Source organism: Yersinia sp. 1652 StPb PI (assembly GCF_041538345.1).
GTDB lineage: Bacteria > Pseudomonadota > Gammaproteobacteria > Enterobacterales > Enterobacteriaceae > Yersinia > Yersinia enterocolitica_E.
In genome coordinates this window covers 515,976-746,661 of record NZ_JAULSM010000001.1, presented here as the reverse complement: position 1 = coordinate 746,661, position 230,686 = coordinate 515,976, and the positions used below count along the sequence as shown (strand labels likewise).

Here is a 230,686-nt window from a genome sequence, read left to right as displayed (position 1 = left end):
TATGTGGCACCGGGCACGTTGTTTATACCATGTTCCCGATTATTTCTGATATTGCCATTAAGAAAGGTATTCGCCCGGAACGACCAATGGCTGTTGCATCCGTTGCTTCACAAATGGCTATTACCGCCTCACCCGTATCGGTAGCTGTCGTATCATTAGTATCAATTATTGGTGCCAACCACGGTATCGGCCATGCTTACAGCATTCTGGAGATTCTGGCCGTATCAGTCCCAGCCTCTTTAGTTGGGGTACTAATGGCAGCCTTGTGGAGCCTGCGCCGTGGTAAAGACCTGGATAAAGACCCTGATTTTCAAGAGAGAATTAAAGATCCAGAGCAACGCTCCTTTATCTATGGTTCAACAGATACATTATTGAATCAGGTTTTCCCGAAACAAGCCTACTGGTCTACCTGGATATTCTTCGCAGCGATCGCAATAGTAGTATTACTGGGCGCTTTTGCTGATCTGCGACCAGCCTTTGAAGTTAAGGGCAAATTGCAGTCACTGTCGATGAACCTGGTTATTCAGATGATGATGCTGATAGCTGGTGCGGTTATATTGATGGGTTGTAAAGTTAAACCCAGTGATATCTCTAACGGTGCCGTATTTAAAGCTGGCATGGTTGCTATCTTCTCGGTATTCGGTGTTGCCTGGATGAGTGATACCTTCTTCCAAGCCCATATGGGTGATTTGAAACTGGTATTGGAAGATGTCGTGAAAAGTAAGCCTTGGACTTATGCCATTGTTCTGTTCTTGGTTTCCAAACTGGTAAACAGCCAAGCGGCAGCATTAGCCGCCATCGCACCAATGGGCCTGCAACTTGGTGTTGATCCTAAAATGTTGATTGCCTTCTTCCCAGCAGCTTATGGCTACTTTGTTCTGCCAACTTATCCAAGCGACCTTGCTTGCATCGGTTTTGACCGTTCAGGTACCACCAAGATTGGTAAATTTATCATTAACCATAGTTTTATCATCCCAGGCCTTATCGGTGTTATTAGCTCGTGTATCACCGGTTACCTACTGGTAACGACCTTTATGTAATTACTCGGTATACAGATGATATGCAAAGAGGCCAGTTCACAATGGACTGGCCTCTTTAATTTTGTGGCATAAGAATTTCATTCTGTGAACACAATATCTATTTTTATTACTTTATTACTCACAGTAAAAAGTTGATACACTCTTTTTATTACATTTTAAGAATTAACTCATCGGAAAAACCTTCTTATTATAATTAATTATTCAATCCGAAATATCTTCTGATTTAGTTGGATCACAACTGCTACAATGCGGGCCGCAGCACAAAAATCATTTTTTTCACCATGGGCCTATTATGTTTTCTTTGCGTCATACCAGGGCGTTGCCGTTTTATCTCAGCGCAATCGCTTTATCCCTCATCAGCACTGCAGTTCTTGCTGATGGGACTGTTTTTACTGCCTTAGATGATCCAGCTACAGCCAAGAAGAGCTTTGATGGTACTGTCGAGGCTGGCTATACCGCACAATCAGGTAATACCACTAACTCAACGTTGACTGCTAACTCAACGTTAACCTGGTTCCAACCTAACACCGCCTATAGTTTGTGGGGAGCCGCGCGTAATACCAGCGCTAACAATCAACGCTCTTCCGAACGTTACCAGCTAGGCGGGCGTACCCGCTATAATCTGACTGACAGTAACTACCTGTTCGGGCAAGCCAGTTGGCTGAATGATCGCTACAACGGTTTTGATTCCCGGTCGGTATTAACTACCGGTTATGGCCGCCAGATTATGACCACACCGTTGCACAACCTACGGGTGGAATTTGGTCCCGGTGTTCGCCACGATGAATTTTATGGTGGTGGTCGAGCCACTAAAGCATTGGCTTATGGCGGTGCGAACTATACCTATCAACTAACTGATAATACGGTGTTTAGCGAAGGGGTTTCCGCATTAGCGAACGAAGAAACTACGCTAAACTCTGAAACTGCGTTAAATGTGGCAATCAATAAAAGTTTCGCACTGCGCCTGGCTTATGTTGTGACTTATAACACTAAGCCACCTGCCAGCGCGCCTAAAAATACTGATACCACAACATCAATAACTCTGGTTTACGGCCTGTAATCATCTATTAGTCTTTTTAGCGTGGTGTGATGCCACGCTAATTATCTCAGTTCACCTTCCCATTCCCCCCCACTTATCGCGCTGAAATCTCTGTCGTTTTTTTGTCGTCATTGAAATAAAAAAAGGGGTCAGCCGATGGCTAACCCCTTCATAACTATTAACTTTTGGATGCAGCGCTAGCTGTATCTTAGTTAAGACGCTCTTTAATACGAGCAGACTTACCAGTACGCTCACGCAGATAGTACAGTTTCGCTTGACGAACGGCACCACGACGTTTCACAGTAATGCTGTCGATTACTGGGGAGTGAGTTTGGAATACACGCTCAACACCTTCGCCGTTGGAAATTTTACGAACGGTGAACGCAGAATGCAGACCGCGGTTACGAATAGCGATAACCACGCCCTCGAATGCCTGCAGACGCTTTTTAGAACCTTCAACAACCCATACCTTCACTTCCACGGAATCACCCGGACGGAATGCAGGTACGTCCTGCTTCATCTGCTCTTGTTCGATTTGCTTGATAATATTGCTCATAATAAGTCTCTTACCCTAGGTAAACTGATATATCAGGAAGTTGGCACGCGGCACAACACTCCTTTCATAGTTCTGTTGCTTCAGGGCTTGTGTTCCCGTTGGAACTCAGCCAGCAACACCATTTGCTCGTCAGTCAGAGCTAGGCTTTCTAGAAGTTCAGGTCTTCTAAGCCAGGTACGGCCCAGCGACTGCTTTAAGCGCCAGCGACGAATCTCGGCATGGTTGCCCGACAGTAATACTGGCGGAACTTCCATCCCTTCTAACACCTCAGGACGAGTGTAGTGTGGGCAATCCAGCAATCCATCAACAAAGGAATCTTCCTCTGCTGAAGCCTGATGACCTAGCACTCCCGGGATAAAGCGGGATACTGAATCTATCAGAGCCATTGCCGGCAGCTCGCCACCGCTGAGAACGTAATCACCAATTGACCATTCTTCATCAATTTCGGTTTTCAGTACGCGCTCATCAACACCTTCGTACCGACCACATACCAGAATCATCTTCTGATTGGTAGCCAGTTCGCAAACACCCTGTTGGTCCAGTTTGCGCCCTTGAGGTGACAGATAAATCACCTTTGCTCCCTCGCCTGCCGCTGCTTTTGCTGCATGAATGGCTTCCCTTAGCGGTTGCACCATCATCAACATTCCCGGGCCACCGCCGTATGGGCGGTCATCCACGGTACGATGCCGATCGTAGGTAAAGTCACGAGGACTCCAACACTGCACGCTCAGCAGGCCATTTTTTACTGCCCGGCCAGTTACCCCGTAATCGGTTATTGCGCGGAACATCTCGGGAAACAGGCTAATAACACCGATCCACATCGTTTTGTTCCACTCACTTTTGCCGTTTAATTCGGAGGTCAAAAACCAGGATCCCAATCTACCTCAACACGTTGAGCAGTGAGATCGACTTTCTTGATAACCTGCCCATGAAGAAACGGGACCAACCGCTCCTTCATACCGAATGCATCTTTCAGGTTTGCCTTCACTACCATCACATCGTTAGAACCGGTTTCCATCATATCGATGATTTTACCCAGTTCGTAACCCGTGGTTGTTACTACCTGACAGCCCATAAGGTCTTTCCAGTAGTAATCATCCTCTTCTAGTGCGGGTAGTTGCTTGGAATCTACGATAATTTCGCAATTAGTCAGTAAATTCGCGGCATCCCGATCGTCAACACCTTTAACTTTGATGATCAGATCTTGACTGTGGCGCTTCCAGTCTTCCAACTCGACATGCTGCCACTTACCGGCCTGCTGGATAAACCACGGCTGGTAATCAAAAATGCTTTCGGCGTTTTCGGTGGATGAAAATACTCTGAGCCAACCGCGAATGCCGTAAGTTGAACCCATTTTACCGAGTACAATCGGCTGATCGGGAACCACTGGATTGAGTTGCTTGCTCATAATAACCACCACCGCGACAGATTAAGCTGCTTTCTTAGCGTCTTTGATCAGCGCAGATACGCGATCAGAAACTGTTGCACCCAGGCCAACCCAATGTTCGATACGGTCCAGGTCCAAACGCAGAGCTTCAGCCTGACCAGCTGCGATCGGGTTAAAGAAGCCTACACGTTCGATAAAACGACCGTCACGAGCATTACGGCTGTCGGTCACTACTACTTGATAGAACGGACGCTTTTTAGCGCCGCCACGAGCCAAACGAATTGTTACCATAACATCCTCTTTAGTTAATAAAACAACTGGACCCCATCGGGGAACGGGGTCCAGTTGCAATATAAAAAGCCCGAAAATTTTACTCATTTTGGCGCAAAAAGCAATCTAAAGCGTAGATTCCTGTGCGCTAGTTTTGGAATGAGTACAGTTTTCTTCGTTTACCGCCGTTTTCAGCGGGAAATCATTACTCATCTCACACGGTTAACACCACTGCGTGAAATATACCCTTCGTACTTGAAATCACAGGGTTGTTGGCTGCGCGCACTAACCCGAATCACTTACTTGAGTAAGTTCATCGTGATTAGTTTACTGGCCGCCTACCTGAAACCCCAATCACTTTGGGTATGACGTTTAGCGGCCTGGGAAACCCGGTGGCATCATACCCTTCATGCCACGCATCATTTTAGCCAAGCCACCATTCTTCATTTTCTTCATCATGCGCTGCATTTCATCAAACTGCTTAAGTAAGCGGTTAACATCCTGTACCTGCACGCCAGAACCGGTAGCAATACGGCGCTTACGCGAGCCTTTGATGATCTCTGGTTTAGCACGTTCTTTCAGCGTCATCGAATTGATGATGGCCTCCATACGTACCGTCACCTTATCGTCCATCTGCGATTTCACGTTTTCTGGCAACTGACCGGCACCCGGCATTTTACTCAACATGCTGGCCATACCGCCCATATTGCGCATTTGCTTCAACTGGTCAAGGAAGTCGTTGAGATCGAAACCATCACCTTTTTTCAGCTTGGTGGCTAGTTTCTCCGCCTGTGCACGGTCAACTTTGCTTTCGATATCTTCAATCAGCGACAGCACGTCGCCCATCCCCAGAATGCGTGAAGCCACGCGATCCGGGTGGAATGGTTCCAGTGCGTCAGACTTTTCCCCCACGCCCAAGAATTTAATCGGCTTGCCGGTAATATGGCGGATAGACAGAGCCGCACCACCACGAGCATCACCATCAACTTTGGTCAGCACCACACCCGTGAGCGGCAACGCTTCGTTGAATGCTTTCGCCGTGTTAGCAGCATCCTGACCGGTCATTGCATCGACGACAAACAAGGTTTCAACCGGATTAATCGCGGCATGAATCTGTTTGATCTCGTCCATCATCGCTTCATCGACGTGCAAGCGACCAGCGGTATCGACAATCAGAACATCATAAAACTTAAGTTTTGCCTGTTGCAGGGCACGATTAACAATATCAATCGGCTTTTCTTGTACATCAGACGGGAAGAAATCAATATCAACACCCTGTGCCAGCGTCTCCAACTGTTTGATCGCCGCAGGGCGATACACGTCGGCAGACACAACCAGCACTTTTTTCTTCTGTTTCTCTTTAAGGAACTTACCCAGTTTGGCCACACTGGTGGTTTTACCCGCCCCTTGCAGACCGGCCATTAACACCACTGCTGGCGGTTGAGCGGCCAGATTCAGTTCGTTATTGACCTCACCCATGGCGGTGATAAGTTCATTTTTAACTATTTTGACGAATTCTTGGCCTGGTGTGAGGCTTTTATTCACCTCATGCCCGACAGCACGCTCTTTTACCCGGTTGATAAAGTCACGAACCACCGGCAGGGCTACGTCAGCTTCCAGTAACGCCATGCGCACTTCACGCAGCGTTTCTTTAATATTTTCTTCTGTCAGCCGGCCACGGCCGCTGATATTGCGCAGTGTGCGCGACAATCGATCAGTTAAGTTCTCAAACATTGTCTCATACTCAACGTGGAAACAGGCCGCTCTGGCGACACAATGGGGGGATTATAACACGAAGCTTAAACGATCTCTGCTCTCACGTCGGAGAACGGTTGGAGAGGAACGCGCTCAACGCTATACTGGCTATCTAATTCACTTAGCCGATGCTCATATACCGCTATGCCCGTGTTCTCCATTTTGGCTTTGATCGCTTATTCGCTCAGCCTGGGCCTGATTGTCCCAAGCCTGGTGCAGAAAAATAGTGCTTACCGGCGGTTAGCGCTGGTTTCTGCCGTCGTGGCTCTAGTGTGCCATGCTATTGCTCTGAAGCATCAGATTTTTGATGTCGGTGGGGGCCAAAACCTCACTTTATTGAATATTGGCTCCATCGTGGGGTTGATGATCTGCACTATCATGACTATCGTCGCCTCACGGGGGCGCGGTTGGTTCTTGCTGCCGATTGTCTATAGTTTCGCCATGATCAATCTGGCCCTTGCCAGTTTGCTACCGGGCGAGTTTATTACTCATCTGGAAACCAGCCCTACCATATTCGTTCACATTGGGTTGGCGCTTTTTGCTTACGCGACACTTATTATCGCAGCGTTGTATGCATTACAACTGGCCTGGCTCGATTATCAGTTAAAGAATAAAAAACTGACATTTAATGCAGACATGCCACCATTAATGAGTATTGAGCGTAAAATGTTCCATATCACCCAAATTGGGGTGGTATTACTGACACTGACGCTGTGTACTGGTTTACTTTATATGGACAACATATTTAGTAAAGAAAACGTCCATAAAGCGGTGTTATCGATCATGGCCTGGTTTGTCTATATTGTTCTATTATGGGGCCATTACCATGAAGGCTGGCGCGGGCGTAGAGTGATTTGGTTCAGCTTCGCTGGTGCATTTCTACTTACGCTGGCCTATTTTGGTAGCCGCTTGGTGCAGGAAATTATAGTTCCTTAATCATCCTCTCCATCATCAGCGTATGGATCAGTTGAACTGACAGAGCCACCATCGCAATTAAGGAATACAGTGTTGGATCACGTATCAACTAGCACGCTGATCATTATTCTGGTCATTATGGTCGTGGTCTCGGCTTATTTTTCTGCCTCCGAAACCGGTATGATGACTCTTAACCGCTATCGTTTGCGCCATTTATCCAAACAGGGTAATCGCGCCGCACGGCGAGTTGAGAAACTGCTAAGACGTCCCGACCGCCTGATAAGTCTGGTGTTAATCGGCAACAACCTGGTTAATATTTTGGCATCCGCCTTGGCAACTATTGTTGGTATCCGCTTATACGGGAATGCTGGAGTCGCAATAGCAACCGGGGTGCTGACTTTTGTGGTGTTGATTTTTGCTGAGGTGATGCCGAAAACTATCGCGGCACTTTATCCTGAACGTGTCGCCTTCCCCAGCAGTTTCTTACTGGTTCCCCTACAGAAAATTATGCTGCCACTGGTATGGTTGTTAAATACCATTACGCGCGCGCTGATGCGTCTGTGTGGCATTAGAGGGAACGTTCACAGAAGCGATGCCGTCAGCAAAGATGAATTGCGCAGTATCGTGAATGAATCCCACTCACAAATATCCCGCCGTAATCAAGATATGTTGATATCGGTACTGGACTTGGAAAAAGTGACAGTTAGCGACATCATGGTGCCACGCAATGAAGTGGTCGGTATTGACATCAATGATGACTGGAAGTCAATCATCCGCCAGTTAACCCACTCACCACATGGGCGCATCGTGTTGTATCGCCAGTCATTGGACGATGCCATCGGCATGTTACGTGTGCGGGAAGCCTATCGATTGATGACGGAGAAAAAAGAGTTCAATAAAGAGAATTTGCTGCGCGCAGCCGATGAAATCTACTTTATTCCAGAAGGCACACCACTGAATGTACAACTGGTGAAATTTCAGAGAAATAAAGAGAAAGTCGGCATGATTGTCGATGAATATGGTGATATTCAAGGGTTGGTGACAGTTGAAGATATTTTGGAAGAGATCGTTGGCGACTTTACCACGTCAATGTCCCCAACACTGGCAGAAGAGGTCAATCCGCAAAGCGATGGTTCAGTACTCATTGATGGTAGCGCCAGCGTTCGCGAGCTGAACAAAGCATTCAACTGGTCACTTCCGATCGATGCCCGTACCATCAATGGCATGCTGCTGGAAGAGCTACAAGAGATCCCACAGGTCGGTGCTCAGGTCCGTATCGGCAATTACCTAATTGATGTTCTGGATGTACAAGAGAACATGATTAAACAGGTGCGAGTCGCCCCCATAGTATCTCAAGGCAGCTCCGCATAACTGCGTAACCAATGCGGCTAGCGAACATAAAAAAGACGCCTTATCAGCGTCTTTTTTGCATTAGCCTATCGAAAACTAAATATGTAATTCAGATAGTTTTTCTTTCGGCAGCGCCAGTTCTTCGTTGTGATTGATACGTACATCACGATCAAGGATACCTTTGGCAATCGCCTGAGCCTCTTCCAGTGAGTGCATATGATAAGTACCGCACTGATACTCATTCAGTTCAGGAATTTTCCGTTGGTCGGTTACCTTCAACACATCCGCCATTGCTGCTTTCCAGGCATTAGCAACGCGTTGCTCATCCGGCGTACCAATCAGGCTCATATAGAAACCGGTACGGCATCCCATTGGCGAGATATCGATAATCTCAACACCGTTGCCATTGAGGTGGTTACGCATAAAACCGGCAAATAGATGCTCCAGTGTATGAATCCCGCGTTCCGGCATCACTTCTTTATTTGGCACACAGAAGCGCAAATCAAATACAGTTATCTCGTCGCCATGAGGGGTTTTCATCGTCTTAGCAACACGCACAGCCGGTGCTTTCATAATGGTATGGTCTACGGTAAAGCTATCCAATAATGGCATTTAGTCACCTCCTCATAAGAAAATAATTTTTTATCTGATCTTTTTTCGCAATCCGTGAAACTTTTTCGAATCCTGTGCGTCTTAATATGTGAAAGACGCGCATTTGTTATCATCATCCCTGTTATCAGAGATGTTAATTTGGCCACAGCAATGTGGCCTTTTCTTTTTATTGGCCGCCATGAAGCAGCAAATATTCTTCAAAGCTTAGTTGATCTTTGAGTTCCAGATCACGCTGGCGCTGCCATGAAGCATCTCGCTCTGCGCTTAATTGCTCTTCTGTCAATAATTCCAATGGTTCATTTTGCAGCATCTCCTTGTAGCGCTCCGCGAGTTCAAGGCCAATACCACCAATACCACCTTCTTTCATTGCTTGCAAAATACGCGCGGAGAATGTCAGGCTTGGATCATCAAAATACGCCACAAGCTCATCACAAACTTGTTGATATTCAGTACTATCTTTACCATCCAGCACTTCTGCAACACGGCGCAGGTCTGCAAACAGATCTTTTCCGACCTTTTCCAGCGGCTCACGGGTATCGTTGCATCCCCTGCCAATTGTCTGCCCCGGCTTACGCCCTTCTAAAATAACCCGATTCCAGTTCTTACGGGTACACAGTAGTTCATCACTGCTCATTTCAGGCGCATCGGCCAATACACACCAAATCAGGAATAGATCGAGGAACCGTGCCTGTACTGCATCAACGCCAATCGGTGAGAATGGGTTAATGTCCAGAGAGCGCACTTCGATATATTCAATGCCACCACGTAGCAAAGCATCTGACGGTGATTCGCCAGCCCGGGTAACCCGTTTTGGCCGAATAGGGGCATACAATTCATTTTCAATCTGCAATACATTGGTATTCAATTGCAGATGACGGTCACCGTCTTTTAGCCCCAGTGCTGCGTACTCTTCTGATGGCGTTTGGATCGCACGTTTCAGCCCAGCAACATAGGTGTGCAGGTCATTAAACGTGATACCCAAATTGCTTTGTGATTTATTGGTATAACCCAAATCACTCAGACGTAAAGAGGTGGCATAGGGCAAATAACACATCCCCTTATCATTACGCTCAAAGGGTAATGCCGTCTCGCGCCCTTGCAGGAACGATGAACAAATCGCCGGCGAAGCACCAAACAGATATGGAATAACCCAACCAAAACGATAGTAGTTGCGAATCAGTCGGAAATAGCCCGCTGAAATCTCTTCCTTACCGCTTTTTTCATCGGTGACACCCGCCCATGCCTGCCAAAACTCCAGCGGCAAAGAGAAGTTATAGTGCACTCCAGAGATAGTTTGCATCAACGCACCGTAACGGTTTTTTAAACCTTCACGGTAAAGTGTTTTGAAACGGCCAATATTAGAAGAACCATACTTAGCCAATTCAATATCCTGCTCAGCCTCAATAAAGCAAGGCATACTGAGCGGCCACATACGTTCATCACCCAGTTTACGTGCCGTATAACGGTGGATATCACGTAAAAAAGTCAGCAAATGGTCAATATCCCCATCGACTGGAGTAATGAATTCCAACAATGCCTCAGCAAAATCAGTGGTAATCCATTGATGTGTCAGAGCTGCACCCAATGACTCTGGATGACCCGTCGAGGCTAATTGGCCATCGGCAGTCACTCTCAATGTTTCCCGCTCGATACCGCGACGGATCCCTTTCAGGGCTTTAGGATGCGCTTCCAGCCAAGTTAGCGCGTGTGATACATCCGGGATCAAATCGACCTCCCGCTCTTGAAAACCATAACTCGCCAGCATACTGAAACTGCATCGAGGTGACTATGTAAGTTTGTCACATTCTTTACTGCCACCAGGCGATTCCTTGCAACGTAATTACCGTTAATACGATATAACGTAATGCTTTTCCCAAACACAGAAAAAAAGCCACAAGACCCCAGGGCATTCGCAACCAGCCTGCCAACACACACATCAAATCGCCCACTATCGGTAGCCAGCTCAATAACAAAGCCGCTGGGCCAAAACGTTGGAGCCAGCCTAATGCTGTACTCATCCCCCGCTGTGGCTTTAGCTCCGGTAATAAACGCCCTATAACAACATTTGTTAGCCCCCCAAGGGTATTTCCGACAGTGGCAGATAACACCAACATCATTGCCGGCGCACTATCTGCCGTTAATAGGGTGACTAACAGAATTTCAGAATTTCCGGGTAAGAGCGTCGCACTGAGGAAGCTACTCCCGAATAAAGAAGCAATAGCTAGCGTACTACTCACAACAGGCGCACATCAACTATTGCCATATTGGCCCTTTTAGCCGCTTCAACACCAAAGTCAGCATCTTCGAAGACGACACATTTAGCTGGCTGCACGCAGAGTAACTGCGCACAGCGTAAAAATGTCTCAGGCTCTGGTTTATGTTTGGTGACATCATCAGCACCGACAACGGCCGCGAAATAACCGCGCAGACCCAGATGACACAAGAGCATCTCTGCCATAGCATGCTCGCTTCCTGTCCCTACAGCCATAGGTATACGCCCATGATAGGCTTTAACAACGTCTATGAGCGGTAGAGGCTTCACATTATCCAACAGCATCGTCTTCACTAATGCTGTTTTCTCAGTGGCCAATAAATGAGGATCCAAATCAGATTGATGATTAGCGATGATTGCCTGGGCAATTCGCCAAGTCGGTGCGCCATTCAAAGCCACCATCGCTTGATCATCGAAATGCATACCATAAGGCGTTAGCACCTGACGCCAGGCCTGACGATGTGTGGACTCAGTGTCCAGAATGGTGCCATCCATATCAAAAATCAGGCCTTCGTAGCGATCGTACATCGTGGCCCCGCGCCTAGGGATAAATGAAAAGCTACTTTATCGCAAACTAACTAAATTGTCGCTTACTGTATAATCGCCTGAATTTACTTGATAAATAATAAATTCAGCTTAATAAAGTTGCTATTTGATATATGAAGAAACCAATGAGTTGAAGCGTTGATTACGAGATAAGAGAATTCAGGTATTTCGTTTTGCTGGGCTATAGGGAACATGAAGCAAAAACTAAACAGCAGAAAACCCCGCCGTAGCGAGGTTTCTTAATATGGTGCACCCAGGAAGATGACTCGGCTTACGCCTCGCCCTACGGGCCGTTGCTAAAGCAACGTTGTCTCGCTGCGCTCGGCTCGAACTTCCGACCGCTCGGTTCTACGAATTATCTGCTACTAAAAGCAGAAAACCCCGCCGTAGCGAGGTTTCTTAATATGGTGCACCCAGGAAGATTCGAACTTCCGACCGCTCGGTTCGTAGCCGAGTACTCTATCCAGCTGAGCTATGGGTGCGATTTTTATTTCTAATTTTACGGAGGCGTTTCAGCAAGTGAAACTTAACAACAAGATGTATGACCTAGAAGATGGTGCACCCAGGAAGATTCGAACTTCCGACCGCTCGGTTCGTAGCCGAGTACTCTATCCAGCTGAGCTATGGGTGCAATTAATTCTTTGACACTACCTGATGTTCATTTGACTATTTCACCATACTGCAAAATATGGTGCACCCAGGAAGATTCGAACTTCCGACCGCTCGGTTCGTAGCCGAGTACTCTATCCAGCTGAGCTATGGGTGCATAGTAAATGGCGGTGAGGGAGGGATTCGAACCCTCGATACAGCTTTTGACCGTATACTCCCTTAGCAGGGGAGCGCCTTCAGCCTCTCGGCCACCTCACCATACGCTTCTTTCGAATTGTACCTGACTTGCTTTTGAAGAAGCTCATCGGCACTGCGTGGCGCACATATTACTTTCCCGCACTTATAAGTCAAACAATTTTTCCCAACTCACGTTCATTTGCACAATTCACACACAACATGACCAGTTTGACGTCAAAAAGAGTGTTTTATCAACAGGCAAGATAGTGTTTATTACGGCGTAATTCGATAGAGGAAAAAATAAAACTCTCACCACCGGCCAATTAAAGAGATTGAAAATAGAAAATTATTACAGGGAGAAGAAGGTAAAAAGGAGATAAAACAGCAGAACTGAGGAGAATAGACAGCAGTAGCGCCTCGTGTAACACGAGACGCTGCTTCAAAATCAGTAAGTCGTCGGTTGAGACTTTTCTGCTTGGATGCGCTGGTAGATCTCTTCACGGTGAACAGAAACCTCTTTCGGAGCATTTACACCAATTCGAACTTGGTTGCCTTTAACCCCTAATACAGTAACCGTAACCTCATCGCCAATCATGAGTGTTTCACCAACTCGACGAGTCAGAATAAGCATTCTTTGCTCCTTGAAAAATTAAAAGAGTCGGGTCTCTCAGTTTCCCCGCCATTATCCATCATACACCGTGAAAACGTAAGCCATCACATTCACATAAAATGTAAGTAGCTTGGTCGAGTCTCTAACTAATACAAGTTTAGCTGAAGCAAACAACTTTGCGTTTAACTTTGTTTTCGAACTATGACATGAAAATTGAAAAACGCCATACCCAGCATAGAGATATGGCGTATTGATTTAATAGGTCATTACTTGCTTATAACCGGGAAGCTACCCAAGCGTCTACGCTTGCCAATGCCGCTGGCAATGCCAGAACATCAGTACCACCCGCTTGTGCCATATCAGGCCGTCCACCGCCTTTACCGCCCACTTGTTGGGCAATATCTGCGATTAACTCACCTGCTTTTACTTTTCCGGTAAGATCTTTGGTTACACCAACAATCAGGCTGACCTTATCATCCGCTGTCGTTGCCAGCACAATAATGGCCGACCCCAGTTGATTTTTAAGATCATCAACCATGGTACGCAGCATTTTTGGTTCAACATTGTCTAACTGACTAACGAGTAACTTCACGCCGTTAACCAATTTCGCACTTGATGACAATGACGCACTTTCTTGAGCGGCTTGTTGATCTTTCAGTTGCTGGAGTTCACGTTCCAGCAGTTTACTGCGATCCAACACTGCGCGGACTTTATCTGCCAAATTATGGGTATCACCTTTCACCAGATGAGCAACATCCGCCAGCAGGTCAGTTTGCTGGTGTAGCAGTGCAATAGCCCCCTCTCCAGTGACCGCCTCGATACGGCGGATACCTGCCGCCGTACCTGATTCAGACAGGATGCGGAACAAGCCAATATCACCAGTGCGGCTGGCGTGAATACCGCCACACAGCTCAGTTGAGAAATCGCCCATAGTTAATACTCGTACCTGGTCGTCGTATTTCTCACCAAACAGGGCCATCGCCCCTTTTTCTTTGGCTGCATCCAGCTCCATCACTTCTGTCTGGACTGGCAAGTTACGGCGAATCTGCTCGTTGACCAGATCTTCTACCTGACGAATTTGTTCTGGCTTCATCGCTTCAAAATGAGAGAAGTCAAAACGCAAATACTTGTCGTTAACTAACGAGCCTTTCTGAGCAACGTGCTCACCCAGCGTTTTACGCAATGCCGCATGCAGTAAATGGGTTGCGGAGTGGTTCAACCGAATGCGGTTACGACGTGCGACGTCAACCTGAGCATCGATACTGTGGTTAACTCGCAGAGTGCCTTGAGTCAATTGCCCCAAGTGACCGATAGCCTGACCGTATTTCTGAGTGTCCGCTACCACGAAGGTGGCGGTAGCATTTTTAAGTTCGCCTTTGTCACCAACCTGACCACCAGACTCACCATAAAATGGTGTTTGATTCAAGACAACAACTGCCTCTTCACCGGCATTAATTTCATCAACGGCTACCCCGTTGCGGAACAATGCGGTAACGGTAGCTTGTTGATGAACATGGTCATAACCCGAGAACTGGCTCGCGCTATCAACACGGATCATACTATTATAATCTGCACCAAAACCACTGGATTCGCGGGCACGACGACGCTGGGCTTCCATCGCTTGTTCAAAACCAGCTTCATCCACTTTCAGATTACGCTCACGACAAACATCAGCAGTTAAATCAACCGGGAAGCCGTAAGTATCATATAAGCGGAAAGCCGTCTCACCGTCGAGGGTGTCACCGGTCAATTTACTGAGTTCTTCATCCAGCAGGGCTAAGCCACGCTCTAAGGTGCGCGCAAACTGCTCTTCTTCAGTTTTCAGAACTTGTTCAACCATCGCCTGCTGTTGTTTCAATTCAGCAGCAGCAGATCCCATCACGGCAATCAACGGAGCAACTAATTTGTAGAAGAAAGTCTCTTTAGCCCCCAACATGTTGCCATGGCGAATAGCGCGGCGAATAATACGACGCAAAACATAACCACGGTTTTCATTTGACGGGATAACCCCATCAGAAATCAGGAAGGCACAAGATCGAATATGGTCAGCGATGACACGCAGCGACTTGCTGGAAAGATCGGTTGCACCAGTGGCTTGCGCCACCGCTTTAATCAAATCGCGGAACAGGTCAATCTCATAGTTAGAATTAACGTGTTGTAATACCGCAGCAATACGCTCAAGCCCCATACCGGTATCAACCGAGGGCTTAGGCAATGGCAGCATAGTGCCATCTGACTGGCGGTTAAACTGCATGAAGACGAGGTTCCAGATCTCAATATAGCGATCGCCATCTTCTTCTGCCGACCCAGGAGGTCCGCCCCAGATATGGTCACCATGATCAAAGAAAATCTCTGTGCATGGACCACATGGGCCGGTATCACCCATTTGCCAGAAGTTATCTGACGCAAAAGCACCACCTTTGTTATCACCGATACGAATGATACGTTCACGAGGAACACCAACGTCGTTAGCCCAGATTTCATAGGCCTCATCATCGGTTTCGTAGACGGTTACCCAAAGTTTTTCTTTTGGTAAGTTAAACCACTGTTCGCTGGTCAATAATTCCCAAGCAAAACTGATAGCATCATGTTTGAAATAATCACCAAAGCTGAAGTTACCCAACATTTCGAAAAATGTGTGATGACGCGCGGTATAACCTACGTTTTCCAGATCGTTATGCTTACCACCTGCACGCACACAACGTTGAGAGGTCGTTGCACGAGAATAAGCCCGTTTATCCAAACCTAAGAAAACGTCCTTGAACTGGTTCATCCCCGCATTGGTAAACAACAGCGTCGGGTCATTATTGGGAACCAAAGAGCTGCTTGATACAACCTGGTGTCCCTTGCTATGGAAGAAATCGAGAAACGCTTGACGAATCTCAGCGGTGCTCTTGCTCATAATTGCCCCGGAAACAAGCTAAAAGAATGGCCCGCAAGCATATTGCGCATCAATTATTGATAACGCAGTGGGTAAGCTCACGAACAAAAAGTGGGAATAAGATAAATTTTCTTCGAGGGGAAGTAAAATCCCGCGTGCATTCATTCGACAAAATCATTGTAAATCGACTGAATTTCTTCTTGGAAGAAGCCACGATAGAGGAGATAACGCTGAACTTTCGCCTTTTCTTTCCACTCAAGAGGTAAAGTTTCACTAAATTTACGCTGTGCGACTTCTTTTGCGAGCAGACACCAGTCGATTTCACTAATTTCAAAAGCAGCTTGAATTAGCTCTTTATCGACCCCTTTTTGCATCAATTCCGAACGGATGCGCTGTGCCCCATATCCTTTCCGACTACGGCTATTAATATAACTGGTGGCAAAGCGGGAATCGTCTAACCAATCGTGTTGGTAGCAATAAGCAATAACTTGTTCGATAGCTTGAGGATCAATATCTTCGACCGGTTTGCTATTTTCACCGCTGGTGCGCCTGCCCCAATTCCCTTTTGCCGAAAAAGGCTGGGCTGCAAGCTTACGACGCAACTCCGATTCACTATGATCACGCTGAGAGAGTAATCTCATGGCACGGCTTAACAGGTCATTCATATACCCTTCTTACTTGACGTTACTGCTGTGTTAGCGGCTCTCACTCGCCCGAATTACTGACAAGGGTCAGCTCATCGGGACTCATTCGTTGGCTGCCTTGCTGTAACCCCAATTACTTTGGGTATTACCCTTCTTACTTGACGTTACTACTGTGTTAGCGGCTCTCACTCGCCCGAATTACTGACAAGGGTCAACTCATCGGGACTCATTCGTTGGCTGCCTTGCTGTAACCCCAATTACTTTGGGTATTACCCTTCTTACTTGACGTTACTGCTGTGTTAGCGGCGCTCACTCGCCCGAATTACTGACAAGGGTCAACTCATCGGGACTCATTCGTTGGCTACCTTGCTGTAATCAAATTATTTTGGGTAACAGCCTTCTCTCTCGGCGTTGCAGGTAGGTACGGGTTCTGATTATTTTGGATATGAGCAGGAGTGGAGGGCTGAATACGAATTGCTATTTACTCAAGCGGCCCAATTGATGGGCCGCTTGTTAACTACTTAATCTGCTGATACTAACGCGCTGTTTTAACCTTATTAATTAAAACTCTTCGCTAGTTTCATCAGTCTCATCGGCAAATGCTGCTGTTGCTACAGGTTGTTCGCCGTTCCCACCGTTAAGTAGCATTTCACGCAGTTTTTTATCCAACTCTGCCGCAACCGCTGGGTTTTCTTTTAAATAGTTGCTGGCATTCGCTTTACCTTGACCAATTTTGTCGCCGTTGTAGCTATACCATGCACCTGCTTTCTCAATCAGTTTGTGTTTAACACCCAAATCAACGAGTTCGCCGTTAATATTGATGCCTTCACCGTACAGAATCTGGAATTCAGCTTGTTTAAATGGCGCTGCAATTTTATTTTTCACAACTTTAACGCGAGTTTCGCTACCAACAACCACATCGCCTTCTTTTACTGCGCCAATACGGCGAATATCCAAACGTACAGACGCGTAAAATTTAAGTGCGTTACCACCGGTGGTGGTTTCAGGGTTACCAAACATAACGCCGATCTTCATACGAATCTGGTTAATGAAGATCAGTAAGGTATTCGCATTCTTCAAGTTACCCGCCAGCTTACGCATAGCCTGGCTCATCATACGTGCCGCAAGGCCCATGTGAGAGTCACCGATTTCGCCTTCAATCTCGGCTTTAGGCGTCAATGCAGCAACCGAGTCAACGATGATAACGTCAACAGCACCAGAACGAGTCAATGCATCACAGATTTCCAATGCTTGCTCGCCAGTATCTGGCTGAGAACAAAGCAGGTTATCAATATCTACACCTAATTTTTTGGCATAAATTGGGTCAAGAGCATGCTCAGCATCGATAAATGCACAAGTCTTGCCTTCACGCTGTGCGGAAGCAATAACCTGTAACGTTAGCGTTGTTTTACCTGATGACTCAGGGCCATAAATCTCAACAATACGCCCCATTGGCAAGCCACCCGCCCCCAATGCGATATCAAGAGAAAGGGAACCGGTAGAGATGGTTTCAACATCCATTGAGCGGTCTTCGCCAAGGCGCATAATAGAGCCTTTACCGAATTGTTTTTCAATTTGGCCCAGTGCTGCTGCTAACGCCTTTTGTTTATTCTCATCAATAGCCATTTTTACTCCCTCTCTGGTATGCAGGGGTTACCCCTACCATTACCACTGAATGTTGTTTTATGCAGGAAATTACCGCTAATTATACTGTACAATCATACAGTATCAAGCCTATTTTTACAGAAAATCATCGAATAGTGTTTGTAGCGCGAAAACAGCCGCTTGCAGCCTTACCGCATCGCGATCACCGGGGAAAATCTGTTTGCATGCCAAAATCTGCCCTTCACGTGCCGCGAAAGCAAACCATACCGTACCAACCGGTTTATCCGCACTGCCACCATCAGGCCCGGCAATGCCACTGATAGATACCGCGAAGTCAGCATTCGCTTCTCTCAATGCTCCGAGCGCCATCTCTCGTACTACGGCTTCACTCACAGCACCATAATTTGCCAACGTGATTTCGTCCACACCGAGCAAATCGTGTTTGGCTGCATTACTGTATGTCACGAAACCACGGTCAAAGTACGCTGAACTCCCCGCAATATCAGTTAATGCTTTGGCCACCCAACCCCCTGTACAGGACTCAGCACAGGTCACCCAGGCACCACGGGCCTTTAGCTTATTCCCGATTGCAATACTGAGCTGACGTAATTGTTTCTCGCTCATTGTTGCCCCCTACTCTAATAAAATCTCCCGCCGCCGATAGTAGCACTTCTTTAGCCCGTAACGACAACCACTGTCAGTTATGCGAAACCTCTCGCAAGGAGGAATGAAAAAAAGCGCTTTCCCGTACAAAGCTTTACCTCACAGGCTTAGCTGTTAGTATCAAAAGGGCTGTTCGAATTTATCGGCAACGTAGGATGCGGCAAGTTGCATCAGGGGTACTGGATAGTTATCCGGGATGATGAACTAAGGACGAGATAGTGAAAAAAACGCTTAACGCCTTTTTCCCACTTTATAGTGCAACCGTTTTGATGTTGCTGGGTTCAGGCTTATTGACGACCTATATTTCGCTAAGGTTGACCGCCATCCATGTCTCAGGTGCATTAATTGGGGCAATTATTGCCGCAAATTATATTGGTCTGGTGATCGGTGGCAAGGTTGGCCATTTCCTGATTGCCCGCGTAGGCCATATTCGCGCTTATGTCGCCTGTGCCGGTATTATCACGGCAGCCGTGTTAAGCCATGGACTTACTGAATACATCCCCGCATGGGTAGTTCTGCGCTTGATTATTGGCCTCTGTATGATGTGTCAGTTTATGGTGCTGGAAAGTTGGCTCAATGATCAGGCAGCCTCTAATCAACGCGGTATCGTGTTTGGTGTTTATATGGCTGCAACCTATGCCGGTATGGCGTTAGGTCAGGTGGTATTAATGCTCCAACCTGAGTTGGGTTTGAGCACCCTGATGATTATTGCGCTATTTTTTGCCCTTTGCCTGGTGCCTGTAGCCCTGACAACGCGCAGTAATGCCCAACAAATGTCCCCAGCCCCTATGGAGCTGAAATTCTTTATCAGTTCAATTCCCAAAATACTGGCATCAACTTTGGTGATTGGCATGATTGTCGGCTCCTTCTATGGTCTGGCACCGGTCTATGCCAGCCTGCAATCGCTATCAACGCAGGAGACCGGTTTGTTTATGGCATTATCTATCTTTGCCGGTTTAGTGGCCCAACTTCCTCTCAGTTGGTTGTCCGATCGCTATAACCGCACGCTATTGATCCGTATTAACGCATTATTACTGGCATTAACTGCGCTGCCGTTGGCCCTGGTGCCCCATATCTCGTTCCATTTCTTACTGGGTCTGGGGTTTGTCGTCAGCATGTTGCAGTTCACCCTCTACCCACTGGTGGTCGCTCTGGCTAATGACCTGATTGCACCAGAGCGGCGTGTGTCACTGGCGGCATGCTTACTGATGTCATTTGGCGTTGGCGCCAGCATCGGGCCGCTTGCTGTAGGTGCCCTGATTCAGCCATTGGGTGGCAATATTCTGTATGCATTCTTCGTACTGTGTGGTGTGGGCCTGATAACACTGAGCAGAACGGTGAAACAAGATCAGGACGAATTTGTTAACGATGCCCCGGTTCCACATATGGCAATACCGGACAGTCTGGTCAGTTCCCCACTGTCACCAGCGCTGAACCCTAGTTTTGACGAGCAAATGATCCACGATGTTATGCCGCCTCCTGATCAACAAGAAGAAGCAGAAAAAACAGAGGAATCGTCTGCAACAGACACACCTAACGCCCCGTAACTCGGGGTCATAGGGGTATCAGTTTGTTTGTGCAACCTCTCTGACGTTAAAATTCGGTACAGCTTGTTATTTATTCAGCTTTGAATAAAAATACCAACATCAGGTAATTAGCGGGACGGAACCATGTCGAGACAAGATGAGCAACGGTTGCTGGTGAAAATAGCCACGCTGTATTACAGCGAAGGTATGAAGCAATCTGAAATTGCTGACAGCCTGCATTTATCTCAATCTTTTGTCTCCCGAGCGATCACCCGCTGCGTTAAAGAAGGAGTGGTGAAAATCAGCGTGATTCAGCCTGCCAATATGTTTATTGGTATCGAATCACGGATTCAAAAACACTATGGAATCGATCAGGCCATTGTGGTGGATATTGCTGATGACGCCAACCCAGTCCAAATAAAGCAAGCTATTGGTTCTGCTGCTGCCCATTACATGCAAACCAGTATTCGCCCAAACGATATGGTGGGGATCTCTTCGTGGAGTAGCACTATCCGGGCGATGGTTGATAACCTTCATCCGCTTAACATCAAAACCAGCGGGGTTATCCAATTACTGGGAGGGGTTGGCCCCAATGGTAATGTGCAAGCCACCTTGTTAACTCAAGCATTAGCCAATATTTTAAATTGCCCGGCTTACTTGCTGCCCGCTCAAAGCATTGAACGTTCGACAGAAGACCGCGCACGCCTGATATCCAGTGGTGAAGTTGCCGATGTAGTGAATAAATTCGCCGAAGTTGATCTGGCATTGGTGGGAATTGGTGATCTGGAGCCATCACAGCTATTGAGAAACTCCGGTAACTATTATCACGAAGAGATGCTCAAGTTGCTGGCAGAGCGTGGCGCCGTGGGTGATTTATGTCTGCATTATTTTGATGCTGCTGGCGATGCGGTACTCAGCGATGAAGAAGATCCAGTGATTGGTATGTCGCTACCACAACTGCGCGCCTGCCCCCGAGTGGTAGCGCTGGCAGGAGGGGTAGGGAAAAGTGCTGCCATTCGTGGCGCACTGACGGGTAACTATGTTGATGTATTGATTACCGACAGATTAACCGCCGAAACCTTGCTTTAAAGCGACTGCGCTCGGTTAATAATCACCATAATGATTCGCCGCGCCCTCCCTGGTGCGGCATTTGATAACGTCATTGAAACTAAAGCGGCGACTTCCCATGCCAGTAACAATCAACTCCCAGATACTTACTGAATGCTTCTTGCAATACCTGAGCTGTCGCTGAATGGTTCATCGCCACATGGTGTTCGAAACCATTATTACAGATATGCGTAAGTAAGCTTTCCAGCTGTGGCACTTCCACTACCGCACGGCAACCCACGGTATCTAACTCGTCACTGACAGAACGGCCTTCACCGACATAAGCCCGAACCTGGCCGGTAAAATCATCAGAAGAGAGGCGGAAATAGGTCAATGGCCCGGATTTCATGCGGCCATGGACAGCACCACAGGTATTCTCGCAACCTACAGTTGTTCCGATAATATCAGCGGTGCCCATGGTTGAGCTTTCCAGACTTTCACTGGCAAAGTTGCCACAGTGGAATAACACACATTTATCACGCTCTGCGCCAAAGTTATTATTCCAGTCAGCAATTGAGGCCGGCGCCAGTGAGCAACTCGCCAGTGCATACATCGATAGTGCCCCCATTACATCCACTTCACAGGCACTTGGCATCAGTTGCCCGGACATCACGCTCATAATGGAACAGACGTTGATACCCAAATTCTGTTGCAGCGAGGTCCAGCACTGCATGGCGGTGGTATCGATATCGTTGGCGATAATCCATTCACTGATAACCACAAACAGTTTCGCCATTTTGTGTAACTTATCTTGTGGAATGGCACTGGTGTCACCGTTGGCTTTTAACAGCGCCAGTTTTTCACCAACACGAATATCGTTATCACTGAGATTAGCGACGCGGAAGAACACTTCGGATAAATCGAGCGTTTCAACAGTAATGCCCAAATTCTCCAATAACTTCTCGCTGTAGCGCACGGTATTAAAGTTAGTTGGACGAGCACCAATAGCCCCGACACGCACCCGTTTCATGGCATGCACCACCCGGCACAGTTGTACAAATTGCTCGACGTCGTGGCTAAATATTTCGCTGTTTAGACTACAAACATGCTGCTTGGTCAATGTGAATGGAATGCCATATTGGCGCAGGTTGTTACATAACGAGATTTTGCCGCAGAAGCTGTCGCGACGCGTCGCTAGCCCCATTTTATCCAGCGCATCTTCTTCAGCCTGTACTAATACCGGTACTTTGAGGCCCGAAAGGCGAATAGCATCTGAGACACTTTTTTCATCACCAAAGTTGGGCAGAATCACTACTACACCATGGATCTCTTCGCTGTGCTTACGGAATAACTCGGCACACACGTTGGCATCACGCCAGTTTTCAACCCCCCCCAAGGGGGTTTGCTCTTCATTGAGCATAATGATGTTGATGCCCAGTCTATCAAACAGCGCCTGAGCATCACGGCGCGCGTCAGCCACCAGATAGCTTGGGAAAAACCCCCGGTTGCCGATAATCACCGCGAAAGTTAACTTACGAGGTATTGCTGACATATGCTTACTCCTAGTGTGGGTTATTTCGGCTGAAAACGCGCGCGCGCGATGGCCGTTTGCCAGAGGCTATAGTTATCTTGCATCTCCGCACTTTGAGCGCGCGGTTCGATGTATTCCACTTCACGGGGAAGTGCGGCTAATTGCTGGTTATCCTGCCACCAACCGAGGGTTTTCCCGCCTAAATATGCCGCTCCCAGTGCCGATACTTCGGCGGTATGGTTGCGTATCAACGTGCGCTGCAACAGGTCGGCTTGAAATTGCATCAACCAGCGGTTGCTGGTCGCTCCACCATCTACCCGCAGCCGTTCAAGACGATGGTTGCCAGCCCGCTCCATAGCAAAAAACACGTCGGCTATTTGGTAGGCGACCGACTCTAACCCGGCGCGGGCTAATACCGCAGGGGTGGTAGCATCGGTCAAGCCGCAGAACAGACCACGAGCCTGGCTATCCCAATAAGGCGCCCCTAATCCCGAGAGGGCTGGAACAAAATAGACTCCCTGATTACCTGACTGACTTTGCGCCATCTCGGTCAAGTGCGCTAAATCCGTGATACCTAGCATGCGTGAAACCCACGCCACCCCCGAACCGGTATGCGTGATATTGCCTTCGAGGGCATAACGTAGTTCGCCGTCATGCCAGGCAATGGTGGTACTCAGGCCATTGCTCTGTGTTACCGCCTGCTTCACGGTAGTCATCAGGGAAGAGCCGGTACCATAGGTCGCTTTGATTTCGCCCGGACGGTCACCGCCCTGCCCATAGAGCGCAGCGTGGGAGTCGCCGATTTGTGCCACAATCGGTACCCCCTGTGGCAAGCCAATAATGCCGGTATTACCGGTATGTCCGTGGATAGCCGCCGAGGGTAATACCGCAGGCAGACAAAGACTGGGAATACCAAATAGCGCCAGCAGGTCAGGATCCCATTGGCCGGAATGAATATTAAACAGTTGGGTACGGGCTGCATTGGAGAAATCGGTCGAGAAACTTTGGCCGCCACTGAGCTGCCAGGTTAGCCAGCAGTCGATGGTTCCGACGCACAGTTCACCGTGAGCCGCACGTTCCACACCACGTGGAATTTCTGCCAGCATGCCGTGAACCTTAGCGGCCGGAAACAGCGGATCAATCTGCAATCCAGTGCGTTCGGCAATCATTGCCGCCTCCGGTAACTGGCTCAGCGTTTGACAGAAAAGCTCTGAGCGCCGACATTGCCAACTCACCACTGGCGTCAGTGGTGTGCCGGTCTCCCGCTCCCAAATCAGCACCGACTCACGCTGGTTACTGATGGCAACACCGGCCACCCGCGCACCTGCCAATTGGTTCAGACAGCCTTCGATTGCCAAACAGACCGCCTGCCAGATAGCCAGCGGGTCCTGCTCTGCCCAACCGGGCCTTGGGTGATTCAGCAGAAGAGGCACTGAAACCTTCGCCAGAATCTGCCCGGCAGTGTCCACTGCAATGGCTTTGGCATTGGTGGTGCCTTCATCAATAGCCAGAATAATCGGCGTTGACATGATTACTCTCCTCGGCAAAACCGCAGAGCACGCGCTACAATGCCTGCCGCATCAAAACCATGCCAGGCACGCATATCTGCCCTGTCGGCAGCAATCGCATAGCCGCCATCAGGAATACCTAATCTCACCAATGGGATCCCGCTGCCCGCTTCGGCCAACACTTCAGCCACCAAACTGCCCACACCACCATTAATGTTGTGCTCTTCGATGGTAATCACCCGCTGACTCTTCTGGAGAATGGTTAACAGTTGCTGAGTATCACACGGACGAATAGAAGAAACGTTGACCACCGCAGCAGAAACGTTGTTATCCGCCAGTATCGCGGCAGCACTTACAGCCTCATGCACTGTAGAACCCATCGCTACCAGAGCAATATCCTGACCATCCTGCAAGACATCAATCTGCCCCGGGACAAAGCGGTAGTGCTCATCATGGAGTTGTGGCAAGGATTTGCCGTCCAGACGAATATAGACCGGTCCCTGATGGGCGATAGCATAATCAATTATTTGACGGCACTCTTGTGGGTCAGAGGGAGCATAAATTTCGATATTGCCAAAACCACGTAAGATAGAAATATCATCGATACAGTGATGAGTACTGGCCAGCGGCCCGTAACTGGCGCCAGAATTGAGACCGAACAACTTAACATTGCTATTGTTGTAGCAAACATCGATTTTTAGCTGCTCATTGGAGCGTGAAATCAGGAATGGCGCGGCATTACAGGTTACTGCAACTTTCCCGCCCATGGATAAGCCCACGGCTGTGCCGACCATCGCTTGTTCGGCAATACCTACGTTAACCACGCGATCAGGGAAGCGAGCAGTAAACGGCCCGATTTTCGCCGTCGAAGTGGAATCAGCCACCACCGGAACCAGATCAACACCGTTATCCACGGCTTTGATAAACTGCTCAACCATCACTGAGGCCAAATGTTCTGCATTACTCATCGCTCAATTCCTCCAGTGCCAGATCAATTTCAGCACCTTTCGGCACCCGATGGTGCCACTCCACGCGCCCTTGAATAAAGGAGATACCGGCACCTTTTTCGGTGTTGGCAATCACCACATTGGGTTTACCCTTGGGTTGTAATGCCTCCAATGTTTCCACCACCGATTGCATGTTATTACCCTGGCATTCCGTTACTTCTAAACCAAATGCACGCCATTTATCCGCCAACGGGTCGGTATTCATAATTGACTTGGTGGTGCCCGCCAGTTGGAGTTTGTTTTTATCGTTAATGATTATCAGATTGTCTAACTGATAGTGAGCAGCCACTAATGCCGCTTCCCAGTTACTGCCTTCGGCTAACTCACCGTCGCCGGTCAGAACAAATACTCGGCGTTGGCTGTTGGCGCGTTTTGCCGCTAATGCGATCCCGACGGCGACCGGCAAACCATGTCCTAACGCGCCGGTATTTAATTCGATCCCCGGCGTTTTGTGTTTTACCGGATGGCCCGGCAGATGAGAGTTAGCGTGTTGATAAGTTGCCAACCATTCCTCTGGGAAATAACCCGCTTCCGCCAGACAGCAGTAATAGCCGCCAACGGCATGGCCCTTAGATTGCACATAGATATCGCGCTCAGGATCAGTTAACCGGTCAGGTGCGCAATTAAGGATGCGGAAATAGAGTGCGGTCAGAATCTCTACCTGCGAAAGATCAGCACCGGTATGCCCCCCTGCGGGGCTGTTCGCATTAAGCAGGACGATCCGGCGGCGGATAGCCCGCGCCTTTCTCACCAGCTCATCGATTGACAGTGAATACGGATTCATGACATTACCTCTCTTATATTTTCCTTCGCCATTGAATTTTTACTCATTAGCGAATATTTATTCCTGATGGTGCTAAAAAATAGCTTTCATCAAGCCTGACCGGAAAGCCTCCTCCGGCGTTACCTCTTCAGTGTTCTGCGGCTTAGGGCAAGGTGTTACCCCATCAGCCCATTAGCCGTTATGGGTTCTTTATGCCTGCTCGCTTTTGCCCACTTGCGCAACTACGTTGGCTTTTTGCGACACAATTGCTGCTTTATGCTGCATACGGTTTTGCATCTGGTCGATAATCACAGCCACAATAATTACGATACCTTTAATAACCATTTGCCAGAATTCACTGACCCCCATCATCACCAGCCCGTCAGCCAAAATTCCGATAACAAATGCGCCGATCAGTGTGCCGAGGATGGTGCCACGGCCACCGGCCAGAGAAGTTCCCCCCAATACCACGGCCGCTATCGCATTCATCTCAAAGCCGCTGCCGTTCGCAGGGTGGCTGGCCACCAATTGAGCGGAAACAATGATCCCGGCAATTGCCGCACAGAAACCGGAAATGGTGTAAACCCAAACTTTGACCTGCCGGACTTTGACGCCAGACAGTTCGGCGGCTCTCTCGTTATCACCGATAGCGTAGACATGGCGACCAAAAGGTAGGCGACGCGCTACATAGGCAATCACCAGAGCCAAAATGAACATGATCCAGATGGCGATCGGCAAACCCAGTAACGTGCCGGACCCCAGTAGATCAAAACCGGTATTTCCGAGTTGTGGATTACCCTGTAAGCCTGGGAAGGTTTCACCGCCAGAAATCAGCATCGCCGCACCACGAACCACATACATGGTACCGAGGGTGCAGATAAACGGCGCGACGTTATAGCGGGTTATAATCCAACCATTGACCGCGCCAATCAGTGCACCGATGACCAATACCACCGGGACCACCACCCAAACACTGGGGAAAATGGCAATACCAAACATCGGTAATACAATACCTTGGGTGATCATCCAGCCCGCAATCATGCCGCATAGCCCCAAGGTTGCCCCGATAGAGAGGTCAATCCCTGCGGTGATAATGACAAACGTGATGCCCAGAGCGAGGAAGGCATTGATAGCGATATGCTTCACCATAATGATCAAGCTGCCCGTCGCCAGAAAGCCCGGAACCATCACGGAGAAGAAACCAAGAATCAAAAACAGGGCAATAAAAGTGCGCATCTTGAGCAGAAGCAGCAGCATATTTTCCCGTGACCACGACGCGCCACCGGGCCGGTGACTCGCCAACGCAGTGCCAGTTGTTGCTTTCATCATTCGAACCCTTGTGCGCTTGCCGTAACCAATGCCGATTCACTGGCCGACTGACGGGATAAGTTCGCGGTCAGCTTGCCATTCGACATCACCAGTATGCGGTCAGATACCGCCATGATCTCTTTCAGATCAGAGGTTGAGAACAAAATACCAATCCCCTGCTCAGAGAGTTTCACCATCATTTCAAACACATCAGCTTTCGCCCCGACATCAATGCCTCGCGTTGGCTCATCCAACAGCAAAATGTTTGGACTGGTCAGTAATGAGCGCCCTATCACCACTTTTTGCTGATTACCGCCACTGAGAGCCTGAATCTCTACTTCCGGTGAAGAGACTTTGATCGACAAATCCCCGATAACCGACGCCACCACTTGTGACTCACTCTCTTGCCAGATAGTGAAGCTGTGTTTTAACCGACGCCATAAGCTGGAAATGGTCAGGTTATTGGCCACCGATGACACAGGGAAAATACCGGTTTTTTTACGGTCTTCCGGTACCAGACTCATTCCCAGACGAATGCGCTCTGCGGTTGAGGTTTTGGCATTAATCGACGTGCCATTGAGCCGGATAGTGCCAAGATAGCTCTGCTGCGTGCCCAGCAGACATTCAAACAATTCGGTACGACCTGCCCCCATCAACCCATAGATGCCGACAATTTCACCCGCCCGCACTTGCAATGAGACCTGATTCACTACCGTGTTGCCGGATTCATTGATTAACGTGACGTTATCAACCTCCATCATCGGCGCACCGAATGTGCGGTCCGGGTGAAGAAAACTGGAAACCGGGTCACTGCCCAGCATTTCACGCACAATCCACGGTACATCAATATCTTTTACCGCAGCTTCAGCCTGAAAACGGCCATCACGCAAAATCGTGATGTAGTCACCAATCGCCATCAACTCTTCCAAACGATGTGAGATGTAGACGATGGAAACACCCTGTCGCGTCAGTTCGCGAATAACCCGAAACAAGATATCAACTTCGGTTTTACTCAACGCCGACGTCGGCTCATCCAGAATCAGAATATCCGCCTGTTCTGCCAGTGCCTTGGCGATTTCAATTAATTGCTGCTGGCCTACTTTCAGGTTTGACACCATCTCTTTCGGCGAAATAACCTGATCAAGACGCACCATTAACTGTTCAGCAATCAGCTCCTGCGCCGCCTGATTAATGGGTTTCAAGCCTTGCTGAATCTCACGCCCCAGAAAGATGTTTTCCGCAACATTGAGGTTTTCCGACAGGTTCAGCTCCTGATGAACCATGCCAATACCCAGCGCCGCCGCCTCACGAGTATTGGCAATACTCACCGCGTTACCATTCAGGTAGATTTGGCCAGATGTTTGTTGCTGTACCCCAGCCAAGATCTTCATTAAGGTAGATTTTCCGGCGCCATTTTCGCCGATAATCACATTCACTTTGCCGCGATAAACGTTATAACTGACAGCATCTAGCGCCAATGTGCCAGGAAAACGCATTGAAATGTCCTCAGCACGCATGACGATGTCAGGTCTGTGATCCATTAGTGGCTCTCCTTATTCAAACTGAGCGGCACACCATTGCTCAGACCGGTAGGGGTGAGTGTCACCGCTGCCAATACCTCGACTTGCTGCCCGACCCAACTGGCATCGGGTTTTGCCACATCCTGCAAAGCACGCTTGCTTAATGCTTTAGAGAGCTGGGCGTATTGCACCTGATTTTTAAAATCTTCGAAGCGGATAAACGTTGATGCATCACGAATGGCATTACCTTTGACGATTGGCCCCACTTGCAGCACTTGTTCATCACCGTCAATGGCCAAACGAATCAACCCTTCCCGCCCTTCTGTGTCTACCGCTACCACTTTGCCGTTAAAACGAACAAAACGACTTTGGCTATTTTTCCCTGCTGCTGGCTGACTTTGTTGCTGCTTTACCTGCTGCCAACTGAGCGCATTGCTATTGGCAAACGGCATAACTTTACTCACCCAAATGGTGGAGGCGACTTTATCCGGTGGCTGGTTATAGTCACTGACCACCGCGTTAGGATCGACTGGCAGAATCGGTTTACCGTTTTCATCCAAATCAACCACGGTACAAGCCACCAGCACCGTACTGATAACCAACAAACCGCCTGCTTTCGATAAGGCACTGAACCACATACTGCCTCCTGTCAGGAGGGGCGATTACGCCCCTCATTCTTAAACCATGGTTTTAATAACCGGTGATTATAAGATGGGTGTTTCAGTCGCGATTATTGTTTCAGTGCAAAGACATTCAGATTCTTGGCATTGTTTTCATCAATCAATACGCAATCCATCAGTTGCTTTTCTTCCAACCCGGTTTTGCCGGTTTTCAGATATTTATCAGCCTGCACCACCGCCATCTGAGCTTGTGCCCAACCCGGCTGTAATACAGTGGCTTTGATATTGCCTTTGTTGATGATCGAGTCGCGAACATAGTCACTGCCGTCAAAGCCGACGACAATGACATCATTGCGCCCCGCAGCTTTCAATGCCGCTTCTGCACCGAGTGCCATGGTGTCGTTGCCGGAAATCACCCCAGTGATATCTGGGTTAGCCTGCAAAATGGACTCCATACGGTTGAATGCTTCAGTCTGGCTCCAGTTTGCAGTCTGTTGGGCAACCATCTTCATGTCGCTATGTTCGTCAATCACGTCGTGATAACCCTGTGAACGAACATGAGCATTGGTATCGGACTCACGGCCAAGCAATTCAACATATTTGCCTTTGCCACCCATCAACGTAACGAATTTCTCAGCGCCCAGTTGTGCACCCTGATAATTGTTCGACACGATTTGCGATACTGCGATTCCAGTTTCATTGATTTCACGGTCAATCAGGAAAGTCGGAATACCGGCCGCTTTGGCTTTTTTCAATGGCCCGATAGTGGCATCCGATCCGGCGTTATCCAGAATGATCGCTTTAGCCTTACGAGCAATGGCAGTTTCCAGCAGTTGGTTTTGCTTGTTCACATCATCATCATGAGAAGCCACCAGTACGGTGTATCCCAGTTCCGTTGCTTTGGCTTTAGCACCTTCCGCCTCCGCTTTAAAGAACGGGTTATCGTGGGATGGGGTGATAATGGCGATCAGGCCGTTACTGGCGGCACCAGCAACACCCGCCATTGAGATCAATGCTGCGGTAAGACAGGATTTCAGTAGGGTATTTTTCATTATTTTTCTCCGCATTGAATATATATTCACTATTAAATTTATATTCAACGTAATAATACAAACGCCCCGCAGCTTGTCCAATGTGAGTGCAAGGAAAGTAGAAGCCGGTCACAAATTAGTCGACACGGATAGAGAGATAGCTCGGATAAAAGCCGCTTAGATAAGAATGTAACAGTACAAAAAACGGATTGATTATTTCACTCGAATGTATAAAATTTTATACATACATCAAGGAGTGATGAATGATTGGAAAAATAATCGATTGGCGTGGTAGTTCACTTGAGGATCTGAAGGCTTTCCCAGAAAGTGCTTGTGCGGTAGCGGGGAAGCAACTACGCAATATCCAGCATGGTATCGAACCTAATGATTTCAAACCTATAAATGACTGGGGAGCGGGGGTTATTGAAATACGGTTAGATGATAATTCCAAAGCTTATCGTGTTGTTTATATTGCCAAATTCGAAGATAAAATTTACGTATTACACAGTTTCCAAACAAAATCGCAAAGAACCAGTCAGAAAGACGTCAATATTATTAAGGTTCGTTATAAAGAAGTTATTCATGAGCGGAGAACAAAAAATGATAGATAAAATTGACACAGCATCACGTCACATCACTACCGCTGGAGACAATATTTTTACTGATTTAGGCTTTACTGATGACAAAGCAACTCAATTGTTAGCGGAGTCAAATGCAGAAATTGAACAGGCTTTAGCAATGAAAAAAGCGCTCATGACATCTATTGCCAATTGGATTAAATCAGAAGGAATACGGCAAGTGGACGCAGCCACATTATTACATGTGTCGCGTCCGAGAGTTTCCGATGTTGTTAATCAAAAAACTGAAAAATTCACTCTTGATTCTCTGATTAGTATGGCTGGCAATATTGGCAAAAAAGTGACACTCGTTATTGAATAAATAAATTCTGAGTCAGCGATATAACTCAATCACCGCAGGCGTCACCTGTAATTCGTGTTGCCAGTGGGTCAACGTCAGGGTCGTTAACTCAGCCAGCCCCTGATAAAACGGGTGTCCGGCATCAGATTGCAGCAAGGCGAGGTAACGATACCCCCACGGCAACAGGTGCTCTGCCAGTAAAACCGGTAAATCCGCTGGTTGATGTTCTGCCAGCCAGGCGGCCATCATCAGCAATAAGCCGAAATGATCCTCTGGCTCTTGCTGCTCCAGTGTCACCTCCACTTGCTGCTGCGCCATCCAATCACGCAGTTTGAGCGTCGAGTCGCCAAACAGGACATTTTCTTTATCCAGATAAACCGATCCCCACGGGGGAGCGGGCAGTGCATATGGGCCAATAAACAGCCGCTGCCAAGCCTCTTCCAGGGTTTCATCTGACTTGTCTTGCACCAATAAAGCGGCAATGGGCATTAGTTGAGTTTCCAGGCCATAAGGCCACTGGGCTACCCACTCATCACTGCTGAGTTGCGCCACAATATCACTGCACGCCGGACTGTCCGGTTCACAATAAAACAGCGCACCCAATACGTGGCCAGTCAGCGCAATTTGTTGATAAGTCATATTGTTTTCAACCATTTTGTTACCTCAGAAGCGCGATCAATTCGCCATCAAACGGGTGAAGCATTGCGAGCAAAGCCAGGTTGGGCGTAAACCCAGCAGGGCTTTGCTCAGTCGCCATCAAGCTATCATTTAACCGCCGATTGCCATTCCGACCGTCATATGCAACCCGTAAAACACGCCACGGCCAATTAGCTCACCCGCAAAGATAAACAGCATAGCGAAGATCATGCCGAGCGTCATCGGTGTGCGGCCTCTGATTAACGGACAAATCCAGCAACCCAGCCCCAGAACCAGTAACACCAAACGCCATACCATCAGGGTGCCGTAATGGGGAATAAGCTCTGAGGCTTGCTGTACCGAGCTGTAAATCGTCGACAAACTGGCCGCCTGCATAATGACACTGGCAATACTGATAATCAGTGCCAATACACTGATCATCGGTAGTTGCAGCATCATTCGCCCATTAATCCCGGCCAGTTGTAACAACAGATAACCCAACATCGGGCCGCCAATCAAGGTGGTAAGAACAAAACCTAGCGGGGTATAGAGGTTGTCCCAAGTGGGAACAGTATCAATGGAATAGACTCGACACATGGCATAGACAAATACGACGCCCAGCACCATGGCGACCACTAGCCAGACTTTGCCGAGTACCGCAGGCATTTTACCCAATACGGCCAATAACCAGTAAAAACCTGCCACCGCAAAGAACAGTGAACCGGCGGCTATTTCATTACTGAGCGCCGACTCGCCAATGCGGCTTAATGAATTGAATGCTCGCATTGGCGAACCTAAATGCAGTGTCGAGGCGATAAAAGCCAGTGCCATCAGCACCCACAGTACCAACATGCTGCGGTGAATCCGCTGTTGCTGGTCGTGACTCAAACCACCGAATATCAGCGCCAGTCCCAGCACAATAAAGCCCCCGACCACGCACTGCCCCAGTACCGTAAAGACCATTAGAGGCCATTCATGCCATCCCATGCCCATATTATACCTCCTTCGGATTTGCCAGATGACCGGTGGTATCTCTGACCGGACGGCTGTTGGCATTAGGTTTCACTACGATATTCGGCAGCGTGAAATGGGCTGCTGGCAATGGTGCGACTTCGGCCAAATCACCGTATTTCTCGCGTAATTCATCAATAGGGGCCATATCCAGCGCCCGCAGTGGGCAAGAATCGACACAAATCGGTTTCTTACCGGCAGCGACTCTTTCATAGCAGCCGTCACACTTGGTCATATGCCCTTTTGCTTCGTCATATTGCGGCGCACCGTATGGGCATGCCATATGGCAATAGCGGCAACCGATGCAAATGTCTTCGTTTACCACAACGAAACCATCATCACGCTTATGCATTGCGCCACTCGGACATACTTTGGTACAGGCGGGATCACTACAGTGATTACAGGCGATAGAGAGATAGTAAGCGAACACATTTTGGTGCCATGCGCCGTTATCTTGCTGCCAATCCCCACCGGCATATTCGTAGATACGCCGGAAGCTAACATCGGTGGATAAGTTTTTGAAATCCTTGCAGGCCAACTCGCAAGTTTTGCACCCAGTGCAGCGGCTGGAGTCGATGTAAAAACCATATTGCGTTGTCATCAGTCAGCTCCTTATGCCTTGGTAACTTGAACGAGGTTGGTATGGGATGGATTCCCTTTCGCCAACGGAGAAGGTCGCTGAGTGGTCAATACGTTAATACTGCCCGCGCGATCAATACGTTTCTCATCCGGGCTATACCATGCCCCCTCACCCAGTGCCACAACCCCCGGCATCATGCGCGGTGTAACTTTGGCGTTAATCTGAACTTCGCCCCGGCCATTGAAAATACGCACCATATCGCCATTTTTGATCTCTCGCTCGCGGGCATCCATTGGGTTAATCCACATTTCCTGACGGCAGGACGCTTTTAAAACATCGACGTTGCCGTAGGTGGAGTGGGTTCTGGCTTTGTAGTGGAAACCCGTTAACTGTAATGGATACTGCTGATTGAGCGGGTCATCGTAGCTTTCAAAACCTGCGGCATAGACCGGCAGCGGATCGATAACATCGTCTTGTTGCAGTTCCCACGTGGCGGCAATCTGTGCCAGTTCGGCAGAGTAAATCTCAATTTTGCCTGATGGCGTGGTCAACGGATTGGCAATAGGGTCTGCGCGGAACGCTTTATAGGCAACATGATGCCCCGCCGGATCGCGTTTTTTAAAGATACCCTGTTCGCGGAACGCCTCAAAAGAAGGCAGTTCAGGAATGGCCTGTTGCGATTGTTGGTAGAGATGACGCAACCACTCTTCTTGCGTGCGCCCTTCGGTAAATTGCTGCTCCACCCCCATGCGTTTTGCCAGTTCTGTGGTCATTTCATAGATGTTTTTGCATTCAAAACGCGGTTTGATGACTTGATCGGCAAAAATCACATACGCCATATTGCCGCTCGAAGCGTCAAGGCAGAAGTCCATCTGCTCAGAGGCGGTACAGTCAGGCAGGATGATATCGGCGTATTTGGCTGACGAGGTCATGTGATTATCGATAACCACCACCATTTCACATTTTTTATCATCTTGCAGAATGTCGTGGGTACGGTTGATTTCTGAATGCTGATTAATCAAACAGTTACTGGCGTAATTCCAGATAAACTTGATCGGTACATCCAGCTTATCTTTACCGCGCACACCATCACGGGTAGCGGTCATTTCTGGCCCGCGTTCAATCGCGTCAGTCCACAGGAACATCGAGATACTGGTTTTAACTGGGTTTTCCAGTGTTGGCATGCGGACAAACGGCAAACCGTAAGAGCCTTCGCGGGCACCAGAATTACCGCCATTAATGCCAACGTTACCGGTCAGGATAGCCAACATGGCAATGGCCCGACTGGTATTTTCGCCGTTGGAATGGCGCTGCGGCCCCCACCCTTGCGCAATATAAGCCGGTTTCACCGACCCTATTTCACGCCCCAGTTTAATGATTCTTGCGGCTGGAATACCGGTGATGGCTTGCGCCCATTGTGGTGTTTTGGCGGTTTCATCTGCGCCCTGCCCTAAAATATAGGCTTTGTAGTGGCTATTTTTTGGCGCATCTGCCGGCAGGGTTTTCTCATCGTAACCGACACAATATTTATCGAGGAACGGCTGATCGACCAGATTCTCGCTAATCATCACATAGGCCAAGGCCGATGCCAGTGCCGCATCGGTACCGGGCCGCAGCGGGATCCATTCATCTTCTCGACCTGCTGCGGTATCGGTATAGCGTGGGTCAATCACTATCATCTTGGCATCGGATTTCTCCCGCGCCTGCTCCAGATAGTAGGTGACCCCACCACCACTCATGCGCGTTTCAGCCGGATTGTTACCAAACAGCACCACCAGCTTGCTGTTTTCGATATCGGACGGGCTGTTGCCATCAGCCCAGCCACCATATGTGTAATTCAGGCCAGCAGCGATTTGCGCAGTACTGTAGTCACCATAATGATTAAGGTAGCCACCACAGCAATTCATCAGCCGCGCCAATAGCGTCGATCCCGGTGGCCATGAGCGGGTCATGGTGCCACCTAAGGTGCCGGTGCCGTAATTCAGATAGATAGCTTCGTTACCATATTCTTTAATGATGCTTTGCATGCTGCCCGCAAGGGTGTCGAATGCCTCTTCCCATGAGATGCGCTTGAATTTGCCTTCCCCACGTGCGCCAATACGCTTCATTGGGTATTTCAGACGGTCAGGGTTGTATACCCGGCGGCGCATGGAGCGGCCACGCAAACAGGCACGCACCTGATGCAAGCCATCAAAATCATCATTGCCAGTGTTGTCGGTTTCGACATATTTGATTTCGCCATCAACGACATGCATACGTAGCGGGCAGCGGCTACCGCAGTTGACAGTACAAGCACTCCAGATCACTTTGTCATTATTGAGCGGATTTATTGCCGATTGCACCGCGCGGGCGGCGCGGGAGAACGGGAGCGAAAAGGCCCCGGTTGCCATGGCAAGACTGCCGATAAGCGTCGTTTGGACCAGTTTTCGGCGCGTGACTTCTGCCGTTAATAGCCGGGATTCGTTGGTCTCTTTCATAAGATTCCCACTTGGTTGCATTCCAGAAAATGGACAACATCCGTGATAGATGAAATCCGATTAATTCAAAAAAATGAGTAATTCTGCGGGAGAGGTTGTGTCATGAATGAGAGCGCAGTGGCCCAGCTACAGCAGTTATTATAGTTAGGATGATAAACAGTTCTTCCCGCAGTTATGAGCCTACCCCTTATGGGTAGTGCGGGTGTTGTCTGGTATCAATAAAGCAGTGGGGATTACCTTCTCCTCACTGCTTTATGATGAATCTGTGACAAATAACCGTTCTGTTTAACAAGCCTGATGATACAGCGCCATAATTTCATCAATCGATGCTTCACGCGGGTTCCCGCCGGTACATACATCCGCGAAGGCTGCTGCTGCCAGCGCGGGAATATCATCGGCCAGCAGACCCACCGCACTCAGGGATGACGGAATGCCAATATCACGGTTCAATTCAATTACTGCCTGAATGGTTTGCTCACGAACCTGTGCCAATGACCCACTCAGGGCATTGTCGAGGCCCATCGCCATCGCGATTTGACGCAAGCGTTCACCGGTATAAGCGGCGTTATAACGCATGATATAAGGCAGTAAAATGGCGTTGGCGACACCGTGTGGCATGTTGTAAAACGCCCCCAGAGGGTGTGCCATACCATGAACCAACCCCAGCCCTACGTTTGAGAACCCCATTCCAGCGATATACTGCCCAAGTGCCATATCTTCGGTGGCGGCGGCATCACCTTGCACAGAAGCCCGCAATGAACGACTGATGACTTCAATGGCTTTAAGATGCAAAGCATCTGTCAGTTCCCAAGCCCCTTTAGTCAGATAACCTTCGATGGCGTGGGTCAACGCATCAACCCCGGTCGCGGCTTTCAGGGCCGCTGGCATACTGTCCATCATGTCAGCATCAATAAATGCCACTGCCGGAATAGCATGAGGATCGACGCAAACAAATTTGCGCCGCCGCTCTTCATCAGTAATTACATAGTTAATGGTCACTTCTGCCGCAGTACCGGCTGTGGTTGGAATGGCCAGAATAGGTACACAAGCGTTGCGGGTGTCAGCCACCCCTTCCAAACTGCGCACATCAGCAAACTCAGGATTATTGATAATAATGCCGATGGCCTTGCTGGTATCTTGTGGCGAACCGCCGCCCAGCGCGATGAGATAATCCGCCTCGCTTTGGCGAAAAACAGCCACACCTTGTTGTACGATGGCGATTGTCGGGTTGGGCGTTACCGCATCAAAGACAGCAAAATCCAGACCGGCCTGTTGCAAGCGGCTGATTAGGCAAGCCGCGACACCGCACTCCATCAGTATTTTGTCGGTGACCACTAACGCTTTTTTATATCCCCGCCGTGTCACTTCATCGGTGAGCGCATCCAGTGAACCGCGCCCAAACCACGCCATTTCGTTTAAAATCATTCTGTTCATGACTGATTCCTCTCGGTATTTTAACCCGCACGCTAATCTTCAACCCGTAAACCGTAGGTTTTGAATTTCTCCAGTACCACGCTGATTTCTTCTTTGGATAACACCGGCACCTCATCGACAATCGGCAAGATAGCCAGCAGCAGTGTTGCCAACACCTCAACTTCATGAGCAAGCCACAACGCTTTGGCCAAATTCTCCTCACAAGCAATCAGGCCATGGTGCTGCAACAGCGTGGCCTTGCGGTGCTTCATCGCCACGGCGACATGTTCAGACAGCGCTTTGGTACCAAAAGTGGCGTAGGGCGCACAGGGGATATCATCGCCACCGGCAGCGGCAATCATGTAATGAATCGCCGGGATCGGGCGGTTAAGAATCGATACTGCGGTGCAATGGACTGAGTGGTTGTGTACTACCGCATTGGCGTCTGCCCGGGTATGATAAACCGCCTGATGAAAACGCCACTCACTGGAAGGAACTTTGCCAGGCTCATGGTGGCCGCTGGCATCGATATAAACAATATGCGACTCCGTCAGTTTGTCGTAGGCAATACCGGAGGGCGTAATCAAAAATCCATCCTGATAGCGCACACTAACATTGCCAGCCGTCCCTTGATTCAACCCTAAACGGGTCATTTCCAGGCAAGTATTGATAATATCGCGCGCCAGTGCTTCTCTCTTCATTTGTTCCTCTCTTAAGATGCAAATACCTAAATATAAAAATGCATTGAATAATGGATGTAGGTGAATAAGCGTTAACAACTGTGGATATATCTTTCGCTCATTTAATTCAACTGAGAAATAAAGCACACCAAAATGTGAGCCATGTCATGACTATTCATAACTTAATCGCAATTTAGATCTTATTTATTTGCATGAAATGTCCGTTTGAAAAAACAATATGGACAAACGGTCAAGTGACGCCGAATGATTAAATGTCGGGTTATTTTACTATAATTGACCGTTTGTGACAGAAATAGAAAAATCGGTCATTACCTATGTGTGTTTGAAACACAATTCATTTCAAACGGTCATGAAATGTTTTTATTTAAAGTGACTGTCATCACAAAATATCAGCATTGAGTTACCAATGTGATTCAGCTCATACTTTTTAGCGATTTTTACCTTATAAAGAACGGGACTTATCGCAATGAGGATATTTAAATTTGTCACTCAGGCAGTTGTGGCTCGCCAGAGAAAGTATCACTCATTAAACAAAAATAATTCCGTCGAACATTACAAACTTTCGGACTAGTGAAGTATCTGACGAGGGCATCATGGGAAATATTTTAATACAAACAGATAGCACTAAAATTTCCGCCTCGGTAAGTGACGAGGTTGCAAATAAAAAAAGGTATCTGATTCCTTTCGCATTACTGTGTTCACTGTTCTTCCTTTGGGCAGTAGCAAACAACCTAAATGATATTTTATTACCTCAATTTCAGCAGGCTTTCACCCTGACCAACTTTCAAGCAGGGCTGATTCAATCCTCCTTCTATTTTGGCTACTTCTTAATCCCAATACCTGCCGGGATATTGATGAAAAGGTTTAGCTATAAGGCGGGGATTATTACTGGATTACTGTTCTATGCCTTCGGGGCGGCATTGTTCTGGCCTGCGGCCGAAACGATGAATTACACCTTGTTTTTAATCGGATTATTTATTATCGCTGCCGGTTTAGGTTGCCTGGAAACGGCTGCCAATCCTTTTGTTACTGTATTGGGGCCAGAAAAAACCGGTCACTTCCGTATTAACCTGGCACAGACCTTTAACTCTTTCGGGGCCATTATTGCGGTAGTGTTCGGCCAAAGCTTAATACTCTCCAATGTGCCCCACCAAACACAGGAAGTGCTGGATAAATTGTCTGCTGAGGATTTGAATAGCTATCATCATAGTTTAGTAAAAGCTGTTCAATTACCCTATCTGATTATTGTTGCTGTGGTTATTTTTGTTGCGCTATTAATTTTAATCACTCGTTTCCCGGCAATAAAAAGTGAATCGGATGATTCGCATAACGGTTCTTTCTTTGCATCACTACCACGGTTATTAAAGATAACACATTGGCGCTGGGCGGTATTAGCACAGTTCTGTTATGTTGGCGCACAAACCGCATGTTGGAGCTATTTAATTCGTTATGCCATTGAAGAGCTACCGAATATCACACCGGGATATGCGGCTAATTATTTAACGGCCACCATGGTATGTTTCTTTATCGGTCGATTCAGTGGCACCTGGTTAATTACTCGTTTCGCACCAGAGAAAGTTTTAGCGGCTTATGCATTTATCTCTATGCTGTTATGTATTATTTCTGCGGCCTTCGGCGGACATATTGGATTATTAGCACTCACCCTGTGCAGTATGTTTATGTCGATCCAATACCCAACCATATTCTCATTAGGCATTAAGAATCTAAATCAAGACACTAAATATGGCGCATCTATTATTGTTATGACCATTGTCGGTGGTGGTATCGTCACCCCGATCATGGGATTAGTTAGCGATGCGGCAGGGAATATACCTACGGCTGAAATTATTCCTGCTTTATGTTTTGCCATTATCTTTATTTTTGCCAAGTACAAAACAGTTCCCGTTAATTAATAATACGGGTAACGGACAAATTAACATTAAATTCTTGCTACTGAACACAAGGACTAATAATGAAAAAGACAATTCAATTACCTAAAATTGGCATTCGCCCGGTCATTGATGGACGCAGAATGGGTGTGCGTGAATCGCTGGAAGAGCAAACCATGAAAATGGCCCGTGCCACCGCAGAGTTTCTGCAAGAGGTGGTACGCCATCCTTGCGGCACGCCCGTTGAATGTGTCATTGCTGATACCTGCATTGCCGGCATGGCAGAATCCGCCGCCTGTGACGATAAATTCAGCGCACAGAATATTGGCCTAACCATCACGGTGACACCTTGTTGGTGCTACGGCAGCGAAACCATTGATATGGACCCGTTCCGCCCGAAAGCTATTTGGGGCTTTAATGGTACCGAACGCCCTGGCGCGGTCTATCTGGCAGCAGCACTGGCGGCGCACAATCAAAAAGGATTGCCAGCCTTCTCTATTTACGGCCATGACGTGCAGGATGCTAATGACACCCGCATCCCTGCCGATGTGCAGGAAAAACTGCTGCGCTTCGCTCGCGCAGGTTTAGCCGTTGCCAGCTTAAAGGGCAAAAGTTACCTCTCTCTCGGTGGGGTATCCATGGGGATTGCCGGCTCCATTGTTGACCATAACTTCTTTGAATCCTGGTTAGGAATGAAAGTGCAAGCGGTCGATATGACAGAGTTGCGCCGCCGCATTGATCAGAAAATCTATGACGAGCAAGAGCTAGAGCTGGCGTTGTCATGGGCAGATAAAAACTTTAAATACGGACCGGATAAAAACGCAGAACAATACCGCCGTTCAGCGGAAAGCGGCCGCGCGGTACTGCGTGAAAGCCTGCAAATGGCGTTATGTATCCGCGACATGATGCAAGGTAATCCAACACTGGCAACGAAAGGTTTTGGTGAGGAAGCCTTGGGCTATAACGCCATTGCTGCCGGTTTCCAGGGTCAGCGCCACTGGACCGATCAATATCCAAATGGTGATACCGCTGAAGCCTTGCTGAATAGTTCGTTCGACTGGAACGGCGTGCGCGAACCGATGGTTGTCGCCACCGAAAACGACAGTTTGAACGGCGTGGCGATGCTATTTGGCCATACCCTGACCGGTACCGCGCAGATCTTTGCGGATGTCCGTACCTACTGGTCACCGGAAGCGGTACAGCGGGTTACCGGCCATCAACTGGAGGGGGTTGCCGAACACGGCATTATCCATCTGATTAACTCCGGTTCTGCCGCGTTGGACGGCACTTGCCGCCAAAACGATGCGCAAGGTAAACCGACCATCAAACCGCACTGGCAAGTGAGCCAGCAAGAAGCCGATGCTTGTCTGGCGGCAACCGAATGGTGCCCCGCTATCCATGAATACTTCCGTGGCGGTGGCTTCTCTTCGCGTTTCCTGACCCGTGGCGGTGTGCCATTCACCATGAGCCGTATCAATCTGATTAAAGGCGTCGGGCCGGTCTTGCAAATTGCCGAGGGCTGGAGTGTCGAATTACCGAAATCCGTTCACGACACCCTGGACAAGCGAACCGATTCAAGTTGGCCAACCACCTGGTTTGCTCCACGCCTGACCGGCAAAGGGCCATTCAGCGATGTTTACTCGGTAATGGCGAACTGGGGAGCTAACCATGGCGTGCTGACCATCGGCCATGTCGGGGCGGACCTGATTACACTCGCCTCGATGTTACGCATCCCGGTGTGCATGCATAACGTCGAAGAAGAGAGTGTTTACCGGCCAACTGCGTGGGGCGCGCACGGTATGGATATCGAAGGGCAGGATTACCGCGCCTGCCAAAACTACGGCCCATTGTATAAAAGATAATGTGATGTTTGAGCAGGGTCGCAGGTGTGGAGCACTCCTTACCTGAGTCATAAAACAACCCTTGCTGTCAGCAAGGTGAACGAAGGGTTTATCGTGCCCCGAGGGTTTAGCGACTCACATCGTTACCGCCTCGACGCCCCATATTCCCTTCGTTCCACGTTATTCGCCCCCCGTGGCAAGACATTTTCTGCCTGACAGCAGTAACAGGAGCATTTATGAAGCGCGATGTGGTCATTGTTTTAGATTGCGGCGCAACCAATATCCGGGCGATCGCAGTCGATCCTCAAGGCGTGGTGGTGGCGAAAGCTGTGATGCCGAACCACAGCCAACCCGATCCGGCTAATCCGCAATGGCAGTTGTGGCCGCTCGATGGCATCTTGCACAGTTTCGCTCAGTGTTGCCGCCAATTACTGCCACAGATTCATCAGGATAAGATCCATGGCATGACTGTCACTACCTTCGGCGTAGACGGTGCATTGGTGGATGCCAACGGCAAAATGCTGTACCCCATTATCAGTTGGAAATGCCCACGTACCGTGGCGGTGATGGAGAGTATCTCCCGCTATATGTCTGCTGAAAAGTTACAGCAAATATCCGGTATCGGTCAGTTCAGTTTTAACACCTTATACAAGTTGATTTGGTTACAGGAAAATCGACCCGATTTAGTTGAACAAGCCCATGCCTGGCTGTTCATTTCATCTTTAATCAACCATCGCCTCACCGGAGAATTTACCACCGACCGCACCATGGCTGGCACCAGCCAACTGTTGGATGTGAAACGTGAGCAATTCAGCAGCACGATTTTACAAAAGATCGGTCTTCACGCTGATTTATTCCCACCAATGGTGGCTGCCGGCGAAATCATTGGTCAGCTACTACCAGATATCGCCGCAGAGTTAGGGTTACCCACGGGTTTGCCGGTGATATCAGCCGGTCACGATACCCAGTTTGCATTATTTGGTTCGGGTGCCGATTTGGATCAACCGGTACTGTCATCAGGTACCTGGGAAATTCTGATGGTTCGGACCCCAAAAGTGAATACGACACTATTGCCACAATTTGCCGGTTCCACTTGTGAACTTGATAGCTGCCCAAGGTTGTTTAACCCAGGTTTGCAATGGCTGGCTTCAGGGGTACTGGAATGGGTGCGGCAGTTGTATTGGCATAACGAAGCCAGTGCCGAGGTCTACCAGCAAATGATTAGTGAAGCTGAGGCTATCGTACCCGGGGCAAACGGCATACGTATGAATTGCAACCTACTGGGCAGTGCTCAGCATCATCAATCGGGCGGCTGGCAAGGGGTCTCGCTGGCGGCGCGGCGCGGGCATTTTTATCGTTCTGCGTTGGAAAGCCTTACCTGGCAGTTAAAAAGCAATCTGTCATTACTCGAAGAGATTGGTGAATTCCGTACCCGCGAACTGCTGCTGGTTGGCGGTGGTAGCCGTAATACCTTGTGGAACCAGATCAAAGCCGATGTGCTCAATCTGCCCATCAAAGTAATTGATGAAGCTGAAACTACGGTTCTGGGGGCGGCGTTGTTTGTCTGGAGTGCCACTGGCTATTACCGCAGTGCTGAACAAGCGCGGGGGCAGGTCAATTACCGCTATCAATACTATCAGCCTGGCGAGCAACAACCGCTTTATCAGGCACTGAGCGACAGCCCATATCCCATTACTGAAGGAGCCATTCATGCTTAAAACTATTTCGCCATTACTGTCACCACAACTGCTAAAAACGCTGGCAGAGATGGGGCACGGTGATGAAATAATCTTTTCGGATGCCCATTTCCCGGCGCACGCGATTGGAAAAAACGGTGGCCCGTTGGTGATTCATGCCGATGGTTTATCTGTTAGTGCATTGCTAGCGGCCACTATTCCGTTATTTGAACTGGACAGCTACGCACCACCATTGGTAATGATGGCCGCGGTGGCAGGCGACACCCTTGATGCCGCGGTTGAAAAACGCTATTTACATGCCCTGTTTGGTAGCCAGGAAGCGTTGCCAGTGGAACGTATTGATCGTTTTGCGTTTTATCAGCGCGCTCAGCAAGCCTATGCCATCGTCATCACCGGAGAGACCGCCAAATACGGTAATATTCTGTTAAAGAAGGGGGTGACGCCTGTTTTTTAAACCCGTGATCACGTAACCTCATCCCTTTAGCCATGTACTCTTTGTTGGTATTAACTGATGTGTTGGTATTAACCAATATATTAATATCAATCAATGTATACATGGCTTTGCTGACGGAGAGGATCATGAAAGCATCTCGTCACCAGAAAATCCTGCAACATATCAAACAGCATGAAACGCTGACAACCGCAGATCTGGCTCAGTTACTTGAGGTCAGCCAAGAGACCATTCGCCGTGACTTGAACGAGTTACAGGCGCAAGGGCTGATCATCCGCCAGCACGGGCGCGCCAAAAGCATTAAGCGTGCCACCAAAGACAGCGGCGATCCTTTCACCACCCGGCTAAAAAGTCACCTATCCAGCAAAGCCAGCATTGCCGACCATGCCCTGTCACTGATTGACAGTGGCATGGTGATCGCATTGGATGCCAGTTCCACCTGCTGGTATTTAGCCAAAAAGCTGCCCGATATCGATATAACGGTGTTTACCAATAGTGTGCGGATTTGCCAGGAATTGGTGAAACACCAAAATATTGAGTTGATCAGTGCCGGTGGCCGCTTACAGCGTAAATATGCCTGCTACGTTAACCCCGCACTCTTTTCACTGCTAAAAACCATCGAAATTGATCTGTTTATTTTCTCGTGCGAAGGCATTGATGCCGACGGTACCTTATGGGATTCAAACCCGTTTAATGCCGAATTCAAGACCATGCTGTTAAAACGGGCCACGCAATCCATCTTACTGATCGACAAAAGTAAAATGTGCCGAACGGGAGAGGTAAAAATCGGGACGCTGGATGATGTAGAACAGGTCATCTCCAATGTCGATGCAGAGTAACTGATGGCGCAGACTTGCTCTACGCCGCTAAGCTGCCCTTCACCTTACTGACCGTAATAGGCTTTTGCACCATGCTTGCGCAGATAGTGTTTATCCAACAATGTTTGCTGCATATTAGCCACCGCAGGCCGAAGTTGATGAGTAAACAGGTTCATATAAGCAATTTCTTCCAGCACTACCGCGTTATGCACCGCACTGGCCGCATCGCTACCCCAGGCAAACGGGCCATGGCCATTGACCAGAACCGCCGGAATTTCCCCCGCACTTAACGCCTGATGGGCAAAGGTTTCGACAATGACATTGCCGGTTTCATACTCATAGTCGCCAGCAATTTCGGCATCAGTCATAAGGCGGGTGCATGGGATGGGGCCATAGAAATAATCAGCATGGGTGGTGCCTAATGCTGAGAGCGACTTACCCGCCTGCGCCCAAATGGTGGCGTGGCGAGAATGGGTGTGGACAATACCACCTATTTCGGGAAAGGCCCGGTATAGCACCAGATGGGTATCGGTATCGGAAGACGGTTTTTTATTTCCCTCCACCACCTTACCGGTTGCCAAATCCACCACCACCATGTCATTCACACTCATGGCCTCGTATTCAACACCAGAGGGCTTAATCACCACTAACCCGCGCTCACGATCAATACCGCTGACATTACCCCAGGTAAAAGTCACGAGCTTATATTTTGGTAATGCTAAATTAGCGTCAAAAACCTGTTGTTTTAACTGTTCTAACATGATGCCACCTCATGAAATAATATTCAGTACGGCAATTAACAATCACCAATAACGCACATGATGTCGTTAGATTATTTAATGGCTGTAATTAAACAAGCAACTCGCTATAAATAGCCATCATTGGCAATGAGCCTAATAAATAAAAAAACTGTTAATTAAAAACAACTAACTTAAATCCGTCATTCAAAAGCTATTATTCAGCCCAGGCTTTATCTATCCCCAAACATAATATCCGGCTGCAAACTAACCTAACTCTATTTATGGCTAAATTAAAGAGGATAAAAGGCGAGTCAATCATCAAACAAAAGAAATCGGTTGTATTCGGTCACAAACGGGCATACTTACCATGCCCGAATGTGTGTTTTTATTACCAAGATTGACCATTCGTAAGGCAAAGAGGCCCTTAATATGAGGTATGAATCACATTATTTATGATAATCAAATGGATCAGTAATTAATATATGTGACCTTCACCACACAATCTCAGCGAAAAATACTCCTTAAAGCAATACTTGAATTCAGTCACTGTATAAACAGCAGATAAATACCAATATACCATCATCGTATTTGAAGCCGCAGAAGTGCTACCTGCAATGCCAACCACTTCAGGTATAGCAGCATGGGTGCTACGGGTGCTTTTTAGCATTAAGCGCTAAGACAATTTTTGAGGTAAATATGTTACAAGCCGAACGCTATAAAATCATCTGTAGCCATGTGCAGCAGCAAGGCTCGGCGCTGGTAACTGAGTTATCGGTATTATGCCAGGTTTCGCGAGAAACTATTCGCCGTGACCTGGCGGTGCTGGAAAAAAAGCAAAAACTGATCCGTAGCTTTGGTGGCGCGGTGGCACTGGATGGCCCTGATCTCTCCGTCATTGATATTAAAGAGACCCACTACAGCCTTAATGCTATTGATCGGGCCGAATCCTTCCGTAAACGTACGGAGGAACATCCTGATACTAAAATGAAAATTGCTAAAGCAGCATTACAATTTATCCATCCGCGCGACTGTATTTTACTGGATAACAGTAGCTCTTGCTGGTTTCTGGCACGCCAAATCCCAGACATTGAGATTACCGTCGTCACCAACTCAGTGAAGATTATCCAGGCACTGGCCTGCCGTGACAAAGTGCGCATCATTGGTATTGGCGGTGAGTATTCTGCTCGCCATGATGACTTCCATGGCCCGGTGGCGGAGAATGCTATCCGCAATTTCCAGATCAATACTTTTTTCTTCTCTTGCCAGGGTATTAATCAGGAAAGTGGGGTGCGTGATGGCAACGATATTAACGCCAAGTTAAAACAAGTTATGTTACAAGTTTCGGGCCAAAAAATATTATTGGCCGACTCCAGTAAATTTGACCAGTATGCATTTTGTAAAATATGCATGTTAGATGAAGTCGATATTCTTATTACTAATAGATTAAGTTCGCAAAACTATCGCAGTGACAATCCAAAATTAAATATTATTGAATCAGATAAATAACAAAATTATTCATCAGAATAATAGCGTCAACACCAGTGAAACAGTCACACAATAAGAATAAGCCAAGCTGCTTTGCTTTCTCTCTTTATATATACAAAGCAGGACGTCTTGATGCTTTCTAAAATTGTTCTTTCAGAGGATTTAATAATGAAAAAGTTAATCTTACCCTGCTTAATAACCACATTAATAGCTTCCCATGCCGCTTGGGCGGATGACAGTAAAGTGCCACAAAAAGCCAATAAACCATTCACTATCGGTGTAGTGGTTACCCAATGCTGAAAAACACCGGATATTGAGAGCGCGTTTTGACAAATTTAAGTGCATTGCCGAGGCGTTAAGCAGAGTCATGTAGCGGCATCACAGGCAGAATTTAGTAAAAAACACAATAACATCATCCTGCCAGAACCACCGATAAGTGCGGAAAATGAGATCCACCCGTTATAAAGAGGGTGGAGCCGTCGCCTCGCACTGACAATCTATAGTAAAATTCTTGTTAAAGTCATACTAAAAAATATCGGCTTGGTTCTTCTATCGATTACTAACGATTGTTTCTGTTATCGAACGCTTTCGCTAACTGATGTTGAATGTGAGAAAAATATGTCAAACAAACCGTTCCACTATCAGGATCCCTTCCCGTTAAAGGAAGATGATACTGAGTATTACCTTGTCAGTAATAATCACGTCTCGGTTACCCAGTTTGAAGGCCACGACATGCTAAAAGTCGAGCCAGAAGCCCTGACCCTCCTCGCCCAACACGCTTTCCACGACGCCTCATTCCTGCTACGCCCCGCTCACCAAAAGCAAGTTGCCGCTATTTTGGATGACCCAGAAGCGAGCGAAAATGACCAATATGTTGCTCTGCAATTCCTGCGTAATTCGGAAATTTCCGCCAAAGGGATTTTACCGACCTGTCAGGATACCGGCACCGCAATTATCGTCGGCAAAAAAGGCCAACGTGTTTGGACCGGTGGCAATGACGCAGAAGCCCTGTCACGCGGCGTGTATAACACCTTTATTGAAGATAACCTGCGCTACTCGCAAAACGCGGCGCTGGATATGTACCAAGAAGTGAACACCGGCACCAACCTGCCAGCACAAATTGACCTGTACAGCACTGAAGGCGAGGACTACAAATTCCTGTTCGTCACCAAAGGTGGCGGTTCAGCCAACAAGACCTATCTGTATCAGGAAACCAAGGCGCTGCTGTCTCCGGGCAAGCTGAAAGAGTATCTGGTCGAGAAAATGCGCACCTTGGGTACCGCGGCCTGCCCGCCATACCATATCGCCTTTGTGATTGGTGGGACGTCGGCTGAAAGTACCCTCAAGACCGTCAAGTTAGCCTCAACCAAATATTATGATGGTCTGCCGACTGAAGGGAATGAGCACGGGCAAGCTTTCCGTGATACCGCGCTGGAACAAGAGCTACTGGAAGCGGCACAGGACTTAGGTTTAGGCGCGCAGTTCGGCGGCAAATACTTTGCTCATGATGTGCGGGTGGTGCGTTTGCCGCGTCATGGTGCATCCTGCCCTGTCGGGATGGGGGTCTCCTGCTCTGCCGACCGTAATATTAAAGGCAAGATTAACCGCAAAGGGATTTGGCTGGAAAGGCTAGAGCAAAACCCAGGGAAATATATTCCTGAGCATTTGCGCCAGAGCACCGAAGGCAAAGTGGTTAAAATCGACCTTAACCGCCCAATGGCCGATATCTTAAAAGAGCTGTCTCAGTATCCGGTATCAACCCGCCTGTCACTGAGTGGGACGATTATTGTTGGCCGTGATATTGCCCATGCCAAATTAAAAGAACGGCTGGATAACGGTGAAGGTTTGCCGCAATACATTAAAGATCATCCGATCTACTACGCCGGGCCGGCCAAAACACCGGAAGGTTATGCATCAGGTTCCCTCGGGCCAACCACCGCGGGCCGCATGGATTCCTACGTGGACCTCCTGCAATCCCACGGCGGCAGCATGATCATGCTGGCAAAAGGCAACCGTAGCCAGCAAGTGACCGATGCCTGTCACAAACATGGCGGCTTCTATTTGGGCAGCATTGGCGGCCCAGCCGCAGTATTGGCACAAAACAGCATTAAGAGTCTGGAGTGTGTGGAATATCCTGAACTGGGTATGGAAGCCATCTGGAAAATTGAAGTGGAAGACTTCCCAGCCTTTATCTTGGTAGATGATAAAGGTAATGATTTCTTCCAACAGATCCAGGCATCAAGATGTAACCGCTGCGGTTAACATTAAAATCCAACCTCGGTGGTTTCTCCGGGGTTGGATTTATTACAAATAAAAAATTTACAGATAAAAAGCAGATAAAATTTCGAATAGTTTTTAAGCACCCCACTGGTGCAATTTATTAACCTCCGCCATTCTCTTCGCTATGCTCTGCATGGATAATCTCGCCATTTTGCTTTTCATCATCCACAGTTAGCGCCGACCACCAGCCCCAAACGAATGAACCATTTACGTGCAACGTAAAGCCCTGATTTAGTGCAACGAATTTCAATTTTACTATTTGATTTTTATTGAAAATTCTTCGTTGACAATAACTCTGATTACTTTTTATAGTGACCCTGACTTCTCCGCAAGAACGCCAACGTTGTCGGCTTGTGGTTATGGCAATAGAGCCCTCGCAATGTCATCTGACTTTGCCGGGCTTTTTTTTTGGCTTTTTTTCAGACCCACTTTTTTAACCAATATCAGGGGTACTTATGTCCAGAATAAAACGGTCAAGAATAAAATGTCATTACGCTGCGCTCTCAATCGCGCTGGCAACTGCATTTGCCGTGACCTACTCAGGTATGACGATCGCGGCAGAAAAACCGGTGAAAATTGGTTTATTGGAAGATGCTTCCGGTAACTTTGCTTTGCCGGTTATTCCCAAAATTCATGCCACAGAACTGGCAGTAGAAGAAATCAATGCCAAAGGCGGCATACTCGGACGCCCAATCGAGTTGGTCAAATACGATACGCAATCCGATAACACCCGCTTTCAACAAATGGCTCGCCGCTTAATTAAAAATGACAAAGTAGATGTGATATTCGGGGCGTTTTCCAGTGCCTCACGCGAAGCTATCCGCCCGATAATGGATCGTGAAAAGCAGCTCTATTGGTATAACAATCAGTATGAAGGCGGCGTGTGTGACTCCAATGTTTTCGTCACCGGCGCCGTGCCTGAACAGCAGTTCTCAACCCTGATCCCGTGGATGATGGAGAAGTACGGCAAAAAAGTTTACACCATTGCTGCCGACTATAACTTCGGGCAAATCTCGGCTGAATGGGTGCGCAAAATTGTGGAAGAGAATGGCGGCACCATGGTGGGTGAGGAGTTTATCCCGCTGAGTGTTTCGCAATTTGGTCAAACCATTCAGAACATCCAGAAAGCCAAACCTGATTTCGTGATGACTTTGCTGGTCGGGGCGAACCAATCTTCTTATTACGAGCAACAAGCCGCAGCAAAATTGAACTTGCCGATGGGGAGTTCAGTTAACGTCGGCCAGGCTTATGAACACAAACGCTTTAAAGCCCCGGCACTGAAAGATATGTATATCACGGCTAACTACATTGAAGAGGTGGATAGCCCCGCCAGTAATGATTTCAAACAGCGTTTCCACGCCAAATTCCCGAATGAACCGTACATCAATCAGGAAGCGGCCAATGCCTACGACGCAGTTTATCTGTACAAAGCGGCGGTAGAAAAAGCGGGCAGCACCGATATGGACGCAGTGCGTAAATCACTGGAAAGTGGTGATATCTGTACCGATGGCCCTTCAGGAAAAGTCTGTATCGATCCGAAAAGCCATCATTTGAGCCACACCATCTATCTGGCTCATGTCAAAGATGACCACTCAATCGAGATCCCGAAAGTGTGGGCCGATATCAAACCGTATTGGTTGGGTGAAGCCGGTTGTAACTTGCCGGTGAAACCGGATAACAGCCAATACACGCCATCATCTCCGCCGAAAAAGGCCTAAACCACGCTAATGACAAAGCTATTGATAGCTTGGTGAGAGAAGGGGTGACCACACCTCGGGGCGCTCCGGTGGCTTACGCACTTGTATTTGAAACTAAGAGCGACCCCAACGGCACGTTTCCCCTTCATTTGACTTTGTCAGCAGTTTGAACGGGCTATTTTATAGGGAAGTCACCGCTTGAGCGGGCTTCCCTGTGTTATCCATTTTCAATAGTGTCAATCAGGACACCAGGGATTGCCAAACGATGTTAACGCTATCCTTTCTCTATTCGGTGATTTATCAGTTTGGCGATAACTTCGCCTATCTGGTGCTGGCAGCACTGGGGCTGGCGGTTATTTTTGGCATGATGGGCGTGATAAATCTGGCACATGGCGAATTCATTATGTGTGGTGCTTATGTCACCATCCTGATGAACAAAGCAGGCTTGCCACTGCCTTTTGCCATGCTCGCCGGTACCTTAGCGGCGGCGTTCTTCGGCGGGGTGGTCGAGCGCCTTGTGGTGCGCCATCTCTATGGCCGTTTGTATGATTCGGTGGTGGCGACGTGGGCTATCAGCCTGATTGTGCAGCAAAGTATGTTGCTGATCGCCGGTCCATCACTGGAGGGATTGTCTACGCCTTTCGGCTCTTTCACCCTTGGCGAATACTCGTTTGCCACTTACCGCGCATTACTGCCCTTTTTCGCCATTGCCATATTAATGGTGCTCTATTGGTTGTTCTTCCACACCAATTACGGCGTCTGTGCCAGAGCTACCATTCAAAACGCCCGCATGGCCTCCTGCCTGGGGTTAGAAACTGATCGTATTTATACCCTGACATTCGCGCTGGGCGCAGGGCTGGCGGGGCTCGCAGGTGCCATTTATGCCCCGACGCTAACCGCCGTACCCACCATGGGCAGCAGCTTTATTGTTCAAGCCTTTGTTTCGGTAGTGGTCGGTGGCGCCAATGTACTTGTTGGCACCATTCCTGCAGCAATTGCCTTAGGTGCGATACAAACCGGGCTGAACTCCTGGTATGGGCAACTGGCGGGGCAAATTGGCTTACTGGTCACCGCTGTCTTGGTTATCCGCTTACTGCCTAACGGTATTGGCAGCCTGTTTACCCGTAACCGCTAGGAGCCTAATGTGACAATGACCTCTGTTAATTTATCGACGGTGAAGCAACGCACGCCATCCACCACTCGGCTGGCGGCACTGTTAATTCTGGCCGGCGCACTCGCGCTGCCGTTAGTGGTCGATAGCGCCATGATAGGCGACTTCTCCTACTTCCTACTCTGGACCTTCTGTGCCATCGGATTGGCCGCAATGTGGGGGCATGGCGGCATTTTATCTTTCGGGCAGACCGCCTTCTTTGGCCTTGCCGGTTACACCTATGGCGTGATGACGCTGAATTTTGGCGATGGGGTACTCTCCACCTGGTCGGGTCTGGTCATGGCACTGCTAGTGGCTGCCACCGTGGCGGCGGCACTGGGTTATCTGATGTTTTACGGCGGGGTGACCGGTATTTTTATCGGCATTGTGACGCTCTCTTTCACGCTGGTATTGGAAACCTTTATGTCCCAGACCGCTGGCCCGCAATGGGCTATCGGCAGCGCGCGACTGAATGGGTTTAATGGTATGTCAGGTATGCCGCCACTCTCCCTACCGTGGTTTGGCGGCGAATTACTGACACTGGAAGGCAATGCGTTCTACTACCTGATTATCGTGCTGCTCGCGGGGGTTTATTGGGCTGTTCGGCGCTTATTGCGCTCCGATTTTGGCCTGACACTGGCCTCTATCCGTGAGAACCCACGTCGGGCAGAAATGCTCGGTATTGATATCCGCCGCTATCAATTACTGGTGTTCGTGCTGGGTGGCGTGCTCTCCGGGTTATCCGGCGCACTTTATACCCTGTGGGGTTCTTACATTACCCCCTCTTCCATGGGGCTAACCGCCGCCGCGATGCCGGTTATCTGGGTAGCGACCGCTGGGCGTAAAAACATTTTCGGCACAGTGGTCATCACTGCCCTGCTGGTGTGGTTATCCCAATGGTTGGCTATCTATGGCAGCGAATACGCCATGATTTTGCTGGGTGCCATTTTGCTGTTTGTAGTGCTGGCCGCCCCTAATGGCCTATTACCTTGGCTGGCAGAGAAAATCACCCGCTTATCTGCCGCACGTCATAAGAAAGGGGAATCGCTATGAATCAGGTATCACAGGATTTGATCCTCGAAACCCGTGGGCTGAGTAAGCGCTTCGGTGGCATTCAGGTTATCAATAAGGTCGATTTGCAAATACGTCGCGGTGAAGTGCGCTGTGTCATTGGCCCGAATGGCGCCGGTAAAAGTACCTTTTTCAAATTACTGACGGGTGAACATACGCCAAGTGATGGGGATATCCGTTTCTTCAATCGTCGGCTGAATACTTTAGCACCGTTTCAGCGCATCAGGATGGGCATGAGCATTAAGTTTCAGATCCCCGGTATTTTCCCTGAATTGACCGTTGAGCAACATTTGCAATTATCACTCAGCCACTTACGCCCAGAGGTTCGCTCACAAGCGGTCAGTGTCGATGAGCTACTCGAGCGCTTTAAGCTCAGCGCTGAATACCATCAGTTGGCCGGTAACTTGTCTCACGGCAAAAAACAGTGGCTGGAAATTGCGATGGCCGTGTCGCTGCAACCGACGTTGCTAATGCTTGATGAGCCGGTGGCGGGCTTATCTATTGATGAAACCTATCTCACTGGCGAGCTGATTAAGCAGATGCAGAGTGATGGTCTGACGCTGATGGTAGTGGAACACGACATGACATTCGTGCGCCAGATTGCCTCACAAGTCACGGTCCTCCATGGCGGGCAGGTTTTTGCTGACGGCAATGCCGCCGACGTGTTGGCCCGTGAGGATGTGGCGGATATCTATTTGGGGAAAGCGGTATGAATAACGTGGTGTTGCAAATAGAGGGGCTGACCGGCGGTTATGGCGGTGGGCAAGTGCTTAATGGCGTAACACTGCAACTGCACGCCGCAGAAGTCTTAGGTTTGATTGGCCGCAATGGGGTGGGGAAAACCACACTGATGCGCACTTTAATTGGCGCGGTACCGACGAAACAAGGCAGCATTTTGTTGGGCGAGACTGACATCACCCTAGCCTCACCGCAGCGCCGTGCCCGCTTGGGGATGGGTTACGTCCCGCAAGGACGTGAAGTGTTTGCTGGTCTGACGGTGGCGGAGAACCTGCAAGTCGGCATGCAGTTTGTACGAGAACACCGTGAGTTTGCTAAAGACTTGCTGGAGCGGGTGCTGGATTACTTCCCCATCTTGCGCCAAAGGCTCAAACAAAAAGCCGGCACCATGAGTGGCGGCGAGCAACAACAATTGGCTATCGCCAGAGCCTTGGTCGGCTCACCCAAAGTATTACTGTTGGATGAACCCTCGGAAGGTGTTCAGCCCTCTATCGTCAATATCATTGCCGATACCCTGGTGCGCATTGCCCGCGAACTGCATGTGGCGGTGATTCTGGTTGAACAGGATATCGCGATGATCCAGCGGGCCGCACAACGGTGCGCGGTGATGGACAAAGGCCAAATAGTAGAAAACCTGACCCAACAACAACTTTCTGATGATCTTTTAATGCGCCGTCATCTGGCTTTGTAACCGGATGCCCTTATTACGTGGAGAATTGCTAATGAAATGGCTGGAAGAATCAATCATGGTCAAACGCGGTGTCGGTGCTGGACGTAAACCGGTGACCCATCATCTGACCGAAGAGATGCAAAAAGAATTTCACTATACCATCGGCCCCTACTCAACACCGGTGCTGACCATTGAGCCTGGTGATCGGGTGATTGTCGATACCCGCGATGCCTTTGAAGGTGCCATTAGCTCAGAGCAAGATATTCCGAGTCAACTGCTCAAAATGCCCTTTCTCAACCCGCAAAATGGCCCGATCATGGTCAATGGTGCCGAGAAAGGGGATGTGATTGCAGTTTATATCGAATCCATGTTGCCGCGTGGCGTTAACCCGCACGGCATCTGTGCCATGATCCCCCATTTTGGCGGGCTGACCGGAACAGATCTAACCGCCATGCTCAATGACCCACTGCCAGAAAAAGTGCGCATGATTAAGCTCGACAGCGAAAAAGTCTACTGGAGCGAGCGCCATACCCTGCCCTATAAACCTCACATTGGCACCCTAAGTGTGTCGCCAGAAATTGACTCAATCAATTCACTCACGCCGGATAATCACGGCGGGAATATGGATGTCCCGGATATCGGGCCGGGGAGCATTACTTATCTGCCGGTGCGCGCCCCCGGAGGACGCCTGTTTATTGGTGATGCTCATGCCTGTCAGGGGGATGGGGAGATTTGCGGCACCGCGGTGGAGTTCGCCTCAATCACCACTATTAAAGTGGATTTGATTAAGAACTGGCAACTCTCCTGGCCACGAATGGAGAACGCCGAAACCATCATGAGTATCGGCAGTGCGCGCCCGTTAGAGGATGCCACCCGCATTGCTTATCGCGACCTGATTTACTGGCTGGTGGCCGATTTTGGCTTCGAGCAGTGGGATGCCTACATGTTACTGAGCCAATGCGGCAAAGTGCGGCTGGGCAACATGGTCGACCCGAAATACACCGTCGGCGCGATGCTTAACAAAGAACTTTTAGCGCAGTAAAAACAGCTAGCACAGTAAAAATTCTAGACCCTAAATAATTCGAGTTGCAGGAAGGCGGCAAGTGAGTGGCAAATCAGCCAGGAACCGATTTGAACGCTGTTTGCAGCGGCCTCGCAGAGGCGAGGCCCATGGACGGGCCGAGTAACGAGGGCAGCCAATCCCCTGCAGCTTGAAGTATGACGGGTATTCATCGAGTTTGGATAAGCAGGTGCCTATGAGTTCAGATACACCGGTCAACATTGGCTTACTGTACTCCTTCAGCGGTGTGACGGCGGCACAAGAGCTGTCGCAATGGCGGGGAGCAACACAGGCTATTGCCGAAATTAACCAAAATGGCGGCATCAACGGCAGGCCACTGAATGCGATTCATTTTGACCCACAATCTGACGATACGCAGTTCCGTGCCTTGGCCGAACAATTGATCGTCGAACATGAGGTTAATGTGATTTTTGGCGGCTACACCTCCAGTAGCCGTAAAGCCATGTCACCCGTCGTCGAAAAGTACCGTCGGCTGCTGTTCTACTCGCAACTGTATGAAGGCTTTGAGTTTTCGGAGAATATCTTTTACGGCGGCGCGGCACCTAATCAAAACTGTGTACAACTGGCGGACTATCTCACCGGGCAGTTTGGCGCGCGGGTTTATTTGATTGGCTCCCGTTATATTTACCCTTATGAATGTAATCGCAACATGCAGGAGTTAATTCTGCAACGCCACGATGGCGCGGTCATTGGCGAACGCTATTTAGATCTGAATGCACCTTATGAGGCGTTTCTGCCCATCATTGAGGAGATAACCAAAAAGCAGCCCGACTTCATCTTCAGTACCGTGGTAGGTCAAACAGTCCCCTTTTTGTATCAGGCTTATCAGGCTGCGGGGCTGGATCCTGGCCGCATGCCAATTGGCAGTCTGAATACATCAGAAACCGAGATTGCCATTATGGGGGCACAAGTGGCACAGGGCCATTTCAGTTCAGCCCCCTATTTCCAAAGCATTAGCACCAAAGCAAATCAATCAGCACTTAAACAATTCCATCAACAATTTGGGCCGGGACTCACCACCGACATGAATTGGGAAGCCACTTACAGCCAGGTGCATCTGTTTGCCAAAGCCATGGCAGAATGCGGCAGCGACCATATCTTTCCGCTGTCTGCCGCACTGCGTGGGAGCCAATTTGATGCCCCTCAAGGCCGCATTCGTATTGACCCACTGAATCAACATACCGGACTGTATCCACGCATTGGTATGGCGAATGAGCATGGGCAATTTACCATCGTGCAGGAGTCTCGCCGTATCGTCGAACCCGACCCCTATATGACCAATCAGATTCAGGGCGATTGGGTCACGAAGTTAACGACAGTGGGGTATCCACATGCGACCTAGCGATAGCAGAATCAGTGCGACCGCCCTATTACTCAGTCGTGGGATCCGTTGTGTGGTGTTACATCCCGACGACGAAGACGGTGCCACCCTCACCAATCATTTACGCCGAATGGGGTTTAAGGTTCAGGCTTTCTGGCCTACCCCTGAGCAACTCCCCGCCGATACGGATCTGATTTTCTATGCATTACAGTCAGATAACCCGGAACCAGATGTGTCATGGCTCAACCCTAACAAACATGCCCTGATAGCAGTTATTACCTATGAAAATCCGACGTTTATTGATCAAGCACTCAATATGGGCGCGGGCACCTCGATAACCACTCCCATTCGTGCCTCAGGCTTATTGTCAGCCATGGTGTTTGCTTTACATCATGCCCAACAGCAGCGGCAGATGAGTGATCGAATCGAACGGCTGGAGAAGAAAGTGCTCGGGGTTCGCCAGGTCAGTGAGGCCAAAGCCATCCTGATGCGGATGCACAGCATTGGTGAAGAGCAGGCTTACGACATCCTGCGCCATCAGGCCATGGATAAGCGCATTACCGTCGAAGAGATCTCGTGTGCATTGATTCAGGCCAACGATATTTTCTCTTGGACCACCCCAGCTGCTGCTAATAGCCGGAAGAATTGAGTTTAATTGCCGCTATATGCCGAACCTAAAACTTATTATTTATGAGGATAATCATGTCGATAACGCCTTTTCTTGCAGCCACAATTCAATTTGAACCCTTAATGTTTGCCAAAGAAGAGAATGTACGTCAGTTACTGGCATTGGTAGAACAGGCGGCACAGAAAGGTGCGCGTCTGATTACCACGCCAGAAATGGCGACCACCGGTTACTGTTGGTTTGATCGACAAGAGATTGCGCCCATGGTCGAAACCGTCCCCGGTGAGAGCACCGCCCGCTTTGCGCAACTGGCACAGCGCTATCAATGCTATATCGTCTTAGGGATGCCAGAAGTGGATCCGCAAACAGCGCTGTATTACAACAGTGCGGTACTCATCGGGCCACAGGGGGTGATTGGCTGCCATCGCAAAAGCCACCCCTATATTTCAGAGCCTAAATGGGCTGCTGCAGGTGACGTCGGGCATCAAGTGTTTGATACAGCGCTGGGACGTATTGGCATGCTGGTGTGTATGGATATTCATTTTCCCGAAACGGCCCGTCTGCTGGCACTGGATGGTGTTGATGTCATTTGCCATATCAGCAACTGGCTGGCAGAGCGCACTCCGGCCCCTTACTGGATCAGCCGGGCCATGGAAAATGGCTGCTATCTGTTGGAAAGCAACCGCTGGGGATTAGAGCGCGGCGTGCAATTTAGCGGTGGCAGTTGCATCATTGAGCCTGATGGCAACATTGCTGCGGTGGTGGATGGCGGCGATGGAATTGCTTATGCCGAAATTGACATCAGCCGTAGCCGTCAGCGTCAAGTGTTAGGCGAGTTAGTGTTTGAGCAGCGCCGCCCTGACTATTATCACGCGCTATTAAGTGACAGTTTTTTGTGGAACCCACAGGATTTCTTTGGGCTTTACGGGCAACGGCCGTTGCCACCCGGTAAGCAGAGCCGGATCACGGTAGCGCAGTTCTCCCCAACAGAACGGCTGGAGGACAATTTGGCAGCAATTACCGCCCTGACAGAAGAGGCGGTGTTACAGCAAGACAGTGAGCTTATCGTGTTCCCGGAGTTATCCCTGACCGGTTATCTCGCGGGTGCGGCTCAGGCCCAAACACCAGAAAGTCCCGCGGTGCAGGCGCTGGCTCGTCTGGCTATAAAGTTACGGGTATATCTGGTAGTAGGAATGGCCGAAAAACAGCAAGATAAGTGCTACAACACCCAGATTCTATTGGGGCCGGAGGGGGTCATTGGCACCTATCGGCAAATACATCTGTCTCGAGCACATCAAGCGTGGGCTAGCGCTGGGGAGCACTGGCGCGTATTTGATACTGCGCTCGGAAGAGTCGGATTGCTGCTGGGCCATGATGCACTGTTACCCGAATCAGCACGTATTTTGGCCCTGATGGGATGCGATATTATCGCCTGTTCCGCCGCACTTCCTGCGGGGTTCACTGCTGCGCATGCGGGCAGTGTCGTGGTGCAAAACTATCCGATTCCAATGGGAGCCGACCCGCTACACTGGCACTTATTCAGAACCCGCGCGGGGGAAAATAATCTTTATCTGGCCTTTGCCAATGCTGTCGATGACCTCAATCAGCAAGGAGGATATAGCGGAATATTCGGGCCGGAAACCTTCACTTTCCCACGTCTTGAGCGGCTGCTGTGGCAAGAAACGCAAGCCGTAACACAAACCATTAATACCGCGTCTCTCGCCGGCAGCCCCTACCCAACCAATGTAGTGCGCCGTAAAGATCTGGTCACCATGCGCCAGCCCCATCACTACAAACCGTTACTGAATTAGTCCCTCTCCCTGACTAACCTCGGATAAGTATTACCGGGGTTAGTGCTATAACCGCGCCATTCTGCACATATGTGCAAAACCAACCACATCACGCAAAATAAAAATGTGATCACAATCCAAATTTTGTCGTCAAGATCGTTGCTGCACACAAAAACCCTATTTCAATTTATTTAATATAAATCAATTCATTAAATATGAATGCACATCTGTGCAATAACTAAAGTGGGTAATAGCGTTTGAATTGGTTTTTTATGGAAGATATTGGAAGTTATTCGTTATATTGTGCTTTTGACTTCAAAAATGGAAAGTGATTATATCAAGCCATAGATAACTTAATGACATTTGCACAAATGTGCAAGAGGTTGAAAATGGAAAAGAGCGACGATCTGCGCCTGATGGTGAAAATTGCACAAATGTATTACGAGCAAAACTTCACGCAAGCGGAGATAGCACGCGCGCTCGGTATTTATCGCACCAGTATCAGCCGAATGCTAAAAAAAGTACGCGAACAGGGCATTGTTACTATTTCAATCAATTATAACTATAACGAGAATCTGTTACTGGAACAGCAGTTGAAGTCGCGCTTTAAATTACGTGAGGCGATTGTCGTCTCTTCAGAGCATGATCAATCGCCAGAACATCAGTTGATATTAATGGCAAAACAGTGTGCCGCATTGTTGAACCGAATTATTGAAAATGGCGATATTCTCGGCTTCTCTTGGGGCAGTGCAATTGCCACCCTGATTGAGCAAATGGATATATCACCGGTATCGCGTCAGTTAACCTGTATCCCAATGGTGGGTGGCCCCTCAGGTAAGCTGGAAAGCCGTTATCATGTGAATACCCTGGTTTATAGCGCCGCAATGAAATTAAAAGGCGAGTCATTGTTGATCGATTTCCCGGCAATTCTGGAAAAAAGTGTTATCCGTGATGGCATTGTGCAATCTCAGCATTATCAGGCTATCGCTGACTATTGGCAGCGGCTGGATATCGCTATATTCGGTATTGGTTCACCCAATATCTCGGGGAATTCCACCTGGCGCGCTTTTTATGGCAGTGATGTTATTGATCACTTTAATGACCGACAGGTTGCTGGCGATATTTGTTCACGTTTTTACGATTTGCAGGGCAACCCGGTGGAAACCTACATTAGCGATAAGACGATCACTATCGACTTAGAGAAAATTAAAAAAGCCCGTTATTCCATCGGTATTGCGCATTCCCATGAAAAAATCAGCGGGATCATCGGAGCAATTAAAGGAAAGTATATTAATAGTCTGGTGACCACGAAAGAAACTGCTGAGGAGATACTCAAACTAACGGCATAAAAAGCAGCTAAAGAAATACAATGAGGAAAAGCTTACTGTCAGTCATCATTAACCTTTCCTCTTTATATCAAAAACAACTCAATTAATTGCGCCTTAGGGTGTATGGCTGAGTATTAGCAAAATTCAGAACAGCAGGGAATTTCTATGAACGATTGGCTTAATTTAAAAGATAAAGTTGTCATTGTAACCGGTGGTGCATCAGGGATTGGCTACGCTATTGTGGAAGAGTTACTGGCGGCAGGTGCCAAGGTGCAATTAGCCGATGTTAATAAACTTGACGGTGGCATTAAAAATAATCCACAGCTGAATTTTATTCAATTGGATATTTCAGACCGTAGCAGTGTACAGACTGCAATTGATAATATTCTAACCCAACATGGGCATATTGATGCATTAGTTAATAATGCCGGGATTAATCTCCCCCGTCTGCTGGTCGATCCGAAACAGAGCCACAGCCAATATGAACTGAAAGATAACGAATTTGAAAAAATGGTAAATGTGAATCAGAAAGGGGTGTATCTGATGTCACAAGCCGTGGCACGCAATATGGTTGAGAATAAACGCGGTGTCATTATTAATCTCACGTCGGAAAGTGGATTAGAAGGCTCTGAAGGACAAAGCTGTTATGCCGCAACTAAAGCCGCACTATATAGTTTTACCCGCTCCTGGGCCAAAGAACTGGGAAAATACGGTATCCGTGTGGTGGGCGTCGCCCCGGGTATTTTGGAGAAAACCGGTTTGCGCACCCTGGATTATGAAGAAGCACTGGCCTACACCCGTAATATAACGGTTGAGCAGTTGCGTGACGGTTATACCAAGAATGCCATTCCAATTGGCCGGGCTGGAAAACTATCAGAAGTGGCTGATTTTGTGACTTACTTATTATCCGAACGTGCCAGCTATATTACCGGCGTTACCTACAACATTGCCGGTGGTAAAACCCGAGGCTAAACAGGAGGCATGATGGTTAGTGTCATTTTTTGCGCTCACGGTGATTTAGCGGTTTCAATGCTTAACTCCGTCAATATGGTGTATGGCGAAACACAAAATATTACCCCGCTGTTATTTAACCGTGGTGAAAATGCCGAAGATTTAGTGACAAAAATGCAGGATGTGATGGCACATAGTGACAGTTGCTCTTGGCTGATTGCGGTTGATTTGCAAGGTGGCAGCCCATACAACGCTGCCGCACGGTTGGCATTCAACAATCACAACATTCAAGTTATCAGTGGGTTATCACTACCACTGGCACTGGAAATTGTCGATAACCAGCACTCGATGGCAGTAAGAGAATTGGCTGATTACTTACTGGAAATCGGCGCGCAGTGTGTGCAGTCATTCCACCACTTACAGAATGTCGAAGAAGAAGAGGCCGACTTTATATGAAAATCAATCTGGCAAGAATTGACGACCGGCTGATTCACGGTCAGGTCACCACGGTATGGGCGAAAGAGGCCAAAGCTGGGCGGATTATTATCTGTAGCGACGAAGTCTATAACGATGATATTCGTAAAACGTTATTAAAACAGGCAGCACCTCCGGGAATAAAAGTAAACGTGGTTAATATAGAAAAAGCCGTCGCGGTTTACCACAATCCTAATTACAGTAATGATACCGTGTTTTATTTATTTACCAATCCGACCGATGTTTTGCGCCTGGTGGATCAAGGTGTGAAGATTGAAGTTATTAATATTGGTGGCATGGCATTTAAACAAGGTAAAAGGCAATTAACTAAAGCAGTATCAGTTGATCAGGAAGATATTAAAGCCTTTTATGCATTAGCTGAACGTGGCGTACATTTGGATTTACGGGTAGTCACTTCCGACCCACAGGTAGATGTGATTAAAAAAATACGTGAACTGGAGTCTAAATAACGACATTTAACACAACCGACAAATAATAACTCAGGTTTTATTAAACATTTAAATCCGATTACTCAACCTGGGCAATGAAACTATTTAATGATAATCCATGGCGATAGTGGCCAGGGTTAATAGGAATATATTGCCGAAAGGGGTCCACCATGGAAATAAGTTTAGTACAGATAATCTTAATCTTTATTTTCTCATGCATCGCCGGTATGGGCAGTGTGCTGGATGAATTTCAAACTCACCGGCCATTAATCGCCTGTACCATTACTGGCCTGATCCTCGGTGATATGACCACCGGCGTGATTCTCGGCGGTACCTTGGAATTGATCGCCCTCGGGTGGATGAACGTCGGTGCGGCGCAATCCCCCGACTCCGCCCTCGCCAGTATTATCTCAACCATTCTGGTGATTGTCGGCCATCAAAACATTGCCACCGGGATTGCTATCGCCCTACCCGTGGCGGCAGCCGGTCAGGTGCTGACAGTGTTCGCCCGTACCATTACCGTGGTTTTCCAGCACGCAGCAGATAGGGCCGCAGAAAAAGCCAACTTTGCCATGATCGACTTAATGCATGTCTCAGCCCTACTGGTTCAGGCTCTGCGCGTGGCGATACCGGTTTTGATCGTATCCATCTTTGTCAGTGCCGATACCGTCAGTCACATGCTCAGCGCGATTCCAACCGTGGTCACCCATGGGTTACAAATCGCGGGCGGATTTATTGTGGTGGTCGGTTATGCCATGGTACTCAACATGATGGGCGTGAAATACCTTATGCCCTTCTTCTTCCTCGGTTTTATTGTCGGTGGCTACCTTGGTTTCAGCCTGCTCGCCTTCGGTGGCATCGGCCTGATTATTGCCTTGCTATATATCCAGTTAAATCCTCTGTATCAGAAACCGGCGGCTCCTGCGACGTCAGCCAGCCACGCCAAACTTGATGAATTAGAAGATTAGGAGACGCTGAAATGAGCACACCTCACAAACAATTAACTCGCTCTGATCTGTTTAAAATGTTCTTACGCAGTAACTTACAACAAGCCTCTTTTAACTATGAACGTATCCACGGCTTAGGTTTTTGCTATGACATGGTGCCCGCAATCAAGCGTTTGTACCCACTGAAAGAAGATCAGGTTGCTGCCTTAAAACGTCATTTAGTGTTCTTCAACACCACTCCCGCCGTCTGTGGCCCGGTTATCGGGGTGACGGCGGCGATGGAAGAAGCGCGAGCCAATGGGGCCGACATTGATGAAGGGGCAATTAATAGTCTGAAAGTCGGGTTAATGGGGCCATTGGCCGGAGTCGGTGACCCATTGATCTGGGGAACCTTACGCCCAATAACCGCAGCCTTGGGGGCCTCGCTGGCGCTAAATGGCAATGTACTAGGCCCGATACTGTTCTTCTTATCCTTCAACTCTGTTCGTCTGGCATTGAAATGGTTTGGCCTGCAATACGGCTTTACCAAGGGAGTCAATATCGTCAAAGACCTTGGCGGCAATCTGCTACAAAAACTGACGGAAGGCGCGTCCATTCTGGGCCTGTTTATCATGGGGGTTTTGGTCACCAAATGGACCAGCATCAATGTGCCACTGGTGATTTCGAAAACACCGGCACAGGACGGCAGCACGGTAACCATGACGGTGCAAAACATTCTGGATCAGCTCTGTCCCGGCCTGTTGGCACTGGCACTAACCCTGTTAATGATGCGATTACTCAAACGTAAAATTAACCCTATCTGGCTTATCTTCTCCTTGTTTGGCCTTGGTATTTTAGGCTCATGGCTTGGCATTCTTTCCTGATTTATGCCGGGGAGATTTTTTATTCGATCTGCTGTTTTTTTATATTTAAAAATGATTGAGGTGGTTCCAAATGAAGACCAAAGCATTGCGTTTATATGGTAAGAATGACCTACGACTGGAAAGCTTCACCTTACCGGAAATAAATGATGATGAAATTCTGGCCACGGTAGTGACCGACAGTATTTGTCTTTCTTCGTGGAAAGAGGCCAATCTGGGGGCTGAGCATAAAAAGGTGCCGGATAATGTGGCAGAAAATCCGATTATTATCGGCCATGAATTTTGCGGTGATATTTTACAAGTGGGTCAAAAATGGCAGCATAAATTTAAACCCGGCAGCCGTTATGTGATTCAAGCCAACTTGCAATTACCCGACCGCCCTGACTGCCCAGGCTATTCATTCCCTTATGTCGGCGGCGAAGCCACCCATGTGGTTATCCCTAATGAGGTGATGGAACAAGACTGTCTGCTGCCTTATGAAGGTGAAAGCTATTTCGAAGGATCCTTGGTAGAACCACTTTCTTGTGTTATCGGCGCATTTAACGCCAATTACCATCTTATTCCCGGCACATACCAGCATAAAATGGGCATAAAACCTGGTGGGAATGTGCTAATTCTCGGCGGTACTGGCCCGATGGGATTATTGGCCATTGATTACGCGCTGCACGGGCCAGTCAATCCACAATTACTGGTGATAACTGACCGTCACCAGCAAAAACTAGACTATGCCGCCCGCCTGTATCCGAGCGAATCATCAACAGCAGTACATTATCTCAATACCAAACAAACAGAGGATCAGTTTGAGCGTTTAATGGCTCTGACTGGCGGAAAAGGCTACGACGATATATTTGTCTTCGTACCTTCTGCAGAATTAGTCACCCTGGCTTCAAGCTTATTGGCACCGGACGGCTGCTTTAATTTCTTTGCCGGCCCGCAGGATAAGAATTTTATGGCGTCGGTTAATTTCTACGATATCCATTATTCATTTACCCATTATGTCGGTACCTCTGGCGGTAATACCGATGATATGCGCGAAGCGGTAAAATTAATTGAAACGAAGAAGGTGAATGCCGGCAAAGTGGTCTCCCATATTCTGGGTTTAAATGACGCGGCAGAGACCACCTTAAATCTACCGCAGATTATTGGTGGTAAAAAATTGGTCTATACCGGTAAAAATATCCCGCTGACATCATTAAGTGAGTTGATGAGTCAATCACAAGAGCTGCCGTTATTACAGCAACTCCAGGCTATTTTGCGTAAAACCGACGGTTTGTGGTCGAAAGAAGCGGAAGATTTTGTTTTGGCGCACGCCCAAGAGATTTAACCTTTTGACTGAGGGCGGCAAATAGCCACTGTCGCCCTCAACTCACTCCGGCAGATGCTTCGCCGTTGATTCATCAGTGGTTGCATCATTCTCCACCGCGCTCAACAACACATCCAATAAACCGGGGAAACGGGCATCGATATCATCGCGTCGCAGTGATAGCAAACTCTCGCGCCCGCAAGGCCGCTGCCAGATAACACCGCTTTCCCGCAATACGCGCCAATGATGGGTCAGGGTGGATTTAGACAACCCTTGCACTAAGGTACCACATGCATGCTCCCCACCAGCCGCCAACCTACGTACTACCGCTAACCGCAGCGGATTACCTAAAGCCGTCAGCACATTTTCCAGCCGGATCTGCTCACGCTCAGGGTGATTTGCAATCATAGTATTCCTATAGATAAGTGACAGGCCAGCACACCTGATTTGGTTACCGCTACACAGCTTAGCGCGCCGCAATATAGCCTATACGCCATGTCGACCCTACAATTAATTCTCATGCCATGCTGAAAGCTACCTCAGCCGTTGTACGCCGCCATTATTGCATATTTTAAGAACAAATAATCAAATTGTACGTGTATATTCGTACAATTGGACTATACTGCTCTCGACCGATTGATCAACCAAGATCATCACTTAACAACTTCCCGGCAGAGCAGCAAACCGCCCGCCCCGAAATTGCCATTATCTTTTAAGGACTTAATATGGCACGTAAAACTCCTATCGAGCGCTATCGCAACATCGGTATCTCCGCCCACATCGACGCCGGTAAAACAACCACCACTGAGCGTATTCTGTTCTACACCGGCGTCAGTCATAAGCTGGGTGAAGTGCATGATGGTGGCGCGACAACTGACTGGATGGCTCAGGAGCAGGAACGTGGCATTACCATTACATCGGCTGCCGTGACCTGCTTCTGGAAAGGTATGGACCGTACCTTACCGGAACACCGTATTAATATTATCGACACCCCCGGGCACGTGGATTTCACCATTGAGGTGGAACGCTCTATGCGGGTACTCGACGGTGCAGTGATGGTGTATGACGCGGTCGGTGGCGTACAGCCACAATCAGAAACGGTCTGGCGTCAGGCCAACAAATACCGCGTGCCACGATTGGCTTTCGTCAATAAGATGGACCGCCCAGGTGCTGATTTCTTCCGCGTTAGGCAGATGATGATTGACCGCCTGAAGGCCAATCCAGTGCCCATTGTGATTCCGATCGGCAGTGAAGAGCACTTTATCGGTGTGGTAGATCTTCGTTTGATGCGGGCCATTATCTGGGATGAAACCTCTCAGGGTATGACATTCAGTTACGCCCCGATCCCGGAAAACTTGCTGGCAACCGCCAATCAGTGGCGCGAGAAGATGGTCGCTGAAGCGGCTGAAGCCTCTGAGGCGCTAATGACCGAGTATCTGGAGACCGGTGACCTGACGCTGGAAGAGGTCACCCAAGGTCTGCGTATCCGTACCATTGCGGGCGAAATACAACCCATGATGTGCGGCAGTGCCTTTAAAAACAAGGGCGTGCAACGGATGCTGGATGCGGTGGTTGAACTGATGCCGTCACCGGTCGATATCCCACCGGTCAGTGGCACTGATGAAGAGGGCAATGAAGTCAGTCGCCGCGCCGATGATAATGAAAAATTCTCGGCACTGGCATTTAAACTGATGACTGACCCCTACGTCGGCCAGTTAACATTCGTGCGGGTTTACTCCGGTGTGTTGCGAAAAGGTGATAGCGTTTATAACCCGATTCGCGGCAAGAAAGAGCGTATTGGCCGTATTGTTCAGATGCATGCCAACAACCGCATTGAAGTCGATGAAATATGCGCCGGTGATATTGCGGCCTGTGTCGGTTTGAAAGATGTCACCACCGGCGAGACGTTATGTGACCCGGATGCCGTGATTACCTTGGTACGGATGGAGTTCCCCGAACCAGTGATTTCGCAAGCGATTGAACCGAAGACCAAAGTCGATCAGGAGAAAATGGGGATCGCATTGCAACGGTTGGCATCAGAAGATCCGTCGTTCCGTATCCGTACTGACGAGGAATCAGGCCAGACTATTATTTCCGGTATGGGCGAGTTACATCTGGAGATAATTGTCGATCGGATGAAACGTGAGTTCGGTGTGGAAGCCAATATCGGTAAACCACAGGTGACCTACCGTGAAACTGTGCGTAAAACCGTGACTGACGTCGAAGGCAAATTTGTGCGGCAGTCTGGCGGTAAGGGGCAATATGGCCATGTGGTCTTTACCCTCGAACCGCAGGAAGCGGGCAGCGGCTTTGCGTTTGTTGATGCAACTAAAGGCGGTGTGGTCCCGCGTGAATATATTGGTGCGGTAGAGAAAGGTGTACTCGAAGCCACCAATACCGGTGTATTGGCCGGTTATCCGGTAGTGGATGTGAAAGTAACACTGACTTTCGGTTCCTATCACGAAGTGGACTCATCGGAACTGGCGTTTAAAATGGCTGCCATCTTTGGTTTTAAAGAAGCGGTCAAACAGGCGTCACCGGTGATTCTCGAACCCGTGATGAGTGTGGAAGTAGAAACACCGGAAGAGTACGCCGGTAATGTGATGGGCGACCTTTCCTCTCGCCGTGGCTTGGTACAAGGCATGGAAGAGATGATTGGCGGCGGGAAGATTATCCGCGCAGAAGTGCCGTTATCCGAAATGTTCGGTTACTCCACCGTGCTGCGTTCCATGTCGCAAGGCCGTGCCACCTATACCATGGAGTTCAAGCACTATGCTGAGGCACCACGTAATGTCGCCGATACGATTATTGCCGCCCGGGGCAGTAAGGGCTAAACGTTAAACCGCAGTAACATACTCAGCCGCCAGTGGAAAATTTTACGCTGGCGGCTTTTAATTGGCTAGATAGCGACCCGCCGGCTAATCTCTACCACCTGACTGTACAGACCACGGTCGCCAGCAGCAGCGGGATATAACCGCCGTCCAACACTTTGATAAGATTAGCGATTAAAAATCTGGTATCGATAATAAGAAATCCCCCCGCCACTAACATGCTGGTTGGTAAATTCCAACGCCATATCTTGCGCATAGCGACAAATAACAAACCAGACGTCATCAACATCGTTAACGATACTGCAATACCGTAAGCTGCAGCCAGGTTTTCAGAGGATTTAAAGAATACAGCCAGAAATATAGTCACTATCATTAATAGCCAATTGATGGTGCCAATATAAATATAGGGTTGAGCGTCTGGGAGAACAATTTTCAGACCTTCAAGGGCTGAGAGTACAGATATCGCTGGCGACGCCCAGCCGATAACATAATCCCCCATATAAAAACGGGGTAATCATTTACCCCGTTTTTATATTGTTATCATCTCATGAAATCAAATCTTCGCTGTTGCGAGATATTTTTTCATCTCTTCGGCAGGTACCATCCCACCGCCGGTAGCCCAAACCAGATGGGTTGCATTCTGCATTTTCTCAGCACTAAAGTGGTTATTACTTAAATAGTCAGAACACTGACTTACCCGCGCTGCACCCGGCATTCCAGCCAGTGCCGAAGGCTCCAACTGAATACCTTCATCGCGATTTAGCAAGCCGAGCAGATCGTACATCTCAGCATCACTTAAGGTATAGAAACCGTCCAGTAAATGCTCCATCGCACGGCCAACAAACCCTGATGCCCGCCCTACCGCCAAACCATCGGCGGCGGTGATGTTGTCGATACCGATATCCTGCACGGAAATACCATCGTGCAGGCCGGTGTACACCCCCAACAACATGCAAGGTGAATGGGTTGGTTCGGCAAAAATACAGTGCACATGGTCACCAAACGCTAGCTTCAGGCCGAAAGCAACACCACCGGGGCCGCCACCAACCCCGCAAGGCAGATAAACGAACAGCGGGTGGTTTTCATCAACCACAATCTGCTGCTCGGCAAACTGTTTTTTCAGCCGACTGCCTGCCACCGAGTAGCCAAGAAAGAGTGTTGGCGAGTTCTCATCGTCGATAAAGAAGCAATTCGGATCAGATTCTGCCTCTTTGCGCCCTTGTGCCACCGCCACGCCGTAATCCTGTGCATACTCAACCACATTTACGCCGTGTTCACGCAGTTTACGTTTTTTCCATTCACGCGCATCGGCAGACATATGCACACTGACACTGAACCCCAGCTTGGCACTCATGATGCCAATCGACATCCCCAGATTACCGGTAGACCCCACCGCGATACTGTACTGGCTGAAAAATTGGCGGAAATCATCTGAGAACAGTTTGCTGTAATCATCGGTTTCGGCCAATAGCCCAGCCTGTAGCGCCAATTTTTCAGCATGGGTTAACACTTCATAGATGCCGCCACGCGCTTTAATCGAACCAGAAATCGGCAGGTGGCTATCTTTTTTTAATAACAGTCGACCGCTAATTTCAACGCCGTATCGCTGTTGCAACGTCTCTTTCATGGTGGGAATCGCCACGATATCAGATTCAATAATACCGTGAGTCTTTTGTGTTTCAGGGAATGCCTGACACAGATAGGGCGCAAAACGTTGCAGCCGTGCCTCGGCATCCGCCACATCCCACGACGTTAATCCAACATACGGCAATCCCTCTGCCAATATGGTCGATAACGGGTTAAACCAAGTGACCTCCTCTAAATTGATAAGCTTTTTGACCAAAGGAAAGTCGGTAATCAATTTATCAATTTCAGTGTGTTTCATAGCATGTCTCTTTTCGGTCATATGATGTAAGAAAGTAGGAAGGTAGTACCTAATGCGATCACCGAGGCGATAAAAGTCGCGGTGGTGTAATATTTAAATGTCTCATTAAGGGTGGCACCGCAGTATTGCTTTACCAACCAGAATAGCGAGTCAGTGACGATGGTGAAACCAATGGCACCAGAGCCAATCGCCAAGGTGATAATTTCCGGGCTGACATTGGGATACATCGGTAATATCGGTGCCACTATCGCCGTCGCCCCCATCATTGCTACCGTAGCCGAGCCAACCGCCGCATGCAGAATCAATGCCACCAACCAGGCCAGTAGAATCGGGTGCATATCCAGATTGGATAAAATCACCGCCAGCGTATCTGCCAAACCACTGGCTTTTAATATGCCGTTAAATGCCCCACCGGCACCGATAATCAACAGGATATTAGCAATCGAGGAGAAACTATCTTCGGTTTTAGCCAGCAGCGTACTCATACCTATATTTTGGCGAATGCCCAGCATGTAGTAGGCCACAAATGCGGCAATAAACATGGCGGTAATGGGGTTACCGATAAACGATAATACTGAATATAGCGGAGTGCCTTTTTCCATATTCAGTTCTGCGGCGGTTTTCGCCAACATCAGAATAATGGGCAGTAACACGGTAAATAGGGTTGCACCCAGAGATGGCAATTCATCTTCATTGCGCACTTTAATTTCAGAGAACGCTTGCGGTACCGCTTTAAAGGGCAGTCGATTACCCACTAGCCGCAAGAATAACGGCCCACCAATTAATGATGCTGACAGCCCAATCACCAGCCCGTAGACAATCACAGTGCCAATGTCAGCCCCTAAGGCATTGGTGACATACATGGCTGCCGGATGCGGTGGCACCACACAGTGAACGGCCATTAGCGCCGTACACAACGGGATTGCCAGTTTTAATAGCGAGGTATTGGTCTTTTTTGCGATGGAAAAAGCCAGTGGAATCAATAACACCACCCCCACTTCAACAAATAGCGTAATGCCACAGATCAATCCAACTAACACCATCGTGATATCAGGTGATAGCCAGCGGCAACGTTGTAAGGTGATACCGATGCGCTCTGCCGCACCAGAAATCTCCATCATTTTGCCTAAAATGGTGCCCAGCCCGATCACTGCGGCTAAAAAGCCCAGCGTCCCGCCAATCCCACTTTCAATGGAGTTAACCATCTCAATGGGATTCATGCCCATTAATAGCCCGACATAAAAACTGGCTAATAATAGCGCCAGAAAAGGATGTATTTTCAGTTTTACAATGGTGAAGATGATAATAATGATACTTGATAATAACGTACCCACTACCCATATTTGTGAGTCCATAGCCAACCTCATCTAATAATAAGTTCTATCACTATTGAATAAGAATTAGCCGGGGCTGACAAATGATGAAAACCAAGCTTAAGATGAACTGGATTGACCCAAACATGTAATATTGGTCAAAGTTTTATGATTTATTCAGGTTTGCATCACATTAGATAACCCTAAATGTCTGCTCCAGCAATAAATACGGTATGCTATTTAGTCAAAAATGATTGTCTGAGCCGCCGCCATGTACCCGGAAAAAAGCTATATCACTCGTAATAAGCTGCTTAATGGTTATCAGCTATCCAAACTCTATACCTTTGAAATTGCCGCGCGGCACAGCTCATTTGCGCTGGCGGCTGATGAGTTATCCATCAGCCCCAGTGCCGTTAGCCACCGGATCAATAGTTTGGAAGAGGAGTTAGGGTTCAAACTGTTCCAGCGTTTTCATCGTAAAGTGGAGCTAACCGGCGAGGGAGAACGTGTCTTTTGGGTGCTTAAATCGTCGCTGGAGTACCTGAATCAGGAAATTTTGGAGATAAAAAATCAGGAGTTGTCCGGTACATTAACCGTCTATTCCCGGCCATCCATCGCCCAATGTTGGCTGGTACCGAAATTGGCGGACTTTGCCCATCGCTATCCTGCCATTAGCCTGAATATTCTGACCGGTAATGAGAATGTTAACTTTCAGGGCGGCGGCATTGATTTAGCGATTTATTTCGATGATAAAACGCCGGAGAAACTGTCATATCAGCACCTGATGGATGAATCAATGGTCCCCGTATGCAGCCCGGAATATGCGGAAAAACATCAGTTACACGGCAATCTGATCAATCTGCGGCAGTGCACCTTACTGCACGATCGGCAAGCCTGGAGCTATGACTCCGATCGCAGTGAGTGGAATAGCTGGAGTCAGCAAATCGGTTTTGATCTTGATCCTACCCAGCGCAGCATGGGGTTTGATCGCTCCGATTTAGCGATTATCGCAGCCATAAATCACGTTGGGGTGGCGATGGGCCGTAAAAAGCTGGTCAACAAACGGTTGGAAAACCAAGAGTTGATTATGCCGTTCCCCGACATGGAAGTCAGATGTGAACAACGCTATTACATTTCAACATTATCCGACCGGCAATGGCCAAAGATTAACGCGTTTATTCAGTGGCTTAAGAAGATGGCTGATGAGTCCTAAGGTGCAGGCGCTCCCTCACAGAAGCGCCTGAGGCTATTACGACATCTCGGCAGCTTTTTGCGCCAAATCACGGCTATAGTGGCGGCTGGCATCTACCAGCATATGGGTATAGGCGGTTTTTTCGCAGTCAGTGGTCAAATCCTCAGTGTTCAGTGTTTCCAGAATCCGGCCATGTTGCATCACCGCGACCCGATGACAAAGGTGAGCAATGACCCCCAAATCATGAGTTACCATCAGATAGGTTAGCTTCTCCCGCTGTTGCAACTCAGCCAGCAGATTAAGGATCTCTGCCTGCACCGACACATCCAGAGCCGAGGTCGGTTCATCCAGCAGCAATACCCGCGGCTCGAGAATCAATGCCCGCGCAATGGCGACGCGCTGGCGCTGCCCACCCGAGAGCTGATGGGGATAGCGCTGGCGAAACTGCCGGTTGAGGCCCACTTTATCTAAAATAGTGTCGATCCGTTGGTCGCGATCACCAATGCCATGGATAATCAGTGGCTCAGACAAAATGTATTCGATGGTATGACGCGGGTGCAGCGAACCATAGGGATCCTGAAACACCATCTGAACATGGCGGCAGCGCTCACGCTCAATCCGGTGTGCCAGGGGGATCTGATTCAAGGTTAGCTGACCGCTCCAATGGTTAAACAGCCCCGCCAGGCATTTCAGCACTGTGGTTTTACCCGAACCGGACTCCCCAACCAAGCCAAAAATCTCACCGTTATTCGCCGTCAGATTAACATCAAACAGCACCTGATTCTGCTGGCTGCCTTCACCAAAAATAAGGTTAAGGTTATTGATTTCAATCATCGCATTTGCAGACATAACAGGCTCCTTAACCATTCATCCAGGCCGGATCACGCACCATAACCGGCAAGCGATCACGGCGGTTGCCGATATCCGGTAATGCATTTAGCAAACCACGGGTATAGGGGTGTTGCGCCTGATCAAGGTCACAGGCCGCGATCGACTCCACGACCCGGCCGGCATACATCACCAGCACCCGATCGCAGAAACTACGCACCAGATTGATATCATGACTAATAAAGATCAGCCCCAAGCCACGCTCTTGCACCAAATCATCCAGCATCGCCAATACCTGCAAACGCACCGAGACATCCAGTGCCGAGGTTGGCTCATCGGCGATCACCATTTCCGGCCCGGTTATCAGCATCATCGCTATCATGATGCGCTGCCCCTGCCCGCCGGATACCTCGTGCGGATAGAGGTGATACACCCTTTGTGGCTGGCGGATACGCACCACATCAAACATCGCCAATACGCGCTCGCGCGCTTCCTGTCGCGAGACTTTATGGTGCGCCAGATAGGCTTCTGCCACCTGATCACCCACGCACACCACCGGATTGAGCGAGTATTTTGGGTCCTGCATAATCATCGACATACGTTTACCACGCACTTCACGCATGTGGGCTTCACTGGCGTTCAGCAAATCCACTTCGGCAAAGCGCAACCTATTAGCGTGGATCTGCGCGCTGGCCGGATGCAGCTTGAGCAGCGCCCTGCCAACCGTTGATTTACCCGAACCAGACTCACCGACAATCGCCAGTTTCTCCTTACCAAGGGAAAACGAAACACCACGCACCGCGTCGGTCACCTGTTTGCCATTGACGAAGCTAACCCGCAGGTCATCCACTTCCAGCAAAGGCACTGATTTATTCTGTTCTGGGGTCAAGAATGTCACGTAGGCCATCTCCTAGGAAGTTGAATGCCAGGCTGTTCAGCAGAATCGCCAGACCAGGAATTGTCACCAGCCACCAGCACTCCATCATGTAACGGCGGCCACTGGAGATCATCGCTCCCCACTCAGGGTCCGGTGGCTGAGCACCCAAACCAAGGAAGCCCAGACCAGCAGCAGTCAGAATGATACCGGCCATATTCATGGTGATACGGATGATTACCGACGGCAGGCACAGTGGCACAATGTGACGCAGCAAGATCCGCAGTGGCGACGCGCCCTGCAATTTCACCGCATAAACAAAGTCCGCATTACGCAAAGAGAGGGTTTCCGCCCTTGCCAGACGGGCAATCGGCGGCCATGCCGTCAGGGTAATAGCAATAACCACATGCTCCAGACCGGGGCCTAATGCCGCGACAAAAGCCAGCGCCAGCACCAGGCTCGGGAATGAGATGAAAATATCGGTAATACGCATCAGGATACTGTCGACTTTACCGCCGAAGTAACCCGCCACCACCCCCAGTAACAGGCCGATTGGCCCAACAGTCACTGACACCAGCGCCACGATATACAGCGTGGTACGGGCACCATAAATCAACCGACTGTACTGATCACGGCCAAACTCATCGGTGCCAAACCAGTGTTGGCTACCGGGTGCCTGTAGTGAGTTATTGAGATCTTGCGCCAATGGATCATGGGTCGCCAGCCACGGAGCCAAGAATGCCACCACTAACAGCAAACCGATGATAGCGACACCAATAGCCGTCAGCGGGTTGCCCATTAACAAACGGAAGAAATTAACTACCCGCCGTAGCCCGCGCTTCCATCCCTGAGGTTTCATCTCAGGGCGCGCTACGACATTATCGGGTTCGGAGGAAAGCATCATTGATTCGTCCTCGGGTCGAAGATCTGATACAGCATGTCAGACAGTAAATTCAGTGAAACAAAGATCAGCCCCACCAGTAATACACAGCCCATCACCGCATTCATGTCACCCAATAACAGACTGCCCGTCAGATAAGAGCCAAAACCGGGCCATGAAAAGACGGTTTCGATCAAGACTGCGCCTTCCAGTAATGAGCCGTAGGCCAGTGCCACCACGGTCAGCAATTGCACCAGAATATTGCGGAATGCATGGCCCCACAGCACCTGAAACTCTGACAATCCTTTCACTTTGGCGGTAATGATGTATTCCTGTGACAACTGCGCCAGCATAAAACTGCGGGTCATACGGCTGATATAGGCCAGCGAGTGGAAACCGAGAATGGTAGCGGGCAGCACCAGATGGTTTACCGCGCTGCGAAACACCTCCCACTCCCCCGCCAGCGCCGAATCAATCAACAATAAGCCGGTGCGGCGATCAACTAAACCGTCGTAGGCCATATCTACCCGCCCTGCCCCCCCCACCCAGTTTAGCCAGGCGTAGAACACCAACAGGCCCATCATGCCCACCCAGAAAATCGGAGTTGAGTAACCCGCCAGACTGATAAACCGCACCACATAGTCGGCAAACTTGCCGCGACGTGCTGCCGCCATGACCCCCAGCGGGATACCGAGACCAGCCCCGACCAGAATCGCCATGGTTGCCAGCTCAATGGTGGCCGGGAAGACCCGGATAATGTCATCCACTACCGGACGGCCGGTGAGTAAGGCATTGCCCAAATCACCGTGGATCAGTGAGTTAAAATAGATAAAGAACTGTGACCATAGCGGTTTATCCAGCCCCAATTGCAGGTAGACCTGCTGATAGGTACTTTGATCCGCATCCTGACCCACAATCGCCAGTACCGGATCAATCGGCATCACCCGACCAATAATAAAAGTAAGAATCAATAAACCGAATAAGGTCACGGCCACCTGCAAAAAGCGCTTCGATAAACGCCGTACGATCCCGTGTGGCGCCATCCAATCTGAAACATTCATGCTATCTCCCCCAACATGCAGCGGTTTAACGCTGCTTATACACCTGCAACAGGCGGGTTGTGGTCGACGGATGTGGTACATAATCCATCACGTCTTTACGCACGACGACCGAATCAACCATTTGGGAAATCGGCAAAATGGCTGGGAATAGCGCGTCATAACGCTGCTGAACTTCAATGTACATCTGCTTCTGTTTAGCCGGATCTTTCTCGATTAACGCGTTGTCGATCAGCGAGTTGAGTTGTTGATCATAGAATGAAGTGCGCCAACCCTGGAAGTTGGTCAGTTTGGCGGCATCGCTGTTATCGGGGTTATAGGCAATGGAACGCAAACTGGAGTGCGGGTGCGGATCGACACCACCACCACCACGGCCCACCAGCATATCGAACTGACGATCACGCATTGCGCCATACACCTGATTACCGGTGCCCGTCAGAATTTTGGCCTGAATCCCTGCCTGTGCCAGTGTCGATTGAACCGAGGTGGCGACATTAATAAACGGCGGATCAGACAATACCCGCAGGGTGGTGGTGAAACCGTCGGGATAGCCGGCTTCTGCTAACAATGCTTTAGCTCTAGCCACATCCAACTTGTAGCCGGGATCCGGTAGCGTGACATCCATACCCTTCTGGATTGGCCGCTGATGGAAGATGCCATAACCCGGCATAATCGTTTTATTAATACCATCATAATCAACCAGGTAGCGCACCGCTTCCCGTACTTTAGGGTTAGCGAAATGCGGCTCTTTCAGGCTCATCGCGACATAATAAATAGTGCCGCGCTGGACCTCATCAACCTGGATTTGCGGGTTACTTTTCAGCGCATTGATATCCGGTACCGACATCCCGCTGGCGATATCAATATCGCCCTTTTCAATCATTAAGCGCAGCGCCTGCGACTCAGTCATGTGGCGGAATATCACCCGCTTCATTTTGGCGTCACCTTGCCAGTAATTATCTACCCGGCTGATACGTAACACATCTTTTGCCTGCCAAACATCCAGTTTGAATGGGCCGGAGCCAGCTTCATTGGTGGTCAGCCAGCCATTACCCCAGTCACCGTTTTTCTCATGCTGCATGACGGTGGCGCGATCAAGGATCGATCCACTGCCTAAGGTACCTAATGAATAAATTACCAGCTTGGGATCGGTGGGTTTCGGTAACTCAATTTCGACCGTCAGTGGATCTTTGGCGCGGATCAATTGCTCCACGTTATCGGCGGTAAAACCGTAGGATTTCCAGGTGGTGGCCTGTGCCAGATTCAGATGCATCAAGCGGTTCATCGACCAGGCAAAATCTGCCGCCGTCACGGGATTGCCGGAGTGAAACTTCATACCCTCACGCAACGTAAAGGTGATCAACTTGCCGTCGTCACTGATTTTCCACTCGGTGGCAGCGCCGGGCAGTACCTTACTGGGAGTGTGTGGATCCAGTTCCACCAAAGAGTCGTACAGGTTAACAATGATAGCGACAGCATCATTGCCGGTCATGGCTGCCGGATCGAGCGACAGCAGGTTATTCATATTCATGCCAACAATCAGTTGGTCATCGGGTGTTTTAGCGACACTGACGCCGGTCGACGTCAGGGTGATCAGTAGGGTAAGGAGGAGTGTTCTTACTATTATTATCGCGTTCATGGACCATCTCCGGTAAGAAAAGGCTAGATCTGAATGCTTGTTTTTATAGGTCGATACAATAGAGTTATCCCCAAAGTGATTGGAGTCGCAGGTAGGCAGCTCGCACTGCCGCGGCTTCAAGCACTAAGGGTATTGGCGGCGATATAATCGAAATTAATATCTTCGCCCAAGCCTGCTCTCGTCGGCAGAGAGACATAGCCATCACTGTCCATCGGGTCAATGATGCTGTTGAGATACGCGGCAGGCTCGTCATAATCCAGGAATGGATGCAACAACCCACGCTCATACCAACGACAGTTACGGATTGCACCGACTACCGCCAGATTCGGCGCACCATTGCCGTGGATTTCACAATCCATGCCGAACGATTCCGCCAGATGAGCCACTTTCAGACAAGGTGTGATACCGCCCACGCCTTGGACGCCAGCGCGTAAAATATCGCAGGCACCGGCCTTCACCCAATCAGCACGGCTAAAGTATTTACCGGCCAGACTTTCAGGTCCGATAATGTCAATTTGCAGGTTTTCCCGCAGCCAGCAGTAAGAGGCCATGCTCTGCTCTTCCATCGGCTCTTCGAACCAACTGAAATTAAGTTTTTGCAGTTCGCGACCAATATAGAGGGCATCACTGCGGCTGTACCAATGGTAGCCATCCAGCATCAGAGCAATATCCGGGCCGACGGCTTCACGCACCGCCGCACAAGCACGAACATCCATCTGCGGACTTGGCGCAAAAGAGACTGGCGGCATCCAGGTATGCAGCTTAATCCCCTTATAGCCACGGGCGACCAGTTGCTCGGCAAAACGCGCATACTCATCCGGGGTCGACAATCCATCAGCTAACTCATCACCACACATGGTGCTACCGTAAGCCAATACTTTGTCGCGATATCCGCCCAGCAATTTATAGACTGGCTGACCCAGTTTGCGCCCCAACAAATCCCAAATGGCTTGCTCGGCAATGGCCAGCGCCCGGTCGGTTAACTGATTGGCACTGCCGCGCTGCCAATGCACCAGATCATTCCATAACCGTTCGCGGTCAAACGGGTTTTGCCCAATCAGAACTTTTTTAAAGAAGCTATTGACGATGTGCGGGCGAATCACTTCCGGTGGTGCAAATGCATAACCGCAATCACCTTCGTCAGTGGTCAGCGTCAGCATGGCCATTTTGGCTAAGGACTCTGCGCCTGGATGCGAGTGCCCTGCGGTATCAGAAACACGCCGGGTCGGATAAGAAAAAACGGTTACATCTACTGATATTATTTTCACCTGATTACCTGCCTTTATAATTCATTGAGTCTCTGGTCAGTTAACGCAGTAAACCCCTATTTTTTATGATGATTTAACTCACTTAAAATAATAAAACATCGGATCTATTTAAATGGAATGTCATTTCACCTTACCAGTATTGAAGATAACCCTGCATTAGTCATTAGGAGATTGGCTGCAAAATTGGCAATAAAGACGTGTTTTTTTAGGCAACTGCACAAATTATTGTGAGCAGCATCACGATGACGGGTCGGGAAAGGCCGATAGGGGGATATATTCCGCGTCAATAACGAGTATTCCCCCCCGCAATACCGGCTGGATGTTGAGGGGCTATTATCCATTTGGTAACGGATATCTTCGCCATGAATAGCCAATAGCCCAAACTAAATTGAATTCGCCGATAGTGATAAGAATAATCTTGTAAGTTACTGGTAAAAAATGAGTTTATGATAAAAGATATTGCTTAAAAATAAGGCCTCAGGCTATGCTCATCCCACTTATAACTAAATGTAACAGAGCGTTATACCCAAAGAAGTTGTAGTTGCAGGTGAGCGGTAGATGAAGGGAAAATCGGTTATGAACTGATTTGAACAGCATGTATGCCATGCCCGTAGGGTGAATCTCAAAAGGCTCATTAATCCAGTTCAACTTACGTCAGTAAGCCATTCGGGTGAGTGAACGTCGCTAATACACCTATAACTACAAGTAAAGGGGTATACAGGGGAAGTTAGCATGGATCGTCGTACACTTTTAAAATCATCCGGTCTATTACTGGGCGGATTAACACTGGGTAACTTTATTTCAACGGCTCAGGCCAAAAGTTCTAAGATAAACGCACAACCGCTGATCCCTACTGAACAGCAGCCACTGCTGTTGAATTTTAATGAAAACTCGTTAGGAATGTCACCCAAAGCGCATCAGGCGATTATCGCCGCGTTGCCGACTGCATTTCGCTACCCCGATGCTGCCCGCGAACAATTGATTGCTAATATCGCCACACAATACCAACTCAAAACTGAGAATATCTCGCTGGGGAATGGCTCATCAGAGACGATTCAGGCAGTCATTCAAGCGGTTATCCGCCAGGCTGAACTTGCGAATACACCAATCCAGCTCGTGGTGCCGGACCCTACATTTAACTACGCCGAACTCTATGCCAAGCCTTTTGGCATTCCCATTGAGAAAGTCGTTCTGACCAAAGAAATGGCATTTGACCTGCCTGTAATGCAGCAGAAAGTCGCCAGCTTCAAAGGGCGTTCAATCGTCTATCTGTGTAATCCGAATAACCCTACCGCGACCATTACCCCGGCAAACCTTATTGAAGCCTGGATTAAAAATGCCTCACCGGAAACCTTGTTTATCATCGACGAGGCTTATGCCGAGTTTGTCAGCGATCCTGCATTTCGCAGTGCTATCGGGCTGGTTCAAGCCGGCCATAAAAATCTGTTGGTTACCCGGACATTCTCCAAAATTTACGCGCTAGCGGGCCTTCGGGTAGGTTATGGTATCGCGCATCCAGAACTGATAGCCGCGGTGGAAAACTTTGTTTCGCTGGATAACACCAATACCGCCGGCGCAGCGGCGGCTTTAGCCTCGTTGCAAGACAAAGCCTTTGTACAATACAGCCGCCAGTCAGCCGATCAGGCGCGTCGAATTGTTACTCAGACCCTGGACGAACTGAAATTATCCTATGTTCCGTCGCAGGCGAACTTTGTTTTTCATCAGGTGAACGGGGATGTGAAAACCTATCAAAACCGCATGAAACAATATCACGTGTTTGTCGGGCGTGAATTTCCCCCCGCTGTGGGTTGGAACCGCCTCACGTTAGGGACGCCGGAAGAGATGATGGCCTTTGTCTCGGTGCTAAAAATGTTCCGCACCAAGGGTTGGGTGTAACCGCCGTTATCCTGTGTCGACTTACGATATGTCGACCTACGATATAAAGGGGGGCTGGCCCCCCGATTACCCGACAAATACGTGGATAACAACACCGCGAAAAGTGGGATTTTGCCCGCCATCCATACGAAATTCAGGATGGGATCAGGCCAAGTGCATTTGAACAGGCAACCTGAATTAGGCGGTCAATCCGCCGTCCAATACCAGTGTTTGCCCGGTCATATAGCGGCTGTCATTGCCTATCATAAAAGCACTGACACGGGCGACTTCTTGCGCATCACCTAAACGCCGTAGTGGTATCTGTTTACGCAAGCCTTTTAAGGCATCGGCAGGCATCGCGCGCGTCATATCGCTGTCGATTATCCCCGGCAGCAGGCAATTAACCCGGATACCAAAACGTCCCATCTCCAGCGCCAATGAGCGGCCAAGGCCAATCATTGCGGCTTTACTGGCACCATATGCGCTCTGCCCGACATTGCCTTTGCTAGCGGTTACCGACGACATCAGCAAAACTGCGCCCTCGCCCTGCATGATCATCGGCGGCAATAGGTGCTTATTCCAATAGAAGATAGCGTTCAAATTGGTGTTCATCACATTGCGCCAGTTATCGCCATTTTGCTGAATATGCAGGCCATCACCAGTAATACCCGCATTATGGATTACCGCGCCGGGCGCACCATACTTCGCCAGCAGTTGTGGCGCGAGGTGGTCGACATCCGCTTCGTCGCTACCATCACAACGATAGTGGGTTACCCAGCCGGGCAGGCCCGCACAGCTTGCTATCACATCGTGACTCTGTTGCTCACCACTGCGCCAGGTAAAGACCACATTCCACTCTTTGGCCAGTTCTTCGACCAAAGCACGGCCAATACCACGACTGCCACCGGTAATTAATACCCATTGCCTACTCATAATATTATTTCTTCTGTTCTGCCAACTTCTGGCAAAGCTCGCCTAAAGTCATATCTGGATTTTCCATAAACATTTCCGCATTCAGCGTCGCCCCGAATTCGCGCTTTGCCAGCACCATCAGTTCGACATAATCAAGGCTGTCGAGTTTTAGCTGATGCAGCGGCATATCCGGTGACAATGCCGACATTTCCAGATCTTTGGCGTCAGATAACATTTCACAAACGGTGTCATAGACGTGTTGATACTTTTCCATGGTCTTATCCTTATTTAGTGCGCGGCTAATGGCCACGTTTTTAATGTTACAGCGGTGGTAATTAATGCCCCAGCATCTAAGCGGGCCTGAATAGCGGCGCGCAATACCCACCCATCATCGGCATTACCGACAATAAGTGTTGGCTCGATGCTGTAGCGCAATGCGCCACGGACAAATAAATTTGGGTTATTGACGCCCATAAATTCAGCACTGAAATGCACGTCATGGTGAGTCTGGATGACTGGCACATGCTTAAAGACATCAATCAAGGTGTCAGCCTGAATGCCCGGTAACACCTGTTTAGCGGTGGCCAGTGTTTGTGGGGCGGCGACTAATAATTTAAACAGCAATGCATCGAAAAAACCCCAACATTCAGATGGTTGCGTGGCATCTCCTGGATACTGTTGACTTAACTGATGAAGGTTATCCGCCGAGAGGACCGACCAATGCTCGCTTTCTGACAATACCAACGCCGGTGCGCTGCGCAATTTGCTGTTAAAACAGTTTTCGCCGCTGCCAATATCCACCAGATTGCCACTGGCTTGCCCTGCCCCTTGCTCGAGTTGCAGGTAGTAGGGGGTGTTGCACAGAACCGGCTGACGTAAACGGGTGTTAAAACGCAGAAAATCCGTTGCAGGCAAGCAGGGTAATAACCCAGCACTGAGCTGATATTTGATATCTAACATCGCACGCATACCATGTACGGTAAGTGCCTGTTGGCCGAACCGTTGTGCATGTTGCAGATCAAAATGGATCGGATTGTAATCGCCGGAAAACGCAGCCCAACGCTGTGCATCACTGAGGGTGTAGTTGAATATCATGCTCAATCCAGCCCGATAACCAAGGCGGCATTGGCGCCACCAAAACCGAAACTCAGGTTTAGGGTATTGCGCAGTACTTTAGGTCGATGCCCCTCGCTGATGTAATCAAGATCGCACTGTGGATCAGCATTTTTCAAATTACAGGTGGCGGGCATTATCTGATGCTCAAGCGCTTGCAGACAGATAATGGATTCAAAACTGCCCGCCGCCGCAATCAGATGGCCGGAATAAGATTTGGTGCTGGACAGTGGCGTGGTATAAGCCGCATCGCCAAAGGCCTGTTTAATGGCCTGAGTCTCATTGAGATCGTTAAGCTGGGTCGAGGTGCCGTGCAAGTTCACATAATCAATCTCATCAGCACTCAAACCGGCCTGTTGCAAGGCGTGACGGATAGTCTTCACCCGCGCCACCCGATCTTCCGCCGGTGCGGTGAAATCAAATGCATCAGAGTAGTTACCGTAACCTTTGATCTCACCGAGGATGGTCGCACCGCGTGCAATCGCACCTTCTCGTTCTTCCAGGCACAGTACCGCCGCACCTTCAGACAGCACAAAGCCGTTGCGATCCAAACTAAACGGGCAACTGGCTTTGGTGATATCGTCTTGCTCGCGCGCCAGTGCACCCAGAATATCGATATTCCATACTGCGGCATCGCTGCGCAATGATTCACCCGCCCCTGCCAGCATCATTGACGCCCGACCACTACGGATAATTTCAAATGCATCACCGATGGCTATGGTCCCGGTAGCGCAGGCAGCAATCGGGGAGTTCTGATAGCCGCGTAACCCCCAGTACAGGCTGCACGCCGCAGTGCCCGCATTAGGCATTGAGAGGAAGCAGCCAAAAGGCGTACCCAGCCCGGTTGCCAGATAACCTTCATAGTTATCATGTGTTTCATCCTGCCCCGCCCAACCGCTACCAATGATGGTTCCGCAGTCCAACAAGTCATAATGAGCCTCGGGAGATTGCTCGGCGAAGGCCATCCCCATCGCCTCTTTCGCTGCCGCCAGTACCAAACGGGCATAACGCGGTAGGCGGCGGCGGATAGCCGCAGGCACTGATTTCAGATTCGGCTCAGCATCAAGCAAACCAAAAAAGCGCGACTTGATACCCTGCTCAGATTTATCGTAATAACGATAACCCAATTGATAGTCCATAATCGCCGCCCAGCTCTGCTGTGCCGTCATGCCCATCGGGGTCACGCTGCCATAGCCGGTTACCACCACGCGGCGCTGTTTATTTGTATTTGTCATGATTTAATTCCTTTACTTTCCCTGCTGTTATCAACACCACCCCCTAGTGCCAACCACAGTTTCATGGTGGCATTTAGGTAGTTATATTGAAGTTCGAGCAAATTGGTTTCACTGGTCAGCAGGGCATCCTGCGCATCCAGTAAGGTCTGAAATGAGACGGCACCGGCTTGATATTGGCTGTTGGTCAGGATTAACCGACGTTGGCTGAGTTGCAGGTTTTGCCACTGATTCTGTTTTTGTTGCTGATAGCTCAGCCGTGCCGTCATCGCGTCATCGACATCTTTCAAGGCGCTATATACCTTGCTGCGAAACTCGATGGCCGCCAATTTCACTTCCAGCTTTGACTGCTCGATGGTGAGCTGCACAGTGTTCCACTGGAGGAAAGGCAGTGCGCTGTTGACACTGAGTGTCCGGCTCGGGTTGCTAAACCATTGTGAAAACACCGCGCTGCCGGCATCTAAACTCGCTCCTAGCGAAAGGGTCGGGTAGAAATTCAGCTTGGCAACATCAGATCCGGCCAAGGCTGCACGCAAGCGCCATTCGGCAGCCTGCACATCAGGCCGTTGAGCAATCACCTGTAACGGTAAACTTTCCGCTATCGCAACTTGCTGTTGTAAATCCAATGACTTGCGTTCGGCCTGACGATAATCAGGCGCGCGGTTAAACAGCAGTGCCATGGCATTACGTGCAGCTTCCCGCAGTTGTTCGAGATTTTGATACTGATTTTGTCTATCCAGCAGGGCTTGTTGTGCCTGCAATAGTTCAATTTCACTGGCATCCCCCGCCGCCAGACGCGAGCGCACAATGTTGAGCGTATCTTGCGAAATAGCCAACGCCGCCTGTTGGTAGCCCAACTGCTGGTTAAATTTAGCAATCTGCCAATAGATATCCGCAGTGGTCCCAATCAGTGACAGCGCAGTTTCTTGTCGATCCTGTTCGGTCGCATTGACCAGCCAGGCAGATTGCTCACGGGCGCGGGCCAGTTTGCCCCACAAATCCAGCTCGTAACTCAGACCAAGCGAGGTGCTATAGCTTTCTCGCGGCTGGGTATTTTCATTCAACGAACGGGTATTACTGCCCGCACCGGTCATGGTGATATCCGGTGTCAAATTGGTATTGGTCAGCCCTGCCGTCAGGCGCGCCTGCTGTAATTTCAGGCCAGCAGCAGCTAAGTCATTATTACTGACCAACATGCGACTGATGCTGTCAGACAGTTGTGGATCATCGAAATTTTCCCACCAGTGCACACTGTGATGCAGGTAACCCCCGCCGGTATCTTTAACCCGCCACTCCTCGGGAACCGACAGCATGGGGCGCTGATAATCGCTTTTCAGTAATGAACCGCAGCCGGTTAACAGCAGCATGATAAGTCCTACATTAATCAGTCTGCTCATTCTCGTGCCAGTGCCTCGGTTGGGTGCAAACGGGCGGCATTGCGCGCCGGGAAAAAACCAAACCCTAGCCCGATAAGCGCAGAGAAACTGCACGCCAGCACTAACGGCGGCCAGGTGAAAATTAGGGTAAATTCTTGGGTAACCCACGAGAAAATCACCCCCGCCAGTGCCGAACCGATAATCCCAATCAAGCCGCCGAGAGTACAGATAACCACCGCCTCAATCAGAAACTGGATCATGATGTCGCTGGGGCGAGCACCAACTGACAAGCGAATACCAATTTCATGGGTCCGTTCAGTCACCGACACCAGCATAATATTCATCACCCCGACCCCACCCACCAGCAACGAAATCGCGGCAATGGAGGTGATTAACAATGTCATCGAATCAGAGGTTTTCTGAATCGCTTTGCTCATCTGGTCATTGCTCAGAATGAAAAAGTCCCGCTGGCCGTGGGCCATATCCAGCAGCGTTTCAACCTCGCGCTGCACCTCATTCAGGTTGTAACCCTCACGTACCCGCACGGTGATTGATTCGAGTGGAATATCACCTGAAATGCGCTCGGTGAGTGAGGTATAAGGCATCCAGGCGGCCAATAACCCGCCAAATGACGAACCATTACGCTTGGCGACCCCGATCACCCGCAGAGGAATACCATCGAGTTGAACAATTTCGCCAATCGGATTTTCCCCGACAGCAAACAGGGTGTCACTGAGCTCAGGTTGCAAGATAACCACCGGCTCACGCGCATTGACGTGGTGCTGGGTAAAACCATCGCCCACAGTAAAACTCAGCCCTTTTACTTGAAAGAAACCGTTACTGACCCCAGAGAGCGAAATCATCACTTGTTTGTCGCCACGCACCGCAGCAACCATCTTGCTCACCACCGGTGACAAGCTATCGACATAGGGTTGTTGGCTAAGTAATGCCACATCTGCCTGCGTGAGTGCGCGCTCAAAATCAGGGCGCGGTTTATCCCAGCCCAATCCGGGACGAATATCCAGATTACTGGTACCCAGTTGACTGATTTCACTTAGAATTTCTTGACGCGCACCTTCGCCCACCGCCATGGAAGAGACCACCGATGAGATGCCGATAATGATGCCCAACATCGATAAGAAAGCACGGATGCGATGCCCGAGCAGTGAGCGCCAGGCCATTTTGATAGCTTCCCTGACACTCAACCACCAGTGTGGCCGACCCGTTGCCAGTGTGGCGGGTAACGCGGCGTGAACAGACTCTGTCTCAGATGCCTCATTATGGCGATCAGCAATGATTTCACCGTCGCTTATCTCAATAATGCGCTGGGCCTGATTAGCGATATTACGATCATGGGTCACGATAATAATGGTGTGGCCGGACTGATGCAGGCCATGCAATATTCCCATCAACTCTTGCCCACTGGCTCTGTCGAGCGCACCGGTCGGCTCATCGGCCAAAATAATACCGGCACCATTCATCAGAGCGCGGGCAATACTGACACGCTGCTGTTGCCCGCCCGAGAGCTGTGCTGGTTTGTGTAACAGATGCTGACCAAGACCTAAGCGGCGCAATAAATAGGTCGCACGCTCCTGACGCTCAGCAGATGGCATAGCAGTGTAAAGTGCCGGAATGACCACATTCTCCGTTGCCGTCAGATATGGCATCAGGTGGTAGCGCTGAAAAATAAAACCGATGTACTGGCTTCTTAATTGCGCCAGTTGCTCACTGCTGGCCTGCCGGGTAGAGATGTTATGAATCGACATCTCCCCCTGTGTTGGCTTATCAAGACAACCAATGATATTCATTAGCGTCGATTTACCTGACCCGGAAGCACCGATGATCGCCACCATTTCGCCGCTACCAATAGACAGCGAGATATCTTTAAGGACCGCGACCGATTGGCTACCCGACGCAAAATGGCGATAAATGCCATTAAGTTCGATCAACGGACATGGAGAATCAACGGTATTAGCGCGCATTGGTGGCTCCCGAAGGTGCACCCATTAGCACCACCTGATCACCTGGCTGTAATCCTTCTTTTACTTCGGCATATTGATCATTACGCAGACCGAGCAATACCTCACGAACCACCGTTTGTTTGCCTTGGATGACCTGAACCTGATAGCGTTTATCTGACTGTTGACTCCCCAGCGCTGACAGCGGTACTCGCAACACATTTTTCGCCTGCGCGGTGATAATGAATACCTGCGCCGTCATTGATGTGCGCAATAGTCGCTCACGGTTGGCAATGCTGAATATGCCGTTGTAATAGACGGCAGAAGGTTGCTGACTGTTAGATGTGCCGGAACTCTCTTCGCGTAAGCTTTCTGCCGACGCTTCCTGAATAGCATCCATCCGGCTCTCATAGCGGCGCTCGGGGTCAGCGACCACATAGAACCATAGCGGCTGCCCAACGCTGACTTTGAGAATATCGGTTTCTGAAATACGGGTGTGAACCGTCATGGTATCGACATTCGCCAGCACCAAAATTGTCGGCACAGTTTGCGAGGAAACAATGGTTTGCCCCTCTTTGGTGACAATCCCCAGTACTTCGCCGTCAATCGGCGCCATGATGCGGGTAAAACCCAGATTGGCTTTGGCGGTTTGCAGTGACATTTGGCTTTGCACAATTTGCGCTTCGTTAACGTGCAATTGTGCTAACTGGCTGTCGTATTGCGCCTGCGCTTTTTCTAGCGCACTTTTCACACCAGAACCTTCCGTTGCCAAAGTCTGTTGACGGCGAAATTCAAGTAGATATTGGCGTAACAACGCTTGGCTCGCCTGCTTTTGTGCCTGCGCGCTCTGTAATTCAGCTTCCGATTTACGTAACTCGTTTTGCTGCAAGGTCGGGTCTATTTCAGCTAACAATTGGCCACGAGTGACGCGATCGCCCTGTTTAACATAGAGTTTGGTTAGCTGTCCGTTGACCTGTGCGCCAACATTCACCTGCAATGAGGGTTTTAAGCTGCCGGTTGCCATGACGTTTCGTTCGATATCACCGCGACCAATAGTTTCGGTTAATTGCGGTACGTCCTGCTCGCTATTAGATAGCCACAGCACTACCCCACCACCGATAACTAACAGCAGTGTAATAAGCAGGATCAGGAGTAACCGTGGTCTGTTGTTCACTATGTTTATACGCATGATTAACCTGCAACCGGTGTCAGGCGGCTTAATGCCGCAGATTGCGCAAAACGCGCCAACTGACCGTCATTTAAGCGGAAAACACTGTCAAACATGGGTAAGACACTTTCACTGTGTGTCACGGTGATCAGTGTTTTCTGATATTCCCGGCAATGTGCCAATAAGGTCTGCATCACCTGATGGGCGGTGTCTTCATCCAGATTGGCTGTAGGTTCATCTAACACCAATACCGGGCAATCGCTGTACATCGCTCTGGCCAGCAATAACCGCTGACGCTGGCCTAAAGAGAGTGCGGCATGGCTTTCACGTACCAAAGCGCTGAGGCCACCGGGCAACTTATCGATAACCGGGGTTAATTGCAGCCCTTGGAGTGAACGTTCAATACGTTGACGTTTTTCAGCATCGACATGCCCATCAAACAAAGTGATGTTTTGTAATACCGAGGCATTAAACAGGATATCTTCCTGGCTTTGCAGGAAGAACAAGGCATGGGCCTGCTGAAAATCTACCGGCTCCCCATCCACCAATACCTGCCCTTGCTGTGGTGGCATCAACCCCGCCATCACTTTCAACAAAGTACTTTTGCCCGCACCAGATTCCCCGATGATCGCCACACTTTGCCCGCGCGTCAGTGACAGCGACAAATTGCGCAATACCGGCTGACTGGCGTCATAGGCAAAACGGATATTCTGATAGACCAATTGGCGGGTAAATGCCGGGATCGCCTGCGGAATCGGTGAACTGCTGGTTGAGGGTGTTGCCTGCCCGGCAGGAAACAGATCACGGGCACGGATATCAATGACATGCAGTTGGTTTTTCTGCAAAATCGCATAGAAGATCTTGGTGATATACGAGGTAAAGATCTCACGGACAAAGCTATAGGCAAAGAATTCCCCCAAACTCAGCGTCCCCTGCTTCAACAACGGCAACGCCAACAGCATAAAGAACACCATTTCCAGGCTGCCGATCAGTTGATACAGACTATTTTTGACCTGATCGTAAATTTTCTTCTTCTGTAACGCACTGAATAATGAAAGTGCCAGACCGGCAAACACCCCTTGGCGTTGACTGGCCAAACCGGCTGATTTAATAGTGGAAAATCCCTGAATGGTTTCCAGAATAAAATCACTTTGCTCAGCACCTTTTACTTGTAACTGTTGGGTGTAATAACGGTCACGGTAGATGGCCCAAATACTGATAAGCCCCATCAGCATCACGCCGACGGCAGAAACCATCGCCAGCACCGGACTCATATAGCACATCACCGCCAGCGCAATAGCACCGATTATCCAGTCGGTACGCAGGCCGTTATCCAGTTCTATTTTTTGCGTAGCCGCCATTTGCCAGTTGGAGAAGCGGCTGAAAATATCACCCGGTGCGCGTTTATCAAAAAAGTTAAGCGAATGACTGAGCAAACGGGAGAAGCCGGCGACACTATTTAGCACCACAAAGTGTTTGATATAACGTTCGGTGATGTATCGTACGCAAAAAGCAAGTGACGTTGAGACCACAAAAGCCAATAGGAAATAGAAATAGGGGAAGTCTTTATCACCCGCGGAAGAAAATACGTCATTAATGGCGCTACTGACCATGGTCGGCATGATAAACAGTGTCAGCGAGATCAAAAATGCCAGTGTCATCAGCCAGTAGATGCCACGAACACTGGCGGTCTCTTTCAAGCTCATGCAGTCCAGTGCGCTTAATCGCGTACTGTGTTCAATTTTCTTCACCGCCTCTGGGTCTGCCGGTGTTTCTGGATCCAACACCAAGGCATAACCGCTAATTTCCGCTTTCAAAGCATCCATTGGCAACAACTGCTGACCGATTGCCGGATTCATCACACAGACATAGTTGCCTTTACGGTAAGCAAGTAACACGTAGTGGTTCGCGCCATAATGCAGAATGGCGGGCAGCGGTAAGGCAGACAGCTCCTGATGTTCAAACACCACAGGGTAAGCGGGTATCGCCAATTCAGATAAAATAGTACAAAGCGTAGCCAATGACGTGCCATGCGCCGAGGCAGGATAACGCTCCCGTAAGCTTTCCAACGGCGCGTTGATGCCTTGCGTCTGTGCCAGCATCGCAATACAGGCTAAACCGCATTCATTGGTTTCGCTTTGAAAAACTTGGGTCGGGATTATCTTTTCCATTTTCTACTATTCTTTATGAGTGCCATTATTCGTTAATAAAAAATAACGAATGTGAGTGCCATAACAGCCAATCTTGCGGATGTTGCGTCATTGATGTTTCAATCAATTCGGGTAATTTACTTTTCACTTCTCGCGCGCTAAGTGCAGGATAAATATTTATTTTTATTTCTTTGTCGTAGTACAGATAATAAAAAACCACCTGCGCTGAAAGTGCTCTGGCAAGGCGAATAATGCCACTGTGTAAATTGGCTGGGCGGTTGAACAATTGGCAGGGTATTTTTGCCGTTTCAGCCATCTGGTTATTGACGGTGTAATCCGGCGTAATATCCGGGAAAATCATAATATTGCGCTTATGCTCGGCCGCTTCCATGATGCCTTCCATCAGGTTACCGGCGATTGCACGGCTGTCAGCATGGATGGAACAATAGGAAATATTCACCCCGCCCATCTGCCGCGCCTGCTCTTCATACGCCTCGGCACTGGCTGATACCACCACGGTCGCCTGCCCCGGATAAGCATTAGCCCCCACCATGCCGGCGAGCACATCAGAAACCATATGCAGCGGCGCTAAAATAACCGGTGAACCGGCCTCATGCAGTGCACGAACCTGGCTATCTAACTGCTGAGTACATGCTGCTAACTGAGCTAAAACCCGCCGGTTTTGGCCATAAGTCGCCGCCAGCTCCAATACCTGACGGCGCTGGGCGGTACGCATAAAATTCTGTGCTGATGGACTATTGTCACCATTCAATAAACACTGGCTGTTGGCCGCCGCCACTCGCGCCAGATTCTTCTGTCGCTTTGGCATCAAGCCTAAAGCCCGGCGCAAAGCACCGAGCATCAGTAAGAAACGATAATCACCGTGCCGTAACAGCCAGCAAGCCAGCCTGGCCTGCCCGCGGGCAAGTAACCGCCCACTCAAAGCCAGCTTATCGAGCTGGTTTCTCCAGGCGAAATAGCTCCATACGGCTAACAGTCTCATTATTTCTCCAGCGCCTTATCGTGCTCGAGTAATGACAAGAGATGATCCGAGAACGCAGGGAATTCCCTGTCCTGCAACGCTATCCATTTTTTGCCGACAATAAAGCTCGGGGTGGCGTCTATCTTGTAATGCGCAGTCACTGCCGTCATATAGGCGAGTAACTCTTTCACTTCAGCGGATTGGCTGACTTGCTGATATTTGGCGACATCAATGCTATTGGCTTTTAGCCAGGTTTCGAGCTGGCTGTTATCACTCAGGTCAATGTTGTCTTCCAGTACCGCTTTGTATGCGTTTTGGCGGTGCTGCGGCTCAATACCCATGACGGATAAAGTGGCGAAAATAGGTGCAAAACGCCCCAAACCGGTAGTTTTATCACTGCTGATATGCAGGCGGATAAAACGCGTCCCTTCTGGCATGCGGTTTTCTAATTGGGTGACATTCTCTTCATTGATGGCGCAGTAATGGCAGCCATAAGAGAAAATCTCGATAATGCTTTTATCGTCTTTGATTGGGCTATTTTCAATGTCGCTGCTACTGACAGCGAACAAGCTTTCCTGCGCATCCTGATTGAGGACGAAATAGTGGAAATAGGCGGTTGTTATCAATGAAGAAATAAGGATAACCAACAGTGTATAGCCTATAAAGAATCCCTTACTCCTAAACATATTTTTTTCAGTAGACATAGTTAGTTCTATTCACAATCAGAGTTCAGGTAAGACATAAACAGAGTAAAATGACATTTATGTCCGAGAAATGAATTTTCTAATATTCAGTTAATACGAAAATTCTTGAATTTAAGTATCGATGGTAGTTTTAAAAAATCAGGCAAGTACAGAAATCCCTCCCGCACTTGCCTGGGATACTATTAAATATCGATAAAAATTAACGAATACTTAATTTATATCTTATTTGCAGTTAGCAATGTTGGTAGCTGTAGCAGTACGGCTAGTTACTTTACCGTGCTTGTCAGTACAAGTAGTAATAGCCTGGCAAGTCAAAGTAGTACTACCTGACAGCCACTCATAAGTATCTTTACAAGTTACACCAGTACCGCCAACGATTGTATTTGCTTCAGCCATGTTCATTTTTTTCATGAGAAAAATCCTTAAAGGAAAATAAAAATTTATAGCCTATTATCTAATAGCCCATTGAAGTATGCGTTTTTAATTTCAGGTTTTATTGCCAACACCCCATTAATCTAACGCAGTGAATTTATACTATATTAATGCAATACATTACAACCAAAATACAACATTTATTTAATTTAAACCAATATATAAATAAATGCCACGGGAGCCCGCCGCTATAATTAAATAACAGTAAAGCAACCCAAGTTGTGAATATAAAAGTAGCGAATTTAAAACGCTATTTTATATTCACAATAATCATGTACTCAGCCAATGAGTACATATAATTTTGTATTTAGAGGTAGGACATAATAACCACCCCACTACCACTAAACGTACCCGCATCAGGTAATCCCACCGAATGAAGTGTTGATTCAATCAGGAAACCTGTCTGCCCAACGGGGGCGGTGACTGTGACACCACTGGACAAGTCTTGACCTGACACTTTTAATGTTGAAGTCAGTTTACCGTTTTGTCCAAGATTGATACTTTTGCCACCTACCAGTGTCAATATCACCGATGTGCTAACCGTACATTTGATATTTAATGGCTCACTTTTTATTGCACCATCAACATTTTGCTGATTAAGTGAACCATAATTGATATAGACATCACCGGTGATTTCACAGGTTTCCGGGGTCGGTGGAACAGCGCCACAATAAGAGCCGGGAATAACCCTACCACTGGTATTACCATCATTCGAACCTTGCCAATACATCACACCAAAGCAGCTACCAGCCGCACGCAATGGGTCAGGTGTCACAGTACTCCAACTTCCCGACACCCCATTTTTAGCAATAAAGGCTGCTCTCATCACCTCTGCCGTTGCCCCTTGAGAAACAATAACTCGCGTCAAGGCATTGGATGGGTTACCACATATTTCAGCATTGGCCGCCGTCGAGTAGTGACATATCGCCACAGAACAAGATGCAGCAGTACAAAGTGTCCCCTGCATTTCTTCGCTCGGCCAAGAGAATGTCCCTTGGTATTGTTGCCCTACCCGCGTTTGTGTCGAAACCCAGGCACTGGCCTGACTATAAAGCGGAAATAAAAACAGTACGCAAGCAATTAGCCAGCAATATTTATGACTTAGTCGCATATTAGGCTTTGTCATTCGTTTAAGTTCCATTGTCTCTATCCGCATATCGGCATTTAAGCTGTTGATAATGAGTTTCAGCGTTAACATATTCGTATTGAAATAAGATTAGAGGGGAGATCCCATTAATAATATTGCAGATTAAATGTTGCGACCGCATTGAACTCACCGCGCTTAATAGTACGTTGAGATATCGCCTCGGGTTCACCCCGAACATAAGCTTTCAAGGTAATAACGTTATTACCTGTATCAAGTGCAATATCGTCACTCGACTGATTCAGATACAGAGGTGTCCCCGCCATTGTTTCAAGACCAATGGCGATTCCAACATCACTGCCATCAACCGCCAATAACCCTGGTAAATTAACACTATCATTACCAGTAAATACAATGTTGGCTGTCGTACCTAAGCTGATATCGCAATCGACCAGATGTAGTTGAAACTGTTTGCCTGATGTACGCTGATTCGAATACAGATATTTATCGACGATAGTGCCAAAATTCAAACTAATAGCTTCATCACCGGGACGAATAGTGCAAGGCTCTGCGACCAAGGCGCCATGAAAACGCATATTGTCAGCGGCCGATACCGGTATCATCCAAAATAAATTCAGAATTAGAATACTTAAAATAGCTCGCCCACGGCGCATCAGCAGATTTAAATTAGTCATCATTTGATCCTATTGATAATCCACTAATAAAGTAGCGGTAGCCTCAAAACTTCCTTCACTTAATGTTGCCCCAGCAGCTTTAACAGGTACAGCCTTAAGTACCGGTGGGTTATTTTTGTCATAAGCAACACGGGTATTAAGTGCAAAAGGAACACCGTTTTTCAGTAAACGAATACCCAGATCCTGAACATCGGTTTGTATCGCTGCGGGGTCAAATGTAGTAACCGATGCACTGACAATCGTTAGACCTAATTCCAAACTGCTACTGGTTGTTTCGCAGGTCATGCTGTAAGGCACATCCTGGGTATAATTAATACCATCAATCTTGTTCACGCCCAGATTTTCCCCGAAAGGCACATCTATCGTATTTCCCCCATTAATCACACAAGGGGCGGGGTTAATTAATGTCCCCGTGAACAATACGTCATCCGCATACACCAGCGTGCTACTCAGTGTCAGTACCACCGCAATGGAACAACGCGATATCAGTGATCCGTTTTTCATTACTGATACTCCACAACCATGGTCGCTGTACCGTAAAAATCTCCCGCGCTCAACGTTGCACCGGGTTGTTTGACCGGTACGGCCTTCAGCACCGGGATAGTCGGATAGGAAAAGGTGAAAGCACTATTCAGTGACAATGCTTGATCATTACGTAGCAATTTGATCCCCAGCGCCGAATTATTCGTGCTCAAGACACTGGAATCAAAACCCGCACCGTTTCCTTTAATTGTCATTTTCAGCGCATTGGATACCGCCCCAGTACAATTCAATGTATAGGTCACCGGCTGCATATACTGAGTGCCATCAACCCGCGAAGTCAGAACATCATTGCCAAAACCGACAAGGATAGTGCCGGTATTGTTAATCACGCAGGGTGGAGGATTAATTAATGTGCCGGAGAACAGCATGTTGTCCGCATAGGCCAACGTACTGCCGAGAGTCAGTACCACCGCAATGGAACAGCGTGAAATCAGTGAGTTAATTTTCATTACTGGTACTCCACAACCAGGGTCGCTGTGCCGGAAAAATAACCCGTGCTCAACGTTGCATTTGTTTGTTTAACCGGTACCGCCTGCAATACAGGAACATTCGGATAAGTAAAGTTGGATGCCGTATTCAGTGGGAATGACTGCCCATTACGTATCAACTTGATCCCCAGACCTGAATTACTCGTTTTCAAGACACTGGTATCAAAATTTGCCCCATTACCATTAATGCTTAATTTCAGTGCATTAGAGGCGGCCGAAGTACAGTTCAACGTATAATTCACCGGCTGCATGTAGTTGCTACCATCAATATTTGATGTCAGGACGGTATCGCCAAAATTAACGTTGATAGTGTTGTTACTGTTAATCTCGCAAGGCGGTGCGGCAAAAATAGTGACTGAGACATTGACTGTCGCAGACTTATTTAATGCCCATGCTGAGCTACTAAACAACATAGTCATCACTGCGGCCGCTGTCCCTACGATGGCTGTCATCCCAAAGATGGACGTCATGGCCCGCCGGGTAACTATTCCCTTACAAACAACAGTCATCCCATATTCCTTATTCATCGTTCAGCCTGACACCCGCCCAGTATTCTTCTTATGCAGCGCCCTGAAATACACCGTTACTTGATGCTTTCAACCACAGAACACGTGCTCCCCGAACAGCTAAAGATCAGCTTGGGACGACCGCCAAAATCATTGACATAAGTTAGTACCGGTTTGCTGCCCAATGCGGCGGCACTGACATCCAACATGCTTTGCGCTTTTGGTGCGATCATCAGCGGCTTGAAGTCGGCTGCTGTTTTCCCGGCTTTGCCGTCACTGGCATCGACCAACGTGATGTAATACGGCGTTGGGTTATTAACCTGATAACGATCACCCTGACGAGTCAGCTGTAACTTCTCTTGCCAAGGTGTCGACATATCAGCCTTTTGTGGCACGATGCCAACTGGGCGGTAGAAAAGTTTGATACGCGTTTGCAGTGCAATCTGCAAAGTATTGGGCTTGTCCGACCGCGGTGGAATTTCACGCAGGTTAAAATAGAACAAGGTTTCCCGGTCTTGCGCCAACTGACTCACCGCAGGCAAGCTTTGTATTTTTAACTGACTCATCGCGCCAGGCTCTACTCGCTGAACCGGTGGAACTACCGTCAACGGTGAATTGATTTTGTTACCCTGCTCATCTTCAATCCATCCCTGCGCCAGATAAGGTAGCTCCTTATTCTGGTTGCTGATGTTCAAGCTGATCGACTTATCGCCGCCATTAAGAATCGCCCGGGTTCTGTCCAGTGCAATCGCTGCTGTTGCTTGCTGAGCCATAAGTGCCGTCACCAAAATCGCGGTGATACGCAGTTTGTTATTCAATTTCATTACCTTTTCCTTCGAATTAATCTTGTCAGAACCTGGTGGCGCCGATCGTTTTCACTTAGCTGAACGGGCGGTTACCCGCAGGTTCATTACCAAACCTTTCTACTGCGACACCGGAGGTTTATCCCCCGTCGCTATTGGCTGGCAAGGCAACAGTAGATTCGCCAGTATTGCTGGAGAAAGAGCCTGCGGCAGAGTGATGCTGCATTGCGCCTTCCCATTCCAGTGTACTGACATGGTTTCACCGGCTTTGATCCCACTGAGATAGGTGGAACCGTCGTCGTTAACAATGCCGGTCTCTTGCTGATTTTCATTTAACACGGTGGCCCCAAATGGCGGTGATGTGCCATCTGCCATACGTATCATGGCCATCGCTTTTTCGCCGGAAATCACATTAAAGCGGCGATAACCAATAGCACCTTCAGTCAATGTGACCTGGGCTATGGTTCCTCTGGCTTCAACATCGTCTGCCAGGTTATCGATATCTATACTGGCCCGATTGCGGTAGTAGCTATTCACATCACCGACCACAGCTTTACCAAACTGGTTAGTCTGTATCGATGAGCCATATCCCTGAACCGGAACGCCGGATACCCCTTGGGTATCGAGTAACAAGCGAGTGCCGCCAAGGGTATTAACCCGATGCAAAGCCCCGCCTTCAGGGGTGATAGTTGCCCCGCCCTGAATACCTAAACCAACAGAAGAGTATTGTCCTTCCTGATAGCTGGCGTTGGCATTGATATCCGCACTATTACCTATGTGGTTATAGTTACCACTGACTAGCGCGCCGCTACGTGCTACGCCGGTATTGATCTGGTAGTTGTTGTGAGCATCCAGACGATCGGTATAACCCACTCGCTGACTGTGTTCACGACCACTCACCGTCGCGCTATAACTGATTGTTGCGCTGTTACCAAACGGCATCGACATGGAGAGATACACGCCATCGTCATTGCTTTCGTTATAGCGGTTACGGTAAGCCGAGAAGGTCAAACTGACGTTTTTCACTTTACCGATATCAAAATAACGCGAGAGCGACAGGTTATAGCGGTCATTCGCCGAGCGATCCCAATAGGTCTGATGGCTATAGTTCAGATACGCGCTCAGCCCCAGATCTTGAAATTGCTGGTTGAAGCTGATGGTGTACATCTCTTTATTGCCACCCACGTCATTGTTGCGATAACGCGCATCGAGATATTCAGTCATGCTCATAAAGTTACGTTCAGAGAAGCGATAGCCAGCAAATGTCACCTGACTGCCTGTTTCCTGAAAGTTTTTCGAATAGTTGACTCGGTAAGAGCCGCCACTCAACGTACCTTGCTCGGGTAAATTGGCCCAAGATTGGGTCATATCAACCGATACGGCACCAAATTCCATCAAATCACGGCCAACCCCGATGGATGCCGCTTGATATTCGTTTTCACCACTGATCCCACCACCAAACAATGACCAGCCGCTATTGATCCCCCAGGAGAATTCCCCGGTACCAAATACTGGCCCTTCAGACCGATGTCCGATATCCGAAGGCTTACCGGCAGCCATGCGATAGCGCACCATGCCAGGGCGGGTCAGATAAGGAATACTGGCGGTATTCACTTGGAATTGTTGAACTTGTCCGTCAAGTTCCTCGACCCGCACATCCAGCGTGCCGGAAACAAAACTGTTCAAGTTCTGAATACGGAAAGGACCGGCAGCGACCAGTGTTTCACTCAACACACGCCCTTGCTGACTCACAACAACTCGCGCGTTGGTACGGGCAACACCAGTAATTTCAGGGGCATAGCCACGCAAATTAGGCGGTAACATATTGTCATCGGTCGCCAGACTAGCGCCGCTAAAGCGGAAGCTATCAAAGATGGCGGAGTTCAGAAAATCTTCACCCAACGTCAACTTGGCACCCAAACTCGGGATAGCGCGATAGGCGTAATAGCGGCTCCAATCCCACTGACGCTCAGTCGATGAACCCGATGATTGGTCAACCCGCGTTTGCCAATCAGCACGGAATCGCCAGGCACCCAAGTTAGCGCCGGTGGTCCCGTTCCCGCTTAACGTGTTGTTATTGGTATTGTTCGTTTCCTGGCGGTTCAATTGCCCTAACAAGTTGTAATCGAACAGCACACCGGGAATACCATCCTCCCAACGAGAAGGAGGATCCCAATCGGGTTCGCTGTATTCCAGCCAGGCTTGCGGCACACTCAGGTGCAGTGCTGACTTCGCCAAATCACCTTCCACGGTCAGACCGGGTAAGCTGCTGATATCGAGACACTCCCCATCACGCGACCAGGTCAGCTTTTGGAAGCTGTCTTCTTTCAATGCCAGCAACTCAATTAACTGGGGTGTTAAACACGCCTCACTTTTATTAGGATCTTTTTCTGAGACGTAGAACACAACCGGCTGTTCGCTGAGCTCCTGCTTATTCATACTAACCAATAAGTTATAGTGCCCAGGCATGATGTAGCCGCGTTGGGAGAACTGACTCAGGTCAAAATTAGCGCGATCCTTGGTATCCAGCACATCGGTATTAAACTGAATATCATCACGGGCTTGCGCTCCATAAGCATTGCCACTTAATGCAACTGCAATCAAAATTCGCAATAAATCACGACGGGCAAAACCGGAGGTGATGGAACGAGCGGATACCATGGGATATGTCACCTTACTCATTGAAATCAGTAATAATCCAATTTGAAACGAACGCTAGAATGATAAGTTCCAGCACGCAGTGTCTTACCATTGCCCACTAACCGCAGGGCATAATTGAGTTTCATATCAGCAGGAATTATATTGATCTCCGGTGATGCCACCCCTGGCGTCGAAACATTGCCTTTATCATCAATAATTTGCATTGCCACTCCTTCGGCTTCACCATTAACCGCAAAATTATTACCGTCCGCGGCACCGTCAAATGTCACAACAAAATGCTGCTGGTTCGACTTATCTGGATCAGGGTGAGCTATCGTGCAATGCAACAACCGAATCTCAAACGGGTGTTCATCCCCTGCGCCGTTCTGAACCAATTTACCAATAGGCAAAATCGCCATATCGATGGTCTGTTCCAAGCTCCCGGGATCTATCGCACAAGCAGTATCAGTAATACTTCCTTCCATACTCACGCGGCCCCAGGCTGTTTTCATGGGATCTGCCGTTACCGGTAAGCTCAGCAATGACGCCATCAGTAAGGAAGGAAGCACTATCAAAAAAAATGACCTGAACATAAATCACCTAACTCATCCAATACGTATCTTTCTCAAGAGAAAAAGACATGCGGAAAAATCCGCATGTCCAATTAGAAAAGGGTGACTTATTGGTAAGCCAGGGTGAAATCAGCAACGCTTGAGAAGTTGCCTGGTTTGATAGCGTCAGATGCAGTGCTACCTTGCAGGTAAGCAGAGAATGCCAGGGTGTTGTTACCAGTAACCAGAGTCTGCTCAGCAGTTGCTTGGCCCAGAGTAATAACGGTACCTGAACCATCAACGATAGCGATACCAGCGCCTTCAGCTACACCAGTAATGCCCAGCAGGCCAGGTACTGCTGCTGATTCTGCACCGCCGAAAGTGGTGGTTACAGATTGCAGAGTAGTGATGTCACAGTTTTCCAGTTTGATTTTGAAATCTTGTGCAGTTGATTTGCCGCCATTCTGCAGTGCCACGTTAGAGATCTGGCCCATTTCAACAGTCTGTGCATCTGAACCTGCTGCGATTGAGCAAGGTGCATCAATGATTGAACCATTGAAAGTCACAGTACCGTGGCCTTGATCAGCAGCGTTAGCCATAGAAGCAAAACCTAATACCAGAGCAGCAGCCAAGACAGTTTTATTCAGTTTCATTACGTGATTCCTTTATACACAATTAAAATTTAATACGCTGATTTGCTTTGAAAAAATCAAAGTAAATACCGCGTAAAAGTTGTTTTAAAATACAAATGTATGTTGCTTCTTGCCATTAAAATACCAAAGGACAAGCTGAGAACTGCACAGAGCCATAAAGTCAATATGTAGGCATTGGTAACACCTGCACATTAATAAAAAATTTAAATAACGTTTAAAGCCCTTATTTTGTTCGAGGCAGATAATACAAATATAGACATCTAGTTGATAGTCATTTAATTCAAATAGCTATAATTCAGAGTGTTTAACTTAATTGATTACAGTAACGAAATAAAATCGATAAGATTGATCGATAAACATTACACCCTCGACATATATCACTCCCAAAATAAGCATCCCGACACATTTGATCGCTAAAGAGCGATTTTTCAAAATTAATGATTGCTTATTTCATGACCCAATCTATAATCGACATTAAATCCTTAACATTTCAGCCTAAGAAGCAGAAAAACCTTAGTAATAACGGTATAAATACCCGAGAACCCTTTGATTCCTTCTTAGATTAGCTTGGTTTTTTTATATGTTAAATCTCAACAAAACCCACAAAAAATAAAGCAACAACTTGATTTTAAAGGTTTTTATTTAATTACTTAAAATATCATTTATTTCACATGTAAATTAATAACCCTATTTTCCTTATGTAGCAAAAATGACAAAAAGTTAAATCCTGAGCGTAAGATACTGGGTGATAAAATACAGAATATAAAAACATATAAAAAGGAATGAGAACACAACCACGTTAATGTAAGAACAATTACCGCGAATGTAGGAAATATCCACAAAATATGTAGGAAGCACTGATTAGAAATAAAGAATATAGGAAGTTTAAAGTTATACATTCTCAACATATAAACTTAATAGGGTAAATAACAATGAAACCGAAGAATCAGAGAAAAGAAGAAGTGATGGGTATCCTGGAGGACCACTGTAATTCGTTAATGGAGCAGTTTACTGAGTCGCCACCACCTGTTATCAATTGGCCAAAAACCAGAGAACTTGCCGATAAAGCGCACCTGGATATTTATACGGCAAGATTAGTATTAATGAAGCTAGTAGAGGAAGACAGGGCCAGAATGTCAGAAACCAAAGTGATGAACTCATTACGCTGGTTTGTTACTCAGCCAGAAAAAAAATGAAACGGCCATCATCTTAGGGTAAAGACATTATTTTTCAACGAGATAGATTCGAATAGCGATAAAGAGTCAGCTTTAATTGCTGCCAGACACTATCCCATTGAGCTGTTATAACCCCAATATTGGACAATTAGTTAACCTGTTTCCGTACAACAGGATGTTAGCTATATATGTAACTTGTTGATAGAAAAATGAAACTTTGTTTACCCCCATCTATAAGACCCACTCTTTCAGTACCAGTGCTCAACCTTGTTGTTATGGCGCTGATGTCCATTACCTTTGTCACCATGATGCACTATGAAATCAACCGAGGAGGGGCTGGGCTTCATCTTCCTGCCAATATAGTCATCTGGGCCATGATGGCACTGCTGACAATAACACTCTATTTACCCCATACTGAAGCCACTCAGCGTGTAAATTCTCCTGGCCGTTTGTGGCTGCTGTTTGGCGCCTTGATGATAAGCCTGCCGGGGCTATTTCCTGCCTCATTACAGCATGTCGTTGCCTGGTTACCGCGGATTTTAGGCCTGTGGGGTGGGATAATACTGCTACTGGGGTTGTTCCGCCTGAAACTGAATGTAGCCCTGCGACAGAGATGGCTGGTGATCATCCTCTTGTCGGCCTGGGGGCAAGCTGTGCTGACTCTGTTGCAATTTTTTGTTTTTACATCCGATAATTGGATGGAATTTGATAGTGCACAGCGGCCTTATGGCATATTCCAGCAAACCAATGTACTGGCCAGTTACCTGGCAACCGGTTATAGCATTGCAATCTATCTGTTTATGTTATCAAGCAACCGGGCCGTTCGAGGCATCAGCACACTTACCCTGCTGCTATTCCCAGGCTTATTGGTGCTGTTGCAATCAAGGATAGGTTGGGTTGGCGGGATAACAACTTTGCTATTACTGTCGCTATATTACTGGCGTCAGCGACAGATAGCCTGGGTGTGGCTGAGTAGCCTGCTAAGTTTACTGGTCGCCGTTTATCTGTTGGAACAGATGAATATCGGTATGCATGTATCCAAAGATGCCAGCAACACCGAGCGCTGGCTGATACTGCAATATACCTGGCAGATGATACAGCAGCACCCATGGCAGGGTTGGGGATATGGTAGCTTTGAGTCAAGTTTTGCCCATGAATTGGCGCAGCACTGGCGGGTACCGACTTACTTAACTTATCCTTCCCACCCTCATAATGAAGTACTTTATGGTTGGGTTGAGGGTGGCATTGCCGCACTGATCGGGATGTTGCTATTGGCTATCGGCTATGTGAAGCCACTCTTAATGCAACCAAAAACCATTTTCCCTCTGTGGGTTCTCACGTTGCCGATCGCGTTGCATTTGATGACGGAGTTCCCTCTTTATCAATCAGCAGCCCACTGGCTGGTGCTGATTTTACTTGGCCGCCTAATGGTCACAGAAGATATGCTGCAACCCACCACATCGAAGTCAACTCGCTGGCAACGCTGGCTGCACACTGCCGTGATTTTATCGGCGCTATGCACACTGGTGTTTATGGTGACAGGCTTTAAAACTGGCCGGGTACTCACACTGGCCGAGAGAAGTGGCTTGGTTAACATGCAGCCTTTAGATAGCCTGACCAATCCCTATATCCAGTGGGAAAGGTATCAATACATAAGAAATGTTAATCTATTATTGCAATTTAACCAGCATCCAGACCCCATGTTATTGCGCCAATTTAGGGTATGGGCCGAGCAGTATATTCAATTACACAATGATCCGAATGTTTATCAAAGTCTGATCATGATTGCTCGGTATCAGAAGGAAACAGCTTACGCCGACCAGTTGTACCAAACTGCTCGCGCTTTATTCCCCGCCAACCCGGCCTTTCAATAGCGCCGACCTTATCAGCAATCACAAATCACCTGGCCCCTAAATCAAGGGGCTTATTACACCGTTTGCGGGCAGCCTCGAGTTTTACCTATGTCAGTTTTGGGGCTGCTGGGCTAGTATATCGGCTGGAAAAAGGACTTGATGAATGGTTGTAATTACATCCCCTTCTGTTTCAAGCTCATAGCTTATTTTTATCGGCTGTTGTGCCGGCATTGATGGCGAGATTTCCGTGTTAACCGTAAAATCATGTGATAGCTAACGATAATAATAAAAATCACAATTAACTTTAAATTCAATGGACTATAAATCATAACCACATGAATAATACCGATAAACTCGATTCTCACACCCCGATGATGCAGCAGTATCTTCGGCTCAAGGCCCAGCATCCTGACATTCTATTGTTCTACCGGATGGGGGATTTTTACGAACTGTTCTACAGTGATGCCAAGCGAGCTTCACAGCTACTGGATATCTCACTCACTAAACGCGGAGCCTCCGCTGGTGAGCCTATTCCGATGGCTGGGGTACCTTATCATTCGATAGAAAACTATCTGGCGAAGCTGGTCCAGTTAGGTGAATCTGCCGCAATTTGCGAGCAAATCGGTGATCCCGCCACCAGTAAAGGGCCAGTTGAGCGTAAAGTAGTGCGTATCGTGACACCAGGTACTGTCAGTGATGAAGCTCTGCTACAAGAACGTCAGGATAATCTGCTGGCGGCTATCTGGCAGGATGCGCGCGGTTTTGGCTATGCGACGTTAGATATCAGTTCCGGTCGCTTTAGGGTTGCGGAACCCGCAGATCTTGAAACCATGGCTGCCGAGTTGCAGCGAACGCATCCCGCAGAGTTACTTTACCCAGAAAACTTTGAGCAGATGTCGTTGATAGAACACCGGCATGGCTTGCGCCGCCGTCCATTATGGGAGTTTGAGCTAGAAACCGCCCGTCAGCAGCTTAATCTGCAATTCGGCACCCGTGATTTAATCGGGTTTGGTGTAGAGCAGGCCCATCAGGCACTGCGCGCTGCGGGTTGCCTACTGCAATATGTCAAAGATACCCAACGTACCTCTCTACCCCATATCCGCGGTTTAACCATGGAGCGCCAGCAAGATGGCATTGTGATGGATGCCGCGACCCGTCGTAACCTTGAACTGACTCAGAACCTGTCTGGTGGGTCTGAAAATACGTTAGCTGCTATTCTCGATTGCAGTGTGACCGCAATGGGCAGTCGTATGTTGAAACGCTGGCTGCATATGCCGGTGCGCGATATCAAGGTATTAAGCGATCGCCAACAAGCAATCGGCGGCTTGCAAGATATCACCGCCGAACTGCAAACGCCGTTGCGTCAGGTAGGCGACTTAGAACGTATTCTGGCTCGTTTGGCGCTGCGCACTGCGCGCCCAAGAGATTTAGCGCGGATGCGCCATGCTTTCCAGCAATTGCCGGAGATTCACCGTCTACTGCAATCGGTGGATGTTCCCCACGTGCAAAATTTGCTGTCACAAGTCGGTCAGTTTGATGAATTACAGGATCTGTTGGTACGGGCAATTGTAGAAGCACCGCCAGTGTTAGTACGTGATGGTGGTGTCATTGCGCCGGGTTATAATGCTGAACTAGATGAATGGCGAGCTCTGGCCGATGGTGCTACCGATTATCTGGATCGGCTGGAGATCCGTGAGCGTGAAAAGCTGGGCCTGGATACACTGAAGGTCGGTTTTAATGGCGTCCACGGCTATTACATTCAGGTAAGTCGTGGTCAGAGCCACTTGGTTCCGATTCATTATGTCCGTAGACAAACCCTGAAGAATGCTGAGCGCTATATCATTCCAGAACTGAAAGAGTATGAAGACAAGGTTCTGACCTCTAAAGGCAAAGCGCTGGCGATTGAAAAAGGGTTATATGAAGAGATTTTCGATCTTCTGTTGCCACATCTGCCTGAATTGCAAATCAGTGCTAATGCGTTGGCGGAACTGGATGTACTGGCGAATCTGGCTGAAAGAGCGGAAACACTCAACTACAACTGCCCAACCCTGAGTGATAAACCGGGGATTAAAATTACTGCTGGCCGCCACCCGGTCGTCGAGCAGGTTCTCAGTGAGCCCTTTATTTCTAACCCGCTGACGTTATCACCTCAGCGGCGGATGCTGATCATTACCGGCCCGAATATGGGGGGTAAAAGTACCTATATGCGCCAAACAGCCTTAATAGTTTTGTTGGCACACATGGGGAGTTATGTTCCGGCGGAAAGCGCTATCATTGGCCCGGTTGATCGCATATTTACCCGCGTAGGTGCCGCTGACGATCTGGCTTCAGGCCGCTCCACCTTCATGGTCGAAATGACGGAAACAGCCAATATCCTGCATAACGCCACGGAGCAAAGTCTGGTGCTGATGGATGAGATTGGTCGCGGTACATCCACTTATGATGGCCTTTCATTGGCCTGGGCTTGTGCTGAAAATCTGGCGAGCCGTATTAAAGCGATGACGCTGTTCGCCACTCATTACTTTGAGTTAACCACCCTACCGGAAAAAATGGAAGGTGTGGTAAACGTCCACCTTGATGCTCTGGAACATGGCGAAACTATCGCCTTCATGCACAGTGTGCAGGATGGGGCAGCCAGTAAAAGTTATGGTCTGGCAGTCGCAGCCCTGGCCGGTGTACCACGTGATGTGATTAAGCGGGCACGGCAAAAACTGAAAGAGCTGGAGTCCCTGTCTAATAATGCCGCAGCCAGTAAGATTGATGGCTCACAACTGACGTTGTTAAATGAAGAGACACCACCTGCGGTTGAAGCATTGGAAACACTGGATCCAGACTCACTATCACCACGTCAGGCATTGGAATGGATTTATCGCCTGAAGAATATGGTGTAAACGGGCATAAAAAAACGGTGAACATCTGTTCACCGTTTTTGTGTTTTATAAGAATAACTATCTATACCCTAACTATTTCGTGTTGCAGAAAGGCGGGTAAATTTATTCACGGAACAACGCCTCAATGCTCAAGCCTTGTGTTTGCAAAATTTCCCGCAAACGACGTAAGCCTTCAACCTGAATCTGGCGGACACGCTCACGCGTCAAACCAATTTCACGGCCAACATCTTCCAGCGTTGCTGCTTCATATCCTAAAAGACCAAAACGACGGGCCAGCACTTCGCGCTGTTTAGCATTCAATTCAAACAGCCATTTAACGATACTTTGCTTCATATCGTCATCTTGCGTTGTATCTTCTGGACCATTTTCATTTTCGTCGGACAGAATATCTAACAAGGCTTTCTCTGAGTCGCCGCCTAACGGTGTATCAACAGAAGTGATACGTTCGTTCAGACGTAACATACGGCTCACGTCATCAACCGGTTTGTCGAGTTGCTCAGCAATCTCTTCAGCGCTCGGTTCATGGTCCAATTTATGAGAAAGTTCTCGTGCAGTACGCAAATAAACGTTTAATTCTTTAACGATATGGATAGGTAAACGGATGGTCCGGGTTTGGTTCATTATCGCCCGTTCAATCGTTTGACGAATCCACCAAGTGGCATAAGTGGAGAAACGGAAACCGCGTTCAGGATCAAATTTTTCCACCGCCCGAATAAGACCGAGGTTTCCCTCTTCAATCAAATCCAGCAGTGCTAAACCGCGATTACTGTAACGGCGGGCGATCTTCACCACCAACCGCAAGTTACTTTCAATCATACGCCGACGTGAAGGCACATCACCGCGCAATGCACGCCGGGCAAAATAAACCTCTTCTTCTGCGGTTAACAGCGGCGAATAACCAATCTCACCAAGATAGAGCTGCGTCGCGTCCAGCACTCGCTGGGTAACACCTTGCGCCAACAGCTCATCTTCTGCTAACTCGCTTTCAGTAGGTTCATCCTCTACTAATGCTTTTTCGTCGAAAATTTCAGTTTCCGTACTGTTTTCATCAAAATCAGCATCTTCATGCAACTCGTTAACTTTCAGCGTATTTTGGCTCATATGCTGCTCCTACCCGTGAATCCGGCGAGCAGAATACAGCGTATTCTGCCCAATCTATCGCTGCGGAAGGTAACGCAGCGGGTTTACGGATTTCCCCTTGTAACGAATTTCAAAATGCAATCTAACTGAACTGGTTCCGGTGCTACCCATGGTTGCTATTTTTTGACCCGCCTTCACTTCTTCTTGTTCCCGGACCAGCATTGTATCGTTATGAGCGTAGGCGCTCAGGTAATCATCATTATGTTTGATGATAATAAGATTACCGTAACCACGCAGTGCGTTCCCAGCATACACAACTCGCCCGTTTGCTGTAGCGAAGATGGGTTGCCCACGAGAACCGGCGATATCTATCCCTTTATTGCCCCCTTCGGAAGCCGAGAAGCTATCGATCGTTTTACCTTCAGTTGGCCATTTCCAGCTACTGACTGGACCACCATTACTGGTTGGATCACTGATGGTACTGCTTGGCGCGGTAACAGGTGCGGTTGTAGCGACAACTGCCCCTGACGCTGGTAACATTTTACCAACATTCTGTTTACCCGAGTTTCCAGAATACGCGCTAGTTGATTGAGAATCAACCGTTGTAGTTGTGTTCTGAATATTTGCCGGCGGTTTTGTCATTCCACCTGATGTGGCATCGGTCGCGGCTAACATTCCACCACCCGACCCATTACCCAACTGGATAGATTGTCCAACATTCAGGCTATATGGCTCAGCAATATTGTTTTTTGCTGCCAGGTCACGGAAGTCATTCCCGGTTATCCAGGCAATATAAAACAGCGTGTCACCACGCTTAACGGTATAGGTATTACCGTTGTAACTTCCTTTGGGGATACTGTTGTAACTACGGTTATAAACGATGCGGCTACCGGAACTATTCGTATCCGAGCCACTTAGCATGGTCCCTGAACGATCACCGCCAACACTGCTGATTGGCGCAGATGTTGAGGAGTCATTACTACAACCTACCAACCATAAACTCATAACCGTACATGCCGCTACCCGGCGTAATGTAATCATTGGGCTTCCCGTGCTCATGCTTCCCCCATGACAGCAATAATAAGCGATATATCCAAAATACCTTTTACACTGTAGTTAAAGTGGTCAGTTAACGACTGTTAAAACGCCATGCCGAATACGACTATTCCACTCATTTTCGAGTATTAAAAGGTTCCACAGCGCAGGCAAGACACATGCTGACTCGCACTGAAGAAACAAGATACAGAAGCGCGCATGCTATCAATACCGCGCCTGCCATACCATAAAATTTATATTACTGATTTTCGGCCAATCTTTAGCACAAAAAAACTGCACTTCGACTTTAGTTAAAGATTAAGACTGAAATATACCCTAAATAATTCAAGTTGCAGGAAGGCGGCAATTGAGCGCAGCCAACGCACATGCAGCTTGAAGTATGATGGGTCTAAAGGCATTTATTCAGGCCAATTCACCTTTAACCAAAGGAACAAAACGCACGGCCTCTACCGTCTCAATTTGGAATTCATTGTTACGGCGTTGCACACATTTCAAGGTTTGAGCCTGCTCCCCAACGGGAAGAACTAATATCCCACCTTCATCCAATTGTTCAAGTAAGGCACTTGGAATTTCTGGCGGAGCTGCTGTGACAATGATCGCATCAAATGGCCCGCGTGATGCCCAACCTAACCAGCCATCACCATGGCGGGTAGAGACATTATGCAGATCCAGTTGCTTTAGGCGACGTTTTGCCTGCCACTGTAACCCTTTGATTCGTTCAACTGAACAGACATGTTCGACTAAATGCGCCAAAATTGCGGTCTGATAGCCAGAACCGGTACCTATCTCTAATACCCGAGAAGTCGGTGTCAATTGCAACAATTCGGTCATCCGTGCCACCATGTACGGCTGAGAAATAGTTTGCCCTGAACCTATAGGTAGAGCTGTATTCTCATATGCCTTATGGGACAACGCCTCATCAACAAAACGCTCGCGCGGCACCGCTTCGATCGCTTGTAACAAGCGCTCGTCGTGAATACCTTGCTGACGTAACAGCATCAACAATGTCTGCATGCGTTTATTTACCATTCCTCGTCACCCTAGGTGTTTTAACCAGTAATGTTGGCTAACCAGTTTTCAACCACGTCTTGCGCCGCATAGGCGGTTAAATCAACTTGAAGTGGTGTTATAGAAACATAACCTTGTTCAATCGCAGCAAAATCAGTGTCCGGTGCTACATCAAATTTCTCCCCCGGCGGTCCAATCCAATAGAGATCTTGCCCCCGTGGGTCCTGCTGACAAAATACCTGCTCTGCTGGATGGCGACTACCACAACGTGTAACTCGAATACCTTTAATTTCAGATAAGGGTAAGTCAGGTACATTAATATTAAGTATCTTACCGGTACGCAACGGCTTTTGTTGTAAAGCACGCAATAAACGGCAAGTGACTGCTGCTGCCGTAGCATAATGCTGATGACCGTTGAGTGACACCGCCAGAGCAGGAAAGCCTAAATGCCGCCCTTCCATTGCGGCGGCCACCGTGCCGGAATAGATAACATCATCCCCCAGGTTCGGGCCTGCGTTGATACCGGAAACCACAATGTCAGGCCGGGGGCGCATTAACGCATTTACCCCGAGATAGACACAATCTGTCGGAGTACCTTGCTGCACGGCAATATCGCCATTGGATAATGTGGTAATGCGTAATGCACAGTCCAAAGTCAGTGCATTGGAAGAACCGCTGCGATTACGATCTGGGGCGACGATTTGTACCTGCGCAAACTCGCGCAATGCAGCGGCGAGCGCTTGTATCCCTGGCGCAGAAATACCGTCGTCGTTACTCAGCAATATCCGCAGCATCGGCATTATCCTGATTCATTATTTCTCTTACCACACTGGTGGCAAAACTGCCCGCGGGTAGCCAGAAGCTGAGTTCAAGGGTTACGTCATCCCACCAGCTCCACACCATATTCTGTGGCTTTAGCAGTACAGCCCGGCGAGCAGCCTCAACACGTTCACGCTTAATCAACGCCAGTAATTCACTTTGATCCGCGATACATGACTGCTCAAAAGCCAATGCTTCGTCCTGCGTTCCCAGTTCGCCGTCGCCTGGCAGTGGGGCCGTCACATTCAATTCACCCGCATCAACACGCTGCTGTAACGCCACCAATTCATCAGCACTGGCCACAAACCAACTGCCACGACCAGATAACTGTAAAGCATCGCCTGTCAGCACCGTGGTTACTTGCTGTTGCGCCAGACGGCAACTGCTAATCAGGTTGAACATCGCACTACGGCTAGCGGACAAGTAAAAGCTGCGTTTACTGCGCTCTTTGACCCGAATCTCATTATTCGCCCACAGACGAGCCTGCACCAGATTATTACCACCACGGCCAAACCGTTGGCTGCCAAAATAGTTGGGCACTCCCTGTGCGGCAATCTGCTGCAACCGTTGTTCTACATCCTGACGATCAGTGATATGACGCAACACCAGGGTAAAAGCATTGCCTTTCAGTGAACCGATACGCAGCTTACGTTTCTGCCGCACTGCTTCCAGCACTTCACACCCTTCCAGCTCGAACGTAGCGAGATCTGGTGCTTCTTTGCCCGGTAGGTGCAAGCAGAACCACTGCTCTGTGACTGCGTGGCGATCTTTCAAACCCGCATAGCTTACTAAACGCGGATGAAGCTTGGCAAAACGCGCCAGATAGTCAGCAACAAATTGCGTATTACAGCCATTTTTGCGAATACGGATCAGCAAATGTTCGCCTTCACCATCAGGTTCAAAGCCTAAGTCCTCAACCACCACAAAATCTTCGGGATTGGCTTTTAAAATGCCACTCGCTTTGGGTTTGCCGTGCAGCCAGGTTAGATTTTCCATGTCCATCGTTATGCCTTAACCCTGTTATGCTTTAACCAAAAGCGCCACGGCTTCACATGCAATACCTTCACCACGGCCAGTAAAACCAAGTTGTTCCGTGGTGGTGGCTTTTACGTTGATATCATCCATATGACATTGTAGGTCTTCCGCCAAATGCACGCGCATTTGCGGGATATGGGGGGCCATTTTAGGTGCCTGGGCAATAATGGTAATGTCCAGATTACCCAGCCGGTAGCCTTTCGCCAGAATACGGCGATAAGCTTCACGCAGCAAAGCACGGCTATCAGCACCTTTAAATGCCGGATCGGTATCAGGGAATAATTTGCCGATATCCCCTAACGCAGCCGCCCCCAATATTGCATCGGTAGCAGCATGTAATGCGACATCACCGTCGGAATGTGCCAATAGGCCCATCTCATATGGGATACGCACACCGCCGATAATAAGTGGGCCAGCTCCGCCAAATTTATGAACATCGAAACCATGACCAATTCGCATTAATTGCACTCCTTATAATGCCTTTATTACTTGAGGTTGCAGCAGCATTAGCCGCTGTTACTCACCAGAATCACAATGACTGGGCCAGGCCTGCTGGAATTTACTGGCGGCAACACCCATTAGTTGGGCTATTGACGTTGGGTTAAATAAAACTCGGCCAAGGCCAGATCTTCAGGGCGCGTCACTTTGATATTATCCGAACGACCAGACACTAATATCGGATGATAGCCGCAATGTTCTAATGCAGAAGCTTCATCAGTGACCACCGCCCCTTCGCGCAAGGCGCGGGCCAAGCATGTTTTTAATAACTCAAGCGGGAAAAGTTGAGGTGTCAGGGCATGCCACAACGCTTGACGATCTACAGTATGGGCAATGGCTGGATGATCGCCAATTTGGACAACGGCCTCACTGCGCTTCATGGTGTCACGTACTGGTGCTGCCAGAATGCCCCCGACATGGCTATGGTCGATAATCGACAGCAACCTTTCAAGGTCATCGAGATGTAAACAAGGACGAGCCGCATCATGGACCAGCACCCATTCAGTCTGCCCTGCACATTGTAAGCCCGCCATCACCGAATCAGCCCGCTGCTCACCACCGTGAACAAGCGTGATCCGCGGGTCCTGCGCAATAGGTAACGTTGAAAACTGCGTGTCCTGCGGATGTATTGCCACAATAATCCGCTGAACGCGTGGATGCCGAAGCAAAGAAAAAATAGCATGTTCAATGATTGTCTTGCCTGCCACAGTTAAATACTGTTTAGGGCAATCAGCCTGCATACGGCTGCCAATACCTGCAGCCGGTAATACCGCAATGACGTCAGGAAGGGAAACTGCAAAATTACTCATTATTTATTATTGCGCGTTATTGGACGACGAAGGGATACCCGCATTACGTCTGGATTGGTCAGGAACCAGACGATAGAAACTTTCGCCAGGCTTGATCATGCCCAGTTCGTTACGTGCGCGTTCTTCGATAGCCTCTTGACCACCATTTAAATCATCAATTTCAGCAAATAGCTGATCGTTCCGAGCTTTAAGTTTGCCGTTATTGGCCTCTTGCAGCGCCACGTCATCCTTAACCCGAACAAAATCATGAACACCATTCTTGCCCAACCACAGTGAATACTGTAGCCAGCCAAGTAAAATCAGCAATAGTAGTGTAAGTTTTCCCATTCCCGCCCCCTGAAAAACTGCCTAATCATCCCACAACTTTTCGTCGGACTCCACTCTGTGAAGGAAATAGGTCATAAAGCTCAGATTAAGGATGATTTCCGGCAAAAATACCATGCAAATCTACAAAATGTCATTAATTGCTGGTTTTGAGTGCGCGGTAAGCCCTGCTGTCACTACCTCTTATTGCCCCCTGCAAATCATGCAGAGATAAACACTGCAAAAACTGTTTTTGGCATTAGCTTATACCAACACTCAAGTTAAAAATGCATATTTAATCTCGCCTAAAACAAATAAACCCCATTACAGTTGAGTTTATAGGTATAAAAGTTTATTTTTATGCACTCAAACTGCATAAATAAAAAATTTACCTTAACTCGTTGCTACTTTTACCGGGAGATTCACATGTTTAAACGTTTAATGCTGGTCGGAACTTGTCTGGCCGCCGTATTGTCTGCGGGTAGCGTTGTTGCAGCCGAGCCGACTTATGTTGTCGGTTCCGGTGGTACCTACCGCCCATTTGAGTATGAAAATAGCCAAAAACAACTGGAAGGTTTTGATATAGATATCATCAAAGCTATCGGTAAAGCTGAAGGTTTTCAGGTCAAATTGGTGAATACGCCGTGGGAAGGGATTTTTGCCACATTAGGCTCCGGTGATCGCGATATCATCATTTCGGGTATCACCATTACGGATAAACGTAAACAAATGGTTGATTTTTCAGATCCTTATTTCCCTGCCGAACAAACTATCGTCGTGGCTAAAGGCTCTAAAGTTGATTCCATTGCGGCACTGAAAGATCTGAATGTTGGCGTGGTGAACTCAAGCACCGGCGACATCGTGGTATCCGATGTTCTGGGTAAAAACAGCACTGCGATCAAACGCTTTGATAACACGCCACTGATGCTGCAAGAACTCTACGAAGATGGCATCGCTGCCGCCGTAGGTGATGTAGGTGTCGCCAAGTTCTACCTGAAAACCCACCCGGAAAAAGCCTTTGAACTGGTTTCCGATACCAAGTTTGAGCGCCAATATTTCGGTATTGCGGTGGCGAAAGGTAATGAAGAATTACGCACCAAAATCAACAGTGGTTTACAGAAAATCATTGCTGACGGCACTTACGCCAAAATCTATGAAAAATGGTTTGATGCACAGGTACCAACACTGCCAGCCGCAACCCAGCCAGCAAAATAACCCTTTCTTATATACGCCACCGCTGCGTGAATGCGCGGTGGCTTGATTGACCGGATCACCCTATGTCAGGATTTCGTTGGGAAATCATTCAGGAATACGCCCCACTGTTTATGGACGGTGCCTGGATGACAATTAAGTGCACCATTATCTGTGTGATTTTGGGCACAACCTGGGGGTTAACCCTCGGTCTGGGCCGTCTGGCGCAAGCGCCTCACGGTATCTGGAAGCCAGTATTGTACTATTTCGTTCAATGGCCAGTACGCATCTATATTAGTGCTATTCGTGGCACACCCTTATTTGTGCAAATAATGGTGGTGCATTTCGCGCTGGTGCCACTGTTTATTAACCCACGGGATGGCATTCTGGTCACCAATGGCATTATGTCTTCTGATTTTGCCAGAATGCTGCGCTCAGATTACGGTGCTTTTTTATCCTGCGTCGTGGCTATCACGCTGAACGCGGGTGCTTATGTTTCTGAGATTTTCCGTGCGGGTATTCAGTCAATTGATCGCGGCCAGATGGAAGCCTCGCGCTCATTGGGAATGAGCTACGGCAAAACGATGCGCAAGGTTATTCTGCCTCAGGCTTTCCGCCGGATGTTACCGCCACTGGGTAACAATGCCATCGCTATCGTAAAAGATTCATCGCTGGCCTCTGCGATTGGCCTGGCTGACTTAGCCTATGCTGCTCGCACCGTTTCTGGTGCCTATGCGACTTATTGGGAACCCTACCTGACCATCTCACTGGTTTATTGGGTTATCACATTCTTACTTTCGCTATTAGTGCGGCATATGGAAAAGAGGTTCGGTAAAAGTGATTCACGTACATAACCTACAAAAACAATTTGGCGAAACCCATGTGTTGCGTGGCATTTCTTGCGACATTCAGCCAAAAGAAGTGGTTTGCATCATTGGCCCATCCGGTTCGGGTAAAAGCACCTTTTTGCGCTGTATTAATGCGTTGGAGACGTTATCCGGGGGGGAAATAACCGTTAATGGTTTTGAGATCCATAACCCGAAAACCGATCTCAACCGGATGCGCGAAAGTGTCGGCATGGTGTTCCAACGTTTTAATCTATTCCCTCATATGACGGTGTTGGAAAACCTAACCATGGCACCTATGGATGTTAAAAAGCTGCCACGAGCGCAAGCCATAGAACGGGCTGAATTGTTGTTACGCAAGGTGGGATTGCTCGATAAGATTGATGCCTATCCCAGCAGTCTTTCTGGCGGTCAACAGCAACGCGTCGCCATTGCCCGAGCCTTGGCAATGGAACCTAAAATCATGTTGTTTGACGAACCGACTTCAGCGCTGGACCCGGAGTTAGTCGGTGAAGTGCTGGCGGTGATGAAAGCATTAGCACTGGAAGGGATGACCATGGTGGTAGTGACTCATGAAATGGGCTTTGCCCGAGATGTTGCCGACCGGGTGTTGTTTATTGATCAAGGGGTGATACAGGAAGAGGGGCAACCGGAAAAAATCTTTACCGCCCCGACTAACCCGCGAACTCAGGCATTTCTCAGTAAGGTGCTTTCAGCGCAAGGGTAAACGGTTACCCATTGAAGATGTTACAAATTGAAGCGGGTTATTATCGGGTGAAACCGAATAGCCCGCCGATTTGCTCACCAACCAGTAAGAAATGAAAACAGCATCCAGAATAAACACAATACGGCAATACCACTCCCACCAATGGTAAATAAGAGATTACCGCGCGATAACACACTCAAAGCAATACCTACCAACACTGAAACCGGCATCAGCGCCAGAAAGAACGGCCAAGTGTACAGCAGGAAGAAGACGGTATTGGGACCATAGACAAAGAAAGGTATCGCAAACGCCAGCCAATAGAAAACAAAGCCTGTAACACCACCGAGAAAGGAGTATGACGGCTCCTCCCTTTCCCGCTGTTCGTCGATAATAATTTGGGTGATATTCTGCATAGCAATCCTGTGGGCACAGTTTACCAGCACGCTCTAAGGGCGTTTTGCCGGTAGCCATTAGTATAGATACCCAGCGTAATTAGCGTTACAGGTAGGCAGCAAGCTAATACATCCCGATGCGCTTACACAGTCAAGTGATTCGGGTGAATGCGTGCAGCTAACGGCCCTGTAGCTTCAAGTACAAAGGGTATCATTTAGGATTTGATAATAGCTCGACCACGCAGTACGTCTAACAATTGTTCAATCAAATTTGTTACTAATTGTTCACCCGGCAAATGAATATCAGCGTGTTCGGGTGATTCATAAATAGAGTCAATGCCAGTAAAATTTTTCAGCTCGCCAGCACGGGCTTTTTTGTACAAACCTTTAGGGTCACGGGCCTCACAAATAGCCAACGGTGTATCGACAAATACCTCAATAAACTGGCCTGATGCCAACATATTGCGCACCATTTCCCGCTCAGCCCGATGAGGTGAGATAAACGCCGTCAGCACCACCAACCCGGCATCTACCATCAGTTTGGCCACCTCCCCGACGCGACGAATATTCTCGCGCCGGTCAGTATCAGAAAAACCCAAATCACGGCATAAACCATGGCGCACATTGTCGCCATCCAGTAAGTAAGTGCTAACACCGCGAGCAAACAGTGCCTGTTCCAGCGCACCGGCAAGGGTAGATTTCCCTGAGCCAGATAAACCGGTAAACCACAGCACCACCCCTTGGTGCCCATGCTGTTGCTCCCGATCCTCTCGGGTCACCGCATGGGGATGCCAGATGATATTCTCATCAGCCGGCAGAGCGCCCGATTCATTAACATCATGCGTTTTCAACGGATCGGCGTACAAGTTATTTACCCCCTAACAGATCACGCGCGCCCCAGTGTGGGAAATGGCGGCGAACCAAAGCATTCAGTTCTAACTCAAACGTACTGAATTCAGTATTTTCCTGATAAACCGACGCCAGCGTTTCGCGAATTAACCCTGCACCAACAGTGACATTAGTCAGCCGATCAATAAAGATCATGCCACCGGTATCCCGATTGCGTTGATAGCTGTCGAGCACCAGCGGTTCATCAAATGCCAGTTCAACCAAACCAATGCCATTAAGCGGCAGGCTGTCAACTACCCGCTGGGTCAATGAGTTGATTTCCACCTGATATTGAATATTTTCCACCCGCGCACGGGTCTTTTTCCCCGCTACTTTGATGTCATAACTTTGTCCAGCCACTAACGGCTGTTCCGCCATCCACACCACATCCACCAGCGCATTTTGCGCCGCTATTAAGGTCTCACTGGCATCAACCAATAAATCGCCACGGCTGATATCCACTTCATCAGTCAGTACCAAGGTTATGGCTTCGCCGGGGATGGCTTGCTCCAAGTCACCATCAAAAGTAACAATGCGCGCCACACTTGATTCCATACCGGACGGCAGCACTTTTACTCTCTGCCCAACGCGCACCACACCGGCAGACAAGGTGCCAGAATAACCACGAAAATCCAGGTTTGGCCGGTTAACATACTGCACCGGGAAGCGCAGCGGCTGCTGCCGGCTGGCATTGACCACATCAACACTTTCCAGCACTTCCAGGAGTGTCGGGCCGGAATACCAATTCATTTTCTCGCTCGGTGATGCCACATTATCGCCATCCAGCGCAGATAGAGGGACAAACTTGATGTCGAGATCCGTGGGTAATTGCTCGGCAAAACTCAGGTAATCTTCTTTAAATTGTTCGAAGACGCTTTCCTGATATTCCACCAAATCCATCTTATTCACCGCCACTACCAAATGGCGGATCCCCAGCAATGTAGCGATAAAGCTGTGACGGCGAGTTTGATCCAATACCCCTTTGCGGGCATCGATCAACAAAATCGCCAGATCGCAGGTAGAAGCCCCGGTCGCCATATTGCGGGTATATTGCTCATGCCCCGGTGTATCCGCGATGATAAATTTGCGTTTCTCGGTTGAGAAATAGCGATAAGCCACATCAATGGTGATGCCCTGCTCACGCTCGGCCTGCAAGCCATCAACCAATAACGCCAAATCCAATTTTTCACCCTGAGTGCCAATACGTTTACTGTCAGTGTGCAGCGTTGATAACTGATCTTCATAGATTTGGCGAGTATCATGCAGTAAACGCCCAATCAGGGTGCTCTTACCGTCATCCACACTGCCACAGGTCAGAAAACGCAACATCGTTTTATGCTGTTGGGCATGCAGGTAAGCTTCTACTCCACCCTCGTTGGCAATCTGCTGGGCGATAGAGGTATTTTGTAAAATCATCGATTTGTTCTCTGAAACTGACAGCTCATCGACAACGGGCTGATCTTGTAATTTCGTGCTCATTGGGCGCTCCTCAGAAATATCCCTGACGCTTTTTAAGCTCCATCGAGCCGGATTGGTCACGGTCGATCATTCGCCCCTGACGCTCACTGGTGGTAGAGATAAGCATCTCTTCGATGATGGCCGGTAAAGTTTCAGCCTCGGACTCTACCGCGCCAGTCAATGGCCAACAGCCCAAGGTGCGAAAACGCACCATCTTCTGAGTAATGACCTCACCCGGTTGTAAATCAATTCGGTCGTCATCCACCATCAGTAACATGCCATCACGCTCAACCACCGGGCGAGGCTTTGCCAGATACAGTGGAACAATGTCGATTTTTTCCAAGAAGATATATTGCCAAATATCCAGCTCAGTCCAGTTGGACAGCGGGAACACGCGGATACTTTCGCCTTTGTTAATTTGGCCGTTGTAGTTGTGCCACAGTTCCGGGCGCTGATTTTTTGGATCCCAGCGATGGAAGCGGTCACGGAACGAATAAATACGCTCTTTGGCGCGGGATTTCTCTTCGTCACGCCGTGCGCCACCAAATGCAGCATCAAAACCATATTTGTTCAGCGCTTGCTTCAAGCCTTCGGTTTTCATGATATCGGTGTGTTTGGCGCTGCCGTGAACAAACGGGTTAATGCCCATCGCTACCCCTTCCGGGTTGCGGTGGACCAATAGCTCGCAGCCAAATGCTTTAGCGGTACGGTCGCGAAATTCATACATCTCGCGGAATTTCCAACCGGTATCCACATGCAATAACGGGAATGGCAAATTACCGGGGAAGAAGGCCTTGCGCGCCAAATGCAGCATCACAGAGGAATCCTTACCGATAGAATAGAGCATCACCGGATTACCGAATTCAGCGGCCACTTCACGGATGATATGGATACTCTCCGCCTCCAATTGCCGCAAATGAGTGAGTCGTTTTTCGTCCATAACAGATCCTTTATGCCAAATTCACGACTGACGGGCTGATAGCCTGTTCAGTCTGTGGTTGTTGCCCAAACCAGGCGATTTGGTGATGTAAATCCACCACTTCACCGATAACCAGCAGTGCTGGGGTCGGCGCCTGATGTGCTAATGATTCCAGTTGGGCCAGTGTGCCCGTCAAAACTTGTTGGTCAGCACGGGTTCCCCGGCCAATTACCGCTACAGGGGTGGTGCTTGCCCGACCATGGGCTATGAGCTGACGGCTAATCTCGGCGGCTTTCACTGTTCCCATATAAATCGCCAAAGTTTGGCGGCCTCGAGCCAGTGCCGGCCAATCCAAATCATCGCCATCGGCGCGGCAATGCCCGGTAATAAAGGTCACGCTCTGAGCATAGTCACGATGCGTCAGGGGGATACCCGCATAGGCTGTCGCCCCACTTGCCGCCGTCACTCCCGGCACCACCTGAAACGCGATGCCCGCACGCGCCACCATTTGCAGCTCTTCACCACCACGGCCAAAGATAAACGGATCACCGCCTTTCAGCCGCACTACCCGTTTCCCCTGCTGCGCCAGCGAGACAAGTAATTGATTGGTTTCTTCCTGTGCTACCGAGTGTGCTCCCGCCCGTTTGCCGACACAGATACGTTCAGCGTCACGCCGTACCAGATCCAACACTTCCGGGCTGACTAAATGGTCATATAACACCACATCAGCCTGCTGAATCACTTGCAGGCCACGTAATGTCAGCAAACCTGGACAACCAGGCCCCGCCCCCACCAAAGCAACCTCACCCTGAGTGCTGCGCTGCCCCTCCAGCTCCCGTTGTAATTCCTCTTCGGCTTGTGCTAACTGACCACGGCTAATCAGACTTGCAAAGCGGCCACTAAATGCATTTTCCCAAAAGCGACGGCGCTCTCCCATCGAGGCGATATGCTGTTTAACCCGACCACGCCAGCGCCCGGCAACGGCTGCCATATCACTCAGGCTGGCAGGTAGCAGGGCCTCTAACTTTTCACGCAGTAAACGCGCCAGCACCGGAGCTTGACCGGCAGAGGAGATAGCCACCACCAGAGGGGAGCGATCGACAATCGACGGGAAGATAAACGAGCAGCGGGGTTGGTCATCAACCACGTTAGCCAAAAGATGTCGCTGATCCGCAGCGGTAAAAACAGCGGCATTCAGCACGGTATCGTTGGTGGCGGCAATCACCAAAAAAACATCATCCAACTGTTCCGGCAAGAAAACCTTTGCAAGCCAGTTAATGCGGCCATCCTGATGCTGTTGTTCCAGTTCAGATGAAAGAGCCTGTGCCACTACCCTCACCTGTGCACCCGCGCGGTGGAGTAAATCAATTTTTCGCGCAGCGACTTCGCCGCCGCCAACAACCAATACTGGGCGCTGTTTCAAGTCGGCAAATAGAGGTAGATAGTCCACAACGTCCTTCAATTACATGATAAAGCGTAGGGTGACTATAGGGGGGGGGCATGGCCTTATGAAATGACGAAAAGTAATTACAAGTTCCATAATGATATATAGGCGTAACAGCATGGCTTGCAGCTAAGTTAGCCAATTCGCACTCAGGGCGATTTTCTTACTTACTGACATAAAATTTCTACACTTTAGGAAGTATACAAATTGTCTATTGGTGTAGACAGTTTCATACTAAGCACCGGAAAGAGTTGTATTGTCCATGCTGCGAGGCATGGCCCAGACTATAACAAGGATATTTCGGTATGTTTTCCCGCCGTCGCCTAAAGTGGGCACTATTCACCCTGTGTTTCAGTACCGTCTTACCGTTGCATGCCGCTACGACTCAGGCCGTTGGTCGAATCGCTGAACAACAAATCCGCCATATCAGCACCTACTTTCCCGGCCGTATGGCGGGTAGCCCGGCAGAATTACTGGCTGCTGAGTATATCAACCACCGTTTTCAGCAAATGGGTTATCAAAGCAACCTACGGGGTTTTAATACCCGCTATCTGTATACCAGTAAAAACGGTAAACCAAGCTGGCACACACTGACTGCCACCTCGGTGATTGCCGCTCGCAACATAACAACTCTCGATAAAAAGCAGGCGACTGGCAAAGCGGATGACCAGAAACAGATAATTATCATGGCGCACTTTGATACCTACACACCGCAAAGTGATAAAGATTTAGATAAGAATCTGGGTGGGCTGACGCTACAAGGGGTCGATGACAATGCGGCAGGGGTCGGCGTTATGCTGGAACTGGCTGAACATCTGAAAGACACACCATTGCGCTATGATTTGCGTTTTGTGGCACTCAGCGCCGAGGAGATAGGTGCACAAGGTGCCGAGAACTATCTGCAACGAATGAGTAAAACGGAGAAAGCCAACACACTGCTGGTGATCAACTTAGATAGTCTGATAACCGGTGACCGGCTCTATTTTAATGCCAGTAACCAGCCCACAGCCATTGCTGCAAGGGATCAGGCACTTGCGTTGGCACGTCGGTATGGCATTACTGCCGCCACAGTTAAAAACCAGATTAGCTCCCCCTGTAGGGCGGATAAAAATATCTTCTATAACGCCGGATTACCGGTGTTATCTGTCGAAGCAAGCAACTACAGCCTGGGTAACAAAGAGGGTTGTCAGCAACGGGCCATCAGTAGCCACTTTCCTCAAGGTATAACCCGTCATCAAAGCCAGCTAGATAACTTAAATTATCTGGATAAGTACTTACCGGGTCGTATCAGTAAACGTTCACACGATAGTGTGAAAATATTGTTGCCCCTGATACAAGCGCTCGCTGCTGATAAAAAATAATATTGGCTTTGCGTAACTTCGCGCAAAATACAGATAAAAACCAACAAATTCAATGTCAGGGTGATCATTATGATCGCCCTTTTTCGTGCTTTTCACGTATAACTCCTGGTGGGTATAGCACCCATAATTAATTGACTCAACCTCGCTGGTGGGTATAATACCCACCAGCGACTCACCAGGAGATCACATGGAGAGTGGCGAATTAATAAAGCGATTGCAGGAAGGTGTGAAGTCACCCACTGGGAACCGCCTCCACACATAGGGTTTGAATGATGACGGGTATAAACGCTTAGGGAGTTAACCATGATCTACCCTATTTTTATTTTCAGTACTACTGAAGGATTCGATGGATATTTTCCCGATCTTGACGGTTGTTTCTTTGCTGGCAATACCTTTGCCGATATCAGTAAAAATGCCGAAGAAGCCTTTGCTGTTCATATTGAAGCACTGATGGATGAAGGTTTTCCATTACCCACGCCCCCGAAAGATCCACAGCGTTACATTGGGGATCCCCGGTTAAAAGAAGAAGCGGGGATTTTGGGGTTTGTTGAGATTGATCCGGCCAAATATGAAAGTAAGGCGGTCAAATTCAATCTGACCATGTCGCAAAATCTGCTGACCGCCATTGATAAGTTTATCGCCACACACCGGGGTTATAAGAACCGTAGCCAATTTCTGGCTGAATTGGCACGTGAGAGAATCATCAGCTAATAGATAATGAAAATGAGGGCACAGGCAGCGCCCTCAGACCACAGACAAATTCAAATAAAGGGAGAACGTGCGGTTGGGTGTAGGCGTTACGCATCAGTCGCCGGAACGCCCATCGGGGATGGTCCACTCTTCATTCACTGAGCTGTAACACTCACAGGGCTATAAATAGCGTTGATATTAGCTTCAACCTTCATGCAGGCCGCATTCGCGTTTCAACCCAAAGAAGCGAGTTTCCTCTTCGCTCATTCCCGGTTCCCATTTACGGGTAGTGTGAGTATCCCCGACCGATAAGTAACCCTGTTCCCAAAGAGGGTGATAGCTCAGGCCATTTTGGGTCAGATATTGATAAATCTGCCGATTATCCCAATCGATAATCGGTAGCAATTTGAAAACGCCGCGCTGAATGGCTAACACCGGTAGCTGTGCCCGGCTGCCTGATTGTTCACGGCGAAGACCAGCAAACCACGTTTGAGCCCCCAGCGTTTCCAACGCCCGATTCATAGGTTCCACTTTGTTCAGGTCATTGTAACGTTCAATACCCTCGACTCCTTGCTGCCACAATTTACCGTAACGGGCTTCCTGCCAAGCCGGGCTATGAGGGGCACGAAATACCTGTAAGTTAAGTTGAAGCTTCTCAGTCAAGTCATCAATAAACTGATAAGTTTCTGGGAATAGGTAACCGGTATCAGTAAGAATTACTGGAATATCAGAACGTTGCCGCGTAACAAGATGCAAACAAACGGCGGCCTGAATACCAAAGCTGGAAGAAAGTACAAACTCGCCCGGTAGATTTTCCAATGCCCAGCTCACCCGCTCTTGCGCGGTTAAATGCTCAAGTTGACCGTTAACCAGTACCAGTGCCGCCGCTTGTTCTGCTTTCGGCAGGGCATTAAGTTCACTCAAGTTAAATTGGCTCACACCGCCTCCTGTACGTCATAAAAATCACGGGCTGAATCAATCACTGGAGCAATCACACCAACGCGAATCACAAAGTCACCGAAACCTTCATCAGCATGGCGCTCTTTTGCCCAGCGCCCAACCAACTGATCGGTAATTGCCAGAATTTCATCTTCGGTGATGTTTTCACGATACATCCGCGGTATCCGAGTGCCTTCCCGGTTGCCACCCAGATGCAGGTTATAACGACCAACGGCTTTACCCACCAGCCCTACTTCTGCCAGTAAAGCACGGCCACAGCCGTTCGGGCAGCCGGTAACTCGCATCACAATATGTTCATTGGGCAAACCGTGTTGCTGCAAAATACCTTCAATACGGGTAACAAACTCTGGCAGGAAGCGTTCAGCTTCGGCCATAGCCAATGGGCAGGTTGGGAATGAAACACACGCCATGGAGTTCTCACGCTGCGGGCTGACACTGTCATCCATCAAGCCATGCTCACGGGCCAGCGCCTCAATACGGGCTTTATCTTTTTCCGGCACCCCTGCCACAATCAGGTTCTGATTCGCAGTTAAGCGGAAATCACCCTGATGGATTTTAGCAATTTCTGCCACACCGGTTTTCAGGCTACGGCCAGGATAATCTAGCAAACGGCCATTTTCGATAAACAGGGTTAAATGCCATTTTTTATCAATGCCTTTCACCCAGCCAATACGATCGCCACGACCAGTAAATTGATAAGGCTTAATAGCGCCGAAACTGACGCCTGCGCGCTTTTCAACTTCCGCTTTGAAGGTTTCTACCCCTACTCGCTCCAGCGTATATTTGGTTTTAGCATTTTTGCGATCGGTACGATTGCCCCAATCCCGCTGCGTGGTAACAACCGCTTCAGCGATAGCCAGCGTGTGCTGTAGCGGAATGTAGCCAAATTCACTCGCTTTACGGGGATAGGTATTCTTATCACCATGAGCAATGGATAGCCCACCGCCTACCAACACGTTAAAGCCAATCAGTTTGCCTTTATCGGCGACAGCCACAAAGTTGAGATCGTTGGCGTGTAGATCCACATCATTTTGCGGAGGAATAACAACTGTAGTTTTAAATTTACGCGGTAAATAGGTCGCGCCGAGAATCGGCTCCTCATCGGTGGTCGCCACTTTTTCCGCATCCAACCAAATTTCGGCATAAGCGCGAGTACGCGGCAGCAAATGCTCAGAAATCTTTTTCGCCCATTCGTAGGCTTCCTGATGTAGCACCGATTCCACCGGGTTCGACGTACACAGTACATTACGGTTTACATCGTTTGCCGTCGCCAACGCATCCAGCCCCAATTGATTAAGCAACTGATGGGCCGGTTTAACATTACCTTTCAGAATGCCATGGAACTGGAATGTCTGGCGATTGGTGATACGGATGCTGCCGTATAAGGTGTTATCCGCCGCAAACTTATCAATTCCCAACCATTGCTGTGGGGTAATAATCCCCCCTGGCAAGCGGCAACGTAGCATCATGGCATGACGTGGTTCCAGCTTCTGCTCGGCGCGTTCGGCGCGGATATCACGGTCATCCTGCTGGTACATACCGTGGAAGCGGATTAACAGGAAGTTGTCGCCATTGAAACCACCCGTTAGACCGTCATTCAAGTCTTTGGCAATGGTCCCACGCAGGAAATTGCTTTCCGACTTCATACGTTCGCCATCAGACAGTTTTCCAGTAACGACTAATGGCCCTGGGTGTTTTTCATTCATCAGTACACATCCCGCTGATAACGGCGCGCCAGGCGCAGCTCACTTAAATATTCATCAGCCTGCTCGGTATCCATTGCACCGTGCAGAGCCACCACGTCCAGTAAAACCTGCTCAACGTCTTTGGCCATGCGGTTAGCATCGCCACAGACGTAAATGTGGGCACCTTGTTGTATCCAGTTCCACAGTTCTGCGCCCTGTGCGCGCAGTTTGTCTTGTACGTATATTTTATGGGCCTGATCGCGCGACCAAGCCAGATCAATGCGGGTCAGCAAGCCGTCTTTAACATAGCGCTGCCATTCAACCTGATAGAGGAAATCCTCGGTGAAATGAGGGTTGCCAAAGAACAACCAATTCTTGCCACTCGCACCATCGGCCTCACGCTGTTGCATAAAGGCGCGGAAAGGTGCAATACCGGTACCGGGACCAATCATGATAACTGGCGTTTGCGGGTTAGCAGGCAGGCGGAAGTTATCGTTATGTTCGATAAAGACTCGAATATCACCCTCCACTTCCAGCCGATCAGCCAAATACCCTGACGCCCCTCCGGTACGTGGCCGCCCATCAATGTCATAGCGCACCACACCCACAGTGATATGTACTTCGTTTTCAGTCTCAGCCTGTGAGGAAGCAATGGAGTACAAGCGCGGCGTCAGTGGCCGTAACAGCGCAATCAACTGATCAGCATTGAGATCAGACGGGGCCTGTCTAACCATATCAACGATCGGGGTATTTTTGGCATATTGTTGCAGCGCCGGTTTATCTGCCAGCAGCGCAATCAGCTTCTCATCACGGGAAAGTGCCGCATACTTATCAACGATCAGCGTCGTATTTTGTGTCAGTTCAAAATGGCTGCGCAATGCCTGTGCCAGTGGCAGTGGCAGATTCTGCCCGTCGACACTGACCTGTTCGTCACCTTTAAGCCACAACAGAGCGAGCAGCTCGTCTACCAGGGCCGGGTCATTATCAAACCAGACCCCCAGTGCATCACCGGGTTGGTAACGCAGACCTGAATCGGCTAAATCTATTTCAATGTGGCGGACATCTTTTTCGGAGTTACGGCCTGTCACTTTCTGCTGTACCGATAATTGCGCGGTCAGTGGTGCCGTTTTGCTGTATGGGCTGGATGTGATTTCATCCACGACACCACTTTGAGTTACCGCCGCCGCAGTTGCCGATTGTGCCGGCACCCGAGCCTGTAACACTGCAACGATCTGCTGACGCCACTGCTGTGCCGACTCCTGATATTCCACATCCGCATCGACACGATCCAATAAGCGCTGAGCACCAAGTTCCGCCAATTTGCTGTCGAAATCTTTACCTGCCTGGCAAAAGTGCTCGTAAGAGGTGTCCCCTAATCCAAACACAGCAAAGGCGGTTTCCGGCAACTTAGGCGCTTTTTTAGAGAATAAGTATTTGTGCAATGCAACCGCTTCTTCCGCGGGTTCACCTTCGCCCTGAGTGGAGGCAACGACAATTAATAGGCGTTCTTGTGCAATTTGCTTAAACTTATAATCACCCGCATTGACCAAATTGACATTAAGTTTAGCCGCCAGAAGGTCATCACGTAGCTGTTCCGCCAAGCGGCGTGCATTACCGGTCTGAGAGGCAGAGATAAGGGTAATCGTCAGCGCTGGCGGAGCCACTGCCGCTGGGGTTGCAGCCACACCTGGCTGTTGATTAACCATGCCCCAGAAATAACCGGACAACCATGCCATTTGGGTTGGGGAAAACTCACCAACCGCCGCCTGTAAGCGGGCTAACTGCTCCGGCGATAGCGGAAGTAAAGAAGTAGGAGGAACCTGAGTCGTCATTGCAGTACGCATTCCCTTAAGCTTTAGCCAGTGTCAGCCGATCTATTTTCAGCACATATTTCTTAATGTTTGTAAGGTTAACCATCCCGATAATAACAATTAAAGAAGCGATAGAAATAATAAATAACCAAAACGACTAAGCAGTTTTTCAGGTAATGGATATGAGTTAAAGTGTTCAACTTATTAAGAAAATTTTCACTAACCCATATCAAGCTATTAATTTGCCACGTCTACATATAAATCAGTAAGCTACGGGTAAAAGGCCGGTTTGCCAGGGGCCAGGAAGCGCTCCCCGTTGTGCGCTTTCATAGCCAGCAGAGGTGCTTTCCGGTACTATGCGGCGGTTTTTTGAGTCAATAAGGTCAGGACTATGAGCACCACCCTATTTAAAGATTTTCAATTTGAAGCCGCTCACCGGCTGCCCCATGTTGCGGAAGGTCATAAGTGTGGCCGTTTGCACGGTCATTCATTTATGGTCCGTATCGAGGTTACCGGTGAAGTCGATGCTCACTCCGGCTGGGTGATGGATTTTGCTGATCTGAAAGCGGCATTTAAACCTATTTGGGAACGACTGGATCACTACTATCTGAATGATATTCCCGGTTTGGAAAACCCGACCAGTGAAGTACTGGCCAGTTGGATTTGGCAACAGCTTAAACCGCAGTTACCAGAACTGAGCGCAGTAATGGTGAAAGAGACCTGTTCTGCGGGCTGCGTTTATCGCGGATAATAAATCGCGACTAACAAATCGATACCCAAAGTCATTGATGTTGCAGCGCTTGCGCTGACCCGCAGGGTGAGCCTCTTATAAGGCTCATAATCCCAATGAGCTTACATGAGTAAGTGATTTGGGTGACAAATCTGTCGGGAGCAGATTTGAACGCTGCTTGCAGCGGCCTCACAGAGGCGAGGCCCATGGATGGGCCGAGTAATGAGCGCCGCAACACCGCTGCGGCGGCAAGGACGAAGGGGATTAAGCGATATTTAAATACTTATGCGTCTGCATCGACAACCGCCAATTCTTGGCAATACAAGTTTCGATACAGAGCTTAGTAGCGTCGTCTTTCTGGCTGATGGGTTGTAACGCAATAATCCGCTTTTTGTCGTCATCCAGCGTGGCAAGCAGTGCCTCTAATGCCTCGATATCACGCATGCGGCCAACCGGATGTTTGATTTCATCGGCGCGTTGCAATGCCTGAGGCAATACTTTCAGGCCACCGCGCATATTTACTTTTGGCGAAACCGTCACCCAGGTCGTCGCTGAACACCGCACATCATGCGTGCCGCTGGTTTCAATCTGACAGCTATAACCGGCCTGCTCCAACAATGAGGTTAAGGGGAATAAGTCGTAAATAGCGGGTTCTCCGCCAGTGATAACAACATGGCGAGCGGTATATCCCTGCTGAGAGAAAATTTCCAGTAGCTGTTGTGCGCAGGCTTCCCCCCAGGCATCACTTTCGGCAGTTTTCACCATAATACGCTGCATATCAACTTCCCGATCGGCTTCCTTTTCCCAAGTGTGTTTGGTATCGCACCAGCTACAACCTACCGGGCAGCCCTGCAAACGCACAAAGATCGCCGGTACACCGGTGAAGTAACCCTCGCCTTGCAAGGTTTGGAACATCTCATTAATCGGGTACAGCATCAGTTTCTCTATATTCATTCAAGCCAATCGGCGATTATCGCAGATTCTCTGACTGTGACCAAACTGGCAACGCTTATGCTGCCAGTTTGTCTGTATCAGAGTATTACTCAATCACACCACAAGCCATGCGCGCACCGCCACCGCCTAACGGCATTGGATGATCGGCATAGTTGTCACCACCGGCATGAATCATCAAGGCATGCTGCTTCAGTTCAGAGAGTGATTTCAGCCGCGGAGCCAATACCTGATAAGTCGCACTGCCATCAGCATTCACTACCAGCCCCGGCAAATCCCCCAGATGCCCTTTGTCATTATAAGGACCAAGGTGTACGGCCGTTTTTTGTGGGTCCAAATGGCCGCCAGCGGCAAGGGCTGGCACGGGTTTGCCGTCTTTCTGCCCTGGTGCACAACTTGGGAATTCATGCAGATGGAATCCATGAATTCCCGCCACCAGCCCGGTCAAATTGGGCGTGAACAGTAAACCATAAGGTGTTTCAGTCACTGTCACCGTGCCCAGAGCTTTACCATTACCTTCAGGGAGTGCTTCGTTCATGGTCACAGTAACGCCCGCAGCCAGCACACTGCTGGTAAAAAGCATCGCTGGCAACATTAAGTATTTCAGTTTCATCCGTTATCTTCCTTTATGCATTATTGTCGAATCATTCGGGTACACATTAATGATAACGGGTGATGAATTATCTGCACGGCAGCGGTGTAAGAGATGTGAAGCCGATGTGTGGGGTGGGGAGATTCAGATTAATCCCGCAGAGGTAAGTAAGTGGTAATAACAGGCTAATTTGTAACAATGACAGCTCACGACCCGCATATTACCGAAGCTTGCCCCGCCATATCCCATAAAAAAACCCGCCTATTAAGGCGGGCTTTATCAACAAACTGTTTTACTGAAGGTAAAGCGCAGTAATTACTGGCCTTTCACTTCTTTCAGACCGTTGAATGGTGCGCGGTCGCCCAGCGCTTCCTCAATCCGAATAAGCTGGTTGTATTTAGCAACACGGTCAGAACGGCTCATTGAACCAGTTTTGATTTGGCCTGCTGCGGTACCTACTGCCAGATCGGCAATGGTAGCATCTTCGGTTTCGCCTGAACGGTGAGAGATAACCGCGGTGTAACCTGCATCTTTCGCCATCTTGATAGCAGCCAGAGTTTCGGTCAGAGAACCGATCTGGTTGAATTTGATCAAGATAGAGTTAGCAACACCTTTCTCGATACCTTCTTTCAGGATCTTGGTGTTGGTTACAAACAGGTCGTCACCAACCAGCTGGATTTTGTCACCCAAAACTTCGGTCTGGTATTTGAAGCCAGCCCAGTCAGATTCGTCCAAGCCATCTTCGATGGAGACGATTGGGTACTGTTTGGTCAGGTCTTCCAGGAAGTGAGTGAACTCTTCAGAAGTGAACGCTTTGTTGCCTTCGCCAGCCAGAACATATTTGCCATCTTTGTAGAACTCAGATGCCGCACAGTCCATAGCCAGAGTAACGTCTTTGCCCAACACGTAGCCTGCTTGTTTTACCGCTTCAGCGATAACAGCCAGTGCTTCGGCGTTAGAACCCAGATTTGGTGCATAACCGCCTTCGTCGCCTACCGCAGTGCTCATGCCTTTAGACTTCAGAACTTTAGCCAAGGTATGGAACACTTCTGAACCGATGCGAACCGCTTCTTTCAGAGTTTTCGCGCCTACTGGCTGAATCATAAACTCTTGAATATCAACGTTGTTATCAGCATGTTCGCCGCCGTTGATGATGTTCATCATAGGCAGTGGCATAGAGAATTTGCCTGGGGTGCCGTTCAGTTCAGCAATGTGCTCGTACAAAGGCATGCCTTTAGACGCTGCTGCTGCTTTCGCTGCTGCCAGAGAAACAGCCAGGATGGCGTTAGCACCAAACTGGGATTTGTTCTCAGTACCATCCAGATCGATCATGATTTTATCGATGTTAGCCTGGTCTTTAGCATCTTTACCCATAACTGCCTGAGCAATTGGGCCATTTACTGCTGCAACGGCTTTCAGAACGCCTTTGCCCAGGAAACGGGATTTGTCACCGTCACGCAGTTCCAGTGCTTCACGGGAACCGGTAGAAGCACCTGATGGTGCCGCAGCCAAACCAACAAAACCGCCTTCCAGATGAACTTCAGCTTCTACAGTTGGGTTACCACGGGAGTCGATGATTTCGCGACCGATGACTTTAACGATTTTGGACATTAGATTTTCCTCAGTACAAGTTAAACTAAAACTCCAGACAGAGGGGGCGACATCGCTGCCGCCCCTTCTACCAAATATTTTATTTCACCTGGCGCTTCTGATAATCACCAGCCGCTTTAACAAAGCCGGCGAACAACGGGTGACCATCACGTGGCGTCGAAGTAAATTCTGGATGGAACTGACAAGCTACAAACCACGGGTGGTTTGGTAACTCAATAATTTCCACCAGTTTGTTATCCGCAGAACGCCCTGCTACACGTAACCCGGCGGCTTCAATCTGCTTCAACAACATGTTGTTTACTTCATAGCGATGACGATGGCGCTCAACGATGGTAGGTTCGCCATACATCTGACGTACCAGGCTACCTTCGGTCAGGTGACATTGTTGCCCACCCACCCGCATGGTACCGCCCAAATCGCTCTCTTCCGTGCGTACTTCAACGTTGCCGTCTTCATCACGCCATTCGGTGATTAATGCAACCACCGGATACTTACAGTCTGGCACAAATTCGGTGGAGTTTGCGTTTTCCATCCCCGCTACGTTGCGGGCAAACTCCATCAGTGCAACTTGCATACCCAGGCAAATACCCAGATAAGGAATATTGTGTTCACGGGCATAACGCGCTGCCAGAACCTTGCCTTCCACACCACGGTAACCAAAGCCACCTGGGATCAGAATAGCATCCAGTCCTTTCAGCATCTCTTCGCCGCGTGTCTCAACATCTTGCGAATCAATCAGCTTGATGTTCACCGTCAGGCGATTTTTCAGCCCACCGTGTTTGAGCGCTTCAATCACAGATTTATAAGCATCCGGCAATTCTACGTATTTACCGATCATCCCGATGGTCACTTCGCCACCTGGATTCGACTCTTCGTATAATACCTGTTCCCATTCAGCAAGATTTGCTTCAGGACAAGTTAAGCTGAATCGTTTACAAATATAATCGTCAAGGCCCTGTGATTTCAATAGCCCTGGGATTTTATAAATGGAATCAACATCTTTTAGGGAGATAACCGCTTTTTCTGGCACATTACAGAACAAGGCAATTTTGGCCCGTTCATTAGCAGGAACTGCGCGATCAGAACGGCAAATTAGCACATCTGGCTGAATACCAATGGAAAGCAGCTCTTTTACCGAATGTTGCGTTGGCTTAGTTTTCACTTCACCGGCAGCCGCCAGGTAAGGAACCAACGTCAGATGCATATAAAGCGTGTGCTCGCGGCCAACATCAACTGCCATCTGGCGAATAGCTTCCAGGAATGGCAAGGATTCGATATCGCCCACGGTGCCACCAATTTCAACCAAAACCACATCGTGGCCTTCGCCGCCTTCGATGATGCGCTCTTTGATAGCATTGGTAATATGAGGGATAACCTGGATAGTCGCACCCAGATAGTCGCCACGGCGTTCTTTACGCAGAACTTCAGAATAGATACGGCCAGTGGTGAAGTTGTTACGACGGGTCATTTTGGTGCGAATGAAACGCTCGTAATGCCCTAAATCCAGATCGGTTTCAGCACCATCTTCGGTGACGAAAACTTCCCCGTGTTGAGTCGGGCTCATGGTGCCCGGATCCACGTTGATGTACGGGTCCAGTTTCATGATGGTAACGTTGAGGCCACGGGCTTCAAGTATAGCCGCCAGAGAGGCTGCGGCAATGCCTTTACCCAGAGAGGATACGACCCCGCCGGTCACAAAAATATAATTAGTTGTCATGCTGAACCTGAGAGTTTAGGTTTAAAGACGATGGAAGAACCAAGACGGGAAAGTAGTATACTCGAACCTTGGTTTCGCTACAAACTATCTCCGCGCCAGTGGCCATTTTCGCGACCAAAACCGCACGGAACATCGTCTTGCTATCCGTTATAATTCAATATATTAACGTAATTAAAATCCAACAACCATCCGCCGAATGAATTAAAACACCTTAAATTTCAGTTTCTTGCTTTTTAACTTGCTGCCAGGCGGCTTCCATTTCTTCCAGCGTCGCGCGCTCCATGCTCTTCCCTGATGCCGTAACTATTTGTTCTACCTGACGAAAACGACGTTCAAACTTGCGGTTAGCTGCCTGTAAGGCATTTTCAGCTTTATGGCCTAAATGACGAGATAAGTTAACCGTAGCAAACAGCAAATCGCCAATTTCTTCCCCCAGTTTTTCTTCATCCACCACCGCCTGGCGAGCTTCGAACATCACTTCATCGATCTCTTCATAGACTTTGTCCAAAACCGGACCAAGTGTGTCCCAATCAAAACCAACCGCTGCGCAGCGCTTTTGGATTTTATGGGCTTTCATCAATGCTGGTAGTGCATCGGGAATATCATCCAGTGCCGAATACAGGGCTTTCTCCGCTCTTTCCTCGGCTTTACGCGATTCCCAACCCGCCAGCGCCGCTTCACTGCCAATCGCTACGTCAGTGGCGTTTAGCGCAGCATTAGGGAATACATGAGGGTGACGACGCTCCAGTTTGTCGCTGATGGCATGACAAACATCATCAAACGCAAACACCCCCTGTTCCTGCCCCATTTGGGCATAAAACACCACCTGAAACAGCAAATCGCCCAGCTCATCACGTAAATCGTCAAAATCCTTGCGCGCAATCGCGTCAAGCACCTCATAGGTTTCTTCTAATGTATAGGGAGCGATGGTGTCAAACGTCTGTTTACGATCCCACGGGCAGCCGTGTTCCGGGTCACGTAAGGTACGCATAATATCCAACAAACGTTGCAGAGCTAAGGCGTTGATATCAGGGGTAGTTACTGGCTGGGTCATCTCAATTTATTCACTTTTTGCTGTTTAAAATTCGAGGTGTAGCGGGCGCAGGCAGATTGCGGCCAGCGCACAGCCCCCGGAGCGTACACGCAGTACGTGAGGAGGGCGAGCACTGCCCAATATCAAGATGCTAAAGCGCAGTAGCCGTTTAAAGTTCACTAATTGCCGTGGAGCCGACGGGCATCTATCACATCCGGCAACTGATTCAGCTTGGCTAACACCCTACCCAGCACCTGCAAGTTGTAAATCTCGATATCCATATCGATGGTGGCGAGCATCTTTTTGGTATCGCTGCGGCTGGCAACCCCCAATACATTGACCTTTTCGTTCGCCAGTATGGTGGTGATATCACGTAACAAACCACTGCGATCATTGGCGGTCACCCGCACCACTAATGAATAGCCACTGGAGTAGCTTTCACCCCAAACCGCATCAACAATCCGCTCTGGTGCATGAGACTGCAATTCAGCCAGTTGTTCACAATCAGCACGATGAATGGATATCCCCCGCCCCTGGGTAATAAAACCAATAATCTCATCACCGGGAATCGGTTGGCAGCAGCGGGCAATATGGTGCATCAGATTGCCAACACCTTCGACCACAATGCGCCCGCTGTCTTTGCTGGCGTTGCGTGGTGGTGGCTGATGCTTATTATTCAGATGGCGCAATGCCTCTAAATCAGCCTCTTCCGCTGTTGGCTTGTTCAGCTTGCCTTGCAGGAAGTTGACCATCTGATTCAGACGGATATCACCACCGCCAATGGCCGCCAACACTTCATCCATCGAATTCATGTTATAGCGCGGAACCAGCAGCTTCTCAGCCTCTTTTAGGCTGATATCCATATGTTCCAATTCGTCGTCCAGCATCTGCCGGCCAGCAAGAATATTCTTGTCTCTATCTTGTTTTCTAAACCAGTTATGGATCTTGGATCGCCCACGACTGGTAGTGACATAACCGAGGTTAGGATTCAGCCAGTCACGGCTTGGGTTGGGCTGCTTCTGGGTGATAATTTCAATCTGGTCACCCATCTGTAACTGATAGGTAAACGGCACAATTCGGCCACTGATTTTAGCACCTATGCAGCGGTGCCCCACATCACTGTGAATATGATAAGCAAAGTCGAGTGGGGTAGAACCGGCAGGTAAATCAATAACATCGCCTTTCGGGGTAAACACATAGACCCGGTCGTCAAATACCTGACTGCGCACTTCATCCAGCATCTCGCCAGAATCTGCCATCTCTTCCTGCCAGGCAATCAGCTTACGTAACCAGGCAATGCGCCCTTCATAGCCAGAACGCCCCGCCGCCACAGCACCTTCTTTGTACTTCCAATGGGCAGCAACCCCCAGTTCAGCATCTTCATGCATCTGGCGGGTACGAATTTGAATCTCCAGCGTTTTCCCACGCGGCCCGAGGACTACAGTATGAATTGACTGATAGCCATTGGGTTTAGGGTTAGCGACGTAATCATCAAACTCATCAGGCAAATGACGGAAATGAGTATGCACAATCCCCAATGCGGCATAGCAGTCCTGCAAACGCTCGACGACCACTCGCACAGCGCGCACATCGAATAACTCATCGAAGGCCAACGACTTTTTCTGCATCTTGCGCCAAATACTGTAGATATGCTTTGGTCGGCCATAAATATCAGCTTTGATACCTTCATCCGCCATTGCTTTGTGCAATGAAGCGACAAAATCATCAATGAATTGTTCACGATCAATACGACGTTCATGAAGCAATTTAGCAATTTGTTTATATTCATCGGGATGCAGATAGCGGAAGCAGAAGTCTTCCAACTCCCACTTAATCTGGCCAATACCCAAGCGGTTAGCCAGCGGGGCATAAATATTGGAACACTCTTTGGCCGCCAGCACGCGTTCGTCTTCCGGTGCATCTTTCACTTCACGCAAATGAGCAATACGCTCAGCCAGTTTGATGACCACGCAGCGAAAATCTTCCACCATCGCCAGCAGCATACGGCGCACGTTATCCACTTGCTCAGAGCTCATGGAATCGTTGTGAGTGGCTTTTAATTGGCGGATAGCGTCCATGTCACGCACGCCATGCACCAGATAGGTGATACCCTTGCCAAATTGCTCAGTCAGGGTGGTTTCATCCACCACATTGGCATCCACCAGCGGGAACAGTAGCGCCGCGCGCATACTGTCGTTATCCATGCTCAGAGTGGAAAGAATCTCAACCATTTCGAGACCGCGCCACAACAATAACGAGGCATCAGGATGGTTTTGCGTCTGTTGCTCACAGTAACGCCAGGTTTCGGCCAATCGCTCACCTGACTGCGGATTAGGAAGCCCCAAGCTGGCGATCCAGTCGTCGAGAGCAAACTCACCCGCCGGATTCAAATGTGCACTTCGTACCGCAACCATAACTTCTCCCTACTTTGCGACCCCTGGCTCCTGCATGAACAGCGCCATAGATTCAAGATGCCCGGTGTGGGGAAACATATCCAACATTCGCACCTGAGCAAGACGGTAACCGGCGGCTAACAACACCTGACTATCCCGTGCCAGCGTGGTGGGATTACACGAAACATACACCACCCGCTTTGGCGCCAGTTTGACTATATGTGACATCACCCCGGCAGCACCTGCGCGAGCGGGGTCTAATAATACTTTATCGAATCCTTGCATCGCCCACGGCTGACGACTGATATCGGATTCCAGATTTTCATGAAAAAATGACACGTTGGCTAATGCATTGTTCTGCGCATTATACTGCCCATTAGCCACCAGCTCCGCAACTCCTTCCACCCCGACAACTTCACGCGCACGCTTTGCTAGCGGCAATGTAAAATTACCCATGCCGCAGAAGAGATCCAGTACCCGCTCGTCAGGTTGTACATCAAGCCATGCCAGAGCCTGAGCCACCATTTGTTGGTTGACCGTATCATTGACCTGAATAAAATCCCGTGGATGAAATGCTAAGCGTAGACCGTCTATCTGGTAATAGGGGTCCTCACCAAAGAGTTTTTCCAGATTCTCGCTGTCGGCAGCCAGATAAACGGCAACCCCCTCCCGCAGGGCAAAATCTGTAAGCGCTGCACGATCTACCTCATTAAGGGTATCAAGGTGACGTAAAACCAGCAACGGCCCATTATCAGCCAGTACCAGTTCCACATGCCCTAACCGGCGCACAGCCTGTAAGGCAGATAAACATTGATAGAGCGGATGTAGCAGACGCTCCAATTCAGGCCGCAAGACGGGACAATGTTTTATGCTAACCAAGTCGTGAGATTCAGTTTGATGGAAGCCCATTTGTAATCGCTGCTGTTTTGGCTGATAGAGCAACCCCAACCTCGCCCGCCGCCGATAACCATACTCTGGCCCACAGATAACCGAGTCTAATGCAGGGCAGCCCCCCGTGGCCTGCACCAGCAGTCGCCTGAGCGAATCTACTTTGCTATCTTGTTGCAACTGGCTACAAGCGTGCTGCTGCTGACAGCCTCCACAAATTCCAAAGTGAGGGCAAGGAGGAGCCACTCTTTCGCTACATTGGTTCAACAAACGTTTAAGTTTACCGCGACCATACTGGCGTTTTTGCTCGATCAGCTCAATTTCAGCTTGCTCTCCCGGTAGAACCCCGGGGATAAAAATAGCTTTGCCTTTATCGCGTGCAACCCCCTGACCAAAGGGATCAAGAGAATTTACTGTCACAGTTATCGTTTGTCGGGTCGTCACACGTCGGTTTGGAGAGTAGAATTGCGCCATATTGATTGATCAAGCACTGGTTTTGTAAGCTGCCGATTCTCCCACATTGGAATACCATGACCAAATACAGTCTTCGCGCGCGCATGATGATTTTAATCCTGGCCCCCACGCTGCTTCTTGGGCTGTTACTCAGTACTTCCTTTATGGTAAATCGTTATAATGAGCTTCAAAAACAAATAGTTAATGCAGGCACTAATATTATCGAACCGTTGGCGGTTGCCAGTGAATATGGCATGACCTTTCGCAACCGCGATACTGTCCGTCAGTTGATTAACCTGCTTCATCGCCGTCACTCGAATATTGTTCGGTCAATATCCGTTTTCGACGCAGATAACAATCTTTTTGTCACATCTAACTATAATTACAATTCCTCACAATTAAGGTTACCTAAAGGTGATTCGATCCCTGAGTCGCTGATGCTCTCTTATCGCGGCGACTCGCTGATTATGCGAATGCCTATTGTCTCGGAATCCAACTTATCCAGTGACAGAGTCTCGGATTCGGATATAACCCATCAGCCACTAGGCTATATCGCCATAGATTTGGATTTACAATCGGTGCGTTTGCAGCAATACAAAGAGATCTTTATTTCAACCCTGCTGTTGCTGTTTTGCATGTGTGTGGCGATTTTGTTTGCTTATCGTTTGATGCGCGATGTTACCGGCCCAATCCGTAACATGGTGAATGCTGTTGACCGTATTCGTCGAGGGCAATTGGATAGCCGGGTCGAAGGACATATGCTCGGCGAGCTGAATATTCTGAAAAATGGTATCAATTCGATGGCGATGTCGTTGGCGGCCTATCACGAAGAGATGCAGCAAAATATCGATCAAGCAACATCTGATTTACGCGAAACACTGGAACAGATGGAGATACAAAATGTCGAGCTGGGGCTGGCAAAAAAACGGGCACAGGAAGCGGCACGCATTAAGTCGGAGTTTCTGGCTAACATGTCTCACGAGCTACGAACTCCGCTAAATGGTGTCATTGGTTTTACGCGCCAAACGTTGAAAACGTCGCTAACCCCCACACAAACTGACTATTTGCAGACTATCCAACGTTCAGCCAACAACCTGTTATGTATCATTAATGATGTTCTCGACTTCTCCAAACTGGAGGCCGAAAAACTCATTCTTGAACACATTCCCTTCCCACTACGTGGTGCACTGGATGAAGTCATTATCTTACTGGCACACACCGCACATGAGAAAGGGCTGGAGCTGACACTGCATGTTAATAATGATGTCCCCGAGCAGGTAGTCGGGGATGCGATGCGTTTGCAGCAAATTGTCACGAACTTGCTCGGTAATGCGATTAAATTCACCGAACAGGGCAATATCGATATTCTGGTTGCTGTGCAGGCGAAGACGGCACAACAAGTCACTCTGGTGGTAGAGATTCACGATACGGGCATTGGTATTTCTGAATCCCAACAGGCTCAGCTATTCCAGGCTTTTCGTCAGGCAGATGCCAGTATCTCGCGTCGACACGGAGGGACCGGTCTTGGATTGGTCATTACCGAAAGATTGGTCAAAGAGATGGGGGGCGATATTAGCTTTCACAGCCAAGTGGATCGCGGCTCAACCTTTCGGTTCCATCTCACACTGGATCTTAACGAAACCCTCTCTTATCGCCATCCTGATATGTCGTACTTAGAGGGGAAAACACTCGCCTATGTTGAGCGCAATACTTGTGCAGCAAGGGCCGCGCTAGATATTCTGAGTGTCACGCCCTTGCAGGTCACTCATAGTCCGTCGTTAGCGCAATTACCGCGCCAACATTATGATTTCCTGCTGGTTGGGGTACCCATTCCGTTCCGTAATAATATGGCGGTTCATCAAGATAAACTGGTAGCGGCGCTGAAAATTTCCGAGCGCGTAATTCTGGCCCTACCAAGCCAGTCACAGGTGGAGGCAGAGCAACTTAAACAGCTCGGTGCCAAAGCATGTCTGGTCAAACCTTTGTCATCGAATAGATTGATTCCATTACTGTTATCTGAAGAACCTCACAGTGAATTACCCGTAGTGGAGCAAGCGGACAAGCTGGCTAAATTACCGTTTAAGGTAATGGCAGTTGACGACAATCCAGCTAACCTAAAACTCATTGGCACCCTGCTTGAAGAACAGGTCGAAGAGACCGTGTTGTGTGACAGTGGCGCGAAAGCCATTGCCTATGCCCGAGAAAACACGCTGGATATCATCTTAATGGATATTCAAATGCCTGAAATTGATGGTATCCGTGCCAGCGAAGTCATTCATCAGATGTCACATCATCTGGATACCCCCATTATTGCAGTCACCGCCCACGCCGTAAGAGGCCAGCAAGAACAGTTGTTAAAACTGGGGATGGCTGACTATCTGGCAAAACCGATTGATGAAGCTCGATTAATTCAGGCACTTTCCCGCTTTCAGCATGATAGTTCAGCCCCCCTTCTGGCGCAGGCTACTCACCTGCCGGTACTGCAATCTGAATGTGATGGGGCGATAGATTGGCCACTGGCAGTCAGGCAAGCAGCCAATAAAGAGGTTCTCGCCAGAGACCTGTTAACTATGTTATTAGAATTTATGCCGCAAGTAATAGGTCGCGTGCAGGCTATATTGGCAGGCAGTCATGACAACGATATTCTGAACCTAATTCATAAGTTCCATGGCAGTTGTGCATGTAGCGGTGTGCCGCGACTGAAGCAATTGTGCATGACAATTGAGCAGCAATTGCGCCAGCAAACAGATTTACAAGACTTGCAACCTGAATGGCTTGAATTATTAGATGAGATAGAGAATGTTCGCTATGCTGCCAAAAGCTATTTAGGTACTGCTTAGCACACCTCCGCTTCAGCATAAAAAAAGGGCACAGTCATAATGAACTGCGCCCTTTTGGCGTTATTAATGCCGATTACTGCATTAATAAATAGAGTGAAGTGTCACCACGCTGAATATTCAGCGCCAGCACTGATGGTTTGGTATCGAGAATCTTCCGCAGCTCACCCAGATTTTGAACTGACTGCTGGTTAATCCCCATGATGATATCGCCTTTTTTCAGGCCAATACGTGCAGCGGCAGTGCCGGCTTTCACGCTATCAACTTTCACACCTTTTTTACCATTAACATCAGAGTTGCTCAGCTCCGCACCTTCAATTCCAGTATAGAGATTACCGGAATCAACCTGAGTCTGGCTGCTCTGCTCTAAGGTCACTTCCACATTGACAGGTTTACCGTCACGTAGCAGACCTAAGGTCATTTTACTGCCCACTGGCAGAGTACCAATCTCAGCACGGAAACCTGCGAAGCTATTGATTGCTTTACCATTCATGCTGACAATCACGTCACCAGCTTTGATCCCGGCTTTGGCTGCCGCAGATTTTGGCAAGACCTGACTGATAAAGGCACCTTTCTGTGCATCGACATTCATGGCTTTGGCCAGCTCAGAGTTCAGCTCGGTGCCCATAATGCCCAATTCACCACGTTTCACCTGACCAAATTCAACCATTTGAGATGTCAGGTTTTTCACCATGTTACTTGGGATAGCGAAACCAATACCGATGTTACCGCCATCTGGTGCCAGGATCGCAGTGTTGATACCAATCAGCTCACCGTTCAGGTTGATCAATGCGCCACCGGAGTTACCACGGTTAATCGCGGCATCAGTCTGGATAAAGTTTTCGTAGTTTTCCACGTTCAGACCACTGCGCCCCAAAGCAGACACGATACCGGATGTTACGGTTTCACCCAGACCATATGGGTTACCGATAGCAACGGTATAATCACCCACACGCAATTGATCAGAATCTGCGATTTTAATTGCAGTCAGATTTTTAAAATCTTTTAACTGCAATAACGCGATATCAGTTCGCGGATCTTTACCGATCACTTTTGCTTCATAGCTACGGCCATCGCTCAGTTTAACGCTGATTTTAGTCGCATTATCTACCACGTGGTTATTGGTAACGACATAACCTTTGGCAGCGTCAATAATGACACCTGAACCGAGCGCCCGGAAATCCTGCTTGCTAGGTGATCCCCCTTTGCCACCCCTGCCCGCCCTGCCCGCCCTGACACATCGGGGAGCCTTGGAACGGTGAACCGTCTTGACAGAACGGCGAGTCGTCACCAAAGAACTGCTGGAACTGTGGTGGCACACCACCAGCACCGGAGTTGCTAACCTGGGTGCTACCCTCCACGTTGATGCTCACAACAGAAGGCATCACTTTCTCTAGCATTGGCGCCAGGCTAGGGAGCTGCTGGCTGCTAGAAGAGGCCGTCTCTGCCGAAATAGCAGAAGAAACCGGCCCCATGGCTAAACCGATGCTCAATGCCAATGCACTTAACACTAAAGTTGTTTTTTTCATGTATTCTGGTTCTCGCTGTACAATTAATAAGGGGTCAATAAATGGTATATATACCCAAAGAAATTGAAGTTGCAGCTAACAACCTGGCAGCTTCAGAGACAAAGGGTATAACTGACTTATATCCAAAATAATTGACGTAGCAGTCAGTGAGCAATCGCGCGAATCCTAATGAGCGAACTAAAGCTCAACGATAGGGATGGGTCGAGTAACGAAAGCCACTCACTACGCGGCAACGCCAAGAGAAGGATATAGCCGTCTTGCATAGTAAGATTAAATATGGGGGATGAAGTTCATAGAACCAATAATCGGAATAGTAAAAAATATTGTCCGTCTTTACAAAACTACAGTTAATTAAACGGACAACTTACTTTGCTTGGATACTATTCCGCAGCCATCAATCGCCGATATTCATCATAAGCATAAAGATCCGTCATCCCACTGATATAATCCTGAATTAAGCGAGCACGATAATAATATTCATAGATCTCATGTTGTTCTGACGATAAATTACGTAACCGCTCTGTCGATTCTGCATAAGCCAAGCGATGCTTAGTAGACAATTTATGGAATAACCGCGTCTCAATAGGATACTGGCGGTGGCTGTCTTCTGCCACTAACTGTGTAAAGGCCGTTTGCGGCATAGATAATAGTGGGCTATAAATATCAAGTAGCCCACTAATAACTCTATATCCTTGTAATTCAAGCTGTTCTACTTCAGGATGATTAAACACATGTTTTACTGCCACCTTTTTAAAAATTTGCAGTAATTTACACGCGGGGCTGGAGTCTTCTAATAATGCCTGATTAAACGAGCCAGAAAATACCGTGGGTAAATTTTCAATAAACCGTTGTGCTGCATGGGGAACTAACTTCCCGACAGTATTTACCCGTAAATACATAAAGAATTGATCTTCCGAACTGCGCCGGCCTTGCCCGCGACCTAATTGCCGAAATGCGCCACCAACAACTTTATCAAACAAGTCACCATGGGTAACTTCGCCCCACTCTTGCATCATATGATCGTAAAGTTGCTCGACACTGAAAATACTTTTTTCTACTGCATCTTCTAAGTCAGCAATACAATAAGAAATATCATCAGCAGCTTCCATAATATATGTCAGAGGGAAACGATTGAACTCTCCCATATTGAGTTCACGACGTAAATCTTTAACATAGTCTTCTTCAGCCAGATAAAACCCTGGTTTCTTCATCAAATAGTGATGAGAAGCAGGAATATCGCCTGACCAATACGCCGGTTTGGTATATTTAAGAATGCATCCCACCTGAGCATAAGTCAGATTCAGTTTTAATAAACTGTAAACCAACCGAATGGCTTGTGCGTTACCTTCAAACTGGCTTAGGTCATGGCGGATTTTACTGCGTAGGATATTAAGTTCTGTTTCCCCTTCCCGCAGCCTTAATGCATTAACCTGACAATGATCCTTACCACGAGGTTCCGCACCACCGCCGTTAGGGTCCATCTGTTTTGTAAACCAGTTATTGATAGCTGATTCACCAAAATGACCAAAGGGAGGATTACCGATGTCATGCATCAGGCAAGCCATTTCCACTATGCTTTCAAAGGGATCAAGCAGCTTATCCAGCCCATAAGCTGTGATTTTTTTATCCTGCTTAAACCGATTAAGGATCTCTTTGGCAATGTAACGCCCCACTTGTTGCACTTCCAACGAATGGGTTAAACGGCTACGAACAGCGGCATTACGTTCCAGTGGGAAGACCTGCGTTTTTTGCTGCAAACGCCGAATGGCCGCAGAATTCACAATCCGACCCCGATCACTTTCAAATACTCGGGTAATCTCATATTCATCTTCCGCCGAACTGGATTTACCAAACGGCCGCTGAAAACTGATTTTCTGCTTAAAGTCGATCCCGGACATGTTATCCCCCTGATCATTTAATATAAACAGTGATACCGACTCCCGCCAACAGATGCAATTGATTACGCATGAACTGCGGCACATTACGCATTATCTTTGCTGAGCTACCCGGATATCTCACTTAACTGATAAACTGTGCGTTGATAATTACAACTTAATCCACTCTTTAAAATCAGCGGGTATCCATATGAAAGTAGGCATTATTGGTGCAATGGAGCAAGAAGTTACGTTGCTGCGTGATAAAATTGAAAATCGCCAAACCTTGGCGCGAGCAGGTTGCGAAATTTACACCGGTAAACTCAATGGCGTTGATGTCGCATTACTAAAATCCGGCATTGGTAAAGTCTCTGCGGCCATGGGAACAACATTGCTGTTAGAGCATTGCCAGCCAGACGTGGTAATCAATACCGGCTCTGCGGGTGGCTTAGCCTCCAGTTTGAAAGTGGGTGATATCGTTGTTTCTAACGAAGTTCGCTATCACGATGCTGATGTGACCGCATTCGGCTATGAAGCAGGCCAAATGGCCGGTTGCCCTCCCGCTTTCATTGCTGATGCTGAGTTGATTGCGCTGGCAGAAAGCTGCATTAATCAATTGAACTTACATGCAGTACGCGGCCTGATTTGCAGCGGCGATGCCTTTATTAATGGTTCAGCCCCCCTGGCCCGTATCCGCGCGGCCTTCCCGTCGGTGGCAGCAGTCGAGATGGAAGCCGCCGCTATCGGCCATGTTTGCCATCTGTTCAAGACACCTTTCGTTGTGGTTCGTGCGATTTCTGATGTGGCTGATCAGGAGTCTCACCTGAGCTTTGAAGAGTTCTTAGTGGTCGCCGCTCAGCAGTCGACGCTTATGATCGAAGCCATGTTAACCACACTGGCTAATCGCAATTAATGGTCCGTTCCCGTATTTTCTCCCGATCACGAGCAGCAATAACGTTGTTGCTCGGCCTGTTTTCGTTTGCCCTGTTTGCACCATACGCAGTGGCAGTAGAGCGGATTATCAGCTTATCCCCCAGCACCACCGAACTGGCTTATGCCGCGGGATTAGGCGATAAACTGGTTGCAGTAAGTGCTTACTCTGATTACCCGGAAGCGGCTAAAAAGCTTGAGCAAGTTGCATCCTGGCAAGGCGTGAATGTCGAACGTATTTTGGCATTAAAGCCAGACTTGATCCTCGCGTGGCGTGGCGGTAATCCACAACGCCCGCTTGATCAACTCGCCGCCTTTGGTATTCCAATTTTCTATTCTGATCCGGTAAATATTGATCAAATTGCTGGTGATCTGGATAAATTGGCGCAATACAGCCAGCATCCTGAACAGGCCCACCAAGCCGCAGCTCAACTCCGTCAGAAGGTTACTGAATTACGTCGCCACAATGCCCGTAACACGCCCTTGCGTACCTTTTTACAGTTTGGTACTCAGCCGCTGTTTACCAGCTCTGGGCATACGTTACAAAGTGAGGTTATTTCCCTGTGTGGTGGAGAAAATATTTTTGCTGGCAGTCGTGTTCCTTGGCCTCAAGTCAGTCGGGAACAAGTCATGACACGCCAACCACAGGTGATCGTAGTCAGCGGTGACCAGCCACAGGCTGATAATGTCAGAGACTTCTGGCAACCTCAGCTTGCAATTCCTGTTATAACGCTGAATGAGGACTGGTTTAATCGTTCGGGTCCGCGTATCCTGCTGGCCGCTGAACAGTTGTGCCAACAAATGGCCAGCGTTCAATCCCCCGTGGCGGAGTCACATTAATGCTGGTTTATTGGCTGGATATTTTAGGTACTGCGGTATTTGCTATCTCTGGTGTATTGCTAGCGGGGAAGTTGCGTATGGACCCGTTTGGTGTGCTGGTTTTAGGGGTGGTGACGGCTGTCGGTGGCGGAACAATCCGCGATATGGCCTTGGCCAATGGCCCGGTTTTTTGGGTGAAAGATCCTACTGACTTGGTGGTTGCAATGGTGACCTGTCTGGCAACCATTTTGTTGGTGCGTCAACCTCGTCGAACACCTAAATGGATCCTGCCGGTGCTTGATGCTATTGGTCTGGCAGTGTTCGTCGGTATCGGTGTCAATAAAGCCTTTGCTGCTGGTGCCAGCCCGCTAGTGGCTATCTGTATGGGTGTTATAACCGGAGTCGGCGGTGGGATTATCCGCGATGTATTAGCCCGCGAGATCCCAATGATCCTGCGCACTGAAATTTATGCTACCGCCTGCATTATTGGTGGTATCGTTCATGCTACCGCGTTCTATACTTTTGGTATGCCCTTACAACAAGCAATGATGCTGGGCATGGTGATTACGCTCGGTATCCGGCTTGCAGCTATCCGCTGGCGTTTAAAACTACCCACATTTGAAATAGAGCACTAATAGAGTGATTGGTCTAATTTGTATGATCTAAATCTTCAAGTTTTTAAATAATTAGCCGATATATCTATCCAAAATAATTGGCCCTGATAGCTAACAACGCTGCGGCGTCAATAAGCAGGATATCCCCATTTAGCTGGCTGAATGGGACACCGACAGATAAAAATGCAGTCATAAATCATGAAATATTTTTTGTTTACGTTTTGGCTGGCATTTATTGCCAGTCCGTCGCTGGCTCAGGGGCTAAGCGGCACAATAGAATTAATCTTAACTATCGTGCCATCTTGTCAGGTGCAATCACCGAATCAAAATGAACACATAGCGAATGATGCAAAAGTAAATTATCCACAAATACACTGCCAACGAGGAGGTGGCTTGGTTAGCGAACCTAAAATCAGCCATTCTTTTATTGCGACAGATGGCTCATTACTCAGCCAAACCAGTAACAGCCAGATGACACAGTTGATCACTGTAGAATGGTAATATTCAGATGAAAAAAACCGCAACTGTTAAAGTTGCGGTTTTTTATCGGAAATTTAGTGGACTAATTATAGCCAAAGTCATTGGTGTTACAGCAGGGCAGCAAACGAACGACAAATCAGTCAGAAGCGATTTGAACAGCATTGATGCTAGCCCGTAGAGTGTACCTTCAAAATGAGGCTCACTAATCCCGATGAGCTGGCCCAATTCAGTGGTTCGGGTAAGTGAATACAGCTAACGTCGCTGTAGCATCAAGGACACAGGATAAATTAAATGCTGAAAGAAGAACCGCAACCACAAGTACTTTTCGCATTCGGGTTCGTCACAATAAAGCGTGAACCTTCCAACCCTTCGGTATAATCCACCGCACCGCCGACCAGATATTGCAGGCTCATCGGATCAACAACCAATTCCACGCCTTGCTTTTCGATGGTCATATCCCCATCGTTGATTTGATCATCGAAAGTAAAACCATACTGGAACCCGCTGCATCCGCCACCGGTAATATAAACCCGCAGCTTCAGATTCGGATTTTCCTCATCAGAAATCAGCAGTTTAACTTTCTTAGCTGCTGCCTCAGTAAACTGTAGGGGCAGTACTGTTTCATCGCTCATACTCATCACTCCCAACCGGTGTTCGAGTTGCAGGTTACTACAATGGCAGCCTGATCTAATCATCAATTATCTAATACCTGAGTAATTCATTCAAGTATTGCTGGCTAATGTTATATATTATCTACCTGTTTGAGTATCATTTTCAACCACCGGTTGTTGTTGTTCACTCGCAGATGCAGCCTGCTCTTGTCTTTGTAATGTGCGGGCTAAAATAGCTGAATACAAGGGCTTACCCCCCATAAATTGTGCTATTAATGTGGCGCCCAAGCAGGTCACTATCATCGGTAAAATAAGCTGATAATTATCGGTCATCTCCAACACCAAAACTATCCCAGTCAGTGGTGCACGTACCGATGCAGCAAACAGCGCCCCCATCCCGGCAATAGCAAAAGTCCCGGCCTCAATGCCGTATTCGGGGAAAAAATACGCACAGGACAAGCCGAAAGCGGTGCCCAAAATAGTTCCTAAAGCCAACATTGGGGCAAATATCCCGCCAGGTGCACCAGAACCAAAACACAATAGTGTCGTAATAACTCGAGCAATAAAAATGAATAGCAACATGCCGATACTGAAGTTACCGGCTGCCGCAATAGGAATTAATGCAAAACCGCCCCCCACAGCCTCGCCATGAAACAATGCCAATAAACCACACATTCCTCCCAGCAGGCCGCCAAGCAAAACTAACTTGCGCCAATCACCACCATGGAAACGCATGAACATATCCTGCGTGCGGAATATTAACGCATTGAACATTACACCGATGGCACCGAAAATAATCCCTAGCACAAGGTAAAGCCATAATGTGTCCAGTGGCACTTCGCTCATTTTACCGACATCAATAACCGCATGTTCACCGTTAAAATAGCGATAGACGATAGTAGATGTTATCACCCCGACAAATACGGCTTTGATTGATACCAGACTGTAGCGGAACTGAGAGCGCATCTCTTCAATAACGAACAAAATCCCCGCCAGCGGGGCATTGAAGGCCGCAGACAACCCGGCAGCTGCACCGGTTGCCAGCAATGAATGACGTGCTTCAGGGCTGTGCAGACGAAAGATATCGACAATCATCCGCCCGCTATTACCCCCCATCTGTACCATCGGCCCTTCCCGGCCTAACACCATGCCCGCCCCTAATGTTCCAAGGCCGCCAATAAATTTAACCGGAATAACCCGCCACCAGCGCACTGGCCGCATCTCCTCCATTGCCCCTTCGATTTCAGGAATACCTGAACCACCAGCCTCAGGAGCAAAACGACGCACCAAAAAATAACCTACCATCGCCAGCAGCGCCGACATAACGAAAGCCAACGGCCATACCAAAATTGCGTAATCCGCGACTTTGGCCAGCGTTGCCAACCTTTGTTGTTGGATCCAATCGACGCCGCGATCAAAAGCCACAGCCAGCAAACCGGTAACAACCCCGACCACACCAGCCATGATAAGAATAACCAACGGCGTTTTATCACGATTAACCAATGCTCGAATAAAACGACCCCGTTTGAGTTCAGTAACGCCTTCAGCAGGCATTGGTTGCGTTGAATCAGTCATGATTAGTCTATTTATCAATTGAGTAATAAGTAATACAAATGAACAGTAGTCTGAGTTTAGACTACATCATCATGATGTGCCTGCTTAAACGTCGATGAAACGCTCTGGCTTAGAACGTAAGTTTAGCGATGAAAGTTTCGAATATGCGGCACGTCGCGCAAGCTAGCAGTTAATTATGCCCAATCATTTGATAACCGCGGCCAGTTCTTTAGAATAGGCACCATTGTCTATTGTTATAGCTGATGTTAACAATATTGATGTTATATAACTCACTGTTATTTAATATAATATCATCTCAGCCAATGTCACCAAGCCCAATTCAGGAGCCAGTTTATGAGTAAGTCCGAAAGTCTGTATGCCCAGGCACAGCAGGTGATCCCAGGCGGGGTTAACTCTCCGGTGCGTGCATTCACCGGTGTCGGTGGCGTTCCATTGTTTATCGAACGTGCTGACGGCGCTTATCTATTTGATGTCGATGGTAAAGCCTACATCGATTATGTCGGCTCCTGGGGTCCGATGGTGCTTGGTCACAATCATCCCGCTATTCGTCAGGCCGTAATTGAAGCTGTCGAGCGCGGCCTAAGCTTTGGCGCACCGACAGCGATGGAAGTCAAAATGGCTGAGTTGGTGACAGAATTAGTGCCAACCATGGATATGGTACGGATGGTTAACTCCGGTACCGAAGCCACCATGAGCGCCATTCGTCTAGCCCGAGGTTTCACTGCGCGCGATAAAATCATCAAGTTTGAAGGCTGCTATCACGGCCACGCCGACTGCCTATTAGTAAAAGCGGGCTCTGGCGCATTGACCCTCGGTCAGCCAAACTCTCCGGGGGTACCGGCTGACTTCGCTAAGCACACGCTGACCTGTATTTATAACGATCTAGCCTCTGTACGCGAAGCCTTTGAGCAATACCCACAAGAAATCGCCTGTATCATTGTTGAGCCTGTCGCTGGCAATATGAACTGCATATTACCGCAGCCAGAATTCCTGCCGGGGCTGCGTGATCTATGTGATGAATTTGGTGCATTGCTGATTATTGATGAGGTCATGACGGGTTTCCGGGTGGCATTAGCCGGGGCGCAGGATTACTACCATGTCATTCCTGACTTAACCTGTCTGGGGAAAATTATCGGTGGTGGTATGCCGGTGGGTGCTTTCGGTGGTCGCCGTGATGTCATGGAGGCACTGGCACCGACTGGACCAGTTTATCAGGCGGGCACTCTCTCCGGGAACCCTATCGCTATGGCGGCGGGTTATGCCTGTTTGACTGAAGTGGCACAGGTAGGTATTCATGAAACCCTGACCGAGTTAACCGATTTACTGGCAACTGGCCTGCTCAATGCGGCACAAGCAGAGAACATCCCGCTGGTGGTTAACCACGTGGGTGGCATGTTTGGTATCTTCTTTAGCAATTCACCAACTGTCACCTGCTATCAGGATGTCATGAATTGTGATGTCGAACGCTTTAAACGTTTCTTCCATTTGATGCTGGCAGAAGGTGTCTATCTGGCCCCTTCTGCGTTTGAAGCCGGTTTTATGTCCGTCGCACATAGCAAAGACGATATCCAGAGAACCGTCGATGCTGCCCGCCGGTGTTTTGCCAAACTTTAATATCTATAGAGACTATAACCACCGCCAAAACACTGGAGGTGGTTATAAATTAAAGCCCAGAGGTTTAATGCGCTTAATTAATTTAATGCCGATTAACGGTATAAAGTAATTCTGATATTTCCACATTCTGTGGAATATCACCACCACTACTACCATTCCAACTTGGCCCCATAGGAAGTGTAGGCATTTTAACTTCAACTGGGTGATAATCTATTATATTACGGGTTACTGGTTGAACAGTATCAATGTGCGTCGTCAGAGAAAAAGTTAATACATCGAGAATGAGTAACACACCAAAGCCTGTCACTATCAGTCCATATATTAACAAGATATTAATCAATACCTTGTCATTAACTCCATGCAGAAAAAACTTACTTTTTTCATGAATTAATTCAGTCATCTTATTTCTCTCCAATTTAATTACCACTAAATAATGAGTAGAATAATCAGACAAACTAATAACTTAAAAATAATTTATATTGCATTATTTAGCTTGATAATATACAGGTAACTATCAAATTGACAATCACAATTAGCGTCTAAGTAACGCGATGGATTTTCTGCCTGACTCTTTCACACTATCATATAAAAACTCATGAGCAATACTTTATTACTTATTAAATTTAACTGAGTTTAAATATAATTAACAATACATGTAGTATTTTTATTTATAATAATTTTAAATACAATAATTATTAAATGATATTACTATAAATTAACCCAATACCCTCCATATCATCGACTCATAATTAATAGCTCGATGATATATTTGATAAAAATCTAACTACGGATCAGAGTCCATATTCAAACGAAGCAGATTATTGACATAATAAATGCTTACCGCCCTTGTTTACGCAATAAATAAACAAAGTAAGGAGCACCAATAAATGTTGCCAACAACCCTGCGGGGATTTGGTTCGGGAACAACAGCATGCGGCCACACCAGTCGGCAAATACCATCAGCAGTCCACCTAAAATAGCCGCGATAAACAGTTGTGGAATGGCTCGGCGAAAGCCCATCATACGCGCCATATGTGGTGCCATCAGCCCGACAAAACTTAAAGGCCCAACTGTCAGGGTAGCAGCGGCAGTTAAGATGGCAGCCAATAACAAAATGGCTAACCGGCTAGGTGCAAGCGCCATACCCAGTGCTCTGGCGGTGACACTGCCCAATGGCAAAATCATTAACCATCTGCGGCACAGTGGCGCTAATGCAATCAGCACCAAAGCAACTAAACCGGTTGTTACTGCCTGTGTTCCATTAACCGAGTAGGTAGAGCCAGAAATCCACGCCAGCAAGCCGCGCATACGTGGGTCGCCACTGGCCAGTAACATCGTGATTACCGTGGTAAAGGCGGTGCTCAGTGCAATCCCTGCTAATAGCATTCTGCCGGGAGAGAACCCGCCACGACCAGCAACCACCAGAATCAACAATAACGTGGCCGCAGCCCCTAAGCTCCCGGCGGGTAGCAACCATAGCAACGCATTACCTGGCACGATAAACATCATGACCACCACGCCGAAAGAAGCACCAGAGCTGATACCCAGAACTTCGGGGCTAGCCATTGGGTTACCCGTCAGTTTTTGGATTAAGGTCCCCGCCACCGCCAGCATCATACCGGCCGATAATGCCGCGAGCACACGTGGCCAGCGCCAATGTAACACTGCCTGAAGTTCATCACCGGTAATCCAGCTCCAGCCCTGATTGTCGCGGCCGAGCATAAGCGCTACCGTCAACCCAGCCAGCAGTAACAGCAAACCAACACTTATCCATAATCCTAAATGCTGTCGTTCAGCAGGAACATTATCGCCAAAATCCATATTGGGTGCGGTCGCACTGTGTAAACGTGGCAGTAGCCACAACAGTAGTGGCGCACCAATCAAGGCGGTCGCCGCACCGGTAGGAATCTCCCGCCAGACTTGCGTCAGCCAGATGATGCTCTGATCGGTAACCCAGAGCAGTAACGCCCCGACTACCGGTGCCAGTATCAAGCGCTGAGATAACCGCCGCGCACCAAAAATTTTCGCCAACAGTGGCGCAAATAAACCGATAAACCCAATGACTCCGACTGCATTAACTAACATCGCACTGAAAATAATTGCCACGCCCAGCGCACTCAACCGCGCCAGTGATAACCCCAGTCCTAGATTACGGGCAATGCCATCATCTAGCCCCAATAAGGTTAATGGGCGTATCAGTAAAGCTGCCAATATGCAGGTAATCACTAAGCGTGGCAGAATAAATTGCACCGTACTCCAATCCTGCTGATTCAGTGCGCCACTGCTCCATAAGAATAGCCCCTGCAACTGGTCATAGTTAAATAGTGCCAACAGACCATTAACTGCACCACAGTACAAACCAAGAACCAGGCCGGCCAGAATCAGAGTGACAGGCGAGAGTCGTTTTCCCCAGGCGACACCAAATACCAACGCACCGATGACCATACCACCGGCCATTGCTGCCAGTTGGCGGGTCAATTCGCCACCGGGTAGCATCCATAGGGTAGCGACTGTCAGCCCAAGTTGGGCACCCGCCGCGACACCGAGTGTGGCGGGTTCGGCCAATGGGTTACGCAATACTTGCTGGAATAAAACACCGACTAACCCTAATCCAGCACCGGTGAGCAATGCGACGACCAACCTCGGTAACTGGCTGTAATGGAATAACATCTGGCGAACATCATTGTTGTCTGGCCGCCATAACGCTTCAGCCCATAATGAAACGGGTAATAATTGGCGCAGGTTATATAGAGTCAGTGCCACAGCAATTATCAATAACAGCCCAAGTAATCCAATGGGCAGTAACCCGCTCTTGCGTGGATGGGTTGCCATCATGATGCATTACCCCATGCCTGCTCCAAAAGACGCACAAAACGCATGGCAGACAACGTTGAGCCGTAGAACCATACCGGCGGCAATATTCGTAATTGGTTTTGACGCACAAACGACATAGATTGCCACAACGGAGTGCGAGCAACCTGTTGTAACATTTCACGATTACCATGATCGAAGCAGATGGCGCGCCCCTGTTTTATGGTCGCTAAACGTTCAATACCCACAACCGAGCTACCCCAGAGATTGGTTTCCCCCTGCCAGGCATTTTCAATCTTCAATTGGTCCAATACATCTTGGAATAGGCTGCCTTTGCCGATGACCAGCGCATGGCGAGTGTCCAACAGAGTAAACATCAGTAGTGGTGCCTGGCTGGTGCGATAAAGACGTTGACGAGCTACCTGCATAAAGTGGGTAAAGTCAGCAATATGCTGCTCCGCAACCGTTTCTAGCCCTAGCCGTTGGCCCAGCGTACGCAATGAGTTCCGGCCAACTGCCAGCGGTGAACTGCCCTCTTCATTAAAGGCAAAACTCATCGAGGGAGCGATAGGAGCGAGTTTTTCCGGCGAAGGGCCAAAGCCTTGCGACATCAGGATTAGCGACGGTGCCATTTGCTGTAGCAGTTCCAGGTTAGGTTCAGTACGCTGCCCCACATCAATAACACTGGCAGGCAATTCAGGATCTTCAACCCATAGTCGGTAATTATGGGTGTCAGCCACACCATAAGGTGTAACCCCCAATGCCAACAGTAACTCAGTGGGTAACCACTCTAACGTGACAACTCGATTAACATCAATCTTGCCGCTATTCTGCGCCCAACTGGGCAATGACAGCAGTAACGGCGATAATGCTAATGCGGTAAGCAGTCTGCGCCGAGAGTGATCTGGCATCGCGCAATGAGATTCAACCATGGATAAATGTGTTGTCATTAGTACACGAAGCTTACCGGCGCACCACCGGCCGGATGCGGTAATATCCCCATTGGGATACCGTAGATTTGCTCCAATACCTCTCCCTGCATCAGGCTGTCAGCCGGCCCTTGTGCAATCATCTCCCCGCCACGCAATGCCACTAAGTGGTCGCAATAACGGGCGGCCATATTGATATCATGCAACACAGCAATGACCGTCAATCCGCGTTCACGGCTGAGATGTTGAATTAACCCTAATACCTCTACCTGATGCGCAATGTCCAGTGCCGAAGTCGGTTCATCGAGCAACAGGCAACGGCTATTTTGTGCCACCAGCATGGCCAACCAGGCACGCTGCCGTTCGCCACCGGATAAGCTGTCAACCAACCGGCTAGCCAAGGGTTTTAAATCGACCAGCGCAATTGCCTCTTCCACTTGTTGGCGGTCTTCCTGACGAAAACGGCCTAACGCGCCATGCCACGGATAGCGGCCAATCGCCACCAGTTCGCGTACCGTCATCCCTTCAGCCGCCGGTAACTGTTGTGGCAAATAAGCAACTTCACGGGCAAACGCTTTGCTGTCCCACAGCGCTAATGGCACATCATTGAGTAAGGCTTCGCCACTTGATGGTGACTGATGGCGACCCAGCATTTTTAATAGTGTTGATTTACCGGAACCATTATGGCCGATAAGTCCGCAGACTTTGCCTTGTGGGAATGTCAGTGACAGTGGCTGTAATAAGGTTCGGCCGGGAACCGAAAAACTCAGCTCACGGAGGATAAAAGTGCTGGATTGGCTTGCCTGTTGGTCCAAGATGGTGCCCTGCGATTAAAAGTTAACGGGTTTAACAATTATTGCGACCCGAACGTTATCGAAAAATAGCGAGAAAGTGAATCGAAACGATAATAATTATCAAAGTGAAATAATTATCAAAGCAGGTAGTTTATGCGTAACCTGCGACGAACTGCAAGCGCTAAGCCAGTCGATTGAGTAGTAAGAAATGAGAGGATAAGGTGCGGAGGCAAAACAGTGGAGCTGTGGGGCATGAATAGACTGGCACGGTCGCGATAACCGTGCCAGTGGGTTAACTGTTACTGGCCGAACATATCTTTTATCCAACCGGCAACACCGTCGCCTTCGGCTTGTGGTTGCGAAGCGGGCTGGGCCGCCTTACACAACCCTTGCGGATTCTCAGTCCAGACAGGAATGGTGCGCATACCACCAGTCTCACCACAGACAAAGTTACCCGCCGAATCAATGCTCATCTCGCTAATCCCTTCCGGTGGTTGCAACACCAACGGCAGTGGAGTCTGGTTCTCCAGATAGCGGCGATACAAGGTTAGCGCGCCATTGGCTCCGGTCAGTTTTGCCGGGCCGTTATTGTCACGACCAACCCAGGCAATCGCCACTTCCTTACCATCAATACCGGCAAACCAGCTATCACGCAGGTCGTTGGTAGTACCGGTTTTGGCCGCCAGTGTGTATTTGGAGAATTTCACTGACAGCGAACGAGAGGTACCACGGGCCACCCCTTGTTGCATCGCATAAAGTGTCAAATAGGCCGCCTGAGCAGGTACCATGCGTTCCGCCTGTGGGAAGCTCTGATACAGCACGGTGCCATCTTCGGCAATAACCGAACGCACCGCCGATAACGGTGCACGGTTACCGCCACTGGCGATAGTCTGATACTCCTGTGCTACTTCAACCGGAGTCAGGTCAATCGCCCCCAGTAACATGGCCGGAACTGGAGTAATAGCAGCTTTCGGGATCCCTAATCGCTGCAACATCGCACTGATTTGATCCAACCCAACCGACATTCCCAGATTCACCGTCGGCACGTTCAGCGAGTTAGCCAGCCCATCAAGCAACATCACCTGACCACGGAACTGGCGATCATAGTTTTTTGGTTGCCATGATGAACCGTTTGGTAATTTGATCGACAACGGTTGATCAGATAACCAAGTGTTAAGGCGGTATTTATCTGGCTCACTCAATGCCGTCAGATAAGTGGGTGGTTTGGCAAGAGAACCGACTAAACGACGAGCCTGCATTGCACGGTTAAAGCCTGCATACTGCGGCTGTGCGCCGCCCACCATGGCACGAACTTCACCACTGAAGCGGTCAACAATCACCATCGCCGCTTCCAGATCATTCAAATGACGAGCGGCTTTCAGCGCCGGAATGCCGTCTTCAATGGCTTTTTCTGCTGCATCTTGTGAAACCGGATCCAGTGTGGTGAAGATCTTCACACCAGACAGATCGTTAATCTTGTCACCCAGTTTCTGTTGCAGTTCCTGACGCACCATCTGCATAAAAGCTGGCTGGGGAGTAATAACACCGCCTTTTGGCTGTACCCCCAGCGGGCGGGCACTAAGCATGGTGTAAAGCTCTGCGTCAATCACACCTTGATTCTGTAACAAGCGCAACACCAGATTGCGACGTTCAAGTGCCAGCGTTGGGTTACGCCATGGGTTATACAGCGACGCCCCCTTCACCATACCCACCAGCATCGCTTGCTGATCAAGGCTCAGTTCATTTACCGGGCGACCAAAGTAATACAGGCTTGCCAGCGGGAAACCACGAATCTGATCACTACCACTTTGACCTAGATACACTTCGTTCAGATACAGTTCCAGAATCCGATCTTTGCTGTAACGGTAATCCACCAACAGAGCCATATAGGCTTCGTTAAGTTTGCGCCACAGTGAACGCTCGTTGGTCAGGAACAGGTTTTTCACCAATTGCTGCGTCAGGGTACTGCCGCCCTGCACCGCTTTACCAGCAGTCAGGTTAGCGACTACTGCGCGGCCAATGGAGTACGGGCTGATGCCATCGTGCTCATAGAAATGGCGGTCTTCGGTTGCCAGCAAAGTATCGACTAACAAATCAGGGAAACCGGCACGCGGCACAAACAGACGCTGTTCACCGTTAGGTGATTGCAGCATGGTAATCAACTTAGGATCAAGGCGCAGGAAACCGAAATCACGCTGATTATCCAGATTTTGGATCTGGGCCAGACGATCGTTTTTAAACACCAAACGCGCGCGGATCTGGCCCTCTTTCGCATCAGGGAAATCAAATGGGCGGCGCAAGATATCAATACTATCGCCCTGAACCGTGAATTCACCTGGACGGGTCATACGGGTAACCTGCCGGTATTGCATCCCTTCCAGCAAATCGACCATCTCTTTTTTGCTGTAGGACATCCCCGGTTCAAGGTTAACCATGCGGCCATACACAGCGGCTGGCAGTTGCCAAACTTTGCCATCGATGCGGCTGCGAATTTGCGAATCGAGGTAAACCCCATAAATAGCCAGCACCACGGCACCGACTAAAAACAGTTTGATAAATAAGCCGAGCCAGCGGCGTTTTTTACGGGGCGGACGTGATGCTACCTTTCTTGGCATCGGCTCTTCCTCGTCATCGTAGTCATCATCGTCGTGCTCTTCGTCATCTAAATAGTCTTCTTCTTCGAACTCATCTTCATCACGCCGCCGGCGCAGTGGCCGTTTCGATGTGGCTTTGGGTAGGGCTTTCTTGCCCTTGCGCCCTATTGGCTCGCGGTCATCCCCAGACATGTATTTCTCTCCACGCGCATTGGCGATTATTGCGGCTTATACCCGTCATACTTCAAGCTGCATGCGCGTTGGCTGCGTTCAATCACCCGAATCACTTACTTATGTAAGCTCATCGGGACTCACTCGCTTGCCGCCTTCCTGCAACTCGAATTACTTTGGGTATCATATATTCCCCAATTTGTCGGATAGAAAGGGGAAACATCTGAAATTATTGGCTGTTGGCCATGTGATCTTATTTATCTTGGTAGTTTTTAGTCCGGCGAGTCGGGCGGGTGTTCGCGGGATCATCCGGCCAGACATGTTTGGGATAACGCCCTTTCATCTCTTTTTGTACCTCCCGATATGCGCCTTGCCAGAAAGCGGCTAGATCACCCGTAATCTGTAATGGCCGATGTGCCGGGGAGAGAAGTTCTAACACCACCGCCACCCGCCCGCAGGCCAGCATCGGGCTGTGTTGTTCGCCAAAGACCTCCTGCAAACGCACCGCCAGTACCGGTGGCCGCTCGACATAATAACGGATTGGCAGGCGGCTCCCCGTGGGCACAGTGTAATGAGTTGGCAGCTCAGTATCCAGCCGTTGACGTAACTGCCAGCTCAACAAGCGGGTTAATGCCTCGCTAATATTCACTTGCCGCAATCCGCGGAAAGCCCGCACGCCGGACAGCGACGGCTGTAACCACAGCTCAAGTTTGCTCAGCAAACTGTCATCATCCATCGCAGGCCAAGGCTCCTCAGGTAGCCAGCGGGCAGCACATTGTAATCGAACGCGTAACTGCTCGGCATGCTCATCCCAATTGAGTACCTGCAACCCTTGCTCGCGTATCCAGTTAAGTAATGCCGATTGCAATGCCTCATCGCTCGGCTTGGCTAACGGTTGCGCCCGTAAGGTCAAACGCCCGATTTGCCAGCGTCGCCAGGCCCGCAGCGTACCCTTTTCTTCATCCCATTCCACCACCGTCCGCTCGTCGACTAACCGGGGTAATTGTTTTACTAGTTGTTCAACATCAATCGGCAATGCCAGCAAAATACGCGCATCCGGCCCGCTGTTGCTTTGTAATAAGTTGGCGGCCACCAGCCAGGGGGTACGTGACAGCGCCTCATCCTGAGCCATTGCAGCCCCCATACCGTTAGCCAACAGGTAGCGACCATCCAGCCCTCTCTGCTGCGCGATGCGATCAGGGTAAGCCAGTGCCAGTAATTGGCCGGCGAGATTACTGTCCACGTTGCCTGAACGGCGGTTGACTCTTTGCGTCAATTGCCGTGCCCGGCGCTGCCAGTGAGATTGCGGCCGACTAAGCCAATCGTGTAAATCAATCTGACCAGAACGGGGTGGCTCTTCCAAAATGGCGGCCAGCAATGCCGCCGTTGCCAACGCATCGGGGCTTTGCTCTGCGGCAAAGCACAACATGGCCGCCAAACGCGGTTCACAACCTAAACTCGCCATACTGCGCCCCGTAGCACTAAGGTGGCCATGGGTGTCGATGGCCCCGAGTCGCATCAATAACTCGCGCGCGACAGTGAGTGCCGCCTGCGGCGGTTGATCCAGCCAGCTCAGTTGTGCCACATCCTGACAGCCCCAATTCAGCAGTTCCAACCATAAGCTGCATAGATCGCTGTTGAGGATTTCCGGCTCACTGTATTCCGCTGCTCGCTCGGCTTGCTCTTTAGCAAACAAATGCCAGCAGATACCCGGTTCCAGCCGCCCGGCACGCCCGGCACGCTGAATCATTGAGGCCTGACTGATACGCTGGGTGACTAATCGGGTCAGGCCATTTTTAACATCAAAACACGCTACCCGTTCCAAGCCACTGTCCACCACCAACCGGATGCCTTCAATGGTCAAACTGGTTTCGGCAATATTAGTCGCCAGCACCACTTTGCGCCGTCCGGCGAGAGCCGGTTGAATCGCTTTCTGCTGTTCACTGAGCGGCAGCGCACCATACAGCGGGCAAAGATCTGTGTCGTTGGCTACTGCACCGTGCAAGCGCTCCATCACGCGATGGATTTCACCGACACCGGGTAAAAATAGCAATAAAGAACCGGTTTGCTCATTTAATAAACGCTTAACCCGACTGGCAACCCCATCTTCAATCCGCTCATGGCTTGATAGCGGCTGATAGCAGCGATCGACGGGAAAGCTGCGCCCTGCCGAGACAATGGCTGGCGCGCAAGGAAGTAGCGAGGAAAGACGCTGATTGTCCAGAGTCGCGGACATGATTAACAGTTTCAGGTCATCGCGCAGCCCCTGCTGTACATCCAGCAATAGCGCCAGCGCTAAATCAGCTTGCAAACTACGTTCATGGAATTCATCGAGGATCACCAGCGAGACGCCCGTTAGCTCAGCATCCTGCTGGAGCATGCGCGTCAAAATGCCTTCGGTTACCACTTCCAAACGCGTATCTGGCCCGCTTTTGCTTTCAGCGCGCATCCGATAGCCTACCGTCTGGCCGGGTTGTTCCCCCAGTTGTTGCGCCAGGCGGTAAGCCACATTTTTCGCCGCCAGCCGCCGTGGTTCCAGCATGATAATCCGCCCCGGCAACCCACTGTATTGCAGGATTTGCAGCGGTAACCAGGTCGATTTTCCCGCGCCGGTCGGGGCATGGAGTAAGACTTGCGATGAGGTTTGCAACGCAGAGAGTATCTCGCTGAGCACTTCACTTACCGGTAAAGCAGTCACTGTCGCATCACGCTCTTTCTGGTTCACCACCACATTTGTCTCCATGCTCTACTTTCATCGTCAGTCATTGTAACATCATGGCCGTAGAGCGTATTTAGCCGAGTGATTATGCCAACCAGATGATAGATACCGTTGATAAAACTAAAACAAGTCTCCGTCGCATGTTCTTTGCCCTGACACTGCCTGAAACCATGCAGCAGGATATTGTGCAATGGCGGGCGGCGAGCTTCCCACCAGAGGCCGGTCGCCCTATCGAGGCCGCTAATATGCACCTGACACTGGCATTTCTTGGCGATATAAGTGCCGCTAAAGCACAGGTATTGCAGCAGCAAGCCGGGCGTATCAGCCAGGCTGGCTTCAGCGTAACCTTAGATGATGTCGGCCATTGGCCTGGTTCGGGCGTGATATGGCTTGGCTGTAAAAATCCGCCCCGGGGCCTGTTGCAGTTAGCGCAGTTGCTGCGATCTCAGGCTGCGCGCAGTGGTTGCGCCCAAACATCACTGCCATTCCACCCCCATGTGACCTTGTTGCGTGGCGCTACCCGCCCGGTAGTTATACCGGCCAAAACCAATAATCAACGCTTGTGCGTAGACCACTTCTCACTGTATGAGTCAGTATTGGTGCGCGGTCGCACCCGCTATACCCTGATACAAAGCTGGCCGCTGGCTGGCGGCGAAAGGAAATTTGATGACGTCTAACCCTCAATTGTTATCTTTTAACCCACGGTTACAGCCCGCCACACTTATCCTGCGGTATAAACGCTTTTTAGCTGATATTGTGACACCCGCTGGAGAATCATTAACTATTCATTGCGCTAATACCGGGGCAATGACGGGTTGCGCGACGCCCGGAGATACAGTTTGGTATTCGACCTCAGATAACCCGAAACGTAAGTATCCCCACAGTTGGGAGTTAACGCACACCCAAAGTGGTGATTGGATTTGCGTAAATACCTTACGGGCCAATGAGTTAGTTAGCTCTGCGATAGATAAAAACCATATTGTTGAATTATCTGGTTACACTTCTGTCAAAAGAGAGATTAAATATGGAGACGAGAACAGCCGTATAGACTTGTTATTGCAGGCAGAAAATAGGTCTAACTGCTATATTGAAGTCAAGTCGGTTACCTTATTACAGCAACAGTGTGGGTATTTCCCGGATGCCGTCACCCTACGGGGTCAGAAGCATCTCAGGGAGTTACAAAGCATGGTTGCCGACGGTCACCGGGCGGTACTTTTTTTTGCCGTATTGCATACGGGCATCAGGCAAGTCGCTGCGGCCCGACACATTGACAATCGCTATGCAGAATTGCTGGCCCAGGCTCAGCAAGCAGGAGTGGAGGTTATTTGCTACGGTTTTCAACTATCGCCTGACGGTATTGCGCTGGACGCCCGCTTACCGTTATTACTGGCCGAAACGCTCTCACCAACAAGCGCTGAATAAAGAAGCGATTATTGGAGAAAGTTGTTCGCCAAATACGCCTTCCTTCACACCATTGTCAAGCAGGCGACAGGAATAATTGCTAACCTACCTTCCTTCTGGTATTTATAGCGGCCTGATTTTTCCCCGTATTGGGGATTTCGATAGTGCGTATGAATGTAGGAGAAGCATCATGCAAGAAGGGCAAAAACGTAAAACCTCGTCCTTGAGCATTCTCGCCATCGCTGGGGTAGAACCGTACCAAGAGAAGCCAGGCGAAGAGTATATGAATGCCGCCCAGCTGTCGCATTTCAAGCTGATTCTTGAAGCATGGCGCAACCAGCTCAGGGATGAAGTGGATCGTACTGTATCGCACATGCAAGACGAAGCCGCTAATTTCCCTGATCCGGTAGACCGCGCTGCGCAGGAAGAAGAGTTTAGTCTTGAACTTCGTAACCGCGACCGCGAGCGTAAACTGATTAAAAAGATCGAAAAAACGCTGAAAAAAGTCGAGGATGACGATTTCGGTTTCTGCGAGTCTTGTGGCGTAGAAATTGGTATCCGTCGTCTGGAAGCACGGCCAACTGCAGATTTGTGCATTGACTGTAAAACCCTGGCCGAAATCCGCGAAAAGCAGATGGCAGGCTAACTGCATACCCAATGAAATTGGCGTTGTAGATAGGCAGCAAGCGAACGAATCCCGATGCGCTAACAAACAAGTAATTCGGGCGAGAGGCGTAGCTAACAACCCTACAACTCCAAATATGAAGGGTATAACACGGTGCCAGAGTCACCTCCGGCACCGTATCTATTAAGCGGAATTCCCTTCCCTTTTTATGTCCGAAGATATCAGTACTCAACAGCCCAGTGTGCTGCAACATTATGTTCAGCAACACTATGTTCAGCAACATAAGTACGTGGGCCGTTTTGCCCCATCCCCGTCTGGTGATTTACATTTTGGTTCACTGATTGCCGCACTCGGGAGTTACCTGCAAGCCCGTGCTCAACGCGGGAACTGGCTAGTTCGCATTGAAGATATTGACCCCCCCCGAGAAATTCCCGGAGCTGCTTCCCGTATCCTGGCGGCATTAGATCACTATGGCCTCCATTGGGACAGTCAGGTTATCTATCAGTCCCAGCGTCATGAAGCCTATCGCGCCACATTAGACTGGTTGAAACAGCAGGGCCTGAGTTATTACTGCACGTGTACACGCAGCCGCATTCAACAGCTAGGGGGATTCTACGACGGTTATTGCCGTGACCGCCATTTACCTGCTGATAGTGCCGCCATTCGTTTGCGACAGACACAGCCGATTTATGCCTTTTATGATAAATTACTGGGTGAGTTGCATGTTGAATCTGCGCTGGCACAAGAGGATTTTATTATCCGCCGCAGAGATGGCTTATTTGCTTATAATTTAGCTGTGGTGGTTGATGATGCTTTTCAAGGCGTGACAGAAATTGTGCGTGGGGCTGATTTGATTGAACCTACCGTGCGCCAAATAGCCCTCTACCAACAGTTACAGCAGCCCGCTCCGAGCTATTTGCACTTGCCATTGGCACTGAATCATGACGGTAATAAGTTATCCAAGCAAAACCATGCAACACCTCTACCGGATGGCGATCCGCGCCCGATTTTGGTTGATGCATTGAAGTTTTTACATCAACCGCTGCCAGAATGCTGGCAAGATCTTGATTTACCGTTATTATTACGTTTTGCAGTCGAAAATTGGACGTTGGCAGCAATTCCGCTTCACGGGGCAATAGCAGTCACTGAAAACACAACGGCATTCTCAAAGTAAGCACGGTGAGCTATGATTAGCCGCTGTTTTTCTGTAGTTCTGTTATTTATTAGCCACTATCGAGGTGTACCATTTTTACCCGAGTAGCCAATTTCTGCCGTAAGGTACTGATTCGCGATGATAAATCAGAACGCGATAACAAAGCTGTCCGTGATGATACGGCCCGTGATGGTAGTGCCCGTAAAGATAAAGTGCCCGGTGAAGATAACGTGGCCCGCAAAGAGAAAAGGCCTGCCAGAACAAATACTGGCCGCAAGAATCATGCGGTGCCTGCTTCACAACAGAGTGCGATGACGATTATTCCGCGAGATCAGCACAATATTTCCCGTAGAGAGATCAGCGATAATGCGCTGAAGGTTCTCTATCGCCTGAATAAATCAGGCTATGAAGCCTATCTGGTTGGCGGCGGCGTCCGCGACCTGTTACTGGGCAAAAAACCGAAAGATTTTGATATCACCACCAGCGCGACACCAGAACAAGTGCGGAAATTATTCCGTAACTGTCGTCTGGTTGGTCGCCGTTTTCGCCTGGCCCATGTCATGTTTGGCCCTGAGATCATTGAAGTTGCCACTTTCCGTGGCCACCATGAGCAACAACCGGCGGAAGATAGCGACAAGAACTCTTCCCAGCAAGCGCAAAATGGCATGCTGCTGCGTGACAATATTTTTGGCACCATCGAAGATGATGCTCAGCGCCGTGATTTCACCATTAACAGCCTCTACTACGGTATTTCTGATTTTGCCCTGCGTGATTACACCGGTGGCTTGCGTGATCTGAAAGAGGGCATTATCCGGCTGATTGGTGATCCTGAAACTCGTTACCGTGAAGATCCCGTGCGCATGCTGCGTGCAGTGCGTTTTGCCGCCAAATTGGATATGACGATCAGCCCGGAAACCGCTGAGCCGATCCCACGTCTGGCCTCATTACTGCACGAGATCCCGCCAGCGCGCCTGTTTGAAGAATCACTCAAACTGTTGCAATCGGGTTATGGTTATAAAACCTATTTAAAACTGTGTGAATATCAGTTGTTCCAACCATTATTCCCATTGATTGCACGCAATTTCACTGAGCAGCATGACTCTCCGATGGAGCGCATCCTGGTTCAGGTACTAAAAAATACTGACCATCGTTTGCATAATGATCAACGCGTCAACCCAGCGTTCTTATTTGCGGCTATGCTTTGGTATCCGTTGATTGAACATGCGCAAAAACTGACGCAGGAAAGCGGTTTGGCGTATTACGATGCCTTTGCGCTGGCAATGAATGATGTGCTGGATGAAGAGTGCCGTTCGTTGGCCGTTCCAAAACGTATTACCTCACTGGTACGGGATATCTGGCTGCTGCAACTGCGCCTGTCTCGCCGTCAGGGTAAACGTGCGCACAAGTTGATGGAACATCCGAAATTCCGTGCTGCTTATGATCTGTTAGCGCTGCGGGCTGAAGTGGAAAATAACCATGAGTTGCAGCGTTTGACACAATGGTGGGGGGAGTTCCAGGAAGCCACACCGCTTCAGCAGAAAACCATGCTGAATACGTTAGGGGCTGATCCGGCACCACGACGCTCTCGTCCCCGCCGCCCACGTAAGCCAGCACCACGTAAAGAAGGGGCATAATTCGCATCATGATCCGGGTCTATATCGCGTTAGGCAGCAATCAGGCCATGCCACTGCAACAGGTTAAAACCGCCCTGGAAGCGTTGGAGCATCTACCACGCACCCGGTTAGTTGCATGTTCGCCATTTTATCGCACCAAACCGTTAGGCCCACAAGATCAGCCAGATTTTCTTAATGCCGTGGTAGCGTTAGATACCTCACTACCACCCGAGCAACTGCTGGACCACACTCAAGCTATTGAACGCAATCAGGGCCGGGTAAGGAAAGAACAACGCTGGGGGCCACGAACGCTGGACCTGGATATCATGCTGTATGGCTCACAGGTGATAACAACCGATCGCCTGACTGTGCCGCACTATGGTTTGAAAGAGCGCGAGTTTATGCTCTATCCGCTGGCTGATATCGCACCTGACCTGATTTTCCCCGATGGCGAAACATTATCAGAACGTCTTAAATGGGTGGATAAAAACGGTCTGGTGCCTTGGTAACTCATACTTGCCAAATTCAACATATAGCATCCCTATCTGATATCCCCTCCATCTTAACCCCTTGTCTCAGGAGAAAAGAGTGATGAAAGCCACCACCATGAGCCACTTGCGTCAATGGAAACAAGAAAAGCGTAAGTTCGCCACACTGACAGCCTATGATGCCAGTTTTGCCCAGTTGTTTGTCGAGCAAGGTATTGAGGTACTGCTGGTGGGTGATTCGCTCGGTATGACGTTACAAGGCTTCGACTCGACTCTGCCAGTCACCACCGCGGATGTGGCTTATCACACCCGTGCGGTGCGCCGAGGTGCGCCTCATTGCCTATTATTGGCCGATATGCCCTTCATGAGTTATGCCACACCAGAGCAAACATTTACTAATGCCGCAGAGTTGATGCGCGCCGGGGCCAATATGGTCAAACTGGAAGGCGGTAGCTGGTTATGTGATACCGTGCGCATGCTCGCTGAACGTGCCGTTCCGGTATGCGGACATCTGGGATTAACCCCGCAGTCAGTTAATATCTTCGGTGGCTACAAAGTACAAGGCCGCGAAGAAGTAGCAGCGAATCAGCTACTGAAAGATGCACTGGCACTTGAACTCGCGGGGGCGCAATTATTGGTACTGGAATGCGTGCCAGTAGAACTGGCAAAACGGGTTAGCGAAGAGCTGGCTATTCCGGTGATTGGTATTGGTGCTGGTAATGTCACTGACGGGCAGATACTGGTTATGCACGATGCGCTGGGCATTACTGGCGGTCATACCCCTAAATTCAGTAAGAATTTCCTGGCACAAAGTGCCGGTGATATTCGCGCCGCCATTAAGCTGTATATTCAGGAAGTTGAAAGTGGCCTATATCCGGCGGAAGAACATACATTCCAGTAAATTGTGCTGATAATACGCTGCTATTACATCCTATTTATACCCAATAGATTTCAAGATGCAGGAAGGCGGCAAGCAGAGGCGAGGCCCATGAATGGGTCGAGTAACCACCACCTGCAATTTGAAAGATGACCGGTATCGGAGAAAAGAATGCTGATTATTGAAACCCTGCCGCTATTGCGCCAGCAAATTCGCCGTTGGCGTCAGGAAGGAAAGCGAGTTGCACTGGTACCAACCATGGGTAACCTGCATGAAGGGCATATGACATTAGTGGAAGATGCCAAAACCCGTGCCGATGTGGTGGTCGTGAGTATTTTTGTCAATCCGCTGCAATTTGAACGCCCGGATGATTTAGCTCGCTACCCACGCACTTTGCAGGAAGATTGCGAGAAGTTGACCCGTCACGGTGTGGATCTGGTATTCGCCCCTGCGGCAGTCGATGTCTATCCAGCCGGTCTGGAAAGCCAGACCTATGTCGACGTCCCTGCCCTGTCTACTATTTTAGAAGGTGCCAGTCGCCCTGGTCATTTCCGTGGTGTATCCACTATCGTCAGCAAACTGTTCAATCTGGTGCAACCAGATGTTGCCTGTTTTGGTGAAAAAGATTATCAGCAACTGGCACTGATCCGTAAAATGGTGGCGGATATGGGCTATGACATCAATATTATCGGGGTGCCGATTGTGCGGGCGAAAGATGGTCTGGCACTGAGTTCCCGCAATGGCTATCTGACGGCTGAAGAGCGAAAAATCGCCCCGCAGCTCAATAAGATAATGCAAGCTCTGGCCGAGAAACTGATCTTGGGTGAAAGGCAGATTGATGATTTGCTGGCTGACACCGCAGAGCAATTACGTCATGCCGGTTTTACCCCGGATGAACTGTTTATCCGCGATGCCCACACCTTGCAACCATTGACCGTCGACAGTAAACAAGCCGTTATCCTGCTGGCCGCCTGGCTGGGTAAAGCACGCCTGATTGATAACCAACAGGTTGATTTACGTAGTTAACCCCGGACTGCGGTGAATAGCGGCCTAGCCCGGTTTTCACCGCACATCCCCCTTCCCTGCTCCTCTTATTCTTCACTAAACAAGGTGTTAACCCGAAAGCATTTTCTCTGTCTTTGGTATGTAATACATCGAATAAATAAAAGGGGGTTGAAGATGGACATTAGGGTTGGAAACCCTCTGTTTTCTACTGAGATTAGTCACTCAGTCATCGCAAATATAGCGAAAAACACAACACCACCATCGATGAGTCTATGGGAGATAATAAAGGACTTTTTCTGTTGTACCCATCATGCTGAAGCATTGGATTGTCTCTATCAACTGTGCCATCCTGTGAATAATACCGATGCAATGAACCCGGAGGAAATTCGCGGCAACATAGCAAAAGCGTTTAATCAATTAAAACAGTTAGCAGCACCAGGATATGAAGATAGATTTTCTCATCCTGATAGCCCGAATGAGCAAGAGCAACATTTCATTATTACTGATAATAATGGCGCATTTATATTAAATATAATAATTAACATTAACACCAATAAATACTCAATCTCCACCCCTGATGGCACCAAAGCATCCCTATCTTTGCGACCAACGCCTGCACAAGCAACCGAGAGAGCATGGGATCGGGGGTTTGATCACATAACCCTGTTCAGCCAGCCGTAGACCCGTTTTAAGCCGCTGTTTTTATCACTCAATCGCTGAGTCATAGACAAGCGGTATAAAATCAGCAAAACTGGATGCTTCTCCCTAAATCAATCGATGATGGGATAGGATGCCAGACTTATTCTGGGTAATAACCGGGGTCAAAGGTAAGAGTTATGATACGCACTATGTTGCAAGGCAAACTGCATCGGGTCAAAGTCACTCAAGCTGATTTGCACTATGAAGGTTCCTGCGCTATCGATCAGGATTTCCTGGAAGCCGCAGGCATTCTGGAATACGAAGCCATTGATATTTATAACGTTGATAATGGTCAGCGTTTTTCCACTTATGCTATCGCCGCCGAACGCGGTTCACGGATTATCTCGGTGAATGGTGCCGCGGCGCGTTGTGCTTGTGTCGGTGATAAGCTGATCATCTGTTCCTACGTACAGATGTCTGATGCTGATGCCCGATTGCACCACCCTAAAGTGGCGTATTTTGAAGGTCAGAATCAACTGCAACGCAAGGCCAAAGCAGTGCCGGTTCAAGTCGCTTAATTGCCCTTTACACGTGCAGTTGCACCATAAAAAAGGCGCTTAAATACAGCGCCTTTTTCACATCATAAACTCACACTATCAAACAGCTAATCTGATTCCATCACTGTCGGTGCGGCAGGTACGGGTATCTGACCCGGTTCATTGGCAATACGTTCAGCCATGGTCGGTATTGAATCAGTACGCAAAATATATAGCCGTTTAAGGGTATACGGATTATCACCCGGTTTTACCTTGCCTTGTAGGGTGGTCACCGCCAAATGGAAACCCGCATTTTTCGCCGCATCGATTGCGGTTTGGTTAAAACCACCAAAGGGATATGACAGAAAGATCACGTGCGGATTAAATTGAGATAACGCTCGTCGTGAGTGTTCAAAATCAAAAACAATATTGTGATAAGAACGGCTCAATAAGATAGGGTTACGTTTATTATCAGTCCGGTGTAAGAAATGAGTATGAGACTGAACATCAAATACATCCTGAATCTCTTTCAATTCAGAGATACTCATAAACTGTAATGAATCAGGGTTCCATTTTTGTGGATGGCGCTTAATTCGTGATGAAATAATAAATGCCGTAGCCCGGAAGCCATTTTCTTTCAATATAGGATATGCGTAGCGGTGGACCGATTTAAGACCATCGTCAAAGGTCAGTACTACAACTTTTGCGGGCAGATTAATCTTGTTATTGAGATAACCTTCAAGCTGATAGAGCGAAATCGTGTCGTAACCTGTCTGCTTGAGATAGGTCATCTGGTTACTGAATGCCGCATCAGAGGTGGTGGTTGATGTATTGAGGAAACGTTTATTCTCCTCATTCTTCAACATATGGTGATAGGTCAGGATCGGGATGCCGTTATCGATTTCAGCATCGACACTACTGACATAGCCTAAGCGATCACCAATATTGACCTGATACCAGGTATTCCCTAACCGGTCTTTCAATTTACCCACGATAGGGTAACGCAAGTTATCTACCAGCGTAGCAAACTGCTCACTGCGCACATCCGCCGCCAGATAGACAGGAGTTTCGCGCTTGATCAATATATTTTGATTAGGCAGGGGTTTATTCAGATCACCCAAGATATCGTTGGTTTTTCGTGCTTTGTTGATATCTTCTAAATCGTCCTTATCAATAAAGCCGATGCCATTACCAAATTTAAATTCATAGTATTCTGCCGCGGCGGGTAAAACCTGAATAAGTTGATCTTCTTTAATCTCACCGACAGGAATGACCTTCTCACCGACCAGTGAATATATTTCGCTATCACGCTGTGCAACCATATATTTAGGCGTAAGTGTTGCTTCATCAGGTAAGAGATCTGCATGGGTTGCCGGTATCATTACCGACATGACAAGACCGAGTAGCATCCCAATAGCTATTCTGTTTTTATGCCACATTATCGTTCTACTTATGCGCATTTGGCGCTGAATTGAAAAGGGGAAAATCTGGTGCGCCAGCATAGCACGAGACGCCAGAAGTTGAGAAAGACGATATTAGATGGGGACATTATTTATTACGTTTAAATTCCAGTATTAACAACAATTAACTAACTAATAATTCACGATCAATCTCTGCTAATAGCCAAAGTCATTGGCGTTACAGCAAGGCGGCAAGTCAGCGCATCCCGATGAGCTTACAGAGGTCAAGTGATTCGGGTAAGTGAACGTAGCCAACACCGCTGTAACGTCAAGGCCGAAAAGAATACCCAAAGTCATTGGCGTTACAGCAAGGCGGTAAGTCAGCGCATCCCGATGAGCTTACATCAGTAAGTGATTCGGGTAAGTGAACGTAGCCAACACCGCTGTAACGTCAAGGCCGAAGGGTATTAGGTGCGTAGCCCACGACCACGCTCTATCAAATACCAAGCCCACGCATAAAACACCGCGATGAATACCACCAAAACACCAATGGTCAATACCAATGGCACATCAGAAATCCCAAGGAAGCCATAACGGAACCCACTTATCATGTACACAATGGGATTTAGTTTCGATACCACCTGCCAAAAAGGGGGCAGTAATGATAGCGAGTAAAATACCCCGCCCAGATACGTCAAGGGGGTCAGCACAAAAGTAGGCACCAGGCTGATATCATCGAACGTTTTGGCAAATACCGCATTCAGTAACCCACCGAGGGAAAACAGAATGGCCGTCAGCATCAATGTCAGTGCAATCATTGACCAAGAGTGGACATGCAACGGTACGAAGAACAGTGAGATAATCGTTACCAGAATACCGACACAGATCCCACGGGCGACCCCACCACCGACATAACCGATAATCACAATATGTGTGGGTACCGGTGCTACCAGCAACTCTTCAATACTGCGCTGGAATTTAGCACCAAAGAACGATGCAGCGACGTTGGCATATGAGTTGGTGATAACCGCCATCATAATCAAGCCGGGAACGATAAATTGCATATAATTAAAACCGCCCATATCACCAATTCGGGCACCAATCAGGTTGCCGAAAATAACGAAATAGAGCGACATAGTAATCACCGGTGGTACCAGTGTTTGAATCCAGATACGAGCAAAACGCGTAATTTCTTTGATCCAAATACTCTGTAATGCTACCCAATATAGGCGGGTCATGCTTTCTCTCCCCCGTTACCATTAACCAAGGTGACAAATAGCTCTTCCAGACGGTTAGCCTTGTTGCGCATACTTTGTACCTGAATTCCCTGAGCGTTCAATTGACTGAATAAACCATTCAGACCTTGCTCACGCTTAACATCAACCTCCAGCGTTGAGGTGTCCGTCAGACGATAACCATAACCTTCCAGCTTAGGTAGCGGGCTTTTAATACCCAAATCAAAAATAAAGGTTTCTGACTCAAGTTTGCCAAGCAACTGCTTCATGGTGGTATTTTCCACCAGTTCACCATTCTGGATAATACCAATGTTACGGCACAGCATTTCTGCTTCTTCCAGATAGTGGGTAGTCAGAATGATGGTAGTCCCCTGCGCATTCAGCTCTTTCAGGAACCCCCACATCGAGCGGCGTAACTCGATATCCACCCCAGCGGTAGGTTCATCAAGGATTAGCAACTTCGGCTCATGCATCAGCGCACGCGCAATCATCAAACGGCGCTTCATCCCACCCGACAGCCGGATAGCGCGCTCATTGCGTTTGCTCCACAAATCCAACTGAGTGAGGTATTTCTCGGCACGTTGTAACGCCTCACGCCGCGTGACGCCGTAATACCCCGCTTGGGTAATCACAATCTGCAACACCGTCTCGAATGGGTTGAAGTTAAACTCCTGTGGTACTAACCCAAGTTGGCGTTTGGCATTCACGATATCATTATCAATATCGTAACCAAAAACTTGTACCTTACCGGACGTTTTGTTCACTAATGAACTGATAATGCCAATGGTGGTCGATTTACCCGCACCATTCGGCCCAAGCAGGGCATAAAAATCACCTGCCTCTACGCGCAGATCAATGCCACGTAGTGCCTGAACGCCACCTGCATAGGTTTTGGTTAGTTGCGTTATTTCCAGTGCATATGTCATAAGTAAAAAAGAACCTTATTCTATGAGTTTCTCAGCGATAACAGCATACCCATGCCTGACTTAGCTCGCCTGTCAGGGCAAGTTACGGGGAGCAGAAGGGATCATGGGCCGATACCGAGAAGATGTTACGCAGACGAAAATTGCGCGATCAACAGGGTCACTGTTCCGATTTCAAAATCGTTATCGTTGCCGTATATTATCCTATCGCAATCCGTTCATTACAGGCTATTTACATTAATGAAAGAAATAGAGAAGCTTCTCGCGAACAATGACATCTGGTCAAATTCAATCAGTAAAGATGACCCCGATTTTTTTGAACACCTGGCACAAGCCCAGAAACCTCGCTTTCTGTGGATAGGCTGTTCAGATAGCCGCGTCCCCGCGGAACAGTTGACCGGCCTGAAAGCGGGTGAATTATTCGTTCACCGCAATGTAGCCAATCTGGTTATCCATACGGATCTCAATTGCTTGTCCGTGGTGCAATACGCCATCGATGTTTTGCAGGTCGAGCATATCATTATCTGTGGCCACCTGGGCTGTGGCGGTGTTGAAGCCGCTATGCAAAAAGACCTTGAATTAGGGCTTATCGATAACTGGTTACTGCACATCCGGGATCTTTGGTTTAAACACAGCTCACTGCTGGGTGAATTGCCAGCTGAAGAGCGCAGCAATATGTTATGTAAAATCAATGTCGTAGAACAAGTGTATAACTTGGGTCATTCGACCATTGTCCGTTCCGCCTGGAAGCGCGGGCAGAAAGCCATGATTCACGGCTGGGTCTATGGTATTGACGATGGCAAACTGACTGATTTGAAAGTCTCGGCCACCAGCCTAAGCGAACTGGAAATAAAGTACCGCGAAGCAATGGCAAAAATACTGCAACCAAACAGACAAAACTAATAAGTGCTACGGGAGGGTGTTAAAACACACCCTATCCCATCCCTAAATGCTGCTAAAGACACTCGAACTCAAAATATTGACGTGCAGTGACCATCGGCAAATAAGGCGTAGCGAGCTAAGTCAGTTTGAGTGCGCCCAGCACGCAAGAACCGGAGCGTACACCATGACTTTATAAATCATGGCTACGTGAGGATTCTGAGTACTGCGGAATCTCAAAATGGCGACGCGCAGTAGCCGCTCCTGATCACTCGTCAAACATCACGACTTTGCCTACATATGGCAAATGCCTGTAGCGCTGGGCATAATCGATACCGTAACCCACCACGAATTCATCAGGAATGGCGAAGCCGACCCACTCAACCGGCACCTGAACTTCGCGACGCTCTGGTTTATCCAGCAACGTGCAGATAGCCAGTGATTTCGGCCCACGCAATTGCAGAATTTCACGCACTTTACTTAATGTATTACCGGAGTCGATTATATCTTCAACAATCAGCACATCCTTACCACGGATATCTTCATCCAAATCTTTCAGGATTTTCACATCTCGCGTGGTACTCATGCCATTGCCGTAGCTGGAGGCCGTCATAAAATCGACTTCATGGGAAACATCAATGGCACGGCATAAGTCAGCCATAAACATAAATGAGCCACGGAGCAACCCGACCAGCACCATTTCACTGCCGCTGTCGCGGTAGTGTTCGGAGATTTGGTGGCCTAATTCGGCAATTCGGGCTTTGACTTCCTGCTCGGAAATCATGACTTCTACAGTGTGTTTCATAAGTATTTACGTCGCTTTTTTACGTTACTTGCCACAAGAAAGCCGCTGAGTTTACCATAGCCTAAGCGATGTTGCGACGGACTCACCCGCCGCACACATAACCTGTTGATACCCCCTAAGCGCTGACGGTAAAGCCCAACATCATGCCAGTATCTTCATGTTCCAACAGATGGCAGTGGGCCATATAAGGCATACTGGCTGGTGCGAGGTGACTAAAACGCACTAATATCTCACTGCGCGCACCTTCCACTCGTACAATATCTTTCCAGCCACGGCGATGCTCTGCCGGTGGTTTGCCGTTTTCTGTCAAAATACGGAACTGTGTCCCGTGGACATGGAAGGGATGTAACATCATGTCGCCTTCACCAGAAACGGTCCACTTCTCGAATTTCCCGAGCTTCGCGTCAAACGCCGGTTCAATCATCGAGAACGGTTTGCCGTTAATCATATTGGCATGGCTGAAATCAAAAGCCGCCGCGCCTTTCATCGCGCCACTCTCCATACCGGCCATATTGCTGTGATCCATGCCATTCATGGCACCGTTACCCATGTTCATGCCAGCCATTGCTTGCATACCATAACGGCTCATCAGCGCTTGCATCCCTAACATATCCAATTTCGGATCCATCATCAGTTGGAACCAGCGCTCTTGCAAGCCAGTGGCATCGGCTAATGCCGGCACCACAACCAGCGAATCCGGGAGCACCTTGCTACCCGCGGCCAGTGATGGCTGAATGCGCAATACCGGTAATGGCTTATCGAACGGGGCCAGGGTCATACCCATCTGTTTCACTGGCAAAGTAACCAGATCAAGCGGCTTACCATCAGCAGTATCTACCAGCACCTCAAAACGTTCACCCATCAGTATTGGCAACTCACGCACGGCTACCGGTTCGGCCAGTAAGCCACCGTCGCTGGCAATCACATACATCGGGCGGCCATCGCTGAGTGCCAAATTAAGGGAGCGGGCATTACAGCCATTGAGCAGCCTTAGTCGCACCCAACCGCGTGGGGTGATTTGCTGCGGATAATGTGCTCCATTGGTAAACATCCGATCGCCAAACCAACCAACAGCCGCCGTCATCACATCTAACTGATAATCAATCTGCCCATCTTTACCCAGTAATTTATCCTGCAAAATAACCGGAATATCGTCTACACCCCACAGCTTTGGCAGAGGAAGTTTCTCGCTCTCACTGTCATCGATCAGGACCAATCCGCCTAAGCCCATGGCCACTTGCTGGCCAGTCTTCCCATGAGTGTGGGGATGGAACCAGCAGGTAGCCGCCGGTTGATCGACACTAAAAACAACCTGCCGGGTTGTGCCGGGTTGAATCAGTGCCTGTGGACCACCGTCCACTTCGCCGGGGATTTCCAGTCCGTGCCAGTGCACCGTGGTCGCTTCTGGTAGGGAATTAGTGATATCAATAGTGACCGGTTTGCCTCGTTGCAAACGGATGGCAGGCCCCAGTAGATTGCCATTATAACCCCAGGTCTGCGTTGCTGCGGAGGGTAGCCAGGCCACAGTACCGGTCTGGATATTCAAATTAATTTTGCTATTGGCATCGGGCTGGAGCAGAGGCGGAATAGGCAGTGGTGAGAAATCTGCGGCCAAGGCCGCGCGGCTCCATAACGGCAGTGAAGTGGCGGCTCCAAGAGCTGCCGTTAACTTAATAAAATCACGGCGATGCATGGTCGTCTCCATCTTGATAATGAGTGAGTGCCTGCAAGACACAAAAACAGCAGTCTGTGAGCTTAAACCCTCCCCTTACAGGAAGGTCAAGATGTAATCAATCACTTGGTGAGTCAATCCAAATCAGGTAAGTGATTCTGGTGATAAATCTGCTTGCACTAACCTCGCCTGGCAAGGTCCAGGGTGCGGGAGAGTCACCTGCATCGCTAACACCCCTGCGGCTTCAAGTACGAAGGGTATAATAAAATTTACTCTGAACCATCACAGTGTGATAACGTCTGTTAACAATGAACAAGCCTGTTTCCGCTATGAAAAGAACAACGTTAGTTATGCTGCTGCTTACTCTGTGCGGATTTTCATCTGCCAGTTCTGCATTAAGTGAATCCGAAGCAGAAGATCTTGCGGATCTGACTGCGGTATTTGTCTATCTGAAAAATGATTGTGGTTATAACGAATTACCCAATAACGAAATCAAACGGGCTATCGTCTATTTTGCTCAGCAAAATCGCTGGGACCTGCGTAACTATAATAGCTTTAATATGAAAGCGTTGGGCGAAGAGAGTTATCGCGACCTGCGTGGTATTGCTATTCCAGTTCCTACCAAATGCAAGTCTCTGGCCCGTGACTCGTTGAGTTTATTGGCTTACGCGAACTAACAATCCCGCCTTTACCCTTTCAGTCTGAAATTCCACCGTGCAACCTCATCCAGAGTTGGCTATGATGTTGCCCCCATTTTTCATGGCTGTTACTGCGAAGGAGAAGCCCCGAACATGTCACAGAAAGAACTATGGTATGAAACATTGCATGCCAACTTCGGTCAGTATTTTTCAGTAGAAAATGTGCTGTACCACGAGAAAACCGAGCATCAGGATCTGGTGATTTTTGAAAATCCCGTGCTGGGCCGTGTCATGGCACTGGATGGCGTGGTTCAGACGACCGAGCGCGATGAGTTTATCTATCACGAAATGATGACTCATGTGCCTTTACTGGCCCACGGTCAGGTGAAGAAGGTACTTATCATCGGTGGTGGTGATGGTGCCATGCTGCGTGAAGTCAGCCGCCATAAAAATATCGAACAGATTACCATGGTGGAAATTGACGCCAGTGTCGTGGAGTTCTGCCGCCAATATCTGCCGAATCACAGTGCGGGTGCCTATGACGATCCTCGTTTCACATTAGTTATTGATGATGGTGTTAACTTCGTTAACCAGACCACTGAAAAATTCGATGTCATCATCTCCGACTGTACCGATCCCATCGGCCCAGGAGAAAGCCTGTTTACCTCAGTTTTCTACCAGGGATGTGCCCGTAGCCTGAACCAAGGCGGCATTTTTGTGGCACAAAACGGCGTATGCTTCCTACAACAGGATGAAGCCGTCGGCAGCCACAATAAGCTTAGCCACTATTTCAGTGATGTCAGTTTTTATCAGGCCGCAATTCCGACCTATTATGGCGGTATTATGACCTTCGCGTGGGCGACTCAAAACCCCTCGCTGCGTCAGCTGGATCTTGCCACGCTACAACAGCGTTTTGCTAAAGCAGGCCTAAACTGCCGCTACTATAACCCAGCCATTCATGTCGGCAGCTTTGCCTTGCCGCAGTATCTGCTGGATGCCTTAACAGCCAAATAAGGAGGTGAACTAAATTGTCCAAGCTTAAACTACACGGCTTCAACAACCTGACCAAAAGCCTGAGTTTTTGTATTTACGATATTTGTTATGCCGAGACCGCAGACGACCGCGATGGCTATATCGCCTACATTGACGAACAGTACAACGCCAACCGCCTGACCGAGATCTTGAGCGAAACCTGCTCGATCATTGGCGCAAATATATTGAATGTCGCACGTCAGGATTACGACCCTCAGGGGGCGAGTGTTACCATTCTGGTCAGCGAAGAACCGGTCGATCCGCGCGATGTTGATACCTCTGAGCACCCCGGCCCGCTGCCAAATGCAGTGGTTGCCCATTTGGACAAGAGCCATATCTGCGTTCATACCTACCCAGAAAGCCACCCTGAAGCGGGGTTATGCACTTTCCGCGCAGATATCGAAGTCTCTACCTGTGGAGTGATTTCACCGCTGAAAGCCCTGAATTACCTTATCCATCAGTTGGAGTCCGACATTGTTACGATGGATTATCGCGTACGGGGTTTTACCCGTGATATCAATGGGATAAAGCATTTTATCGATCATAAGATCAACTCGATTCAGAATTTCATGTCTGACGATATGAAGTCGCTGTATCACATGATGGATGTGAATGTTTATCAAGAAAACATCTTTCATACCAAGATGATGTTGAAAGACTTCGATTTGAAGCATTATCTGTTTAACGCCAAGCCGGAAGAGCTGAGTGCCGCAGAAAGAGAACGTATTACTCGCCTGTTATATAAAGAGATGCAGGAAATTTACTACGGGCGTAATTTGCCAGAAATGTGATACGTTGCCGGTAATACCACTGTATTTATATGTTATTAATCAGTAATAAGTCAGACAAGAAACCAATTAATCGGGCATAACTCTTTTTGCCCGGTTAATACCTCCAACTCAAGGAATGACCCCGCGAATGAACCGCCTCCCCACCCTGTATGGCATTATTGCAATCCTACTTTGGAGCATGAGTGTCGCTTTGACGCGCGGACTATCTGAAACCTTGGGTCCGTTTGGGGCCGGAGCGGCAATTTACAGCGTGAGTGGAGTTTTGGTGTGGTTGGTGGCGGGTAAACCCACGTTGCGTGGACAACATCCAGCTTATCTGTACGGTTGTGGTTTGCTATTTGTGGTGTATATGGTGGCGTTCGCTTTGGCTATTGGTATGGCTAATGACCGTCAGCAGACACTGGAAATTGGCCTGATCAATTACCTGTGGCCGAGTTTAACCTTGCTGTTAGCAGTTCCATTACTTAAGCTGCGCGCCCGTTGGTGGTTATGGCTGGGAGTTGCACTTGCTCTATTCGGTGTAATCTGGGTAGTCAGCGGTGGAAACGGGCTAGATATCAACGTATTGAGCACCAATGTCAGCAGTAACCCTCTGGCCTACAGCCTGGCTCTCATCGCGGCGTTTACCTGGGCGGCTTATTCCAATCTGGTCCGTTTGTACAGCCGTGGGCCAGGGGCGTTGCCGCTGTTTTTACTCGCCTGCGCCCTGTGTTTGTGGGTCATGTTCTTTATGCTGACCCCCGGCAAGTTGCATTTCACCACACGGGCAACGTTTGAACTGTTACTTATGGGAGCCAACACTGCGCTGGCCTATCTGTGTTGGGATATTGCCATGAAAAAGGGCAATGCCACATTAGTGGCTGCTCTGTCCTACTTCACACCACTGCTATCGATATTGATTGCCAGCTTGTGGCTCAATACCCTGCCCTCAGCCGCTTTCTGGCCCGGAGTGGCGATGGTGGTGGTAGGTTCTCTGCTGTGCTGGTCTGCCAGCCGCAATCCCCTTCGGACTTGAAGCCGCAGTTAGGCAGCAACGCCAAGTTCTTTGAGTAAATATTTTATTTAGAAGTAATGAAGTTACGATAGCCTTTCAATACCAGCAGAAAGTCCTCTAATCCGCACAGACAGAGGCTTTCTTCATCATAGTAATTCATGCCCTCTTCCATCTCATCGCCGTCGAGATCCAGTTGATTGGCACGCACCATCACTTCTTCCCCATCCAGCCACAAGGTATATTCATGGCCGGTCAACTGCCACTGGCGCTCACTGCCTTTCACTTCCATAGCGGCGGCTTCAATTTGATCGAGTTTTGCCAGGTCGCCCTTAATCTCTTCATTGAGCCAATGGCCGATCACTTCATGTCCCATGGAGAATCTGACCAGCACTTGCCCTGTTAAATCACGCAAGAATTCATAGTCCATAGCATGCCCTCCTGATGCTCTTATAATTATTGTAACCGTATTTAGCCCACCCACTTGGCGCAAGCTCGCAAAGCCGGTAAATACCGCTAAGATTTCACTACCAGACGGTTTGTTTAAAATAGAAACGGGAGGCCATAAGCCTCCCGTCAGATACGTATTATACATCATACCCAAAGTAATTGGTGTTACAGATAGGCGGCAAGCTAACCGCCCTGTCACTCCAAAGACAAAGGGTATGGCTGTTTAGACTGCGGTTTGGAAGATAACACCGTCAGCTTTGTCCGTATATTGGCTCAACTGATCGAAGTTCAGGTAGCGATAAGTATCCTCTGCAGTCTTATCAACCTGAGCCATATAAGTTTGATATTCCTCAGGCGTTGGCAGACGCCCCAGCAGTGATGCAATCGCCGCCAGTTCAGCCGACGCCAGATAGACATTCGCCCCATTCCCCAAGCGATTCGGGAAGTTACGGGTTGACGTAGAAACCACTGTCGCACCATCAGCCACACGAGCCTGGTTACCCATACACAGTGAACAGCCCGGAATCTCAATACGGGCACCACTCTTACCAAAGACGCTGTAGTAGCCCTCTTCGGTTAACTGTGCGGCATCCATTTTGGTCGGCGGTGCAACCCACAAACGTGTTGGCAATTGGCCTTTATGTTGATCCAGCAACTTACCCGCCGCGCGGAAGTGGCCAATGTTGGTCATGCAAGAACCGATAAACACTTCATCGATCTTGCTGTTAGCCACATCAGACAACAAGCGAGCATCATCTGGATCGTTTGGCGCACACAGAATAGGTTGTGTGATATCAGCCAGATCGATTTCGATTACCGCTGCATATTCCGCATCGGCATCGCCTTCCAGTAGATTTGGATTCGCCAGCCAGCTTTCCATACCATTAACCCGGCGCTCCAGCGTACGGCGGTCGCCGTAGCCTTCCGCAATCATCCACTTCAACAAGACGATATTGGATTGCAGGTATTCGGTGATCGGCGCTTTATCCAATTTAATGGTACAACCAGCAGCAGAACGTTCAGCGGAAGCATCGGCCAACTCGAATGCCTGTTCGACTTTCAGCTCTGGCAGGCCTTCAATTTCCAGAATTCGGCCAGAGAAGATGTTCTTCTTGCCTTGCTTCTCAACCGTCAGCAGGCCTTCCTGAATCGCGTAGTAAGGAATTGCATGCACCAGATCACGCAGAGTGATACCCGGCTGCATTTTACCTTTAAAACGCACCAGCACCGATTCAGGCATGTCCAAAGGCATTACACCTGTTGCGGCCGCAAAGGCCACCAAACCAGAACCTGCCGGGAAGGAGATCCCAATCGGGAAGCGAGTATGGGAGTCACCACCGGTACCAACCGTATCTGGCAGCAGCATGCGGTTCAACCACGAGTGGATGATGCCATCACCAGGACGCAGCGACACGCCACCACGGTTCATAATGAAATCAGGCAAAGTATGGTGAGTGGTCACATCAACGGGCTTAGGATAAGCGGCAGTATGACAGAATGACTGCATCACCAAATCAGCGGAGAAGCCCAGACATGCCAAGTCTTTCAGCTCATCACGGGTCATCGGGCCGGTGGTGTCTTGTGAACCGACCGAGGTCATCTTAGGTTCGCAGTATTCGCCTGGGCGCACACCTTCAACGCCACATGCGCGGCCAACCATTTTCTGTGCCAGCGAGAAGCCTTTATTGCTTTTGGCAACTGGCTTCGCCACACGGAATACTTCGCTGACTGGCAGACCCAGCGACTCACGAGCTTTAGTGGTCAAGCCACGGCCAACAATCAGTGGAATACGGCCACCAGCACGGACTTCGTCCAGCAACACGTCAGTTTTCAGCTCGAAGGTCGCGAGTATCTCAGCGGTATCATGGCGGCGTACTTCGCCCAGATACGGGAAAATATCAATCACGTCGCCCATGTTTAGATTGGCAACATCCACTTCGATTGGCAAAGCACCGGCATCTTCCATGGTGTTAAAGAAGATCGGGGCAATTTTGCTGCCCAGCACCACGCCACCGCCGCGCTTGTTCGGCACGTAAGGGATGTCGTCGCCCATAAACCACAGCACCGAGTTGGTGGCGGATTTACGGGAAGAACCGGTACCGACCACATCACCGACGTAGGCCAGCGGGAAACCGATTTTGTTCAGTTCTTCGATCTGTTTGATCGGGCCAACGCTACCCGGTTGATCTGGGTGAATGCCTTCACGGGCATTTTTCAGCATCGCCAAGGCATGCAGTGGAATATCAGGGCGCGACCAGGCATCTTGCGCCGGGGACAAATCATCGGTATTGGTTTCACCGGTTACTTTGAATACGGTGACCGTGATTTTTTCGGCCAAAGGCGGTCGGGAGAGATACCATTCGGCATCAGCCCAGGATTGCATCACCTTCCTGGCATGTGGGTTACCCGCTTTGGCTTTCTCTTCCACATCGTAGAAGTTATCAAACATCAGCAAGGTGTGAGATAACGCTTTGCCCGCAATCGGTGCCAGCTGTTCGTTATCTAACGCATCAATCAGCGGATGAATGTTATAACCGCCCTGCATAGTGCCAAGCAGTTCAATCGCTTTTTCAGCGTTAATCAGAGGGGAGTTGGCTTCACCCTTGGCAATCGCCGCCAGGAAACCGGCTTTAACGTAGGCTGCTTCATCAACACCGGGTGGAACACGGTTGATCAGCAGATCTAATAAAAATTCTTCTTCGCCCGCCGGCGGATTTTTTAATGATTCAACCAGCGCGGCCATTTGTGATGCATCTAATGGCTTGGGGACGATACCCTCAGCAGCACGCTCGGCTACGTGCTTACGGTATTCTTCTAGCACGACTCTCTCCTCGCTTTAATTATCATATATTTTCCAGGCTTATCTGTTGTCACCAGCCATCATCACTGATGCAGTAGGTGTAGGTAAGACGCCCAGTTTGCCCAGCCAGCATACCAGTATTTGAACTCAGTGTTAATTCGTTCACATAAAAGCAACATTAAATTTTTGCTGAATCGTTGAGCGCAGTGTAATCACCTGAAGTATTGATAATGGCTCTCAGTTAGCCTCTCACCCTAGGGCAATATCCGCAAAAACACCGCTGCATGATAACCACAGTAAATGAATGGATACCATCTCTCTATGAGAATCTCGTGCTATTGATATGACTTTTAGGGTGATAAATAACGAAGGGAAGATATTGTGGCGATAAATGAAGCAGAAACAGCCGATAACCACTGTTTCTGCTTTGATAAAAGACTCTATGCCCCAAGTATGAAGGGCAATTAGAATTGGGTATTCAAGCTAACAAAATAGGTCCGGCCCGGCTCATTGTAAGTCGCTGCCCCTGCACCCGCGATACCGGCTACGCTCTGGGCATTACCGGCACGGAACTGGCGTTTGTCGAACAGGTTTTCAATCCCAGTGGTGACACTGACATTTTTTGTCACTGTATAGCTAGCACTGAGACCAAAGATGGCATATGGGCTGACTTCATTGCGTGCCGTACCCGTAACCGGCAGACCTTGATAGTCATATTTTTTCGGCTTCTGACGCCCATACCAGGTCACGGTGGATAGCAGTGACAAATCATCAGTTGCCTGCCAGTTCAGTGAACTATTCAAAGTAAACTCCGGCGTGATCGATAAGTAATCGCCGGTGCTTTTGTTCTTCGACTCCAGCATATAGGTCAGATTGCTGCCCCACTGTACTGTCTCAGTGAAGGGCACAGTCAGATTACCTTCCAACCCTTCCACCAACGCTTTCGGCACGTTACTCCACTTGAAGATATCGGAATTAGCATAAGCACCGGTACCGCCACTGGCAGTCCCGAGGGAGAGCAAACCCGGCTCGATCTTATTACGATAATCATTACGGAAGTAAGTGATACCGGCAATAATGCCGTCATCGTGGAACTCGAACCCGATCTCTTTGTTTACGCTGGTTTCAGCAGACAGAGAATCATTACCCATCAGGTAACAACTGCCGCCACCGCCATAGCAACCTTGACCACGGCTATATAACAGATAGTTAGGGTTGGTTTGATAGAGATTTGGCGCTTTATAAGAACGGGCAATACCCATTTTCATGGTGAAGTAATCACCCAGTTCCTGTGACAGATTCAGGCCTGGACTCCAGTTACTTCCCGCGGTGCTGTGATGATCAAAGCGCAGTGCTGGGGTGAGCATGGTGGTATCCGTCAACTCGATATTATCCTCAACAAATACCGAGGCTATCTGCGCCGAGCTACGAGTATTGCGCCCAGTCCCCGTCAAACCGCTGACACTGCCACCCTCACTCGTCGTTTGGGTATTAGAGCTTGGATCGTTCATTTTCTGGTCATTCCATTCCGCCCCCACGGTCAGCACCTGATTAACGCCCAATTCAAATGGCAGGTTAACCTCGGAGTGGGCCAGATAGTTGTCCAGCTTGATAGTACTGAAATATTTATTTGAGAATATGCCTTCTGTACCGCCCGCCAGCCCCTCATTGATTCGTGAGTTGCGCGTATCTTCATACTGAAAATAGGAGGTTGTACTGATGCCGTTATCCCAAAAACCACGGTGTGTTAGCGAGAAATTATCGCGGTACATCACGTTAGTTTCCGCACCGTATAAGCTGCGAACTATGGCATTGCTGTTTGTGTTTTGTGTATCACCGGCATAAATATTTCCCTGGCGGCTATAACCTGCCTCGAACTCCAGAGATTGGCCTTGGGCGAATTCCCAACGCAGTAACCCGTTGATATCTTTATTTCGTACCCCTTCACGGCCGGCCGGCAGTGTACCGGCCTGGTTACCGGTACGGGCAGATTCATGGCCTTGGTTAATATCCCAATCATCAGCATCGGTTTTATTGTATCCACCGTACAAGCGGAAACTGACGGTATCACTTAGCGGCCCCAACAGACTGAAATCGGTACGACGGGTCGCGCCTTCCTCGCTGTGCTGCGGCAGGTTCATGTAGGCGTTCCAGCTACCATGTAGTTCTTTGTCCGGCTGTTTGGTGATGATATTCACTACACCACCGGCTGCACCGTTGCCATAGCGTGCCGCTGACGGCCCGCGTAAAACTTCGATTTTCTCAACCATATTCGCGGGAACCCAGTTGGTATCACCACGGGTATCACGTTCACCACGCCAGCCATAACGCACCGCATTACGGCTGGAGACCGGTATGCCATCAATCATAATCAGCGTATTTTCAGGCCCCATGCCACGAATATCAATTTGCCGATTATTACCACGCTGACCACTGGCAGAGTTACCGGAAAGATTAACACCCGGCATGGTGCGGATAATTTCGGACAGGTCATTCGCGGGTGGCCGTTTGCGGATATCTTCTGCGGTGATAGTTGATGCCCCCAGCGCCTGACGAACTTGCTGTTGAGCGGTCACCACCAGCGTATCACCGGTGGTTGCCGACCCACCGGCCACAGCAGGCTCTTGCTGCGATGTGGTGGCGGTTGCTTGCGCTGTCGTCTGTGTCGCTGCTGTGGACTCAGCTTGATTTGTCGCTTGAGTTTGTGCCCAGAGCGGAGTCGATATGCAAATACCGATCAATGTCGTCAGAGAACGCCGTTGCCATTTTACTTTCATTACACTTTCCCCTGATGCAAAAAAGCCCACAGCAAATATCCGCAGAGTAAAATCTCTGGCAATCTATTCGTTGGGCGATAAAGACGAACAAGATTGATAATTATTTCCATTATCAATTCATCGCGTTAATTGTTACATTTGCATATAGGGAAAAGGTTTGTGCAAACAGCAAATCTGTTTGTCAGAACGTCAATGTTGTCATAATGTCAGTGGAGAGTTCGTCATGTCGACGGTGAAGCAAAACAAATTACGCAATGTCTCTCCTTCATCCAAACCGATTTATCGTGAACAAATTGTGCAACAATCGAATCTGGTTGCCAGTGATTATCAACTGAGCAGCGTGAAATCATTGTCCACTGACCCGGTATTGTTTGGCGACTTTCAAGTATTGCGTCTGAACCCACATCTGATTTTACATACCGCGAATGTCACCAACCTCTGTGATATCAAGACGCAAAACCGGCTTAATCCAGCACTGAAACTGGCTATTGTGGTTAGTGGTAGCGCGCATATCTCATTCGGCGGTCAACAGTTGCATTTGCAGGAAAAAGGCGATGCCTCGCTGGTCTCATTAACTGAAAGCACCCTGTTTACTCGCCACGGTAAAAACAACAGTCACGAGCGCACGTTAACACTGACTTTTGACCGTGAATGGCTGTATGGCGATTTGCTGCCACAAGCCGGCGCATGGGATACGTTGTATAACTTTACCCAACAGCATCTGGCGATTCATTTATGGCGCCCATCAGTTCACTCGCAAGCCATTGCTCAGAAAATAGCGAGCGCCCCACCCTTTTCAACGCCGCTGGAGCGGTTGCAATGGGAAACACAATGTATTGGGCTGATCATTGAAGCGTTCAGCTCACTGGAGCAGCAAGCTCAGCAGCAAAATAAAATCTCATTACGTGGGTTGAACCGGGTTCAGCAGGTACGTGACTGGCTGGAAAGTGGTGAGGCTGACCACCTATCGATGAGTGAATTAGCCGGTCTGGTGAATATGAGCCAGAGTACCTTGCAGCGACGTTTTCGTGAAAGTTACCACATTACGGTATTTGAATATCTGCGCCATTGCCGTTTAAAGCGGGCCATGCTGGCATTACAGAAAGAAGGAGTCAGTATCGATCAAGCCGCCGCCATTGCTGGTTATACCAGCCCTGCCAACTTTGCCACCGCACTGCGGCGGACCTTTCATATCTCGCCCAGTCAACTACGGGCGGGATCGATTTTTGATCGCTAAAAAATGCCTGAGTGATAAAAACCTTTAAACAAAAAAACGGCCCCTGTTAAGGAGCCGCTTCATTATCTTGCTGTATTAGCGAAAATTATTTCTTTTTCGCTTTCGGGTTAGGCAAGTCGGTAATGCTACCTTCGTAGATTTCCGCGGCCAGACCGACAGATTCATGCAAGGTAGGGTGAGCATGGATGGTCAACGCGATATCTTCCGCATCACAACCCATCTCGATCGCCAGACCGATTTCACCTAACAGTTCACCACCGTTAGTCCCAACAATGGCACCACCGATGATACGGTGAGTTTCTTTGTCGAAGATAAGTTTAGTCATACCGTCTGCGCAATCTGAAGCGATAGCACGGCCCGATGCCGCCCACGGGAAGGTGGAGGTCTCAAAGCTGATGCCTTTTTCTTTCGCTTCTTTCTCGGTCAGACCCACCCATGCGACTTCAGGTTCAGTGTACGCAATAGATGGAATGACTTTCGGATCGAAGTAATGTTTCAGGCCGGAGATAACTTCAGCAGCAACATGACCTTCGTGCACACCTTTATGTGCCAGCATTGGCTGACCCACGATGTCACCGATAGCAAAGATATGCGGCACGTTGGTACGCAGTTGTTTATCAACGTGGATAAAGCCACGCTCATCAACTTCTACACCAGCCTGACCGGCATCCAGCAATTTGCCGTTAGGTACACGGCCGATAGCCACCAGAACGGCATCATAGCGCTGTGGTTCTGCTGGCGCTTTTTTGCCTTCCATCGTGACATAGATACCGTCTTCTTTGGCTTCTACCGCCGTCACTTTGGTTTCCAGCATCAGGTTGAACTGCTTACTGATGCGCTTGGTGAAAACTTTCACCACGTCTTTATCAGCAGCCGGAATAACCTGGTCAGCCATTTCTACCACATCAATTTTCGAGCCCAGCGCATGGTAAACCGTACCCATTTCCAGACCGATGATGCCACCGCCCATAACCAGCAGACGTTCAGGAACGCTTTTCAGTGCCAGTGCATCAGTTGAGTCCCAAACACGTGGGTCTTCATGAGGAATAAATGGCAGTTGGATTGGGCGAGAACCGGCCGCGATAATCGCGTTATCGAAGGTAATGGTAGTTGGGCCATTTTCGCCTTCAACCACTAAGGTGTTCGCGCCAGTAAATTTACCAAAACCATTAACCACTTTGACTTTACGGCCTTTAGCCATACCTGCCAAACCACCGGTTAACTGATTGATAACTTTCTCTTTCCAGACACGGACTTTATCAATGTCAGTTTTAGGCTCACCAAAAACGATACCGTGTTCAGCCAGCGCCTTAGCTTCTTCGATAACTTTGGCAACGTGCAACAATGCCTTGGAAGGGATACAACCCACATTCAGGCAAACACCACCCAAAGTAGAGTAACGCTCAACCAGAATGGTTTCCAAACCTAAATCCGCGCAACGAAAAGCAGCAGAGTACCCTGCTGGACCTGCCCCAAGTACCACGACCTGAGTTTTAATTTCAGTACTCATCATGACCTCTTAATTGTTTGTCCGGCGGGTCAGACATCATTTTGAAATCTATCGAATATATTAGGCTAATTAATTTCATAACGCCCTTCATCCACCGGGACGCTTGCACCGCGAGCAGTTTACAGAATTGTTAATAATCTGAAAAGCAACATCGAGTGACGAGTGTCTCAACAACCCTAATCTATATAAAAACAAGGCCGGCACGAAGCCGGCCTTGGCGATTACATCACCAAACGGCGAATATCAGCCATAATGGTCGCGATATAGGCTGCGAAGCGAGCACCTGCTGCGCCATCGATCACACGGTGGTCGAAGGACAGAGACAGAGGCAGCATCAGACGTGGCGCAAACTCTTTACCATTCCAGACTGGCTTCATGGATGATTTAGACACACCCAAGATAGCCACTTCTGGCGCATTGACGATTGGCGTAAACGCCGTCCCGCCGATGCCGCCCAGGCTGGAGATAGTGAAACAACCGCCTTGCATGTCAGATGCAGTCAATTTGCCATCACGCGCTTTCTTGGAAATAACAGCCAGCTCGCGAGACAACTCGACAATACCTTTTTTGTTCACATCACGGAATACTGGAACAACCAGACCGTTAGGGGTATCAACCGCCACACCGATATTGATGTATTTCTTCAATGTCAGTTTCTGACCATCTTCAGAAATCGAGCTGTTGAAACGTGGGAACTCTTCCAACGCCTTAGCAGCCGCCTTCATCAGGAACACCAGCGGGGTGATTTTCAGATCTTGTTTTTTCTTCTCAGCTTCGATGTTCTGTTGCTTACGGAACACTTCAACTTCAGTGATATCCGCTTCATCGAATTGGGTCACATGAGGGATAGTGACCCAGTTACGGCTCAGGTTCGCACCAGAGATTTTCTGGATACGGCCTAATTCAACTTCTTCAATCTCACCGAACTTGCTGAAATCAACTTTCGGCCAAGGCAACATACCTGGCAGACCGCCGCCAGTGGCAGCAGGGGCTGTTTCAGCACGTTTGACCGCATCTTTCACGTAGGCCTGAACGTCTTCGCGCAGGATACGACCTTTACGACCGGTACCTTTCACTTTCGCCAGGTTTACGCCAAATTCACGCGCTAAACGACGGATAACCGGCGTGGCATGCACGTAAGCGTCATTCTCAGCAAACTCGCCTTTGCTCTCAGCTTTCGCGCCAGGAGCGGTGGCCGCTTTAGCAGGAGCCGCTGGCTGGGCAGGTGCAACAGCAGGGGCTGCGCCTTCCACTTCGAACACCATGATAAGCGAGCCGGTTTTAACTTTGTCGCCAGTGCTGATTTTGATCTCTTTAACGGTACCGGCAAATGGTGCTGGCACTTCCATTGAGGCTTTATCGCCTTCAACGGTGATCAGTGATTGTTCAGCGGCAACTTTATCACCCACTTTAACCATCACTTCTGTGACTTCAACTTCATCGCCACCGATGTCTGGCACTTCGACATTTTTTGCTGCTGAGGCGGCCGGTGCAGCAGCCGCTGCGGCCGGAGCTGACTCAGTTGCCGCGGCGGGTGCCGCAGCACCTGCCACTTCAAATATCATGATAGGAGAACCGGTGCTGACTTTATCGCCAGTGCTGATTTTGATCTCTTTAACGGTACCGGCGAATGGCGCTGGCACTTCCATAGAGGCTTTATCGCCCTCTACTGTGATCAGAGATTGTTCAGCGGCAACAGTATCGCCCACTTTCACTAGTATTTCAGTCACTTCAACTTCGTCGCTGCCGATATCTGGCACTTCAACATTTTTTACCGCAGATGCCGCTGGCGCCGCTGCCTGAGCAGGGGCTGCTGGCTTTTCTTCGGCTGCTGCAGGCGCCGCAGCGGCACCTGTTGCTTCGAAGATCATCATCAGTTTGCCGGTCGCGACAGTATCGCCAACTGCAATTTTGATTTCTTTAACTACGCCCGCCTGCGGTGATGGGACTTCCATGGAAGCTTTATCACCTTCAACGGTGATAAGCGACTGTTCCGCTTCAACGGTATCGCCTACTTTCACCATAATTTCGGTGACTTCCACTTCATCTGCACCGATGTCTGGTACGTTAATTTCAATAGCCATTTGTTCTTTACCTCTTATGCCAGACGCGGGTTAACTTTATCGGCGTCGATACCAAACTTGGTAATTGCTTGTGCAACTACGCTGGCGTCGATGTCACCGCGTTTAGCCAATTCACCCAGAGCTGCAACCACAACGTAAGAAGCATCAACTTCGAAGTGGTGACGCAGGTTCTCACGGCTGTCAGAGCGGCCGAAACCATCTGTACCCAACACGCGGAACTCGCTGGCAGGAATGAAGTTACGAATTTGTTCAGCGAACAACTTCATGTAGTCAGTAGAAGCAACCGCTGGCGCGTCGTTCATGACTTGAGCCACATAAGGAACACGTGGCGTTTCTGTTGGGTGCAGCATGTTCCAACGCTCACAATCCTGACCATCACGGGCCAGTTCAGTGAAGGATGTTACGCTGTACACATCAGAACCAACACCGTAGTCGTTAGCCAGAATCTGAGCCGCTTCGCGAACGTGACGCAGGATTGCACCTGAACTCATCAACTGCACTTTGCCTTTGCTACCTGCAACAGTTTCCAGTTTGTAGATACCTTTACGGATACCTTCTTCTGCGCCCTGTGGCATTGCTGGCATGTGGTAGTTTTCGTTCAGCGTGGTCAGGTAGTAATAGACGTTTTCCTGCGCTTCACCGTACATACGCTCCAGACCGTCATGCATGATGACAGCAACTTCATAAGCATAGGCCGGATCGTAAGAGATACAGTTCGGGATAGTCAGTGACTGAATGTGGCTATGACCATCTTCATGTTGCAGACCTTCGCCATTCAGAGTAGTACGACCTGAAGTACCACCGATCAGGAAGCCACGCGCCTGTTGGTCACCCGCAGCCCAGCACAGGTCACCGATACGTTGGAAACCGAACATGGAGTAGTAGATGTAGAACGGGATCATTGGCAGATCATTGGTGCTGTATGAGGTCGCAGCAGCCAGCCATGAAGAGGCAGCACCCAGTTCGTTGATCCCTTCTTGCAGGATCTGGCCTTTTTCGTCTTCTTTGTAGTAAGCAACCTGCTCACGGTCTTGCGGGGTGTACTGCTGACCATTCGGGCTGTAAATACCAATCTGACGGAACAGACCTTCCATACCAAAAGTACGCGCTTCGTCAGCAATGATTGGAACAATTCTGTCTTTGATAGACTTGTTCTTCAGCATCACGTTCAGCACACGCACGAAGGCGATAGTGGTAGAGATCTCTTTGTTCTGCTCTTCCAGCAAGGAGCTGAAATCTGACAACGCAGGGATTTCCAGCTTCTCGGTGAACTTAGGCATGCGGGTTGGCACATAGCCTTCCAGCGCCTGACGACGTTCATGCAGATATTTGTGCTCTTCGGAATCTTTCTCGAAGGTGATGTAAGGCAGTTTTTCGATATCAGCATCGGCAACTGGCACATTGAAACGATCGCGGAAGTGGTGAACCCCTTCCATGTTCATTTTCTTCACCTGGTGAGCAATATTTTTGCCTTCTGCTGTTTCGCCCATGCCGTAACCTTTAATGGTGTGGGCCAGGATAACAGTTGGTTTACCGGTGGTTTCTTGTGCTTTCTTCAGTGCGGCAAAGACTTTCTTCGGATCATGACCACCACGGTTCAGAGACCAGATCTCGTCGTCGCTCATGTCTTTCACTAATGCAGCAGTTTCTGGGAAACGGCCAAAGAAGTGTTCGCGGACATAGGCGCCGTCTTTGGATTTAAAGGTCTGGTAGTCGCCATCCAGGGTTTCGTTCATCAGTTGGATCAGTTTACCGCTGGTATCTTTACGCAGCAGCTCATCCCAACGACTACCCCAAATCACTTTCAGAACCTGCCAGCCAGCACCATTGAAGATGCCATCCAGCTCATTGATAATCTTGCCGTTACCGGTAACCGGGCCATCCAGGCGCTGCAAGTTACAGTTGATAACGAAGACCAGGTTATCCAGTTTTTCACGGGTCGCGATGGTGATCGCACCTTTGGATTCTGGCTCATCCATCTCGCCGTCGCCCAAGAAGGCGTACACGGTCTGTGCTGCAGTGTCTTTCAGACCACGGTGATGGAGGTATTTCAGGAACTTGGCCTGATAGATTGCACTGATTGGGCCAAGGCCCATCGATACCGTTGGGAACTGCCAGAATTCAGGCATCAGTTTCGGATGCGGGTAAGAAGACAGACCCTTACCATCGACTTCCTGACGGAAGTTATCCATTTGCTCTTGAGTCAGGCGGCCTTCAAGGAAAGCACGCGCGTAAACACCTGGAGAAATGTGGCCCTGGAAGTAAACCAGATCGCCGCCGTCTTTTTGGTTACGAGCACGGAAGAAGTGGTTGAAGCAAACCTCGTAGAAGGTAGCGGAAGACTGGAAGGATGCCATGTGGCCGCCCAAATCCAGATCTTTCTTCGACGCACGCAACACGGTCATCACAGCATTCCAACGGATAGCGCTGCGAATACGACGCTCAAGCTCCAGGTTGCCAGGGTAAGCGGGTTCGTCTTCTACCGCGATGGTGTTGATGTAATCACGGTTGGCAGAACCTGCCGCAACGCTCACACCACCTTTACGGGCTTCGCCCAAAACCTGATCAATCAGATACTGAGCACGCTCAACACCCTCTTCACGGATGACCGATTCGATCGCCTGTAGCCAGTCGCGGGTTTCGATCGGATCCACGTCATTATTTAAACGTTCTGACATGGTGGTATTCCTTATCTGTTTCTAATGGTTTATTTGGAGCCTATCTTCCTGTGCTTTAACCCCAGGCTAAAGCACGTGCCCTGGTGAAAACACCGGAAGATAGGCCCATCAGTTTGTCCCCGTCATACTTCAAGCTGTAGAGGCGTTGGCTGTACTCTCTCACCCCAGTCACTTACTCAAGTAAGCTCCTGGGGATTAATGAGTCTCTTTGAGACTCACCCTACGGGCTAGCATAAATGCTGTTCAAATCGGCCTACGACCGATTTGTCATTCCCTTGCCGCCTACCTACAACTCGAATTATTTTGGGTATAGTTGCCGCTAATAATTCTCAAATGAGAATAACTACCCAATGAAATTGAAGTTACCGTGCCGCTGCCAGAGAACGAATCTCGATAAGCTGACCCAAGTCAGTGATTCGGGTGAGTTCACGCAGCTAACAACCCTGTAGCTTCAAGTACAAAGGGTACAAAACGAGTTATTGAGGTCTTGCAGAGGCGCAACCTGAATGATTCGTTTCTAGTCCTTGCGCTGTTGGAGCCGACGCAAAGATCGCTCACGGCGACTGTGCTCCCGACTAAGATCCAACAGAATTTCCTCGATAAACGCCAAGTGACGGTGTGAAGCTTCGCGGGCTTTCTCTGGCTCGCGTGCCACAATCGCCTCAAAAATCCCGGCGCGGTGACTGCTCACCGTTGCCAGCATTTCGCGGCGCGAGTAAAGCAATTCAAAGTTCTGTCTTACGTTTTGTTCCAGCATCGGCCCCATGCAACGCAGTAAATGCAGCAAAACCACATTATGCGCAGCCTCTGTGACAGCCACTTGATACTGCATAACGGCATCTGCCTCAGCATCTAAATCGCCGTTATCCTGCGCTTGCTGAATAACAGTATGGCATTCACGGATACGTTGCAGATCTTCATCAGTGCCGCGCAATGCTGCATAATAGGCAGCAACACCTTCGAGGGCATGACGGGTTTCTAACAGATCGAATTGTGATTCTGGATGGTCAGCCAGTAGCTCTGCTAGCGGATCGCTAAAGCTTTGCCACAGATTGGTTTGCACGAAAGTCCCGCCCCCCTGACGACGCAACAGCAGTCCCTTAGCTTCTAAGCGCTGAATTGCTTCTCGCAAAGAAGGCCGGGAAACATCAAATTGCTTCGCCAACTCGCGTTCAGGCAGTAATTTCTCCCCCGGACGCAGCGTCCCTTCCAAGATCAGGTATTCGAGCTGCTGCTCGATGACATCTGATAATTTGGGCTGACGTATTTTGTTGTAGGCCATAATTTGTTGTAAGTCGCGCTGTAAGCCGTATTGAGTGAATCGTCTCTGCGAGTAGCGCGGAGTCAATTGGTAATACCAATTTCAAAAACGTGACGATAAAGTAACAAAGTATTCACTAGCTGTCCATACGGACCTTGACCAAAATCATGAAACCCAGCACATTTTAACAACTTCACTGATAAAGCAATGCAAAGTGATAACGTAGCAGTGGTAATACCATTACCTGGCAGCCTCGGGTTTTAACTTTTATGAAACGGGTAATTAGGCAAGCTGAAGCGTTAAAGTGATTTTATTTGTGAATATAAATTCTATAAATTTGAATTTATATTCAAACTAAAACAAGAAAAGTCTGTATCCCTCGGTCTCTCGCCTTAAAACTGGTATGACCATTATAAAAATGGCTTACTGGTGGCTTTTCAACCCAAAAAAGCACATTCCTGCTTTTCCTCAAAACAACAGCTTGATCACGCATCAACATTTTTCTTGCTGTTTTGGCTAAAACTTCACCGATTAAAATAAAAAGCAGATGCAATAATTCTCGCCTACCACTATTCTCTTTTAAACGGTAGCCTAAAGAGAAAATTCCCATAAAAGCCACCGTAAACAAAATAATACAAATAATGTAATCAAAACCTTACGCATAGCAAACGGCACCTATTTATACCCAATAGATTTCAAGTTGCGGGAAGGCGGTAACAGATTATTCCAAGGATGGGCTGAGTAACGAGTACAGCCAATATATTTGCAGTTTGAAAGATGACGGGTTTGCCCGCTAAAAGTGACAACGACAGAGGATGCAACAATGAGTGTTCAACAGGAAGGTGCAGAGCTAAAGCGGGGGCTTAAAAACCGCCACATACAGCTTATTGCCTTAGGTGGCGCAATTGGTACCGGATTATTCCTTGGTATCGCGCAAACCATTCAAATGGCGGGGCCTTCAGTGCTACTGGGGTATGCAATCGGCGGCTTTATCGCGTTTCTGATTATGCGCCAGTTAGGAGAAATGGTAGTCGAAGAACCAGTCGCGGGTTCTTTTAGCCACTTTGCTTACAAATATTGGGGGAACTTTGCCGGTTTCGCTTCCGGTTGGAACTACTGGGTACTGTATGTGTTAGTGGCGATGGCCGAACTGACCGCCGTAGGTATCTATGTACAATATTGGTGGCCGGAGATCCCAACATGGGTGTCAGCGGCAGTATTCTTCTTAGCTATCAATGCCATCAACCTGGCGAATGTCAAAGTGTATGGTGAAATGGAGTTTTGGTTCGCCATCATTAAAGTGGTCGCTATCATTGCAATGATTCTGTTCGGTGGATGGTTACTACTTAGCGGGCAAGGCGGCCCGGAAGCCACTGTGACTAACTTGTGGGCACAAGGCGGCTTCTTCCCTAACGGTGTCATGGGCTTGGTTATGGCAATGGCGGTGATCATGTTCTCCTTCGGTGGCCTTGAGTTAGTCGGGATTACCGCTGCAGAAGCCGAAAACCCAGCCCAAAGCATCCCCAAAGCAACCAATCAGGTTATCTACCGTATCTTGCTGTTCTATATTGGTTCTCTGGCAATCTTATTATCACTCTACCCGTGGGGAAAAGTGGTCGAAGGCGGTAGTCCATTTGTACTGATCTTCCATGCACTGAACAGCAATGTGGTCGCAACTGTATTGAATATCGTGGTACTGACAGCAGCATTGTCGGTCTATAACAGTTGTGTTTACTGTAACAGCCGCATGTTGTTTGGTTTAGCCAAACAAGGCAACGGCCCGAAAATGCTGCTAAAAGTCGATGGTCGCGGGGTACCTGTTATTGCTATCGCCGTCTCTGCATTTGCCACCGCTTTCTGCGTGCTGATTAACTATCTGATCCCAGGCCGAGCCTTCGAATTACTGATGGCACTGGTAGTATCGGCGCTGGTGATCAACTGGGCGATGATTAGCCTTGCGCACCTTAAATTCCGTGCCGCTAAAAACCGCCAAGGCGTGATCCCACAGTTCAAAGCCTTCTGGTATCCGTTCAGCAACTACCTGTGCTTGCTGTTCCTCACCGGCATTTTGGTCATTATGTATCTGACACCGGGTATCCAGATTTCTGTGCTATTAATTCCAGCTTGGGTATTGCTACTAGCTATTGGTTACATCCTAAAAAATCGTAACCAACGCGCCAAATCCTGATAGCAGAACATAGCAGATTTCTCTCGAGAATCTGACGACATCATAGCTAACGGGTCAGCTACAGCGCTGACCCGTTTATTTTATTGTTTAACAAAACCGTGTTCGACTGACCCGCCATCTTCCATAACCCACTGATCCTATAGTGCTGCTCCCCCCAACAGTACAAACCAGATAATGAACAGTTTGATATTACTTATGTATTGAATTTGTCACGTCTCTTTTTTGCCGTCTGGTTCAGACTTTGATGGCGATGGTACATTTGTCCATCTCTATAACCATTAACTTCTGATATCTCCCCGATTGAACAGCAATAATCCATCTTCAATGACTGTTTTTGATCCATAACGGAGAGAATATCCATGAATATAGAACTAATTAGTGAAGGAAAAGATCAGATATGAGATGGGGGTGAGGTATGCGGGCTAATTAATCATATTTCGTTAAGACCGCACTGGCCGGGCACAAACTCTCCGGCCAGTGCCATAAATCAGAAAACTAAACTAGTGCACCATAAATGGTCAGTAAAGCCACGACTACAATCACCGTTAGTGTCACTTTTCGTGCTAACGAGACCGCAGACCTTGGCGTCTGTACTGGGTCTAAATGAGGCTCACGAGCCAAAGAGTACTGCGCTAATTGGGTCAGAACCTGATACTGCTGAGTTCTGAAATCACCTAATGAGGCAAACCAAGCTGGTAATGCTCTTTCGCCGTGCCCCAACAAGGCATATGCCGCGCCCACCAACCGCACAGGTATCCAGTCCAGCCAATGTAACAGACGATCAATACCAGATTGAGAACGCTGTAAAGGCGTATGGTGTCGGGCTAACCAGGTTTGGTATCCGCGTAACATCGCATAACCTGCTAGCGCCACGGGACCATAGTTAACACACACAACAAACCAGAAGATAGGCGCTAAATAGTAACGGAAGTTTATCCACAACAAGGCATTTTGTAGGGATTGTAAGCGAGCTTTCTCTCCGCTATCCATGGGTAAACCATGGATTAATGCTAACTCTTCTGCCATTTTATCGGTGGCATGGGCATCATTTTGGCGCGCAGCTTTAAGGTAGGCTCGATAGTGTTTACGAATCCCCCCGGCACCAATGCATAGCAGGCAAATCAGAATCCAAATCAACAACAGGGGGAAACCAAACAAGATATTCTGCACTAACTGCAAAATCAGCCATACCAAGGCCATCCACACGGCAGTCAGCAAAATAGTTTGCGCCAACGAAAAACGGTGTAAACGCGTGAATACGACTTCAAGGCGGTGGTCTAACTGCCAATGTTCGCCGAGTTTAAACAAGCGCTCCCATGCTAGCACCAGCAACAGCGTAAACAGTGTCATTAGCTCTTATTCTCCCTTTGCACTTAACCAGCCCTGGAAACAGGGCATATGCCTCCCGGCATGTATAAACCACACTATAAAACCAGGCAACAAGCAGCTGAGCTGCTCGACAACAAACCTGTGGTGAAGACTGACCAGCATCACGATGGCGATGTTAACTTCACCAAACTCTGCTGATACAAAGCCCAATCAAAAGCGGGGCCAGGGTCGGTTTTACGTTGTGGCGCAATGTCACTATGGCCCGTCACCCGATCAACAGTTATCGGATAATGAGCAAATAACAGCACACTTATCTCATTCAAACTCCGATATTGTGCGGGCGTAAACGGTAACATATCCGTTCCTTCCAGCTCGATCCCAATAGAAAAATCGTTACACCGCTCACGCCCGCCAAAGCTTGAGACTCCAGCATGCCAAGCGCGTTGATCAAACGGAACATATTGAATAATTTCACCATCACGACGAATCAGACAGTGGGCTGAAACTCGCAAGTGAACAATATCAGCAAAATAAGGATGTTCATCGGCATTTAGTGTGCCAGTGAAAAGCTGATCGATATAGGGGCCACCAAATTCACCAGGGGGCAAACTGATATTATGAATTACCAGCAGCGAAGGTACCTCGCATTCTGGCCGTTGATCAAAATGGGGAGAAACGACCCGTTTAACCCCTAAAATCCAGCCATTTTCTAACTGCATTGTTTATCTAAGCCCCCTAATAGTACACTTCAACTGGCTCTTTTATGGCACTTCAGCCAGCAACAGAGTAGCATGTTTGAACTATTATCTATCCGCCATTTCGGAGTTTTATATGCCGACCCGCAGCTATAATGCCGACAGCCGCCGTGCCGAGCTATTGGAACGAATTCAATGTGATATCCCTTTCACTGTTGCCCAAGCTTTGAGCGAAGACCTGGGTGGTGAGGTTAATGCAGATCGCGACCTTACCGCACAATTACTCCCAGCAGATAAACAGGCTAATGCCACGATTATTACGCGCGAAGCTGGTATATTTTGTGGTCAGCGCTGGCTAAATGAAGTGTTTATTCAACTTGGCGCCCAAGTGACAGTTGAATGGTTAGTCAACGATGGAGACAAGTTGATAGCTAATCAGACACTTTGCCATCTGACTGGCCCTGCCCGTATCCTACTTACCGGTGAACGCACCGCACTTAATTTCTTGCAAACCTTATCCGGTGTCGCTACCGAGGTCAGCCGTTATGTGGCGGAGCTCTCTGGGTTGCATACGCAATTACTCGATACCAGGAAAACCTTGCCAGGGCTGCGTACCGCCTTAAAATATGCCGTCCTCTGCGGTGGCGGTAATAATCATCGACTCGGCTTATCTGATGCTTTCCTTATCAAGGAAAATCACATTATTGCTGCTGGTTCTATCAAAGAAGCGGTTGCTAAAGCATTTTGGATTCATTCCGATGTTCCCGTCGAAGTTGAAGTTGAATCCCTTGATGAATTGCAACAAGCATTAACCGCTGGCGCCGATATCATTATGTTGGATAATTTTACCATCCCAATGATGCGTGATGCTGTGCACATGCGTAATGAGTTGGCCAAGACCCAAGAGAGTGCTCAACTGGAAGTTTCTGGCAACGTTACGCTAGAAACACTGCGAAGCTATGCCGAAACCGGTATTGATTTCATCTCAGTCGGTGCACTAACAAAACACGTGACAGCTTTAGACCTGTCCATGCGATTTAAATAAACCTACCAAATTATCTTCGGCCGATGATAGCCATTAGCAGACTCTAATTCTGTTTTTGCGAGCATCGCCGAAGTTATCTGTGATTTCACTGTAACAACCTAAATATTCGACAGCCTGCTTCGCAAATCAATGTAATGCCCCTGTTGCCATCAATTAAAAAGTTGCACCCTTGCCTTGTTTTCACACACACAAGGAGAGTGACAAATGAATAAGCAACAGGGTTTTACCTTAATTGAATTAATGGTTGCCATCGCCATCATTGCTGTACTTAGCGGTATTGGGATTCCTTCCTATCAGCGCTATATCCAAAAAGCAGCCCTCACCGATATGTTACAAGCCATCGTGCCCTACAAAATGGCGGTAGAACTTTGTGCTCTGGAGCATGCCAAGTTCGATAGCTGTAATGCGGGCAATAACGGCGTACCGACTGGGCAACCATCGCGTTATGTCAGTGCAACAACCATTGATAAAGGTGTGATTACACTTACGGGTCAACATACCCTTGCTGACCTGAGTCTCTCGATGACCCCCACACTTAGTAGTAGTGGAAATATTGTCTGGACCAGAACATGTACCACCGTAGATAACAACCTTGCTGATAGCTGTAAGACCGTGTTCCGTTTCAATGATAAGGCCTAATCCAATGACTGAATTCATGGCACACCAACCCGAGCGAATCAGCGCTGAATTACACAAACTCTGTCGTCGTTATAGGGCAATAGCCTTAAAACTCGATGGCAAAAACCTCGCTATAGCGTCATCCAAACCAGTGAATGACGAATTATTAACTGCCCTGCGTTTTACCTGTGGTCGTAAAATTACCGTAGAATACTGGCCTGAGGCTAAGATTGAACAGTTATTAAACCTTGAACCATCAGCAAAAGAGCACCTAAACCTAGAAGTAGAATCTACCGAAAATAGCCAAGGCGTATCGCGACAAGAGAGAAAACGACAAGGAGGAGGAGGAGGCTCAGCTTCTCTGCCACAACAGGATTTAGATGAGACGTTGCTGGATAATGAAAGTGATATTCCCGTTATTCAATTTATAACGCAAACACTCAGATTGGCGATTCAGAAACGTTCCTCAGATATCCATTTTGAACCTTATCAGCATCATTATCGTATTCGTTTAAGAATTGATGGTGTATTACACGAATCCCCACCTCCAACAACTGAATTAGCCAGCCGTATCAGCAGTTGCCTAAAAGTTATGGCTAAATTGAATATCGCGGAAAAACGGTTACCGCAGGATGGCCAGCTAGCTTTAGTGTTAAATGGCACCCGCTACTCCATAAGAATAGCCACCCTCCCCGTACAGTTCGGTGAAAAAGTGGTGCTGCGTATACTGAATATTCATCAACAACCAACACTGGCCAGTCTGGGTCTGACAACCATGGCCCACCAACAACTCACGCGCGCATTATCTGCTCCGCAAGGTTTAGTTCTGGTGACTGGGCCTACCGGAAGTGGAAAAACTGTGACGCTCTATTGCAGTTTAGACCAACTCAATCAACCGCAAAGAAACATCTGTAGTGTTGAAGATCCTATAGAGATCCAGGTTGATGGCATAAATCAGACTCAGACTAACAATAGGATTGGATTGGATTTTTCTTGCGTATTACGCGCGATGCTACGCCAGGATCCTGATGTGATTATGCTCGGCGAGATTCGCGATAATGAAACTGCCGAGATAGCGGTTAAGGCAGCATTAACGGGGCATCTGGTACTTTCAACACTGCATACCAACTCAACATCTGAAACCCTAATACGCCTGACACAAATGGGAATAGAACGTCACTTAATTGCATCGAGCCTGACGTTAGTTATCGCCCAACGACTGGTTCGCAGGCTCTGCCTGCACTGTCGCCAGGCATCTCCCACTCTTTTTCAGGCTCCGGCAGGTGTTTGGGCGAGTCCATTGCAACATTATCTCGCCGTGGGCTGTGAACACTGTTGCGCAGGCTATTATGGTCGCACAGGTATTTACGAAATGTTAAGTGTCACCCCGCCAATCCAGCAAGCTTTGCTCAACAATGTCAGCCCGGCAAAGCTCACTCAGATTGCACAAGAGCAAGAACAAGTAACATTACTTTCTGCTGGTTTAGCATTAGTTGAAAGCGGTGTTACTACGCTTAGTGAAATTAATCGTGTTGTGGGAACTCTGAAAGAATTCGAGGCAATCCTGTGAGTTATCAACGTTTATTTTACTGGAAAGCCATTGATACTACAGGACAGTTACAGACTGGAGCACAATTGGCAACAGAGCGAAATATTGTTTATGAACAAATGTTCCGCCAAGGGTTACAACCATTAAACGTTAAGGGTGGTAAGCGATTATCAATCAGTTATTGGCAAGGTGAGCACCTGGTGGCTGTTACTCGCCAATTGGCGACGCTACTGCAAGCCGGGCTGCCTTTGGTTAATAGCCTGCAACTGCTAGCGAAAGAGATAGATGCATTACCGTGGCGCTGCTTATTGCAGGACATAAGCCAACTGGTTTCACAGGGCCAATCACTATCTGAAGCGATGGCGAGTTACCCACACACGTTCCCCCGATTATACCCCCCAGTGATTGCAATGGGGGAGCTGACGGGTAACCTTGAACAGTGCTGTATTCAGTTAGTACAGCACCAGGAACGGCAGCAAAAATTACAAAAGAAAGTGATTAAGGCACTCAAATATCCAATATTTGTCTGCGTTATCGCGATGGTTGTTAGCCTCGTTATGCTGGTCATGGTGCTGCCTGAATTTGCACAAATCTATCAATCATTTGATACACCATTACCCACACTGACTGCCACGCTGCTGCTGATTTCAGTATTTATTACTACTTACGGGCCGTATATTGCGGTGTTATTAACATCAATATGTATGGGATACCTTTATGCGCGGCGGCGTCAGGTGCACGTGCAACAATGGGAGCAAACACTGTTATTACGTCTCCCACTCATCTCCACATTAATCCGAGGAAGTTGCCTTAGCCAAATTTTTCAAACATTAGCTATCACTCAACATGCCGGATTACCGCTAACTGCCGGATTGGATGCCGCACTACTTTCCATCAATAACTGTACCTATCAGCAAGCACTAAAACATATTCAACAACAGATCAACCAAGGTGAGCCTCTGCATATCGCTCTTGCACAACATCATCTATTCCCGCCGCTATGCCAACAAATGGTTCGGGTGGGTGAAGAGTCTGGCGCGTTGGATGTGTTATTAGAAAAACTAGCAGGTTGGCATCGGCAAAAAACACAGGATTTAGCCGATAATCTCACACAAATGTTGGAACCACTGTTGATGTTGATTATTGGCAGCATCGTCGGGGTTCTAGTGATCGCAATGTATTTACCGATATTTCAACTAGGGGATGTTATTGGGTAATACGGGTGTTAAGGGCGAAGTATCGTGGGGAAAGGGGGGGTCGAAACAGGGCGTTAAATAACGCCCTGTTTCCATCAGTAATCAGTTACTGCCAAATACACGGTTTTCTTGCTCTGCAACTCGGATAAAGGTGGTGCGCTTGGTCAGTTCTTTTAAATGCGAAGCACCCACGTAGGTACAAGCAGAACGCAAGCCACCCATAATGTCGCGCACTGTGTTATCAACGGAACCGCGTAATGGCAGTTTAACTGTTTTACCTTCTGCGGCGCGGTATTCAGCGACTCCGCCTACGTGGCGTTTCATAGCAGACTCTGAACTCATACCGTAGAACAGCATGAATTTCTCGCCATTTTCTTCCACCACGCGGCCTTCACACTCATCGTGTCCTGCTAGCATGCCACCCAGCATCACGAAATCAGCACCACCACCGAAAGCTTTAGCCACATCGCCCGGTGCAGAGCAGCCGCCATCACTGACAATCTGTCCCCCCAAACCGTGGGCAGCATCGGCACACTCGATCACAGCAGATAGCTGTGGATAACCAACACCGGTCTTAACTCGCGTGGTACAAACAGAACCTGGACCAATACCCACTTTAACAATATCTGCACCAGAAAGGATAAGCTCTTCTACCATCTCACCAGTCACCACATTGCCAGCACAAATCACTTTGTCCGGGCAGGCTTCGCGAGCTTTTTGCAGGAAGGAAACAAAATGCTCAGAGTAGCCATTAGCTACATCGATACAGATGAATTTCAGTGCCGGTGATAATGCCAGAATTTGCTTCATTTTGTCGAAATCGGCAGAGGAAGTCCCTGTCGACACCATGACATGACGCAATACAGATTCAGGAACCCGTTTTACAAATTCAGCCCATTGTTCAACCGTGTAGTGCTTATGAACTGCGGTAAGCACATCAAATGATGCCAAAACTTCAGCCATGCGGAAGGTGCCAACAGTATCCATATTAGCAGCGATGATAGGTACACCAGACCAATTCCAACCTGAATGTTTGAAGGTAAACTGGCGCTCGAGCTCTACTTCAGAGCGGCTTTTCAGTGTGGAACGTTTAGGGCGGATTAACACATCTTTAAAACCTAATTTCAAACCTTCTTCAATGCGCATGGCTTATTATTTCCTGGTTAGTGGCGATAGATCGCAAAAAGTGATCGGGCGTAAATCACGCCATCCCAGTGAAGCTATCATACGCATGAATAATTCTACGGCAAGACTGCGAATCCACCTTTATTTACGCTATAATCCCACAAATTACTTGGAGAATAGCAACCACTCTTTTATCTGCGCGCTCACTTCACTTATTTTTCCATCTAGCTCAAACAGAATGCATACCTTACTATCCCTTCCCGCCCGCTTTCAGATACAATTCTGCCACTCATAAACAGTATACAAGGCTAGGTAATGACCTATATTGTGGCTCTCACCGGCGGGATTGGCAGCGGCAAAAGTACCGTAGCAGATGCATTCGCCGATTTTGGGGTGCCCCTTGTTGATGCTGACATTATCGCTCGCCAGGTTGTTGAACTGGGTATGCCAGCATTAGCGGCTATCGCATCCCGCTATGGCGACACTATTTTGCAAGCAGATGGTTCATTAAACCGGAGTGCATTACGCGCAAAAATTTTCAGTGAACCACAGGAAAAAGCATGGTTAAATTCACTGTTGCATCCACTTATTCAGCAAGAAACTGAGCACCAATTAGCGAATATTGATAAACCATATGCACTTTGGATTGTTCCTTTGTTGCTTGAAAATGGTTTACAGCACCGTGCTAATCGTGTGTTAGTGGTAGATGTAGCGCCTGAAATACAACTCACGCGCACGATGGCAAGAGATGGTATTACCCGCCAACAGGCAGAACATATTTTAGCGTCACAGGTTTCGCGGCAACAACGGCTAGCCTGTGCCGATGATATTATTGACAATAGCGGCGATCCATCCATTATCGCCTCGCAAGTTGCTTCATTACACCAACAGTATTTAATATTGGCAGCCGCGGCCCAACAGGATCTACACCAATGAGTGACCTCACCTCAACAATACTTTTTGAACATCCGCTGAATGAAAAAATGCGTACCTGGCTGAGAATAGAATTTTTATTACAACAATTAGAAAGCCAACGTTCGTTAGATAATATTGCCACTGCATTAACGTTTTTCCGCGCCGCATGCGATTTGATTGAAGTTTTGGATCGCGGCGAAGTCCGCACTGATTTGCTCAAAGAGCTTGAGCGCCAACAACAGAAGTTACAGCAATGGGCCGATATACCCGGTGTGGATATGTCGCGAGTGGACTCCTTGCGCAGTAAACTAAAAAACCATGCCACAGTATTAATGTCCGCACCACGTATCGGGCAATCATTAAAAGATGACCGCTTAATCGCTGTCGTTCGCCAGCGCCTTAGCATTCCCGGTGGCTACTGTAGCTTTGATTTACCCACGTTACATACCTGGCTACATCAGCCACAGGAGCAGCGTGACCAACATATTGATAAATTGCTGGTAAGCTTAGCGCCACTCAATCAGTCTCTGACCATCATTTTAGATTTAATTCGTCAGTCGGGTCCGTTACGGGCACAAATCAGCTTGAATGGTTTCTTTCAAGATAATGCCGAAGGTGCTGATCTACTCCGGCTGCGCTTGCCATTAGACCCACAACTATACCCACAAATTTCTGGTCATAAAACACGGTATGCTATTCGCTTTTTACCGCTCGACAGTGAAAATGGTACTGTTCCGGCCCGTTTATCGTTTGAATTAGCCTGCTGCTGATGTGGCAATCAATCAGTTGGTTTTTAAGGAGAGAATATGGACTTAGAAGAAATCGAAGTTAACTGCCCTACCTGTGGGAAAATCGTTATCTGGGGAGAGCAAAGCCCATATCGCCCTTTCTGCTGCAAACGCTGTCAACTGATCGACCTAGGCGAGTGGGCTGACGAAGAAAAGCGTATTTCAAGCCATGGCGAGTTATCTGACAGTGATGAATGGAGTGAGGAAGAACCCCCAACTCATTGATGTGCATATCATTGGGGAGCAACCCTATTTTGCTCCCTTCCCATTATATTAATTACAATTTTATTAAGCGCAACATGGAGTTATCGGGTGAGTAATGCAATGATTGCGGCATTCGCTGGCGGAAACTCCTCGGCAACCAATTCGGATTGCCTTACCCAGCGAATGGGTTGCCCTTCGCGGCCAAAGGGTTCACCATCCCACGCTTCAACCATATAGAAACTTAATGTCACGATACGGTCGGTAAAAGTATGCTCCAAGACGTTGAGTAGAACAGCCTCTTGTACCACGATCCCTACTTCTTCTGACAACTCACGTTTTAAAGCAAGCTCCGCTGTTTCACCCTGCTCAACCTTGCCACCGGGAAACTCCCAAAAACCCGCCATATGAGAATCAGCAGCGCGCTGAGTAATAAAAATCTCCTGCTGGGGGTTGCGGATAATCCCTACCGCTATCTGTAAATGTTTCAATTCTCTTTCTCCTGATCAGAGCATAAACAGTAAGTTATATGGCCTCTTGGTATCTGTCCTAAAAAGAACGACAAAATAAAGGGCGGTTTTTAAGCCGCCCTCATTTTCAGTATTACCAATGGCCTAAAGTATTACTGTAGGCTGCCGTGACACTGTTTGTATTTTTTGCCTGAACCACATGGGCACGGATCATTACGACCCACTTTACGCTCAAGGCTAGCGGCTACATTGACTTCATCCTTTGACATCAAGGCACTGTTGTCAGACTGATGGCTTAGTTGCTGCTGTTTCGCCAAACGCTCGGCTTCTTCACGACGTTGTACTTCCAGCGCTTCTACCTCTTCTGGCATCCGCACTTGTACTTTGCTCAGCACGCTGATCACTTCATATTTTAGTGATTCCAACATGGCAGCGAACATGGCGAAAGATTCACGCTTATATTCCTGTTTAGGATCTTTTTGCGCATAACCACGTAGATGGATCCCCTGACGCAGATAATCCATTGCAGCCAAGTGTTCTTTCCACAAGGAGTCGAGCGTTTGTAGCATCACGCCTTTTTCGAAGTTACGCATCATATCGATGCCAACAACTTCTTCTTTGCGGTGATATACCTCAATCGCTTGCTGAAGAATGCGTTCACGTAATGTTTCTTCATGCAACTGTGGCTCATCTTGCAACCATTGTGCAATTGGCATATCCAAGTCGAAATCATTTTTCAGGCGCTGTTCTAGGCCTTCAATATCCCACATTTCTTCCAGTGACTGGGTAGGAATGTAGCTGTCGATAACTGTTTTGAATACATCTTCACGGATGCTGTTAATGGTTTCGCTAACATCAGATACGTCCAGCAGTTCATTACGCTGGCTGTAGATGGCACGACGCTGGTCACTGGCCACATCATCATATTCAAGCAGTTGCTTACGAATATCGAAGTTACGACTTTCAACTTTACGCTGTGCGTTAGCAATGGCCTTCGTCACCCATGGATGTTCAATGGCTTCGCCCGGTTTCATACCCAATTTACGCATCATGCCAGACACACGGTCAGAGGCAAAAATACGCATCAAGGCATCTTCCATTGATAAGTAGAAGCGTGAAGAACCGGCATCACCCTGACGGCCCGCACGACCACGTAACTGGTTATCAATACGGCGTGACTCATGACGCTCGGTACCAATAATATGTAAACCACCAGATGCCAGCACGGCATCATGGCGAATCTGCCAGGCAGCCTTAATGGCGGCAATTTGATCTTCAGTCGGATCTTCCAGCAAAGCAATCTCACTCTGCCAGCTCCCCCCCAACACGATATCGGTACCACGACCAGCCATGTTGGTAGCGATAGTTACCGCGCCTGGTTGACCCGCCTGAGAGACTATCTCTGCTTCCATGGCATGGAACTTGGCGTTCAGAACTTTGTGCTCAATGCCAGCTTTGGTCAATTCGGCAGATACCACTTCAGATTTCTCAATCGAGATAGTACCAACCAATACTGGCTGACCGTTTGCAGTACGCTCACGGATATCTTCGATAATCGCACCAATTTTTTCCTGTTCAGTCATATAGACCAAATCAGCTAAATCCTTACGAATCATTGGGCGGTTAGTGGGTACAACAATGGTATCGAGCTTGTAGATTGAGCTAAATTCAAACGCTTCGGTATCCGCCGTACCGGTCATCCCGGCCAGTTTTTCATAAAGACGGAAATAGTTCTGGAAGGTAATGGAAGCCAGTGTTTGGTTTTCGTTCTGGATTTCCACGCCTTCTTTTGCTTCAACAGCCTGATGCAAGCCATCTGACCAACGGCGCCCTTGCATGGTACGGCCGGTGTGTTCGTCGACGATGATAACTTCACCATCTTTCACAATGTAGTCAACATCACGGGCAAACAGCACATGGGCGCGCAGCGCGGCCGTGACGTGGTGCATCAGCATAATGTTGGTTGGAGAGTACAGCGACTCGCCTTCTTCCATGATGCCCGCTTCCACTAACATTTGTTCAATCAGAATCAGGCCACGTTCAGTTAAGTGAACCTGACGTGATTTTTCATCGACCGAGAAGTGGCCTTCACCCTGGAAGGTGTCCGAGTCTTCTTTTTCCTGACGAATCAGTTTTGGAATCAGTTTGTTAACTCGAATATACATCTCGGAACTGTCTTCCGCCGGACCAGAGATAATCAGCGGGGTACGGGCCTCATCGATCAAGATGGAGTCAACCTCATCCACCAGCGCATAGTGCAATTTACGCTGCACACGCTCTTCCGGGCTGAAAGCCATATTATCGCGCAGATAGTCAAAACCGTATTCGTTGTTAGTACCATAAGTGATGTCAGCAGCATAAGCGGCACGCTTGGCTGGTGCTGTCATATTCGGCAAGTTGATACCGACGCTCAGACCGAGGAACTCGAACAATGGGCGGTTATTTTCGGCGTCACGTTGAGCCAAATAGTCATTGACGGTAACCACGTGAACACCACGGCCACTCAACGCATTCAGGTAAGCTGGCAGCGTTGCAGTCAGCGTTTTACCTTCACCGGTACGCATTTCTGCGATGCAACGCTCATTCAATACCATACCGCCGAGCAACTGCACGTCGAAGTGACGCATACCAAACACGCGTTTACTTGATTCACGAACAACCGCAAAAGCTTCAGGGATCAAGGTTTCCAGCACCGCGCCTTTTGCCAGACGCTCGCGGAATTCATCTGTTTTGGCACGCAACTCAGCATCGGTCAGTTTTTCAATTTCTGGTTCCATACGGCTGATTTGATCAACTACTTTGCGCATACGGCGCAGAGTACGATCGTTACGGCTGCCAAAGACTTTGGTTAATAATTTGATTAGCATGATTCTTAATATCTCTTACAAGACCACCAAACCGGCGGCCAAAGGTTGTATAAAATTGAGGTAAACCAAGAGAATAATTAGCTTATACCCGTCATACTTCAAGCTGCATGTGCGTTGGCTACATTCAATCACCCGAATCACTTACTTATGTAAGCTCATCGAGATTATGAACCTCATCAGAGGCTCACCCTACGGGCCAGCGCAAGCGCTGTTCAAAATGGTTTACAACCAATTTGTCTTTCGCTTGCCGCCTTCCTGCAACTCGAATTATTTAAGGTATAAGGATAGTAGGCCCGGCACGAATGCCTTGCACTTGTGCAAGCCAGAGTCCGGGTTTGTGTAACGAAAGAATAGGCCGCTTAACTTGCTCGGTGTAACGAATGATAGCCGGTGGCTTAAACTCATGTGTCAGTAGCGCATTGAGGGTATCCAACAGTGCAAGCTGCTGAATTTGTGATGGCTCAGCTTGCTCGACTGCTGTAACTTCTTGCACCCGCGCATAAGCGACCTGAGGTGCCAACGCAAATGAGAGGTGACGAATAACCGTGCGCAGTGCATGCTGTTGCCAGTAGTCTACGCTGAATGAAGGACGGCGATGCATATCATGCAACAATGCCAAACTGTTAAAGTTTGTCACACCGTAATTCTGACGGCTTTGGCTTGATGATGTATTCGGTATTGCAGTTTGATCTGGAACGCCAGACAGGTTTGATGGCACGCCAAGACTCGCCGCTACCATCCCTAACAAGAGATGCGGCCAGAAATAACGTCTACCAAATTGTCGCCAACGATTTAGAATACCGATCACAAGTTTAAAATCCGCCGGAGCCTTGTCAATGCGTGAAAACCGCCCACAATTATTAGATGTTCTGTTCGATGATGCCATTGCAGCAGAAAACGGACCGCTACATAACGTACAACAACGCGCTACTGCACTGTTAAAACTTAACCGTGCGGTAAAAGGATTGCTCCCTTCACAAATGCAGCCGTGGTGCCGTGTCGCTAACTATCGACAGAGTGTTTTAGTGCTAGAGACTGCGAACGCTAGCTGGTTAATGCGCTTACGTTATGAACAACCCGCTCTGCTCTCTGCACTACGAGCACAAATTCTACCATCATTGTCTTCAATCGACATCAGGATTAATCCGTCGTTAATGGCCAAGGGCCATAACATTACGCAAGATGTGGCAAAATCGGCGCAAGATCCTGAAAAATCGCCGCCATTACGTCATTTAAGTCTGGAAAGTGCTAAGGAATTAAGAGGATTAGCGAGCCGTAGCCCTGAAAAACTTAGGATAATATTGGAACGATTGGCTGCGTTGGCCGGAGAGAGTGCCAACGCAACCAAAAGTGATAAGTAGCTTTTCCCTTCACACTTGAACTTACAGCGATGTTAGCTGGCTGTAATGCCAATGAGTTTGGGTACAAAAGTACTTAGTAAGCTAATACTGTAGACGGAGCTTTAAATGCCAGTGGCATTTCGGCTTCATCTTGGAACGTCACAAATTCCCAAGCTTCTTGCTTCGCTAAAACAGCTTGCAACAACTTGTTATTTAAGGCGTGACCAGATTTGAACGCAGTAAATGCGCCAATAATATTGTGGCCACACATAAACAGGTCGCCAATCGCGTCCAGCATTTTGTGACGAACAAACTCATCTTCAAAGCGTAAGCCATCTTCGTTAAGCACGCGGTAATCATCTACCACAATGGCACAATCGAAACTACCGCCCAGGCACAAACCACGGGACTGTAAATATTCGATATCACGCATGAAACCAAAAGTACGCGCACGACTGATTTGACGGACGAATGAATCGGCCGAGAAATCCAGACGGTAACGCTGAGTACTTGAGTCAATCGCCGGGTGATTAAAATCAATGGTAAAATCTAAACGGAATCCATTGAATGGAGACAATTCAGCCCATTTATCACCGTCTTCAACCCGCACAGTCTCTTTCAGACGCAGGAATTTCTTCGCAGAGTTTAACTCTTCGATACCGGCATCCAGCAGCAAGTACACGAATGGACTGGCACTACCGTCCATAATCGGCACTTCGGGAGCGTTAACTTCAATAATAATGTTATCAATCCCTAACCCTGCCAAAGCAGCGTTGAGATGCTCAACAGTAGAAATACGCACGTCATGCTCATTGACCAGGCAAGTACAGAGCATGGTATCACGCACGGATTTTGCATCTGCCGGAAAATCAACCGGTGGATTCAAGTCAGTGCGACGATAGATGACCCCGGTATTAGCCGGCGCGGGTCGCATTGTCAGCGTGACTTTCTTACCGGTGTGCAAACCGACGCCAGTCGCCTGAACAATACGTTTTAAAGTCCTTTGTTTGATCATCGTTTTATCTCGCAATGTTATCCATCCTACCGACCAAGCTTATAACAAGATCGGTGGGACAGTTTAGCACAAAGAGCGGAGATTCCAAATATTCGAAAATTAATCGGCTTGCTTACGCAAAAATGCCGGGATATCCAAATAATCGGGCTCTTTATTGGTTTGAGCAGTAGGGTCATTGACCACTTTAGCCGCAGGTTTAACTTCCTGAGGTAAAGGTGACATGCCATGCTGCTGGTAACGATGGTCCATAACAGGCTGAGTCTGCTTGTTGGTAACCAGCGTAATTTCTGGGCGTTTATCCATGCCGATACCGGTCGCAACAACAGTTACGCGCAGTTCGTCGTTCATTTCCGGGTCTAACGATGTACCGATAACAACGGTGGCATTGTCGGACGCGAATGCACGGATAGTATTACCCACAGTTTCGAACTCATCCAAACGTAAATCGAAACCAGCAGTGATGTTAACCAATACACCACGGGCACCAGACAGGTCGATATCTTCCAGCAACGGGCTGGAGATAGCCATTTCTGCTGCTTCTTCTGCACGATCTTCACCACAAGCCACACCAGAGCCCATCATGGCATAACCCATTTCGGACATCACGGTGCGCACGTCGGCAAAGTCAACGTTCATCAGGCCTGGGCGGGTAATCAATTCGGCGATCCCCTGAACAGCACCTTTTAATACGTCGTTCGCTGCACCGAATGCATCCAGTAAAGAGATGCCACGCCCCAGAACTTTCAATAATTTGTCATTCGGGATAGTGATCAGTGAGTCCACATGCTTGGACAACTCAGCAATACCCTGCTCAGCAAATGCCATGCGTTTCTTGCCTTCGAAGTTGAAAGGCTTGGTAACCACGGCGACTGTCAGAATACCCAGTTCTTTTGCCACTTCGGCAACAACAGGAGCAGCACCAGTACCGGTACCACCGCCCATACCTGCGGCGATAAAGACCATGTCCGCGCCTTCAAGAGCTGCACGCAGAGCTTCACGGTCTTCTTCGGCTGAATTACGACCCACTTCTGGGTTCGCGCCAGCACCCAACCCTTTGGTAATACCGCTACCAATTTGGATGGTTTGGCCAACAGCCGTCTTACGTAGCGCCTGAGCGTCTGTATTAACGGCGAAGAATTCAACACCTTCGATGCGCTCGCGCACCATGTGTTCGACGGCATTACCACCGCCACCACCGACGCCGATGACTTTAATCACCGCGTCATTGGTTAGTTCCATAGGTTCAAACATAGTTTCTCTCCGTTTTGTGCCTGTCGCTTCGAGATCAAAAAATATGTTCAGCATGATCTCTTTGTTGAAACATTAAAACTCTTTTCTCAGCCAGCTATTGATACGTTTAAACCAATTGCCCACTGAGGCACGTTTTTCTACTTCTGACTCACCACTGAGATGAGATTCTTTACCGTAATGCAATAACCCAACAGCAGTGGAGTAATAAGGTTCCTGTGCATAATCCGTCAGCCCGGTGATATTGAGCGGTTGACCGATACGAACCTGGGCATGGAACACCCGTTGTGCGCATTCAGCCAGCCCATCAATTTGTGCAGCACCGCCAGTCAGCACGATACCGGCTGCCAGATGATGCTTCACCCCTTGCTGACGCAACTGCTCCTGCAATTGTAAAATCTCGTCATTAACTAAATTCAGCAACTCGGTGTAGCGTGGTTCTATAACCTCAGCGAGCGTCTGTCTTTGCAGACTACGGGGAGGGCGTCCGCCAACACTTGGCACTTCTACACTTTCGTCCTTGCTGACTATCGACCCGAGCGCACAGCCGTGCCGAACTTTAATCGCTTCCGCATCTGTAGGCGGCGTACCAAAAGCATAAGCTATGTCGCTGGTGACCACGTTCCCGGCGTAAGGGATAACTTTGGTGTGCCGTAAAGCGCCACCGGTATAAACCGCCATATCCATGGTGCCACCGCCGATATCAACGACACAGACCCCCAGCTCACGCTCATCTTCAGTCAATACTGCATAACTTGCTGCCAAACCGGCGAAAATCAGTTGGTCCACTTTCAGACCACAACGTTCCACCGCTTTAACAATATTCTTCGCCATATCGTTATGGCAGGTAATCAGGTGCACTTTAGCCTGCATCCGCACGCCAGACAGACCAACAGGATTTTTGATGCCTTCCTGATAATCGATGGCATATTCCTGTGGAATAACATGCAGGATACGATGCTCATCACGCACACGCACCGACTTCGCGGTATGCACTACGTTCTCTACATCTTCCTGAGTTACTTCTTCTTCTGAAATAGGAACCATCCCTATTTCATTCTGGCAACTGATATGTTTACCCGATAACGCCAAATAAACAGATGAAATTTGGCAATCCGCCATTAACTCAGCCTGATCGATAGCGCGCTGCACGCATTTCACTACCGATTCAAGATCATTAACCCCACCCTTATCCATGCCACGGGATGGGCAACTGCCGACCCCAATAATATTGACCATGCCATCGGGCAGAACTTCCCCTACCAATGCGGAGACCTTTGCCGTGCCGATCTCAAGACCTACTACCAGTTTTCTGTCCGTCGACTTGATCATTGTTGTTTTGCCTGTGCCTGATTCTGTTGCGGATTACTGTTCTGCTGGCCATTTATTGGTGGCTCACCACCCTGACTGCCGATAAATACCGGAGCCCAACCTATTGCAGCCCCTGTCTCATATCGCAAATCAACATAACTGACTCGTTTATCTGGCTGCTGTTGCAACATCGGATATAACTCGATGAAACGTTGCAAACGCCCCATCCGGTCATCCCGTCCCAGCTCCAGCCGAACATCATTATCTAAGGCCAACTGCCAAGAATGTCTGGCGCTCATCGCCACCATCTTTAGCTGATATTTATTGGCCGCTAACACCTTATTTATTGCCCGGTAGCCTTCCAGAACATCCTGTTCACTGCCTTCCGGGCCATACAGTAATGGCAATTTCTGTGTGCCGACCCGCTCGGACGGCACACTAAATGACCGCCCTTGCTCATCAACCATATGCAAATCATTCCAGCGAGCAAAAGGCACATACTCCACCAGATGGATTTTCAGCTCATCCGGCCACTGTTTACGCACACTGGCCTGCTGAATCCAAGGCAACCTTTCAATCTGCTGTTGGATGATGTTCACATCCTGCGTCATAAAGGTACCCGGTGCGCCTAATGCCAGAATTGCCTGGCGAATATCATCATTGGTGGTGTAATGGCGCTCACCGGTCACCACCAGTTTTGACAGTGGCAGTCGGCTGGCATCTTTCATCCACCCCACTACGACCCACCCACCCCAGAGCATGGTACCCAGAACCATTAGCAGGAAAATCAGACCTGCTAGTTGGCCTCCGTTACTGCGTCGGGCCACGCTGTTTTCAGCCGCACGTTCACGCGCATTCAGGGCAGCTTGCGACATATCAGTCAGCCAACATCAAAATTCGAGCGACCAGTTGGGAGAAACTCAACCCTGACTGGCGGGCTGCCATCGGCACTAAACTGTGGCTAGTCATACCCGGTGAAGTGTTCACTTCAAGCAGGTAAAAACTGCCGTCACTGTCTTGCATGACATCCACCCGGCCCCAACCGCTGCAACCCAGCGCCTGATAAGCCTGCAATGCCAGCGTCGCCAATTGTTGCTCCAACTCATTGCTCAAACCACTTGGGCAAAAATATTGTGTTTCGTCAGACAGATACTTGGCTTCATAATCATAGAACACGCCGGGCGCCTGAATACGGATTGACGGTAAAACATCATCACCGAGGATCGCGACGGTGTATTCCGGGCCACTCAACCATTGCTCTATCAGCACATCACTGTCGTGACGGAAAGCTTCAACCAAGGCACTCTGCAATTGATCGACGTGATCAACCTTACTCATGCCAACGCTGGAGCCTTCGTGGCTTGGCTTAACAATTAATGGCAGGCCAAGCTTAGCGACACCCGCTGCTAATTCCTCTGACGAAAGTGTTTCAAACTGTTGACGATTCAACGCGACATAAGGCGAAATCGGCAGATCTGAAGCCTGCCACACCAATTTGGTGCGTAATTTGTCCATCGTCAGAGCTGACGCCATCACACCACTGCCGGTATAAGGCAGTTGCAGGAATTCCAGTACCCCTTGCAAGGTGCCATCTTCACCACCACGGCCATGTAAAGCGATAAAGACCTTATCGAAGCCCTGTTCTTTAAGCTGAGTCACTGGGAAGTCTCGGGTATCAATCCCATGGGCATCGATACCTGCTTCTCTCAAGCCCGCTAATACCGCCTGACCTGATAGCAATGACACTTCACGTTCAGCGGAGGTACCACCCAGCAGTACCGCGACTTTCTCAGCCATGATGTTCCTCATCTTTTATCTGTGGCTGCAATTTAAGCTCAGCCAATTTACGGGCAATTTTACCAATGTTACCTGCGCCTTGAACCAGAATCAGGTCATCGCCTTTCAGCACTTGCGCCAATATTTCAGGTACGGTTTCACTGTCTGAAACCAAAATTGGGTCTAACTTGCCACGATTACGGATGGTGCGGCACAACGAGCGGCTATCAGCCCCTGGGATCGGCGGTTCACCGGCAGCGTACACATCCAACATCAGTAGCACATCAACCTGCGATAACACATTGGCGAAGTCGTCGTACAGGTCACGGGTACGGGTATAACGGTGCGGCTGGAAGACCATCACGATGCGCTTATCCGGCCAACCCGCGCGCGCAGCTTTAATGGTGGCATCCACTTCAGTTGGATGATGGCCGTAGTCATCAACCAGCATCGCACTGCCTTCTTTGCCATTGACCGGTGCCAACGGGAAGTTGCCGAGGAAATCAAAGCGGCGACCAGTCCCCTGGAACCCTGCCAACGCACGCAGAATATCTTCGTCTTCGATACCTTCTTCTGTCGCCACGGCCACCGCCGCCGCTGCATTCAGCGCGTTATGACGACCCGGTGCATTCAAGGTCACCGTCATCAATGGCTTATCCAAGCGTTTGAGCGTGAAGTGCCCCTGTGGGCCTTCCTGCCGGTAGCTGGCGATCTGCACATCGGCATCATCACTGAAACCGTAGGTGGTAATGTGGCGGCCTACCCGTGGTAGCAACTCGCGCACCACCGGATCGTCAATACACATCACCGCACGACCATAGAATGGCAAGTTGTGTAAAAAGTTAATAAACGTCTGTTTTAAGTTCTCAAAGTCGCCCTGATAAGTATCCATATGGTCGGCTTCGATATTCGTGACAATCGCCACCATCGGTTGCAGATGCAAAAATGACGCATCACTTTCATCGGCTTCTGCTATCAGGTAACGGCTGGACCCAAGACGAGCATGGGTCCCTGCCGCTTTCACCAACCCACCGTTAACAAAGGTTGGATCCAGACCGGCTTCAGCATAGATACTGGAAACCATCGCCGTGGTGGTGGTTTTGCCGTGAGTGCCTGCAACCGCAATGCCATGACGAAAACGCATCAACTCTGCCAGCATTTCTGCGCGGCGGATCACCGGAATACGCGCCTCGCGAGCCGCAACTATCTCTGGATTATCCGCAGAGATTGCAGTTGAAACCACGACCACACTGGCGTCCAGAACGTTTTCAGGACGGTGATGGAAATAGATTTGTGCGCCCAAAGAGGCCAAATGCTGAGTGACCGGGTTAGGTGCCAAATCTGAACCGCTAATCTGATAACCTTCGTTAGCCAACACTTCAGCGATACCACCCATGCCGGCACCACCGATGCCAACAAAGTGAATGTGCCGGACGCGACGCATCTCGGGCACGATAGTTCGTAGTTTCGCCAGTTGTTGTGTATTCACGTTTCTCTTCACTTTTTTGTCTGTTGCATATTCACAGCCCGCATTAACCTAACTACCTGCTGTTCATTATCTGTTTTTACTATTACTTACTGGCCGCGACCACTTCAGCAGCTACGCGCTCAGTAGCATCCGGGATAGCCACGGACCTTGCCTGTTCAGCCATAGTTAGTAAGGTTGCTCGATCCCACTGTTCCAATAAGCTGCTGACCGCCTCGGCGCTAAATTGCGGCTGCTCGATAATCTTGGCCGCACCGGCCTTTTCCAGCGGCAGTGCATTCCAATACTGCTGCCGGTCTTTATGCTGAAACGGCACAAAAATCGCCGGTAAACCTGCGGCGGCAATTTCACTGACCGTCAGCGCACCTGAACGGCACACCACCACATCGGCCCAACTATAAGCGGCTGCCATATCGTCGATAAACTCAGTAATTTTATGCTTATCATCGCCCTGCCCGACTTGCTGGTATGCCTGTAATACTTCTGGCAATGCGCCTTTACCTACCTGATGCCACAGCGTGATTTTCTCACCCAACTGTGCGGCAACCTGCGGCATCGTCTGATTTAGCACCCGCGCACCTTGGCTACCACCGATAACCAACACACGAACCGGGCCTTCACGGCCGACCAAACGTTGCGCCGGCAATGGCAGCGCAAGAACATCGGTACGAACCGGATTGCCCACCACATCAGCATTTGGGAATGCGCCTGGGAAGGCCTGTAACACTTTTTTGGCAATTCTGGCTAGCCAGCGATTAGTCAAACCGGCAATGCCATTTTGCTCATGCAACACTACTGGAATACCGCACAGCCATGCCGCCAAACCACCGGGACCGGAAACATAACCGCCCATGCCCAGCACCACGTCCGGCTGGTAGTCACGCATGATTTTCGTGGCCTGACGCACCGCACGATAAATCCGCACGGGTGCCATCAGTTGAGCCATTAGCCCCTTGCCGCGTAAACCAGAAATCTGGATGAAATCAATCTCAATGCCATTTTGGGGTACCAATGACGCTTCCATTCGGTCTGCGGTGCCGAGCCAACGCACCTGCCAGCCTTGCGCCATCAGATGATGTGCCACGGCCAATCCGGGGAAGACATGCCCCCCGGTGCCACCAGCCATCACCATTAAACGCTTGGTCTTGCCACTCATCGGGCACTCCTTACAAACGCCTGGGCTTTTGCCAGACGTGTTTCAAAATCAATGCGTAGCAACAGCACAATTGCCGTTGACATAATAATCAAGCTCGAACCACCGTAACTGATCAGTGGTAAGGTCAACCCTTTGGTCGGCAACATTCCGGCAGCAGCCCCAACGTTAACCAGTGCCTGAAAACTGAACCAGACGCCGATTGAGCAAGCCAAAAAGCCAGAAAATCGCTGATCTATCTCCAACGCGCGACGGCCGATGGACATAGCACGAAAAGCGACGAAGAATACCATTAACAGTGCCAGAACCACACCGAAATACCCCAGTTCCTCGCCTAAAATCGAGAAAATAAAGTCGGTATGCGCTTCCGGTAAATACTCCAGTTTCTGCACTGAGTTACCTAAGCCTTGCCCCCAGAATTCACCACGGCCAAAAGCCATCAGCGACTGGGTTAACTGATAACCACTACCGAACGGATCCGCCCATGGATTCCAGAAGGATGTCACACGGCGCATACGGTAGGGTTCAGCAACAATCAGCAGACAAACCGCAAACACACCAGAGCCGATAATCGCCAAAAACTGCCACATTTTCGCGCCAGCTAGAAACAGCATCGCCAGCGTGGTAATAAACAGCACCACCACCGTGCCTAGATCAGGCTGTGCCAGCAGTAACACCGCCAGAATAACCATGACCCCCATCGGTTTACAGAAGCCCCAGAAATTACTGCGAACCTCTTCAACCTTACGCACCAGATAGCTGGCCAGATAACAAAACAGTGACAGCTTGGATAATTCCGCTGGCTGAATACGCAGCGGCCCCAATGAAATCCAGCGTGATGCCCCGTTTACCGAGCTACCCACCACCAACACCACCAGCAACATTACTATCGAAATCAGTAACATGATATTGCTATAGCGCTGCCAGACCGCCATCGGGATACGTAATGTCACCAGCGACAAACCCAATGCCAGCGCCAGATAGAGAGCATCACGTTTGGCAAATAAGAAGGGATCACTGGCCAGACGCTGACCAATCGGCATTGATGCCGATGTCACCATCACAAAGCCGATAATCGCCAAACCGAATGTCAGCCACAGCAAGGTTCTGTCGTAAAGCACCATGCTGGTGGTGTCGCTTTCGCGCGATCCCATCACAAAATGTTTTACGGTATTAAACAGCCCCAGCCCCGGCATGCGCATCAGCCCAACTCCTCTGCCAGGCGAGCAAACTCATCACCACGTTGTTCAAAACTGCGGAATTGGTCCAAACTGGCGCAAGCAGGAGACAGCAACACCATATCTCCCGGTGCCAGTCTCTGCGCCAGCAGTACCATGGCCTGTTCCATCGTCTCTGTAAGCTGAGAGACCTCAGAGCGTAATTCAGCCAGTTGCTCACCATCACGGCCAAAGCAGTAAATTTTGATATGGTCGCCTTGCAGAAAACGCGTCAACCCAGAGAAATCAGCGGATTTACCGTCGCCGCCCAACAATAAATGCAAGGTACCGTCAACCTGCAAGCCATCCAACGCTGCTTCCGTACTGCCAACATTGGTGGCTTTAGAGTCATTAATCCAACGCACGCCATTGTGCTCAAACACCAGTTGGAAACGGTGTGATAAACCGGTAAAGGTGGTCAATGCTTTCAAACTTGACGAGCGGGGAATCCCCACAGCATCAGCCAGCGCCAGTGCTGCCAACGCATTGGTATAGTTATGGCGACCGGTCAATTTCATTTCACGGGTATTCAACACTTTCTCACCCCGAACCCGCAGCCAGATTTCCCCCTGCTGCTTATTCAGGTGGTAGTCACCCACATCCACACCAAAGCTGATACAGCGGCTATCAGCGCCACGCACCGGCATGGTAAGCGCGTCATCGGCATTCACCACACAAACTTTAGCGTTTTCATAGACTCGCAGTTTAGCTGCGCGATATTGCTGCAAACCGAACGGATAACGGTCGGTATGATCTTCTGTTACGTTCAAGATGGTGGCCGCACTGGCATGCAAGCTTGAGGTAGTTTCCAACTGGAAGCTCGATAGCTCTAATACCACCAACTGGTTTTCTTGTTTCAATAGCGTAAGAGCCGGAACACCGATATTGCCACCGACGCCAACCTGCCAGCCCGCCGCTTTAGCCATCTCGCCCACCAGCGTGGTCACGGTACTTTTACCGTTAGAGCCGGTAATCGCTACTACTGGCGCCTGATTCTCACGGCAGAACAGCTCGATATCGCCGACAATCTCGACACCGGCCTCAGCGGCGTCACTCAAGGCAGGATGTGCCAGCGCGATGCCTGGGCTGGCCACAATCAAATCTGCATCTAATAACCACTGCTGATGAAGGTCGCCGACATGGTGCTCAACGCTTTCAGGCAATTTATCCAAGCCTGGCGGATTAATACGGGTATCCATTACACGCGGCGTAACCCCGCGCGCCATAAAGAAATCAACGCAGGAAAGGCCGGTTAGCCCCAGCCCGATAATGACTACTTTTTTACCCTGATAATCAGCCATAATTACCGCACCTTCAGCGTCGCCAGGCCAATCAGCACCAGCATCAGCGAGATAATCCAGAAACGCACGATAACCCGTGGTTCTGGCCAGCCTTTAAGTTCGTAGTGATGATGAATCGGGGCCATGCGGAAAATACGCTGCCCACGCAACTTAAAGGAACCTACCTGTAGGATCACCGACAGCGTTTCAACCACGAATACCCCGCCCATAATCACCAATAAGAACTCTTGGCGCAGTAACACCGCGATGGTGCCTAACGCACCGCCCAAGGCCAACGAGCCGACATCCCCCATAAAGACCTGTGCCGGATAGGTGTTAAACCATAAGAAGCCCAGCCCAGCCCCCACAATCGCGGTACAGACAATCACCAGTTCACCGGCATGGCGTAGATAAGGAATGTGCAGGTATGCGGCGAAATTCACGTTACCGGTCGCCCAGGCAACCAAGGCAAAACCACCGGCGACGAACACGGTCGGCATAATGGCCAAACCATCTAATCCGTCAGTCAGGTTCACTGCGTTACTGGTACCGACAATCACAAAGTAAGCCAGCAAGATATACATCAAACCCAGTTGCGGCATGACGTCTTTGAAAAATGGCACCACCAGCTCGGTAGCCGCGGTGTCTTTACCGATACTGTACATGGCGAATGCTGCCGCCAGTGCAATCACTGACTGCCAGAAATACTTCCAGCGGGCGATCAACCCTTTGGTGTTTTTACGCACTACTTTGCGATAATCATCGATAAAACCGACGATGCCATAACCGATAAGAATGAATAGTACACACCAGACATACGGATTGGAGGGGTAAGCCCACATCAGCACTGAAATGGTGATAGAGAACAGAATCATCAGGCCGCCCATGGTCGGCGTGCCGCGTTTACTGAAGTGTGACTCTGGCCCATCGTTACGTACTACCTGACCAATCTGCAATTTCTGCAAATAAGCAATCAGGTGCGGCCCCATCCACAAAGAAATAAACAGTGCCGTCAACAGACTAACAATGGCTCGGAACGTCAAATAGGAAAAGACGTTAAAGCCCGAGTAAAATTTTACTAAGTATTCAGCCAACCAAACTAACATGATGCATTCTCCTGTAACGCACGCACGACATTTTCCATGGCGGCGCTACGTGAACCTTTAATTAAGACGGTGATAACCGGATGTTCGAGCAGCAATTCACTCACACGGGCTGCTAATGTGTTCTTATCCTGAAAATGTTCGCCGTTGCCGCTCGCATCACTCAGTGTTTGACTCAATGTGCCAACACTCAGCACTTTATCCACTCCCGCCTGCCTGGCCGCCTCACCCACCTGGCGATGACAATCTACGGCGGTATCACCCAATTCGGCCATATCCCCCACCACCAGCACGCGGTAACCGGGCATTTCTGCCAACACTTGGGCCGCGGCAGTCATAGAGCCGACATTGGCGTTGTAGGAGTCATCGAGCAGCAATTTACCTGCCGATAATTGAATCGGGAATAAACGGCCCGGTACAGCTTGTAATTGTGCCAGCCCTTGGCGGACGGCAGCTAAATCAGCGCCAACCGACATGGCTAACGCCGTTGCAGCCAAGGCGTTAGCAATATTGTGTCGCCCCGGCAGTGGCAATTCGATGGCTATGGTGCCAAATGGCGAATGCAGGGTGAAATGTGTCGCCTGTGGTGTAATACGCACATCACTGGCATAGAAATCGATATCTTCTGCGCCGCGAGGTGAAAAATACCAAACGCGCTTGTTGTGCAGCATTTCCTGCCAATGCGGCCAGTCATTGCTATCAGCATTAATAATTGCCGTCCCGTTAGCAGGCAACCCGGCAAAAATTTCACCTTTGGCCTTCGCCACCCCTGCCAGTGAACCAAAACCTTCCAGATGAGCGGCCGCTAAATTATTAACCAAAGCACTTTCAGGGCGGCTTAAATCCGTGGTGTAGGCGATTTCGCCCACATGATTGGCACCCAGCTCAATCACGGCAAAATCATGTTCAGGCGACAAACGCAGTAAAGTCAGTGGCACCCCAATATCGTTATTGAAGTTACCGGCGGTATACAGCACATTGCCGCATTGACGCAAAATGGCGGCAACCATTTCTTTTACCGAGGTTTTACCGGATGAGCCGGTTAAAGCCACCACCCGAGCAGGCACTTGTTCACGCACCCACGCAGCAAATTGCCCCAGTGCCAGACGCGTGTCTTTGACCACTAACTGAGGTGCCCCCACCAGTAAGCGTTTACTTACCAGCAAAGCGCCTGCACCTGCGGCAACAGCATCTTCTGCAAAATCATGCCCATCAAAACGCTCGCCTTTCAGCGCCACGAACAAACACCCCGGAGTGACCTTACGGGTATCAATGGTCACTTCGGTGATGTCGACGTTTTCACTGCCAATATATTCAGCATTAAGCAGCGTAGACAGGAAATGCAGTGAGACCTTAATCATGCCATCACCCCCAATAAACGGGCGACGGTAACTCTGTCTGAATAATCCAGGCGGCGATTACCCACTAATTGATAATCTTCATGTCCTTTACCCGCCACCAGCACGACATCTTCTTCTTTGGCTTGCATAATGGCACTGGTCACCGCTTCAGCACGGCCATGAATTGCCAATGCATGTCCGGCATCCAGCAAGCCACTGAGAATATCCGCCACGATAGCCTGCGGCTCTTCACTGCGCGGGTTATCGTCGGTGACGACCACCCGATCCGCCAGTTGTTCTGCGATACCGCCCATAAGTGGGCGCTTACCCTTGTCACGATCACCACCGCAACCAAACACACACCACAACTGGCCTTTACAGTGTAAGCGGGCCGCAGCCAGGGCTTTTTCCAAGGCATCCGGGGTGTGGGCATAATCCACCACCACCGTCGGCTTACCGGGCGCGTTAAACACTTCCATACGCCCGCACACCGGTTGCAGGCTTGGTGCGGTTGCTAATAATTGTGCTAACGGATACCCCAGAGAAAGGAGGGTTGACAGTGCCACCAGCAGATTACTGACATTAAACGCCCCCATCAGACGGCTTTCTAATTGGCCTTCGCCCCAGCTTGAGTCAAAAGTGATGCTGGCACCGTTATCGTGATAATGAACGTTACTCGCCGATAACCACGGGCCATTCCAGCCCGTAGGAACTTTGTCTTCCATGCTGACAGCAACAGCTTGCGGCAACTGCCCTAACCAGCGGCGACCGACTTCGTCGTCAGCATTGATAATTTTATGTTCGGATTGATGGGTGGAGAACAGCAACCATTTTGCCGCCTCATAACTCGCCATATTACCGTGATAATCCAGATGATCGCGGCTTAAGTTAGTAAACACTGCTGCTGCAAACGGCAGTGCGGCTACGCGGTTCTGAATCAAACCGTGGGAAGAAACTTCCATCGCCGCAAAAGTAGCCCCTTGCTCAACCAAATTGCGCAGTAAATGTTGAATATCAACCGCTGAACCGGTGGTATTTTCCGTCGGAATCACTTGCCCTAACAGACCATTGCCAACCGTACCCATTACCGCGCTGGTTTCCCCTAGTGCCTGACTCCATTGTGCCAGCAGTTGGGTGGTGGTGGTTTTGCCGTTGGTCCCCGTCACACCGACCAAACGTAATGCTGTACCCGGCTGATGGTAGAATTGCCCCGCCAGCTTGGATAAATGTTGATTCAAATTACGCAAATAAATAACAGGAATGCCGTGCATCTCTACCACACTGGCATCCGGCGCTACACCATCGGCTTCAGCGACCACTGCCGCAACACCTTGTGCAATGGCTTGCGGGATATAGCGACGCCCGTCCGTCTGATGGCCGACAATGGCGACAAACAAATCCCCGGCAGCGGCAACACGGCTGTCTAATGTCATTTCCCGTAGCGCACGCTCCGGGACGTCTAGCCCCCAAGGAGCGAGTAAGTCGCGCAAGTTACGATCTGCCACCTGAACCCTCTTTTGTATTAATCACTAATTCGCTTTTATCACCGGTGGGTAACGCATCTGGCTCAATGTTCATGGTACGCAGGACGCCGCCCATGATGGCACCGAACACCGGTGCAGAAACCGCACCACCGTAATATTTCCCTGCCTGCGGGTCATTGATGACCACAACCAGAGCAAATCGAGGGTTACTCGCGGGCGCTACGCCGGCGGTGTAAGCGAGGTATCGGTCCATATATTTACCGTCCGGGCCAACTTTCTTGGCGGTACCGGTTTTAATGGCAATACGGTAGCCTTTAATGGCGGCTTTGGTGCCCCCGCCGCCAGGTAATGCCACGCTTTCCATCATATGAACCACGGTACGAACCAGCGGTTCAGGGAAAACGCGTTCACCGGCCACTGGCGGGTCAACTTTAGTGATCGACAGCGGGCGATAAATCCCCATGCTGCCGATGGTTGCATAGACTCGCGCTAGTTGTAACGGTGTTACCATTAGCCCGTAGCCGAAAGAGAAGGTGGCCCTCTCTATGTCAGACCACCGTTGTTTTTTAGGATATAAGCCACTGCTTTCTCCGACCAACCCCAAATTGGTCGCTTTCCCAAACCCAAACCGTGAGTAAGTATCTACTAACGCTGAGGATGGCATCGCTAACGCCAGCTTAGAAACGCCGACGTTACTCGACTTCTGCAAGATCCCGGTCACAGATAGTTCTGCATAACGGGCCACGTCTTTAATCTGGTGACCGTTAACAAAGTACGGCAAGGTGTTCAGCACGCTGTTTTCTTTCACAACGCCATGCTGCAATGCCGTCATCACTACCATGGGCTTCACTGTGGAGCCGGGTTCAAAAATATCGGTTATCGCCCGGTTACGCATGGCATCTTTCGGCGTTCCGGTCAGGTTATTCGGGTTATAAGACGGGCTATTCGCCATTGCTAATACTTCGCCGGTACTCACATCTACCAGCACCGCAGTGCCTGATTCTGCTTTGTTGAATGCCACCGCATTGTTCAATTCGCGATACACCAGCGCCTGTAAACGCTCATCAACACTCAACACCAGATTATGTGCTGCCTGACTATCGACAGAAGAGATATCCTCAATGACACGGCCATAGCGGTCTTTACGTACCGTACGCTCACCCGGTTGCCCGGTAAGCCAACGGTCAAAACTTTTCTCAACCCCTTCAATACCTTGGCTATCGATGTTGGTCACACCGATAATGTGTGCCATCACTTGGCCTGCCGGATAGTAACGGCGTGATTCCTGGCGCAAATAGATACCGGGGAGTTTCAGTTTATGGATATAGTCGCCAATCGCAGGATTAACCTGACGCGCCAGATAAACGAAACGTCCCTTCGGGTTAGCATTAATTCGGGCCGCCAATTGATCCAGTGGGATTTCCAGTGCATCCGATAGCGCTTTCCAGCGAGTATCTAACGTAATACCCCCGCGCTCGGTCAGCTCTTTCGGATCTGCCCAAACCGCATTAACCGGTACGCTAACCGCCAACGGGCGGCCTGAACGGTCACTGATCATGCCACGGGCTGTTGGCACTTCCTGTACCCGCAACGAGCGCATATCACCCTCACGCACCAGTCTGTCAGGGTTAATCACTTGCAGGTATGCAGTACGTAACATCAAACCGACCAATGCCAGTAAAATACAGCCGCACAGCAACGCAAAACGCCAGCTAATAAAGCTGGCTTGTTCTTCCTGGCGCTTTAACTTCCCGGGGCGCGTTGCTTTCATCCGTTACCTTGGCTGCTAGGCGTCATGGTGGCGACTCATTCCTTTATTTATTGGAGAAATTTATTGTTTAACTACAATATTTTCTTGTGATGGATCAACATGTTGCATTTTCAATTTGTCAGTCGCGATACTTTCCACACGACTGTGGTCACCCAACGCATTCTCTTCCAGAATCAGGTTACGCCACTCGATATCCAGCGCGTCCCGTTCCAGCACCAACTGCTCACGCTCTGCGGTCAACAAGCGTGTACGGTGGGCGGTGGTTACCACGAAAACAGCAGATACCAACACCGCGATCAGTAAAATCAACGGGATCTTCGCATTGCGGATTAAATCACCGCCGATGACCCCAACTAAACCGTGGCGTTCGCTGCCTATCACTCTTTAATCCTCTCGGCAAAACGCAATACCGAGCTTCGTGCCCGTGGGTTTTCAGCCACTTCAGCATCTGGAGGCATCATCTTGCCAACCGATTTCAATGTACGCCCACCCATGCTGCGCAACTGCGCTTCCGTCAATGGCAACCCCGCCGGCACCTGTGGTCCACGGCTGTGATGACGAATAAAGTTTTTAACAATGCGATCTTCAAGAGAGTGGAAGCTAATCACTGACAAACGGCCCGCAGGGGCCAGGACTTCAAGTGCGCCATCAAGTGCGCGCTCAATCTCTTCCAACTCACTATTGATATAGATACGAATAGCCTGGAAGCTACGGGTAGCAGGATGTTTGTGCTTTTCGCGAAATGGACTGGCGTTGGCAATCAAATCCGCCAGCTCTTTGGTGCGAGTCATCGGTTGAGTAAGGTTGCGCTCCACAATGGCTTTGGCCAGACGCTTGGCAAAACGCTCTTCACCAAAGGTTTTCAGCACCCACGCGATATCGTCAGCACTGGCTTTCATCAACCATTCAGCAGCAGATAATCCACGGGAGGGGTCCATGCGCATATCCAACGGCCCGTCACGCATGAAAGAGAAGCCACGCTCAGGGTCATCCAACTGTGGTGATGAAACCCCGAGATCCAGCAATACACCGTCAATCCGGCCCACTAAGTCCAGCTCTCGCACATAATGTGCTAACTCGGAAAAAGGACCGTGTACGATAGAGAAACGCGGATCTGTAATAGATTTTGCCGCTTCGATAGCTTGTGGGTCACGGTCAATTGCAATCAGACGCCCTTCTGGCCCAAGCTGGGACAGAATCAGACGCGAATGGCCACCACGGCCAAAAGTTCCGTCAATATAGATGCCGTTATCGCGGATATTCAGGCCATTTACCGCCTCATCCAGCAATACGCTTGTATGCTTGTAGTTGTTATCTACAATTTTGTTGTTATCTACCATGCTTATAGCGATAAGTCCTGTAGCCGCTCAGACAATGGTTCCTGAGTGGACTGTTCTGCGTCGATGTCATCCTTGACTTGTTGATACCAGGTCTGTTCATCCCACAGTTCAAACTTGTTGAACTGCCCAACCAGCATCACTTCTTTATTCAGCCCGGCATGCTGTCGCAGTGTTCCTGCGATCAGTAAGCGCCCAGCACCATCCATCTGACATTCACTGGCGTGCCCTAACAGCAAACGCTGAACCCGACGTTCAGCCGGATTCATGCTCGACAGACGGGATAATTTTTGTTCAATGATTTCCCATTCAGGGAGTGGATAAAGCAACAGGCATGGTTGGTGAAGGTCTATGGTACAGACCATCTGGCCCTGCGATTCCTCATTCAGTAGATCCCGATAACGGGTAGGTACGGCAAGCCGCCCTTTACTGTCGAGGTTAACCATCGTTGCACCACGAAACATGACTGAGTTACCCCTTCATGACCCAATTCGCCACTTTACCCCACAAATCCCCACATTAAAGAGTTTACGGATGGTATGAAAACCTTGTCAAGCCAGAGCCGATGCGCTTTGACAATATTTATGGGCCGTTTTTGAGATATATCTCGTAGAAGGGGCTATTTTAGTGGTTGTAATAGAAATTAACGTCATGATAAACGGGCTATTTTTCCGCCAGTAATTCCAGCTACTTAAATAAATAATTAATTGTCGATTAATTGTCTCATTATTTCCTTCTGCAAGGAATGTCTCATTTTTAGTATGAAAATTGTACGGTCTAAAAATAAACAGCCTGAGCACAAAACCCGCTGCCGCTGGCGTCTCCTAAGGAAAAACAGCGGTAATCAACGGCAAAACCCACAGCAACACAATAATAACCTTGAGAACAACAAGTGTTACTGGCGCGACATTTTACTTCAATTAACCGACGGGGATTAATCTATTTTGAAATAAATTATTGGTGTCTATTTCCGGGCATCACTGAAATATGAATGCCTTCAGACAGATAAATCTTAAATTAGCAAAATTGAATGATTTAGTTTTTGCCTCACTCATTATTTTAAATTTGACTGACCTTTGCCGGCCCCCCTCGGCTGATAACGTAGAAACACAACTATCTGTTTTTAAAGTAAAACAAGACACCTTACCATTTAAAAAACCACCAAAAGCTCAATTCCTCACAGTACAAAGTATAAAAATCAGCCAAATGTTAAAAATAAAAATTTTGAGCTGGTTATATTACAAACAATAGCACTGTAAACTACATCAAAAGCAAAAAAGCAATACAATCACCTGACATTCAAATTATGAGCAATATATAAATCCTGCTAATAATCTCATGAATTGGCGTTTTAGCAGATTTTTCCCCCAAGTAGG

At 48.9% G+C, this 230,686-nt stretch carries 200 protein-coding genes, 4 tRNA genes, 1 other RNA gene and 3 pseudogenes (1 of these 208 running past the window's edge); 76 read left to right on the top strand and 132 right to left on the bottom strand.

Annotation, left to right across the window (positions count from 1 at the left end):
• On the top strand, positions 1 to 1,040 hold the 3' portion of the coding sequence (locus Q2T71_RS03370; protein ID WP_372558120.1) for an anaerobic C4-dicarboxylate transporter. Its footprint begins 304 nt before the window's first position; 1,040 of the gene's 1,344 nt are visible here — the last part of the coding sequence; the start codon falls outside the window, past its left edge; it ends in the stop codon at positions 1,038 to 1,040.
• Positions 1,041 to 1,332: 292 nt separating this feature from the next.
• On the top strand, positions 1,333 to 2,100 hold the full coding sequence (locus Q2T71_RS03365; RefSeq protein ID WP_372558119.1) for a YdiY family protein: 768 nt from the start codon (positions 1,333 to 1,335) through the stop codon (positions 2,098 to 2,100).
• A gap of 187 nt (positions 2,101 to 2,287) precedes the next feature.
• On the opposite strand, the gene rplS is transcribed toward Q2T71_RS03365, so the two are convergent.
• The 5 genes from rplS to ffh form a co-directional block, all read right to left on the bottom strand.
• Complete coding sequence (gene rplS, locus Q2T71_RS03360) at positions 2,288 to 2,635, bottom strand: 50S ribosomal protein L19 (protein ID WP_005182038.1); 348 nt, start codon at positions 2,633 to 2,635, stop codon at positions 2,288 to 2,290.
• Positions 2,636 to 2,715: 80 nt separating this feature from the next.
• Entirely contained in the window at positions 2,716 to 3,456 is a 741-nt protein-coding gene (trmD, locus tag Q2T71_RS03355; protein WP_005182033.1) for a tRNA (guanosine(37)-N1)-methyltransferase TrmD, read from the bottom strand.
• Positions 3,457 to 3,494: 38 nt separating this feature from the next.
• Positions 3,495 to 4,043 (bottom strand): ribosome maturation factor RimM, encoded by a 549-nt coding sequence (rimM, locus tag Q2T71_RS03350; protein WP_032905542.1) that lies wholly within the window; start codon positions 4,041 to 4,043, stop codon positions 3,495 to 3,497.
• Between the two features lie 21 nt (positions 4,044 to 4,064).
• A complete protein-coding gene (gene rpsP, locus Q2T71_RS03345) occupies positions 4,065 to 4,313 on the bottom strand; it encodes a 30S ribosomal protein S16 (protein ID WP_005182026.1) in 249 nt (82 codons plus the stop codon).
• A 351-nt stretch (positions 4,314 to 4,664) separates the two neighbouring features.
• A complete protein-coding gene (gene ffh, locus Q2T71_RS03340) occupies positions 4,665 to 6,026 on the bottom strand; it encodes a signal recognition particle protein (protein WP_083160233.1) in 1,362 nt (453 codons plus the stop codon).
• Positions 6,027 to 6,191: 165 nt separating this feature from the next.
• Between ffh and Q2T71_RS03335 the strand changes: the two genes are divergently transcribed.
• A complete protein-coding gene (locus Q2T71_RS03335; protein WP_372558118.1) occupies positions 6,192 to 6,983 on the top strand; it encodes an inner membrane protein YpjD in 792 nt (263 codons plus the stop codon).
• Between the two features lie 72 nt (positions 6,984 to 7,055).
• A complete protein-coding gene (locus Q2T71_RS03330) occupies positions 7,056 to 8,333 on the top strand; it encodes an HlyC/CorC family transporter (RefSeq protein ID WP_372558117.1) in 1,278 nt (425 codons plus the stop codon).
• Between the two features lie 75 nt (positions 8,334 to 8,408).
• Here Q2T71_RS03330 and luxS read toward each other — a convergent pair whose 3' ends face one another.
• From luxS to pncC, 14 genes are all read right to left on the bottom strand, one after another.
• Positions 8,409 to 8,924 (bottom strand): S-ribosylhomocysteine lyase, encoded by a 516-nt coding sequence (gene luxS / locus Q2T71_RS03325; protein ID WP_083160240.1) that lies wholly within the window; start codon positions 8,922 to 8,924, stop codon positions 8,409 to 8,411.
• Positions 8,925 to 9,090: 166 nt separating this feature from the next.
• Positions 9,091 to 10,689, bottom strand: coding sequence for a glutamate--cysteine ligase (gshA, locus tag Q2T71_RS03320; protein WP_193784717.1), 1,599 nt, complete (start codon positions 10,687 to 10,689; stop codon positions 9,091 to 9,093).
• Between the two features lie 43 nt (positions 10,690 to 10,732).
• Positions 10,733 to 11,161 (bottom strand): YqaA family protein, encoded by a 429-nt coding sequence (locus Q2T71_RS03315; protein ID WP_372558116.1) that lies wholly within the window; start codon positions 11,159 to 11,161, stop codon positions 10,733 to 10,735.
• Entirely contained in the window at positions 11,158 to 11,724 is a 567-nt protein-coding gene (gene yqaB / locus Q2T71_RS03310) for a fructose-1-phosphate/6-phosphogluconate phosphatase (protein ID WP_372558115.1), read from the bottom strand. The genes Q2T71_RS03315 and yqaB overlap by 4 nt, the downstream gene beginning before the upstream one ends.
• Positions 11,725 to 11,987: 263 nt before the next feature.
• A non-coding RNA gene (locus Q2T71_RS03305) (RtT sRNA) lies at positions 11,988 to 12,118 on the bottom strand.
• Positions 12,119 to 12,147: 29 nt separating this feature from the next.
• Positions 12,148 to 12,224, bottom strand: a tRNA-Arg gene (locus Q2T71_RS03300).
• 72 nt (positions 12,225 to 12,296) lie between these two features.
• Positions 12,297 to 12,373, bottom strand: a tRNA-Arg gene (locus Q2T71_RS03295).
• A 58-nt stretch (positions 12,374 to 12,431) separates the two neighbouring features.
• Positions 12,432 to 12,508: transfer RNA gene (locus Q2T71_RS03290), tRNA-Arg, on the bottom strand.
• A gap of 8 nt (positions 12,509 to 12,516) precedes the next feature.
• Positions 12,517 to 12,609, bottom strand: a tRNA-Ser gene (locus tag Q2T71_RS03285).
• A gap of 364 nt (positions 12,610 to 12,973) precedes the next feature.
• The gene (csrA, locus tag Q2T71_RS03280) at positions 12,974 to 13,159 is read right to left on the bottom strand and encodes a carbon storage regulator CsrA (protein ID WP_002209449.1); all 186 of its coding nucleotides are present in this window, start codon (positions 13,157 to 13,159) and stop codon (positions 12,974 to 12,976) included.
• Positions 13,160 to 13,412: 253 nt separating this feature from the next.
• The gene (alaS, locus tag Q2T71_RS03275) at positions 13,413 to 16,040 is read right to left on the bottom strand and encodes an alanine--tRNA ligase (RefSeq protein ID WP_372558114.1); all 2,628 of its coding nucleotides are present in this window, start codon (positions 16,038 to 16,040) and stop codon (positions 13,413 to 13,415) included.
• Positions 16,041 to 16,180: 140 nt separating this feature from the next.
• Positions 16,181 to 16,684, bottom strand: a complete 504-nt coding sequence (gene recX, locus Q2T71_RS03270) for a recombination regulator RecX (protein ID WP_083160248.1) — start codon at positions 16,682 to 16,684, stop codon at positions 16,181 to 16,183.
• Between the two features lie 540 nt (positions 16,685 to 17,224).
• Entirely contained in the window at positions 17,225 to 18,289 is a 1,065-nt protein-coding gene (gene recA, locus Q2T71_RS03265; RefSeq protein WP_083160250.1) for a recombinase RecA, read from the bottom strand.
• A 114-nt stretch (positions 18,290 to 18,403) separates the two neighbouring features.
• The gene (gene pncC / locus Q2T71_RS03260; protein WP_083160252.1) at positions 18,404 to 18,892 is read right to left on the bottom strand and encodes a nicotinamide-nucleotide amidase; all 489 of its coding nucleotides are present in this window, start codon (positions 18,890 to 18,892) and stop codon (positions 18,404 to 18,406) included.
• Between the two features lie 257 nt (positions 18,893 to 19,149).
• Between pncC and Q2T71_RS03255 the strand changes: the two genes are divergently transcribed.
• Positions 19,150 to 20,478, top strand: a complete 1,329-nt coding sequence (locus Q2T71_RS03255; protein ID WP_372558113.1) for an MFS transporter — start codon at positions 19,150 to 19,152, stop codon at positions 20,476 to 20,478.
• A 123-nt stretch (positions 20,479 to 20,601) separates the two neighbouring features.
• Positions 20,602 to 21,546 carry a sugar-binding transcriptional regulator gene (locus Q2T71_RS03250; protein ID WP_083160256.1) on the top strand — a complete coding sequence of 315 codons (945 nt, stop codon included), beginning with the start codon at positions 20,602 to 20,604 and terminating at the stop codon, positions 21,544 to 21,546.
• Between the two features lie 79 nt (positions 21,547 to 21,625).
• On the opposite strand, the gene Q2T71_RS03245 is transcribed toward Q2T71_RS03250, so the two are convergent.
• The 8 genes from Q2T71_RS03245 to Q2T71_RS03210 form a co-directional block, all read right to left on the bottom strand.
• Positions 21,626 to 23,056: an L-fucose/L-arabinose isomerase family protein gene (locus tag Q2T71_RS03245; protein ID WP_372558112.1), complete on the bottom strand. Its 1,431-nt coding sequence runs from the start codon at positions 23,054 to 23,056 to the stop codon at positions 21,626 to 21,628.
• Positions 23,057 to 23,076: 20 nt separating this feature from the next.
• On the bottom strand, positions 23,077 to 24,564 hold the full coding sequence (locus tag Q2T71_RS03240; RefSeq protein WP_372558111.1) for an FGGY family carbohydrate kinase: 1,488 nt from the start codon (positions 24,562 to 24,564) through the stop codon (positions 23,077 to 23,079).
• Positions 24,565 to 24,566: 2 nt separating this feature from the next.
• Positions 24,567 to 25,511: a transketolase family protein gene (locus Q2T71_RS03235; RefSeq protein ID WP_372558110.1), complete on the bottom strand. Its 945-nt coding sequence runs from the start codon at positions 25,509 to 25,511 to the stop codon at positions 24,567 to 24,569.
• Entirely contained in the window at positions 25,504 to 26,334 is an 831-nt protein-coding gene (locus Q2T71_RS03230) for a transketolase (RefSeq protein WP_372558109.1), read from the bottom strand. The genes Q2T71_RS03235 and Q2T71_RS03230 overlap by 8 nt, the downstream gene beginning before the upstream one ends.
• 189 nt (positions 26,335 to 26,523) lie before the next feature.
• Positions 26,524 to 27,639, bottom strand: a complete 1,116-nt coding sequence (locus tag Q2T71_RS03225; protein ID WP_372559834.1) for an ABC transporter permease — start codon at positions 27,637 to 27,639, stop codon at positions 26,524 to 26,526.
• A complete protein-coding gene (locus tag Q2T71_RS03220) occupies positions 27,639 to 29,162 on the bottom strand; it encodes a sugar ABC transporter ATP-binding protein (protein ID WP_083160267.1) in 1,524 nt (507 codons plus the stop codon). The genes Q2T71_RS03225 and Q2T71_RS03220 overlap by 1 nt, the downstream gene beginning before the upstream one ends.
• A complete protein-coding gene (locus Q2T71_RS03215; protein WP_083160269.1) occupies positions 29,162 to 29,779 on the bottom strand; it encodes a DUF2291 family protein in 618 nt (205 codons plus the stop codon). The genes Q2T71_RS03220 and Q2T71_RS03215 overlap by 1 nt, the downstream gene beginning before the upstream one ends.
• Positions 29,780 to 29,871: 92 nt before the next feature.
• A complete protein-coding gene (locus Q2T71_RS03210) occupies positions 29,872 to 30,813 on the bottom strand; it encodes a D-ribose ABC transporter substrate-binding protein (RefSeq protein WP_050086418.1) in 942 nt (313 codons plus the stop codon).
• A 242-nt stretch (positions 30,814 to 31,055) separates the two neighbouring features.
• Here Q2T71_RS03210 and Q2T71_RS03205 point away from each other — a divergent pair, with 242 nt between their 5' ends.
• Entirely contained in the window at positions 31,056 to 31,403 is a 348-nt protein-coding gene (locus tag Q2T71_RS03205) for a type II toxin-antitoxin system RelE/ParE family toxin (protein ID WP_372558108.1), read from the top strand.
• Positions 31,393 to 31,731 (top strand): helix-turn-helix domain-containing protein, encoded by a 339-nt coding sequence (locus tag Q2T71_RS03200; RefSeq protein WP_372559833.1) that lies wholly within the window; start codon positions 31,393 to 31,395, stop codon positions 31,729 to 31,731. Before Q2T71_RS03205 ends, Q2T71_RS03200 begins: the two co-directional genes overlap by 11 nt.
• A gap of 12 nt (positions 31,732 to 31,743) precedes the next feature.
• Here Q2T71_RS03200 and dmsD read toward each other — a convergent pair whose 3' ends face one another.
• From dmsD to Q2T71_RS03170, 6 genes are all read right to left on the bottom strand, one after another.
• Positions 31,744 to 32,349 carry a Tat proofreading chaperone DmsD gene (gene dmsD, locus Q2T71_RS03195; RefSeq protein ID WP_372559832.1) on the bottom strand — a complete coding sequence of 202 codons (606 nt, stop codon included), beginning with the start codon at positions 32,347 to 32,349 and terminating at the stop codon, positions 31,744 to 31,746.
• A gap of 129 nt (positions 32,350 to 32,478) precedes the next feature.
• A complete protein-coding gene (locus Q2T71_RS03190) occupies positions 32,479 to 33,339 on the bottom strand; it encodes a dimethyl sulfoxide reductase anchor subunit family protein (RefSeq protein ID WP_372558107.1) in 861 nt (286 codons plus the stop codon).
• A gap of 1 nt (position 33,340) precedes the next feature.
• Positions 33,341 to 33,958, bottom strand: a complete 618-nt coding sequence (locus Q2T71_RS03185; RefSeq protein ID WP_005181957.1) for a DMSO/selenate family reductase complex B subunit — start codon at positions 33,956 to 33,958, stop codon at positions 33,341 to 33,343.
• A gap of 11 nt (positions 33,959 to 33,969) precedes the next feature.
• On the bottom strand, positions 33,970 to 36,414 hold the full coding sequence (gene dmsA / locus Q2T71_RS03180; protein ID WP_372558106.1) for a dimethylsulfoxide reductase subunit A: 2,445 nt from the start codon (positions 36,412 to 36,414) through the stop codon (positions 33,970 to 33,972).
• A gap of 285 nt (positions 36,415 to 36,699) precedes the next feature.
• Positions 36,700 to 37,848, bottom strand: coding sequence for a lactaldehyde reductase (gene fucO, locus Q2T71_RS03175; protein ID WP_372558105.1), 1,149 nt, complete (start codon positions 37,846 to 37,848; stop codon positions 36,700 to 36,702).
• A gap of 32 nt (positions 37,849 to 37,880) precedes the next feature.
• Positions 37,881 to 38,528 (bottom strand): L-fuculose-phosphate aldolase, encoded by a 648-nt coding sequence (locus Q2T71_RS03170; protein ID WP_005181951.1) that lies wholly within the window; start codon positions 38,526 to 38,528, stop codon positions 37,881 to 37,883.
• Positions 38,529 to 39,121: 593 nt separating this feature from the next.
• On the opposite strand from Q2T71_RS03170, the gene fucP reads away from it, so the two are divergent.
• From fucP to fucR, 5 genes are all read left to right on the top strand, one after another.
• Positions 39,122 to 40,441: an L-fucose:H+ symporter permease gene (gene fucP, locus Q2T71_RS03165; RefSeq protein WP_372558104.1), complete on the top strand. Its 1,320-nt coding sequence runs from the start codon at positions 39,122 to 39,124 to the stop codon at positions 40,439 to 40,441.
• A gap of 59 nt (positions 40,442 to 40,500) precedes the next feature.
• Positions 40,501 to 42,279 (top strand): L-fucose isomerase, encoded by a 1,779-nt coding sequence (gene fucI / locus Q2T71_RS03160; protein WP_372558103.1) that lies wholly within the window; start codon positions 40,501 to 40,503, stop codon positions 42,277 to 42,279.
• A 215-nt stretch (positions 42,280 to 42,494) separates the two neighbouring features.
• Entirely contained in the window at positions 42,495 to 43,976 is a 1,482-nt protein-coding gene (gene fucK / locus Q2T71_RS03155) for an L-fuculokinase (protein WP_372558102.1), read from the top strand.
• Positions 43,969 to 44,409, top strand: a complete 441-nt coding sequence (fucU, locus tag Q2T71_RS03150; protein ID WP_083160291.1) for an L-fucose mutarotase — start codon at positions 43,969 to 43,971, stop codon at positions 44,407 to 44,409. Before fucK ends, fucU begins: the two co-directional genes overlap by 8 nt.
• A 101-nt stretch (positions 44,410 to 44,510) precedes the next feature.
• Complete coding sequence (gene fucR, locus Q2T71_RS03145; protein WP_372558101.1) at positions 44,511 to 45,245, top strand: L-fucose operon activator; 735 nt, start codon at positions 44,511 to 44,513, stop codon at positions 45,243 to 45,245.
• A gap of 44 nt (positions 45,246 to 45,289) precedes the next feature.
• Here fucR and Q2T71_RS03140 read toward each other — a convergent pair whose 3' ends face one another.
• Positions 45,290 to 45,985, bottom strand: a complete 696-nt coding sequence (locus Q2T71_RS03140; RefSeq protein ID WP_372558100.1) for an L-ribulose-5-phosphate 4-epimerase — start codon at positions 45,983 to 45,985, stop codon at positions 45,290 to 45,292.
• A gap of 675 nt (positions 45,986 to 46,660) precedes the next feature.
• Between Q2T71_RS03140 and Q2T71_RS03135 the strand changes: the two genes are divergently transcribed.
• The 19 genes and pseudogenes from Q2T71_RS03135 (at position 46,661) to Q2T71_RS03045 (ending at position 66,205) form a co-directional block, all read left to right on the top strand.
• Complete coding sequence (locus Q2T71_RS03135) at positions 46,661 to 47,470, top strand: DeoR/GlpR family DNA-binding transcription regulator (protein ID WP_372558099.1); 810 nt, start codon at positions 46,661 to 46,663, stop codon at positions 47,468 to 47,470.
• Between the two features lie 147 nt (positions 47,471 to 47,617).
• Positions 47,618 to 47,737 (top strand): annotated as a pseudogene (locus Q2T71_RS03130) (autoinducer 2 ABC transporter substrate-binding protein); the annotation flags it as partial.
• A 330-nt stretch (positions 47,738 to 48,067) separates the two neighbouring features.
• Entirely contained in the window at positions 48,068 to 49,711 is a 1,644-nt protein-coding gene (gene fumA / locus Q2T71_RS03125; RefSeq protein WP_372558098.1) for a class I fumarate hydratase FumA, read from the top strand.
• 569 nt (positions 49,712 to 50,280) lie between these two features.
• Complete coding sequence (locus tag Q2T71_RS03120) at positions 50,281 to 51,447, top strand: urea ABC transporter substrate-binding protein (protein ID WP_019080392.1); 1,167 nt, start codon at positions 50,281 to 50,283, stop codon at positions 51,445 to 51,447.
• Positions 51,448 to 51,691: 244 nt separating this feature from the next.
• Positions 51,692 to 52,561 (top strand): branched-chain amino acid ABC transporter permease, encoded by an 870-nt coding sequence (locus Q2T71_RS03115; RefSeq protein WP_005181910.1) that lies wholly within the window; start codon positions 51,692 to 51,694, stop codon positions 52,559 to 52,561.
• Between the two features lie 9 nt (positions 52,562 to 52,570).
• The gene (locus Q2T71_RS03110; protein WP_372558097.1) at positions 52,571 to 53,629 is read left to right on the top strand and encodes an ABC transporter permease; all 1,059 of its coding nucleotides are present in this window, start codon (positions 52,571 to 52,573) and stop codon (positions 53,627 to 53,629) included.
• Positions 53,626 to 54,360, top strand: coding sequence for an ATP-binding cassette domain-containing protein (locus Q2T71_RS03105; protein ID WP_372558096.1), 735 nt, complete (start codon positions 53,626 to 53,628; stop codon positions 54,358 to 54,360). The genes Q2T71_RS03110 and Q2T71_RS03105 overlap by 4 nt, the downstream gene beginning before the upstream one ends.
• Entirely contained in the window at positions 54,357 to 55,076 is a 720-nt protein-coding gene (locus tag Q2T71_RS03100) for an ABC transporter ATP-binding protein (protein WP_372558095.1), read from the top strand. The genes Q2T71_RS03105 and Q2T71_RS03100 overlap by 4 nt, the downstream gene beginning before the upstream one ends.
• 31 nt (positions 55,077 to 55,107) lie before the next feature.
• On the top strand, positions 55,108 to 56,097 hold the full coding sequence (locus Q2T71_RS03095; RefSeq protein WP_004389165.1) for an acetamidase/formamidase family protein: 990 nt from the start codon (positions 55,108 to 55,110) through the stop codon (positions 56,095 to 56,097).
• Positions 56,098 to 56,311: 214 nt separating this feature from the next.
• Positions 56,312 to 57,478 (top strand): transporter substrate-binding domain-containing protein, encoded by a 1,167-nt coding sequence (locus Q2T71_RS03090; protein ID WP_372558094.1) that lies wholly within the window; start codon positions 56,312 to 56,314, stop codon positions 57,476 to 57,478.
• The gene (locus Q2T71_RS03085; RefSeq protein WP_372558093.1) at positions 57,468 to 58,106 is read left to right on the top strand and encodes an ANTAR domain-containing response regulator; all 639 of its coding nucleotides are present in this window, start codon (positions 57,468 to 57,470) and stop codon (positions 58,104 to 58,106) included. The genes Q2T71_RS03090 and Q2T71_RS03085 overlap by 11 nt, the downstream gene beginning before the upstream one ends.
• Before the next feature lie 53 nt (positions 58,107 to 58,159).
• Entirely contained in the window at positions 58,160 to 59,893 is a 1,734-nt protein-coding gene (locus tag Q2T71_RS03080; RefSeq protein WP_372558092.1) for a nitrilase-related carbon-nitrogen hydrolase, read from the top strand.
• 368 nt (positions 59,894 to 60,261) lie between these two features.
• Entirely contained in the window at positions 60,262 to 61,221 is a 960-nt protein-coding gene (locus Q2T71_RS03075) for a sugar-binding transcriptional regulator (RefSeq protein ID WP_083160323.1), read from the top strand.
• Positions 61,222 to 61,365: 144 nt separating this feature from the next.
• Positions 61,366 to 62,172 (top strand): SDR family oxidoreductase, encoded by an 807-nt coding sequence (locus Q2T71_RS03070; RefSeq protein WP_372558091.1) that lies wholly within the window; start codon positions 61,366 to 61,368, stop codon positions 62,170 to 62,172.
• 12 nt (positions 62,173 to 62,184) lie between these two features.
• Positions 62,185 to 62,607: a PTS sugar transporter subunit IIA gene (locus Q2T71_RS03065; RefSeq protein WP_372559831.1), complete on the top strand. Its 423-nt coding sequence runs from the start codon at positions 62,185 to 62,187 to the stop codon at positions 62,605 to 62,607.
• Complete coding sequence (locus Q2T71_RS03060; protein ID WP_372558090.1) at positions 62,604 to 63,095, top strand: mannose/fructose/sorbose PTS transporter subunit IIB; 492 nt, start codon at positions 62,604 to 62,606, stop codon at positions 63,093 to 63,095. Before Q2T71_RS03065 ends, Q2T71_RS03060 begins: the two co-directional genes overlap by 4 nt.
• Positions 63,096 to 63,244: 149 nt before the next feature.
• Positions 63,245 to 64,042, top strand: a complete 798-nt coding sequence (locus Q2T71_RS03055; RefSeq protein WP_193784718.1) for a PTS mannose/fructose/sorbose transporter subunit IIC — start codon at positions 63,245 to 63,247, stop codon at positions 64,040 to 64,042.
• A gap of 11 nt (positions 64,043 to 64,053) precedes the next feature.
• Positions 64,054 to 64,884 carry a PTS system mannose/fructose/sorbose family transporter subunit IID gene (locus Q2T71_RS03050; RefSeq protein WP_083160339.1) on the top strand — a complete coding sequence of 277 codons (831 nt, stop codon included), beginning with the start codon at positions 64,054 to 64,056 and terminating at the stop codon, positions 64,882 to 64,884.
• Between the two features lie 70 nt (positions 64,885 to 64,954).
• Complete coding sequence (locus Q2T71_RS03045) at positions 64,955 to 66,205, top strand: zinc-binding dehydrogenase (RefSeq protein WP_372558089.1); 1,251 nt, start codon at positions 64,955 to 64,957, stop codon at positions 66,203 to 66,205.
• Between the two features lie 42 nt (positions 66,206 to 66,247).
• On the opposite strand, the gene Q2T71_RS03040 is transcribed toward Q2T71_RS03045, so the two are convergent.
• A complete protein-coding gene (locus tag Q2T71_RS03040) occupies positions 66,248 to 66,592 on the bottom strand; it encodes a helix-turn-helix transcriptional regulator (protein WP_005181869.1) in 345 nt (114 codons plus the stop codon).
• Between the two features lie 317 nt (positions 66,593 to 66,909).
• On the opposite strand from Q2T71_RS03040, the gene fusA reads away from it, so the two are divergent.
• Complete coding sequence (gene fusA / locus Q2T71_RS03035; RefSeq protein WP_372558088.1) at positions 66,910 to 69,018, top strand: elongation factor G; 2,109 nt, start codon at positions 66,910 to 66,912, stop codon at positions 69,016 to 69,018.
• Between the two features lie 109 nt (positions 69,019 to 69,127).
• On the opposite strand, the pseudogene Q2T71_RS03030 reads toward fusA, so the two are convergent.
• From Q2T71_RS03030 to dsdX, 3 genes and pseudogenes are all read right to left on the bottom strand, one after another.
• Positions 69,128 to 69,418: pseudogene (locus tag Q2T71_RS03030) on the bottom strand (KUP/HAK/KT family potassium transporter); the annotation flags it as partial.
• Between the two features lie 150 nt (positions 69,419 to 69,568).
• Positions 69,569 to 70,900 carry a D-serine ammonia-lyase gene (locus Q2T71_RS03025; RefSeq protein WP_372558087.1) on the bottom strand — a complete coding sequence of 444 codons (1,332 nt, stop codon included), beginning with the start codon at positions 70,898 to 70,900 and terminating at the stop codon, positions 69,569 to 69,571.
• A gap of 17 nt (positions 70,901 to 70,917) precedes the next feature.
• Positions 70,918 to 72,255 (bottom strand): D-serine transporter DsdX, encoded by a 1,338-nt coding sequence (dsdX, locus tag Q2T71_RS03020; RefSeq protein ID WP_372558086.1) that lies wholly within the window; start codon positions 72,253 to 72,255, stop codon positions 70,918 to 70,920.
• A gap of 229 nt (positions 72,256 to 72,484) precedes the next feature.
• On the opposite strand from dsdX, the gene dsdC reads away from it, so the two are divergent.
• The gene (dsdC, locus tag Q2T71_RS03015; RefSeq protein ID WP_372558085.1) at positions 72,485 to 73,426 is read left to right on the top strand and encodes a DNA-binding transcriptional regulator DsdC; all 942 of its coding nucleotides are present in this window, start codon (positions 72,485 to 72,487) and stop codon (positions 73,424 to 73,426) included.
• A gap of 36 nt (positions 73,427 to 73,462) precedes the next feature.
• On the opposite strand, the gene Q2T71_RS03010 is transcribed toward dsdC, so the two are convergent.
• The 6 genes from Q2T71_RS03010 to Q2T71_RS02985 form a co-directional block, all read right to left on the bottom strand.
• The gene (locus Q2T71_RS03010) at positions 73,463 to 74,239 is read right to left on the bottom strand and encodes an ABC transporter ATP-binding protein (RefSeq protein WP_372559830.1); all 777 of its coding nucleotides are present in this window, start codon (positions 74,237 to 74,239) and stop codon (positions 73,463 to 73,465) included.
• 25 nt (positions 74,240 to 74,264) lie between these two features.
• A complete protein-coding gene (locus Q2T71_RS03005) occupies positions 74,265 to 75,140 on the bottom strand; it encodes an ABC transporter ATP-binding protein (RefSeq protein ID WP_372558084.1) in 876 nt (291 codons plus the stop codon).
• Positions 75,103 to 75,966 carry an ABC transporter permease gene (locus Q2T71_RS03000; protein WP_372559829.1) on the bottom strand — a complete coding sequence of 288 codons (864 nt, stop codon included), beginning with the start codon at positions 75,964 to 75,966 and terminating at the stop codon, positions 75,103 to 75,105. Before Q2T71_RS03000 ends, Q2T71_RS03005 begins: the two co-directional genes overlap by 38 nt.
• Positions 75,967 to 76,007: 41 nt before the next feature.
• Complete coding sequence (locus Q2T71_RS02995; RefSeq protein ID WP_050132832.1) at positions 76,008 to 77,048, bottom strand: ABC transporter permease; 1,041 nt, start codon at positions 77,046 to 77,048, stop codon at positions 76,008 to 76,010.
• A 25-nt stretch (positions 77,049 to 77,073) separates the two neighbouring features.
• Complete coding sequence (locus Q2T71_RS02990) at positions 77,074 to 78,576, bottom strand: ABC transporter substrate-binding protein (RefSeq protein WP_372559828.1); 1,503 nt, start codon at positions 78,574 to 78,576, stop codon at positions 77,074 to 77,076.
• A 224-nt stretch (positions 78,577 to 78,800) separates the two neighbouring features.
• Positions 78,801 to 79,952: a mandelate racemase family protein gene (locus Q2T71_RS02985; protein WP_372558083.1), complete on the bottom strand. Its 1,152-nt coding sequence runs from the start codon at positions 79,950 to 79,952 to the stop codon at positions 78,801 to 78,803.
• A 732-nt stretch (positions 79,953 to 80,684) separates the two neighbouring features.
• On the opposite strand from Q2T71_RS02985, the gene Q2T71_RS02980 reads away from it, so the two are divergent.
• A complete protein-coding gene (locus tag Q2T71_RS02980) occupies positions 80,685 to 81,848 on the top strand; it encodes a histidinol-phosphate transaminase (RefSeq protein ID WP_372558082.1) in 1,164 nt (387 codons plus the stop codon).
• A 177-nt stretch (positions 81,849 to 82,025) separates the two neighbouring features.
• On the opposite strand, the gene Q2T71_RS02975 is transcribed toward Q2T71_RS02980, so the two are convergent.
• From Q2T71_RS02975 to Q2T71_RS02880, 20 genes are all read right to left on the bottom strand, one after another.
• A complete protein-coding gene (locus Q2T71_RS02975) occupies positions 82,026 to 82,760 on the bottom strand; it encodes an SDR family NAD(P)-dependent oxidoreductase (protein WP_372558081.1) in 735 nt (244 codons plus the stop codon).
• Positions 82,761 to 82,764: 4 nt separating this feature from the next.
• Positions 82,765 to 83,013, bottom strand: a complete 249-nt coding sequence (locus Q2T71_RS02970; RefSeq protein ID WP_042568505.1) for an acyl carrier protein — start codon at positions 83,011 to 83,013, stop codon at positions 82,765 to 82,767.
• A 14-nt stretch (positions 83,014 to 83,027) separates the two neighbouring features.
• The gene (locus Q2T71_RS02965; protein WP_372558080.1) at positions 83,028 to 83,834 is read right to left on the bottom strand and encodes a hypothetical protein; all 807 of its coding nucleotides are present in this window, start codon (positions 83,832 to 83,834) and stop codon (positions 83,028 to 83,030) included.
• Positions 83,835 to 83,836: 2 nt separating this feature from the next.
• Positions 83,837 to 85,087, bottom strand: coding sequence for a beta-ketoacyl-[acyl-carrier-protein] synthase family protein (locus tag Q2T71_RS02960; RefSeq protein ID WP_372558079.1), 1,251 nt, complete (start codon positions 85,085 to 85,087; stop codon positions 83,837 to 83,839).
• Positions 85,084 to 86,481 carry an efflux transporter outer membrane subunit gene (locus Q2T71_RS02955; RefSeq protein WP_372558078.1) on the bottom strand — a complete coding sequence of 466 codons (1,398 nt, stop codon included), beginning with the start codon at positions 86,479 to 86,481 and terminating at the stop codon, positions 85,084 to 85,086. The genes Q2T71_RS02960 and Q2T71_RS02955 overlap by 4 nt, the downstream gene beginning before the upstream one ends.
• Positions 86,478 to 88,442 (bottom strand): ABC transporter permease, encoded by a 1,965-nt coding sequence (locus tag Q2T71_RS02950; RefSeq protein ID WP_372558077.1) that lies wholly within the window; start codon positions 88,440 to 88,442, stop codon positions 86,478 to 86,480. Before Q2T71_RS02950 ends, Q2T71_RS02955 begins: the two co-directional genes overlap by 4 nt.
• Positions 88,432 to 89,607: an efflux RND transporter periplasmic adaptor subunit gene (locus tag Q2T71_RS02945; protein WP_372558076.1), complete on the bottom strand. Its 1,176-nt coding sequence runs from the start codon at positions 89,605 to 89,607 to the stop codon at positions 88,432 to 88,434. The genes Q2T71_RS02950 and Q2T71_RS02945 overlap by 11 nt, the downstream gene beginning before the upstream one ends.
• A gap of 2 nt (positions 89,608 to 89,609) precedes the next feature.
• Positions 89,610 to 91,757 (bottom strand): peptidase domain-containing ABC transporter, encoded by a 2,148-nt coding sequence (locus Q2T71_RS02940; protein ID WP_372558075.1) that lies wholly within the window; start codon positions 91,755 to 91,757, stop codon positions 89,610 to 89,612.
• 25 nt (positions 91,758 to 91,782) lie between these two features.
• Positions 91,783 to 92,739 (bottom strand): ABC transporter, encoded by a 957-nt coding sequence (locus Q2T71_RS02935; protein WP_372558074.1) that lies wholly within the window; start codon positions 92,737 to 92,739, stop codon positions 91,783 to 91,785.
• The gene (locus Q2T71_RS02930) at positions 92,739 to 93,365 is read right to left on the bottom strand and encodes a DsbA family protein (protein WP_372559827.1); all 627 of its coding nucleotides are present in this window, start codon (positions 93,363 to 93,365) and stop codon (positions 92,739 to 92,741) included. Before Q2T71_RS02930 ends, Q2T71_RS02935 begins: the two co-directional genes overlap by 1 nt.
• Positions 93,366 to 93,644: 279 nt before the next feature.
• Positions 93,645 to 93,833, bottom strand: a complete 189-nt coding sequence (locus Q2T71_RS02925) for a DUF4762 family protein (protein ID WP_372558073.1) — start codon at positions 93,831 to 93,833, stop codon at positions 93,645 to 93,647.
• Positions 93,834 to 94,161: 328 nt separating this feature from the next.
• On the bottom strand, positions 94,162 to 94,995 hold the full coding sequence (locus tag Q2T71_RS02920; protein ID WP_372558072.1) for an exotoxin: 834 nt from the start codon (positions 94,993 to 94,995) through the stop codon (positions 94,162 to 94,164).
• Positions 94,996 to 95,087: 92 nt separating this feature from the next.
• The gene (locus Q2T71_RS02915) at positions 95,088 to 95,633 is read right to left on the bottom strand and encodes a fimbrial protein (RefSeq protein ID WP_083160367.1); all 546 of its coding nucleotides are present in this window, start codon (positions 95,631 to 95,633) and stop codon (positions 95,088 to 95,090) included.
• Between the two features lie 9 nt (positions 95,634 to 95,642).
• Positions 95,643 to 96,137, bottom strand: coding sequence for a fimbrial protein (locus tag Q2T71_RS02910; RefSeq protein WP_372558071.1), 495 nt, complete (start codon positions 96,135 to 96,137; stop codon positions 95,643 to 95,645).
• The gene (locus Q2T71_RS02905; RefSeq protein ID WP_083160371.1) at positions 96,137 to 96,625 is read right to left on the bottom strand and encodes a fimbrial protein; all 489 of its coding nucleotides are present in this window, start codon (positions 96,623 to 96,625) and stop codon (positions 96,137 to 96,139) included. The genes Q2T71_RS02910 and Q2T71_RS02905 overlap by 1 nt, the downstream gene beginning before the upstream one ends.
• Positions 96,625 to 97,173 carry a fimbrial protein gene (locus Q2T71_RS02900; RefSeq protein WP_372559826.1) on the bottom strand — a complete coding sequence of 183 codons (549 nt, stop codon included), beginning with the start codon at positions 97,171 to 97,173 and terminating at the stop codon, positions 96,625 to 96,627. The genes Q2T71_RS02905 and Q2T71_RS02900 overlap by 1 nt, the downstream gene beginning before the upstream one ends.
• 74 nt (positions 97,174 to 97,247) lie before the next feature.
• Entirely contained in the window at positions 97,248 to 97,994 is a 747-nt protein-coding gene (locus tag Q2T71_RS02895) for a fimbria/pilus periplasmic chaperone (RefSeq protein ID WP_372558070.1), read from the bottom strand.
• Positions 97,995 to 98,093: 99 nt separating this feature from the next.
• The gene (locus Q2T71_RS02890; protein ID WP_372558069.1) at positions 98,094 to 100,634 is read right to left on the bottom strand and encodes an outer membrane usher protein; all 2,541 of its coding nucleotides are present in this window, start codon (positions 100,632 to 100,634) and stop codon (positions 98,094 to 98,096) included.
• A 26-nt stretch (positions 100,635 to 100,660) separates the two neighbouring features.
• The gene (locus Q2T71_RS02885) at positions 100,661 to 101,164 is read right to left on the bottom strand and encodes a fimbrial protein (RefSeq protein ID WP_372559825.1); all 504 of its coding nucleotides are present in this window, start codon (positions 101,162 to 101,164) and stop codon (positions 100,661 to 100,663) included.
• Between the two features lie 128 nt (positions 101,165 to 101,292).
• Complete coding sequence (locus tag Q2T71_RS02880) at positions 101,293 to 101,817, bottom strand: fimbrial protein (RefSeq protein WP_372558068.1); 525 nt, start codon at positions 101,815 to 101,817, stop codon at positions 101,293 to 101,295.
• 932 nt (positions 101,818 to 102,749) lie between these two features.
• Here Q2T71_RS02880 and Q2T71_RS02875 point away from each other — a divergent pair.
• The 3 genes from Q2T71_RS02875 to mutS all read left to right on the top strand — a co-directional run bounded on the left by Q2T71_RS02875 (position 102,750) and on the right by mutS (position 107,736).
• On the top strand, positions 102,750 to 103,013 hold the full coding sequence (locus Q2T71_RS02875; RefSeq protein WP_083160383.1) for a faeA-like family protein: 264 nt from the start codon (positions 102,750 to 102,752) through the stop codon (positions 103,011 to 103,013).
• 263 nt (positions 103,014 to 103,276) lie between these two features.
• On the top strand, positions 103,277 to 104,866 hold the full coding sequence (locus tag Q2T71_RS02870) for a Wzy polymerase domain-containing protein (RefSeq protein WP_372558067.1): 1,590 nt from the start codon (positions 103,277 to 103,279) through the stop codon (positions 104,864 to 104,866).
• 314 nt (positions 104,867 to 105,180) lie between these two features.
• Entirely contained in the window at positions 105,181 to 107,736 is a 2,556-nt protein-coding gene (mutS, locus tag Q2T71_RS02865) for a DNA mismatch repair protein MutS (protein ID WP_372558066.1), read from the top strand.
• Positions 107,737 to 107,838: 102 nt separating this feature from the next.
• On the opposite strand, the gene rpoS is transcribed toward mutS, so the two are convergent.
• From rpoS to ftsB, 8 genes are all read right to left on the bottom strand, one after another.
• Positions 107,839 to 108,837 (bottom strand): RNA polymerase sigma factor RpoS, encoded by a 999-nt coding sequence (gene rpoS / locus Q2T71_RS02860; protein ID WP_019210991.1) that lies wholly within the window; start codon positions 108,835 to 108,837, stop codon positions 107,839 to 107,841.
• 54 nt (positions 108,838 to 108,891) lie between these two features.
• Complete coding sequence (gene nlpD / locus Q2T71_RS02855) at positions 108,892 to 109,857, bottom strand: murein hydrolase activator NlpD (RefSeq protein ID WP_372559824.1); 966 nt, start codon at positions 109,855 to 109,857, stop codon at positions 108,892 to 108,894.
• 417 nt (positions 109,858 to 110,274) lie between these two features.
• Positions 110,275 to 110,901 carry a protein-L-isoaspartate(D-aspartate) O-methyltransferase gene (locus Q2T71_RS02850; protein ID WP_050086457.1) on the bottom strand — a complete coding sequence of 209 codons (627 nt, stop codon included), beginning with the start codon at positions 110,899 to 110,901 and terminating at the stop codon, positions 110,275 to 110,277.
• Between the two features lie 20 nt (positions 110,902 to 110,921).
• Positions 110,922 to 111,674, bottom strand: coding sequence for a 5'/3'-nucleotidase SurE (surE, locus tag Q2T71_RS02845; protein WP_083160391.1), 753 nt, complete (start codon positions 111,672 to 111,674; stop codon positions 110,922 to 110,924).
• On the bottom strand, positions 111,652 to 112,701 hold the full coding sequence (truD, locus tag Q2T71_RS02840) for a tRNA pseudouridine(13) synthase TruD (protein ID WP_372558065.1): 1,050 nt from the start codon (positions 112,699 to 112,701) through the stop codon (positions 111,652 to 111,654). Before truD ends, surE begins: the two co-directional genes overlap by 23 nt.
• A gap of 18 nt (positions 112,702 to 112,719) precedes the next feature.
• The gene (gene ispF / locus Q2T71_RS02835; RefSeq protein ID WP_083160395.1) at positions 112,720 to 113,193 is read right to left on the bottom strand and encodes a 2-C-methyl-D-erythritol 2,4-cyclodiphosphate synthase; all 474 of its coding nucleotides are present in this window, start codon (positions 113,191 to 113,193) and stop codon (positions 112,720 to 112,722) included.
• 128 nt (positions 113,194 to 113,321) lie between these two features.
• On the bottom strand, positions 113,322 to 114,041 hold the full coding sequence (ispD, locus tag Q2T71_RS02830) for a 2-C-methyl-D-erythritol 4-phosphate cytidylyltransferase (RefSeq protein ID WP_372558064.1): 720 nt from the start codon (positions 114,039 to 114,041) through the stop codon (positions 113,322 to 113,324).
• 6 nt (positions 114,042 to 114,047) lie between these two features.
• On the bottom strand, positions 114,048 to 114,368 hold the full coding sequence (gene ftsB / locus Q2T71_RS02825; protein WP_083160397.1) for a cell division protein FtsB: 321 nt from the start codon (positions 114,366 to 114,368) through the stop codon (positions 114,048 to 114,050).
• Between the two features lie 402 nt (positions 114,369 to 114,770).
• On the opposite strand from ftsB, the gene Q2T71_RS02820 reads away from it, so the two are divergent.
• The 3 genes from Q2T71_RS02820 (at position 114,771) to Q2T71_RS02810 (ending at position 117,107) form a co-directional block, all read left to right on the top strand.
• On the top strand, positions 114,771 to 115,559 hold the full coding sequence (locus tag Q2T71_RS02820) for a basic amino acid ABC transporter substrate-binding protein (RefSeq protein ID WP_372558063.1): 789 nt from the start codon (positions 114,771 to 114,773) through the stop codon (positions 115,557 to 115,559).
• Between the two features lie 62 nt (positions 115,560 to 115,621).
• Positions 115,622 to 116,389 (top strand): amino acid ABC transporter permease, encoded by a 768-nt coding sequence (locus tag Q2T71_RS02815; RefSeq protein ID WP_005181636.1) that lies wholly within the window; start codon positions 115,622 to 115,624, stop codon positions 116,387 to 116,389.
• Complete coding sequence (locus Q2T71_RS02810; protein WP_372558062.1) at positions 116,373 to 117,107, top strand: amino acid ABC transporter ATP-binding protein; 735 nt, start codon at positions 116,373 to 116,375, stop codon at positions 117,105 to 117,107. The genes Q2T71_RS02815 and Q2T71_RS02810 overlap by 17 nt, the downstream gene beginning before the upstream one ends.
• Before the next feature lie 74 nt (positions 117,108 to 117,181).
• On the opposite strand, the gene Q2T71_RS02805 is transcribed toward Q2T71_RS02810, so the two are convergent.
• From Q2T71_RS02805 to cysG, 5 genes are all read right to left on the bottom strand, one after another.
• Positions 117,182 to 117,499, bottom strand: a complete 318-nt coding sequence (locus tag Q2T71_RS02805; RefSeq protein WP_083160403.1) for a DUF3561 family protein — start codon at positions 117,497 to 117,499, stop codon at positions 117,182 to 117,184.
• Positions 117,500 to 117,693: 194 nt separating this feature from the next.
• A complete protein-coding gene (gene cysC / locus Q2T71_RS02800; RefSeq protein ID WP_372558061.1) occupies positions 117,694 to 118,344 on the bottom strand; it encodes an adenylyl-sulfate kinase in 651 nt (216 codons plus the stop codon).
• A gap of 1 nt (position 118,345) precedes the next feature.
• Positions 118,346 to 119,845, bottom strand: a complete 1,500-nt coding sequence (gene cysN, locus Q2T71_RS02795; RefSeq protein ID WP_372558060.1) for a sulfate adenylyltransferase subunit CysN — start codon at positions 119,843 to 119,845, stop codon at positions 118,346 to 118,348.
• A 10-nt stretch (positions 119,846 to 119,855) separates the two neighbouring features.
• Positions 119,856 to 120,764 carry a sulfate adenylyltransferase subunit CysD gene (cysD, locus tag Q2T71_RS02790; RefSeq protein WP_004706274.1) on the bottom strand — a complete coding sequence of 303 codons (909 nt, stop codon included), beginning with the start codon at positions 120,762 to 120,764 and terminating at the stop codon, positions 119,856 to 119,858.
• Between the two features lie 10 nt (positions 120,765 to 120,774).
• The gene (gene cysG / locus Q2T71_RS02785; RefSeq protein WP_372558059.1) at positions 120,775 to 122,193 is read right to left on the bottom strand and encodes a siroheme synthase CysG; all 1,419 of its coding nucleotides are present in this window, start codon (positions 122,191 to 122,193) and stop codon (positions 120,775 to 120,777) included.
• 299 nt (positions 122,194 to 122,492) lie between these two features.
• On the opposite strand from cysG, the gene Q2T71_RS02780 reads away from it, so the two are divergent.
• Both Q2T71_RS02780 and Q2T71_RS02775 read left to right on the top strand, forming a co-directional pair.
• Positions 122,493 to 123,548: an aminopeptidase gene (locus tag Q2T71_RS02780; RefSeq protein ID WP_372558058.1), complete on the top strand. Its 1,056-nt coding sequence runs from the start codon at positions 122,493 to 122,495 to the stop codon at positions 123,546 to 123,548.
• A gap of 303 nt (positions 123,549 to 123,851) precedes the next feature.
• On the top strand, positions 123,852 to 124,259 hold the full coding sequence (locus Q2T71_RS02775) for a type II toxin-antitoxin system HicB family antitoxin (protein WP_372558057.1): 408 nt from the start codon (positions 123,852 to 123,854) through the stop codon (positions 124,257 to 124,259).
• Between the two features lie 183 nt (positions 124,260 to 124,442).
• On the opposite strand, the gene Q2T71_RS02770 is transcribed toward Q2T71_RS02775, so the two are convergent.
• From Q2T71_RS02770 to cysJ, 3 genes are read right to left on the bottom strand one after another with little or no spacing between them, the layout of a single operon-like run.
• On the bottom strand, positions 124,443 to 125,177 hold the full coding sequence (locus tag Q2T71_RS02770; RefSeq protein WP_372558056.1) for a phosphoadenylyl-sulfate reductase: 735 nt from the start codon (positions 125,175 to 125,177) through the stop codon (positions 124,443 to 124,445).
• Positions 125,174 to 126,904, bottom strand: coding sequence for an assimilatory sulfite reductase (NADPH) hemoprotein subunit (cysI, locus tag Q2T71_RS02765; RefSeq protein ID WP_372558055.1), 1,731 nt, complete (start codon positions 126,902 to 126,904; stop codon positions 125,174 to 125,176). The genes Q2T71_RS02770 and cysI overlap by 4 nt, the downstream gene beginning before the upstream one ends.
• Positions 126,904 to 128,715, bottom strand: a complete 1,812-nt coding sequence (cysJ, locus tag Q2T71_RS02760) for an NADPH-dependent assimilatory sulfite reductase flavoprotein subunit (RefSeq protein WP_372559823.1) — start codon at positions 128,713 to 128,715, stop codon at positions 126,904 to 126,906. Before cysJ ends, cysI begins: the two co-directional genes overlap by 1 nt.
• A gap of 370 nt (positions 128,716 to 129,085) precedes the next feature.
• On the opposite strand from cysJ, the gene queD reads away from it, so the two are divergent.
• Positions 129,086 to 129,445, top strand: coding sequence for a 6-carboxytetrahydropterin synthase QueD (gene queD, locus Q2T71_RS02755; RefSeq protein ID WP_372558054.1), 360 nt, complete (start codon positions 129,086 to 129,088; stop codon positions 129,443 to 129,445).
• Positions 129,446 to 129,688: 243 nt separating this feature from the next.
• On the opposite strand, the gene queE is transcribed toward queD, so the two are convergent.
• The 7 genes from queE to rlmD form a co-directional block, all read right to left on the bottom strand.
• Entirely contained in the window at positions 129,689 to 130,360 is a 672-nt protein-coding gene (gene queE / locus Q2T71_RS02750) for a 7-carboxy-7-deazaguanine synthase QueE (RefSeq protein ID WP_372558053.1), read from the bottom strand.
• A gap of 103 nt (positions 130,361 to 130,463) precedes the next feature.
• Positions 130,464 to 130,988, bottom strand: a complete 525-nt coding sequence (gene sodC, locus Q2T71_RS02745; RefSeq protein WP_372558052.1) for a superoxide dismutase [Cu-Zn] SodC — start codon at positions 130,986 to 130,988, stop codon at positions 130,464 to 130,466.
• Positions 130,989 to 131,282: 294 nt separating this feature from the next.
• Entirely contained in the window at positions 131,283 to 132,578 is a 1,296-nt protein-coding gene (gene eno, locus Q2T71_RS02740) for a phosphopyruvate hydratase (RefSeq protein ID WP_050086475.1), read from the bottom strand.
• A gap of 79 nt (positions 132,579 to 132,657) precedes the next feature.
• Positions 132,658 to 134,295, bottom strand: a complete 1,638-nt coding sequence (pyrG, locus tag Q2T71_RS02735) for a glutamine hydrolyzing CTP synthase (RefSeq protein ID WP_004701112.1) — start codon at positions 134,293 to 134,295, stop codon at positions 132,658 to 132,660.
• A 211-nt stretch (positions 134,296 to 134,506) separates the two neighbouring features.
• Positions 134,507 to 135,349, bottom strand: a complete 843-nt coding sequence (mazG, locus tag Q2T71_RS02730) for a nucleoside triphosphate pyrophosphohydrolase (protein ID WP_372558051.1) — start codon at positions 135,347 to 135,349, stop codon at positions 134,507 to 134,509.
• A gap of 158 nt (positions 135,350 to 135,507) precedes the next feature.
• The gene (gene relA, locus Q2T71_RS02725) at positions 135,508 to 137,742 is read right to left on the bottom strand and encodes a GTP diphosphokinase (protein ID WP_372558050.1); all 2,235 of its coding nucleotides are present in this window, start codon (positions 137,740 to 137,742) and stop codon (positions 135,508 to 135,510) included.
• Positions 137,743 to 137,751: 9 nt separating this feature from the next.
• Positions 137,752 to 139,083 carry a 23S rRNA (uracil(1939)-C(5))-methyltransferase RlmD gene (gene rlmD, locus Q2T71_RS02720; RefSeq protein ID WP_372558049.1) on the bottom strand — a complete coding sequence of 444 codons (1,332 nt, stop codon included), beginning with the start codon at positions 139,081 to 139,083 and terminating at the stop codon, positions 137,752 to 137,754.
• 56 nt (positions 139,084 to 139,139) lie between these two features.
• Here rlmD and barA point away from each other — a divergent pair, with 56 nt between their 5' ends.
• Positions 139,140 to 141,902 carry a two-component sensor histidine kinase BarA gene (gene barA, locus Q2T71_RS02715; protein ID WP_372558048.1) on the top strand — a complete coding sequence of 921 codons (2,763 nt, stop codon included), beginning with the start codon at positions 139,140 to 139,142 and terminating at the stop codon, positions 141,900 to 141,902.
• A 73-nt stretch (positions 141,903 to 141,975) separates the two neighbouring features.
• On the opposite strand, the pseudogene degP reads toward barA, so the two are convergent.
• Together degP and dgt are read right to left on the bottom strand one after the other, a co-directional pair.
• A pseudogene (gene degP, locus Q2T71_RS02710) lies at positions 141,976 to 143,428 on the bottom strand (serine endoprotease DegP).
• Positions 143,429 to 143,808: 380 nt separating this feature from the next.
• Positions 143,809 to 145,326 carry a dGTPase gene (gene dgt, locus Q2T71_RS02705; RefSeq protein WP_083160434.1) on the bottom strand — a complete coding sequence of 506 codons (1,518 nt, stop codon included), beginning with the start codon at positions 145,324 to 145,326 and terminating at the stop codon, positions 143,809 to 143,811.
• Between the two features lie 187 nt (positions 145,327 to 145,513).
• Here dgt and mtnN point away from each other — a divergent pair, with 187 nt between their 5' ends.
• The 4 genes from mtnN (at position 145,514) to Q2T71_RS02685 (ending at position 148,166) form a co-directional block, all read left to right on the top strand.
• On the top strand, positions 145,514 to 146,215 hold the full coding sequence (gene mtnN / locus Q2T71_RS02700) for a 5'-methylthioadenosine/S-adenosylhomocysteine nucleosidase (protein ID WP_372558047.1): 702 nt from the start codon (positions 145,514 to 145,516) through the stop codon (positions 146,213 to 146,215).
• The gene (btuF, locus tag Q2T71_RS02695) at positions 146,215 to 147,072 is read left to right on the top strand and encodes a vitamin B12 ABC transporter substrate-binding protein BtuF (RefSeq protein WP_372558046.1); all 858 of its coding nucleotides are present in this window, start codon (positions 146,215 to 146,217) and stop codon (positions 147,070 to 147,072) included. Before mtnN ends, btuF begins: the two co-directional genes overlap by 1 nt.
• Entirely contained in the window at positions 147,072 to 147,686 is a 615-nt protein-coding gene (locus Q2T71_RS02690; RefSeq protein ID WP_019211026.1) for a TRIC cation channel family protein, read from the top strand. The genes btuF and Q2T71_RS02690 overlap by 1 nt, the downstream gene beginning before the upstream one ends.
• A 177-nt stretch (positions 147,687 to 147,863) precedes the next feature.
• The gene (locus Q2T71_RS02685; RefSeq protein WP_372558045.1) at positions 147,864 to 148,166 is read left to right on the top strand and encodes a hypothetical protein; all 303 of its coding nucleotides are present in this window, start codon (positions 147,864 to 147,866) and stop codon (positions 148,164 to 148,166) included.
• A 266-nt stretch (positions 148,167 to 148,432) separates the two neighbouring features.
• Here Q2T71_RS02685 and erpA read toward each other — a convergent pair whose 3' ends face one another.
• Together erpA and clcA are read right to left on the bottom strand one after the other, a co-directional pair.
• A complete protein-coding gene (gene erpA, locus Q2T71_RS02680; RefSeq protein WP_004706254.1) occupies positions 148,433 to 148,777 on the bottom strand; it encodes an iron-sulfur cluster insertion protein ErpA in 345 nt (114 codons plus the stop codon).
• Between the two features lie 117 nt (positions 148,778 to 148,894).
• Positions 148,895 to 150,331: a H(+)/Cl(-) exchange transporter ClcA gene (gene clcA, locus Q2T71_RS02675; protein ID WP_372558044.1), complete on the bottom strand. Its 1,437-nt coding sequence runs from the start codon at positions 150,329 to 150,331 to the stop codon at positions 148,895 to 148,897.
• 333 nt (positions 150,332 to 150,664) lie between these two features.
• Between clcA and hemL the strand changes: the two genes are divergently transcribed.
• Positions 150,665 to 151,945: a glutamate-1-semialdehyde 2,1-aminomutase gene (hemL, locus tag Q2T71_RS02670; protein ID WP_372558043.1), complete on the top strand. Its 1,281-nt coding sequence runs from the start codon at positions 150,665 to 150,667 to the stop codon at positions 151,943 to 151,945.
• Between the two features lie 82 nt (positions 151,946 to 152,027).
• Here the strand turns inward: hemL and Q2T71_RS02665 are convergent, their stop codons facing one another.
• The 6 genes from Q2T71_RS02665 to hrpB form a co-directional block, all read right to left on the bottom strand.
• Positions 152,028 to 152,345, bottom strand: a complete 318-nt coding sequence (locus tag Q2T71_RS02665) for a nuclease (RefSeq protein WP_372558042.1) — start codon at positions 152,343 to 152,345, stop codon at positions 152,028 to 152,030.
• A gap of 437 nt (positions 152,346 to 152,782) precedes the next feature.
• Positions 152,783 to 154,780: a Fe(3+)-hydroxamate ABC transporter permease FhuB gene (fhuB, locus tag Q2T71_RS02660; RefSeq protein WP_372558041.1), complete on the bottom strand. Its 1,998-nt coding sequence runs from the start codon at positions 154,778 to 154,780 to the stop codon at positions 152,783 to 152,785.
• Positions 154,777 to 155,667 carry a Fe(3+)-hydroxamate ABC transporter substrate-binding protein FhuD gene (fhuD, locus tag Q2T71_RS02655; RefSeq protein ID WP_372559822.1) on the bottom strand — a complete coding sequence of 297 codons (891 nt, stop codon included), beginning with the start codon at positions 155,665 to 155,667 and terminating at the stop codon, positions 154,777 to 154,779. The genes fhuB and fhuD overlap by 4 nt, the downstream gene beginning before the upstream one ends.
• A gap of 38 nt (positions 155,668 to 155,705) precedes the next feature.
• Positions 155,706 to 156,500, bottom strand: a complete 795-nt coding sequence (gene fhuC, locus Q2T71_RS02650; RefSeq protein WP_372558040.1) for a Fe3+-hydroxamate ABC transporter ATP-binding protein FhuC — start codon at positions 156,498 to 156,500, stop codon at positions 155,706 to 155,708.
• A gap of 278 nt (positions 156,501 to 156,778) precedes the next feature.
• Positions 156,779 to 159,265: a bifunctional glycosyl transferase/transpeptidase gene (gene mrcB, locus Q2T71_RS02645; RefSeq protein WP_372558039.1), complete on the bottom strand. Its 2,487-nt coding sequence runs from the start codon at positions 159,263 to 159,265 to the stop codon at positions 156,779 to 156,781.
• A 232-nt stretch (positions 159,266 to 159,497) separates the two neighbouring features.
• A complete protein-coding gene (gene hrpB, locus Q2T71_RS02640; protein WP_372558038.1) occupies positions 159,498 to 161,987 on the bottom strand; it encodes an ATP-dependent helicase HrpB in 2,490 nt (829 codons plus the stop codon).
• A 74-nt stretch (positions 161,988 to 162,061) separates the two neighbouring features.
• Between hrpB and thpR the strand changes: the two genes are divergently transcribed.
• The 10 genes from thpR to panD all read left to right on the top strand — a co-directional run bounded on the left by thpR (position 162,062) and on the right by panD (position 170,342).
• Complete coding sequence (gene thpR, locus Q2T71_RS02635) at positions 162,062 to 162,640, top strand: RNA 2',3'-cyclic phosphodiesterase (RefSeq protein WP_372558037.1); 579 nt, start codon at positions 162,062 to 162,064, stop codon at positions 162,638 to 162,640.
• Positions 162,630 to 163,385, top strand: a complete 756-nt coding sequence (gene sfsA, locus Q2T71_RS02630; RefSeq protein WP_372558036.1) for a DNA/RNA nuclease SfsA — start codon at positions 162,630 to 162,632, stop codon at positions 163,383 to 163,385. The genes thpR and sfsA overlap by 11 nt, the downstream gene beginning before the upstream one ends.
• A 169-nt stretch (positions 163,386 to 163,554) precedes the next feature.
• Complete coding sequence (dksA, locus tag Q2T71_RS02625; protein ID WP_002209354.1) at positions 163,555 to 164,010, top strand: RNA polymerase-binding protein DksA; 456 nt, start codon at positions 163,555 to 163,557, stop codon at positions 164,008 to 164,010.
• 187 nt (positions 164,011 to 164,197) lie between these two features.
• The gene (gene gluQRS, locus Q2T71_RS02620; RefSeq protein WP_372558035.1) at positions 164,198 to 165,163 is read left to right on the top strand and encodes a tRNA glutamyl-Q(34) synthetase GluQRS; all 966 of its coding nucleotides are present in this window, start codon (positions 164,198 to 164,200) and stop codon (positions 165,161 to 165,163) included.
• A 290-nt stretch (positions 165,164 to 165,453) separates the two neighbouring features.
• Positions 165,454 to 166,776, top strand: a complete 1,323-nt coding sequence (gene pcnB, locus Q2T71_RS02615) for a polynucleotide adenylyltransferase PcnB (RefSeq protein WP_372559821.1) — start codon at positions 165,454 to 165,456, stop codon at positions 166,774 to 166,776.
• 8 nt (positions 166,777 to 166,784) lie between these two features.
• On the top strand, positions 166,785 to 167,264 hold the full coding sequence (folK, locus tag Q2T71_RS02610; protein WP_372558034.1) for a 2-amino-4-hydroxy-6-hydroxymethyldihydropteridine diphosphokinase: 480 nt from the start codon (positions 166,785 to 166,787) through the stop codon (positions 167,262 to 167,264).
• 82 nt (positions 167,265 to 167,346) lie between these two features.
• Complete coding sequence (gene panB / locus Q2T71_RS02605) at positions 167,347 to 168,144, top strand: 3-methyl-2-oxobutanoate hydroxymethyltransferase (protein WP_083160460.1); 798 nt, start codon at positions 167,347 to 167,349, stop codon at positions 168,142 to 168,144.
• Positions 168,145 to 168,291: 147 nt separating this feature from the next.
• Positions 168,292 to 169,146, top strand: a complete 855-nt coding sequence (gene panC / locus Q2T71_RS02600; RefSeq protein ID WP_372558033.1) for a pantoate--beta-alanine ligase — start codon at positions 168,292 to 168,294, stop codon at positions 169,144 to 169,146.
• A 153-nt stretch (positions 169,147 to 169,299) separates the two neighbouring features.
• Positions 169,300 to 169,806, top strand: a complete 507-nt coding sequence (locus Q2T71_RS02595; protein WP_372558032.1) for a hypothetical protein — start codon at positions 169,300 to 169,302, stop codon at positions 169,804 to 169,806.
• 155 nt (positions 169,807 to 169,961) lie between these two features.
• Complete coding sequence (panD, locus tag Q2T71_RS02590; protein ID WP_032905470.1) at positions 169,962 to 170,342, top strand: aspartate 1-decarboxylase; 381 nt, start codon at positions 169,962 to 169,964, stop codon at positions 170,340 to 170,342.
• A gap of 86 nt (positions 170,343 to 170,428) precedes the next feature.
• Here the strand turns inward: panD and Q2T71_RS02585 are convergent, their stop codons facing one another.
• The 3 genes from Q2T71_RS02585 to Q2T71_RS02575 all read right to left on the bottom strand — a co-directional run bounded on the left by Q2T71_RS02585 (position 170,429) and on the right by Q2T71_RS02575 (position 173,861).
• A complete protein-coding gene (locus Q2T71_RS02585) occupies positions 170,429 to 171,739 on the bottom strand; it encodes a polysaccharide deacetylase family protein (protein ID WP_372558031.1) in 1,311 nt (436 codons plus the stop codon).
• 428 nt (positions 171,740 to 172,167) lie between these two features.
• Entirely contained in the window at positions 172,168 to 172,938 is a 771-nt protein-coding gene (locus Q2T71_RS02580) for an ABC transporter permease (RefSeq protein WP_372558030.1), read from the bottom strand.
• On the bottom strand, positions 172,935 to 173,861 hold the full coding sequence (locus Q2T71_RS02575; protein ID WP_083160468.1) for an ABC transporter ATP-binding protein: 927 nt from the start codon (positions 173,859 to 173,861) through the stop codon (positions 172,935 to 172,937). The genes Q2T71_RS02580 and Q2T71_RS02575 overlap by 4 nt, the downstream gene beginning before the upstream one ends.
• Positions 173,862 to 174,098: 237 nt before the next feature.
• Between Q2T71_RS02575 and can the strand changes: the two genes are divergently transcribed.
• A complete protein-coding gene (gene can, locus Q2T71_RS02570) occupies positions 174,099 to 174,761 on the top strand; it encodes a carbonate dehydratase (RefSeq protein ID WP_372558029.1) in 663 nt (220 codons plus the stop codon).
• 244 nt (positions 174,762 to 175,005) lie between these two features.
• On the opposite strand, the gene hpt is transcribed toward can, so the two are convergent.
• Both hpt and cueO read right to left on the bottom strand, forming a co-directional pair.
• Positions 175,006 to 175,542, bottom strand: a complete 537-nt coding sequence (gene hpt, locus Q2T71_RS02565; RefSeq protein WP_372558028.1) for a hypoxanthine phosphoribosyltransferase — start codon at positions 175,540 to 175,542, stop codon at positions 175,006 to 175,008.
• A gap of 115 nt (positions 175,543 to 175,657) precedes the next feature.
• Positions 175,658 to 177,235, bottom strand: a complete 1,578-nt coding sequence (gene cueO, locus Q2T71_RS02560) for a multicopper oxidase CueO (protein WP_372558027.1) — start codon at positions 177,233 to 177,235, stop codon at positions 175,658 to 175,660.
• A 308-nt stretch (positions 177,236 to 177,543) separates the two neighbouring features.
• Here cueO and Q2T71_RS02555 point away from each other — a divergent pair, with 308 nt between their 5' ends.
• From Q2T71_RS02555 to yddG, 4 genes are all read left to right on the top strand, one after another.
• Entirely contained in the window at positions 177,544 to 177,891 is a 348-nt protein-coding gene (locus Q2T71_RS02555; RefSeq protein WP_016266377.1) for a YacC family pilotin-like protein, read from the top strand.
• Between the two features lie 114 nt (positions 177,892 to 178,005).
• Entirely contained in the window at positions 178,006 to 178,866 is an 861-nt protein-coding gene (gene speE, locus Q2T71_RS02550; protein ID WP_372558026.1) for a polyamine aminopropyltransferase, read from the top strand.
• Positions 178,867 to 178,880: 14 nt separating this feature from the next.
• Positions 178,881 to 179,675 (top strand): adenosylmethionine decarboxylase, encoded by a 795-nt coding sequence (gene speD / locus Q2T71_RS02545; protein ID WP_372558025.1) that lies wholly within the window; start codon positions 178,881 to 178,883, stop codon positions 179,673 to 179,675.
• A 127-nt stretch (positions 179,676 to 179,802) separates the two neighbouring features.
• Entirely contained in the window at positions 179,803 to 180,690 is an 888-nt protein-coding gene (gene yddG, locus Q2T71_RS02540; protein ID WP_372558024.1) for an aromatic amino acid DMT transporter YddG, read from the top strand.
• Between the two features lie 43 nt (positions 180,691 to 180,733).
• Here yddG and yacL read toward each other — a convergent pair whose 3' ends face one another.
• From yacL to Q2T71_RS02525, 3 genes are all read right to left on the bottom strand, one after another.
• Entirely contained in the window at positions 180,734 to 181,096 is a 363-nt protein-coding gene (yacL, locus tag Q2T71_RS02535; protein ID WP_083160480.1) for a protein YacL, read from the bottom strand.
• A gap of 243 nt (positions 181,097 to 181,339) precedes the next feature.
• Positions 181,340 to 183,937 (bottom strand): bifunctional aconitate hydratase 2/2-methylisocitrate dehydratase, encoded by a 2,598-nt coding sequence (gene acnB / locus Q2T71_RS02530; protein WP_372558023.1) that lies wholly within the window; start codon positions 183,935 to 183,937, stop codon positions 181,340 to 181,342.
• 443 nt (positions 183,938 to 184,380) lie between these two features.
• The gene (locus Q2T71_RS02525; RefSeq protein WP_372558022.1) at positions 184,381 to 186,693 is read right to left on the bottom strand and encodes a TonB-dependent siderophore receptor; all 2,313 of its coding nucleotides are present in this window, start codon (positions 186,691 to 186,693) and stop codon (positions 184,381 to 184,383) included.
• 223 nt (positions 186,694 to 186,916) lie between these two features.
• Here Q2T71_RS02525 and Q2T71_RS02520 point away from each other — a divergent pair, with 223 nt between their 5' ends.
• A complete protein-coding gene (locus Q2T71_RS02520) occupies positions 186,917 to 187,930 on the top strand; it encodes an AraC family transcriptional regulator (RefSeq protein WP_083160484.1) in 1,014 nt (337 codons plus the stop codon).
• An 85-nt stretch (positions 187,931 to 188,015) separates the two neighbouring features.
• Here the strand turns inward: Q2T71_RS02520 and lpdA are convergent, their stop codons facing one another.
• The 5 genes from lpdA to Q2T71_RS02495 form a co-directional block, all read right to left on the bottom strand.
• Positions 188,016 to 189,440 carry a dihydrolipoyl dehydrogenase gene (lpdA, locus tag Q2T71_RS02515; RefSeq protein ID WP_372558021.1) on the bottom strand — a complete coding sequence of 475 codons (1,425 nt, stop codon included), beginning with the start codon at positions 189,438 to 189,440 and terminating at the stop codon, positions 188,016 to 188,018.
• Positions 189,441 to 189,661: 221 nt separating this feature from the next.
• A complete protein-coding gene (aceF, locus tag Q2T71_RS02510; protein WP_372558020.1) occupies positions 189,662 to 191,524 on the bottom strand; it encodes a pyruvate dehydrogenase complex dihydrolipoyllysine-residue acetyltransferase in 1,863 nt (620 codons plus the stop codon).
• A gap of 14 nt (positions 191,525 to 191,538) precedes the next feature.
• Positions 191,539 to 194,202, bottom strand: a complete 2,664-nt coding sequence (aceE, locus tag Q2T71_RS02505) for a pyruvate dehydrogenase (acetyl-transferring), homodimeric type (RefSeq protein ID WP_372558019.1) — start codon at positions 194,200 to 194,202, stop codon at positions 191,539 to 191,541.
• Positions 194,203 to 194,719: 517 nt separating this feature from the next.
• Positions 194,720 to 195,484 (bottom strand): pyruvate dehydrogenase complex transcriptional repressor PdhR, encoded by a 765-nt coding sequence (pdhR, locus tag Q2T71_RS02500; protein ID WP_049613280.1) that lies wholly within the window; start codon positions 195,482 to 195,484, stop codon positions 194,720 to 194,722.
• 328 nt (positions 195,485 to 195,812) lie between these two features.
• Positions 195,813 to 196,073, bottom strand: a complete 261-nt coding sequence (locus Q2T71_RS02495; protein ID WP_372558018.1) for a hypothetical protein — start codon at positions 196,071 to 196,073, stop codon at positions 195,813 to 195,815.
• Between the two features lie 213 nt (positions 196,074 to 196,286).
• On the opposite strand from Q2T71_RS02495, the gene Q2T71_RS02490 reads away from it, so the two are divergent.
• Positions 196,287 to 197,651: an amino acid permease gene (locus Q2T71_RS02490; RefSeq protein WP_083160490.1), complete on the top strand. Its 1,365-nt coding sequence runs from the start codon at positions 196,287 to 196,289 to the stop codon at positions 197,649 to 197,651.
• A gap of 495 nt (positions 197,652 to 198,146) precedes the next feature.
• Here the strand turns inward: Q2T71_RS02490 and ampE are convergent, their stop codons facing one another.
• Together ampE and ampD are read right to left on the bottom strand one after the other, a co-directional pair.
• Positions 198,147 to 199,001 (bottom strand): beta-lactamase regulator AmpE, encoded by an 855-nt coding sequence (gene ampE, locus Q2T71_RS02485; RefSeq protein ID WP_372558017.1) that lies wholly within the window; start codon positions 198,999 to 199,001, stop codon positions 198,147 to 198,149.
• Positions 199,002 to 199,141: 140 nt separating this feature from the next.
• Entirely contained in the window at positions 199,142 to 199,699 is a 558-nt protein-coding gene (ampD, locus tag Q2T71_RS02480) for a 1,6-anhydro-N-acetylmuramyl-L-alanine amidase AmpD (RefSeq protein WP_372558016.1), read from the bottom strand.
• Positions 199,700 to 199,811: 112 nt separating this feature from the next.
• Here ampD and nadC point away from each other — a divergent pair, with 112 nt between their 5' ends.
• The 4 genes from nadC (at position 199,812) to hofC (ending at position 204,104) form a co-directional block, all read left to right on the top strand.
• A complete protein-coding gene (gene nadC, locus Q2T71_RS02475) occupies positions 199,812 to 200,720 on the top strand; it encodes a carboxylating nicotinate-nucleotide diphosphorylase (RefSeq protein ID WP_083160496.1) in 909 nt (302 codons plus the stop codon).
• 204 nt (positions 200,721 to 200,924) lie between these two features.
• A complete protein-coding gene (ppdD, locus tag Q2T71_RS02470; protein ID WP_372558015.1) occupies positions 200,925 to 201,359 on the top strand; it encodes a prepilin peptidase-dependent pilin in 435 nt (144 codons plus the stop codon).
• Positions 201,360 to 201,363: 4 nt separating this feature from the next.
• Positions 201,364 to 202,908: a type II secretion system protein GspE gene (gene gspE / locus Q2T71_RS02465; RefSeq protein ID WP_372558014.1), complete on the top strand. Its 1,545-nt coding sequence runs from the start codon at positions 201,364 to 201,366 to the stop codon at positions 202,906 to 202,908.
• A complete protein-coding gene (gene hofC, locus Q2T71_RS02460) occupies positions 202,905 to 204,104 on the top strand; it encodes a protein transport protein HofC (protein WP_372558013.1) in 1,200 nt (399 codons plus the stop codon). The genes gspE and hofC overlap by 4 nt, the downstream gene beginning before the upstream one ends.
• An 81-nt stretch (positions 204,105 to 204,185) precedes the next feature.
• Here the strand turns inward: hofC and Q2T71_RS02455 are convergent, their stop codons facing one another.
• Entirely contained in the window at positions 204,186 to 205,229 is a 1,044-nt protein-coding gene (locus tag Q2T71_RS02455; RefSeq protein ID WP_083160502.1) for a GMP reductase, read from the bottom strand.
• Between the two features lie 294 nt (positions 205,230 to 205,523).
• Here Q2T71_RS02455 and coaE point away from each other — a divergent pair, with 294 nt between their 5' ends.
• The 3 genes from coaE to yacG are packed head-to-tail and all read left to right on the top strand — an operon-like array spanning position 205,524 to position 207,136.
• Positions 205,524 to 206,144, top strand: coding sequence for a dephospho-CoA kinase (gene coaE / locus Q2T71_RS02450; protein WP_372558012.1), 621 nt, complete (start codon positions 205,524 to 205,526; stop codon positions 206,142 to 206,144).
• Entirely contained in the window at positions 206,141 to 206,893 is a 753-nt protein-coding gene (zapD, locus tag Q2T71_RS02445; RefSeq protein WP_372558011.1) for a cell division protein ZapD, read from the top strand. Before coaE ends, zapD begins: the two co-directional genes overlap by 4 nt.
• A 36-nt stretch (positions 206,894 to 206,929) precedes the next feature.
• Positions 206,930 to 207,136 carry a DNA gyrase inhibitor YacG gene (gene yacG, locus Q2T71_RS02440; RefSeq protein ID WP_050086102.1) on the top strand — a complete coding sequence of 69 codons (207 nt, stop codon included), beginning with the start codon at positions 206,930 to 206,932 and terminating at the stop codon, positions 207,134 to 207,136.
• A gap of 80 nt (positions 207,137 to 207,216) precedes the next feature.
• Here the strand turns inward: yacG and mutT are convergent, their stop codons facing one another.
• From mutT to secM, 3 genes are all read right to left on the bottom strand, one after another.
• A complete protein-coding gene (mutT, locus tag Q2T71_RS02435; protein WP_372558010.1) occupies positions 207,217 to 207,603 on the bottom strand; it encodes an 8-oxo-dGTP diphosphatase MutT in 387 nt (128 codons plus the stop codon).
• Positions 207,604 to 207,734: 131 nt separating this feature from the next.
• Positions 207,735 to 210,449, bottom strand: a complete 2,715-nt coding sequence (secA, locus tag Q2T71_RS02430) for a preprotein translocase subunit SecA (protein ID WP_372558009.1) — start codon at positions 210,447 to 210,449, stop codon at positions 207,735 to 207,737.
• 271 nt (positions 210,450 to 210,720) lie between these two features.
• Positions 210,721 to 211,257 carry a secA translation cis-regulator SecM gene (gene secM / locus Q2T71_RS02425; protein ID WP_372558008.1) on the bottom strand — a complete coding sequence of 179 codons (537 nt, stop codon included), beginning with the start codon at positions 211,255 to 211,257 and terminating at the stop codon, positions 210,721 to 210,723.
• A 28-nt stretch (positions 211,258 to 211,285) separates the two neighbouring features.
• Between secM and Q2T71_RS02420 the strand changes: the two genes are divergently transcribed.
• Positions 211,286 to 211,810 (top strand): DUF721 domain-containing protein, encoded by a 525-nt coding sequence (locus Q2T71_RS02420; RefSeq protein WP_193784725.1) that lies wholly within the window; start codon positions 211,286 to 211,288, stop codon positions 211,808 to 211,810.
• Positions 211,811 to 211,883: 73 nt separating this feature from the next.
• On the opposite strand, the gene lpxC is transcribed toward Q2T71_RS02420, so the two are convergent.
• From lpxC to mraZ, 16 genes are all read right to left on the bottom strand, one after another.
• Positions 211,884 to 212,804: a UDP-3-O-acyl-N-acetylglucosamine deacetylase gene (gene lpxC / locus Q2T71_RS02415; protein WP_005181431.1), complete on the bottom strand. Its 921-nt coding sequence runs from the start codon at positions 212,802 to 212,804 to the stop codon at positions 211,884 to 211,886.
• A gap of 99 nt (positions 212,805 to 212,903) precedes the next feature.
• On the bottom strand, positions 212,904 to 214,055 hold the full coding sequence (ftsZ, locus tag Q2T71_RS02410) for a cell division protein FtsZ (RefSeq protein WP_004389003.1): 1,152 nt from the start codon (positions 214,053 to 214,055) through the stop codon (positions 212,904 to 212,906).
• A 72-nt stretch (positions 214,056 to 214,127) separates the two neighbouring features.
• Entirely contained in the window at positions 214,128 to 215,384 is a 1,257-nt protein-coding gene (gene ftsA, locus Q2T71_RS02405) for a cell division protein FtsA (RefSeq protein WP_002210431.1), read from the bottom strand.
• Positions 215,381 to 216,238, bottom strand: a complete 858-nt coding sequence (ftsQ, locus tag Q2T71_RS02400) for a cell division protein FtsQ (protein WP_083160517.1) — start codon at positions 216,236 to 216,238, stop codon at positions 215,381 to 215,383. The genes ftsA and ftsQ overlap by 4 nt, the downstream gene beginning before the upstream one ends.
• A gap of 1 nt (position 216,239) precedes the next feature.
• The gene (locus Q2T71_RS02395) at positions 216,240 to 217,160 is read right to left on the bottom strand and encodes a D-alanine--D-alanine ligase (protein WP_372558007.1); all 921 of its coding nucleotides are present in this window, start codon (positions 217,158 to 217,160) and stop codon (positions 216,240 to 216,242) included.
• Positions 217,153 to 218,628, bottom strand: a complete 1,476-nt coding sequence (gene murC / locus Q2T71_RS02390; protein ID WP_372558006.1) for a UDP-N-acetylmuramate--L-alanine ligase — start codon at positions 218,626 to 218,628, stop codon at positions 217,153 to 217,155. The genes Q2T71_RS02395 and murC overlap by 8 nt, the downstream gene beginning before the upstream one ends.
• A gap of 82 nt (positions 218,629 to 218,710) precedes the next feature.
• Entirely contained in the window at positions 218,711 to 219,781 is a 1,071-nt protein-coding gene (murG, locus tag Q2T71_RS02385; protein ID WP_372558005.1) for an undecaprenyldiphospho-muramoylpentapeptide beta-N-acetylglucosaminyltransferase, read from the bottom strand.
• On the bottom strand, positions 219,778 to 220,980 hold the full coding sequence (gene ftsW / locus Q2T71_RS02380; RefSeq protein WP_050086107.1) for a cell division protein FtsW: 1,203 nt from the start codon (positions 220,978 to 220,980) through the stop codon (positions 219,778 to 219,780). Before ftsW ends, murG begins: the two co-directional genes overlap by 4 nt.
• A complete protein-coding gene (gene murD, locus Q2T71_RS02375) occupies positions 220,980 to 222,296 on the bottom strand; it encodes a UDP-N-acetylmuramoyl-L-alanine--D-glutamate ligase (protein WP_372558004.1) in 1,317 nt (438 codons plus the stop codon). Before murD ends, ftsW begins: the two co-directional genes overlap by 1 nt.
• Positions 222,297 to 222,298: 2 nt before the next feature.
• Positions 222,299 to 223,381, bottom strand: coding sequence for a phospho-N-acetylmuramoyl-pentapeptide-transferase (gene mraY / locus Q2T71_RS02370; RefSeq protein WP_083160529.1), 1,083 nt, complete (start codon positions 223,379 to 223,381; stop codon positions 222,299 to 222,301).
• Complete coding sequence (gene murF / locus Q2T71_RS02365) at positions 223,375 to 224,739, bottom strand: UDP-N-acetylmuramoyl-tripeptide--D-alanyl-D-alanine ligase (protein WP_372558003.1); 1,365 nt, start codon at positions 224,737 to 224,739, stop codon at positions 223,375 to 223,377. The genes mraY and murF overlap by 7 nt, the downstream gene beginning before the upstream one ends.
• Positions 224,736 to 226,223: a UDP-N-acetylmuramoyl-L-alanyl-D-glutamate--2,6-diaminopimelate ligase gene (gene murE / locus Q2T71_RS02360; RefSeq protein ID WP_372558002.1), complete on the bottom strand. Its 1,488-nt coding sequence runs from the start codon at positions 226,221 to 226,223 to the stop codon at positions 224,736 to 224,738. The genes murF and murE overlap by 4 nt, the downstream gene beginning before the upstream one ends.
• A complete protein-coding gene (locus Q2T71_RS02355; RefSeq protein WP_083160533.1) occupies positions 226,210 to 227,973 on the bottom strand; it encodes a peptidoglycan glycosyltransferase FtsI in 1,764 nt (587 codons plus the stop codon). The genes murE and Q2T71_RS02355 overlap by 14 nt, the downstream gene beginning before the upstream one ends.
• 60 nt (positions 227,974 to 228,033) lie before the next feature.
• On the bottom strand, positions 228,034 to 228,354 hold the full coding sequence (gene ftsL, locus Q2T71_RS02350; protein WP_083160535.1) for a cell division protein FtsL: 321 nt from the start codon (positions 228,352 to 228,354) through the stop codon (positions 228,034 to 228,036).
• On the bottom strand, positions 228,351 to 229,313 hold the full coding sequence (gene rsmH / locus Q2T71_RS02345; RefSeq protein WP_083160537.1) for a 16S rRNA (cytosine(1402)-N(4))-methyltransferase RsmH: 963 nt from the start codon (positions 229,311 to 229,313) through the stop codon (positions 228,351 to 228,353). Before rsmH ends, ftsL begins: the two co-directional genes overlap by 4 nt.
• Before the next feature lie 2 nt (positions 229,314 to 229,315).
• Positions 229,316 to 229,774, bottom strand: coding sequence for a division/cell wall cluster transcriptional repressor MraZ (gene mraZ, locus Q2T71_RS02340; RefSeq protein WP_004875568.1), 459 nt, complete (start codon positions 229,772 to 229,774; stop codon positions 229,316 to 229,318).
• Positions 229,775 to 230,297: 523 nt separating this feature from the next.
• Here mraZ and Q2T71_RS02335 point away from each other — a divergent pair.
• Positions 230,298 to 230,561, top strand: a complete 264-nt coding sequence (locus tag Q2T71_RS02335; RefSeq protein ID WP_372558001.1) for a hypothetical protein — start codon at positions 230,298 to 230,300, stop codon at positions 230,559 to 230,561.
• Positions 230,562 to 230,686: the final 125 nt, after the last annotated feature.

Bases quoted from the DNA above. Each gene is read 5' to 3' on its own strand.
- Q2T71_RS02820 (WP_372558063.1), top strand. From the start codon at position 114,771: ATGTTTAAACGTTTAATGCTGGTCGGAACTTGTCTGGCCGCCGTATTG.
- Q2T71_RS02685 (WP_372558045.1), top strand. From the start codon at position 147,864: ATGAAATATTTTTTGTTTACGTTTTGGCTGGCATTTATTGCCAGTCCG.
- erpA (WP_004706254.1), bottom strand. From the start codon at position 148,777: ATGAGCGATGAAACAGTACTGCCCCTACAGTTTACTGAGGCAGCAGCT.
- Q2T71_RS02895 (WP_372558070.1), bottom strand. From the start codon at position 97,994: ATGAAATTGAATAACAAACTGCGTATCACCGCGATTTTGGTGACGGCA.
- mraY (WP_083160529.1), bottom strand. From the start codon at position 223,381: ATGTTAGTTTGGTTGGCTGAATACTTAGTAAAATTTTACTCGGGCTTT.
- aceE (WP_372558019.1), bottom strand. From the start codon at position 194,202: ATGTCAGAACGTTTAAATAATGACGTGGATCCGATCGAAACCCGCGAC.
- Q2T71_RS03010 (WP_372559830.1), bottom strand. From the start codon at position 74,239: ATGATTGAAATCAATAACCTTAACCTTATTTTTGGTGAAGGCAGCCAG.
- dmsD (WP_372559832.1), bottom strand. From the start codon at position 32,349: ATGACTTATCAACAAATTGCGCTGACTGGCCACGTATTGGGTGCGCTG.
- Q2T71_RS03225 (WP_372559834.1), bottom strand. From the start codon at position 27,639: ATGAAAGCAACAACTGGCACTGCGTTGGCGAGTCACCGGCCCGGTGGC.
- truD (WP_372558065.1), bottom strand. From the start codon at position 112,701: ATGGACATGGAAAATCTAACCTGGCTGCACGGCAAACCCAAAGCGAGT.
- Q2T71_RS02880 (WP_372558068.1), bottom strand. From the start codon at position 101,817: ATGAAACTGAATAAAACTGTCTTGGCTGCTGCTCTGGTATTAGGTTTT.
- Q2T71_RS03085 (WP_372558093.1), top strand. From the start codon at position 57,468: ATGCGACCTAGCGATAGCAGAATCAGTGCGACCGCCCTATTACTCAGT.
- Q2T71_RS02455 (WP_083160502.1), bottom strand. From the start codon at position 205,229: ATGCGCATTGAAGAAGGTTTGAAATTAGGTTTTAAAGATGTGTTAATC.
- Q2T71_RS03170 (WP_005181951.1), bottom strand. From the start codon at position 38,528: ATGAAGAGAGAAGCACTGGCGCGCGATATTATCAATACTTGCCTGGAA.
- fhuB (WP_372558041.1), bottom strand. From the start codon at position 154,780: ATGATGGCAACCCATCCACGCAAGAGCGGGTTACTGCCCATTGGATTA.
- cysI (WP_372558055.1), bottom strand. From the start codon at position 126,904: ATGAATGAAAAACACCCAGGGCCATTAGTCGTTACTGGAAAACTGTCT.
- Q2T71_RS03230 (WP_372558109.1), bottom strand. From the start codon at position 26,334: ATGAATCCGTATTCACTGTCAATCGATGAGCTGGTGAGAAAGGCGCGG.
- Q2T71_RS03185 (WP_005181957.1), bottom strand. From the start codon at position 33,958: ATGACAACGCAATATGGTTTTTACATCGACTCCAGCCGCTGCACTGGG.
- hrpB (WP_372558038.1), bottom strand. From the start codon at position 161,987: ATGGAGACAAATGTGGTGGTGAACCAGAAAGAGCGTGATGCGACAGTG.
- pyrG (WP_004701112.1), bottom strand. From the start codon at position 134,295: ATGACAACTAATTATATTTTTGTGACCGGCGGGGTCGTATCCTCTCTG.
- hpt (WP_372558028.1), bottom strand. From the start codon at position 175,542: ATGAAACACACTGTAGAAGTCATGATTTCCGAGCAGGAAGTCAAAGCC.
- Q2T71_RS02885 (WP_372559825.1), bottom strand. From the start codon at position 101,164: ATGGCGTCATTGCTGAGCTTACCGGTAACGGCAGATCCCATGAAAACA.
- gshA (WP_193784717.1), bottom strand. From the start codon at position 10,689: ATGCTGGCGAGTTATGGTTTTCAAGAGCGGGAGGTCGATTTGATCCCG.
- Q2T71_RS02555 (WP_016266377.1), top strand. From the start codon at position 177,544: ATGAAAAGAACAACGTTAGTTATGCTGCTGCTTACTCTGTGCGGATTT.
- fucK (WP_372558102.1), top strand. From the start codon at position 42,495: ATGAAGCGCGATGTGGTCATTGTTTTAGATTGCGGCGCAACCAATATC.
- Q2T71_RS03005 (WP_372558084.1), bottom strand. From the start codon at position 75,140: ATGGCCTACGTGACATTCTTGACCCCAGAACAGAATAAATCAGTGCCT.
- luxS (WP_083160240.1), bottom strand. From the start codon at position 8,924: ATGCCATTATTGGATAGCTTTACCGTAGACCATACCATTATGAAAGCA.
- murG (WP_372558005.1), bottom strand. From the start codon at position 219,781: ATGAGTGGCAAGACCAAGCGTTTAATGGTGATGGCTGGTGGCACCGGG.
- alaS (WP_372558114.1), bottom strand. From the start codon at position 16,040: ATGAGCAAGAGCACCGCTGAGATTCGTCAAGCGTTTCTCGATTTCTTC.
- cysN (WP_372558060.1), bottom strand. From the start codon at position 119,845: ATGAGCACGAAATTACAAGATCAGCCCGTTGTCGATGAGCTGTCAGTT.
- Q2T71_RS02960 (WP_372558079.1), bottom strand. From the start codon at position 85,087: ATGACAAATACAAATAAACAGCGCCGCGTGGTGGTAACCGGCTATGGC.
- Q2T71_RS03000 (WP_372559829.1), bottom strand. From the start codon at position 75,966: ATGAAACCTCAGGGATGGAAGCGCGGGCTACGGCGGGTAGTTAATTTC.
- mraZ (WP_004875568.1), bottom strand. From the start codon at position 229,774: ATGTTTCGTGGTGCAACGATGGTTAACCTCGACAGTAAAGGGCGGCTT.
- Q2T71_RS02585 (WP_372558031.1), bottom strand. From the start codon at position 171,739: ATGTGGCATAAAAACAGAATAGCTATTGGGATGCTACTCGGTCTTGTC.
- mutS (WP_372558066.1), top strand. From the start codon at position 105,181: ATGAATAATACCGATAAACTCGATTCTCACACCCCGATGATGCAGCAG.
- thpR (WP_372558037.1), top strand. From the start codon at position 162,062: ATGATAGATACCGTTGATAAAACTAAAACAAGTCTCCGTCGCATGTTC.
- murF (WP_372558003.1), bottom strand. From the start codon at position 224,739: ATGATTAAGGTCTCACTGCATTTCCTGTCTACGCTGCTTAATGCTGAA.
- ampE (WP_372558017.1), bottom strand. From the start codon at position 199,001: ATGACACTGTTTACGCTGTTGCTGGTGCTAGCATGGGAGCGCTTGTTT.
- rlmD (WP_372558049.1), bottom strand. From the start codon at position 139,083: ATGGCGCAATTCTACTCTCCAAACCGACGTGTGACGACCCGACAAACG.
- Q2T71_RS02775 (WP_372558057.1), top strand. From the start codon at position 123,852: ATGATCTACCCTATTTTTATTTTCAGTACTACTGAAGGATTCGATGGA.
- mtnN (WP_372558047.1), top strand. From the start codon at position 145,514: ATGAAAGTAGGCATTATTGGTGCAATGGAGCAAGAAGTTACGTTGCTG.
- sodC (WP_372558052.1), bottom strand. From the start codon at position 130,988: ATGAAACTGAAATACTTAATGTTGCCAGCGATGCTTTTTACCAGCAGT.
- Q2T71_RS02990 (WP_372559828.1), bottom strand. From the start codon at position 78,576: ATGAATATGAATAACCTGCTGTCGCTCGATCCGGCAGCCATGACCGGC.
- Q2T71_RS02780 (WP_372558058.1), top strand. From the start codon at position 122,493: ATGTTTTCCCGCCGTCGCCTAAAGTGGGCACTATTCACCCTGTGTTTC.
- rpsP (WP_005182026.1), bottom strand. From the start codon at position 4,313: ATGGTAACAATTCGTTTGGCTCGTGGCGGCGCTAAAAAGCGTCCGTTC.
- Q2T71_RS02395 (WP_372558007.1), bottom strand. From the start codon at position 217,160: ATGGCTGAGAAAGTCGCGGTACTGCTGGGTGGTACCTCCGCTGAACGT.
- ppdD (WP_372558015.1), top strand. From the start codon at position 200,925: ATGAATAAGCAACAGGGTTTTACCTTAATTGAATTAATGGTTGCCATC.
- Q2T71_RS03200 (WP_372559833.1), top strand. From the start codon at position 31,393: ATGATAGATAAAATTGACACAGCATCACGTCACATCACTACCGCTGGA.
- Q2T71_RS02575 (WP_083160468.1), bottom strand. From the start codon at position 173,861: ATGACATATGCACTGGAAATAACGCAACTAACCAAAACCTATGCAGGT.
- ftsQ (WP_083160517.1), bottom strand. From the start codon at position 216,238: ATGTCGCAAGCTGCCCTGAATGCGCGTGAACGTGCGGCTGAAAACAGC.
- Q2T71_RS03025 (WP_372558087.1), bottom strand. From the start codon at position 70,900: ATGAAACACACTGAAATTGATAAATTGATTACCGACTTTCCTTTGGTC.
- yqaB (WP_372558115.1), bottom strand. From the start codon at position 11,724: ATGTACGATCGCTACGAAGGCCTGATTTTTGATATGGATGGCACCATT.
- Q2T71_RS02525 (WP_372558022.1), bottom strand. From the start codon at position 186,693: ATGAAAGTAAAATGGCAACGGCGTTCTCTGACGACATTGATCGGTATT.
- Q2T71_RS02850 (WP_050086457.1), bottom strand. From the start codon at position 110,901: ATGGTAAATAAACGCATGCAGACATTGTTGATGCTGTTACGTCAGCAA.
- mrcB (WP_372558039.1), bottom strand. From the start codon at position 159,265: ATGTCTGGGGATGACCGCGAGCCAATAGGGCGCAAGGGCAAGAAAGCC.
- Q2T71_RS02520 (WP_083160484.1), top strand. From the start codon at position 186,917: ATGTCGACGGTGAAGCAAAACAAATTACGCAATGTCTCTCCTTCATCC.
- Q2T71_RS03220 (WP_083160267.1), bottom strand. From the start codon at position 29,162: ATGGATCACAGACCTGACATCGTCATGCGTGCTGAGGACATTTCAATG.
- Q2T71_RS02335 (WP_372558001.1), top strand. From the start codon at position 230,298: ATGAATGCCTTCAGACAGATAAATCTTAAATTAGCAAAATTGAATGAT.
- Q2T71_RS02935 (WP_372558074.1), bottom strand. From the start codon at position 92,739: ATGAGACTGTTAGCCGTATGGAGCTATTTCGCCTGGAGAAACCAGCTC.
- Q2T71_RS02975 (WP_372558081.1), bottom strand. From the start codon at position 82,760: ATGAGTAGGCAATGGGTATTAATTACCGGTGGCAGTCGTGGTATTGGC.
- Q2T71_RS02595 (WP_372558032.1), top strand. From the start codon at position 169,300: ATGGACATTAGGGTTGGAAACCCTCTGTTTTCTACTGAGATTAGTCAC.
- Q2T71_RS03335 (WP_372558118.1), top strand. From the start codon at position 6,192: ATGCCCGTGTTCTCCATTTTGGCTTTGATCGCTTATTCGCTCAGCCTG.
- dgt (WP_083160434.1), bottom strand. From the start codon at position 145,326: ATGTCCGGGATCGACTTTAAGCAGAAAATCAGTTTTCAGCGGCCGTTT.
- cysJ (WP_372559823.1), bottom strand. From the start codon at position 128,715: ATGACGACTCAGGTTCCTCCTACTTCTTTACTTCCGCTATCGCCGGAG.
- ffh (WP_083160233.1), bottom strand. From the start codon at position 6,026: ATGTTTGAGAACTTAACTGATCGATTGTCGCGCACACTGCGCAATATC.
- cysD (WP_004706274.1), bottom strand. From the start codon at position 120,764: ATGGACGAAAAACGACTCACTCATTTGCGGCAATTGGAGGCGGAGAGT.
- pcnB (WP_372559821.1), top strand. From the start codon at position 165,454: ATGACGATTATTCCGCGAGATCAGCACAATATTTCCCGTAGAGAGATC.
- murD (WP_372558004.1), bottom strand. From the start codon at position 222,296: ATGGCTGATTATCAGGGTAAAAAAGTAGTCATTATCGGGCTGGGGCTA.
- rsmH (WP_083160537.1), bottom strand. From the start codon at position 229,313: ATGGTAGATAACAACAAAATTGTAGATAACAACTACAAGCATACAAGC.
- pdhR (WP_049613280.1), bottom strand. From the start codon at position 195,484: ATGGCCTACAACAAAATACGTCAGCCCAAATTATCAGATGTCATCGAG.
- barA (WP_372558048.1), top strand. From the start codon at position 139,140: ATGACCAAATACAGTCTTCGCGCGCGCATGATGATTTTAATCCTGGCC.
- ispD (WP_372558064.1), bottom strand. From the start codon at position 114,041: ATGAGTAATTTTGCAGTTTCCCTTCCTGACGTCATTGCGGTATTACCG.
- Q2T71_RS02905 (WP_083160371.1), bottom strand. From the start codon at position 96,625: ATGAAAATTAACTCACTGATTTCACGCTGTTCCATTGCGGTGGTACTG.
- Q2T71_RS02665 (WP_372558042.1), bottom strand. From the start codon at position 152,345: ATGACTGAATTAATTCATGAAAAAAGTAAGTTTTTTCTGCATGGAGTT.
- mazG (WP_372558051.1), bottom strand. From the start codon at position 135,349: ATGACCCAGCCAGTAACTACCCCTGATATCAACGCCTTAGCTCTGCAA.
- Q2T71_RS03365 (WP_372558119.1), top strand. From the start codon at position 1,333: ATGTTTTCTTTGCGTCATACCAGGGCGTTGCCGTTTTATCTCAGCGCA.
- Q2T71_RS03245 (WP_372558112.1), bottom strand. From the start codon at position 23,056: ATGTCAGCAATACCTCGTAAGTTAACTTTCGCGGTGATTATCGGCAAC.
- Q2T71_RS02970 (WP_042568505.1), bottom strand. From the start codon at position 83,013: ATGGAAAAGTATCAACACGTCTATGACACCGTTTGTGAAATGTTATCT.
- Q2T71_RS03060 (WP_372558090.1), top strand. From the start codon at position 62,604: ATGAAAATCAATCTGGCAAGAATTGACGACCGGCTGATTCACGGTCAG.
- Q2T71_RS02955 (WP_372558078.1), bottom strand. From the start codon at position 86,481: ATGAGCAGACTGATTAATGTAGGACTTATCATGCTGCTGTTAACCGGC.
- Q2T71_RS02890 (WP_372558069.1), bottom strand. From the start codon at position 100,634: ATGGTATCCGCTCGTTCCATCACCTCCGGTTTTGCCCGTCGTGATTTA.
- panB (WP_083160460.1), top strand. From the start codon at position 167,347: ATGAAAGCCACCACCATGAGCCACTTGCGTCAATGGAAACAAGAAAAG.
- lpxC (WP_005181431.1), bottom strand. From the start codon at position 212,804: ATGATCAAACAAAGGACTTTAAAACGTATTGTTCAGGCGACTGGCGTC.
- yacL (WP_083160480.1), bottom strand. From the start codon at position 181,096: ATGGACTATGAATTCTTGCGTGATTTAACAGGGCAAGTGCTGGTCAGA.
- Q2T71_RS02915 (WP_083160367.1), bottom strand. From the start codon at position 95,633: ATGACTAATTTAAATCTGCTGATGCGCCGTGGGCGAGCTATTTTAAGT.
- Q2T71_RS02870 (WP_372558067.1), top strand. From the start codon at position 103,277: ATGTCCATTACCTTTGTCACCATGATGCACTATGAAATCAACCGAGGA.
- can (WP_372558029.1), top strand. From the start codon at position 174,099: ATGAAAGAAATAGAGAAGCTTCTCGCGAACAATGACATCTGGTCAAAT.
- fucI (WP_372558103.1), top strand. From the start codon at position 40,501: ATGAAAAAGACAATTCAATTACCTAAAATTGGCATTCGCCCGGTCATT.
- Q2T71_RS02495 (WP_372558018.1), bottom strand. From the start codon at position 196,073: ATGGGAATTTTCTCTTTAGGCTACCGTTTAAAAGAGAATAGTGGTAGG.
- fucO (WP_372558105.1), bottom strand. From the start codon at position 37,848: ATGAACAGAATGATTTTAAACGAAATGGCGTGGTTTGGGCGCGGTTCA.
- Q2T71_RS03075 (WP_083160323.1), top strand. From the start codon at position 60,262: ATGGAAAAGAGCGACGATCTGCGCCTGATGGTGAAAATTGCACAAATG.
- Q2T71_RS03080 (WP_372558092.1), top strand. From the start codon at position 58,160: ATGTCGATAACGCCTTTTCTTGCAGCCACAATTCAATTTGAACCCTTA.
- Q2T71_RS02910 (WP_372558071.1), bottom strand. From the start codon at position 96,137: ATGAAAAACGGATCACTGATATCGCGTTGTTCCATTGCGGTGGTACTG.
- Q2T71_RS02900 (WP_372559826.1), bottom strand. From the start codon at position 97,173: ATGACTGTTGTTTGTAAGGGAATAGTTACCCGGCGGGCCATGACGTCC.
- Q2T71_RS02950 (WP_372558077.1), bottom strand. From the start codon at position 88,442: ATGCGCGCTAATACCGTTGATTCTCCATGTCCGTTGATCGAACTTAAT.
- yacG (WP_050086102.1), top strand. From the start codon at position 206,930: ATGGACTTAGAAGAAATCGAAGTTAACTGCCCTACCTGTGGGAAAATC.
- ftsA (WP_002210431.1), bottom strand. From the start codon at position 215,384: ATGATCAAGTCGACGGACAGAAAACTGGTAGTAGGTCTTGAGATCGGC.
- csrA (WP_002209449.1), bottom strand. From the start codon at position 13,159: ATGCTTATTCTGACTCGTCGAGTTGGTGAAACACTCATGATTGGCGAT.
- Q2T71_RS03205 (WP_372558108.1), top strand. From the start codon at position 31,056: ATGATTGGAAAAATAATCGATTGGCGTGGTAGTTCACTTGAGGATCTG.
- sfsA (WP_372558036.1), top strand. From the start codon at position 162,630: ATGACGTCTAACCCTCAATTGTTATCTTTTAACCCACGGTTACAGCCC.
- Q2T71_RS03115 (WP_005181910.1), top strand. From the start codon at position 51,692: ATGTTAACGCTATCCTTTCTCTATTCGGTGATTTATCAGTTTGGCGAT.
- ampD (WP_372558016.1), bottom strand. From the start codon at position 199,699: ATGCAGTTAGAAAATGGCTGGATTTTAGGGGTTAAACGGGTCGTTTCT.
- Q2T71_RS03240 (WP_372558111.1), bottom strand. From the start codon at position 24,564: ATGTCAACGCCGATTATTCTGGCTATTGATGAAGGCACCACCAATGCC.
- Q2T71_RS02980 (WP_372558082.1), top strand. From the start codon at position 80,685: ATGGATCGTCGTACACTTTTAAAATCATCCGGTCTATTACTGGGCGGA.
- ftsZ (WP_004389003.1), bottom strand. From the start codon at position 214,055: ATGTTTGAACCTATGGAACTAACCAATGACGCGGTGATTAAAGTCATC.
- Q2T71_RS03095 (WP_004389165.1), top strand. From the start codon at position 55,108: ATGAAATGGCTGGAAGAATCAATCATGGTCAAACGCGGTGTCGGTGCT.
- dsdC (WP_372558085.1), top strand. From the start codon at position 72,485: ATGTACCCGGAAAAAAGCTATATCACTCGTAATAAGCTGCTTAATGGT.
- fucU (WP_083160291.1), top strand. From the start codon at position 43,969: ATGCTTAAAACTATTTCGCCATTACTGTCACCACAACTGCTAAAAACG.
- Q2T71_RS02580 (WP_372558030.1), bottom strand. From the start codon at position 172,938: ATGACCCGCCTATATTGGGTAGCATTACAGAGTATTTGGATCAAAGAA.
- Q2T71_RS03135 (WP_372558099.1), top strand. From the start codon at position 46,661: ATGTTACAAGCCGAACGCTATAAAATCATCTGTAGCCATGTGCAGCAG.
- ftsW (WP_050086107.1), bottom strand. From the start codon at position 220,980: ATGCGCATGCCGGGGCTGGGGCTGTTTAATACCGTAAAACATTTTGTG.
- cueO (WP_372558027.1), bottom strand. From the start codon at position 177,235: ATGCATCGCCGTGATTTTATTAAGTTAACGGCAGCTCTTGGAGCCGCC.
- Q2T71_RS02965 (WP_372558080.1), bottom strand. From the start codon at position 83,834: ATGATATTCAACTACACCCTCAGTGATGCACAGCGTTGGGCTGCGTTT.
- Q2T71_RS02920 (WP_372558072.1), bottom strand. From the start codon at position 94,995: ATGGAACTTAAACGAATGACAAAGCCTAATATGCGACTAAGTCATAAA.
- Q2T71_RS03235 (WP_372558110.1), bottom strand. From the start codon at position 25,511: ATGAGTAATGCAGAACATTTGGCCTCAGTGATGGTTGAGCAGTTTATC.
- Q2T71_RS03140 (WP_372558100.1), bottom strand. From the start codon at position 45,985: ATGTTAGAACAGTTAAAACAACAGGTTTTTGACGCTAATTTAGCATTA.
- pncC (WP_083160252.1), bottom strand. From the start codon at position 18,892: ATGAGCGAGAAACAATTACGTCAGCTCAGTATTGCAATCGGGAATAAG.
- gluQRS (WP_372558035.1), top strand. From the start codon at position 164,198: ATGTCCGAAGATATCAGTACTCAACAGCCCAGTGTGCTGCAACATTAT.
- Q2T71_RS03100 (WP_372558095.1), top strand. From the start codon at position 54,357: ATGAATAACGTGGTGTTGCAAATAGAGGGGCTGACCGGCGGTTATGGC.
- gspE (WP_372558014.1), top strand. From the start codon at position 201,364: ATGACTGAATTCATGGCACACCAACCCGAGCGAATCAGCGCTGAATTA.
- rimM (WP_032905542.1), bottom strand. From the start codon at position 4,043: ATGAGCAAGCAACTCAATCCAGTGGTTCCCGATCAGCCGATTGTACTC.
- panD (WP_032905470.1), top strand. From the start codon at position 169,962: ATGATACGCACTATGTTGCAAGGCAAACTGCATCGGGTCAAAGTCACT.
- fhuD (WP_372559822.1), bottom strand. From the start codon at position 155,667: ATGCCAGATCACTCTCGGCGCAGACTGCTTACCGCATTAGCATTATCG.
- Q2T71_RS03215 (WP_083160269.1), bottom strand. From the start codon at position 29,779: ATGTGGTTCAGTGCCTTATCGAAAGCAGGCGGTTTGTTGGTTATCAGT.
- Q2T71_RS02940 (WP_372558075.1), bottom strand. From the start codon at position 91,757: ATGGAAAAGATAATCCCGACCCAAGTTTTTCAAAGCGAAACCAATGAA.
- yddG (WP_372558024.1), top strand. From the start codon at position 179,803: ATGAACCGCCTCCCCACCCTGTATGGCATTATTGCAATCCTACTTTGG.
- Q2T71_RS03090 (WP_372558094.1), top strand. From the start codon at position 56,312: ATGAGTTCAGATACACCGGTCAACATTGGCTTACTGTACTCCTTCAGC.
- btuF (WP_372558046.1), top strand. From the start codon at position 146,215: ATGGTCCGTTCCCGTATTTTCTCCCGATCACGAGCAGCAATAACGTTG.
- nlpD (WP_372559824.1), bottom strand. From the start codon at position 109,857: ATGATTACATTACGCCGGGTAGCGGCATGTACGGTTATGAGTTTATGG.
- Q2T71_RS03105 (WP_372558096.1), top strand. From the start codon at position 53,626: ATGAATCAGGTATCACAGGATTTGATCCTCGAAACCCGTGGGCTGAGT.
- hemL (WP_372558043.1), top strand. From the start codon at position 150,665: ATGAGTAAGTCCGAAAGTCTGTATGCCCAGGCACAGCAGGTGATCCCA.
- dsdX (WP_372558086.1), bottom strand. From the start codon at position 72,255: ATGGACTCACAAATATGGGTAGTGGGTACGTTATTATCAAGTATCATT.
- Q2T71_RS03040 (WP_005181869.1), bottom strand. From the start codon at position 66,592: ATGATTGCAAATCACCCTGAGCGTGAGCAGATCCGGCTGGAAAATGTG.
- fumA (WP_372558098.1), top strand. From the start codon at position 48,068: ATGTCAAACAAACCGTTCCACTATCAGGATCCCTTCCCGTTAAAGGAA.
- fusA (WP_372558088.1), top strand. From the start codon at position 66,910: ATGGCACGTAAAACTCCTATCGAGCGCTATCGCAACATCGGTATCTCC.
- Q2T71_RS03190 (WP_372558107.1), bottom strand. From the start codon at position 33,339: ATGGGCATGGGATGGCATGAATGGCCTCTAATGGTCTTTACGGTACTG.
- surE (WP_083160391.1), bottom strand. From the start codon at position 111,674: ATGCTGCGGATATTGCTGAGTAACGACGACGGTATTTCTGCGCCAGGG.
- rpoS (WP_019210991.1), bottom strand. From the start codon at position 108,837: ATGAGCCAAAATACGCTGAAAGTTAACGAGTTGCATGAAGATGCTGAT.
- queD (WP_372558054.1), top strand. From the start codon at position 129,086: ATGAGCACCACCCTATTTAAAGATTTTCAATTTGAAGCCGCTCACCGG.
- recA (WP_083160250.1), bottom strand. From the start codon at position 18,289: ATGGCTATTGATGAGAATAAACAAAAGGCGTTAGCAGCAGCACTGGGC.
- fucR (WP_372558101.1), top strand. From the start codon at position 44,511: ATGGCTTTGCTGACGGAGAGGATCATGAAAGCATCTCGTCACCAGAAA.
- Q2T71_RS03050 (WP_083160339.1), top strand. From the start codon at position 64,054: ATGAGCACACCTCACAAACAATTAACTCGCTCTGATCTGTTTAAAATG.
- secA (WP_372558009.1), bottom strand. From the start codon at position 210,449: ATGCTAATCAAATTATTAACCAAAGTCTTTGGCAGCCGTAACGATCGT.
- recX (WP_083160248.1), bottom strand. From the start codon at position 16,684: ATGAATGACCTGTTAAGCCGTGCCATGAGATTACTCTCTCAGCGTGAT.
- Q2T71_RS02690 (WP_019211026.1), top strand. From the start codon at position 147,072: ATGCTGGTTTATTGGCTGGATATTTTAGGTACTGCGGTATTTGCTATC.
- Q2T71_RS02355 (WP_083160533.1), bottom strand. From the start codon at position 227,973: ATGAAAGCAACGCGCCCCGGGAAGTTAAAGCGCCAGGAAGAACAAGCC.
- dmsA (WP_372558106.1), bottom strand. From the start codon at position 36,414: ATGAAAGAGACCAACGAATCCCGGCTATTAACGGCAGAAGTCACGCGC.
- Q2T71_RS03055 (WP_193784718.1), top strand. From the start codon at position 63,245: ATGGAAATAAGTTTAGTACAGATAATCTTAATCTTTATTTTCTCATGC.
- dksA (WP_002209354.1), top strand. From the start codon at position 163,555: ATGCAAGAAGGGCAAAAACGTAAAACCTCGTCCTTGAGCATTCTCGCC.
- Q2T71_RS03210 (WP_050086418.1), bottom strand. From the start codon at position 30,813: ATGAAAAATACCCTACTGAAATCCTGTCTTACCGCAGCATTGATCTCA.
- Q2T71_RS02945 (WP_372558076.1), bottom strand. From the start codon at position 89,607: ATGCGTATAAACATAGTGAACAACAGACCACGGTTACTCCTGATCCTG.
- ftsB (WP_083160397.1), bottom strand. From the start codon at position 114,368: ATGGGAAAACTTACACTACTATTGCTGATTTTACTTGGCTGGCTACAG.
- Q2T71_RS02995 (WP_050132832.1), bottom strand. From the start codon at position 77,048: ATGAATGTTTCAGATTGGATGGCGCCACACGGGATCGTACGGCGTTTA.
- Q2T71_RS03065 (WP_372559831.1), top strand. From the start codon at position 62,185: ATGGTTAGTGTCATTTTTTGCGCTCACGGTGATTTAGCGGTTTCAATG.
- Q2T71_RS02420 (WP_193784725.1), top strand. From the start codon at position 211,286: ATGCGTGAAAACCGCCCACAATTATTAGATGTTCTGTTCGATGATGCC.
- Q2T71_RS02805 (WP_083160403.1), bottom strand. From the start codon at position 117,499: ATGCAGAATATCACCCAAATTATTATCGACGAACAGCGGGAAAGGGAG.
- eno (WP_050086475.1), bottom strand. From the start codon at position 132,578: ATGTCCAAAATCGTTAAAGTCATCGGTCGCGAAATCATCGACTCCCGT.
- panC (WP_372558033.1), top strand. From the start codon at position 168,292: ATGCTGATTATTGAAACCCTGCCGCTATTGCGCCAGCAAATTCGCCGT.
- ispF (WP_083160395.1), bottom strand. From the start codon at position 113,193: ATGCGAATTGGTCATGGTTTCGATGTTCATAAATTTGGCGGAGCTGGC.
- queE (WP_372558053.1), bottom strand. From the start codon at position 130,360: ATGCTGTACCCGATTAATGAGATGTTCCAAACCTTGCAAGGCGAGGGT.
- folK (WP_372558034.1), top strand. From the start codon at position 166,785: ATGATCCGGGTCTATATCGCGTTAGGCAGCAATCAGGCCATGCCACTG.
- trmD (WP_005182033.1), bottom strand. From the start codon at position 3,456: ATGTGGATCGGTGTTATTAGCCTGTTTCCCGAGATGTTCCGCGCAATA.
- relA (WP_372558050.1), bottom strand. From the start codon at position 137,742: ATGGTTGCGGTACGAAGTGCACATTTGAATCCGGCGGGTGAGTTTGCT.
- fucP (WP_372558104.1), top strand. From the start codon at position 39,122: ATGGGAAATATTTTAATACAAACAGATAGCACTAAAATTTCCGCCTCG.
- Q2T71_RS03045 (WP_372558089.1), top strand. From the start codon at position 64,955: ATGAAGACCAAAGCATTGCGTTTATATGGTAAGAATGACCTACGACTG.
- Q2T71_RS03250 (WP_083160256.1), top strand. From the start codon at position 20,602: ATGTCGAGACAAGATGAGCAACGGTTGCTGGTGAAAATAGCCACGCTG.
- zapD (WP_372558011.1), top strand. From the start codon at position 206,141: ATGAGTGACCTCACCTCAACAATACTTTTTGAACATCCGCTGAATGAA.
- rplS (WP_005182038.1), bottom strand. From the start codon at position 2,635: ATGAGCAATATTATCAAGCAAATCGAACAAGAGCAGATGAAGCAGGAC.
- lpdA (WP_372558021.1), bottom strand. From the start codon at position 189,440: ATGAGTACTGAAATTAAAACTCAGGTCGTGGTACTTGGGGCAGGTCCA.
- Q2T71_RS02490 (WP_083160490.1), top strand. From the start codon at position 196,287: ATGAGTGTTCAACAGGAAGGTGCAGAGCTAAAGCGGGGGCTTAAAAAC.
- Q2T71_RS02925 (WP_372558073.1), bottom strand. From the start codon at position 93,833: ATGAAAAAAATGAACATGGCTGAAGCAAATACAATCGTTGGCGGTACT.
- clcA (WP_372558044.1), bottom strand. From the start codon at position 150,331: ATGACTGATTCAACGCAACCAATGCCTGCTGAAGGCGTTACTGAACTC.
- Q2T71_RS02875 (WP_083160383.1), top strand. From the start codon at position 102,750: ATGAAACCGAAGAATCAGAGAAAAGAAGAAGTGATGGGTATCCTGGAG.
- Q2T71_RS02815 (WP_005181636.1), top strand. From the start codon at position 115,622: ATGTCAGGATTTCGTTGGGAAATCATTCAGGAATACGCCCCACTGTTT.
- coaE (WP_372558012.1), top strand. From the start codon at position 205,524: ATGACCTATATTGTGGCTCTCACCGGCGGGATTGGCAGCGGCAAAAGT.
- nadC (WP_083160496.1), top strand. From the start codon at position 199,812: ATGCCGACCCGCAGCTATAATGCCGACAGCCGCCGTGCCGAGCTATTG.
- speE (WP_372558026.1), top strand. From the start codon at position 178,006: ATGTCACAGAAAGAACTATGGTATGAAACATTGCATGCCAACTTCGGT.
- Q2T71_RS03070 (WP_372558091.1), top strand. From the start codon at position 61,366: ATGAACGATTGGCTTAATTTAAAAGATAAAGTTGTCATTGTAACCGGT.
- aceF (WP_372558020.1), bottom strand. From the start codon at position 191,524: ATGGCTATTGAAATTAACGTACCAGACATCGGTGCAGATGAAGTGGAA.